Below are 206,369 nucleotides of genomic sequence, written 5' to 3' on the forward strand. Positions count from 1 at the left end.
GGACCTCCGGGTTGTGAAGACTTCGACATCTCCACTAAGCCCGGAGGTCCTCCCTTCAACAACCGGAACTGACACCAACCTCCTGGCCGGGTACACCTAGACGGCGACGTCGACCCTGCACCCGTTCACAGTCCGAGACGCCGCCCCGGCGCCCCGGAACCCCTGTGCTACGGTCGTCGGGTGAACACGGTTCGTTGGTATTGGCGCTTTACGCTGGCTCCTGGAGGGGCCGAGCGGGCGTTCGCCTGACCAACCTTCCCCGGAGCCAGCACAGGGCCTTGGACGCAGACCGCGTCCGGGCCCTTCGTCATTCAGACGGGCCGACTCCGGACACAGAGCAGGTCGCGCGGCTCCGTCTGAGTCACCTTCAGATCAGGAGCCCTCGCATGACCGCCACGACCTCGACCGACGTCTCGCACAGCCTGGTCGACGCACGGACCGACGAACGTCACCACGAGACGGTCACCTCGCCCGACGGCGCAGGTGACACCATGGAACGCGTGACCTCCCACCCCGAGTACGAGCTGCAGGCGCCCACGAGCGACCTGCGCATCCGCGCCCTCGACCCCCTGCCTGCCCCTGTCGACATGCTCGCGGAGCTCCCGCTCGGCACGGCGCGCGGTGACCTCGTGACGCAGTCCCGTCGCGAGATCCGCGACGTCCTCGCGGGTGAGGACGACCGTCTGCTCGTCATCGTCGGCCCGTGCTCGGTCCACGACCCGGCGGCCGCGCTCGACTACGCGCACCGTCTCGCGGCCGTGGCCAAGGACCTGTCGGAGGACCTCGCGATCGTGATGCGCGTGTACTTCGAGAAGCCGCGCACGACGGTCGGCTGGAAGGGCCTCATCAACGACCCCGACCTCGACGGCTCGCACGACGTCAACCGCGGCCTGCACCTGGCGCGCGAGGTCCTGCTCGGGGTCCTCGACGCGGGTGTCCCCGCGGCGACCGAGTTCCTCGAGCCCACGAGCCCCCAGTACATCGCGGACGCGGTGTCGTGGGGCGCGATCGGCGCGCGCAACGTCGAGAGCCAGGTGCACCGCCAGCTCGCGTCGGGACTGTCGATGCCGGTCGGGTTCAAGAACGCGACCGACGGCGACATCCAGATCGCGGTCGACGGCTGCATCACCGCGGCGAGCGAGCACACGTTCTTCGGCACGGACGGCGCGGGGCGCGCGGCCGCGGTCGAGACCGCGGGCAACCCGGACTGCCACATCATCCTTCGCGGTGGGCGCAGCGGCCCCAACTACGGGCCCGACGACGTCGCGTCCGCCCTGCGCGTGGCCGCGGCCTCGGGCCTGGGCGGGGCCGTCGAGCACGGTCTGGTCATCGACGCGAGCCACGGCAACTCGGGCAAGGACCACGTGCGTCAGGCAGAGGTCGTGCGCGAGGTCGCGACGCGCATCGCGGAGGGCGAGGCCGGGATCACGGGACTCATGATGGAGAGCTTCATCGTGGCGGGTGCGCAGGCTCCGGCTCCGAGCGGGCTCGTCTACGGTCAGTCCGTGACGGACAAGTGCATCGACTGGGACACCACGGCCGAGCTGCTCGGCGAGCTGGCCGAGTCGGTGCGGGCGCGCCGGGCGCTCTGACTTTCGCGTCCCAGCTCTGCTGCACGTCCTGCCGAGGCCGCTCTCCCCCTGGGGAAGGCGGCCTCGCTGGTCGTGCGGCGGCTCGTCGGCACGGTCGTCGACGGTCCGGGCCGCAGTCGGCGGGCCGGCCTCAGGGAGTGACGGGCCAGGCCGCGGGGACGACCCAGGGCGCCACGGTGACGGTCGCACCCTCGAGGATGTCCGCCCCCGACGAGATCCCGTCGACGCTGCTGACGGGCAGCCGGACGGGCGGGGCGAGGGGGACCGGCGTGACGACCACGTGGGTCGTCACGTCGGGGTCGTTCGTCGTGGACATGGCGCGCCAGGTGAGCTGCGACGTGGCGGTCCCGCCAGGAGCGAGGACGATGCGGGTCGGGTTCTGGTCGGTGCGGTCGGGCTGGAGCAGGACGTTCGGGGCCGTGCCCGAGGCCCGGTCGAACGACAGGCCCGGGCGCCCGTCGAGCGCGCAGGGCCGGTCGGTCACGTTCTCGGCGGTCACGGTCAGGAAGCGCGCGCCGGTCGCGGCGTCGAACCCGGTGATCCCGGCGCGCAGGTCGGGCCCGGTGCAGGGCGCGACGCCGTCTGCTGCGGCCGCGGCGGCGTCGGCCTGGTCCCCGGCGGGGTCCGTGACGACGAGGTCGCGGTTCGCGACGAATCCCGACTCGGACGTCTCGTCCCCGTGGACCGTGAAGGCGACGGGGGAGTCGAGCAGGTCTCCCTGCCCGTAGGTGCGCAACCAGTCCGCGGTGGGGGTCGAGGGGCCCTCGACCAGGATGGTGAGCAGGGGGGACGGGGTCCCCTGGGGCGACCTGATCTCGTGGACGACCTGGTTCGTCCCGGGGCGCTCGGCGGCTGCCACGAGGAGGGCGACGGCCGGGGCGGACGGACGGACGGGCTCGGCGGGTGACGAGTACAGGGTGCCGAAGGTGGAGTCGCCGAGCGAGTTGAGGCCGCGGTCCAGGACGCGCGCGACCTCCGCGAGGCCGGGCAGGGACGCGGGCCCCGCGCCGGTGACCGCGGCGTTGTCGCCGGTGAACCGGACGGAGGCGGCGCCCGCGTCGAGGAAGGTCACCGCGTCCCGCACGGCGCGGTCGGCCGGGCCGGCGTGGGCGACGGTGAGGGTGCCGCCCGTGCCGGGCACGGTGTCGACGACGGTGAGCCGGGGCACCGCGGGCAGCCCGGCGGACAGCAGGAGGACGTACGCGGCGTCGACCGTCGCCTGCGCCTCGTCGGGGGTGCGGTGGCTCTCGAGGTCGACGGTCACCTCGGGGGCGGGCAGCGGGATGCCCTCGACGTACTCGTCGTACACCAGGACCGTCGCGGACTCGACGCCGTCGAGCGCTTCGAGGTCGACCTCGAGAGGGCCCCAGGCCGTGGAGGGCGTGGGCGTCCCGGGGTCGGGGCGAGGAGTCACCCCGGCGTCCTCGGGGGACGTCCCCTCCGCTGCGGGGGGAGTACCGGTGGCGCCCGCCTCGTCGCGCGTCGTCGCCCAGATCGCGAGTCCGACGAGGAGCACGAACAGTGCCCCGACGAGCAGGTACACGTGCTGGGTGCGGGGAGTCGGCGGCGTCTCGGTCACCTCGCGAGGGTAGCGGGTCGGCACGTCCGGGGAACGACCCATCCGGGGGCCCGACCGTGACGAACCACAGGTGCCCCGGTCGTCGCGGGAGCCCACGTGCCGCGGGTGGTCCGCCGGTGCGCCGCGACGTCGAGCCTGGGGCAGACTGGTCGGGTGCCACCCGTGAGGACGAGCGAGCCCGACGCTCTCGATGCCGCGCTCGCCGCGTGCGCCGGGGGCGATCCGGAGGCGTTCGCGCCCGTGTACGACGCGCTGGCGCCTGCCGCTTTCGGCACGGCGCTGAGCGTGCTGCGCGACGACGACCACGCGGCGGAGGTGACCCAGGAGGTGATGGTCGAGGTGTGGCAGACGGCGGTGCGCTTCGACGCCTCCCGGGGGTCGGCGCGCACGTGGGTGGTCACCATGGCCCGACGGCGGGCGGTGGACCGGGTGCGTTCCGAGCAGTCCCGCCGGGTGCGGGACCAGAAGGACGTCGACGGGCGGTTCGCCGGGAGCGGGCACGACGTCGTGGTCGAGGAGGTCGAGCAGCTCCTCGAGTCGGCCGCGGTGCGCCGGTGCCTGGGGAGCCTCACGCAGACCCAGCGCGACGCCGTCGTGCGGGCGTACTTCGGTGGGCTGACGTACCGGGAGGTGGCCGCGGAGCTCGGGGCGGCCGTCCCGACCGTGAAGTCGAGGATCCGTGACGGGCTCCTGCGTCTGCGCGACTGCCTGGGGGTGAACCGTGGCTGACGACACCGGGCGACCGGGCGTGCCCGACGCGGCCCCTGACGGTGACCGCACGGGCGGGCCGACGGCCGAGGGGCGCGACCTGCTCGCGGCGTACGCGCTCGACGCGGTCGACGACCTGGACCGGCGCGTCGTGGAGCGCCTGCTGGCGGCGGACCCTGAAGCCCGCCGCGAGCTCGACGAGCACCGTGACGTGGTCGCCGCGTTCACCGTGGACGCTCCGCCCCCTGCCGCCCTGCGTGACCAGGTGCTGGGGAGGATCGCGTCGGTACAGCAGGTAGAGCAGGCACAGCAGGTGCAGCCGGACCAGCACGGGCGCCGGGAGGGAGCCGCGGGCGCGACCGGCACGGCACGACCGGACGGCGCGCGTCGCCCCCGCCGGCGCTGGGTGGTCGCTGCGGTGGCCGCGGCGGCGGTCGTGGCGATCGCCGTCCCGACGACGCTCGCGATCCGGTCGCGCCAGGAGGAGTCCCGGCTCCAGGCGCAGGTCGACGCGGTCGCGTCGATGCTCGCGGACCCGTCCGCGGAGATCGTCCGGGGCGAGATGGTCGGGGGTGGCGACGCGAGCGCGCTGGTCGTCGGGGACCGGGTGCTGTTCTCCGTCACGGGGCTCCCGCAGGCGGGGTCGGCCGAGGACTACCAGCTCTGGCTCGTCGAGGGCGAGGAGATGGTCTCCGCCGGGGTCTTCGACGCGAGCGACGGGTCCGCCGCGCTGCTCGTCGAGGCGGCGGGGAGCGCCGGGGTCGCGGTGACGCTCGAGCCGGCGGGCGGGTCGCCGCAGCCCACGAGCGACCCGCTGGTCGTGCTCGAGACCTGATACTCGATATCGGATAGAAAATGCCCGTGAAAGGGCTCTGAAATACCCTGCCTCGGGTAGTTTCGTGGTCCGATTCCGGGTATATGCCGGGGTTTGTCAAAATCCGGGTATTGGTGATGCAATACGACGCGTTCCCCACTGTGTCGTCGTGCGAAGGCGCTCCGACATCACCCCGGAAGGAATCCACCACCCGTGAAGAAGCTCCTGGCGAGCGGCGCTGCCGCGCTGCTCGTTGCCGGCGGACTGGTCGCCACCGCGGCCCCCGCCTCCGCCCACACCCCCTCTGTCAAGGCCACGTGCACGGGCCTCGAGGTCAACCTGTCGGCCTACGCGCCCCAGGGCAACAAGGTCGTCGTCACGGTCGACGGCGAGGTCGTCAAGGACGAGACGTTCGGCCGCTCGTACACGACCCGCTATGCGTTCCCCGACACGACCGTCGGCCACACGTGGGAGCTCGTCGTCAAGGCCTCCGACGGCAACCGGTACAACTTCAGCGACGACGGCTCGACCGATGCCTGCGCCACCGCGCCGAAGCCCGAGCCGAAGCCCGAGCCGAAGCCCGAGCCGAAGCCCGACAGGGAGGTCGGGCTCTACCTGTACGAGAAGACCGACCCCACCAAGCCGGCCGCGTGGGAGAACTCCGGCCCGCAGGAGCTGGTCACCCACCGGCCCGGGACCGAGTGGTACACCGAGCTTCCCTCGGTCCTGCCGCAGGAGGTCTGCGGCGAGGGCTGGGCCGTCCAGCAGGACCGGGTCAGACAGGACGGGTCGTTCGTGTGGCCCGGGACCATCACCCCGCCGACGTCGGCCCTGGGCGGCGTGCTGGTCGACTCCAAGCACCAGGACCTGACGGACCTGGCCGAGGTGCCCGCGTGCGACGGGGACGACGAGGAGACGGGGGAGCCCAGGAGCGTGACGCCGGTCGTGCCGGTGGCCACCGAGGTCTGCACCGTGCAGGGCCGGACGGTCGACGTGCCGGAGAGCACCGACGAGATCAGCTACGAACGCTCGGGCGACTCGGTCGTCGCGCGTGCTGCGACCGGGACCGTGCTCACCGCCGTCGAGGGGTACGTCCTGTCGGAGGACCGTGCGTCCGCGACGTTCGCGGTCGACCTGGACCCGGCCGACTGCGCGCTGACGCCCGGTGACATCGGCGCGGTCTGCGAGGCGGACACGCCGTACCTGGGCTACGAGGTCTTCCTGCCCGAGGGCTACCAGGCGGACGGCGACCGCCCGTTGAGCATCACCTTCCTCCACCCCGGCGAGGGCGAGGACTACACGGTCGACGGCCTGCCGCTCGAGGGTGAGCTCCTGTGGCCCGGTGCGTCCGCGGACGAGCCCCGTGCGTGGCCGGGCTGGGAGCTGCAGGCCGACGGCACGTACACCGAGACCGACGGCAACTTCGCGTGGACGCGAGCCGGTGTCGAGGTCCTGTTCGAGGTCAACCCGGGCTACTCGACGACCGTCCGCTACCCGGAGGCGACGTCGTCGTGCGCCGACCCGAAGATCCTGGCGGCGACCGGGCCCCTTGACGGGCCGGCGACGCCTGTGAGCGCGGAGACGCCGAGCGGCCCGTCGCTCGCGGCGACCGGCGCGACCGCCGGGGCCGTCGGCTTCCTGGCGCTGCTGCTGGTCGGTGGCGGTGCGGGCATCGTCTGGGCGCGTCGCCGGGCGAACGCCTGACGTCCGCGAGGACGACGACCCGGTCCTGAGGACCGGGTGCACGAAAGGAGCCGCTCGCTCCGGACAGGGGGTCCGGAGCGAGCGGCTCTCGCGTGCGCCCCGTGAGGACCGGGCCGGTGCCGGCCGACCGCCGCGGCACGGGGACAACCGCGACGGCCGGCGTCCGAGGGGTCACATGGTCGGCATGAGGACCGTGTCGACGAGGTAGACCGTGGCGTTCTGCGTCATGACGCCACCGCAGACCACCGCGGCGTCGTTGACCATGAGGTCGTCGCCCGAGCCCGTGACGGTCACGGTCCCGCCCTCGACGGTCTCGTGCTCGCCGACGACCTGGTCAGGGGTGAGCTGGCCGGGCACCACGTGGTAGGTGAGGATCTGGGTCAGCAGGTCGGCGTCGGTCTTGAGGGTCTCGATGGTCGCCGGGTCGATCTTGGCGAACGCGTCGTCGACGGGCGCGAAGACCGTGAACTCACCGCCGTTGAGGGTGTCGACCAGGTTCACGTCGGGGTTGAGCTCACCGCTCACGGCGGCCGTGAGGGTCGTCAGGAGCGGGTTGTTGGACGCCGCGACCGCGACGGGGTCCGTCGACATCCCGGTCACGGAGCCCGCGCCGTCGGGTACCTGCTCGGCGTAGGCGGCACAGCCCGGGCCGACGAGGTTCGCCGCGGGGTCGACCTCGGGCGTCATGGTGTCCTGCGACATGTCGTCGGACGGCGTCGTCATCTCCGACGCGCTCGACGAGTCGTCCCCGGAGCCGGAGTCGGAGTCGGAGCTGCAGGCCGTCAGGCCCAGGATCGCCAGGGCGGCGATGCCGGCCGCGGCGTACGAACGGGTTCGAACGTTCATCGGTCTCTCCTCGTTGTCGTCGCCCCGTCAGGTGCGGGGCGTCTCGCAGGAGGTTCGGAGCCGCGGGCCGACCGGATGGGTGGGACGTCCGGGGACCCGCACGACCCATCCGCACGGGCGGCCGCGCCGAACCCGGGCCATGGAAACCCTCGTGCTCATCGGCCTGCTCGGTGGCCTCGTCACCGGCATCTCGCCGTGCATCCTGCCGATGCTCCCCGTGATCTTCTTCGCGGGCGGCGTGCAGGGCGCCCGCGGGGTGGGGGCCCCGCCCGCCGGCGTCGTGCCGTCCCCGGGGCCCGACGACGCAGCCCCCGCCGGGGACGCGTCGCCCTCGGCGGGGGACGGGCCGGGCGCGCCGTCGGCCTCGTTGTTCGCCGGTGCTCCCGGCGCGGTCCGGGTCGGGGCGCGCGGCCGGGTCGTCACGGCGGCCCGACCCGTCGACGGCGGTGCCCGACCCCCCGACGGCGAGCGACGCCGTCGGGCGGGCGCGGAGGACGAGGAGCGCAGCGTCCACGCCCGAGGCACCCGCCGCTCGTGGCGCCCCTACCTCGTGATCGCCGGGCTCGTCGTGAGCTTCAGCGTCTTCACGCTGCTCGGCTCGGTGCTCCTCGGTGCGCTCGGGTTGCCGCAGGACCTGCTGCGCTGGGTGGGCCTGACGCTGCTCGCGGTGATCGGCGTGGGGATGATCGTGCCGCGGTTCGAGGAGGTGCTCGAACGGCCGTTCCGGAGGATCGCGGCGCTCGGTTCGCGGCGGGGGGCACGCAGCCAGGATCGAGGGGCCTTCGTGCTCGGACTGGGCCTCGGCGTCCTGTACGTGCCGTGCGCCGGGCCGGTCCTCGCGGCGATCACGGTCGCGGGCGCGACGGGGAACATCGGGCCGGGGACCGTCGCGCTCACGGTGTCGTTCGCGGTCGGCGCGGCGATCCCGCTCCTGGTCTTCGCGCTCGCGGGGCGTCGTGTCGCCGAGCGCGTCACGGCCTTCCAGCGGCACGCGCGCGGGATCCGCGTGGCGGGCGGCGTGGTCATGATCGTGCTCGCCGTGGGGCTCGCGTTCAACCTGCCCGCGTACCTGCAGCGCGCGCTGCCCGACTACACGGGCAGCCTCCAGGAGCGTGTCGACGCGTCGGGGACGGTGCGCGAGGCGCTCGACCTCGGTGGGATCGTCACGGACGAGAACCGTGAGCTGGCGAGCTGCTCGAACGGCGCGTCCGAGCTCGAGGACTGCGGGCCCGCCCCCGCGCTGCGCGGGATCGACACCTGGTTCAACACCCCCGGCGACCAGCCGCTCGAGCTCGACGACCTGCGCGGCAAGGTCGTCCTGGTCGACTTCTGGGCGTACTCCTGCATCAACTGCCAGCGCGCGATCCCGCACGTCGACGCCTGGTACGAGCAGTACAAGGACGTGGGCGAGGGCTTCGAGGTGATCGGGGTGCACACGCCCGAGTTCGCGTTCGAGCGCGAGACGCGCAACGTCGTCGCGGGGGCCGAGGACCTGGGGGTCACGTACCCGGTCGCGCAGGACAACTCCTACGCGACGTGGACCGCGTACCGGAACCGCTACTGGCCTGCGCAGTACCTGATCGACGCCGGCGGGACCGTGCGGCACATCCGGTTCGGCGAGGGCGGCTACGAGGACACCGAGGGACTGATCCGCGAGCTCCTCGCGGACGCGAACCCGGGGGTGAGCCTGCCGGGGGCGACCTCGGTCGAGGACGGGACGCCCGACGGGTCGACGACCCCCGAGACGTACCTCTCGGTCGGCAAGGTCGGCAACTACGCCGGGGAGCCGAGGTACGCGGCGGGCGAGCAGGCGTTCACGCTCACCGGCGACCAGGCCGTCGACACCTTCTCGCTGGGCGGGACGTGGGACGTCGACTTCCAGGGGGCGACCGCGGTGTCCGACGACGCCCGCGTGCGCCTCGCGTACCGCGGCACCGACGTGTTCAGCGTCCTGGGCGGCGAGGGGACGGTGACCGCGACGGTCCGGGACGGGGCGGGGAAGGTGGTCGAACGTCGAGAGATCGACGTCTCGGGGAACCCGACGCTCCACCCCGTGCTGGAGGGGGCGGCCCCGAGCGAGGGCACGGTCGAGCTCGACGTGCCCGCCGGGGTGCAGGTCTTCACGTTCACGTTCGGCTAGGCGCGGGCGATCGGTGGCCGGTCGCCCGGTCCGCTGAGACCGCCCGTTCCACCTGCCGACCGCTTCCGCGCGCTTAGATGGAAGAGGTGGACGATCGAGGGGTGCTGAGCCTCACAGAGAACCTGACCGAGCAGTCCCGTGCGGCTCGTACCAAGGTCGACGGCACGCGCCACCCGTGGCGCTACCTCGTGGCGGCGATGCTCGCAGGGGCCTACATCGGGGTCGGTGTGGTCCTCATGGTCGCCACGGCGGGCCCCTTCCTCGCAGCGGGGGCTCCCGCCGAGCGCCTCGTGGCCGGCGGAGTCTTCTCGGTCGCGCTGACCCTCGTGGTCTTCGCCGGGGCAGAGCTCAGCACGTCGGCCATGATGATCCTGACCCAGGGGGCGGTGACCCGGACGATCCCGGTGCGCTCCGCCGTCGGGACGTTGCTGTTCTGCTTCGGCGGGAACCTGCTCGGCTCGATGCTCTTCGGGTGGATGGTCGTGCAGTCCGGCGTCCTGCACACCAACGCCGCCGCGGGCGAGATGATCGCCTCGATGCTCGCGGGCAAGGCCCACGAGACCGGCGGGCAGCTCTTCTTCCGCGGCGTCCTGTGCAACATCCTGGTGTGCGCCGCGATCTGGGCGTGCGGGCGCCTGCGCTCCGAGGCGGGCAAGGCGATCGTCATCTTCTGGGCGATCTTCGCGTTCATCTCCTCGGGGTTCGAGCACGTGGTCGCGAACATGACGACGTTCAGCATCGGCCTGTTCAGCCCCGAGGCCCTCACCACCTGGGGCGAGTTCGGGCGCAACCTGCTGTTCGTCGGGCTGGGCAACCTCGTCGGCGGAGCGGTCGTGGTGGGGCTCGGGTACGCGGTGGTGTCGGGGCGTCCGCGACCCCCGGCACCCGGGGCGGTGGCCGTCCCCGGCAGTGCCGTGGCCGACGGCGCCGCGGCGGCCGGTACGACAGGTCCGGCCGAGGCGCGGACGGAGGGTGCAGCGGCCCGGGACCTCGCCCGGTAGGTCTCGGCAGACGGACCTCCCGCCGGGTGGTTTACGGCGGAATCCCGGGGTTCGCTCGCCAGGAAAGTCCGGAAGAGATGCGCACAACGGACGGATCAGGTAAGGGATTCTCCGGGCTGTGTCGGAATTCACTGCCCGACGTGGCATGATCCCCGACCATGGGCATCAGGACGGTCTCGGATCTCACGCAGGTCGAGGAACCTGCTTGGCCCACGCTCGCCCGGATGTTCCAGCGCCCGGGCGTCGAGGTCCTGGCGCCGCCCGACTGGGCTCCCGAGGTCCTGTACCGCCTGCAGATCACGACGCGCTCGACGCTGGGCGCGCTCGCGCTGCACACGGGCGGCGTGCTGGTGGACCACGGATGGCTGCGGCTCCTGGGCGGCGGGGCGTACGGGCTGCCGGACCTCGCGACGATCAACGGCCTCGGCGACCCGGCGGACGGGAGCCTCGCACCCGAGCGGCTCGTGGTCGCGTTCGACGTGCTGGGCGGGACGTTCGCGGTCAACGGTGGTGGGCTGCCGGGCCCGTTGGGCGACGTGCACTACTTCGCCCCCGACACGCTCGAGTGGCACTGCCTGGGGTTCGGGCAGGGGGCGTTCACCGAGTGGGCGATCAGCGGCGGCCTGGCCGAGTACGTCGCGGACCTGCGCTGGCCCGGCTGGCAGCGGGACGTCGAGGACCTTCCCCCGGACATGGGACTGAGCGTCTACCCGCCCTTGTGGTCGGGCCAGGGAGCGGGGGCGTGGGTCGAGCGGCGGGCCGTCCAGCTCGAGGGTCTCGCGGTGTGGCACCACGAGCTGGCCGAACGGATGCGTCCCCTGGGCGACGACGAACCGCCGGGTGACGGCTGCTGATCCCCGCCCGGTCGTGACCGGGCGGGCTGTCGAGCAGAGTTGTATACAAGTACGCATACCCTGTGGCACGATGGCCGCATGAGCAGCGCCCCGACGACGTCGTCCCCGCCGCGCGACGAGCCCCTCGTCTCCGTCCGCCGTCAGTCCGGCGCCCGCGCGGTCTACGAGCTCCTGCGGCAGCGCATCATCGACGGGTCGCTCGCGGCCGACGCCCGGCTCACCGAGCCCGTCCTCTCGACCCAGCTCGGCGTCAGCCGGACCCCCGTCCGCGAGGCCCTGCGCCTCCTCCAGGCCGAGGCCCTCGTCGTCGAGCAGCCGACCGGGGGAGTGCGCGTCGCCCCCCTCGCGGTCGCCGACCTGCACCGCGTCTACGACGTCCGGGCCCGCCTCGAAGGGCTCCTCGCCCGGGACGCGTGCGAGCGGGCCCGGCCCGCCGACCACGAGCGCCTGGCACGCCTGGTCGACCTCATGGACGCCGTGCGCGACCACGAGGACGAGGTCCTGCGCATCGGCGCGCAGTTCCACGGCGAGATCGCGACCCTGGCCGACAACCGCTGGTGCTCCGAGCTGCTGCGCCAGATCCGCGGGCACGTCGACCGGTACCGCTCCCTCGCCGCGCGTGAGCGCGTCGGGACGACCGACCACGTGGACGAGCACCGAGCGGTCGCCCGCGCGATCGCGAGCGGCGACCCCGACGCGGCCGAGCGGGCCATGCGCGAGCACATCGAACGCAGCGGGGCCATGGCCGCCAAGGCCCTCGGTGAGGCGCCGCCCCCACCGACCGGCTGACGACGCCGGCCGCCTGACCTGGCTCGCAGCGGACCGCACCTTGCCTCGCAGCCCGCGCGACGCCGTCGGGCAGGCCGCTCCTCCCGCGACACCGGCACCCGACGCACGACGAACCGACCACCGGAGGCACCGATGCCCACGACCCACCACCTGCGGACCCACCGGTCCGCGGAGAACCTCGCCCGCACCGACCAGCTCGCGTGGAAGCTCGCCGAGCTCGCGACCGACCCGGTCGAGGTGCCGGACGAGGTCGTCGACATGATCGTCAACCGCGTGATCGACAACGCGGCCGTCGCGGCCGCGAGCCTCACGCGCGCACCCGTCGTCGCGGCCCGCGCGCAGGCCCTCGCGCACCCGTACGAGCCCGGTGCGACCGTCTTCGGGTCCCCGCTCGCGACCCGCACGAGCCCCGAGTGGGCCGCCTGGGCCAACGGCGTCGCGGTCCGCGAGCTCGACTACCACGACACGTTCCTCGCGGCCGAGTACTCGCACCCGGGGGACAACATCCCGCCGATCCTCGCCGTCGCGCAGCACGCGGGCTGCGACGGCGCGGCGCTCGTGCGCGGCATCGCGACGGGCTACGAGATCCAGGTGGACCTGGTGCGGGCCGTCAGCCTGCACGCGCACAAGATCGACCACGTCGCGCACCTGGGCCCGTCGGCGGCGGCCGGGATCGGGACCCTGCTCGGGCTCGACACCACCACGATCTTCCAGGCGATCGGTCAGGCGCTGCACACCACGACCGCGACGCGGCAGTCCCGCAAGGGGCAGATCTCGACCTGGAAGGCGTACGCCCCGGCCCTCGCGGGCAAGGTCGCGGTCGAGGCCGTGGACCGCGCGATGCGCGGGCAGACCTCGCCCGAGCCGATCTACGAGGGCGAGGACGGCGTGATCGCGTGGCTGCTCGACGGCCCCGAGGGACGCTACGACGTCGTGCTCCCGTCGCCCGGTGAGCCCAAGACCGCGATCCTCGACACGTACACCAAGGAGCACTCGGCGGAGTACCAGTCGCAGGCGCTCATCGACCTGGCGCGCGCGCTGCACGCCGAGCACCCGTGGCTGGCCGACCCCGACAACGTCGCCACCATCACGATCCACACGAGCCACCACACGCACCACGTGATCGGCTCGGGCGCGAACGACCCGCAGAAGTACGACCCGACGGCCTCGCGCGAGACGCTCGACCACTCCATCCCGTACATCTTCGCGGTCGCGCTCCAGGACGGCGGGTGGCACCACGTCGACTCCTACACGCCCGAGCGCGCGGGCCGCCCCGACACGGTCGCGCTGTGGGGCAAGGTCACGACGGCCGAGGACCCCGAGTGGACGCGCCGCTACCACTCGGTCGACCCCGCGGAGAAGGCGTTCGGCGGTCGCGTCGTGATCGAGCTCGCCGACGGTGGGCGCATCGTCCGCGAGATCGCGGTCGCCGACGCACACCCGCTCGGTGCGCGCCCGTTCGCCCGCGCGCAGTACGTCGCCAAGTTCCGGCTCCTCGCGGACGGCGTGCTCGAGCCCGCCGAGATCGAGCGCTTCCTCGACCTCGCGCAGCGTCTCCCGTCGCTCACCCCCGCCGAGGTGCGCGAGCTCTCGATCGTCGCGCGGCCGGGTCTGCTGGACACGGTCCCGGTACCCACGGGCATCTTCGAGCTCGGCCGCCCGTCCCGGGACGCCGGGGGACCCGGCGAGACCGGACCCGGCGAGGGCGCCGCGGGCTGGACCATGCGCGAGGCTGCCGACGACCCCACCCGCTCGACCACCGCAGGAGGCAGCTGATGTTCTACTCGCACGTGATGCCGTCGGACAAGCGGGCCGCGCTGCGTGCCCGGCTCGCGGCCGGTGAGCTGCTCCAGCTCCCCGGTGCGTTCAACCCGCTCTCCGCACGCCTGATCGAGGACAAGGGCTTCGACGGCGTGTACGTCTCGGGGGCCGTGATCTCCGCGGACCTCGGGCTGCCGGACATCGGCCTCACGACCCTCACCGAGGTCGCGACCCGAGCGGGGCAGATCGCGCGCATGACGGACCTGCCCGCGATCGTCGACGCCGACACCGGCTTCGGGGAACCCATGAACGTCGCGCGCACCGTCCAGACGCTCGAGGACGCGGGCGTCGCGGGCTGCCACATCGAGGACCAGGTCAACCCCAAGCGGTGCGGCCACCTCGACGGCAAGGCGACCGTCGACCTCGAGACCGCGACCAAGCGCATCCGTGCCGCGGTCGACGCCCGCCGCGACCCGAACTTCCTCGTCATGGCGCGCACCGACGTCCGGGCGAGCGTCGAAGGCCCCGCCGGGCTGAGGGTCGCGATCGACCGGGCCAAGGCGCTCGTCGACGCCGGGGCCGACGCGATCTTCCCCGAGGCCATGCGAGACCTCGCCGAGTTCGAGGCCGTGGCCTCCGCGGTCGACGTGCCCGTGCTCGCCAACATGACCGAGTTCGGCAAGTCCGAGCTGTTCACGCGGGACCAGCTCGCGGCCGTCGGCGTGCAGATCGTCATCTATCCCGTGACGCTCCTGCGTAGCGCGATGGGGGCCGCGGAGCGCACCCTGGACATGATCAGGGAGACCGGGACGCAGGACGGAGCGGTCGGCGAGATGCAGACGCGCGCGCGGCTGTACGAGCTCGTGGACTACGCGGGCTACAACCACTTCGACACCGAGATCTTCACGTACCGGCCGTAGGCGCTCAGGTACTGCCCGCAGGACCCCGCATCACGAAGGAGTGAGCACATGACCACCAGCACCCCCAGCGTCGGGAGCGCGCCGACCGCCTCGGGCCCGGGTCTCGCGGCGGCGACCCCGGTTCCCGAGATCCACAAGGGCCTCGCGGGCGTCGTCGTCGACACGACGTCGGTCTCCAAGGTCAACCCCGACACGAACTCGCTGCTGTACCGCGGCTACCCCGTGCAGGAGCTCGCCGCGACCAGGAGCTTCGAGGAGGTCGCCTACCTCCTGTGGCACGGCGACCTGCCCACCGCCGCGCAGCTCGCCGAGCAGACCGCGACCGAGCGGGCCCACCGCGCGCTGCCCGGTGCCGTCCGCAACGCGATCCTCGAGCTCCCCACCACGTGCCACCCCATGGACGTGTGCCGCACCGCGGTCTCGGTCATCGGTGCGCACGACCCCACGGCCGAGGACTCGTCCCCCGAGGCCGAGCACGCCAAGGCCCTGCGCCTGTGGGCCATGCTGCCCGCGGTCGTCGCGCTCGACCAGCGCCGTCGACGCGGCCAGCAGATCGTCGACCCCGACGAGGACCTGGGCTACGCCGAGAACTTCCTCCACATGGCCTTCGGCGAGGTGCCCGACGAGTGCGTCGTACGGGCCTTCGAGGTCTCGATGATCCTGTACGCCGAGCACTCGTTCAACGCCTCGACGTTCACGGCCCGCGTCATCACCTCGACCCTCTCCGACCTGCACTCGGCCGTCACGGGCGCGATCGGCGCCCTCAAGGGAGCCCTGCACGGCGGCGCGAACGAGGCCGTCATGGCGACGTTCGCCGAGATCGGGACCGCCGACCACGCCGCCGCCTGGCTCGACCAGGCCCTGGCCGACAAGCGCAAGATCATGGGGTTCGGGCACCGCGTCTACAAGAGCGGCGACTCGCGCGTCCCGACCATGAAGACCACGCTCGACGACCTCGTCGCGCACCTCGCGACCACGGAGGCGGTCGCGCTCGACGAGCTGTACGACGCGCTCGAGGCCGCGATGACCGAGCGCAAGGGCATCCTGCCCAACCTCGACTACCCGACCGGCCCCGCCTACCACCTCATGGGCTTCGACACCCCGACGTTCACCCCGCTGTTCGTCGCGGCACGCGTCGTGGGCTGGACCGCGCACGTGATCGAGCAGCGGGCCGCGAACGCGCTCATCCGACCGCTCAGCCAGTACGTGGGGCAGGCGCAGCGCGAGGTGCCGTAGGGCTCGGCTCTCGGCGCCCGGCTCCGGCCGGCCGCCAGAGCCGCACCGCCGTCGGAGCCGCACCGCCGCCGGAGCCGAGCCGCCGCCGTCGGGCCGGTCAGCCGCGGAACGCCTCCAGGGCGTCGCGGTCGACCGGCCCCGCGGCGCGGACGATCTCCTCGACCCGTCCCATCTGCTCCCAGGTGTTCACGGCCATGCCCGCCTGGACCCGGTCGTCCGCGACCCAGAACGCGACCAGCTCGTGGTCCTCGAGCGACCCGCTCACCACGACCTCGGTCGCAGCCGGGTCCTCGACGAACCCCAGGTACTCCATGCCCACGTCGTACTGGTCGGAGAAGAAGTACGGCAGCTTGTCGTAGGGCTCGCGCGAGCCCAGCATCGCGCGCGCCGCGTGGGGCCCCGTCTCCAGGGCCACGGCCCAGTGCTCGACGCGCAGGGGGCGGCCGTACCGCGGCGAGGGGACGCTCGCGACGTCCCCCGCGGCCCACACGTCCGGGGCCGAGGTCGCGAGCGTCCCGTCGACCGCGAGCCCACCCCCCAGGGCGGCCTCGCGCAGCGCGATCCCGGCCGCCTCCGCGAACCCGACGTTCGGCGTGACGCCCACGCCCACCACCACGACGTCGGCCTCCACGTGCGTGCCGTCCGCCATGTCGAGACCGGTGACCCGCCCCTCGCTGCCCGTGATCCCGATGACCTGGACGTTGCGGTGCAGGTGCACGCCGTGGTCCGCGTGGACCCTGCCGTACATCTCGCCCAGCAGGGGCCCCAGGACCCGGCCCAGCGGGTGCACCGCGCGTCCGACGACCGTGACGGCGAGGCCCAGGGTCCGCGCGGACGCGGCGACCTCCATCCCGATCCACCCGTCGCCCACGACCGCGAGCCGGCCCGCGCCCTCGCGCGCGGAGGCCTCGAACGTCGCGGCCAGGAGGTCGGCGTGCTCGATCGTGCGCAGGTAGTGCACCCCCTGCAGGTCGGCGCCCGGCACGGTGAACGAGCGCGGCGTCGAGCCCGTCGCGAGGAGCAGGCGGGAGTACGGCAGGACGGTCCCGTCGATCAGCGTGAGGGAGTGGTCCCCGACGGCGATCCCCGCGGCCCGGGTCGCGGTCCGCAGGTCGACGTGGTGCTCGGGGTACCAGTCCTCCGACAGGGGGAACAGGACGTCGCGCTCGGCCTCGCCCCGCAGGTAGTCCTTGGACAGGGGTGGGCGCTCGTAGGGCCGGTGGGGCTCGCTCGAGACGACCACGAGGTCGCCGTCGTACCCCTCGGCCCGCAGGGCCTCGGTGGCCTTCGCGGCGGCGAGGCCACCTCCGACGATGACGATCGGCTCCTGGGCCATGTCGACCTCCGACGCTGGGGGTGATGGACCCTCATCGTGACACCGGAAGGTGGGGCCTGCACAGGGCGGTCACCGCGGGGATCGCGGGACGTCACCTCGTGGGGCGGGGACGACGAAGGCCCGGAGTCCAGTGGACTCCGGGCCTTCGTGCTGGTCGGGGTGACAGGATTCGAACCTGCGACCTCGTCGTCCCGAACGACGCGCGCTACCAAGCTGCGCCACACCCCGATTGCCCCTGTTGCGCCTGGTCCGTGGAGAGTCCTCGAAAGGTCCCGCCAAACCTGCGCGCTGGAGCCTGCCTAGAATAGCCGACGTTTGCCCCTGCGACGAAACCGGCTCCTCAGCGCGTGCTCAGGGTGCCGTGAGCGTCACGACGGTGGCCTCCGGACGGCACGCGAACCGGAACGGCGCGTAGGGCGACGTGCCTGCCCCGGCCGACACGTTGAGCCACGTCGACCCCTCGCCGCCGGGGGCGTCGGGCCGTGTGCCGGGCCAGCCGTGCAGGCCCTTGGCCCGCCCGCGGTCCAGGTCGCAGTTGGTCACGAGCGCGCCGTAGAACGGGACGCAGAGCTGCCCGCCGTGCGTGTGACCGGCGAGGATGACGTCGGCGCCGTCGGCGTGCATCTGGTCGAGGACGCGCACGTAGGGCGCGTGCACCACGCCCATCCGCAGGCCCGACGGCGTCGCGTCCCTCTCGGCACCGCTCGCCGCGCGCACGGGCGCGGCAGGGAAGACGTCCCGGTCGAGGTGCGGGTCGTCGACGCCCACGAGGTCGATCGACAGCCCCGCGACCTCGACCGTGTCCCGGCGGTTGGTGAGGTCGATCCAGCCGGCCCCGCTGAAGGCGGCGGCCAGCTTGTCGGCCGGCAGGCGCGGCGGGTCGATCTTGTGGAAGATCCGGGCGTCGGGCAGCAGATAGCGGGCCGGGTTCTTGGGTGAGGGTGCGAAGTAGTCGTTCGACCCCATGACGAACGCGCCCGGTGCGGTGCTCAGGAGCGGCTCCAGCGCGTACAGGAGCGGCTCCAGGGAGTCCACGTGCGCCAAGTTGTCGCCCGTGTCGACCACGAAGTCGGGGCGCAGCGCGGCGAGGGACCGGATCCACTCGATCTTGCGCTCCTGCGTGGGGGTCAGGTGCAGGTCCGAGAAGTGCAGGACGCGCACGTCGGCGTGCCCCGGGGGGAGCACGGGGACCGTGACCTCACGCAGCGTGAAGAGCTTGGTCTCCAGGTGGGCGTAGGCGAGCGCGCCCGCACCGGCCGCGGCGAGAGCGCCGGCGCCGACCAGTGCGGGGTGCACGCGGGCCCTGGTCAGTCCTGCTCCCCGTCGGGCGCGGTCTCGCCGCCGCCGTTCCCGCCGCCGTTGTTTCCACCGCCGCCGTTGCCGTTGCCGTTGTTGCCGCCGCCGTTGTCGTTGCCACCGCCGCCGTTGTTGCCGCCGCCGTTGTTGCCGCCGCCGTTCTCGCTGTCGCTCGGCGGCTTGGTCGGGGTCGGCGCCTGGACCGGCCCGAGCATCTTGGGGTCGGGCTCGGGGAATGCCTGGGCGGGGGTGCCCGCGAGGACGGTGTTCATGTAGTCGCGCCACGTGGGGGCGGCGAGGTCCGAGCCGAACCACCAGTTCTTGCCGACGCCGTTGATGACGAAGCGCCCGTTACCGCTGTTGCGCATCTCGACGGCCTTCTCGGCGTTGCCGATCCAGACGGCCGTCGACACCTGGGGGGTGTAACCCACGAACCACGTGTGGGTGTTGAGCTGGGCCGTGCCGGTCTTCCCGGCGCTGGGGCGGCCGTCGAGCTGCGAGCTCACGCCCGATCCCTTGGTCATGACCTGCTGGAGCGCGTAGGTCACGGTGTTGGCCACCGCGGGGTCCAGGGCGTTCGGGTTGCAGTTCGCCGAGGGGACCTCGAGCTCCTTGCCGTTCGCGTCCACGATCCGGGTGATCGCGACGGGGTCGCAGTACGTGCCGCCGCTCGCGAACGTCGCGTACGCCGCGGCCATCTGCAGCGGAGAGGTCTCCTGGGTCCCGATGACCATCGAGGGCCGCATCTGGACGCCGTTGGCCTGGTCGGCGGTGACCGCCGGCTTGAACCCGATGGACTCGGCCGTCGACTTGATGTCGCACAGGCGCAGCTCGGACTCCATGGCCACGTAGGCGGTGTTGAGCGAGTTGTACGTCGCCCGCAGGACCGAGACGTTGCCCTGGTCGGTCCGGCCGTCCGAGTTGCTGGGGCTCCACGGCTTGGGCTCGTTGCGGACCGTTCCGCCGCACCAGTCGAAGTCCTTGTTGTGCCAGCCACGCTTGTTCGCGCTCACGGTCTCGTTGAGCGTGTGGCCGGACCGCAGCCACTCCGCGAGCAGGAACGGCTTCCAGGTCGAGCCGGGGGAGAAGCCCCTGGACGAGCCGTGCGCCTGGTCGGCGCTGTAGTTCTGCGCCGTCGTCCCCGGCTCGGGCTCGAACGCGGCGTCGTAGGGACGGTTCTGGGCCATCGCGAGGATGTTCCCGGTGCCGGGCTCGATCGAGACGATCGCGTCCTCGACGCCGGACGAGTCGTCGGTCGGCACCGCGGCGAGCGCGCTCGCCTCAGCGGCGGCCTGCATCGCGGGGTCGAGCGTCGTGGTGATGTCGAGGCCGCCGCGGTACAGCATCGCCTCGCGCTCGTCCTCGGTCTCCCCGAAGATCGGGTTGGAGAGGATGACCTTGGTCACGTAGTCGCAGAAGAAGGCTGCGCCCTGGGCGGCCTGGCAGCCGACCCGCACGGGCACGACGTTGAGCGTGTCGGTGACGGAGGTCGCCACGGCCGCGTCATGGTCCGCCTGCGTGATGTACCCCTGCTCGAGCATGTCGCCCAGCACCTGGTTGCGGCGCTTCTCGGCCTTCTCCGGGTTGGCCACGGGGTCGTACTTGCTCGGCGCGTTGGTCACGCCCGCGATGGTCGCGGCCTCGACGATCTCGAGCTCGGACGCGCTCTTGCCGAAGTAGTGCCGTGCGGCGGTCTCCACGCCGTAGACCTTGATGCCGAACTGCGCGATGTTGAGGTAGCCCTGGAGGATCTCGTCCTTGGTCATGCGCTTCTCGAGCGAGATCGCGAGCTTGGCCTCGCGGGCCTTGCGCTCGATCGTGTCGTCCTTGACGGCGTCGGCGGCGATGGGGTCGCCCTCGCGCACGGCCTTCTCGATCAGGACGTTCTTGACGTACTGCTGGGTGAGGCTGGAACCACCCTGCTTGGCACCGCCGGAGGCGTTGTTGAGCGCGGCCCGGAGCGTGCCCATGGTGTCGATCCCGCCGTGCTCGTAGAAGCGGCGGTCCTCGATCGCGACGACCGCGTTCTTCATGTGCTCCGAGACCTGGTCGAGGGGGACCACGATGCGGTTCTCGACGTAGAAGGTCGCGAGCTGTGTGACGGCGTCCTTGGCGTAGACCCGGGACTGCTCCGACAGGGGGCCGGGCTCGAGCTCGTCGGGCAGCTCGTCGAAGATCTGGACGCTGCTGTCCGTGAGCTGGCTGGCGCCCGCGGCGACGGGGATCAGCAGGCCCGCGCCGAGCACGCCGCCGACTCCGGAGACGAGGACGAACGCCAGCAGCAGGGCGATGAGCTGATAGGCGTTGACTTGTCGACGGGGACGCGCAGGGGAAGCCATGGCGCAAGCCTACGGGAGGCCGCCGACGCCCTTCCGGGAATCGTGGCCCCGGTCGGTGTGCGGGTTGTGTGAGCATCTGCGGGCCAGGTCGAGGAGCCCGGGAGCCCTGGGAGCGGGCTGGGCGGCGTCTGGGAGCGGCGTCGGCCCGGGGCGTGCCGCGAGGGACCGGTCAGCCCGTGAACGCGCGCCCGATCGCGACTACGCTCGGGCGCATGGCAACCACCTGGGAGTACGCGACCATCCCCCTCATCATCCACAACACCAAGGCAGTCCTCGACCAGTGGGGCTCGGACGGCTGGGAGCTCGTCCAGGTCGTCACGGGCCCGGACGGCAACGGCCTCGTGGCCTACCTCAAGCGACCGACCGGCGAGAAGTAGTGGCCGGCGTCGTCGACGCCCGGCTCGCCGAGCTGGGCATCACGCTGCCCGACGTCGCAGCACCCGTCGCGGCGTACGTCCCGGCGGTCCGCACGGGGCGGTACGTGTACACCTCGGGCCAGCTCCCGTTCGTGGCCGGCTCGCTCCCGGCGACCGGCAAGGTCGGTGACGGGGAAGGCCTGGTCACCCCCGACGCGGCGGCCGGGTACGCCCGGACGAGCGTGCTCAACGCGCTCGCCGCGGTCAGGGCCGTCGTGGGAGACCTCGACCAGGTCGTGCGGGTCGTCAAGGTCGTCGGGTTCGTGGCGAGCGACCCGTCGTTCACCGGGCAGCCCGCGGTGATCAACGGCGCCAGCACGGTCCTCGGTGAGATCTTCGGCGAGGCGGGCGTCCACGCGCGCAGCGCGGTCGGGGTCGCGGTCCTCCCGCTCGACTCACCGGTCGAGGTCGAGCTCGTCGTCGAGCTCGCGGACGACGCGGAAGGCTGAGCGGCCGCCCGCACCGTCCGGGCCGCACGCCGTGACGGCGAGAGGCCGGTCGCTCGACCCGGAGGTCGGGCGACCGGCCTCTCGGCGGTCCGTGGGCCGGAGCTCAGCGCGCGCGGCGCTCGAGCCGGTCGACGTCGAGGAGCACGACCGCGCGGCCCTCGCGCCGCACCCACCCGCGGGTGGCGAAGTCGGCAAGGGCCTTGTTGACCGTCTCGCGCGAGGCGCCGACGAGCTGGGCGAGCTCTTCCTGCGTGAGGTCGTGGGCGACGCGCACGCCTTCCTCGGTCTCCTCGCCGAAGCGGGTCGACAGGTCGAGGAGCGCCTTGGCCACACGGCCCGGGACGTCGGAGAACACGAGGTCCGCGAGCGTCTCGTTGGTGCGGCGCAGCCGGCGGGCGAGAGCGTTGAGCAGGTGCTTCGCGACGCTGGGGTGCTTCTCGATCCACTCGATGAGCTGCTCGTGGCGCAGCTCGTAGAGGAGCGCGTCGGACACCGAGCTGGCCGTGGCCGTGCGGGGGCCCGGGTCGAAGAGCGAGAGCTCACCGAACATCTCGCCGGGCCCGAGGATGGACAGGAGGTTCTCCCGGCCGTCGTTCGAGCGTCGGCCGAGCTTGATCTTGCCCTGCGCGATCACGTACAGCCGGTCACCGGGCTCGCCCTCGCGGAAGAGCACGTCTCCACGGGTGAGCTCGATCTGCTGCATCGAGTCGAACAGCGTCCGGGTCTCTTCGCGGTCCATGGTGGCGAAGAGGGGGGCCGAGAGCACTACGTCGTCGTCCACGCGATGTCCTTCGAGGTTGAGCGGACTTTCCCGGCATGTGCCCGTCTGCATCGGCGGAGGTTCGAGCGAACCGGTACTCGTGATTCCTCCCACAAGTCTGCCTCATGCGCGCAACTCGGGTCGCCACCTGTCCTGGGCGGCCTGCAAGAATTCCGTGGGAGAGGTGTGTGGGTGGGGCCGAGTAGGCTGCCCAACGTGACCACTTCGGGCGGTACCTCGAGTCCTGCACCACTGCTGCACGCCGAGTCACGGCTCGCCCTGGTGCGCCGCGCACGCCGCACCAACCGCGAGCTGGCCCAGACCTACCCGGACGCCCGGTGCGAGCTGGACTTCACCACGCCGCTCGAGCTGCTGGTCGCGACCGTCCTGTCCGCCCAGACCACGGACAAGCGCGTCAACATGACCACCCCGGAGCTGTTCTCGCGCTACCCGGACGCCGCGGCGTACGCGGCGGCGGACCGCGAGGACCTCGAGGACATCCTGCGTCCCACGGGGTTCTTCCGGGCCAAGGCCCAGGCCCTGATCGGGATCGGCCAGGCGCTCGTCGAGCGCTACGACGGTCAGGTCCCGCGCAGGCTCGACGACCTCGTGACGCTGCCCGGGGTCGGCCGCAAGACCGCGAACGTGGTCCTGGGAGACGCCTTCGGCGTCCCCGGCCTGACGGTCGACACCCACTTCGGACGCCTCGTGCGCCGGCTCGGCTGGACCACGGAGGAGGACCCGGTCAAGGTCGAGACGGAGGTGGGCGAGCTCATCGAGAAGCGCGAGTGGACCATGCTCTCGCACCGCCTGATCTTCCACGGGCGCCGGGTCTGCTTCGCGCGCAAGCCCGCGTGCGGCGCGTGCACCGTGTCCCACCTGTGCCCGTCGTTCGGGATCGGGGAGACGGACCCGGCCGTCGCGGCCACCCTGGTCAAGACCGACTGACCGGCCGCGGGATCGCGCGGCCCGCGGCCACCGAGGGCGCCCGACTCAGCCCTTCGTGGTCGGCAACCACTCCAGCAGGAGCCGCGTGACGTCGTCGGGCGCCTCCTCCGGGAGGAAGTGCCCCACCCCGTCGAGGACCTCGAAGCGCAACGAGCGCGAGACGGCTGCCGCGTCCGCGTCGGTGAGGTCGCGACGCAGGAACCCGTCGTCCCCGCCGTGGACCTGGAGCGTCGGGACGCTGATCGGCCGGCGCAGCGCGCTGCGGAAGCGGCGCCCGTCGGGCCGGGGCGTGGAGCGCACGGACCAGCGGATGGCCTCCATCGCGGAGTGCGCAGCGAACGGGATGCGCATCACGGCCCGGTAGGTGTCCACGACGTCGGGCGCGAACGGTGTCGCGGCCCCGTCCGCGAGGACACGCCCGACGAGGTCGTCCCGCGTCAGGGCGCGCTCGGGGAGCGTCGGGAGCTGGGCGAACGCGAGGTGCCGCTGCGCGACCGGCGTGAGCAGCCGGCGACCCGACGCGTGCACGTGCGCCGGGTGCGGCGCGGCGAACGCCGCGACCCCCGCGGTCACCGCGGGCTGCAGCGCGGCCATGGCCCACGCGAGCCCACCGCCGGTCCCGTGCCCCACGACGACGGCGCGGTCCGCACCGAGCGAACGGACCACGCCCGCGATGTCGCGCGTGCGCGTCGGGGCGTCGTAGCCGATGGGCGGCTTGTCGGAGGCCCCCGTGCCGCGCAGGTCCATGGCCGCGACGCGGTAGCCCGCGTCGGCCAGGGCCTCGAGCTGGTGCCGCCACGCCCACCAGAACTGGGGGAACGAGTGCAGTAGGAGCACGAGCGGGGCGTGCGAGCCGCCGCCCCGCGGGTCGGGTCCGGCCAGCGCGAGGTGGAAGCGGGCGCCGTTGGCCGGCACGAACTCGTGCCGCCAGGGGCCGTCGACGAGGGCTGCGGAGAAATCGCTCGAGTCGGTCGTCACCCGGACGAACCTACCTGCTCGCTCGAGTCGGTGGGCGCGGTCGCCTCCGTGCCCTGGGCGCGGTCGGCCCCGTCACCCCCGGGAGCGTCGACCTCGGCAGGGGCCGCGGACCGGCGGTCCTTGGGCGGGTCGAACCGGTAGCCGACGTTGCGCACGGTGCCGATGAGCTGCTCGTGCTCGGGCCCCAGCTTGGCGCGCAGGCGCCGCACGTGGACGTCGACCGTACGCGTGCCCCCGTAGTAGTCGTAGCCCCAGACCTCCTGCAGGAGCTGGGCGCGCGTGAAGACCCGCCCGGGGTGCTGCACCAGGTACTTGAGGAGCTCGAACTCCTTGTACGTCAGGTCCAGAGGACGCCCGCGCAGCCGGGCCGTGTAGCCGCCCGCGTCGATCGCGAGCTCGCCCGCGGAGATCTCCTGCGGGGCCTCCTCCGCCCGGCCGTGCGCCGACCGCTCGATCACGAGCCGCAGCCGGGCCTCGACCTCGGCCGGGCCGGCGTGCTCGAGCAGCAGGTCCGCAGCCCCCCACTCGGCGGTGACGACCGTCAGGCCGCCCTCGGTCAGCACGAGCACCAGGGGCACGGTCAGCCCGGTGGCATGGAGCAGGCGACAGGTCGTGCGCGCGGCAGCGAGGTCGCGCCGGGCGTCGAGCAGGACGACGTCCGAGTCGGGCGCGTCGACGAGCGCCGACGGTTCCATGGGCAGCACCCGCAAGCGGTGCGACAGCAGTCCCAGCGCAGGCAGGATGTCGACGGACCCACCTGTCGCCGGTGTCAGGATCAACAGCTCTGCCACCGACGCACCTCCTCCCAGTGACCCCCGAGGAGGCCGGAATCATTACCGTAGCGCGTTGAACAGGGGTCAACGGGGTGACCAGGGCCTTTGCGCTGTTACAACCTTGTTTCGTGTTGGGCGTGCCGTGTCATCTGGGAGACTCGTGTTCGTGCTCAGCCTTCCCGGACCCGGTCTCGTCCTCGTCCTCCCGCAGCTCGCGCCGTCGGGGGAGTGTGCCTAGTGGGCCTCTCCTCGCGTGCCGTCGCCACGTCCGTGGTGGCCGTCGCCGTCGCCGCCGCCGCATTCTTCGGACATCTCCCCCTCACGATCGCGGCCGCCGCGCTCGCCATCCTGATCGCGGTCGGCTGGCCCGCGCTCCTGGGGCAGCCCGCACCGGGCGGGTCCGGGCTGGTGATCGGCCTGACCGGGGTCGGGGCGGTCGGGGCCGTCGCCGCGACCGAGGGGGAGCCCTCGCTGCGCAACCTGCCGCTCGTCCTCGCGATGGGCATCGTGCTGGCGTTCGTCGCCGAGATGCTGCGGCGCGACGGGCGTCCCCGGCTCGTCGAGTCCCTGCTGGGCACCGTGAGCGGGCTCGTCGTGGCGGTGTCGGCCGCGGGCTGGATCGCGGCCGACCGCTCCGACGCCGGGGTGGCCCTCGTCGTGACGTGCGCCGCGGCGCTCGCGGTCGCCTCGGCGGTCTCGGCGCTCCCGCTCGCCGGCTGGTGGAGCTCGATCCTGACGGTCGTCGCCGCGGCGGCGGCAGGCGGCGGGCTCGGCGTCCTGCTGCCCGACGTCGAGATCGGCAACGGGCTCTGGACGGGGGTGGTCTCGGGGATGCTGGTCGCGGGACTGCGCGCGCTGTTCGACCAGCTGCCGGCCCTCGAGCGCAGGCAGGCGGCGCTTGCTGCGATAGTGCTGCCCGTGACGGTCGGGGGGATCCTGGTCTTCGTGGTGGGGCGCGTGGTCGTGGGCTGAGCCGCCCGCACCCGCCGTGGGGCGGTTCCCGCCGCGGAGCCGTACGGAGGAGAGGTCGAGGCAATGGTCTGGCGCATCGTGGTCCTGGTCGTGCTGCTCGCCGCGAGCGTGGTGCTCGGGGTCTGGTGGCAGCGCCGGCAGGGCGTGGTCCGGGCAGGCCGCCCGGTCACCGAGGAGGCTGCGGTCGACTGGACCGCGCGGGGGATCGTGCTGGGTGAGCACCGGACGTTCGTGCAGTTCTCGAGCGAGTTCTGCTCGCCCTGCCGGCACACGGCGCGCGTGCTCGACGACGTCGTCGCTGCCCGCGCCGACGTGACGCATCGCGAGATGGACGTCGACGAGCACCACGATCTCGTGCGAACCTTCGGCATACTGCGCACTCCGACGGTCCTCGTCCTGGACCCGTCCGGTCGCGAGGTCGCTCGGATGAGCGGCAGCGTGAGCCGGGCCCAGGCGGTCGAGGCGCTCGACGTCCCTGCCGGGTCCGTCGCCTGAAACCGCTCGCCCTCCCGGGCGGGCCGACCGAGGAGCCGCCATGTCGCACGATCCGCACCCCACGAGCACGGCCCGGGGCATCGACCCGCGCGGGCCCCGGGTCGGCGCCGGGATCACGGCCCTGCTGCTCGCCGTGACGCTCCTCCTCGGGGCGTCCCAGGCCGGGTTGTGGGTGCTGACGTTCATCGCGCTGAGCTTCCTGCTGGGGGCGCTCCGCGGCGCCCAGGGCACCTGGCAGGGCTGGGTCTTCAAGACCCTCGTCCAGCGCAGGCTCGGCCCGACGGCGGAGCGTGAGGACCCGCGGCCGCCTCGCTTCGCGCAAGGGGTCGGGTTCGTCATCACCGGGGTGGGTGTGGTCCTGGGGTTCACGGTGTCGCTCGTGGCCGTGCCGGTCGCCGCGGGGCTGGCGCTCGTCGCGGCAGTGCTCAACGCGGCGTTCGGGCTGTGCCTGGGCTGCGAGATGTACCTGCTGATCCGGCGGTTCGCGCCTGCCCGGTGAGGCGCTCCCGCGGGCGTAGGGTCGTGCGGTGCCTGCTCAGACCGAGTCCTCGTCCACCGTCCCGCCGAGGATCAAGAGGCTGCGCGCCGGGGTCCGGTCGCCGGGCGGCGCCACGGAGGTCGGCGCGGAGGACCGGCGCCACGACGAGCGGTTCGAGGGCGGGGACCTCTCGCACGTCGACCTGTCGGACGTGACGTTCGAGCGCTGCGACCTCGTCGGGATCTCGTTGCACCAGGCCGACCTGCGGGCGGCGACGTTCAGCGAGTCGCGGCTCGAGCGGGTCGACGCTCCCGTCCTGAGCGCCCCGCGCTCGGTGTGGCACGACGTGGTCGTGGCCGGGTCGCGGATCGGTTCCGCCGAGCTCTACGAGGCGGGGTGGCGGTCGGTCGAGCTGGTCGACTGCAAGCTCGGCTACGTGAACCTCCGCGGTGCGACCATCCGTGACGTGCGGTTCACGCGGTGCAGCATCGAGGAGCTCGACCTGACGAACGCGCAGGCCACGCGTGTCGCGTTCGACGAGACGTCGGTCGACCACCTGGTGCTGGCGAGCGCTCGCCTCGCCCACACGGACCTGCGGGGGGCGGCGCTGCGGCGGGTCACGAACCTCGGCGGGCTCGCGGGGGCGACGCTGAGCACGGCTCAGGTCGTCGAGCTCGCGCCCCTCTTCGCGGCCGGGCTCGGCCTGCGGGTCGAGGACTGAGCGCCCGTCGAGGACCGAGCGCCCGGCGGCCCCGGGTCTCCGGCCCGCGCAACGTGAGCCGCTCGCACGACCGGTGCTCCGCCGTCGGGCAGCCTGCGCACGTCGTCGGACCCGCGCGTCAGTAGACGAGGGCCTGCGCGCCCGGGCGCAGCGCCTCCTCGACGAACACCGAGGCGCCCGCGATGCGCACCCCCGGCAGCAGGTCGGCCTCGGTGATGCCGCGCCGCACCGCGCACTGCGTGCAGACCGTGACCGTCCCGGCCGCGAGGACCACGTCGAGCAGGTCCGGCAGGGCCGTCGCGTGCTCGAGCTCGAGCTCGCCCGCGCGCCCCGGCAGGCCGAACCACGCCGACTCGCCCGTGAGCCACACGCTCACCTCGACCCCGGCCGCGACGGCGGCAGCCGCGACCGTGAAGGCCTGGTTGGTCGCCTCGGGGCGTTCGAGGCCCGCGGTCGACTTCACGACCAGCGAGCGGGAGGCGGGGGCCGGGACGGCCGTGGACTGCGGCGGGACGGGCTGGGTGGTCACGTGCGCGAGCCTAGAGGCCGGACGGTAGGATCGGCGACATGTCCACGCATGCACTCGAGCTCATCTTCCTGGGACTGCTGATCGCCGCGACCGTGACCATCACGTGGTTCGCCGGGTTCGTCGTCTACAAGCTGTACAAGGGTCAGCGCTGACCTGAGCGTCACGCCGGGCGCTCGCGCCCGGAGGGGCCGGCCCGGTCCCGCCCTTGTCGTCGTCACCGGTCCGCTGGGACCGTCGGAGGTACCACCTGATGGCTTTCGCGTTCCCCGAGGGGCTCGCCCCCGAGGCCTACCCGCTCGCGTGGCTCGTGGGCTCCTGGCGCGGCGAGGGAGTCATCGCCTACCCGGGGATCCCCGAGACCGCGTTCGTCCAGGACGTCGTGTTCGACCACGACGGCGGCCCGTACCTGCGCTACGAGTCGACGATCCGCGTCCTCGAGGCCGAGGTCCCGGAGACCGTGCCGGAGGCCTGGACCACCGACGACGCCGCCGAGCCGTCCGCTCACCCGTCGAGCGACCAGACCGAGCCGAGCAGCGAGGGCCACCTCGCGCCGGGCCGCATCTGGTCCACCGAGACGGGCTACTGGCGTGTCTCGCCCGAGCGCCCCGAGGGGCTGCCGGAGGACAAGTCCGCGATCGAGGTCATGATCGCGGACCCGTCGGGCCGCATGACCCTCTACCTGGGCGTGGTCGGCAACGGCCGGGTGGACCTGTCCAGCGACGCCATGGTGCGCACGTCCACCTCGGCCGAGGTGACGGCGTCGAACCGGCTCTACGGCAACGTCCAGGGCCAGCTCCTGTGGGTCTGGGAATTGGCGGCCTTCGGTCAACCGTTGCAGTCGTATGCGTCGGCGAAGCTGGACCGTCTCTAGGTCCTCCGACGTGCGAGTCCCGGCCGCCGCCGTCGCGCGGCCGGACGGACGTGCGCCCACCGGCGCCGAGGAGGTTGTTGCACCGTGACCGCTGGACCTGAGAACGCCACCCAGGACGGGGCCCCGTCCGCTGCTCGCACGAGCCCTCTGCTGTCGCGCCCCGGCGCGGTCGCGGGCTCGGGACCCGACGCGGGGGTCGCCTGGCACTACGGGGACCCGACGGGCGAGCAGCGCGCGCTCGAGTCGGGTGGCGCGGTCGTGGACCTCTCGCACCACGGCGTCGTGCGGGTCACCGGCCCCGACCGTCTCACGTGGCTCAACTCCATCACGTCCCAGAGCCTCCTGGGCCTCGCGCCGCGCACCTCGACCGAGCTGCTCGTCCTGAGCCCTCAGGGGCACGTCGAGCACGCGGCCGGCGTCGTGGACGACGGCGAGTCCACGTGGCTCGTGACCGAGGGCTCGCACGCCCCGACGCTCGCGGCGTGGCTCGACCGCATGAAGTTCGCGCTGCGCGTCGAGATCACCGACATGACCGACGAGATCGCGGTCCTGGGGGAACCCCGCGACGCCGAGGGCACCGAGGGCGAGCCCGTCACCTGGCGCGACCCGTGGCCGCGCACCGCACCCGGCGGCACGCGCTACGGCCCCGCGGACGACGAGCACCCCGGTGCCCACCGGCCGTGGCGTCTGGTCCTGGTGCCGCGGGCAGAGCTTCCCGACGCCGTCGCGTCCCGCGAGGCCGCCGGGTGGCGGCTCGCCGGGACCTGGGCCAGCGAGGCCCTGCGCGTCGAGGCCTGGCGCCCGCGCCTCGCGACCGAGGTGGACCACCGCTCCATCCCGCACGAGCTCGACTGGCTCCGGACCGCGGTCCACCTGCACAAGGGCTGCTACCGCGGCCAGGAGACCATCGCGCGCGTGCACAACATGGGCCGCCCGCCCCGTCGCCTCGTGATGCTCCACCTCGACGGGTCGGGGCACCTGCTCCCCGTCGCGGGGGCCGAGGTGCGGCTCCCGGGCGGAGCCCCCGGCCCGGACGGGGTCGCTCCCGCCGGTCGGCCCGTGGGCGTCGTCACGTCGGTCGCGCGACACCACGAGCTGGGCCCGATCGCGCTCGCCGTCCTCAAGCGCAGCGCCCCCGAGGACGTCGAGCTCGTGGTCGACTGCGACGGGGGAGCCGTGGCCGCGGCTCAGGAGGTCGTGGTCCCCGGCGAGGGGGTGTCGGTCGACCGGCCCGCGCCGCGCGGCCCGGTCGCACGCGGGATCACGCCCCGGGGCGCGGGTGCGCCCCAGAGCATGATCTAGAGCATGATCTGATGTGTCGTGCCGGGTGTCCGGCACGACGGGACGCGGTGAGCAGGAGCACATGACGCAGGCGCGGGAGTCCGCCGGGGGCACGGCGACCCCGGAACCGGGGGCGGTCGAGTCGGCCCGCAAGGCGTTCCGTCGGCTGCTGCTCCGGGCCAGGCTGCGGCAGGGGAGGTCCCGGGTGCGGGCGGCGTTCTGGCCCGTCATCCAGGCCTCGCTCGCGTCGGGCGTCGCGTACGGGATCGCGCACTACCTGTTCGGGCACCCGTACCCGTTCTTCGCGCCGGTCTCGGTGTGGATCTGCCTCGGGTTCAGCCTCGACCGGCAGGTGCGCAAGGTCGGCGAGCTCGCGATCGGCGTCGCGGTCGGCGTGGGGCTGGGCGACCTGATCGTCCACTTCATCGGCTCCGGGTGGTGGCAGGTCGCCGTCGTCCTCGCGACGTCGGCCCTGGTGGCCCGCTTCATCGACCGGGGGGCGCTGCTCGCGACCCAGGCCGGGGTGCAGGCCATCGTGATCGTGGGACTTCCCGCGACCCAGACGGGCGGCCCGGGGGGCCGCCTGGTCGACGCCCTCGTGGGTGGTGCGATCGCGCTGCTCGTCGCGACGCTCACGCCGGGCGACCCGCGCCGTCGGCCCCGTGCCCTGGGGGACGAGGGGACGACCGAGCTCGCCGAGACGCTCGAGCTCCTCGCCCGGGGCTTCCGCTCGGGCGACGTCGACGACCTCGACGCGGCGCTCGTGCGCGGGCGGGCGTCCGAGCCCGCGCTCGAGGAGTGGCAGGCGACCGCGACGAGCGCCCAGGAGCTGTCCCGGGTGAGCCCCGTGGGGCGCAAGCACCGTGCAGAGCTGGGGGTCATCGAGCGCCAGGCCCTCCTGGTCGACCGGGCCATGCGCAGCGTCCGCGTCCTCGCCCGGCGTGCGCGCCCCGTCGCCGGGGTCGACCACGACCTCCTGCCCGTCGCGGCGATCGTCGACAGGTTCGCCGCCGGGACGCGGGTGCTGGCGGAGGCGATCGGGGCGGGCCGCGACCCGGTGACGGCCCGCGAGATCCTGGCGGGCACCGCCGCGGCGGCCGACCCGCGGACCGTGGGGGCCGGCGACTGGCAGGTCCAGTCGCTCGTGATGCTGCTGCGGTCGCCGATCGTCGACATGCTCGAGGCCGCCGGGATGTCCCCGCAGGACGCGCGGGCGGCCCTGCACGAGCTCTGAGCCGGTCCCTCGCGCCCAGGGGGGCTCGCCGGGCGGGTGCCGGGCGGGTGCCGGGCGGGTGCCGGGCGGGCGGCTCGGGGGCGACGTCGGGCTCCGAGCGCGCTCCCAGCAGATCCGCAGGACTGGCACGCGTGGAGGTCTACGCATTCCGGGCGGGTGCCGGTACCTTCAGGGGATGGAGGTTTCCGTCAGCGCCCTGCGGGCCGAGCTGAAGTCGTGGATCGAGCGGGCGCGTGACGGGGAGGACGTGGTGATCACCGAGCGCGGCATCCCGGTCGCCCGGCTGAGCGCCGTCGGGAGCGCCGACCTGATCGCGTCGCTGACGCGGGACGGCCTGCTGACGCCGGCCTCCGAGGAACGGCCCGTGCACACCCCGCCCGCGCGCCCGGTCGCCAAGCAGTCGGCGATGTCCGGCCTCGTGCGCCGCATCCGACGCTGAGCCGGCGCACCCCGTGGCACTGGTCTACTTCGACGCGAGCGCGCTCGTGAAGCTGTGCGTCGCCGAGCCCGGCTCGGAGCTGGCGAGCGCCCTGTGGAACCGGGCGGACGTGGTCAGCACGAGCCGCCTGTCGGACACCGAGGTCCGTGCCGCCCTGGCGGCGGGCGAGCGGGCAGGGGTCCTCGACGCCGCGGAGCGGGTCCAGGCGCTCGCCACCTGGGAGCGGTTGTGGCCGGCGCTGCACCTGGTCGAGGTCTCGCCCGAGGTGCTGGACAGGGCGAGCGCCCTCGCCGGGGGCAACGGTCACTCGCTGCGGGGCGCGGACGCCGTGCACCTCGCGTCGGCCCTGGTGCTGCAGCACGAGGACGCGATCTTCGCGGTGTGGGACGAGCGGGTCGCGAGCGCGGCACGCGCGGAGTCGTTGCGCGTCCTGCCGTAGGCTCGTGTCGTGTTCGGAGCAGCCCAGACCCTCGTCTACCTCGTCCTCTTCCTCGCGGTGTTCGTCGCGCAGCTCGTCGCGCTCCTGGACGCCGCGAGCCGACCCAAGAACGCCTACACGGCCGAGGGGAAGCTGACCAAGACGATCTGGCTGCTCATCCTCGGGGTGTGTGCCGCGCTGGGCTTCATCGCCCTGCCGCCCATGGGGGCGAGCGTCGGCTTCCTCAACATCTTCGCGGTCGCGCCGGCCGTGATCTACCTGGTCGACGTGCGCCCGCGCCTCAAGCCGTACGGCCGCGGGTCGGGCGGCTCGGGTGGCGCGGGCGGGAACCGCGGCGGTCGGCCGGGCGGATGGTGACCTCGGTGCTGGACTCCGCCGGCCCGCTCGCCGAGGTCGTCCGGGGGGACCTGGTCGAGTCCGTGCACCTGGGGCACCTGGTGACGCTCGACGCGTCGGGGGCGGCGGACGTGGTCGTGGGCGACCCGTCGACCGTGATCTGGCCCCGCTCGTCGGTCAAGCCCTTCCAGGCCGTCGCGATGCTCCGCCACGGGTTGTCCCTGCCGCCCCGCCTCCTGGCGCTCGGTGCCGCGAGCCACAACGCCGAGGACTTCCACCTCGCGGGGGTGCGCGAGATCCTCGCGGGCGTCGGGCTCGACGAGTCCGCGCTGCGCAGCACGCCCGACATGCCGATCTACCCGCCTGCCGCGTTCGCGTGGCAGGAGCAGGGCAACGGCCCGGCGTCGATCACGCAGAACTGCTCGGGCAAGCACGCCGCGATGCTCGCGACGTGCGTCGCGGCCGGTTGGGACACCTCGACGTACCTCGAGCCGACGCACCCCCTCCAGGTCGCGATCCGCGAGACGCTGCTCGACCTCACGGGCGACGACGCGGCGGACCTCCGGGTCACGGTCGACGGCTGCGGCGCGCCGTTGTTCTCGACGACTTTGGTCGGCTTGGCGCGGGCGTTCGGCCGCCTGGCCGCCGCGCCGTCGGTCGCGCCCGGCTCGCCGGAGGCTCTCGTGGCGCGGGCGATGTCCTCGTTCCCGGAGATGGTGGGCGGGACGGGACGCGACGCGACCGAGGTCATGCAGGCCGTGCCGGGGCTCGTCGCCAAGGACGGCGCGGACGGCGTGTACGGTGCGGGGCTCCCGGACGGGAGGGCGCTCGCGTTCAAGGTCCTCGACGGCTCGCCGCGCCCGCGTCCCGCGGTGCTGGTCGCGGCGCTGGCGGCGCTCGGGGCGCAGGCCGTCCCAGGTGCCGACGGCGCCGCGCTCGACCGCGTCGGCCGTACCCCGGTCCTGGGCGGGGGAGAGCCCGTGGGCGAGGTGCGGGCCGTGCTCGGACCGGGCCGCACCGCATGAGGGCCGTCCTGCAGAGAGCGACGCGCGCGAGCGTGAGCGTGGGCGGCGAGGTCGTGGGCAGCATCGACCGGCCGGGCCTGGTAGCGCTCGTGGGCGTGACGCACGACGACGGCCCCGCGCAGGTCGAGCTGGTGGCGCGCAAGATCGCCGAGCTGCGGATCCTGCGTGACGAGCGCTCGGTGCTCGACGAGGGGGCACCGGTGCTCGTGGTCAGCCAGTTCACGCTCTACGCCGACACCAGGAAGGGCAGGCGGCCGTCCTGGAACGGTGCGGCACGGGGCGACATGGCGGAGCCTCTCGTCGCGGACGTGGTCGCGGCGCTGCGCGCGCGGGGCGTCGAGGTCGCGACGGGCGTGTTCGGTGCGGACATGCAGGTCGAGCTGGTGAACGACGGTCCGGTGACGATCCTCGTCGAGGCGTAGCGTTCGCGGGCTCGCAGGAAGGTACCGCTCGTAACGTTTCGAGCGGTACGTCGGACATCTACGGGAAATCCCTTATGTGAGCACTCCGAACCATGTGGACAACCCGTACATCTTTCGGCTGGATCCGTGGCTAGGTTCGAACTGCCCAGCATCTGGGGCTCCGGAACGGACCGGAGCCAGCAGCACGGAAGACGAAGAGGCCTCCCTTTGCACGCATCCCGCATCACTCCCTCGCACCCACGCCGCGGCCGCCGCGCCGCCGGTGCCGTGGTGACCGCGACGACCCTCGCCCTCGTGGGGTCCGGCCTGGTCGCAGCAGGCACTGCCACCGCCGCACCGGCCGCCGCTCCTGCGGTGGTCAGCCCCAACGGTGACAACGACATCAACGGGTACCGCAACGTCGGCTACTTCATGTCCTGGGCACCGGAGAACTACGGCTACACGGTCAAGGACTTCCAGGAGACCGGCCAGGCCGACCAGATCACGCACATCAACTACGCGTTCGGGAACATCCACCCGACCGACCTGACGTGCTTCATCTCCGACAAGGTCGGTACGCCCGAGCCGGGCGGGAACGACGGCGCCGGCGTCGCCGGTGCGGACTTCGTGGACGCGGTCAGCGCCGCGGACTCGATCGACGGCGTCGCGGACACCGCGGACCAGGCGCTCGCGGGCAACTTCAACCAGCTCCGCAAGCTCAAGGCGCAGAACCCCGACACCAAGGTCCTGGTGTCGATCGGCGGCTGGACCTGGTCCAAGTTCTTCTCGAAGGCTGCGGCGACGCCGGAGTCCCGCACCAAGCTCGTGTCGTCCTGCATCGACCTGTACCTCAAGGGCAACCTGCCGGTCATCGACGGGCGCGGCGGCCCCGGCGCGGCGGCGGGGATCTTCGACGGGATCGACATCGACTGGGAGTGGCCCGGCGCCCCTGACTGGTCGCAGCACCCCGAGAACATCATCGACCCGGTCAAGGACAAGGCGAACTTCACGGCGCTCCTCGCCGAGTTCCGCAAGCAGCTCGACGAGTACGGCGCGTCGCAGGGCGACGAGTACCTCCTCTCGTCCTACATCCCGGTGAACCCGACGGTCATCAACGCGGGCTGGGACGCCCCGGCGATCTTCGACTCGCTCGACTACGGCAACATCCAGGGCTACGACCTGCACGGCGGCTGGTCGCCGAACCTCGCGGGCCACCAGTCCAACCTGAAGGACGACCCCTCCTACTCGGGTGACATCTCGGTCGAGCAGGGCATCAACCTGTACCTGAGCCGCGGCGTCGACCCGCAGCAGATCACGCTGGGCATCCCGGCCTTCGGGCGCGGCTGGACCGGCGTCCAGGACGGCGGCACGGCGGGCGCCTGGCAGGCCGCCACCGGGGTCGCACCGGGCACGTTCGAGGCGGGCAACAAGCAGTACTTCGAGCTGCGTGACCTGGGCACCGAGTACTTCGACGAGGCGACGGGCTCCTCGTGGCGCTACGACGGCAACGAGTGGTGGAGCGTCGACACCCCGCGCGCGGTCGAGTACAAGGCGAAGTGGGTCGCGGAGAAGGGCCTCGGCGGCTCGATGTGGTGGGACCTCGCGGGCGACTACGAGGACGAGCTGGTCGGGACGGCGGCGGACGTCTACCGTGCGTCGAAGGCTGGTCCGGTCGACTCGGACGCCCCGGGCGGCTGCTACGCCGGCTGGAGCAAGGCGGGCACCTACACGGCCGGCCGTGTGGTCTCGTACCAGGGTGTCAACTACCAGGCCAACTGGTGGGTCCACACCAACGCACCGGGCACCGAGAAGTACTGGGGCCCGTGGCGGACGGTCGGCACCTGCGCCTGACCTGATGCGGTAGCGGCTCCGGCCCTGCGCACTCCCGACGCCGTCGGGACCACGACCTGCCTGTCGTGGTCCCGGCGGCGTCCGTGCGTCCGGGGGCCGACCTACCCCGGCGCGGACCGGCCTGGGGGCTCAGCGGAGCCAGCCGCGCCGCTTGATGTAGACGAGCGGGATGACCGCCGCGACGAGCGTCACGAGCACGACCCACGGGAACCCCAGCTCCCACTCGAGCTCGGGCATGCGCGTGAAGTTCATGCCGTAGAACGACGTGATGAGCGTCGGGGGCAGGAACACCGCGGTGATGATGGTGAACACCTTGACGATCTGGTTCTGCTTGACGTCGAGCGAGGTCATGATGGCCTGCTGGAGGTAGCGGACCTTGTCGTGCTCGAAGCTCGCGTGCTCCTTGACGCCGTCGACGTCCGCGATGAGGGTCTCGACGAGGCCCGCGAGCACCGGATCGGAGTCCGCGATCTCGCTGCGCAGGTGCCGGGCGGCCCGCGCGAGCGAGAGCTGGGACTCCTGCGTGCTGGAGACGATCTCCTCGGCCCGGTTCATGCGTGCGATGGTCCCCTGCATGTCGGTCACACCGATCTCCCGGCCGCGCCGGTCGTAGCCGAGTGTCGCCTCCTCGATCTGGTCGGACATGTCCTCGAGCAGGTCGCTCGCGTGGAGGATGACGCGTTCGGCGGCCTCGTTGAGGGCGTACAGCAGCGCGTACATCACGCCGTACGACGTGCTGATCAGGCGCGGTGTGCGCCGCATGCGGGCGATCGCCTTGTCGAAGATCGGGTAGTGCCGGGTGGGCTGCAGGGTCACGACACGCGCGGGCGACAGCGCGAACATGAGAGTTTCACGCTCGATGCTCTCGCCGCGCCGGTAGGTCGCCACGACGGGCAGGTACACGTGCTCGTCGGTCTCCCAGACCCGCCCCGACGCGAGCGCGAAGTCGACGCCCGCGTCGTGGGCGCGGGCGAGGGCGGCCGGGTCCTCGGCGGCGACCTGGAGCCAGCGTCCCCGGAGGGCCTGGGGGTCGAACCGGCCGTCGTGGGCGCCCGGGGTGGCCGCCGTCGTCGGGCGGTGCGCGGGGGAGGGCAGGGCGGCGCGAGGCGCCTCGACGACCGCGGGCGTCAGGCGCGTCACGGCGTCACCGTCAGGGGTGCGGCTGCGGGAACGGGCGGCACGCCCGACGGCGCCGTGTCGGAGGAGGAGGTCGTCGCGGCGGGCGCGGGGGCGGCGGCGTGCCCCGAGGCCAGCAGGTGCGTCCCGAGGAGTGCCGTGCAGATGAACAGGTAGAGGCCGATCGTGAAGGTGATCGACTGGCGCTCGAGGTCAGGGCGTCGAGGCGCGGCGGCGCCTGCCCGGTTCGTCCGGGTCGGTGTCGCCCTCTGGCGAGCGGGGGCGTGCAGGGTTGCACTGGGGTGGGTGGTCGTCGACATGGTGAGCCTTCCCGGCGCCGTGCTCTCGACGGTGCCGACCGGTCGCCGGGCGTCCCGTGGCGTGCGTGGGCACGAGGTCGGGGCGGGGCGAAGGGGGACGGTGCGATGGAGCGCACTGGCGACCGACCCGGAGGCCGTGGCGGGCTGACCGGAGGGTCAGCGGGCAGGGCGGAGGGGAGCGAGCGCGCAGTGCGGGGATCTATGACTGCTGCCGTCCGGCATCGCTCTCACCTCCTTCTCATCTGCTTCTGGTTCCGTGCTCGTCTGAGGTGCCGAGAACTCTCGGCAGTGATGACGCACGGAACGAGGTCACCCTAGACCTGGTGGAAGGCCCCGGCAAACCGCCTCCACGGCGACGCCGCCGAAGATACTTACGGGTAACAGGACAGGATGCCCGCCTTTACGTCGGGTTGTTAACATTCCTGAGAGTCGTCCGGCCATCGTTGCCCCGGACGGGAGGGTCTGACATGCCAGCCAGCCAGCAAGACGTCCTGACCTCGGATCAGGTGCGCACGTCCCGCACGTCCACCGAGCACCGGCCCGAGCGCCTCTCGTCCCGACGCGCCGAGATCGACCTCGCGCTCGCAGCGGTCGCCGACGGCCGCGGAGCGTTCGTCTGGACCGGCGAGCCCGGCATGGGGGCGAGCACCACGCTCGAGCTCGTCCACGAGGCGCTCCACGAGTCGCCAGGACCGCACCCGCCCCTCGTCCTGCGGGTCGCGCAGGCGGTCGGTCTGCAGCGGTCGGGGGCCGCGGTGCGCTCGCTCGTGACCCAGGTCGCCCAGGTGACGGGGCACGCCGTGCCGAACCGCCTCGTCCGGCCCCTCGACGTCGCCGACCCGGAGTACGGCTACCTCCCGGAGGTGGGGGCCGTCGCGCTCGCCGAGTACCTCGACGAGGCCGTGCCCGACCGCACGGTCGTCCTCCTCGCCGACGACCTCCACCTGGTCGACGAGATCAGCCGCGCCGTGATCGTGGGCCTGGTCGCCCAGCGTCGCGCCTCCCTCGTGCTCCTCGCGACCGCGGTGCCCGACGGGTTCGACCGGCCGCTGCCCTACCCGATCGAGGTCCGGGAGCTGACGCCCCTGGGCCCGGCGGAGGCGCTGCACCTCCTGCTGGTCGAGGAACGGCTGGCGGTCGCGCCCCACGTCGCGTCGCGCCTCGCCCAGAACCTCGCGGGCAACGCGGCCGCGATCTCCCAGACGGCGCGGCTGCTGTCCGCGGAGCAGCTCGCGGGCACCGCGATCCTGCCCGACCCCCTGCCACCCGTCCCCGCGGTCCGTGCCCTGCTGGGCGACCGGCTCGACGACCTCGCCCCCGAGGAGCTCCGCGCCCTGCTCGTGGCCGCGGTGGCCGTGGTCGAACGGACCGACGTCCTGCTGGCCGCGTCCGGCCTGAGCATCGAGGAGGTGCTCGACGGCCCGCTCGCGGGGCAGCTCTCCCTGGTCTCGGGCCGCTTCGCGTTCACCGACCCGAGGGTGCGCTCCCTCGTCCACGGCGACGCCCGCCTCGCGGACCGGACCGCCGCGCACCTGCGCCTGGCGACCGTGCACACCGCCGCCGGCGAGGAGGACATCGCCACCTGGCACACCGCCCTCGCGACCCTCGCGGGCGACCCGACGCTCGCGCCGGGCCTCGTTTCCCTCGCCCGCCGCCTGCTCGAACGGGGCGACGTGGTGTGGGCCCACGAGGTGGCGCGCGAGGCCGCGAGCCAGGCGACCGCGGCCGAGCGCGGGGAGGCGTACGTGCTGGCCGGGACCGCGGCGCTGCAGTCGGGCCACGTCCACGACGCCGCGGACTGGCTGCGCCGCGCCGCGCGCTGCGAGGGAGGCGTGAGCCCCGCCCGCATCCTGGGCCCGCTCGTCGTCGCGCTCACGCACGTCCAGGGCCAGGTGCCCGACGACGTCATCGCCCCCTTCCTGGCGCTCGCGGACAACGACGACGCGTGCACGTGCTGCGTGGACCGTGAGGGGCGCCCGCGCGACGCCGCCGGGGGCTGCGAGATCGGCGACGTCGTCACGGGCCTCACGAGCGCGGCCACGCTGCACGCCGAGCGGGGTGACGGCGTCGCCGCCTCGCAGGCGTTCGACGCGGCGAAGCGGCTGGCGCGCCGGTGCACGCAGGGGGTGGGCGGACTCGAGGTGGTCCGGTCGTGGCTCGCCAACTACGGGGTGGGGGAGCGCGGGAAGGAGGTGAGCCTGCCCGGCTCGGGCCTCTCCCCGGAGCGCGAGGCCTACGCCCAGGTCAGCCGGGCGATCTCCCTGGCCGACGAGGACGCCCTCGACGTCGCCGGGCAGGCGCTCGCGAGCGCTGTCGCGAACCTCGCGCCGGTCCGCAACGGCGGCCGCTGGTTCGACGCCCCGTCCGGGGCCGTGACGCCCTACGTCGAGGCGCACCTGCGTCTGGCCCAGGTGCTCGTGCACTTCTGGGCGGGGAACATCACCAAGGCGCGCCGCGAGCTCGAGGAGGCGGCGTTCCGCCTGCCCGTCGGCCTGCCGTTCGCGGGGACCGGGGTCGCGGTCGCCCGCCGCCTCGACATGGCGGTCCACGGCAGCGTCGGGACGGTCGCCACCGCGCTCGAGGAGACCTGCTCGTGCCCGACGTCGCGGCCGGTCCGCCTCGGCCTCCTCGTGGACCGGGCCATCGGTGCGTCGTTCGCCCGCCACCACACGCAGGCCGCCACGCTCCTGGAGCTGGCCGCCGAGACGGACCGTCGCGACTGCGCCCACATGCTGCACCTGCCCGGGATGGACGACGTCGAGGCCTGGGTGCTCGCCGGGCGCCCCGACGCGGCGGAGCGCGCGCTCGCGCGGCGGCGTGTCGAGGCCAAGGACCTGTCGCCGGCGAACCGTGTTGCGACCCTGGCGCGCGCGGAGATCGCGCTGGCGCGTCCGGAGGACGCCGTCGCGCTGCGCGACGCGGTCGCGTCCGCAGGTCGGGGGATCGCGTCGCCGTTCGAGCACGGGCGCACCGAGCTCTGCCTGGGCCGTGCGCTGACCCGCTGGGGAGACCTTCCCGCGGCTCACGAGCACCTGCTCTCCGCGGTCGAGCTCCTCACGCAGTCGGGTGCCTGGGCGTGGGCCCGGCAGGCGCAGGAGGAGCTCGCGGCCGTCCTCGCGCACCTGGGGGTGCTCGACGCGCCGGCAGCCAGCGCCGAGCACCCGCCCGTCGGGACCACCGGCGGCGGGGGCGCCGCCGCGCACGTGGTCGCGCCGGCGTCGGGCACGGGGAGGCCGCGCCTCGCCGCACGCGAGTCCGACGTGTCCGACGACGCGCTCGACGAGCTGCGCGCCCGCTGGGCCGACGAGCTCACCGAACGCGAGCTGGACGTGGCGCTGCTGGTCGTCCAGGGGGGATCCAACCGGGAGGCGGCGGACCAGCTCTACCTGTCGGTGCGCACCGTCGAGGTGCACCTCGGGCGCGTCTTCCGCAAGCTCGGCGTGCGGTCGCGGGTCGAGCTCGCAGTCCTCGCGCACCGCGTCGGACGCTAGGCGGGAGGACGTGCCGACGCTGGGTCGACCCCGTAGGCCCAGGGTCGGCGCGTAGGGGGTTACACCTACACGCCCGTGTGTATGTACGCGAGGTGAACAATGTGGGAAACGCTGATTCACGAGGGCACGGTCGCTCCCTAGGGTCGAGGTGTTCCTGGGCAACGACGTCCGGGTCACCGGGCCCACGGCCCCCAGCCAAGTGAGGCAGACACATGCGACTGAGAACTCCACGAGGACGCGCGAGGAAGGTGGCCGCGGGACTGACCGTCGCTGCCATGCTCGCGACGTCCCTGGTCGCCGGCACCGTCGCCGCGACCGCGACCCCCCTCCCCGCAGCCACCACGACCGCCGAGTCCGGCGACAGCGCGATCAACGGCTACCGCAACGTCGCCTACTTCACCCAGTGGGGTGTCTACGGGCGCGACTTCAAGATGAAGGAGCTCCAGGACTCCGGCGCCGCCGCCGACCTGACGCACCTCAACTACGCGTTCGGCAACATCCACCACCAGACGCTCACGTGCTTCGAGGCCAACAAGGCGCAGGGCACCGGCCCCAACGGGTCGGACGGCGCGGGCGACGCGTGGGCCGACTACGGCATGGGCTACACGGCCGCCAACTCGGTCGCGGGCGTGGCGGACGCCTGGGACCAGCCGCTCGCCGGCTCGTTCAACCAGATCAAGCAGCTCAAGGCCAAGAACCCCCAGATCAGAGCCATGCTGTCGATCGGCGGCTGGACCTGGTCCAAGAACTTCTCGAAGGCCGCCGCGACCGATGCGAGCCGCAAGAAGCTCGTGTCGTCCTGCATCGACCTGTACCTCAAGGGCAACCTGCCCGTCGTCGACGGTCGGGGCGGACCCGGCGCGGCGGCAGGGGTGTTCGACGGCTTCGACATCGACTGGGAGTGGCCCGGCTCGAACAACGGCGAGGTCGGCAACATCGTCGACGTCGCGAACGACAAGGCCAACTTCAAGGCGCTCCTCAAGGAGTTCCGCACCCAGCTCGACGCCTACGGTGCCACCACGGGCAAGAAGTACCAGCTCAGCGCGTTCCTGCCCGCGAACCCCGACGACATCGCGTCGGGCGGCTGGAACGACCCCGAGAACTACCAGTACCTCGACTTCGGGAACATCCAGGGCTACGACCTGCACGGCGCCTGGAACAAGACCCTCACGGGGCACCAGGGCAACCTGTACGACGACCCGACCGACACGCGCCCCGCGAACCGCCGGTACAGCGTCGACAAGGCGGTCAAGGCCTACCTCGACGCGGGAGTCCCCGCCAAGCAGCTCACCATGGGCCTCGCGATGTACGGGCGAGGCTGGAAGGGCGCGACGTCGTCGGCTCCCTGGGGCGTCGCGACCGACGCCGGACCCGGCACGTGGGAGGCCGGCAACGAGGACTACGACAAGCTGAAGAACCTCGGCACGGGCTACTTCGACCCGGTAGCCGTCGCCTCGTGGCGCCACGACGGCAACCAGTGGTGGAGCTTCGACGACCCCAGGTCCGTCGCGGTCAAGGGCGACTACATCGCCGCCAAGAAGCTCGGAGGGGCCATGTGGTGGGACCTGACGGGCAACCAGGACGGCTCGCTGCTCAAGGGGCTCGCGACGAAGTTCCGTGCGGTGCCCGCGGGGCCGGTGACCGGTGACCCGACGGGCGGCGGTGGCACGACCGGTGGCACGACCGGTGGGACGACCGGCGGCACGACCGGTGGGACCACGGGTGGCACGACAGGTGGGACCGGGACGGAGTGCGCCGCCGCGTGGACCGCGACGGGCGTCTACTCGGGCGGGGCGACGGTCTCCTACAACGGCAAGAACTACAAGGCCAAGTGGTGGACCCAGAACGAGACGCCCGGCACGGCCGGTGGACCCTGGGAGCTCGTCGCCGCCTGCGGCACCGGCGGCACGACCGGCGGCACGACCGGCGGGACGACCGGCGGGACGACCGGCGGGACGACCGGCGGGACCACGGGTGGGACCTGCACGGCCCCTGCCTGGTCGGCCTCGACCGTCTACAACGGCGGGGCTCAGGTCTCGTACAACGGCCAGAAGTACACCGCCAAGTGGTGGACGCAGAACAGCGTCCCCGGGGCCGAGCAGTACGGCCCGTGGCAGGCGCTCGGCGCCTGCTGAGAGCCGAGCCGGGGGGCGGGTTCCCCGCCCTGCCCCCCGGCTCGCTCCCCACGACCCCCGCCGAGGGCCGACGCCGAACGAGGCTCGGTCACCGGTGGGCACCATGTCGGGTACGGGATATCCCGTACCTCGTCGGGAAGGATGTGGGAACCCCTCATCACCCTTTCCGGCAGCCATCAGTAGCGTGAAATCGTCCGAGGCCCCGGCATGACCTTCCCAGTGGGTCATGCCGGGGCCGACCTACATGAGTGAGGCAGTACCCGTGCACAAGCACCGTGTGATCCATTCTTCGGCCGCCGTGGCAACAGCATCCCCGCAGGCCCGACGGCGTCGCGCTGGTCGTGCGGGCATGCTCCCGTTCGTCGGGCTCGTCCTGGGCGTGGGACTCCTCGCCTCGGCCTGCTCCGGTGGCGCAGCGACGGACAAGGGCACCGCGGAGACCGACCCCTCCGGCTCGGGCCCGGCGGCCTCCGACACGCACGACGAGCACGAGGGTCAGCACACCAACACCGTGGACGTCGGCCCGCTGGCCCTGTTCGCCGCGGACTACTGGTCCGTCGTCGAGCCGTCCGAGGGCGTGACGCAGGTGCGGGCGGGCGGGTGCCCCGAGGCCGAGGCGTGCCCGACGTTCGAGATCCTCAACGGCGAGGCGGCCGCGGCGGTCGACGCGACCGAGGCGTACGTCCCCGAGGGTGCGTTCTGCCCGGGCACCGGCAGGCTCACGGTGGGGTCGTCGAAGGAGACCAGCAAGCTGGACGTCGAGATCGACGAGCAGCCTGCGACCTTGACCCGGTTCGAGCTGAGCTGTGTCGACGAGTCGGGCGCGGAGCAGATGACCGTCGAGCAGATGCAGTGGTTCGTGCCGGACTCGCCCAACGGTCCGACGCTCATCGCCGACCGCTGGGCCTTCGAGGGCCTCGAGCAGCGGCTCTACGCTGCGACCTGGACGACCGCGGCAGCCTGACGGGACCTGTCGGACGCACGACGAGGGCCCTCGGTGATCCGATCACCGAGGGCCCTCGTCGTGCGTCGTGCAGGGTGTGTCAGGCGTTGCTCTTGCGGCCGCGGCGGGCGACCAGGACCAGGCCACCGCCGACCAGCAGGAGCGCTGCCCCGACACCGACGATGGTGCCGACGGTGGCACCGGTCGCCGCGAGACCGCCTTCGGAGCCGGAGGTGTCGGCGACGTTCGAGACCTTCGAGACGTCGCCGCCGGGGGTCGTCGGCGTGCCGGGGGGGGTCGTCGGCGTGCCGGGGGGGTTCGTGCTGCAGTTGGGGCTCGACGGCGGGTAGTCCACCGAGACCGTCATCTCGGGGTTGACCTGGAACAGCACCTCGACGGACGGGCGCACCCAGCCGAAGTCGCCGCCCTCGACCCACTCGCCGTCCTCGAACACCCAGCCCGGCCAGCCCGTGGGCTCGCCGGCGGCGTTCACGGTGGCCCCGGGCCACAGGACCCGACCGGAGAGAGGCAGCCCGGCCTGGACGACGTCGTCGCCCGTCGGGTTGAGCCAGGTGATCGTGACGGTCTCGTTCGGGGTGCCGGTCACGGCGACGTCGTACACGAGGTAGGGCACGTCACCGTCGCACACGGGCTGGAGCACCGTGAGGTCGATCGTGGGAGGCGGCGTCGGGGAGACGTACCCGTCGGTCGCGGAGGGGTCGGGAGTCTCGACCGAGGCGGTGGCCGTGGGGGCGACGAGAGCTGTCGCACCGAGGAGCCCTGCGACGAGCGCCCCCCGCGCCCAGAGTGCGGTCCTTGAAGTGCTCATGGCGTCACCAGTCTGTTCGTGGCGGTCGTTGAAAGGATGGGTCGAAGCCCCGGCGCGCCGCCGTACCGTCACAGGACCCTGGCTTTTGAGGGTAGCGACTATCGGTCAGGAAGTGGACGGTTGTCCGGGTGAAAAGGAGGGGGTCGGCAATTGTTATCCGGCCGTGATTTCCGACATTCACCCGCAAGCCGGGACCTCGATGGTCGCGAGGCCTCCCTGGCTGAGCGTCGGGGTCGTCCACAGGTCGAACCACCGGGTGCCCGACGCGCCCTCTCCGTCGTCGCTCGTGACCGTGAACGTCACGCTCGTGGCCTGCCCCGGCGCGAGCTCGCGCGGCAGGGTGGCGACGGCGCGTTCCTGGATCTCGACGACCTCGCTGCCCGTCAGGGCCCCGTCGGCCGTCACGTCGACGACCCGGCCCCCGCGGGGCGGGTAGAGGAACAGGTCGGTGCGGACGTTCCCCGGCGGGGTCCCGGAGATCCCTCCGCCGGTCACGTACCAGGGCAGGTCGGTCGCGGCGTCGGCGGGAGCCGTGGACGTGAGGTCCACGCGGAACGTGTCCGCGCGCCCTGACGCCGTGCACTCGCTCGACACGTGCTCGACCGCCGTGTCCAGGTAGTAGCCCATCTTTCCTGCGGTCGCGTCGTTGAAGAAGACGCCGACGGTGTCCGCAGCGCGGTCGGAGGCCCCGATGTCGCCCGAGACCACGGTGTCGGCCAGCCGGGCCTGCTCGTCCGCGTGGCTCGACCACACGAGCGACCGGTGCTCGCTCGAGCTGCGCTGGACCGCGCTGAGCAGGCTCTGCGGGTCCGTGTCCCCCGACAGCGCGGAGGTGAGGACCGCGGCCGCGACGTCCGCGAAGAACGCGTCGGTCTCGGGGCCGGGCTCGAGCTCCGTGTAGGCGTCGGAGAGGAGCGTGTCGACGGCGTTCGACGCGTCGATCGTCGTCCCCGCGACCTCGACGGGACCCGTGGCCTCGAGCAGGTAGGACAGCGCGACCGGGTCGAGGGTCAGGACCCCGTCGACCGCCTGCCCGGTGGCCTCCTCCCACATCGCCGCGGCCAGGGGCGCGGCCGTGGGGAAGTCGGGCGTGTACACGGTGTCCTGGACGTAGACGGCCATGTTCGTGCCGAAGAGCTCCTGGTCGGCCGGCGCCAGGGGGGCGATGCCCTCCGGGAACGGGCCGACGTCCTGCGTCGAGGCCTGGTCGAGCAGCGCGATGTGCCCGGCGTCGGTGCCGATCAGGGCGAACGCACCGGGGATCCCCCCGGGCGCGCGGAGCTCGGCCGTGTTGAGCGCCATGACGAGGTACGTCCGCGGGCCGTCGGCGCCGAGCATCGCGGGCAGGAGCGTCGTCGCGCGGTCTGCGGTCGACACCAGCCCCTCGAGGGTCCAGACCTTGTCCTGGAGGTCGGAGACCGGTCCGGCGAGCACCCCCTGGAGCGTGGACACGTCGATGCCGCCGACCCGGTCGACGACGTCCGACATGGTGCCGGCCGCGACGGACACCTCGGGGGCTGCGGCCGTGAGGGGAGCGAGGTCGACGGTCCCGCCCTGGACCTGGATCCCGCCCTCGGAGACGAGCGCCGCCGCCTGGGTGAGGGGCGGCAGGACGTCGTGCGTGATCTCGTCGACCGCCCACGCCGCCGTCGAGAAGGCGCTGGCGTCCGCACCGACGAACGGCAGGCGGCCGGCGACCCACCAGAGCGGGCCGTCCGTGTGGCCCCGGGCGTCGGCCGTGAGGGGCTGGACCTCGGCCAGCGCGGCCTCCGCGGCGGCGCCGTCACCGGTGCGCAGCGCCTCCTCGACCGCGGGCAGCCGGTCGATCGCGTCGGTCAGCGAGGAGCGGGCGGCGAGCGCGTCCCGCACGAGGAGCCCTGCGCACACCAGGATCGCGACCAGCAGCAGGAACAGCACGAGCACCACCCGTCCGGCCCGGCGTCCTGCGCGACGACCGCCGCGGGAGGCGGGGGGCGTCGTCGGGCCTGCGTCGTCGGTGGCGCTCATGGCAACAGGGTAGAGGCAGTCGATGCGCGGCCGGGGCGACGTCCCGGACCGCCGGGTGGCGGCCCCCGGTGACCTGGCCGGCCCGCACCCGGACGCACGGGCGGGGCGAAGGGTGCAAGGATCGGGGTGGCCAGGACACAGGGAGGTAGACGATGCCGGCGATCCCACCTGGAGCCTCAGTGACGCCCCCGCCCCGCGACGACGCCTGGTTCGAGGCGCTCTTCACCACGCACACGACCGCCGTCTACCGCTACTTCCGCCGCAGGCTCCCGGCGGGCTCGGGAGGCGCCGGCCCGGACACCGAGGACCTCACCGCAGAGGTCTTCGCGACCGCCTGGCGCCGCCGGGAGGACGTCCCCGAGGGGGCCGAGCTGCCCTGGCTCTACCGCACCGCGGGTTTCGTCCTCGCCAACCACCGGCGCAAGATGCGCCCGGTGCTCGTCGCGGACGTGCCCGAGGAGGCGGACGACGTCGACCCGCAGGCCCTCGCGCTGACCGACGACCACGTGCGCCGCGTGCTCGGGGTGCTCACCCCGCGCGACCGGCGCATCCTGCTCCTCAACGCCTGGGACGGGCTGACGGGCGACCAGCTCGCCGGGGTGCTCGGGGTGAGCAGGGGAGGCGCCGACGCCGCGCTGTCCCGGGCCCGGTCCCGGCTGCGGGACGCCTGGGCCGCGCAGTCGAGGGCCGGCGACACCGGCGAGGTGCCCGTCGCGACGGTCCGCGCCCGCACGGCGGCGCCGGCGTCGCGTCCCGTGCAAGAGGCCGGTCACTGACGACACAGACGGGGTAGAGGATCCGGGCCCCCGGATCGACGAGCTGGAGGCTCCCGATGAGCACCGACGACCAGGCCCCCGGAACACCCCCTGACGAGACGGGGGACGAGGCGTACCACCGGGTCCGCGACGCCGATCCGGCGGCGACCGCGACCCCCGACCTCTCGGCGATCGCGGCCAAGGACGCGACCGTGCGCGCGCACCTGGGCGAGGCGGTCCCCCCGGTCACGGGCTCCCCGGGCGAGCAGGACCCCGCGACCGGTGCGACGGCGTCGGGCGAGGACGCCGAGGAGGTCGACGAGCTGGCCGTCCGCCGCGAGCGCAGGCGGCGCCGCGTGCCGCTGGTCGGCGCCGTCGCCGCGGGTGTCGCGGGCGTGCTCGCGTTCGGGGTCGGCGGGTACGCGCTCGGGAACGCCGGCGGAACGTCGGGAGGAGCGTCGGCCGCGGTCGCGGACGCGCCCATCTCCCTCCAGGAGCGCGCCGCGGGCGACCAGTCGGCGCCGGCCGCGCCCGAGGGGGCGTCGTCGTCGGCCGCCGACGCCAGGATGTCCGGGCTCGCCGGGTTCGGGGGCCGGACCGTGTTCCGGTCGTCGAGGCTCGGGACGGAGGGGGCCTCTGCGCCCGCGTGGGCGTACGACGCCGCGGGCACGTTCTCGGCCGGGACGACGGCGAAGGTGGCGGCGGCGCTCGGCGTCGCGGGGGAGCCGCGGCAGGAGTACGGCGCATGGGTCGTCGGGGCGAACGACGGGCAGGGGCCCACCGTGAGCCTCCAGCCCGACGGGACGACGAGCGTCTCGTTCAACGACCCCGGCAAGGACCCGTGGGCGTGCTCGGTCGTCGTGACCCCTGAGAGCGGCTCGGCGACCACCGAGGAGATGATCGATCCCCAGGCGGGGTGCGGTCAGCCGGACCTCGGCCCCGCGCCGTCCGCGGACGCCGCGATCTCGGCGAGCAAGGACGTGCTCGGCTCGCTCGACCTGGATCCCGCGGGCTTCGAGTACACGACCGAGTCGTACGACACCGAGGGCAAGGTCCTCGCGGTGACCGCGTCCCAGGTGGTCGACGGGCAGCGGACCGGGGTCGTGTGGAGCCTGACGTACTCGGGGGCGGGGTTGTCGTCGCTCTACGGTTCGCTCGCGCCGACCGTGTCCGTGGGCGACTACGCCGTGGTGAGTCCCAGCGCGGCCGTGGAGCGGCTCGGGGACCCGCGGTTCGGGAGCCCGGGCTTCGTCGCGTACGCCCGCCCCGCGGGAACGGCGACGACGCTCGAGGGGTTCGCGACGGAGGTCGCCCCGGCCGAGCCCGAGGTGCCGACGGTGCCACCGACGGCTGGTGAGGGGGCGGCGGTCTCGTGGCCCGTGGCCGAGGTGACCATCACGTCGGCCCGTCTCGGCTGGGCCGTGCACTACCAGGCCGACGGCGGCGCCCTGCTCGTGCCGTCGTACGAGCTGAGCGACGCCGAGGGCAACGTGTGGTCGGTCGTCGCGGTGGTCGACGACCGGCTGGACTTCTCCCCGGCGGGCTGAGCGTCGGGGCGGGGCCGGGCGGCGCGAGAGCGTCGGCCCGGCCCCGCGTTCTTTTGTCGTCCGATCTGGTAGACCAGGCCGGGGGCCTTCGTCTTTTGATTGACCATCGACAAAAGCCGGGCTATGGTCGCTGCACGACTCGGCCTGGTGGCGCAGGCGCTCGTTCGCGAGCGTACGCCCGTCCGGACCGAGCCGGTCGAGAGCGACGAGGCCCTCGACTCCGCACTTCGGTCCTGCCAGCGGGGACCGACGGGACCAGGAGCGACGATGCACCTTCCACCCCACCACCCGACCTGGGACCACGGCCGTACGGGCATCTGGTTCGTCGGGGCCCGAGGATCCGTCGCGACGACCGCCACGCTCGGGCTGGCCGCGATCGCCTCGGGGCTGACGAGCCCCACGGGGTGCGTCACCGCACAGCCGCCGCTCGACACCGTCACGCTGCCCGCGTTCGCGGACCTCGTCGTCGGCGGGCACGACATCAGCGACACCCCGCTCGGCAAGCGCGCCGAGATGCTCGTCGAGGCCGGCATGATCCCGTTCCGCCTCCTCGAGGCCGTGCGCCCCCAGCTCGACGCCGCCGACGCAGAGATCCGGCCCGGCTACGACCCCGGCCACCGCACGGGCTCCCAGGCCGCGGCGGCCGAGGGCCTCGCGGCGGACATCCGGTCCTTCCGCGACCGTCACGGGCTCGCCCGGGTCGTCGTGATCGACCTCGCCTCGACCGAGCCGCTGCCCGCCCCCGCTCCTGAGCTCGAGGACCTCGACCTCCTGCGCGCGGCGCTCGACGACCCCGAGCGCGAGGTCCTGCCCGCGAGCTCGGTCACGGCGTACGCCGCGCTCCTCGCCGGCGCGCCGTACGCGGGCTTCACGCCCTCCGCGAGCATGAACCTCCCGGCGCTGCACGCGCTCGCCGCCGAGCGCGGCGTGCCGTTCGCTGGGCAGGACGGCAAGACCGGCCAGACATGGCTGCGTTCCGTCCTGGCGCCGGCGTTCGCGGCCCGCGGCCTGCGCGTCCTGTCCTGGGCGGGGTCGAACCTCCTGGGCGGCGGTGACGGCGCGACCCTCGCCGACCCGCACGCCGTCCAGAGCAAGCTCGTCTCGAAGAACCGTGGTCTGCAGGACCTGACAGGGACCACCGTGACCCCGCTGCACATCGACAACGTCCCCGACCTGGGCGACGTCAAGGTCGCGTGGGACCACATCCACGTCGAGGGCTTCCTGGGCTCGCGCCTGACCCTGCAGACCACGTGGAGCGCCTACGACTCGATGCTCGCCGCGCCGCTCGTGCTCGACCTGGCCCGCCTGCTGGCGCTCGCGGACGCCGCGGGCCTGTCCGGACCGGTGCCGGAGATGGGCTTCTTCTTCAAGGACCCGTGGGGTTCGGACGTGCACGCGTTCGCGGACCAGTCGCGCGAGCTGGGCGTGTGGGCGCACCGGACGAGCGCCCAGGCGGACCTGGCACGGGCCGAGGCGAGCGAGCCGTGAGCCTGCGCGACTACCTCGACCTGGTCCGTGCTCCTGCGGTCCTGTCCGTCCTCGGCGACACGCTCGCCGGGGCGGCGGCAGGCGGCCGGTTCGCCGCGGCAGGCCACGCCCGCCGGGCCGGGGGCCCGCCCGGTCCCGCAGACGTGCGGACGTGGCGCCTCGCGCTCCTGCCGCTGTCCTCGGCCTGCCTGTACGCGGGCGGCATGGCGCTCAACGACTACGCGGACCGTGAGCTCGACGCGGTCGAGCGACCCGAGCGTCCGCTGCCCTCGGGGCGGGTCTCGCCCGCCCAGGCCCTGGCGGTCGCGTCGGGTCTGACCGTCGCAGGACTCACGCTCGCGGGAGCGGGCGGAGGCCGGCGGTCCTTCGCCCTCGCGGTCCCGCTCGCGGCGAGCGTGTGGACCTACGACCTCGTCGCGAAGGACCGCGCCGCCGGCCCGGCCGTCATGGCGGCCTGCCGGGGCCTCGACGTGCTCATGGGCGCGGGCAGGGGACGGCTGCGGGCGGCGCTCCCGGCCGCGTCCGCCCTCACGGCGCACACCGCGGGCGTCACGGTCCTCTCGCGCGGCGAGGTCCACGGCACGAGGACCTGGGTCGCGGCCGCTGTCGCCGCGGGTACGGCGGGCGTCGCGGGCACGGTCGCGGGCGGAGCGCTGCAGGGACTGCGACGAGGCCTGACGTCACGGGGCGGCGCGGTGGCCCGTGACGGCCGTGGCGCCCAGGCGGTCGCGGCCCTCCCCGCCCTCTCAGCCCTCGCGTCGACGGGGGTGTACGTCGCGTCGTGCCTCCCGAAGCAGCTCTCGGCCGTCGCGCTGCCCGACGCCGCGGGCGCGTTCACGGCGACCAAGGCCGGCATCCGGGCGATGGTGCCGCTCCAGGCCGCCCTCGCGGCACGGGGAGGGAGCATGGGCGCGGTCGCGGTCCTGGCGGGGGTCGAGGTCGCGGGGCGTGCGCTGCGCGCCCGTGCACGACGCAGCCCGAGCCCGCGACCCGGGCTGAGCGAGTCGTGAGCGCCCAGGTACCCGCAGGGCCGGTCCCGCCCGTCCCCTTCGCCCTCGGGTACGGCACCAACGGGTTCACCGACCACCCGCTCGACGTCGCGCTCGACGTGCTCGCGCACGAGGGCTACGGCGCCGTGGCGCTCACGCTCGGGCACCCGCACCTGGACCCGTTCGCGCCCGACGCCGACGCGCAGGTCGCCCGGCTGCGCGAGCGCCTCGACGACCTGGGCATGCGCGTGGTCGTCGAGACCGGCACCCGCTTCCTGCTCGACCCGTTCCGCAAGCACCACCCGACCTTCCTCGACCCGGACGAGGACCTCGCGGACGTCCGCGTCCGCTTCCTGTGCCGCGCGGTCGAGGTCGCGGCGGGCCTGCGCGCGGAGTGCGTGTCCTTCTTCTCCGGAGTCCTTCCCGCAGGCACGACGGCGGAGGCCGGGTGGGAGCGCCTGCTCGCCCGGGTGCCGCGCGTCGTGGCCCACGCCCACGAGCACGGGGTCCGGCTCGCCCTGGAACCCGAGCCGGGGATGCTCGTCGAGACCGTGGCGGACGCCCTGCGGCTGCGCACGGACGTCGGATCACCCGCCGGGCTGGGGGTCACGGTCGACCTGGGGCACTGCGTGGTCGTCGAGCCCGGGGGAGTGCGGGGCGCGCTGCTCGCCGCGGCACCGCACCTGCTCAACGTGCAGGTCGACGACATGCGGCACACCGCGCACGAGCACCTGCCCTTCGGCGAGGGCGAGCTCGACCTGGCCCTGGCCCTCGGCACGCTCGGCGAGATCGGGTACACGGGCGTCGCGGCCGTCGAGCTGCCCCGCCACTCGTACGACGCCCCCGGGCTCGCGCACCGCAGCATGACCGCGATGACCGGCGCCTGGGCCGCGTGGAGCGCGACCGACCCGACCGCCACGACGACCACCGCATCCACACCCCAGGAGGCACTCCGATGACCACCCCCACCCCGACCCCGGCAGCGGGCACCACGCCCCCCGACCTCGCAGCCGGTCGCCCCGACGCCCTCGCGGGACTGCTCACCGACGAGCAGGCCGCCTGGCTGGCCACGGCCCGCAGCGAGATCGCCGCGGACCCGGGCACCGCCGTCGGGCACCTGGCACGGGCCGGGCGGGCCGTGGGACGCACGCCCCTGGCGCCCGCCGCGGACCCCGCAGGCGTCCTGCACGGGACGCTCGACGACGCCGCCCGTGCGCACCTCGTCGTGGCGCTCGCGGCCGCACTGCCCCCCGACGGTGAGTCCCTCGCGACGCACCTGACCGAGACCTACCAGCGCGGCGACACGGCCGAGCGCCGCGGCGTGCTGCGCGGGCTCGACGCCCTCGCGCTCGGCGGGACCGTGCCACCGGCCGTCGCGTCGGCGGGCACGGCGCTCGCAGCCGACGCCCTGCGTGCGAACGACCAGAGCCTCGTGGCCGCGGCCGTCGGGCCGTTCGCTGCCGCGCACCTCGACGACCACGCGTGGCGCCACGCGGTCCTCAAGCTCGTGTTCATGGGCGTGAGCCTCGACGCGGTCGCGGGGCTCGACGAGCGCGCCGACGACGAGCTCGCGCGCATGGCCCACGACTTCGCGGCCGAGCGCCGCGCCGCGGGCCGCACGGTGCCCGACGACGTCGCGCGCATCGCGCCCGACCTCACCCTCCGTACGACTCACGGCAAGGACGCCTGATGCGCATCTTCGACCCCCACATCCACATGACCTCCCGCACGACCGACGACTACGAGGCCATGTACGCCGCGGGCGTGCGGGCGCTCGTCGAGCCCGCGTTCTGGCTCGGCCAGCCGCGCACGACGGTCGGCTCGTTCCTCGACTACTTCGACGCGCTGCTGGGCTGGGAGCGGTTCCGGGCCACGCAGTTCGGGATCCGCCACCACGCGACCATCGCGCTCAACCCCAAGGAGGCGAACGACCCGCGCTGCACCGAGGTGCTCGACGAGATCCCGCGCTACCTCGCCAAGGACGGCGTGGTCGCGGTCGGGGAGGTCGGGTACGACTCGATGACCCCCGCCGAGGACGAGGCGTTCACGCGCCAGCTCGCCATGGCGATCGACGCGGCCCTGCCCGTCATGGTCCACACCCCGCACCGCGACAAGCTCGTCGGGACCCACCGCACGCTCGACGTCGTCCGCGAGTCCGGGATCGCCCCCGGGATGGTCGTGGTCGACCACCTCAACGAGACCAACGTCGCCCTCGTCAAGGACGCCGGGGCCTGGATGGGCTTCTCGGTCTACCCCGACACCAAGATGGACGAGCACCGCATGGTCGCGATCCTGCTCGAGCACGGCACCGAGCGGGTCCTGGTGAACTCGGCCGCGGACTGGGGCCGGTCCGACCCCCTCAAGACGCTCAAGACCGGGCGCGCCATGCTCGCGGCCGGGTTCACCGACGACGAGGTGGACCAGGTCCTGTGGCGCAACCCCGTCGAGTTCTACGGGCAGTCCGGCAACCTGCTGCTCGACCCCGTGCCCGGGTTCGTCGAGGGCGAGGCGCCCGCCCCGACCGCGAGCTTCGAGGGCAGCTCGGTGCTGCGCGGGGCACGGGCCTGATGCTGCTGTCCTACTGCACCAACGTCCACCCCGCGGAGGACCTCGACGGCGTGGTCGAGCAGCTCGCCCGGTACGCGGGGCCCGTGCGAGAGGCCGCAGGGCTCGACGTGCTCGGGGTCGGGCTGTGGCTGCCCGCCTCGCTCGCGCACCGGCTCTCGGCCTCGCCGCGCGCGGCCGAGGACCTGGCCCGGCTGCGGGCCGCGCTCGCCGAGCACGGCCTCCAGGTGCACACGCTCAACGCGTTCCCGTACGGCGGCTTCCACGACGACGTCGTCAAGCTCGCCGTGTACTCGCCCACGTGGGCCGACGCCGAGCGGCTCGCCTACACGCTCGAGTGCGCCGAGGTCCTCGCGGCCCTCCTGCCCGACGGCGTCGACGGGTCGATCTCGACGCTCCCCCTCGCGTGGCGCGAGCCGGGCGGGGAGCCGTGGTCGCCCGCGCAGGACGCGATCGCGACCCGGGCGTTCGAGGAGCTCTCGGCCGGGCTGCGCGACCTCGCGGCCCGCACGGGCAAGGTCGTGCGCGTCGCGGTCGAGCCCGAGCCCGGGTGCGTGCTCGACACGGTCGAGGACGTCGTGACCTGGCTCGAGGCGCGCACGGGCGGGGCCGGCGAGCCCGACGGCGCGGCCGGCACGGAGCGCACCGGCGGCATCGACCCCGCGTTCGTCGGAGTCTGCCTCGACACGTGCCACCTCGCGGTCTCGTTCGCCGACCCGGCCGCAGCCGTCGCGCGGATCACGGGGGCCGGGCTGCGCGTCGTCAAGGTGCAGGCCTCGGCCGCGCTCCACGTGGCCGAACCGTCCACGCCCGAGGCGCGCGACGCCGTCGGGCAGTTCGTCGAGAAGCGCTACATCCACCAGGTGCGCGAGCTCGCCCCGAGCGGCGACGTGCTGCCCGTCGACGACCTGCCCGACGCTCTGGGCGAGGGTGGGGAGCCCGGGCTCCCGGGCCAGGGGCCGTGGCGCGTGCACTTCCACGTGCCCCTGCACCACGAACCCGCCCCGCCGCTGGCGGCGACGACCGACGTGCTGCGCGAGGCCGTCGTCGCCGTGCGCACGGCGCCCCACGGCGACGAGGCGCACCTCGACGTCGAGACCTACACGTGGGCCGTGCTGCCGCCCGACTCGCCGGCGTTCGCGTCCGACGGGACCGGCGAACCCCTCGTCGCCGGCATCGCGGCCGAGCTGCGCTGGGCCACCGACCACCTCCTCGCGCCCGGCGGCGTCCACCGCCCCGGTCCCGCGCCCTCCTCGCACACCCCCCGGACCACAGGAGTCCCCGCATGAAGCCCGTGCTGCTGCTCGACGTCGTCGGGCTCACCGAGAAGGCCCTCGCCCACATGCCCCGCCTGCGCCAGATGGCCGCGGGCGGCTGGCAGACCCAGCTCGCGACCGTGCTGCCCGCGGTCACGTGCAGCGTCCAGGCGACCATGATGACGGGCCTCGCACCCGCCCAGCACGGGGCCGTGGGCAACGGCTGGTACTTCCGCGAGCTCGGCGAGGTGTTCCTGTGGCGCCAGCACAACAAGCTCGTCGAGGGCGAGAAGATCTGGGAGGCCGCGCGCCGCTCGAACCCCGACCACCGGACCGCGAACGTCTGCTGGTGGTACGCCATGGGCGCCACGACCGACGTGACCGTCACCCCCCGGCCGATCTACCACGCCGACGGGCGCAAGTCGCCCGACGCGTACATCCGCCCGCCCGCGCTGCACGACGAGCTCACCGGGCGGTTCGGCGAGTTCCCCCTGTTCACGTACTGGGGCCCGACCGCCGCGATCACGTCCTCGGCCTGGATCGTCGACGCGACCCGCCACGTCCTGCGCACCCACTCGCCCGAGCTGACCATGGCCTACGTGCCGCACCTCGACTACGACCTGCAGCGGTTCGGCCCCGACTCTCCCGAGGCCGACGCCGCGGCCGCCGAGCTCGACGCCGTCCTCGCCCCGCTGCTCGACGACGCGGCCAACAACGGGGTCGCGGTCGTCGTGGTCTCCGAGTACGGCATCGCCGAGGCGACCCGGCCCGTGCACCTCAACCGCATCCTGCGCCGCGAGGGCCTGCTCGAGGTCTACGTGCAGGACGGCAAGGAGCAGCTCGACCCCTGGACGTCCAAGGCGTTCGCGGTCGCCGACCACCAGGTCGCGCACGTCTACGTCGACGACGCCTCGCGGCTCGCGCGCGTCGCCGACCTCCTGCGGGCCGTCCCGGGCGTCGACGAGGTCCTCGACCGCGAGGCGCAGGCCCGCTACGGGCTCGACCACGCGCGCTCGGGGGACCTCGTCGTGGTGGCCGAGCCCGGCGCCTGGTTCACCTACTACTACTGGCTCGACGACGCCCGCGCCCCCGAGTACGCGCGTGGCGTCGACATCCACCGCAAGCCCGGCTACGACCCGGCCGAGCTGTTCTTCGACCCCGCCGACCGGCTGGCCAAGGCCAAGGCCGGCCTCAACCTCGTCAGGAAGAAGGTCGGGCTGCGGTACGCCATGAGCACGGTGCCGCTCGACGCGTCGTACGTGCGCGGCACGCACGGGCGGCTGCCCGACTCGGCGGCAGACACCCCGCTCATCCTGTGCTCGGAGGCCGAGATCCCGGCGTCGGTCGCGGCGCTCGTCGAGCGCGGGGGACAGGTGCCCGCCGCGGCGGTCAAGGGCCTGGTGCTCGAGATGCAGAACCTGGGCGTGCGGGTCTGAGACCGCCCTCACCGACCTGCCGGGGCGAGCGTGAGCATGGGGCCACGCCCGCTCCGGCACGGCTCCCCGGGCCGCCGGGCCCGGGGAAAGCCCGAAGGGCGCGACCGGTAGGTCGCGCCCTTCAGACTTTCCCGTTCACCGGGTGCTCGTCGCGTCCCCGTCAGGACGGGAGCGGCCCCATGCACGCTCCCGCCCCGACAAGGCCCGGCTGGTCGAGGCGTCAGCCGCAGCTGATCGCCTCGTACCCGGCTTCGTAGGGCGTCGTGACCGTGATGCCCTCGACGATCGCGGTGCCCGTGACCGTCGCCGTGCCGGCGTCGATCGTGGCCGTCCGCGAGCTGAACGTCTGCGACGCTGACTTCCCGGGCGAGACGTTCTTGAACGTCTTGGTGCCGAACGGCGTCGCGACCGCGACGTCGGCCTTCACGTCGCCGTCGTTGACCGCGCGGACCGAGACCTGCGCCGTGCCCGCGACGCAGCGCGACTGCGCCGTGACCGTGAGCTCGACCGACGCGTCGAGGTTCGCGACCCCGACCGTCTGCCAGCGCTTGGCCGCCGTGGCGTTGTGCAGGTGGAGGAGGAGCAGCTCGCCCGTCCCGGCCTCGGCCGCCGCAGCAGACCGGTTGACCGTGACCGGCGCGTCGTCGGCGCCCACGAACAGGAGCTGACCACCACCGCTGAACCAGTACGCGGGGTCGTACGGGTCGCCCGTGAACGGACCGACCCGGTCGATCGACTGGTCAGGCTGAATCCCGTAGTACGAGTACGTCGCGACCGTGAACGACGGCACCGTGCCCGGTGCGATGCCGAGTGCGCCGATCGCGACCGGCACGACGAGCACGTTGCTGTCGAAGACCGACGTGTCGACGTTCGCCCAGACCGAGTTGACCGGCTCGCGCAGGACCGGTGCCCCCGCCGCGTGCTGGCGGCCGTCGGGTGCCGTCCACGCCTCGAGCGTGTACGTGGTCGCCAGGGTCAGGTCCGACTCGCCGTACTTGCGGACCACGGTCTCGAACTCGGCCGAGCCGTCGCCGTCCACGTCGGTCTCGACCGACGGGAACATGACCGACCCGAGCGACGCCCAGTCGCCGTCCATGGCCACACCGATGCCGATCCGCCCCGCGCCCGGGTCCCCGCCCGCGGCCGCGTACTGCGGCGCGCTCGACGTGAAGCCGACCGCGCGGATGTCGCCCGACGCCACGGCCGAGGCCGAGGACCCTGCCGCCGCGTCGGACTCGAGCCGCGGGCTGGTCGCCTTGAGCTCGAACGGCGCGACGAGCGACGTCCACCCCCCGGAAGCCACGCCCCTGCCGTCGAGGTCGAGCGTCGCGGCCGTGTCCTGGTTCAGGAACGTGACGTCCTTGGCCGTCAGGTCGCTCACGAGCCTCGGTGCGGCCTGCACCGGGACGCGCAGCTCGCTGCCCGACCCCGGTGTCAGGACCAGGCGGCCCGTGAGCATGCCCACGAAGTCGCGCGGCACGCCCGAGGCCGTCGCTGCCGACGTCGGGTCGAGCTTCTTGGCGAGCGTCGCCGGATCGGCCGAGAGGGTCAGCGTGACCGTCCGGGTCTGCCCCGCCGGGATGGTGAGGTTCGCCGGCGAGACCGTGACGGCCGCGCCCCCCGCCGTACTCGACGTCGTGAAGGCCGTCGCGTACGTCGCGGACGCGGAGCCCGTGTTCTGCACGTCGACCGTCCTGCGCACCGTCACCTTCTTGTCCGCCACAGGCACGAGCCCGAACGACACCGAGACGAGGTCCTTGTCCTGCGCCGAGAAGGCCAGGGTCGAGTTCTGCACCGCGTCGACCGCGTCCACGCGCCCCGACCCGACGCGCTCCGGACCGTAGGCCACGCCCGTGCCCCCCTTGCCCGTCCACACGTCGTGCGAGGCCGTGTTCATGACCGCCGTCTTGACCTGCTGAGCGCTCCAGCCCGGGTGGGCCTCCTTGACGAGCGCCGCGATGCCCGCGACGTGCGGGGTGGACATCGACGTGCCCGACTTGATGCCGGGCTGCGTGAGGCGACCCGAGGCCACGGAGGAGATCCCCGTGCCCGGTGCGGCGACGTCGGGCTTCACGACGCCCAGCGAGCCGTGCACGCCGCGGGACGACCCCGCGTTGAGCGTGTCCCCGATCGCGGGGATCTCGACGAACGACGAGTTCGCGAGCGATGGGCCGAGCGTCAGCACGACCCCGCCGGCCTCGATCGCCGGGCGCAGCGCGTCGTGGCTCGGGCCCGTGAGCTGCGCCCCCGGGATGCCCGCGTTGCCCGCGATCCCGGCCGCGAAGACCTCGAGCTCGGACGACAGCAGGACGCCGACGGCGCCCGCGGCCTGCGCGGCGTTGAAGCGCGCCGCGCTCCCGCACTGGCGCGTCGCGTCGTCGTCGTCCCAGTAGAGGAACGCGATCTTGCCCGCCGTGGCGGCCGCCTGGGCCGGGGTCAGGGGCGTGCACCCGCTGACCGTGGCGCCCAGGAACGCGACCTCCGCGGTCACGTCCGCCGAGCCCGCGTAGCTCTGCGAGTTCTGCGCGGGGTACGAGCCCGCGACGCCCGCCGGGGCCGTGACCTCGACGCCGTCGAACGTCTGGGTGTTGCCCACCGAGTTCGCGACCGTGAGCGCGGTGCGCGCGTTGCCGGGCGAGCCGCCGACGTCGGTCACGTCGCCCGCGTTGCCCGACGCGACCACGGCGAGCGTGCCCAGGCGCGAGAGCTGGTCGATGAACAGGTTCTCCGGGTCGTCGGCCGGGCTGTCGTCCGAGCCGAGCGACAGGTTGACGACGTCCAGGCGGTCGGACAGGTCGCCGTCGCCGTCCGGGTCGGCCGCGAACTCGAGAGCGTCGACCACGACGCTCGTCGAACCGCCCAGGTCACCGAAGACCTTGAGGGCGTAGAGGCCCGACTCGGGCGCCGAGCCCGGCCCGACCGTCCAGTCGGAGATGTCCGTGAGGGTCGAGTAGTCGCCGTCGAACGTCTTGCCGTCCGCCGTGACGCCGTAGCCGCCCGTGGTGCCCGCGACGTGCGAGCCGTGCCCGGAACCGATCGAGTCGAGCGAGTCGATCGGGTTCTCGTCCGGCGTCGGGATCAACGACGTGCCCGGGACCGTGCCCGACGCGTCGTAGTCGTACCCCGCGAAGTCGTACCCGCCGAGGAACTTCGCGTCGTCGAACGTCCCTGCGGGGACGGGCCCCTGGCCCTTGTCGCCGTACGCCTCGTCGTAGGCAGCCTGCGTGCCCGGCCCGCCGAAGCCCGCGTGCGTGTAGTCGATGCCCGTGTCGATGATGCCGACCCGGACGCCCTGCCCCGTGAAGCCCGTGCTCTGCCACGCCTCGAGGGCGCGCGTGAACGCGTCGGTGCCCTTGTTCGAGGGCGTCTTGGGGATGATGCGGTACACCGTGACGACCTTGTCGTCGGCGGCCAGCGACCGGACCTGCTCGGCGTCACCCGTCACGACGACGCCCGGGACCAGCCTGCTCGTGACGGACACCTGCTGCGGGGCCCCCGCGGCGCGAGCACCGCGGGCGTTCGTCTGCGCGGGGACGACGGTGTCCGCGAGGCGCTCGACGACGGTCTGGTTGTCTTCCACCTGCGCAGGGCTCGCGCCCTGGTCCGCGAGGTCCACCCCCGACGGGGTGTCGAGCTGGACGAACGCGGTCACCGTCCCGGAGGACTCGGCGAGCGACGGGGCGACCTTGCCCGCCTCGCTCTCCGTGGGCGAGAGCGAGCCTGCGGACTGCGACGTGAGGTCGGGGCCGGACGGACCGGCGGGATCGGCGGACGCGGCGGGCAGCGTCGATGCTGCGACCACCGCCAGTCCAGAGAGAGCAGCTAACAACGAACGGTGCTTCATCGACACTCATTTCCCCGGTACGGACCGGCGGCGTTGAAGGTGCGTGGTGGTTCCCCCGTGGTGGTCGCCGACGGCTGTGTGCAGGCGACCGTGCCTGCACGGTATCGGCGAAGCCCCGGTCCCGCGCGCTGCGGGACCATTCCGGGGCCGGCCGCCCGGTCGGGGGACAAACCGGGACAGGGCGCACCGGTGCCCCTACTATCGGGGCGGGGGAGCGGGACACCGAGGTTCCGCTGCTGGTCCTCACCCACGTGTCAGGTCGGCCGCGGGCAGCGGACGACCTGGCCCACGCTGTGAAGGAGCATCACATGTCATCACGTCCGACCCGCGTCGCGGCGGTCACCGCGGCTCTTCTCCTCGTCGGGGCGCTGGGCGCCTCCCCGGCCCTCGCCGACGGACCCGACCTCACCTCGAAGTCCTTCGACGCGCAGGAGGAGGTCTGCACGGTCGTCGCGCAGCCGACCCCGCTCGGGCAGGACGTCGCGTTCACACCCGAGCCCGCGGTCGAGTGCTACGACTCGCTCGGCGAGGCGCTCGAGTCCGTCTCGGGAGAGGCCGTGACGGACCCCGACGTGCTCGCCGGGGACCCCACGGCGTTGCGCCGGTACGCGCAGGAGCAGGTGGCGAGCCAGGCCAGGACGGCGGCCGCGCCCCTGGCCGCTGGAAGGCTGCTCGGGGTCTCGTACCAGGGGAAGAACCACACGGGCCAGAACAAGGTCTACTACGGGACCGGCAGCAACGGCGCCGGTTGCATCGGAGTCACGTGGGGGTTCCCCAAGCTGTCCGTCTACCTGCAGAACAACGTCATCAGCTCGATGCTGACCCTGGCCAACTGCTGGTCGACGCTCTACGACCTCGAGAACTACGTCAAGGGCACCTCGACCAACTGCGTCCCCGACTGCCTGACGCTCGGATCGATGGACAACCGTGCGTCGTCCCTCGTCTTCCGCCCCATCGGCACCATCGACTGACCAGGGGCCGCGAGGCGGCCGGGCCCTCGTCGAGGTGGAGGCGGACGCCCCCACCTCGACGCCGGACCTCCCTCAGCGCTGCCGCGACCGCCCCAGCGCCTTGGCGGCCTCGACCAGGAGGAACACCACGATCGACAGCCCCAGCGTGATGCCCCACTCCCGCAGGCCGATGGGCGCCGAGCCGAACCACGAGTGCATGAAGGGCGCGTAGACGAACACGGCCTGGAGGGCGACCATCGACCCGGCCGAGTACCAGACCGCCCGGTTGCCGCGCAGGACCGCGAGCGTGATGGACGACCGGTCGAGGAACCGGCAGTTGAACAGGTACGCGAGCTGGCCGAGCGCGAGCATCGTGACCGCGGTCGTCTGGGCCTCGGCCACGCTCATGCCCTGCTCACGCTCGATGAAGTACACCGCCATGGTCGCACCGCCGATGAGGACCGAGACCAGCAGGATCCGGCGCAGGTACGCCGCGGTGAGGATCGAGGCCTTGGCGTCGCGAGGCCTGCGGGCCATGATGTCCGGCTCGGCGCGCTCGTTGGCCAGCGCGAGCGACAGCGTCACGGCCGTGACCATGTTGATCCACAGCACCTGCACGGGCTGGAGCGGCAGCGCCCAGCCCAGGAGCACGGCGACCAGGATCACGAGCGACTGCGCGCCGTTGGTCGGCAGGAGAAACAGCACCGACTTGCGGAGGTTGTCGTAGATCCGCCGACCCTCCTCCACGGCCCGTTCGATCGTCGCGAAGTTGTCGTCGGCCAGGACGACCTCGGCGGCCTCCTTGGTGGCCTCGGTGCCCTTGATCCCCATGGCGACTCCCACGTCCGCCTGGGTCAGCGCCGGGGCGTCGTTGACGCCGTCACCCGTCATGGCTACGACCTCGCCGTGGGACTGGAGCGCCGAGACGATGCGGATCTTGTGCTCGGGGCTCGTCCGGGCGTAGACGTCGACGTCCCGGACGACCGCGCGCAGCTCCTCGGTGCTCATGGCCTCGAGCTCAGCCCCCGTGAGGACCTTGGTGTCCGCGTGGGCCTCCGCGGCTCCGGCCCCGGCCGTCGCCCCCTCGCCCGGGGACGCCCCTCGGACGATGCCCATCTCGCGCGCGATCGCGAGAGCGGTGCCCGAGTGGTCGCCCGTGATCATCTTGACCGTGATCCCGGCGTCCTGGCACTGCGCGATGGCCTCGACGGCCTCGGGCCGGGGCGGGTCGACGATCCCGACGAGGCCCACGAGCTCGAGGCCCGTGTCGAGGTCGGCGGCGTCGAGGGTCGTGCGGCCCGGCTCGGCCGACGTGCGGGCCGCGGCCAGGACCCGCAGGCCCTGCGCGCCGATCGCGTCGATCTGGTCGGACCAGAAGTCGCGGTCGAGGGGCTCGGGACGGCCGTCCACCCCGGTCTGGGTGGTGCACCGTTCGAGGACCCGGTCGGGGGCACCCTTGACGAGCACGTGGAGGCCGCCGTCGGGATCCTCGGTGAGCGTCGCCATGTACTTGTTCTCGGACTCGAACGGCACGACCGCGACACGGCGCCACCCTGCCGGGTCCAGACCCGCCTTGAGGCCCAGGGTCCGCAGCGCGCCCTCGGTGGGCTCGCCCACGAGACGCCAGCCGGGCGCACCGCCGCCGGCAGCGCCGCCGCCCGCCGCACCGCCGCCGGCAGCATCCCCGTCGACACCTGCGCCGTCACCGCTGTCCCGGACGATGCGCGCGTCGTTGCACGACGTCATGACTTCGGTGAGTCGACGCAGGTCGGGGTGCTCGGCGAGCCCGGCGGGCGCACCGTCGAGCGTGACCTCGCCGTCGGGCGCGTAGCCGATCCCGGTCACCGCGTACTCGTGCCCGGCGGTCCGCACCGTGCGGGCCGTCATCTCGTTCTTGGTCAGCGTCCCGGTCTTGTCCGAGCAGATCGTGGTGACCGAGCCGAGCGTCTCGACGGCGGGCAGGCGGCGCGTGATCGCCCGTCGTCGGGCCATCTGCTGCACGCCCAGGGCGAGCGTGATCGTCACCAGGGCCGGCAGGCCCTCGGGGACGGCCGCGACGGCGAAGCCGATCGCGGCGGACACGAGCTCGGGGGTCTCGAACCCGTGGAACACGCGCCCGATCACGACCATGACCACGGCCATGACGAGGATCAGGACCGCGAGCTTCTTGCCGAACGCGTCGAGCGTGCGGGACAACGGCGTCTCGAGCGAGGGGACCTCGGCGATGAGCGTCTGGATGCGGCCGATCTCGGTCGTCCCGCCGGTCTCGACGACCACGCCCGTGCCCGTGCCCGCCGCGACCAGGGTGCCGGAGAACAGCATGCTCGACCGGTCGCCCACCCCGGCGTCGGCCGGCACCTCGTCGACGGACTTGGCCGCGGGTACCGACTCACCCGTGAGCGCCGACTCGTCGACGCGGAGGTTGACGCCGGTGAGCAGGCGCAGGTCGGCAGGGACGCGGTCGCCCGAGCGCACGCGCACCACGTCGCCGGGCACCAGGTCGTCGGCGTCGATCTGCGTCCAGGCCCCGTCGCGGCGGACCTGTGCATGGACCGAGAGCATGCTGCGGATCCCGTCGAGGGCCTTCTCCGCCCGTCCCTCCTGGATCAGGCCGATCGCGGCGTTGATGACCGCGACCGCGAGGATCACCGTGAAGTCGATCCAGTCGCCCACGATCGCCTTGAGCACCGCGGACACGAGCAGGATGTAGATGAGGACGTCGTCGAACTGCGTGAGCACCCGGCGCCACCACGGGGTCCGTGGGGGCGGGGCCAGCCGGTTGGGACCGACCTTCGCGAGCCGGGTGCGCGCCTGGTCCGCCGTGAGGCCGGTGTCGCTCGACCCGACCTCGGCGAGCACCTCCTGGGGCGGCAGGGCCCACGGCGTCGGGTCGGCAGTCGCGGGGACGAGGGGGGTGTCCGAGGCTGTCATGCCTCCCATTCAACGCCCGGTCGCCCCCGAGCACCCGGGGAGCGGTGCGGGTGGGACGAAGCGTTCCAGCGCACCCCGCCGGTGCGCACCGCCCGGGGACCTCCTACGGTGAAGGGGACGTCGCGCACGACGTGCGACCGTGAGGAGGACGTACCGTGCTGGTCTCCACCATGAACGATGTCCCGGGCCGGACCGTGCAGCAGGTCGTCGGCGAGGTGACGGGCCTGACCGTCCGGTCGCGCAACGTCGGCGCGCAGATCGGGGCGGGCCTCAAGTCGATCGTCGGCGGCGAGCTCAAGGGCCTGACGAAGCAGCTCCAGCAGTCGCGCGACGAGGCCGTCGCACGCATGGTCGAGGAGGCCACGGCTCAGGGCGCCAACGCGATCCTCGCGATGCGTTACGACAGCGACGAGGTGGGCAACGGGTACCAGGAGATCGTGGCCTACGGCACGGCCGTCGTCCTCGCCCCCTGAGCCGGGCGGCGCCCGGACGCCCTTCCGCCGTCCCGCGGGTCTTCGCTAGGGTGCGGGCGACGATTTCGCGAGGGGGATGCGTGATGAGGCGAGCGACCGTGGGCGTGCTGGTCGTCGGTGTGCTGGGGGTGGCCGGGTGCTCGGCCGACACCGAGGGGGAGATGAGGTTCGAGGCCGACACGTCGGTGACGCTCACGGTGCCCGAGCGGGACGCCCCAGAGCTCCCGCTGCGCCCGGAGCACCTCGAGGGGCCCGCGGGTGCGTCGTCCCTCCTGAGCGGGCTCCTGGCGGACGACGAACGGTTCGGCACGGTCAGGCTCGACCGCTCCGGTTCGCTCGTCCTCGTGTGGCACGGCGACCCGCCGCTGGAGGCGTTGGCCTCGGTCGCGGAGGCCTACCCGGACGTCCCGGTGCGGGTCGAGCCGCTCGACGTGCTGCCGGGTGACCTCCAGGGCCTCGCGGAGTCCTTCCTGGGGGGTGAGCGCCGGCCCGGGATCGGCGGGGCCTCCGTCCGTGACGACCTCTCGGCGATCGTCGTGCAGGTCGCCGGCCCCGTGGCCAACCCGCTCACGCTCGCCGAGCGGCTCTCGGCCGAGGTCGGGTTCCCGGTCGAGGTGGAGGTCTCGGCCCCCTGAGCTCCGCGGTTGCGGGGCCGCCGGGTGTCCGCGCCCGCACGTGCCCGACGGCGCCGCTCCCCGCGTGCGGGCGGGCTCGCCGGGTCGGCGCTCGTCCTCGTGCCCGGTCCCGGCGCGGTGGACGCCGCTGCGGGCCGGTGGCCCCGGGGTTACGGTCGGGAGGTACGGTCTCGTACCCCGAACCCCCGCACGAAGGAGCCACATCATGGCAGTTCGCACCGCCCGCACGGCCTGGAACGGCACGCTCATGGAGGGCAGCGGCCAGGTCGAGCTCACGAGCTCGAGGACCGGCACGTTCGACGTCACCTTCCCGCGCCGTACGGCCGACGAGGCACAGGGCACGAGCCCCGAGGAGCTCATCGCGGCCGCCCACTCCTCGTGCTACTCGATGCAGCTCTCCGGGGAGATCGCCCAGGCAGGCGGGGTGCCCGTCGCGCTCGAGGTCACGGCCGACGTCACGCTCTCGCCGGACCCCGCGGGCGGCCTGCGCATCTCCGCGATCGCGCTCACGGTCCGTGGCGAGGTCGAGGGGCTCGACGAGGCGGGCTTCCTCGCCGCGGCCGAGCAGGCCAAGGCCACGTGCCCGGTCTCCAAGGCGCTGACCGGCACGACCATCACGCTGGACGCGACGCTCGAGTCCTGACGCTCCCGGTGCCGAACCCGAGGTTGGTCAGGCAATCCGCCTGGATCACCTGACCAACCTCGGGTTCGGCACCCTGGCTATGTCGGCAGCAGCGGCGGGCTCTGCGTCCCGGCCCCCTCGACGAGCCCCCCGACGACCTCGGTGACCGTGGCCCGCGCGTCGTGCACCGGCTCCCAGTGCATCAGCGTGCGCACGCGTGACGCGTCCAGGACGGGGACGGCGAGCGCGACGTCGAACCACGACGGGTCCAGCGGCACCAGCCGCGCCGCCCAGGCCAGGGCGACCCAGCGGCGCAAGGACCCGGGCGACACCTCGCGCAGACGTCCCTGCGAGACGATCGCGGCGACGTCGGGCCCGGTGAGGACGCCCTGCGCAGCGACGTTGAACGCGCCCGCGTGACGTCCCACCACGATCTCGCGGTAGGCGTCCGCCAGGTCGTCCGCGTGCACCACCTGCAGCCGCATGCCCCGCGGCCACACGAGCGTCGGCAGGTGCCCCTTGCGTCGCAACGGGGCGGGCAGGATCCTGCCGAAGAACAGCCGCGACACCTCGCCGGCCGCGTCGCGCTGGAACGTGAACGGCGCACGCACCCGTGTCACCACGACCCCGGGGTGCTGCTCGCCGAACCGGTCGAGGAACTCCTCGACCTCGACCTTCTGCGCGCTGCTCACCGACCCCGCGACGCCCGCCGTCGGCCAGTGCTCGTCGCGCGGGACGTCGTCGAACGCGGGCGAGTACGCGCTCGCGCACGACGCCACCACCAGGTGGCCCACGCCCGCGCGCGCCGCGGCGGCCGCGACCCGCCGCGTCCCCTCGACGTTCACGCGCGCCAGCTCGTCGCGGTCGTGCGCGGGGTCGAGCGCCCACGCCAGGTGGACCACCGTGTCCGCGCCCACGAACGCCCCCGCGAGACGCGACGCCACGGCCTCCTCCGGGTCGGTCAGGTCGCAGCGCACCCACTCGGCCGTGTCGAACGGCGGCACGACCGTGCTCGAGCCGTCGGCGCGGGGCACCCTGCTCGCGACCCCCACGACCGACGTCACCACGGGGTCGTCCGCGAGCCTGCGCAGCAGGGCCGAGCCGACGTTCCCGCTCGCTCCGACGATCACGACACGCATGGGGTCTCCTCTCGACGCCTGTCCACCCCACGCTACCGACCGGGCGCGTGCTCGGCCGGGGCAGGGCGTCCCGCGCACCCGTCGGACGGGCCCGACGACGCACCGCGGCCGGGCGGACAAGGTGCGCCCGCGCGGGGTCCAACGGAAGATCGACACGAGACTCGGACGCGGCCGATCCGCACGGGGCTCGCCACGAGAGGACACACGGTGCAGATCGCGTTGGAGGACGTCCAGGTCGAGGGCCGCCGGGCCCCGATGCTCGAAACCACCAGCCTGACCGTCTCGTCGGGGGAGTGCGTGCTCCTCGCGGGCGAGCCGGGTCACGGGCACACCGCGCTCGCGCTCGTCGCGACGGGCCGCCTCGCCCCGTTCACGGGCACGGTCACGCTCGTGGACGACGACGGCGCGACCACGACGTCCACGGCCGCGCTGCGCCGGGTCACCGCGGTCGTCGACGTCCCCGGCATCTCCGAGCCGGACGACGAGCTCACGGTCGGCGACGTCGTGGCCGAGGAGCTCTCGCTCGCCGGGCAGCGCTCGCTGCCGGGCGACGCCACCCGGTGGCTCGACGTGCACGACCTGCTCGACCGCCGCAAGGACCGTGTCGACGAGCTGCACGGCGCCGTCCGGACCGCGCTCCTGTCCTCGCTCGCGTCCGAGCGCGAGGAGGTCCGGTTCGTGGTCCTGACCCTGCCCGACCGGCACCGGGGCGAACCCTCGGGCTGGTGGTCGGTCGCGGAGTCGCTCGCCTCGCTCGGGTACGGGGTGGTCGTGCAGTGCACCCGGTCCTCCGCGCGCGACCTCGGCGCGGACCTGCCACCGGCGCGCGGCGACGACGCCCTGCGTGCCGCGCCGGTCGAGGCGCTGCGCACCCGGCCACCCGTCGCGGTCCCCCTCGCGCCACCGGAGAGCCCGCCCGAGGAGGCGCCCGCGAGCCCGCCCGAGGAGGCGCCCGCCGGCCCGCACGGGGACGGCGACCGGGGCCCGGCCGACTCCGGCGACCCGGCCGACTCACGTGACCGGACCGACCCGACGGGCCCTCCTGGCCCGACTCCGGACGAGGAGACCGACCGATGACCGCCGTCCGAGTCGGCATCTCCGAGCTGCGGCGCATCAGCGCCGGCACCCTGCCCAAGCTCGCGATCCTCGCGATGATCATCATCCCGACGCTCTACTCGGGCCTCTACCTGTTCGCCAACGAGGACCCGTACGGCCGGCTCGCCGAGGTTCCCGCGGCCCTGGTGGTCCAGGACCGTGGCACGACGGTCGAGAACTCGGTCGACGGGACGTCGACCGAGACGAACTTCGGGGACGAGGTCGCCAAGCAGCTCGTCGACGGCGACGGCGGGTTCGGGTGGGTCGAGACGACGCAGGCCGACGCCGAGGCCGGGGTCCGCTCGGGCCGCTTCGACGCGGCGCTCGTGATCGGCCCCACCTTCTCCGCGGACCTCGCCTCGTCGGGAAGGTTCGAGCCGCAGCAGGCGAGCCTGATCCTCATCACGAACGACGCCGACAACTACCTCGCGACGACCATCGCCGACACGATCGTGGGCCAGGTGCGGGACTCGATCGCCGAGCAGGTGGGCACCGAGGCCGCAGACACGTTCCTCAAGGGCTTCGCGTCGATCCACACGAACCTCGCCAGCGGCGTCGAGGGCGCGCAGAAGCTGGTCGACGGCGCCGCACAGCTCTCCGACGGGACCGTGCAGCTGGTCGACGGCACGGCGCGGCTCGCGTCGGGGGCGGGCGAGACGGCGGCCGGCGCCTCGAAGGTCGCGGCGGGCGCCGACGAGCTCAGGGCCGGGAGCAGCACGCTCGCCTCGGGGGCGGCCACCCTGTCCGACGGCCTCGACACCCTCCGCAGCAAGACCGCGGACCTGCCGGCCCAGACGAAGGAGCTGGCCGACGGCGCGCAGCAGGTCGCCGACGGCAACGCCCAGGTCGCGGGCTACGGGCAGGACGCGGCCACGGCGGCGCGCGACGTCGTCGGGCTCCTGGACACCGCACGCACCGACCTGGAGGCACGCCTCGCGGAGCTCGTCGCGGCGGGCGTCATCACCCAGGAGGAGGCCGACGCCGTCACGCAGGTCCTCGAGGACGCGCGCACCCCGGTCGAGGACGCCGCCGCGACGGTCGAGGGCGCGGCGGCCAGGCTGGACGAGCTCAGCTCGGGGTCGTCGCAGGTCGCGAACGGGGCGGCGACCCTCGCGGCCGCGACGCCCGAGCTCACCCAGGGCATCGCGACCGCGGCGTCGGGCGGGGACCGGCTCGCGTCGGGGGCGGCGGAGCTCGAGTCCGGGGCGGGCACGCTCGCGACCGGGGCGAGCAGCCTCGCGTCGGGCACGGTGCAGGTGTCCGACGGTGCGGCCGAGCTCGCGACCTCGAGCGTGACCCTGCGCGACGGCGCGGGCGAGCTGCTGTCCGGCATGACCGAGCTGCGCGACGGTCTGGCCGCGGGCCTGGGCCGGATCCCGGACCTCGACGAGCAGACGCAGGAGGACACCGCGAAGACGATCGGCAACCCCGTCGCCGTCAAGAAGGACGTCATCGCGAACGCGGGCACCTACGGTGCGGGCCTCGCACCGTTCTTCATGTCCCTCGCGGCGTGGATCGGAGCGTACGTGCTGTTCCTGCTCGTGCGACCGCTGTCGAACAGGTCGCTCGCCGCAGGGCGGCCCGCGTGGCAGACGGCGCTCGGCGGGTGGCTCACCCCGGCGCTGATCGGCGTGGCGCAGGTCGCGCTCATGTTCACGGTCGTGAAGTTCGCGCTCGACATCGACCCCGTGCACGGCGTCGGGACCGCGGTCCTGCTCGTGCTCGCGTCGGCGACGTTCGTCGCGATCCTCCAGGCGCTCAACGTGTACCTGGGAGCCGTGGGGCAGTTCCTGGGCCTCGTGCTCATGCTCGTCCAGCTCGTGACCGCGGGAGGGACGTTCCCGTGGCAGACGATCCCCGAGCCGTTGCGCGCCCTGCACCGCTTCCTGCCCATGTCCTACACGGTCGAGGGCCTGCGACAGCTCCTGTACGGGGGCGACCTCGCGACCGTCGCGCGCGACATCGGGGTGCTGCTGGCGGTGCTCGCGGTCGCGCTCGCGGCCACGACGTACGCGGCGTACCGGCAGCGGGTGTGGAGCCCGACGAGGCTGCAGCCGGAGCTCGTGCTGTGAGCGCACCTCGGACCGGTCGATGAGTTCTTCGCGCCGTGCCGGTCTGCAGTGCACCGACACCGACCACGGGAGGACGAGACCATGGGGAAGCTGACATTCGGCATGAGCGTGAGCCTGGACGGGTACACCGCCGCGCCGGGCGACGACCTCGGCTGGAGCGTGCCGAGCGACGAGCTGTTCCAGTGGTGGTCCGACCGGGTCGCGGCGACGGGCCTTGCGCTCTACGGGCGCAGGCTGTGGGAGGACATGAGCGCCCACTGGCCGACCGCCGACCAGCAGCCCGGCGCCACGCCCGCGCACGTCGAGTTCGCCCGCCGGTGGCGGGACATGCCCAAGGTGGTGTTCTCCTCGACGCCCCGCGAGGTCGACTGGAACGCCCGGCTCGTCACCGATGACGCCGTCAGCGAGATCGCCCGGCTCAAGGCCGAGGACGGCGGCCCCCTGGAGATCGGCGGCGCCACCCTGGCCTCGGCGGCCATGCGTGCCGGGCTGATCGACGAGTACGTGGTCGTCACCCACCCGGTCCTGGTGGGCGGCGGCACGCCGTTCTTCACCCCGCTGGACAGCTGGGTGGACCTGGACCTGGTGGAGACCCGGACCTTTCCGGGCGGCGTGCTCCTGACGAGGTACGAGACCCGGCGCCAGGTCCCCGCCCCCAGAACCTGACCCGCACCCGTACCGCGCCGCGCGCCCGAGCCGTGCTCCCCGCCGGGGGCGCGCCGCCGTCGGGCGTCCTGGCCCGGCCCGTCCCACGCGGAACCCCCGGATCCGGACACTCCCCGGACGCTCGTCCGCGGCCCCGGGGAGTGGTGGGAGAATCGCCGACGTGACTGCTGAACTCGACGCCGCAGGAGCCTCCGTCCCGCCCGAGCGACCGGAGGCGGACGCCCGGGCCGCGACGACGACCGCCGCCGAGGAGGCTGCGCGGTCCACGGCCCGCCGGGAGGCGGAGCGAGCGGCCGACGCGGCGCGCGAGGCGATCGCGGCCGCGCTGCGCACCACGACGCGCGGCATCGTCGACACCGCGACGCGGCGCCGGGCGGAGTACTCGACGGACGCGTCGAACTACCGCGTGGTCCCCGAGATGGTGGTGTTCCCGGTCTCGACCGACGACGTCGTCGCGACGCTCGACGTCACGCGTGAGCTGGGCGTGCCGCTCACGGCGCGCGGCGCCGGCACGTCGGTCGCGGGCAACTCGATCGGCCCGGGCGTCGTGATCGACTTCTCGCGGCACGTGAACAAGGTCCTGTCGGTCGACCCCGAGGCCCGCACGGCCCGCGTCGAGCCGGGGGTGGTCATGTCGACCCTCCAGAAGGCCGCAGCCCCGCACGGCCTGCGGTTCGGCCCGGACCCCTCGACGCAGAACCGCGCGACGCTCGGCGGCATGATCGGCAACAACGCGTGCGGCCCGCACGCGGTCGCCTACGGGCGCACCGCGGACAACGTGGTCGAGCTCGACGTGGTCGACGGCACGGGCCGGCGCTTCACCGCGGGCAAGGGCGACCCGACGTTCGCGGCGGTCCCGGGCCTCGCGCGGCTCGTCAAGGACAACATGGCGCTCATCCGCACCGAGTTCGGGCGGTTCGGCCGCCAGGTCTCGGGGTACTCGGTCGAGCACCTGCTGCCGGAGAACGGCTCGGACCTCGCGAAGTTCCTCGTGGGCTCCGAGGGCACGCTCGTCACGATCCTCGAGGCCACGGTCACCCTGGTCCCGGTCCCGAGCGCACCCACGCTCATCGTCCTCGCCTACGAGGACATGCCGACCGCGGCCGACGACGTCCCCGCCCTCCTCTCGCTGAGCCCGCTCGCGGTCGAGGGCCTCGACGCGCGCCTCGTCGACGTGGTGCGCCGCGCCAAGGGCGCGGGCTCGGTCCCCGAGCTGCCGCCGGGCGGTGGCTGGATGATGGTCGAGGTCGGGGGCGCGACCCCCGAGGAGGCGTACGCGAACGCCGAGGCGATCGTCGCGGCCTCCGCGTCGACGTCCACGCGCATCCTGCCCGCAGGTCCCGACGCCACCGCCATGTGGCAGATCCGGGCCGACGGCGCCGGGCTGGCCGGGCGCACCCCGGCGGGCGAGCAGGCGTGGCCGGGCTGGGAGGACTCCGCGGTCCCCCCGGAGAAGCTGGGCGCCTACCTGCGCGACCTCGACGCGCTCATGGCGCGCTACGGCGTCGACGGCCTGCCGTACGGGCACTTCGGCGACGGGTGCGTGCACCTGCGCATCGACATCCCGCTCGAGACGTCGGGCTCGGTGCTGCGCACCTTCATGACCGAGGCGGCGCAGCTCGTGGCCAAGTACGGCGGCTCGCTGTCGGGCGAGCACGGTGACGGCCGCGCCCGCTCGGAGCTGCTGCCCGTCATGTACTCACCCGAGGCCATCTCGCTGTTCGAGCAGGTCAAGGCGTTGTTCGACCCGCAGGACGTGCTCAACCCGGGCGTGATCGTGCGGCCCGCCGCGGTCGACGCGGACCTGCGTCGCCCCCAGGCGCTGCCGGTGCTGCCGACCAAGGGCGGCTTCTCGTTCAGCCACGACCACGGCGACATGACCCAGGCCGTGCACCGTTGCGTCGGCGTCGGCAAGTGCCGCGCGGACTCCTCGGCGTCGGGCGGTTTCATGTGCCCCTCCTACCAGGCGACCAAGGACGAGAAGGACGTCACGCGCGGCCGCGCCCGCGTGCTCCAGGACGCGATCAACGGCACGCTCGTGGGAGGCCTCACGTCGCCCGAGGTCCGCGACTCGCTCGACCTGTGCCTGTCCTGCAAGGCGTGCTCGGCCGACTGCCCCGCGGGCGTCGACATGGCCCAGTACAAGGCCGAGGTCCTGCACCGGACCTACCGGGGCAAGCTGCGCCCCATGAACCACTACGCCCTGGGCTGGCTCCCGCGCTGGGCGCGCCTCGCGGGCATGATGCCGCGGCTCATCAACGCCGTCCTGGGCGTCCGGCCCATCGCGAAGCTCGTGCTCTCGCTCGGCGGCATGGACTCGCGCCGTGAGGTGCCGAGGTTCGCCGAGGTCCCCTTCCGCACGTGGTGGAAGCGCGGCGGTGCGACGAGCGGGGTGCCGGGGCTCGCCGTCGGGCAGACGCCGGGCCGCCCCGTGAGCCACGAGCGGCCCAAGGTCGTCCTGTGGACCGACTCGTTCAGCGACGCGCTCGCACCCTCGGTGCCGCAGTCCGCGGTCGCGGTGCTCGACGCCGCGGGCTACGACGTGATCGTGCCCGACCAGCAGGCCTGCTGCGGTCTGACCTGGATCAGCACGGGCCAGCTCGACGGCGCCCGCAAGCGCCTCGAGAACCTGCTCCAGGTCCTCGGGCCGTTCGCGGTCAACGGGATCCCGATCGTCGGGCTCGAGCCCTCGTGCACCGCGGTGCTGCGCTCGGACCTGGTCGACCTCTTCCCCGACGACCCGCGTGCGAAGGCCGTCGCGGGCGCGACCCACACGGTCGCCGAGCTGCTCACGCGCCCCGAGACCCGGCCCGCGCCGGAGACCGGGTGGAAGGTCCCCGACCTGTCCGACGTCACGGCCGTCGTCCAGCCGCACTGCCACCAGCACTCCGTCATGGGCTTCCAGGCCGACGAGAAGCTGCTCCGCGGCGCCGGCGCCACGATCGACACGCTCGCCGGGTGCTGCGGCCTCGCCGGGAACTTCGGCATGGAGAAGGGCCACTACGACGTGTCCGTGGCGGTCGCGGAGAACGCGCTCCTGCCCGCGCTGCGGGCTGCCGGGCCGAACGACGTCTTCCTGGCCGACGGGTTCTCGTGCCGCACCCAGGCCGACCAGCTCGGCGGAGTGCAGGGCAAGGCGCTCGTCGAGCTGCTCGCCGAGCGGCTCTAGGGTTTCACCGGTGGGCGGGCGGCCACGGGTCGCCCGCCCCGGGGTCGGTCCCGCCGGTCTCCTGCCCGTCGGTCGCCGAGCCGCCCGGTGCCGTCGCCTGCCACGTGAACGGTGCGAAGTCGAGCGTGCCGTCGCGCCACGACGGCCTGCGCGCGGCGTACGCCCAGAACGGCAGGGCCACGAAGACCACGCTGAGGCCGACGAGCAGACCCACGTACGTCGTCGGGCTGCCCACCTCGACCTGCGCGGGCGGCACGAAGCTCACGACCAGCGCGAGCACCGACGCGAGCAGGCCGCACCCGCCGATGACCCACACGCCCACCAGCCCGCCGGGCACGTGGTAGCGGCGCGGGCGGCTCGGCTGCGTGTACCGCAGCGCGATCACGGCCGCGAACATCAGCACGTACGCGACGAGGTACAGGATCACGGTGAGCTGGCTCATGAGCTGGTAGGCGGCCTGGACCGAGGGCAGGACCACGAACAGCACCGACAGGACCGTGACGACCGCGGCCTGGACGAGCAGGATGCGTGACGGCATGCCCGCCCGGTTGGTGCGGTGGAACCAGATCGGCAGGTAGCCCGCCCTGGCCACCGACAGCAGGCCCGTCGCGGGACCCGCCACCCACGTCACGATGCCCGCGAGCACGCCCACGGCCAGCATCGCGGCCAGGACCGGCGCAGCCCACCCGATCCCCGCCCAGTCGAGCAGCGTGTGGAAGGTCGTGAGCAGGCTCTGCGTCAGGTCGATCTGCCCGGGCGGGACGACGACGGCGATCGCGAGCGTCCCCAGCGTCAGGACGACGACGGCCCCGAGCGCTGCCACGAGGATCGCCACGGGGTAGTTGCGGATCGGGTTCCTGATCGAGCGCACGTGCACCGCGTTCATCTCCATGCCCGCGTAGAACAGGAAGATGCTCGCGGCGAGCACGATGTTCGACACCTTCGACAGGTCGGGCACGAACGCGCCCCACGAGAGCTCGGTCTGTGACGGGTGGCCCGCCGCGAGGTAGGCGGCGGCCAGCCCCACGAGGACCACGGCCGGCACGAGCGTGCCCAGGATGCCGCCCCACTTGGCGACCGACGAGAAGGACCGCACGCCGCGCAGCGCGATGAGGGTCGCGAGCCAGAACACCGCGAGGACGACCACGAGCACGAACACCTTGTCGCTCGACACCTGCGGGGCCGTCGCCGCGTCCCCCGTGTAGGCGAGCGTGACCGCGGCGAACGTGAGGATCGTGGGGAACCAGATGCAGCCCTCGATGAACACCATGAAGATCGCGAGGAACCCCCACCGGCTGCCGAACGCCTCGCCGACCCAGCGGAACATGCCGCCCTCCTCGGGCCAGCCGGTCGCGAGCTCGGCCGCGACCAGGCCCACGGGGGCCAGGAAGAACAGCGCCGCGAAGAGGTAGTAGAACGTCGAGGCGAGCCCGTACTCGGCCTCGGCCGGCAGCCCGCGCAGGCTCACGACCGCGACGATGTTCATGACGGCGAGCGCGGTGACCGTGATGGTCCCCGCGCCGGGCGTCCTGCGTGCTTCGCTCACGTGCGGGGCCTTCCTGCGACGGGGCGGTGCCGGATCGTGGCCGACGGCGCGACTCACGCATCGTGGCACCCGGGGCGCGGCGGCGCGCGGGGAGCCTGCGTCGTGGTGGGCCTGGCAGCATGGTCCGCATGGAGTTCCAGGACGTCGTCCGCCGCCGCCGCATGGTCCGCCGCTTCACGGGCGAGCCCGTCCCGCCGGAGGCGGTGGACCGCATGCTCCGCAACGCGGTCCGCGCACCCAACGCGGGGTTCACGCAGGGGTGGGCGTTCGTGGTCCTCGACCGGCCCGACGACGTCGCGCGCTTCTGGTCCGCGACCTCGCCGGGGGCGGTGGCGGGCGTGGGTGCGGCCGACGAGGCAGGGGCGGAGGCCGTGGCCGGCGCGCGGGAGAACAGGTGGCTCGCGGGGATGCGGACGGCCCCCGTGGTCGTCGTGGTCCTGACCTCGCGCGAGGCGTACCTGCGGCGGTACGCCGAGGACGACAAGGCCCGGGCGGCGGCGCAGGCCGCGGGGGAGGGGGAGTCGCCGTGGGACGTGCCGTACTGGCACGTCGACGCGGGCATGGCGTCGCTGCTCATGCTCCAGACCGCGGTCGACGAGGGGCTGGGGGCGTGCTTCTTCGGGGTGCCGCCGGGGCAGGTCGAGGCGCTGCGCGCCGAGCTCGGGGTGCCGGACGAGCTCCTGGTCACCGGGGTGGTCGCGGTGGGGCACGAGGCCGTGGACACCGCCCGAGGTGTCGAGGGAGGGCGCGCGGCGAGCGGGTCGCCCACGCGACGTGCGCGACGTCCGCTCGAGGACGTGGTGCACCGCGGTGGGTGGTGAGCAGGGGCGTCAGCGCAGGTCGAGCCGCATGAGCACGCGCGGGAACCCGTTGAGCACCGAGCCGGTCGTCGTCGCCTGCGTGAACCCGGCGTCCTCGAAGAGCTTCCGGGTGCCCGCGTAGGCCATGGTCAGGTCGATCTTCTTCCCCTGGTTGTCGAGCGGGTAGCCCTCGACCGCGGGGGCGCCGTGCTCGCGGGCGAACGTGACCGCGCCCTGGAGCAGGTGGTGCGAGATGCCCTTGCCGCGGTGCCCGGGGCGCACGCGCAGGCACCACACCGACCACACGTCGAGGTCGTCGACGTGCGGGATCTTGCGGTTGCGCGCGAAGGCGGTGTCGGCGCGCGGGTGCACCGCGGCCCAGCCCACGACGTCGTCGCCGTCGTAGGCGAGCACACCGGGCGGTGGGTCCTGACGGCAGAGCCTCTCGACGAGCGCCCCGCGCTCGGGGCCGACGAGCGCGACGTTCTCCGTCGAGGGCAGGCGGTAGCTCAGGCACCAGCACACGTTGGCGTCGGGCCGCCTGGGCCCGACCATGGTGCGCACGTCGGCGAACACCGTCGCGGGCCGCACCTCGATCGCCATGCGGCCACGATGCCACCGGCGTGCCGGACCGGCAATCGGCTGCCCGTCCCGAGGGACGGGCGCCTCAGGTGCCGGAGCCCGCCCGGTCCATGGCCCGGTGGAGCGCCGACAGGTCGTCGCGTGCCCGCACGTCGGCCGGCAGCTCGGCCCAGTCGTCGAGCGTGTCGAGGTCCACCGCGGTCCCGGTCCGCTGCACGACGGTGGCGCGCACGCCCCGGTGGTCGGCCTCGGCCAGGTGCGCCGGGAGGCTCCCGGCGCCGAACCGGAAGGTGAACGCCACGTCGGCGTCGAGCACCAGCAGGTTCGTGCCGGAGCGGGCCCGGTCGGTCGCGACCACGATCGGCGCGTCGTGGGCGAGCAGCGCGTCGACGTCCTCGACCGTGAGCGCCGGGAGGTCGGCGTGGGCGACCAGGAGCCGGGCGGCGGGGGCCGCCGGGTCGGTCGCGAGGCCCGCGACGACCTCCCGCCCGACGTCGAGCGCGGCGTTCAGCCCCGGCCTGCTCGCGGGCTGGAGCACGATCTGGAGACGGCCCGGCCCGTCGGCCTCGGCGTCACCGGCGGCGCCCTCGCCCGCAGCACCGGCCTCGTCCCCGCCGACGGGGGTACTGCTCTCCGCCGGCGGTGCCTCGTCCAGGGGCGGGCGCACGGGCGGGACCAGGCTCCCCAGCGCGCGCCACGTGAAACGCGGGTCCGACGTCACGACGAGCACGCGCTCCACGGCCTCGCTCGCGAGCAGCGTCCCGACGACGTGCCGCGCGAGGACTCCGATCAGGCGGCTGCGCTCGGCCGGGTCGAGCACGGACGCGAGCCGCGACTTGCCCGACGACCCGTCGCGCAGCGGCACGACGGCCACCACGCGCCGCCCGACCGCGTGCGCGCCCGCGGCACCGGTGTCCCCCGGGTGCGGGCCGCCGTCCGGCAGGTCGCCCCGCGCGGGTGACGCGTCGGGCGAGGCCGACGTGGCGCCGTCGGGCATCATGCCGACGCCGCGAGGAGCTCGCGGGCCAGGCGCTCGCGGCCTTCCGCGCCGCCCATGACGGTGTCCGTCACGAGCACCTCGAGGCCCAGGGCCTCGATCGCGGGCGCGAGGTCCCGGTCCGTCTGGTCGATGCACATGACGTCGACCAGTCCCACGTACAGGCGCGCGACGCCCAGGGCCGAGACGTCGTGCCCCAGGCTCGCGAGGACCGACGCCGCCGGTCCCTTGAGCGCGCGGCCGCCCACGATCGGGCTCACCGCGACGCGGCGGGCCGACGAGGCCACGAGGGCGTCGCGGACGCCGGGCACGCTCAGGATCGGCTCGATCGACAGGAACGGGTTCGACGGCGCGACGACCAGCAGGTCCGGCCCCGTGACGGCGTCGAGCACGCCCGGAGCAGGGGTGGCCTGCTCGGCCCCCACGAACGTCAGTCCCAGGACCTCGTCGCGGTGCTGGCGCGCGACGAAGTACTCCTGGAAGCCCAGCGACCCGTCGGCGGTCTCCACGACGGTCGCCACCAGGTCGTCGGTCATGGGCAGCAGGCGCGAGCGCACCCCGAGCGAGGCCGTGAGCTGGGCCGTGACCTCGGTCAGCGTGGCCCCGGCGCGCAGACGGGCCGTGCGTGCGATGTGCGTCGCGAGGTCCTTGTCGCCCAGCGTGAACCACGTCTCCTCGCCCAGGCGGCGCAGGGCGTCGAGCGTCGCGTACGTCTCGCCGGCGAGGCCCCACCCGCGCACGTCGTCCGCGAGGCCCGCGAGCGTGTACGTCACGGTGTCCAGGTCAGGGCTGATCGCGAGGCCGTGCAGCTCGACGTCGTCGGCCGTGTTGACCACGACCGTGAGGTCGGCTCCCGCGAGCTCCATGCCGTGGGCGAGCTTCGCGCCACCCACACCGCCTGCCAGGACCGTCACCCGCATGTCGTCGACCACCGGTCGAGCATAGTTGGGCCGCCCGGCCGGCAGGGTCGCGGGTGCCCGCGGGTGCCCGGCGAGACGGGTGGTCGCGCACGAGACGGGTGGTCGCGCACCCGTCCGTCAGGCGCGTCTCGGACCGGGCCACCCGTCTCGTGCAGGACCGCGCAGCCAGGACGTCAGAGAAGCGGCAGCATGCGCCCCAGGTCCGGGACCGAGTCCGAGGTGTGGAGCGGCGCGAGCGCGCGGGCCAGGTCGTCGACGTCGTAGGGGGTGCGGCCCGTCGCGAGCCGGACCCACAGACGCGGGTCGACGACCTCGAGGCTCCAGCCGCCGCGCGTCACGACGATGCGCAGGAGCTCGGCCGCGACCAGGTCCAGAGCGCCTCGGTCGACGGCCTTCTCGGCGACGCCGGGCAGGCTGCGCTCCAGGTCGTCGGCGTGGACCACGAGCTCGATGACGCGCGAGACCACCATGTCGCGCAGCGTGATGGGACCGCGGCGGGCCTGGACCACGGTCTCGGTCGGCGACAGCTCGTCGAGGCGCGCGAACGCACGGCGCGCGTACCCCGAGACGGCGGTCAGGCGGTCGGCCGCGATCTCGTCGTCGAGGGCTCGCGTCACCTGGGCGATCTGCTCGGCGCGCTCGGGGTAGGTGCCGAGGTACTCGGCGAGCGTCAACGGGTTGGTCCCGGGGGCGACCGGTCCTGCGGCCACGAGCGCGTCCATGGCCCGTCCCAGGTGCGACACGAGCTCGCCCACGGTCCAGCCGTCCAGGACGCTGGGCCGGTCGACCGCGTCGTCCAGGGTGTCGTCGAGCGAGCCGAGCCACCTCTCGAGGCGGTCCCACTGGGTACGGAGGGCTGCGGTGGCCTCGGCCAGGTCTGCGGTCATGGGGACATGGTGCCCGGTCGGCGGGTGGGACGTCACGCGCGGTGCGCTGGGTGGGACGGGCGCGGGCCGGCACGCTCGACGAGCCAGACGCCGCCGCTCACGGCGCCGTGGCGTCCTCAGACCTGCGCGCGCTCCCCGAGGAACTGCGTGACCATGGGGCCGAGCTGGTCGAACTCGATGAGGAACCCGTCGTGCCCGAACTCCGAGTGCAGCAGCCGCACGGGCTGCGCCCCCGGGATGCCCTGGGCGATCCGCACCGAGTGCTCGGGGAGGAACAGGCGGTCGGTGTCGACGGCCACGACGAGCGTGCGGGCCGTGATCTGGCCCAGTGCGGCGTCGATCCCGCCGCGGTCGCGGCCCAGGTCGTGCGTCAGCATGGACTCGGTCAGCACGACGTAGGAGTTCGCGTCGAAGCGGCGCGAGAGCTTGTCGCCGTGGTGGTCCAGGTAGGACTGGACGGCGTAGCGCCCGTCGGTGAACGGGTCCTCGCCGCCCTGCGGGAGCCGGCCGAAGCGTTCGTCGAGCTCGCGCGCGCTGCGGTACGTCGCGTGCGCGATCTGGCGCGCGATGCCGAGGCCCACGTGGGGGCCCTGGTCGTCGGGGACGTCGTAGTAGTCGCCGCCCCTGTACCGCGGGTCGGCACGGATGGCGCCGAGCTGCGGGTGCGCCCACGCGATCTGGTCGCCCGAGGTGTGGGCGCCCGACGCGATGACCGCGATCGACTCGACCGTGATCCCGGCCTCGGGGCCGAGGATCGCCCACTCGAGCACGCGCAGCCCGCCCATGGACGCGCCGATCACGAGCGCCCACGACGAGATGCCGAGGGTACGCGCGAGCTCGATCTCCACGGCGACCTGGTCCCGTGTGGTCACGCGCGGGAAGCGCCCGCCCCAGGGGCGGCCGTCGGGCGCGGCCGAGGCGGGGCCCGTGGTGCCCTGGCAGCCGCCGAGCACGTTGGGCGCGACGACGAAGTACCGGTCGGTGTCGATGGGGGCGCCGGGCCCGACCATGGCCTCCCACCAGCCCGCGGACAGGTGCCCGGGGCCGGTCGGGCCGACGACGTGCGAGTCCCCGGTGAGCGCGTGCAGCACGAGCACCGCGTTGGAGCCGTCGGGGGCGAGCGTGCCCCAGGTCTCGTACGCGACGCGCACGTCCGGCAGCCTGCCGCCGGCCTCGAGGTCGAACGTGCCGACGTCCGCGAAGAGGCGCGCCCCGACGTCGTCCCCCTCGCGCCACGCCGCCGAGGCCGGTACGGGCGCCTTGGCCCGGGCGCGCGAGTCCGACCCGCGGTGCGGGCGAGGAGTCGCTGACGGGGGCGGAGAGGTCATCGCCGACCACTGTACGGCCGGGGCACCGGGGGTGCCCCGGCCGTCCAGAATCGTCATCGCGTGTCCCGGTGCCCTACTCCGCCGCGACCGAGGCAGCGGTCGCGGCGTCGGACCCCAGCGCGGCCTTCGCGGCGGTGAATCCCGCCTCGAGGTCCGCGAGGATGTCGTCGACGTGCTCGATCCCGACGGACAGGCGGACGAGGCCCGGCGTGACACCGGCCGTGACCTGCTCCTCGGGGCTGAGCTGGGCGTGCGTCGTGGACGCCGGGTGGATGACGAGCGAGCGGACGTCGCCGATGTTGGCGACGTTCGAGTGGAGCGTCAGCGCGGAGACGAACGCCTGGCCGGCGTCGCTCCCGCCGTCGAGCTCGAACGTGACGATCGCGCCCGGGCCGCGCGGCGTGTACTTCTGCGCGTTGGCGTACCAGGGGCTCGACGGGAGGCCCGCGTAGCCCACGGACACGACGTCGTCGCGCGACTCGAGCCACGCCGCGACGGTCTTGGCGTTCTCGACGTGGCGCTCGACGCGCAGCGACAGCGTCTCGATGCCCTGGGCGATGAGGAACGCGTTGAACGGCGAGATGGCGGAGCCCAGGTCGCGCAGGAGCTGGACGCGCGCCTTGAGGATGTAGGCGAGGTTCGCGCCCAGGATGCCGTCGACGCCCAGGTCGCGGGCGTACACGATCCCGTTGTAGCTGGGGTCCGGCGTGTTGAAGCTCGCGAACCGCTCGGGGTCCTTCGAGAAGTCGAAGTTGCCGGAGTCGACGATCACGCCGCCGATCGCCGAGCCGTGCCCGCCGAGGTACTTGGTCGCGGAGTGGATGACGATGTCCGCGCCGAACTCGATGGGGCGCAGGAGGTAGGGCGTCGCGACCGTGTTGTCGACGATGAGCGGTACGCCGACCTCGTGCGCGGCGGCGGCCACGGCCTCGATGTCGAGGATGTCGGCCTGCGGGTTGGGGATGGTCTCGGCGAAGAACGCCTTGGTGTTCGGACGGGCCGCGTCGCGCCAGGCCTGCGGGTCGTGCGGGTCGGTGACCCACGTGGTCTCGATGCCGAGCTTGGCGAGCGAGTACCGGAGCAGGTTGTACGTGCCGCCGTACAGCGACGGGCTGGCCACGACGTGGTCGCCGGCCTCGGCGACGTTGAGGATCGCGAACGTGGTCGCGGCCTGGCCCGACGCGAGCAGCAGCGCTCCGACGCCGCCCTCGAGGTTGGCGATGCGGTTCTCGACGACCTCGGCGGTCGGGTTGCCGATGCGCGTGTAGATGGGGCCGAGGTCCTTGAGGGCGAAGCGGTCGGCCGCGACCCCCGCGTCGGGGAACACGAACGACGTGGTCTGGTAGATCGGCAGCGCGCGTGCCCCGGTGGTGGGGTCGGGCGTCTGGCCGGCGTGGATCTGGCGGGTCTCGAAGGACCAGCGGGGCTCGGTGCTCATGGTGGCTCCTTGGGGTGCGAGGGAGGGAGCCGCAGGTGCGTCCGGTGGCCTGGTTCCGGGGGCGGTCCGCGGCGGGGCAGTGGGTGGACTGGTGCGCACGCGGTGGGCGGGACCGGCTGGGGGCCGCGGGGCCGTGGGTCGACGGTCGTCGTCGGCGTGGTCCGTGGCTGCGTCCGGGGGCCGCCCGCAGGGCAGGCGAACGTGCGCTGGGGGTCAGCTACACATTCGTCGGCAGGTCATGCTCCGAGACTAGGTCGGCATCTCATCCGGCGATACCCCCGTCTCGCGATGCGAGACATCCAGGGCGGGGGCTCACCCGTGCACGGCGTCCGTTCCTCCGGGCGCCTGGTCGCGCCTTCCTGGACCGCCAGGGAGACTGGACGTCGGCCGCGCGCCTGCGGCACCCTCCGGTCGCCCGTGCGGCTGACGCCTCCCGACGACGCATAGGAGGAGCGTGATGCTCCCGCAGCCTTCCCCCCAGCAGGCGACACCCGCCCGACGGCGTCGCCCGGCCCAGGAGCCCGGCGCGCACCGGAGCGCAGGGCGGATCGCGCTCGTCGCGGCCCTGGCCGTGTCGCTCACCGGAGGCGTCGTCCCGGCGGCCGAGGCAGAGCCCCCCGGTGACGACGACGTCCGGTCGGCCCAGCAGGACGAGCAGTCGGCGACCCGCCGGGTCGCCGACATCGAGGCCGAGCTCGCCCGTCTCGCCGACCAGCAGGACGCCGCCTGGATCCGCGCGGGCCTCTCGGCCGAGGACGCGGGCGAGGCGCAGAGCGCTCTCGAGGCCGCCACGGCCGAGGTCGAGGCCGCGGAGACGGCACTCACCACGGCCGAGGCGGGGGAGGCCGCGGCGCGCTCCGCGATGGGTGCCTCCTACCGTGCCTCGCGCCAGTCCGGCGGGTCGCTCGACACGTTGCGCGTCGTGCTCGACGCCGACGAGCTCGAGCAGATCGTCACGTCCGAGCAGGCGCAGCGGCTCACCGGCCGCAAGGTCCAGGCGGTCGCCGACGGGCACCGCACCGCCCGCGCCCTCGCCGACTCGGCCCGGGCGCGGTCCGTCGCCGCGCAGGAGGCGCAGGCAGAAGCCGCCGAGCGGGCCGAGCAGGCCCACGTCTCAGCGGTCGAGGCGCAGCAGAGCATCGACGGCGCCGTCCGAGCGGCCGCTGCCCGACGCGACGAGCTCCTCGCGGACCTCGCGGCGGCCCGTGCGACGACCGTCGAGGTCGAGCGCGCGCGGCAGGACGCGCTCGACGCCGAGCGGCGGGCCGCCGCCGAGCAGCAGGCCCAGGCCGACCGCGGCGGCCAGACCGTGCCGGCGCCCGAGGAGAGCGGCGGGACGACTCCCGCTCCGCCGTCGGGCGGGGGGAGCGTGAGCCCTCCCGTCACGCCGCCCGTCACCCCGCCGGTGACCCCGCCGGTGACCCCGCCGGTCACGCCGCCCGTCACGCCCCCGGTGACCCCGCCCGTCACGCCCCCGGTGACCCCGCCCGTCACGCCTCCCGTCACGCCACCGGTGGAACCGCCGGTGAACCCCGGGGGCAGCGGAGCGGCGAAGGGGCAGGCCGCGGTCGCCTGGGCGCGGACGAAGATCGGCGCCCCGTACCTGTGGGGCGGCACCGGCCCGGCGTACGACTGCTCGGGCCTGACCTCCCAGGCCTGGGCCAGCGTCGGGGTGAGCATCACGCGGACCTCGCGCTCCCAGTACGGCCACGTCGCGAAGATCCCCTACAGCCAGCTCCGCCCCGGAGACCTCATCTTCTACGGGAAGAACCCCCAGGACCCGAGCACCATCTGGCACGTGGCCATGTACGTCGGCAACGGCCAGATGATCGAGGCCATCTACGAGGGCAAGCCGGTGCAGATCAGCCCCGTGCGGTGGACGAGCAGCATGCCGTACGCCGGACGGCCGTAGCGCCCCGCGCACGACGAGGCCCGGCCCCCCTCAGGGGACCGGGCCTCGTCGTGCGTCGTCGCCGGGCCTCGCGGGCCGGGCAGGTCGGTCGCGTCGGCGACCTCAGGGGTCTCAGCGACCTCAGTGACCGGGCGTGTGGTAACCGCTGTCGATCGCACGCTGGATCGAGCGCTCGATCTCGGCCTCGGCCTCGGCGCGGCCGGTCCAGTGGGCGCCCTCGACGGACTTGCCCGGCTCGAGGTCCTTGTAGACCTCGAAGAAGTGCTGGATCTCGAGACGGTGGAAGTCCGAGACGTCGTCGATGTCCTGGCGCCACGCGGCACGCTGGTCTCCCGTGGGCACGCACAGGACCTTGTCGTCACCGCCGGCCTCGTCGCGCATGCGGAACATGCCGAGCGCGCGGCAACGGATCAGGCAACCGGGGAACGTGGGCTCCTCGAGCAGGACCAGGGCGTCCAGCGGGTCGCCGTCCTCACCGAGGGTGCCTTCGATGAACCCGTAGTCGTCCGGGTAGCGCGTCGAGGTGAACAGCATGCGGTCAAGACGGATGCGACCTGTCGCGTGGTCGACCTCGTACTTGTTGCGCTGGCCCTTCGGGATCTCGATCGTGACGTCGAACTCCACTGTTCTCCTCCAGTTGAACCGGCGCACCCGCTCGGTCGCGGTGTGGCGGTCGTGAATCGGCTGTCGTGCGCACGCGGCCCCGGTCGTTCCGACCGGCGAACCTGGCCGGGTGGTGTGAACCACGAGGTATCAGGCCGTGATGCGCCCTCTAGTGTGACACGAACGGCCTGGGTGGGCTGAGGCCGGACCCAGGGGACGTCGGGGTTCCTGGGTGATAATGCGCACGTGAGCGGCGCACCCCAGAGCGCCGACGGCAGGAGGGAAGAGGACCGAGATGGCTTGGGCAGCACGCACCGGGATCACAGCGGGGATCGTGGTGGTCCTGGCGGGTGGCTACCTGACGGCGGACGCCTGCGACGTGGTGCCGGGCATCCTGACGACGGCTCCCGCGGTCGCCCCCGCGGCCCCGTTCCCGGACGTTCCCGGGGCGACGGACTCGGCCTCACCTGCGCAGACGCTCCCGGTCCTCGACGAGTCGGCACCGCTGCCCGACGCCGCGACGATCTCCGCGTCGCTCGACGCGCTGGTCGACGACGCCCGCCTCGGTGACCGGGTGGGTGGCGTGGTCATGGACCGGATCACGGGCGAGGTGCTCGCGCAGAGCGGCGCCGACACCCTCATGGTCCCGGCCTCGACCCAGAAGATCCTCACGGCGGCCGCGGCCCTCGCGTCCCCGGGACCCGAGGTGACGCTCACCACGAAGGTCGTCGAGGTCGACGCCGGCACGATCGCCCTCGTGGGCGGCGGCGACATGATGCTCGCCGTCGGCGAGGGCGACCCGTTGGCGGTCAACGGCCGGGCCGGGATGGCGGACCTCGCGGCCCAGGTCGCGGGCGAGCTCAAGGTCACCGGGCGCACCACCGTGCGCCTCGTGGTCGACGACCGCTACTTCTCCGGTCCCACCGTCAGCCCCGCGGTCTTCGAGGGCAACGTCACGGCCGGGTACATCGCGCCCGTCACGTCGGTCGCGGTGGACATCGCTCGGCTCAGCGACGCGGAGTACGCCAAGCGCAGCCCCGACCCGTCGCTCGCGGCCGCCCAGGTGCTCGCGCAGCGCCTGACGGAGCAGGGGATCACGGTCCAGGGCGAGCCGGTCCGCGGCGAGTCCGCCTCGTCGGCGAAGGTGCTCGGGTCGGTCGAGTCCGCGCCCCTGGGCGAGGTCGTCGCGTACTTCCTCCAGCACTCGGACAACACGATCACCGAGGTCGTGGGGCGGCTCGTCGCGATCGACGCGGGCCTGCCCGCGACGTTCGACGGCGCCACGCAGGCGGTCCGCGCGAGCGTCGCACGCCTGGGGGTGGACCTGACGGGGGCGGTCCTCGCCGACTGTTCCGGGCTCGGGGACGGGTCGTCGCTCTCGGCTGCCCAGCTCGCCGCCGTGCTCGACCTCCTGGCGGACCCTGCCGAGCCCGGCCTGCGTGCCGGGGCGGTCGGACTGCCCGTCGCGGGTCTCTCCGGGACGCTCGACGACCGATTCCTCGCGTCGCCGGGCCGGGGACTGGTGCGGGCCAAGACGGGGAGCCTGCCGGGCGTCACCTCGCTCGCCGGGACCGTCGTCACGGCGCAGGACCGTCAGCTCGTGTTCGTGCTCCTGGCGGACGCCCTGCCCGAGGGCGGCTCGTACGGTGCACGGCTCCTCCTGGACGGGTTCGTCGGGAGCCTGGTCGGTCAGGCCGACTGACCCGGCACGGCCCGACCCGGCCCGACCCGGCACGGCCCGGCACGGCCCGACGCGACTGCTGACCACCCGGTCCGCCGGGTCCGGTCAGCGGCTACGGTGGGGCGATGACGTCTTCCGTGCTCGGCACGCCGCTCGTCGACTGGGTCGCCGCCGCGCAGATCGCCGCCCGGGTCGCACCTCCGGGCCCGACCGCGTCGCGCGACGAGCTCGCGGCCCTCGTGGCGGGGCTGCGCGAGGCGGCGTCGGCCGCGGTGCCGCACGTCCTGCGTGTCACGCGCATGTCCCCGCCCGACCTCACGCCGCCGCCCGGCGCGGGGGAGGGGACCCTCGAGCTCTCGCAGGTGTACGTCGTCGACCGCTCCCGCTGGGCCCTGGCCAACACCGAGGTCATGGCGAGCCTGACCGACGGCGTCGCGGAGTCGTTCACGGCGGCGGGGGACAAGCCCGTCTCCCCGGCCACGGCGCTCGTCGGGGCTGCGCAGGTCGGTGCGGTCCTCGCTGCGCTCTCGAGCCGCGTCCTGGGGCAGTTCGACCCGTACAGCGTGCTCGACCCGGACGCCGGGGCGGCCCCCGGGCGCCTGCTGCTTGTCGCCCCGAACGTCCTCCAGCTCGAGCGGGACCTCGACCTCGTGCCCGCGGACTTCCGCCTCTGGGTGTGCCTGCACGAGCAGACCCACGCGCTGCAGTTCACGGCAGCGCCGTGGCTCGCGGAGCACCTGCGGGCCGCGGCCCGTGACCTGCTCGTGGGGCTCTCGGAGTCCTCGCGACAGCTCGCGGAGGCCCGCCTGCGCGACAAGCTCACGACCGCCGGACGGGTCGTCCTGCGGGCCGTGCGCGGGCAGGACGGGAGCGTGGCCCACGGTCTCCTCACGCCCGACCAGCAGCGCGCCCTCGAGGAGGTGTCGGCCGTCATGGCTCTGCTGGAGGGGCACGCCGACGTCATGATGGACGCCGTCGGGCGCGCCACCGTCCCCACGGTCCGGCGCATCCGCGCGCAGTTCGAGGCGCGCCGCGACGGTCAGGGCGCCGGGACCCTCGACACCGTCCTGCGCCGCTTCCTGGGGATGGACGCCAAGCTCGCCCAGTACCGCGACGGTGCCGCGTTCGTGCGCGCCGTCGAGAGGGACGTGGGCCGCGACGGGCTCAACGCCGTGTGGTCAGGACCCGAGCACCTGCCCTCCGCCCAGGAGATCGCCGACCCCCGCGCCTGGGTGCGCCGGGTCCACGGCTGACGCGCGTGGTCGGTCCTCACCCTGCCGAGGCCGCGGCCCGACGCGCCGTGCGCCGCTCGGTCCGCGACCTCGCGCCGGGGGACCTGGTCCTCGTGGCCTGCTCGGGCGGGGCGGACTCGCTCGCGCTCGCGGCCGCGACGGCGTTCGTCGCCTCGCGCGACGGGCTGCGGGCGGGGGCCGTCGTGGTGGACCACGGTCTGCAGGACGGCAGCGCGCAGGTGGCGGCCGTCGCGGCGCAGCAGTGCCGGGCGCTCGGGCTGGAGCCGGTCGAGGTCCGGCGGGTGCGGGTCCAGGGACCCGGGGGCCTGGAGGCGGCCGCGCGCCACGCGCGCTACGCGGTGCTCGACGACGTCGCCCACCAGGCGGGGGCCGCGGCGGTCCTGCTGGGGCACACCCTGGACGACCAGGCCGAGTCCGTGATCCTGGGGCTCGCGCGTGGTTCCGGGGCGAGGTCGCTCGCGGGCATGGCGGCCGTCCGCGGGACGTATCGCCGACCGTTCCTGTCGCTGCGCCGCAGCGACACCGAGGACGTGTGCACCGCGAACGGGCTGACCTGGTGGACGGACCCGACCAACGGGGCGCTCGCTCCGGGTGGTGCCGTCGCCCCCCCGTCGGGCGGTGCCGACCGCCCGGACGGGCTCCCGCTGCGCTCGCAGGTGCGGTCCCGCGTGCTCCCCGTGCTCGAGGACGTGCTGGGGCCGGGGGTCGCGGTCACGCTCGCCCGGACGGCCGACCTGCTCCGCGAGGACGCCGACCTCCTCGACGGGCTCGCCGCCCGGCTGCTCGACGAGGCGCGGGTCGCGGACCTGGGCGCGCCCACCGAGGAGGGGGCGTCGCCGGGCGACGCCCCGCCCGCGCCTGTGGTGCTCGACACCCAGGTGCTCCTGTCCGCCCCGGCCGCGCTGCGCCGTCGGGCCCTGCGGGCGGCCGCGGTCGAGGCCGGGAGCCCCGCCGGATCCCTCTTCGCGAGCCACGTCGCGACCCTCGACGCGATGATCACCGACTGGCGGGGCCAGGGCCCCGCGCACCTGCCCGGAGACCTCCGGGCACTGCGGAGCCGTGGGAGACTCTTCCTACGGCCTTCGGGGCCCCCCTCGAACGCGCGAACCGCGCCCGCGCAGACACCAGCAGAACCAGCACAGGAGTGAAACCCGTGGACTCATCCGACGTCGGCAACGACCTCGAGAACATCCTCCTCACCGAGGACCAGCTCCGCGGGAGGTTGGTGGAGCTCGCCGAGCAGATCGACCGCGACTACGCGGGCAAGGACCTGCTCCTGGTCGGCGTGCTCAAGGGCGCCGTCATGGTCATGGCGGACCTCGCACGCCTCCTGCACCACGACGTCGAGATGGACTGGATGGCGGTCTCGTCCTACGGCTCGGGCACCAAGTCCTCCGGCGTCGTGCGCATCCTCAAGGACCTCGACGCCGACCTCACGGGGCGCCACGTGCTGATCGTCGAGGACATCATCGACTCGGGCCTGACGCTGTCGTGGCTGCTGTCGAACCTGCGCAGCCGTGGCCCCGCCTCGGTCGAGGTCGCCGCGATGCTCCGCAAGCCCGACGCCGCGAAGACCGAGGTCGACGTGCGCTACATCGGCTTCGACATCCCCAACGAGTTCGTCGTGGGCTACGGCCTGGACTACGCGGAGAAGTACCGCAACCTGCCGTTCGTGGGCACGCTCGCCCCGCACGTCTACTCGTCCTGACGCGCCACCCCCGTGCCCCTGCGATGACGGGAGGCGGGGACGCGCGCCGTCGTCGCGCATCCCGCCCCCGTCGTCGTGAGGCCACCCCGCGGCCCCGCCGCCGCCCGTTGCGGACGCCGCTCGTCGAGGCAACGCCCTGGGCGAACAGACCAGCCAACTGCCAGGTTGTGCGTGTAACTTCACTGGCGGAACCATTGCGCGAGTGGAGGGATACGGGGAATCGTCCCCGTCGCCGATGAACATCAAGAAGATTCTCAGCGGACCGATCATCTGGATCGTCGTGGGCCTTGCGATCCTCGGGATCGCCTTCATGGCGCTGTCGGGACCCAACGTGAAGCGGGTCGACACGTCGACCGGGCTCGAGCTCCTGGCCGACGGCAAGGTCGAGCAGGCCCTCATCGTCGACGGAGACCAGCGCGTCCAGCTCACGCTGTCGGAGGACTACACGACCGGCACGGGCGACGACGAGGTGAACTACGGCAAGAGCGTCGAGTTCTTCTACGTCGCGCCCCAGGGCGAGGCCGTCGTCAACGCCGTCACCGAGGCGGACCCCCCCAAGGGGTACAACTCGGAGATCGCGCGTCCGTCGTTCCTCACGTCGGCCCTCTCCCTCCTGCTGCCGTTCCTCATCATCGGCCTGGTCTTCTGGTTCCTGCTGTCCCGGATGCAGGGCGGCGGCTCCAAGGTCATGGGCTTCGGCAAGTCCAAGGCCAAGCTCGCGTCCAAGGACACCCCGCAGGTCACGTTCGCCGACGTCGCCGGCGCGGACGAGGCCGTGGAGGAGCTCCACGAGATCAAGGAGTTCCTGGCCGAGCCGGACAAGTTCCAGGCCGTGGGCGCCAAGATCCCCAAGGGCGTGCTGCTCTACGGCCCTCCCGGGACGGGCAAGACGCTGCTGGCCCGCGCGGTCGCGGGCGAGGCGGGCGTGCCGTTCTACACGATCTCCGGCTCGGACTTCGTCGAGATGTTCGTCGGTGTCGGCGCGAGCCGTGTGCGTGACCTGTTCCAGCAGGCCAAGGAGAACTCGCCCGCCATCATCTTCGTCGACGAGATCGACGCGGTGGGCCGTCACCGTGGTGCCGGCATGGGCGGCGGGCACGACGAGCGCGAGCAGACCCTGAACCAGCTCCTCGTGGAGATGGACGGGTTCGACGTCAAGACCAACGTCATCCTCATCGCTGCGACCAACCGCCCCGACATCCTCGACCCCGCGCTCCTGCGTCCGGGCCGCTTCGACCGGCAGATCGCCGTCGAGGCCCCGGACCTCAAGGGCCGCGAGGCGATCCTCGCGGTGCACGCCCAGGGCAAGCCGATCGTCCCGGAGATCGACCTGGCCGCCGTCGCGCGCCGCACGCCCGGCTTCACCGGTGCCGACCTGGCCAACGTCCTCAACGAGGCCGCGCTGCTCACGGCGCGCTCCGGGGCCCAGCTCATCGACGACCGCGCGCTCGACGAGGCGATCGACCGCGTGATCGCGGGACCGCAGAAGCGGACCCGGGTCATGAACGTCAAGGAGCAGAAGATCACGGCGTACCACGAGGGCGGTCACGCCCTGGTCGCCGCGGCCATGCGCTACACGGACCCCGTGACCAAGGTGACGATCCTGCCGCGCGGACGCGCCCTGGGGTACACCATGGTCATGCCGCTCGAGGACAAGTACTCGACGACGCGCAACGAGCTGCTCGACCAGCTCGCGTACGCCATGGGCGGGCGGGTCGCCGAGGAGCTCGTGTTCCACGACCCGACCACGGGGGCCTCGAACGACATCGAGAAGGCGACCGCGATCGCCAAGAAGATGGTCACCGAGTACGGCATGAGCGAGCGCGTCGGCGCGATCAAGCTCGGCACGGGCTCGGGCGAGCCGTTCATGGGCCGCGACATGGGCCACACGCGCGACTACTCCGAGTCGGTCGCGGGCACCGTGGACCACGAGGTCCGTCGCCTGGTCGAGGCCGCGCACGACGAGGCGTGGGAGGTGCTCGTCCAGTACCGCGACGTGCTCGACCACCTGGTCCTCGAGCTCCTCGAGAAGGAGACGCTGAACCAGGCCGAGCTCGCGGAGATCTTCGCCCCCGTCGTCAAGCGTGCCCCCCGCGAGGTCTGGCTCTCGAGCGAGCAGCGCGCCGTGTCGCACCGGCCCCCGGTCCTGACGGACGCGGAGAAGGCCGAGATGCCCAAGGACCCCACGGGACAGCCGATCGTGGTCCCGCAGGACGAGGCCGCGGCGGCGAGCGACGAGCTGCCGCCCGAGCGCATCGGCGAGGTCCCCGCCGACCGCACGGTCGACGACGGGCAGGTCTGACGTGACCGCGAGGGCCGAGCAGGGGCTGCGTGCCGCTGCCGACGTCCCCGAGTACGACGAGGAGCGGGCCCGCGCCGCGGTGCGCGAGCTCCTCCTCGCCGTGGGTGAGGACCCGGACCGTGAGGGCCTCGTCGAGACCCCTGCCCGGGTGGCCCGCGCCTACCGCGAGATCTTCGCGGGCCTGCGCCAGGAGCCCGGCGACGTCCTGACGACCATGTTCGACCTCGGCCACGAGGAGATGGTGCTGGTCAAGGACATCGAGGTCTACTCGACGTGCGAGCACCACCTGGTCCCGTTCCACGGCGTCGCGCACGTGGGGTACATCCCCAACGCCGACGGCCGGATCACGGGGCTGTCCAAGCTGGCCCGGCTGGTCGACGTGTACGCGCGCCGCCCCCAGGTGCAGGAGCGGCTCACGTCGCAGATCGCGGACGCGCTGGTCGAGCACCTCGAGCCCCGCGGCGTGATCGTCGTGGTCGAGTGCGAGCACCTGTGCATGTCCATGCGCGGTGTGCGCAAGCCGGGCTCCCGGACCGTCACGTCCGCGGTGCGGGGCCAGGTGCGCGACGGCGCCACGCGCGCCGAGGCCATGAGCCTGATCCTGGGACGGTAGGCGCGCAGCAGTGCAGCACACACAGCACGACGGCACCCCGAGCGGCCTCCCGTTCGCGGGGGTCGGTCGGACGCTCGTCATGGGCGTCGTCAACGTCACGCCCGACTCCTTCTCCGACGGCGGCGAGTGGTTCGAGCCCCGAGCCGCGGTCGAGCACGGCCTCGAGCTCCTGGCCGAGGGCGCGGACGTCCTCGACGTCGGTGGTGAGTCGACCCGACCCGGTGCAGGTCGCGTGCCCGTCGAGGAGGAGCTCGCGCGGGTCCTGCCCGTGATCGAGGCGCTCGCGTCCCGCGGTGCCGTGGTGAGCGTCGACACGACCAGGGCCACGGTCGCCGAGCAGGCGGTCGCCGCGGGCGCGCAGATCATCAACGACGTCTCCGGGGGGCTCGCGGACCCGGAGATGGCCGCGGTCGCCGCCCGGACGGGCGCGGTGTTCGTCGCCATGCACTGGCGCGGGCACGCGGACGTCATGGACGACCTCGAGGTGTACGACGACGTCGTGACGGACGTGCGCGACGAGCTCGCCGCACGGGTCGAGGCGCTCCGGGCGGCGGGGGTGCGGGACGACCGCATCGTGCTCGACCCCGGGCTGGGCTTCTCCAAGGCGGGCTCGACGAACTGGCCGCTCCTGACGCACCTGGGCACGTTGCGCGAGCTGGGCTTCCCGGTGCTCGTCGGGGCGTCCCGCAAGCGGTTCCTCGGCCACCTGCTCGCGGGCGAGGACGGCACGCCCGTCCCGCCCCTGGAGCGGGACGGGGCGACCGCCGCCATCACGGCCCTCGCCGCGGCGGAGGGTGCGTGGTGCGTGCGCGTGCACGCCGTCCGGCCGTCGGCGGACGCGGTGCGGGTCGCCGCGGCGTGGACTCGGGCCGGTCGGACAGGGGAGGATGCCAGCGGGGGAGAACCCGCCCCCGGCGCCCTCGGCAGGGCACCAGCCTCGACGGGCGGGCACGGGCCCGCCGGTGCGGTTCGTCCGCGCCACAGCACGGACCACGGAACGAACGACAGCGACGACAGGAGCACGACGTGAGCACAGCGTTCGCAGGGGCGGTGCACGGCACCGACGGACGGCCTCTCGACCAGATCCGGCTCACGGGGCTCAGCGCGACGGGGCACCACGGCGTGTTCGAGCACGAGCGGATCGACGGCCAGCTGTTCCGGGCCGACGTCGTGCTGCACCTGGACACGCGGCGTGCCGCGTCCGGGGACGACCTCGAGGACACCGTGAGCTACGCGGTCGTCGCCGAGGACGTGGTCGCGGTCCTGGCCGGTTCGCCCGCGGACCTCATCGAGACCGTCGCCGAGCGGGTCGCCGCGGTCGCGCTGCGCCACGCGTCGGTCGAGGCCGTCGACGTCGCGGTCCACAAGCCGCAGGCGCCCATCACGGTGCCGTTCGACGACGTCGAGGTCGTCATCCGCCGTGACCGGGTCAAGACCCCCGTCGTGGCCGCCGTCGTCGACGAGCGACCGCGCGTCGTGCCGATCCCGGTGGGCTCGATCACGCCGCCCGTGCTCGGGCAGGTCGCGCTGACGGAGTCCGTCACGCCCCAGGACGAGCACGTGTCGATGCCCCCGTCGATCCCGCCCGTCTCCCCCGTGCCAGCGCCGGACCGCTCGCCCGACCAGGGCGTCTTCGCGGCGGCCCCCGAGGACCACGCACCGGTCGCCGGGGACGGCGGGGCCGGAGGGGTCTCCGACCAGGAGTTCGTCGCCGCCCTCGACTCGTTCTACAGCGCTCCGGAGGACGCGCTGAGCGCGCCGTCGGCCGACTTCGTGACGACGGGCGAGGTCGAGGTGCCCGACCAGGCGCCCGTGCCGTCGCCCGAGGTGGCGCCGGCCGACGCCGCCCCCGAGATGTCCGCGGCGCAGCAGGGCGCAGGTGCTCCCGTCGAGGACCGCCACCCGGACGTTCCCGCCGCGGCACCCGTCGAGGCCGTCGCACCGGCGGAGCAGCTCGCGCAGGCGGTGCCCGCCGCACCGGTCGAGCACTTCACGCAGGCTGCGGCTGCCGCACCGGCCGAGCCCGCTGCGCCGGTCGCCCCCGCGGCCCCCGTCGGGTACGCCGTGCCGGACGCCGGAGCGTTCGCCGCGGCGCAGGCCGAGGCCGAGCGCGTCCCGGCCGAGGAGCCCGTGCGGGCCGCGCAGGAACCGTCCGTCGACGAGGACCGGGACCAGTCCTTCCCGGTCGCGACGACGACCGCCGAGACCACGCCCCCGGCCCCGCTGCCGCCCCTGCCCGAGCCCGCGGACGTCCCTGCGCAGCGTGCCCCGGTCGTGGCCCAGGACCTGGCCGAGACCCCCACGGAGCACACTGCTCCCGACCGTCCCGTCGCGCACCAGCCGGAGCCCGTGCACCAGCCCGAGCCGCAGCCCGAGCCGCACCCGGTACCCGAGCCCGAGCCCGTCCGCCCCCTCGACCGCCTCGACGAGGCGCCGACGGGCTTCGTGCCCGTCGTGCTCGCACTGGGCGCGAACCTGGGCGACGCCCAGCAGACGTTGCGGGACGCCGTGACGGACCTCGACCGGATCTCCGGTCTCGAGATCACGGACGTCTCGCCGCTCGCCCGGACCGCGGCGGTCGGAGGCCCCGATCAGCCGGACTACCTCAACGCGATCCTCCTGGCCCGCACGACGCTGTCGCCGCGCGCGCTCCTGCACGCCATCCAGGGGGTGGAGAACGTGCACGGGCGGGTCCGCGCCGAGCGCAACGGCCCCCGCACCCTCGACGTCGACCTGATCGTCTTCGGCACCGTCACCGAGTTCACGGAGGATCTCGAGCTGCCCCACCCGAGGGCGCACGAGCGGGCGTTCGTGCTGGAGCCGTGGTCGCAGATCGCACCCGACGCGGTGCTGCCGGGACTCGGCGGAGGTCCGGTCGCGACCCTCGCGGCGACGGCCCCCGACCGTGGCGGCATCCGGTGGCTGGCCCTGGACTGGCTCACGGACGCGGAGCCGGAGCCCGAGGCGGCCCCGGTCGCGGCCCGTGCCGAGGAGGCTCCGGCGGCCACCGCCGAGCCCGCACGGCAGGACCCCGCGACGTCCGCGCCGAGCCCGCAGGCCGAGGCCCCCGCACCCGAGGCCGCCACGTCGTCGACCCGTCCGGCGCACCCCGGTGAGGCCGCGCAGCCGGTCCCGCACGACGCGGGCGGCCACGCGCCCGTGCCGGCGCCGGTGAACCCGTTCGTGCCCGAGCAGCCCCCGGCCGCCCCGGTCCCGCCGTCGGCCCCCGCTCAGCAGGAGCAGGCGGTGGCGGAGCCCGGGCCGTTCGTGCCCTCGTTCCACCCCGTGCACCCGCAGGACGGGCAGGAGGCTCCGCACGCTCAGGTCCCGCCGCTGTGGGCCGACGTCTCGCAGGCCGCACCCGCTGCCGAGCAGCCCGCACCCGCTCCTCAGCCGTTCTCCCCGGCCGAGCAGGGGTCACCGCAGTTCCACCCGGTGCACCAGGCCCCGGCGGGCTCGTTCCAGCCGCCGCAGGCCCCGCCGGCGCCTCACGCTCCCGGGCACCCTGAGCCGCGGTCCTCGCAGCCCGGGGCGCCGTCGGTCCAGCAGCCTCCCGTCACCGGTACGCCCATGACCTTCCCGGCCGACCTGCGCGGCTCGTCGAGCTGATGCAGCGCACCAAGGTCACGACGCTCCTGCTCGTCACGGTCGTGACGACGGTGGTCGGGTGGCTCGTCGTCGTCGGGCTCGAGCGTCGGGGGACGTACCTGCCGCACGTGCCCTGGATCGTCGACGTGGCCCTCGTCGGCCTCGCGGTCGCCGTCTTCTGGGCGGGGTGGGCCGTGCGGTCCTACCTCAAGGGGCGGCGCCCGTCGCTCGACCCGTTGCGCGCCGCCCGCACGCTCGTCCTGGCCAAGGCCGCGGCTCTCACGGGGTCGCTGCTGGCCGGGTGGTACCTCGCGCAGGTCGTGGCGGTCCTGGGCGACCTCGCGATCGAGCCCCGGCGGGAGAAGGCGGTCGCGGCGGGGGTCGCAGCCCTGAGCGCGGTCGTGCTCGCCGTCGTCGGGCTGGTCGTGGAGACCTTCTGCCAGGTCCCGCCCGAGGACGGGGACCCCTCCGAGCGCGGGCGGTCCCGGCCGACCGGCGAGTCCGCGCCCGAGGCCGACGCCGCCGGGTGACCGGGTCAACCTCCCGGACGACGCGCAGGCCCACCCCGGATGGGAAGATGGGGACATGACGGACCACGCCTTCGACCGGGCCCCAGAGACCGACCCGGCTCCGGTGACGGACTCGGCCCCGACGACCCCGAGCGGCCCCTTCGACCCGCCGGGGGTGACCTGGCAGGGCGTCTCGAGCCGACTGATCACGGCCAGGCTGCTCACGGTCGGCATCTTCCTGCTGGTCCCGGCCGTCCTGGGCGCGGTGTTCGCGCTCGTGTTCAGCCTGGTCTGGCTGTGGGCCGTCCCGGCCGTCATGCTCCTGATCGGGGTCTGGTGCGTGGTCGTGGTGCCCCGCCAGGTCCGGGCCATCGGCTACGCCGAGCGCGACGACGACCTCCTGATCCGCAAGGGCGTGATGTTCCGCTCGCTCGTCGTGGTGCCGTACGGCCGCATGCAGTACGTGGACGTGCAGGCCGGGCCGCTCGCACGCCGCTTCCGCATCGCCCAGGTCCAGCTCCACACCGCCTCGCCCGCGACGGACGCGTCGATCGACGGCCTCGAGCCGGCCGAGGCCGAGCGCCTGCGCGACCGCCTCGCCTCGCGCGGAGAGGCACGGTTGGCCGGGCTATGAGCGAGAGCACCACGCAGCCCGACGCCCCACCGACAGACCTCACCTGGCACCGCGTCCACCCCGTGACCCCGGTGGTCCGGGGCTGGTCCGTCATCGCGGTCCTGCTCGTGATCGTCGGCAACCAGACCCTGGACGGACTCCCCGCGGGGCAGAACATGCTGGCCGGCAACGGCTGGTGGCAGATCCTGGGCGGGATCGTCCTGGTCGGCCTGATCGGCCTCGGCTACTCGGCGCTCGCCTGGCGCATGACGACGTACGCGATCGACGACGAGTCGGTCCGCCTGCACACAGGGGTCCTGTTCCGGCAGCAGCGCAAGGCCCGGCTCGACCGCCTGCAGGCGGTCGACATCGTCCAGCCGCTCGTCGCCCGGCTCTTCGGGCTGGCCGAGCTCAAGCTCGAGGTGGCGGGCGGTGCGGACTCGGGCATCAAGCTCGGGTTCCTCAAGCTCGAGGAGGCCGACCACCTGCGCGTCGAGCTCCTGGCCCGCGCAGCGGGACTGCGGGTCGGCGGTCCTGCCGCACGTCCTGCCACGCCCGGCGAGGGTGCCTCGGACGGGCGGGGCGAGGCCCCGGAGAACGAGGTCCCCACGGACGGGAGCGACGTCGTCGGGCACGTCTCCCTGGGCGTTCCCGAGGCGCCCGAGCAGCCCGTCATGGAGGTCCCGCCGGGCCGGCTGGTCCTGTCCCTCGTCCGCACGGTCGCGATGATCGTCCTGGTCGTGGCGGTGCTCGGCCTGATCGGGGTGGCGGTCGGGACGCGCGAGATCGGGACGCTGTTCACGGCCCTGCCGCTGGTCCTGGGCGTCGGCGGCTACCTGTTCGGCCGGTTCACGCGCGAGTTCAACTTCCGCAGCGCGATCTCGCCCGACGGCATCCGGTTGCGTCACGGCCTGCTCGAGACCCGCTCGCAGACCATCCCGCCGGGCCGCGTCCAGGCGATCCGCCTCACGCAGGGGCTCCTGTGGCGCAGTGCCGACTGGTGGCGCGTCGAGGTCAACGTCGCGGGGTACGGCCAGAGCTCGGACGGGACGACGAACAACAGCGTCCTGCTGCCCGTCGGCACGCGCGACGAGGCCCTGGGCGCGGTGTGGCTCGTCCTGCCGGACCTGGGGACCCCCGACCCGCGCGGGCTGCTCGACGAGGCGCTGTCCGGGATCGACGCGGGCGCCCACTTCACGACGGCCCCCCGGCGCGCCCGGATCCTCGACCCGATCGCGTGGCGTCGCAACGGCTTCACGGTCACGGGGCGTGCGCTCGTCCTGCGGCGCGGACGCCTCGTGCGGCGCGTCGAGATCGTGCCGCACGAGCGCACGCAGTCGCTCGGCCTCCAGCAGGGGCCGTGGCAGCGTCGCCTGGGCGTCGCGACGTTCGCGATGCACTCGGTCCCCGGGCCGGTCACCCCGGCCGTTCCGCACCTCGACCAGCACGTCGCGGGGGCGCTCATGGACGAGCAGGCGCGCCGTGCCCGCGAGGCCCGCGCGCACGCGGGCCCCGAGCTGTGGATGCGGCGCGACGAGGTCGCGGCCGTGGTCGAGCAGATCGAGGGTGGCGACGACACCGGCCAGGGGCCGGGGAGCGGCCCGCACGAGACGTACGGCACGACCGGCCCGACCGGCACGACCGGCACGGACGACCGGACCGACGAGGACGAGGAGAACGCACGTGACTGACGCGACCGGCCGCAGACGCCCCGGACGCCTGGGTGTCGGCGTCGTGGGCGCAGGACGCGTCGGCGCCGTCCTCGGCAGCGCGCTGCGCGCGACGGGCCACGCGGTCGTCGGCGCGAGCGGCATCTCCGAGGCCTCGCGCGAGCGCATCGAGACGCTCCTGCCCGGCATCCCCGTGCTGGAGGTCGAGGAGGTCGTGCGGCGCTCGGAGCTGGTCCTGCTCGCCGTGCCCGACGACGCCCTCCCGGGCCTGGTCTCGGGCCTCGCCGAGGTCGGGGTGTGGCAGGGCGGCCAGATCGTCGTGCACACGTCGGGCCGCTACGGTGCGGGCGTCCTGGACCCGGCGCGCGCCCAGGGCGCGATCCCGCTCGCGATCCACCCCGCGATGACGTTCTCCGGCACGTCGCTCGACCTGTCGCGCCTCGTCGGCACGACCTTCGCGGTCACGGCGCCCGGACCGGTCCAACCCATCGGGCAGGCCCTCGTGGTCGAGCTCGGTGGTGAGCCCGTGATCGTCGAGGAGGAGGCCCGCGGGCTCTACCACGCGGCCCTCGCGCACGGCGCGAACCACCTCGTGGTGCTCGTGGCCCAGGCCGCCCAGGCGCTCGAGGCGGCGGGCATCGAGCAGCCCGGGCGCGTGCTGGCCCCGCTGCTGTCGGCGGCGCTCGACGGCGCGACCCGCTCGGCCGACGCGGGCGAGGGCGCGGGGCCCGGCGCGATCTCGGCCCTCACCGGGCCGGTGTCGCGCGGGGACGTCGGGACCGTCGCGGAGCACCTCGAGGTGCTGCGAGCCCTCGCCGTGACGTCCGCGCAGGAGACCGCTCCGCGCGTCGCCGCGACCGACGTGCCCGCGTCCTACCGCGAGCTCAGCCGCGGAGCCACGAGCCGTGCCCTCGCCGCGGGGCGCATCGACGCCCGCCAGGCGCAGGAGCTGCTCGACGTCCTCGAGGAAGGTCACTGATGTCTGTCCCCACGCCCCCTGCCGGGGCCCGGCCGCACGTCGTGCGCACGCGCGCAGACCTGCGCGACGCCCTGGCCACGACCGCCGGGCCCGACGGCGCAGCACCCACGGGCGCGACGCCGTCGGGCCGGGACGGGCGGGCACCCGGCGCCCGGGAGCCGGGCGCCCTGACGCGCGAGCGGGCCGTCGTCATGACCATGGGCGCTCTCCATGACGGGCACCTGCAGCTCGTGCGCGCCGCGCGCGAGCGGGTGGGGCCGGCGGGGCAGGTCGTGGTGACGGTCTTCGTGAACCCCTTGCAGTTCGGGCCCGACGAGGACCTCGACCGCTACCCGCGCGACCTCGACGCCGACGTGACGCTCCTCGCAGGGCTCCCCGAGCCCGCGCCCGGACGCCCCGCCGTGGACGTCGTGTTCGCCCCCTCGGTCGAGGAGATGTACCCCGGCGGCGACCCGATCGTGCGCGTCACGTCGGGCCGCATCGGCACCGTGCTGGAGGGCGCCTTCCGCCCCGGCCACTTCGACGGGGTCCTGACCGTCGTGCTCAAGCTCCTGCACCTGACCCGCCCCGACGTCGCGTTCTTCGGCGAGAAGGACGCGCAGCAGCTCCTCGCGATCCGCCGCATGGTCGCGGACCTGAACGTCGACGTCGAGGTCGTCGGCGTCCCGATCGTGCGCGACGACGACGGCCTCGCGCTGTCCTCGCGCAACGCGTACCTGTCCGCCGCCGAGCGCGCCGACGCCCTGACCCTGAGCCGGGCCCTGCGTGCCGGAGCCGCCGCGGCCGCTGCCGGCCGGGGCGCCGCCTCGGCCGTCGAGGTGGCCTCGGGAATGCTCAACGAGCACCCCGGTGTTGTGGTCGATTACCTCGCGCTGGTCGACCCGACTACCGTGGACGACCTGGAACCGGAGTACGTGGGACCTGCGCTGCTGCTCGTCGCGGCACGCGTGGGCACCACCCGACTGATCGACAACCTGGCCGTGGACGTGGCAGACCCCGCCGCGAGCACGGCCCGCCCAGGAGGCACGCAGTGACCCAGACGGGACCGCAGGACGGCACGCGCCGCCCCGCTTCCTTGCAGCGACCCATGATGATCGGGAAGATCCACCGCGCCACCGTGACGCAGGCGGACCTCCACTACGTCGGGTCCGTGACCGTGGACGTCGACCTCCTCGAGGCCGCCGACATCATCTCCGGCCAGCAGGTCGACATCGTCGACGTCACCAACGGCGCACGGCTGACGACGTACGCGATCCCCGGTGAGCGCGGCTCCGGCAAGGTCTGCATCAACGGCGCCGCCGCGCACCTCGTGCACCCCGGCGACACCGTGATCCTCATCGCCTACGGCATGATCGCCGACCACGAGGCGCGCCACTTCCTGCCGAACGTCGTGTTCGTCGACGGGGACAACCGCATCGTCGAGGTGAGCGAGGAGCCCGGCCTGGTGCCCGAGGGGTACGACCTCGAGCCGAGCGGCCTGCCCATCGCCCCGTTCCAGTCCGCCACGGCCGAGTGACCCAGGCCGCGGAGGCGAACGTCTCCACCGACGAGGCGCCCCGCGCGCCCCGGCACCTGGCCCGTCGGCTCGCCGCCCCGGCCCCCGGCTGGACGACCACGGTCGACGCGATCGTCGTCGGCTCCGGCATCGCCGGCCTCACGGCCGCGCTCGAGCTGCGCACCCAGGTGCCGCGCGTCCTGCTCGTGACCAAGGGCGAGCTCTCCTCCGGCTCCACGGTCTGGGCGCAGGGCGGCATCGCCGCGGCCCTCGACCCCTCGGACTCACCCGCGGCCCACCTCGAGGACACGCTCGCGGCGGGCGGGGGACTGTGCGACCCGGCCGCGGTCGAGGTCCTCGTGACCGAGGGCCCCGCACGCGTGCGCGAGCTCGTCTCGCGCGGCGCGAACTTCGACCTCGCCCCTGGTGGCGACATCGCGCTCACGCGCGAGGGCGGTCACCACGCCGACCGCATCGCGCACGCGGGCGGCGACGCGACGGGCGCCGAGATCTCCCGGGCGCTCGTCGCCCAGCTCGAGGCCGTCCTCGCCGACCCCGGCATCGAGGTCATCGAGAACGCCCTCGTGCTCGACGTCCTCACCACGTCCCCCGACGAGCCCGGCGGTCCCCGCGCGTGCGGCGTGACGCTGCACGTGCGCGGGCAGGGCTCGCGCGACGGCGTCGGCGCGGTCCTCGGCCGGGCGGTCGTCCTCGCGACCGGTGGGATCGGGCAGGTGTTCCGCTCCTCGACCAACCCGCCCCAGGCCACGGGCGACGGCATGGCCGCCGCGCTGCGTGCGGGGGCGACGCTCGGCGACGTCGAGTTCGTCCAGTTCCACCCGACCGTGCTGTGGCTGGGTCTCGGCGCCAAGGGTCAGCTCCCGCTCGTGTCGGAGGCCGTCCGGGGGGAGGGCGCGATCCTCCTCGACACCGACGGGCACCGTTTCATGCCCGCGGTCCACCCCATGGCCGAGCTCGCGCCGCGCGACGTCGTGGCCCACGCCATCGTGCGGCAGATGGCCGCCACGGGCTCGGACCACGTGCTGCTCGACGCCCGGCACCTGGGTGCCGACTTCCTGCGCAAGCGGTTCCCGACCATCACCGAGCGCCTGCTCGACCAGGGCATCGACCTCACCGAGGAGCCCGTCCCGGTCGCGCCCGCCCAGCACTACCACTCGGGCGGCATCGTCACGGACCTCCACGGACGCTCGACGCTCGACGGCCTGTACGCCGTGGGCGAGGTCGCGTGCACCGGCGTGCACGGGGCCAACCGGCTCGCGTCGAACTCGCTCCTGGAGGGCCTGGTCTTCGCGTACCGGGCGGCCCAGGAGATCACGGCGCGCGTCGCCGCGGGAGAGCTCCCCCTCGGGACGCCCGTCGAGCGCGACGGCGGTGCGGCGCTCGTGCCCGCCGCGTCGCGGTCCCGGGTCCAGTCCGTCTCCTCGGCCGGGCCGGGCGTCATCCGCGACGCCCGGGGCCTGCGGGCCGCAGCCGACAAGCTCGCTGCCGTGCGCACCGACGCGCACCGGTCCACCGACGTCGTGGCCGTCCCCCAGACCGCCGAGTGGGAGACGACCAACGTCCACCAGGTCGCGACCGCGCTGACCGAGGCCGCGCTCGTGCGCGAGGAGAGCCGGGGTGGACACTTCCGGACGGACTTCCCCCAGGCCGACCCGGCGTGGGGGCGGCGGATCGAGATCACGCTCGGGGCGGACGGCGCGCTGCGGGTCGTGTGAGCGGTCGCCGGTCGCCGGTCGGCCGTCGCCGGGGAAGGTAGCGTGAGCGCCGTGAACTCTCCCTCTCTCGTCGAGCCCGGCCTCGACCCCCGGTGGATCACCGACATCGTCACGCGTGCCCTCGACGAGGACCTCGGCCCCGCTCCGGGCCGGGACGTGACCACCCAGGCCACGGTGCCGCCGTCGGGCATGGGGACCGCCCACCTGGTGGCGCGGGCCGACGGAGTGGTGGCCGGCCTCGTGGTCGTGGAGGAGGTCACCCGGCAGGTCGCCGAGCGCTTCGGGCTCGCGCCCGTCACGGTCACCTTCACCGCGCAGGACGGCGACGCCGTGGCACGCGGGCGTGTCCTCGCGGCGCTCACCGGTCCGGTCCAGGTGCTCCTCACGGCCGAGCGCACGCTCCTCAACCTCGCGAGCCGCGCGAGCGGCGTCGCGACCGCGACCCGCGCGTGGGCCCGCGAGCTCGACGGGACCGGCGCGCAGGTGCTCGACACCCGCAAGACGACCCCGGGCCTGCGTGCCCTGGAGAAGTACGCCGTCCGGGCGGGGGGTGGCACGAACAAGCGCATGGGTCTCTACGACGTGGCCATGGTCAAGGACAACCACGTCGTCGCCGCGGGCTCGGTGAGCGGCGCGATCGAGGCCGTCCGGACGATGTTCCCCGACGTCCTCGTCCAGGTCGAGGCCGACACGACGGACCAGGCCATGGAGGCCCTCGACGCAGGGGCCGACTTCCTGCTGCTCGACAACATGCCCACGCCCGTGCTCGCCGAGACCGTGCGGCTCGTGCGCGAGCGCGAGGCGGCGCCTGGCGGCCCGGGGCGGATCGAGCTCGAGGCGACGGGGAACCTGACGCTCGACCGGGCGCGCGAGGTCGCCGGGACCGGGGTCGACTACCTCTCGGTGGGGGCGCTCACGCACTCGGCGCCGATCCTCGACCTGGCCCTCGACCTCATCGGCTGACGCGTCGGGCGGCAGGGCGGGACGGTGCGGGGGAGCGCTGGAACCCCATCCGGCGCTCCCCGGTAGAATCGTCGCGTGACTTCCCCCGATCCTGCTGCTGCCGCCGTGCCCGCCGCCGATGCCGCTCCCGCCGTGAACCCCGCCCCGGCGGAGGTCGACGAGACCGACGACCTCCCCGAGCAGCTGCGGGTCCGGCGCGAGAAGCGCGAGCGGCTGCTCGCGCAGGGCGAGGAGGCCTACCCGGTCTCGGTCCCGCGCACGCACACGATCGCCCAGGTCCGTGCGGCGTACGACCACCTCGAGAGCGGTCAGGAGACCGACGACGTCGTGGGCGTGGCCGGACGAGTCGTGTTCCTGCGCAACACGGGCAAGCTCTGCTTCGTGACGCTGCAGGACGGCGAGGGCAACCGGCTCCAGGTCATGCTGAGCCAGGCCGTGGTGGGCGAGGAGTCGCTCGCGGCGTTCAAGGCCGACGTGGACCTGGGGGACCACCTGTTCGCGCACGGGCGGGTCATCAGCTCGCGCCGCGGTGAGCTGAGCATCTTCGCGGACGAGTGGAAGATCGCTGCCAAGTCGCTGCGCCCGCTGCCCGTCCTGCACAAGGAGCTCTCGGAGGAGAGCCGGGTCCGTCAGCGGTACGTCGACCTGATCGCGCGCCCTGCGGCGCGGGACATGGTCCGGCTGCGTGCCGCGGTGGTGCGGTCGCTGCGCGAGAACTTCCACGAGCGGGGCTACCTCGAGGTCGAGACGCCCATGCTTCAGACCATTCACGGCGGGGCGGCGGCGCGTCCGTTCACGACCCACATGAATGCGTTCGACATGGAGCTGTACCTGCGCATCGCACCCGAGCTGTTCCTCAAGCGCGCGGTCGTCGGTGGGGTCGAGCGGGTCTTCGAGATCAACCGCAACTTCCGCAACGAAGGGGCTGACTCGACGCACTCGCCGGAATTCGCGATGCTCGAGGCGTACGAGGCCTACGGTGATTACAACACCATGGCCGACCTGACGCAGAACCTCGTCCAGCGGGCGGCCCAGGATGCTCTGGGAACGACCACGATCGTGCTTCCGGGGGGCGAGGAGTACGAGCTCGGCGGTGAATGGGCGCACCTCAAGATGTATGACTCCTTGTCGGCGGCCCTGGGTGAAGAGATCACCCCGGAAACGTCTGTGGAACATCTGTCCAAGATCGCCGACCGGCTCGAGATTTCCTACGACACCAAGCGTGCCGGTCACGGCAAGCTCGTGGAAGAGATCTGGGAGCACCTGGTGGGCGCCCACCTGTATGCCCCGACGTTCGTCCGCGACTTCCCGGTCGAGACCTCTCCGTTGACCCGCGACCACCGCACGGTCAAGGGTCAGGTCGAGAAGTGGGACCTCTACGTCCGCGGTTTCGAGCTGGCCACCGCCTATTCCGAGCTGGTCGACCCGGTGATCCAGCGTCAGCGTTTCGAGGCGCAGGCGGTCCTCGCGGCCGCGGGCGACGACGAGGCCATGCGTCTCGACGAGGACTTCCTCACAGCGATGGAGTACGCGATGCCCCCGTCGGGGGGCATGGGCATGGGGCTCGACCGCCTGCTCATGGCGCTGACCGGCCACGGGATCCGCGAGACCATCCTCTTCCCCCTGGTCAAGCCCGCCCAGTGACCGGGCGTCCCCCGCGATGACCGGGTGACTGCGGGGTGGGGGGGGGGGGGGGGGGGGGGGGGGGGGGGGGGGGGGGGGGGGGGGGGGGGCCCCCCCCCGCCCGACCAGGTGGGTGCTACAGGTCTGCCACCCGGATGTCGCGGAACTCGATGAGGTCCGCGTTCCCGTGGTTCTGCAGCCCGATGAACCCGCGGTCGAACTGGCGCAGGTCCGTCGGCGGGTCGCCCGCACGCGAGGACTGCTGGCCCGGCGTGTTCTCGAACTCGTTGATGACGACGCCGTTGCGGATGATCGTGTACTTCTGTCCGACCACCCGGATCTCGTACTCGTTCCACTCGCCCTTGGGGGTGACCCCGGCCCCGCCACGAGCGACGGGGTCGAAGTTGTAGACCGAGCCCGTCTTCTGCGGCTCACCCGTCGGGCCGTCGTAGATCTGGATCTCGTGACCGCACGAGATCGCGACCCACGCCGGGGACTGCCCCTGCGCGCACTCGGCGTCGCCGGGTGCCGTCGGGTCGGGGAACCGGGTGAAGACGCCGCTGTTCGCGTACGCGGTTCCCTGGGAGACGTCGCGGAAGAGCAGCTTGACCGAGAAGTCGCCGAGGTCCTGCGCCTGGTACCAGAGCATCCCCAGCCCCCCGGACGACCGGAGCGACCCGTCGTCTCGGAGCTCGAACTTCCCACCGGGCAGCTGGACCCAGTCGAACAGCGACTCCTGGGTGCCGTCGAAGATCGTGCGGTACCCGCCGGGCTCCACGCCGATCTGCGATCGCGCGGCGGCGTTGACGAGCGCCTGACGCTCCTTGCCCGTGACGCGGCTGTCGTCGACCAGGCCCTTCGCCACGGCCTTGACGTGCCGCAGGAACTGGTTGTGGTTCTTCCACTCCTTCTCGTCCTGGAACAGGTCGTTGATCGTGCACCCGCCCAGGTCGTCGTTGGTCACGCCCGAGTCGGTCCCGCCGAACCACACGGTGCTCCGGGCGTCCGGCAGGGTGCACGTCGTGGCCGCGGCGGTCCCGGCCGTGGCCGTGCTGCCGTCGGCATACGTCACGGTGAGCGTCGCGTCGTACGACCCGACGCGCGCGTACGTGTGTCGCGGGTTCGCCTCACGTGACGTCTGGCCGTCGCCGAAGTCCCAGTGGTAGGCGACGCCACCGGAACGCTCACCGGAGAAGGCGACCGTGAGCGGGTCCCCCTGGACGCTCGTCCCCGATGCGGCCACGGCCGGGGTGGGAGCCCCTCCCTGGTAGGTGACGCGGACCAGCTTCTGGTTCGGGTCGAGGCTGAAGAAGCCCCCCGCGTAGTCGAGCAGGTAGAGCGCGCCGTCGGCGCCGAACGACGCGTCCATCCAGCTCTGCACCAGGCCGTCGCCGCGACCGCCGGGGACGATGCGGCGCAGGTCCTCCATGAACGCGGGGGCGCCCTGCTCGCTCACGGTCTGCGGGTCGACGGTCACGGCCACGCGGTTGTTCGGGTTCGACTGGTCCCCGAGCAGCCACTTGCCCTCCCAGTACGAGGGCCACGCGACGTCGCTCTTCGGGTCGACCTGCGAGGTCCGGTAGGTCGGTCCCGACATGACGGCCTGTCCACCTCCCCGCAGCCACGGGATCGTGTACGTCGCCTCGTCGTCGACGTAGGTCGGGACGCCGCCCTCGCCCTCCGGGAAGACCGGTCCGCCGCCGCTGGGCGAGTACCAGATCATGTTGTCGCGTGCCGGGGGGATGTCCACGAGGCCGGTGTTGCGGGGCGACGTGTTCTTGAGGTCGTCACAGTCGTACCAACCGGCGAGGACGCTCGCGTCCTCGTTGCTCCGGTCGCGGTACGGCTGGCCGTTACCCATGCAGTAGGGCCAGCCCTGGTTGCCGGCGGACGTGATGATCGTCGCCGTCTCGTACTTCGCGGGACCCAGCTCCGGGTCGGGCAGGGTCGCGTCGGGCCCCACCCAGGCGGCCGTCAGCCAGTCGGTGTCGGGGTCGATCTGCAGACGCGAGATGTTCCGCACGCCCATCACGTAGATCTCCGGCCTGGTCTTGTCGGCCGGGTGCTCGCCCACGGGGAACAGGTTGCCCTCCGGGATCGTGTACGTGCCGTCGTCCTCGGGGTGGATCCGCAGGATCTTGCCGTTGAGGTCGTTGGTGCTGCCCGACGTGCGCCGCGCGTCCTGGAAGCTGATGCCCGCGTACTCCTGGGTCCAGTTGTTCCCGGAGTAGCCGCCCGAGCCGCCCGACGAGTTGCTGTCGCCCGAGCCGACGTAGAGGTTGCCCGCGTCGTCGAACGCCATGCCGCCGCCCGCGTGGCAGCAGCTGTGGATCTGCGTCTCCCACTCGAGCAGGTCGACACGCGTGTTCTGGTCGATGCGCGGGCCCTTCGGGTCGTACGTGAAGCGGGACACCGTGCGCTGACCGACCCGGCGCTCGCGGTCGATCGACTCGTGCGGCATCCAGTAGACGTAGATCCACCTGTTCGTGGCGAAGTCCGGGTCGGGGACGATCCCGAGCAGGCCTTCCTCGTTCTTGACCAGCTCGCTGCCGCTGCCACGGTTGCCCATGACGTCGAGCGTCCCCAGGAGGCTGACCGCTCCCGTGGCCGGGTCCCACTCGTGGATCGTGCCGCAACCGAGGCCGACGTCGGGGTTCTCCCACGAGACGATCGGACCCGTCGGGCACGCGCCGCGCCCGACGTAGAAGACCTTCCCGTCCGGGGCGACCGTCAGGCCGTGCGGCTCGCCGATCTGGTCGAGCTCCCCGGCGCTGTTCGGAGCGGTGATGCGTTCGACGGTGTAGTTCGACGCGATCGTCGCCTGGCAGTCGCCGCGCACGACGCCGGTCGTCCACTGCAGCGCGCCGAGCAGGTGCTGGCGGAACGTCGCGTCGGCCCAGCCGCCCGCCGTGCCGCCCATGCCGGTGAAGAACGAGCGTCCGCCGTCGTAGTCACGGCACCAGGACACGGGCTCGAACGGTGACGTCGTCGGCCCTGCGCCGGTTCCCGGCTCGAGCTGTGCGACGGTGTGCACCTCGCCGGCCGGGCTGTCGGACCAGCCCAGCCACCTGTCCTCGCGGTCCCAGGTGAGGGGGAGCGACGCGGTGGCCGGGTGCTGGCGGTCGATCAGGTCGACCGTGCGCGCCTCGACCGGGAGCTCGGGGTCGGGCTGCTCGATCGCGTCCGGACCGTACAGCGAGATCTCGGCGAGCTGGGTCGAGCTCTCGCCGCGGTTCTGCGTGATCGAGAGCCGGTACCAGCCGTACGCGGTGGGGCTCGCGACGTCGAAGTCCCGACGCTGGAAGCGTTGCGGGAAGTCCTCGTCGCTCCGGGTGTCGACGTCGACCCAGGTCGAGCCGTCGGTCGAGCCCTGGAGCGTCCACGACCGCGGGTCACGACCGTCGAAGTCGTTGGCCGACGTCAGCGAGTAGCGCGCGAGCGCGACCGGCTCCTCGAGCCGCAGGGTGATGGTCGCCGTCGTCCTGAACGCGAGCCACTTGGTGCCAGGGTCGCCGTCGACCAGGTTCTTGGCCCCCTCGTTCGGGGCGTTCTCGGCGCTCGCGGTGACCTCTGCGACGTCCTCGGCGTCCGGCTGGGCACCGGCGATCCGAGCACCCAGCAGACCCGTGAACCACTGGGAGGAGTCCTGGGCGCGCGCCGCGTCGCGCACGCCCAGGAAGCCGCCGCCCGCGTTGACGAAGCTCTTGAGGTCCGCCTCCTGCGCGGCGCTGAGCTCGACTCCCTCGGCGGACAGGAAGACGACGCCGCGGTACTCGCCCAGCACCGACCGGCTGAACACGCCAGGGTCGGAGGAGACGTCCACGGAGAACCCGTGCTCCGCTCCGAGCTCGGTGAACGCCTGCGTCGCCTCGACGACCGGATCGTCCTGGGCGTCAGGGGCTCCGTGGAACACGAGGACACGCACAGGAGCAGCAGCAGCCGCCGCTGCGGCAGCGCGCGCCGCGTCGGGTGCCGTGCTGGTCGTGGTGCTCGCTGTCGCCGTCGTCGGCGGGGACGCTGCGACGGAGCGCTCGACCTGACCGACCGCGGGGGTCACGGTCGCGACGGCGACGAGCGCGAGGCTCGTCAGGCCGACCGCCATGGTTCGCCAGGCTCCTGGTCGGGAACGGCCTCTCGTGGTGGGGGGAACAGCTCGTCTGGATGGCACTCTCCAACTCCTTCGTCATCAGTGCGGTGCGCTCCGGGGGGACCCGGACGCCGGACAGGTGGTGCGAGGTGGAAGGTCGTGGTGCACGGTGCAGGGGACACGCGGGGACGTCAGTGCCCCGGGTGTCCCGCCTGCCCGCTCTCGTCGGGAAGGGGCGGCACGACGGGGTCGACGGCTGCGCCCGCATGCCCGCCGTGGCCTCGGAATCGGTCGATGGACTCCTGCGCGCCCGGGGGAATGCTGCCGTCGGCGTTGCGGACGAGGAAGATCCCGGCCATCCCGCCGTCGGCGTGGACCTGCACGTGGCAGTGGTACATCCAGGCGCCCGGCCCGACGCCCAGCCCGGCGACGACCTGGAACCCGAACGAGTCGCCGGGGTTGAGGTCGCGGTTGTCGACGACCTGGCTCGGGTCGTCCCTGCCCTGGAGCAGACCGGTGCGGCTGTTGGCCCAACGGTGCGCGTGGAGGTGGAACGTGTGGAACGTGTTGCCGTGGCCGATGCAGATGAACTCGACGCGCTCGCCGAGCTTCGCCTCGAACATCGGGGTGTCCGGTGCGGCCTTGTTGTTCACGAGCATGTCGTTGAAGACCACCGTGAACTGCTTCTGGGGGAGGACGTCGCCCACCCTGCGCACGACGAGGGCTCCGTAGAGCCCGGCCGCGACACCGGGAGTGCCGTGCTCGCCCCACGCGTGGTCGTGATAGTGCCAGTAGCCCGCGCTCCCCGGCATCCAGATGCCGCGGTCGCGGGCCATGGGGACGGTCGACCAGACGTAGACGCGCGTCTCCCCGGGCTCGTTGAACGAGTCGTTGAACGGGCTGCCGTCGCTGTCCACGTCGTAGTTGACGCCGTGCGGGTGGATGGACAGGCGCTGATCGGTCGTGTTGACGAGGGTGATCTCGAGGGTCTCGCCCTCCCACATCTCGAGCACCGGTCCGGGGACCGTCGCCGCCCCCGCGGCGAGCCCGTAACCGACCATGCCGCCCGGGAGCCGTTCGGCGCGGGCGCCGCGGCGGCGGCCGGTGCGACGGCTCCGCCGGGCCCGAGCACGTAGGCGGCGACCGGAGCCGCTGCGAGGACGCCCGCTCCGAGGAGCAGGGAACGTCTGGAGAGCGGGTTCGCGGGCTGGAGCTCTGACGTCGGGTCGCTCATGGATGTCCTTCCGGACGCGGACGGCGAGTCCCCACGGCGCGACGGTGCGCCGCGGCGCACCGCGCCACGCCTCTCGGTCGACGGACCCCGGGGCAGCGACCCCGGGGCAGGAAGTCGGTCCCGCGTGCGTGACAGGCCTCGCTCGCCGGACGTCAGCGACGGGGGCCACCGATGACAGGTGGGGGACCCGCGTCGCGGGGCGAGGTAGGCGGCCACGGGTGGCCGAGCCGGTGCACGCGACGATGCGTGCGAGCCGACCGTCGGTCCGGACGTCCGGCGTGCCCCGAGCCGGAGACCCAGGACTCCCGGTGGTTTCCAGGAGCAACTGTCAATCATCAGAACGCACGTCTGGGGCTATGTCAACAGATAGGCGAAAGTTCTGCTGTGAACACGCAAAAGGTGTTCTTTAGGTGGCAAACTTCGAATTGTGAGGCGACAATACGTCCTTGTTCTTCGGTTCGTCACCAAGGAATGTCCTGTGCCAGGGAGCGCGACGACGTGACACCCGACGGTGCCGCCCGCCCGGTCGTCCGGGCTCCTGGCCGGGTACAACTAGGCCGCAGCCGGCTCGGCGCGCCGCGTGGGTGACCAGCGGCTCGTGAGGTCGCCGAGCGCCCGGGAGAGCGCCGCGTTGAACGCGTCGGGAGCGTCCAGGTTCACGTCGTGCCCCGCGCGCGGCACGACCACGAGAGCCGTGTCGGGAGCTGTGTCGAGGTAACGCTTCTCGTCGAGGCGCAGGTGGTCCCGCTGACCGTTGATGAGCCACACCGGCACCCTCGCGGCGCGCAGGTCCGCGCGCGACGAGCGGCCCGCGAGCTCGTGGAGCATGTCGGTCACGACCTGCCACGCGGGACGACCGAGGAGCTGCGGATCGGCGAACGACCCGGCCCCCGTGAGCTGGGCCGAGGCCCGGGCGCCGCCGGGGACGGACCTCCCGGCGCGCAGCACGCCCTGCAACCGGCCCAGGGTGCGACGGGTCGCGGTGCCCGCAGCGTCCACGAGGGCGGCGGCCTCGCGGAACAGCGCGACGGGCTTGCCGCGCGGGTCGGCGCTGCACGCGCACGCCACGACGCCGGCCAACCGCTCCGGACGGGTCGCCGCGTACGCGAGCGACGTGTATCCGCCGAGGGACATGCCCACCACGACGACCGGGACGTCCTCCGGGAAGGAGGCGACGGCGTCGTCCAGGATCTCGAAGGCGCGCGCGAGCGTGAACCGCTCGTCGCTGCGCTCACCGTGCCCGGGAAGGTCCACCGCGACCGCGAGGTGGCCGGCCTCGCGCACGTGAGCGAGCTGACGACCCCAGATCGCGTTCGACGTGCGCACGCCGTGCACGAACACGACTGCGGCAGGCGACCCCGCCACGGACGCCTGCGCGAGGCTCGGGAGGAGGTCGATCGACGGGGCGGACGGGAAGGCGGTGGCCCGGGGTGCAGGCTGGCTGTTTCGCATCGCTTCGGATGCTGCCAGCGCCACCTGGGAGCCCTGCGAAAGCCCGGCGGGCCTCCCGTGAACGTCCTGTGGGGGCCTTGGGGCGCATCGGATCTCGTCCGGAGACGGGCCCGGCGCCGCGGTGCGCGACCTCACTCCCTGCGGGTGTGGACGTCTGCGCGCGGCAAGCAGCAGCCGGCCTCGTGGCGCCGTGGCGTCGACCTCGCGGGGCCTGTGGGCTGCGTCCGGAAGATCGAGAAGACGGCGAGCCTCTGTTCGTGCTCCGTTCGTCCGGTGTGTCGACGTGTGCACGCCGCCTGCTGGATGTGTCATGTCGGCATGGTCATCACGCTGAGCACTCCGAACCCCTCCGCGCTGCACGAGATGATCGAGGTGCTCGCCAGTTGGCAGCAGGAGAACAAGTCCCTCCAGCTGCACCCGGGTGATCTCGGGTGGGCCTGGCAGATCGGTGCGTCAGAACTGGCCGGAAGGGTTCGCACCTGGGCCGTGAACGGCCGGCCCGTTGCCTTGGGCTATCTGGACGGTGGCACGCTCCTGCGCTTGGCGATCGCGCCGGACGCTGAGAACGACCAAGAACTTGCCTCCCGGATGGCGGACGACGTCGCCGACCCGTCGCGTGGAGTGCTTCCTGGAGGTCCCGTGACGGTCGAGGCCCGTCTCGGGGGCGTCTTCCGATTACGGTTGCTGGGCGCAGGGTGGCAGGCCGATGAGCTGTGGACGCCGATGGTCCGGGATCTCGCTGAACCGGTGCCCCGCCCCGACGTGCGGATCGAGGAGGTCGGCCCTGAACTGGCACACGCCCAGGCCCTGGTTCATCGGACCTCCTTCGAGTCGTCTCGATTCACGGACGAGCGCTGGCACACGATGACGACCGGCCCGGCGTACGCCGCCGCCCGTAGTCTGCTCGCCTACGACGCTCAGGGCTCCGCTGTGGCGACAGCCACCGTGTGGTCGGCGGGAGAAGGGCGACCCGGTGTGCTCGAGCCTCTGGGAGTGCACCGTGACCACCGAGGTCACGGATACGGCAGGGCGATCGCCTTGGCCGCGGCCTCGGCGCTCCAGGAGATGGGGGCCTCGAGCGCGACCGTGTGCGCCGAGAGCTCGAACGTCGGCGCGGTCGCCACGTACTCGTCGGCCGGCTTCCAGAGCCACCCGGAGGTCGCCGACCTCGTCCGGGTCGGCTAGATGTGCTGACCGGCGCCGAGGCGGCGGGCCCGTCGCGTCCTGCGGGGCCCGCACACCTCGGTGAGCGACGTCGTCGGGCCCGGCCTGACGGGTCGTGACGCGTGCGCTCACTATCCTGAGGGAGTGCGCATCGACCTCCACACCCACTCCACGGCGTCCGACGGGACCGACGCCCCGGCGCAGGTCGTGGCGGACGCAGCCGCCGCCGGGCTCGACGTCCTGGCCCTCACCGACCACGACACGACCGCGGGCTGGGCCGAGGCGGCCCGCGCGGCCCAGCACCACGGCGTGGCGCTCGTGCGCGGCATGGAGGTCTCTGCCCGCTCGGGGCACGTCTCGGTGCACCTGCTGAGCTATCTGCACGACCCGACGCACCCAGACCTGCTCGTCGAGATCGAGCGCACGCGCGAGGACCGGATCTCGCGCGCCCGGCGCATGGTCGAGCGCATCGGCGAGGACTACCCGCTCACGTGGGAAGATGTCCTGTCGCAGACGCAGGAGGGGACCACGATCGGACGGCCGCACATCGCGGACGCCCTGGTGGCCTCCGGCCACGTCAGCGACCGTTCGGCGGCATTCGCCACCATCCTGCACCCCGGCACCGGTTACTACGTGCCGCACTACGCACCCGACGTCCTGGACGCCGTGCGCGCGGTGCGCGCGGCGGGCGGCGTGCCCGTCTTCGCCCACCCGGGCGCCGACGGACGAGGACGCGTGGTGTCGGACGCGGTCATCGAGGAGATGGCCGACGCAGGACTGCTGGGGCTCGAGGTGCACCACCGCGACCACAGCGCGCAGCAGCGAGCCCGGCTCGAGGACATCGCCCACACCCTGGGCCTGTTCGTCACGGGCTCGAGCGACTACCACGGGGCCGGCAAACCGAACCGGCTCGGCGAGAACACGACAGCACCACGAGTGCTGGAGACGATCGAGGAGCTAGGCACGTTGGACGTGATCCGATGACGGCGCGGGCGGTGGTGTCGTGAACGACATCATGGACCTGCGCCTCTTCACCGAGGTGTTCATCACGCTGTTCGTGATCATGGACCCTCCCGGGACGGTACCGATCTTCCTGGGCCTGACCAGCGCCATGGGCGCCAAGCAGCGCAACCAGGCCGCCCGGACGGCGATCCTCGTCGCGTTCGGCGTGATCGTGTCGTTCGCGGTGTTCGGCCAGCAGATCCTCAACTACATGGGCATCTCGCTCCCGGCGCTCAAGGCGTCCGGCGGGCTCCTGCTCCTGCTGGTCGCGATGGAGCTGCTGACCGGGAAGATGGAGGAGCCGACGCCGTCGGGCAACAAGGGCGTCAACGTCGCCCTGGTCCCGCTCGGCACGCCGCTCCTCGCGGGACCCGGTGCGATCGTCGCGACCATGGTCTTCGTCCAGCGCGCCGACGGGTCCGCGGCCGACTGGGTCGCGATCGCGGCCGGCGTCGTCGCGGTCCACATCACGCTGTTCCTGGCGATGCGCTTCGCGAACGTCATCCACCGCGTCCTGGGCGACTCGGGCACGATCCTCGTGACCCGGATCGCGGGTCTGCTGCTCGCGGCCATCGCCGTGCAGCTCGTCGCGGACGCCGTCACGGCATTCGTGCAGATGGCGGGCTAGCCCCTTCACGCGAGAGCGCCCGCGAGACCGTCCGGTCTCGCGGGCGTCGTGCTGCGGGGACACGCAGCGGCGGTGACGGCACGGCGCGGTAGTCTCCGCGCATGGTCGATCGGCTGGCAGGGCGGACGGACGGGCCGGGGCCGTGGTCGGTGCTCGACGCTCTCGGCGGTGACCTCGACGAGGACGCCGTGAACTCGTTCTCCGACCAGGTCGACCGGATGTCCGCGACGGAGATCGTGGCCTTCGTCGAGGAGCTCCGCCGGGTCGAGGCCTCGCTCGCTGCCGTCGAGCTCTGGTCTCCGGACCTCGGTGGCGCCCTCGACGGTGACTCTCGAGAGCTCGCCGTCATCTGGCTGGTGACCCGAGGACGGGAGGCCGTAGAGCGAGCCGTGGCGACGGGTCGCGCAACGATCGAGCCGGGACCGGACGAGGACGGCGCCGACGATGTCCTCGACATCATCTCGACGGCCTACGAGCGGGCGAGCGGCCTCTCGTCCACCCCGCCGGAGGGTGAGCCCAACCCGGGGCAGGTCAGCGCCCAGATGGTCGAGCCTCGCTGGTGGGTCCTTCGCTCCCGGGCGCACCGGGGGGCCTCCGCCGCCTGCCGGGAGATCGAGCAGAGCCAGGTGCTCCAGGAGTTCCTGCTCAGCAGCGCCTGCCCGAACGAGCTCTCGATGATCGTCCAGGCGACGCCTGGCGATCGCCACGCGCACGTCGTGCTGCAGGGTAGCCGGGTCGTGGCGCTCTACGACGCCCCGCTCTCGCGCGGCTCGGCTGCCGACGGGCGCCGAGAGGTCGCGCGCTGCTACCAGCTGCTCTGCGAGCGCTACGGCCTGCCCGACATCCTGGGACCGATTCCACCGGGTTCGTTACCTCATCGAGACGGGAGTCCTGAGCCCCCGGGCTCCTGAGCGCCCCTAGGGTGGGAGGCGAGAAGAGGGCGTGGCTCTCTTCGGTCATGAGTTACGAAGGAGTGCTGATGAACTCGCCAGGTCGCCGCCGACCGGTCACGCTCACCGCGGGGATCGTCGCCGCGGTCCTCACCGCCGCGCTGCTCACGGCGTGCACGGACGAGGAGGGCACGGTCCCCTCGACCGGGCTGGGGCTCGTTCCCGTGCCCACGGACGTGAGCGTCGACGAGGGCGAGGGGTTCGTGCTCGACGAGGACTCGACGATCGCCCTGGTCACCCCCGAGATCATGGCCCCGGAGGTCCACCAGGTGGGAGAGGAGCTCGCCGAGTACCTGGGCACCGCGACAGGCTTCGAGCTGCCGCTCGGCCCGGCCGTCGAGGGCGCGACCGGCGAGATCCGTCTCGAGCTCACGACCGGTGCCGAGGCGGTCTGGGACCGGAACAGCCCGCTCGACGACCCGGCGGTCGACGCCTACCAGCTGACGGTCGACGACGAGCAGGTCGTCCTGACCGCCGCCGCGCCGCCCGGGCTGTTCCGCGGCGTCCAGACGCTGCGCCAGCTCTTCCCGCCGGAGATCGAGGCCCGGTCGGTCCAGGACGCTCCCGCAGGCGGCTGGACCGCACCGGCCGTCACGATCACCGACGAGCCACGCTTCGCCTACCGCGGTGCGATGCTCGACGTGGCCCGCCGCTTCTACCCGGTCGAGTCCGTCAAGCGTTTCATCGACCACGCGTCGACGTACAAGCTCAACGCTCTCCACCTGCACCTGATCGACGACCAGGGCTGGCGCATCGCCGTCGACGCCCTGCCCGGGCTCACCGAGACGGGCTCCACGACGCAGGAGGGGTGGGAGCCGGGGACCGGTGACGGCGAGCGCTGGTACTACACCGCGGACGAGTACGCGGAGATCGTCGCGTACGCGGGCGAGAAGTTCATGACGGTCGTCCCCGAGATCGACGGGCCGGGTCACACCCTCGCGGCGCAGGCGTCGCTCGGCTCGCTCACCTGCGACGGCGTCCCGACCCCGCTGTACTGGGGCCCCGAGGTCAACAACCCGATCGTCTGCGCGAGCGACGAGAACATGGGCAACGTCCGCGCGTTCCTCCAGACGGTCCTCGCGTCGGTCGCGGGGCAGAACCCCGGCCCGTACCTGCACCTGGGTGGGGACGAGGCGCCCAGCCCTCCGGACTGGTACCAGAACTACGCCGAGGCGGCGAACGAGATCGCGACCGGCCACGGCAAGACCGTCATCGGCTGGCACCAGTGGGGTGCCGCCGACGACCTGCCGCCCGGGACGCTCATCCAGTACTGGGGCGTGGGGGAGCGGCTGCGCGGGGTGATCGGCGGGGAGGCGAAGAACGCGGACCTGGTCGACGTGCAGGACGCCCTCGACATGGGTGCGCGGCTCATCATGTCGCCCGCGGACCGCACCTACCTCGACATGAAGTACGACGGCGACACCCCTTACGGCCTCGAGTGGGCCACGCGGATCACGCTCGAGGAGGCGTACGACTGGGACCCCGCGACCGAGCTCACGTCGCCGGACGGCGAGAGCGTCCTCGCCGACGAGTCCGCGATGGCGGGCGTGGAGGTGCTGCTGTGGTCCGACCGCTCGTACCCGGACAGCCTCGTGAGTCTGCCGTCCGGGCCCGAGGTGTTCGTGCCCGTCGACACGTACGCCGACTTCATGCTGTTCCCGCGCCTGCCCGCGACGGCCGAGGTGGCGTGGTCCGAGCAGGCCGACCGGGACTACCCGGACTTCCGCGACCGCCTCGTGCAGGTGTCCTCGCGCTGGACCGAGGCGGGGATCGGCTGGAACGAGGCCGCCGACGTGGACTGGACCCCGTGACCCGCCACCAGGACGCGTCCGCGCCGCCCTCGACGAGCGGCTCGGACCACGTCTTCCTCGTCCGCCACAGGCACCGTCAGACGAGCGGGCACGTGGACGACAAGATGATCGGGGTGTTCGCGTCCGCCGCCTCGGCCGAGCGGGCCGTCGAGCGGCTCCGCGAGCAGCCCGGGTTCCGGGACACGCCGACAGACTTCACCGTCCACGCCCTCCCGGTGGGCGCGGTCCTCGAGCACGGGATCGTGATGGTCGAGTGAGGGCCGGCGAGGAGGTGTGGCTCGTCGTGACCCTGCACCAGGACGCCGGCCTCTACCAGGCCCCGGGGTCGGGGCCCGGCGCGACGAACGCGACCCGTCCGTCGTCGGACACCACGAGGCCGGGGTTGTGCGCGACCTCCCAGCGGAACCCGTCCGGGTCCGCGAAGTACCCCGAGTAGCCGCCCCAGACCCGGACCTGCGCCTGCACGACGACGGAACCGCCCGCGGCGGTCGCGCTCGCCAGGACGTCGTCCACCTCGGCGGGGGAGCCGACGTTGTGCGCGAGTGCGACGGGTGCCATGCGCTCGGTCCCGTGGTGCCCCTCGTGGATGCCGGGGCCGGCCTCCTCGAGGAGGTCGGCGCGGCGCCACAGCGACAGCAGCAGACCGTGGCCCACCTGCAGGAAGACGACCTCGCCCGGGACCTCTTCGACCGGCTCCCAGCCCAGGCCCTCGACGTAGAAGGCGCGTGCCCGGGAGACGTCGCGCACCCCCAGGGTGATCAGACTGACGCGGGCTTCCATGGACCCACGCTAGCCCCGCCGCACCGGGTACGCCGCCGCGGGGCCCGGGTGCCGGCAGGTTCTGGGACGACGACGGCGGGCCGCCGCTCCGTGGCGCGCCGGCCCGCCGTCAGGTGGTGCTCAGGGGATCACTCGGTGGGAGCCGGTGCCCCCGACGCCCCGGTGCCCGACGCGCCACCGTGCGTGCGGCGACGGTTGCGCTGGCGGCGCGGACGCGACGGAGCGCCCTCGGCCGGGCCGCCCGCGGCGGGAGCCTCGGTGCGGGCGGGCTGCGCCTCGGCGGTGGAGGCCGTCGTGCCCGAACGCTGTGCGCCCTCGCGGCCGCCCGAGCGGCCTGCGTCGCGCGAGCCGGAGCGTCCGCTGTCGCGGCCGCCCGAGCGGCCTGCGTCGCGCGAGCCCGAGCGCCCCGCGTCGCGGCCGCCGCGTGCCGACGACGGCGAGCCGCCGCGCTTGCCGGTCTCGCCCAGGTCCTCGAGCTTCTCGGCGTCCAGGCCCGCACGGGTCTGCGCGGACTTGGGCAGGCGGCCCTTGGTGCCCTCGGGGATGTTGAGGTCCGTGTACAGGTGCGGCGACGTCGAGTACGTCTCGACGGGCTCCGGGATGTCCAGGTCCAGCGCCTTGTTGATGAGCGACCAGCGGGGCACGTCGTCCCAGTCGACGAACGTGACGGCCGTGCCCTTGTTGCCCGCGCGGCCCGTGCGGCCCGTGCGGTGCAGGTAGGTCTTCTCGTCCTCGGGGCACTGGTAGTTCACGACGTGCGTGACGTCGTCGACGTCGATGCCGCGGGCCGCGACGTCGGTCGCGACCAGCACGTCGATCTTGCCCGAGCGGAACGCGCGCAGCGCCTGCTCGCGGGCGCCCTGGCCCAGGTCGCCGTGGATCGCGCCCGACGCGAAGCCGCGGTCGGCGAGCTCGTCGGCGACCTTGGCGGCCGTGCGCTTGGTGCGCGCGAACACGATGGTCAGGCCGCGGCCCTCCGACTGGAGGATGCGCGCGAGGACCTCGACCTTGTCGAGGGCGTGCGCACGGTAGACGACCTGCTTGATGTTCTTGACGGTCTGGCCGCCGTCGTCCGGGTCGTTGGCCCGGATGTGCGTCGGCTGCGTCATGTAGCGGCGGGCCATCGAGACGACCGCGCCCGGCATGGTCGCCGAGAACAGCATGGTGTGGCGGGCCGCGGGCGTGCGCGAGAGGAGCTTCTCGACGTCGGGCAGGAAGCCCAGGTCGAGCATCTCGTCGGCCTCGTCGAGCACGACGCAGCGAGCGCGCGTGAGGTTGAGGTGCCCCTGGTTCATGAGGTCGATCATGCGGCCCGGGGTCCCGACGACGACCTCGACGCCCGCGTTGAGCGTCGCGATCTGCGGCTCGTACGCGCGGCCGCCGTAGAGCTGGATGATGCGGACGCTGCGCTTGGCCGACGCGGCCTCGAGGTCGCCCGCGACCTGCACCGCGAGCTCACGGGTCGGGACGATCACGAGCGCCTGCGGCTTGCCGGGGGCGGGAAGCTGGTCGAAGCCCTCCTCGCCCGGGGCGACGACGCGGTGCAGCAGCGGCACGCCGAAGCCGAGCGTCTTGCCGGTGCCGGTCTTGGCCTGGCCGATGATGTCGTGGCCCGACATCGCGACCGGCAGGGTCATGGCCTGGATGGGGAAGGGGTGGGTGATGCCGGCGTCGGCCAGCGCCTCGACGATCTCCGGGCGGACGCCGAAGTCCGCGAAGGAGACGTCCTTGGCCTGGATGGTCGACGAGAGGGTGCCCTGGGCGTCGTCGGCAGGGAGGTCGGCAGAGGTCTCGGCAGGGCTGAGGTCGAGCTCGGTCGGCTCGATCGGTGTTTCGGTGGTGGTCACTGGTGCCTCGTGGTTCTGATGTCTGGCGCGAGGCGCCGCACGTGCGTGATCGACCCGACGGTTCGGCGGGTCCACGATGCTCCGGGAAGTCCCAGGCAGGTACGGTCTCTCGCGCCTAGTGGCCGGCAGCCGATCGTGGGTATTCGCCGCGAAGACGTCGTCGGGGGTCGTCGGCCGTGAGGCGCGAACCCCGGTTCCGCCCGCGCGCACCGACCGAGGTCGGCGTCGTGCAGTGTCGTTCGCAAGTCTTTCGGCACGGGGTGGGGCTCTGGGAGCGCCCACCGGGGGCCGGGGGATTCGGACGACCGGGCAACCGATGTACCCATCCATAGTATCGGACGGCGCCCTCAGGGCGGGACGACGCGCGGTGGGCGGACGGTCGCGCCGCGATCCGCGTCGCTGTGGAGCACGCCGCGCGCTCGGGGGGCTCGACTATCCTGGCCGGATGAGCGAGCCCCAGCACCAGGACCTGACCGACGGTACGGAGAGGCTCGCGACCCACCGCGACGTGATCGGTCTCCTGGGGCTCATCGCCTATACCGAGCTGTCGACGTTCGGGCGCCTCGCGGCCGACGCGGCGAACGCCCCGACCCTCGCGCAGCGCCACCAGCTCTCGCGGCACGCCGGCAAGATGCTCGCCCGCCACGAGCGCGTCCTCGAGCGCATCGCCGACCTGGGCGGCGACCCCGAGGCCGAGATGGGCGCGTTCGACGGCATCTTCGACGACTTCGAGAGCCGTACCCCGGCGAGCACCTGGTGGGAGGGCGTGCTCAAGGGCTACGTCGGGCACGGTGTCGCCGACGACTTCTGCCGGCTCGCGGCCGACGGGCTCGACGACGACTCGCGCGACCTGGTCCTGGAGATCCTGTCCGACGGCGTGGACTCCGAGCGCTCGGCCACCGTCATCGCCGACGCCGCGGCGGCCGACCCCGTGCTCGCCTCGCGTCTCGCGCTGTGGGGGCGCCGCCTCGTGGGAGAGGCCCTCGGTCTGGTGCAGACGCTGCTCGCGGAGCGTGACGGGCTCAGCCGCCTCCTCGCGGACGGCGCGAGCCACCGCACCGACGCGGGGACGCCCGGTGCGGCCGACGCGACGGGCAGCGCAGCGGACCGGCAGGCCTGGGTGTTCTCGCAGCTCACGGCCGAGCACACGCGCCGCATGGCGCGGCTGGGCCTCGCGGCCTGAGCGGTCGCCCCGGACCGGGGGGCTCCCCTCGGGATCTTCAGGGACTCGTGGCGGCCCGGCCCGGGTGCAGGACCAGCGTGACGAACCCGAGTCCGCCGCGGTATCCCCGGAGCCAGCCGTCGCGGTGCTTCTCGACCTCGGTGAGCACCTCGTGCGCCTCGGGGTGGTCCGGGTTCTCGACCGCCCAGCGGGCGGGCGCCCCGGTCCACGCCCACTCGTAGTCGTCCCACTCCTCCTGCGTGCTGACGTGCCCGTGCACGGTCACCCACCCGTGCCGCGTCGCGAGGTCGACCGTGCCGGGCAGGTCGAGGTACTCGTCCGCGGAGAGGCCCCCGAGGCCGTCGAGGACCGCCGCTGTCGGAGGGGCGGGCCAGAAGCAGTCGCCGAGCAGGAGCAGTCCGTCGGCGGCGAGGTGGCCGCGCGCGGCCTCGAGCGTGGGGCCCAGGCCCCCGAACGCGTACGCCGCGCCCACGCTGAGCACCGCGTCGAACGGCGCCTGGCTCACGTACTCCCGGACGTCGCCCTGGACCAGCGTCAGCCGCTCTGCCACGCCCGCGGCAGCCGCCTTGGCCCGCGTCTCCTCGAACCCGACGTCGGAGGTGTCCACCCCCACCGCGGTGAGGCCGGGCTCCCGGCCCAGCGCCCGCAGCAGCCACGTGCCGTCGCCGCACCCGAGGTCGAGGACGCTGCGTCGGCCCCCGGTCGTCCGGTCGAGCAGGCTCTCGACGCGGGCATCGCTCAGCGGAGACGCGATCGGGTGCTCGGAGTGCGCCAGGCGCACGAGTGTGGATCGTCCCATCCCCGGACCCTATGCGAGGAGCACCGGCCGGCCCCCGGATCTCTCGCGGCGCGAGCAGGACGCCGACCTTCGCCGGGACGCCGGGGCATCGTCGGGCGTCGCGGCACCGGAGCCTCTAGCCGGGCAGCTCGTGCTCTCTGCGTCGTGCGACGCTCTGCGCCTGCCCCTCGTGGATGTCGCTCACCCATTCCCAGCCGGGCCTGGCCGACGGGCCGATCCGCGGGTCGTCGGGAGCGGTCCCGTCGCGCAGGGCGCGGACGTAGGCCCGGTCCAGGTCGATCCGCGCACGTACCTGATCGGCTCCGCAGACGGACCCGTGGCCGGGAACGAGGACGGTGACGTCGTCCGCCACGCCCTCGAGCGCCCTGAGGCCCACGAGGTACTCCTCGAGCGGATCGTCGGTCGCTCCGAAGTCGTCGAGCATGGGGACGAAGAGGTCGGAGAGCATGTCGCCGGCGACGAGGACGCCGCGCGACTCGATCAGCAGGGCCGCATGACCCGGAGCGTGGGCCGGATGCTCGACGATGCGGACGTCCGGGCCGTCCCACGGGATCTGCACGGTTCCGACGGGCAGGCCGGTGACGAGGCCGTACCCGTCCAGCGGTGCCTCGTCTGCGATCTCCGGTGGCAGGCCCTCGGCGGCGCGCTCCCTCCAGTCCGGCTGCGAACGCACGTCGCGCAGGACGGCCGCGCAGCGGGCCGTCCCGTAGCGGGGGGCGTCGCCGAGCCCGGGGTGCCAGAGCACGTGGTCCCAGTCGGGATGGGTCGAGAAGCCGGCCACGACCGGCAGGCCCAGCTCGCGCAGGTCGTCGGCCAGGCAGGTCATCTCGGAGCGCGTCAGCCCCGGGTCGACGACCAGGACGCCGCCCCGGCCCTGTACGACGACGGTGTTGTTCTGGAGCAGCTCGCTCTGATGAACCAGTACGCCCTGGGCTACCTGCGTCAGCATGGGGTGCTTCCTCTCGCTCGTCCGACACCTGGTCTGACCGTGGTGCGCGGCAGAACTCATCGCCGGGGGGACGACGAGGGCGGGGCCCCGGCTGAGTCAGCCGGGGCCCCGCCAGTGTCCTGCGCGCGTCGTCCGCGGGACGTCAGAGAGAGCCGAAGCCCACCCGACGCTGCTCCTCGGTGCCGATCTCGACGTAGCCGATCGACGCCGTCGGGACGATGACGCGGCGCCCGCGCGAGTCGAGCAGCTCGAGGGCCGGTCCACCGGCCAGTGCGGCCGAGACCGCTGCCGCGACGGCGTCCTTGGTCTCGTCCGTCTCGACCACGAGCTCGCGGGCCAGGTTCTGCACACCGATGGTGACTTCCACGTGATTCTCCTTCGCGAGCGTCGCCCGCGGGGTGATCCCGCCGGCCACTTGTCGACAACTCCTCCGATACTAACGAGATTCCCGGACGCCCCGGGCGCTCCCGCGCTGGTGGCGGGGTGCGAGGGGGTGCAGGAGCGGGAGAGTCAGGCCTCGCGGCGGATCATCCCGTGGACGCCGCGCCACGCGAGGGCCGGGACGAGTCGGGTGAGCTCGTCGCTCGTGACGTCGCTGTCGGCCCGGGCGGCTTCTCCCGCGGCGTTGCGGGCGATCGCGGTGCACGTGCGTGCGACGACGATCGCCTCGTGCTCGGTGAGCGTCGTCAGCCGGCCGAGCACGACCGCGAACTCACGGGCGTTGACCTCGTCGGGCTCGAGCACGCGAGCCCGGACCCCCGGGTCGCGCATGACGTCCGACTCGAACAGCAGGCCGGCGGAAGGGCCGGCGCTGCGCGCGTACTCGACGTAGGCCCGCACGATGCCCTCGATCACGGCGAGCCCGTCCAGCGCGAGCGCGTCCTCGTCCGCGGACGACGTCCCCTGTGCCGGGGCGCGGAACGGGGCGAGGAACGGGGCGAGGACGGTGCGGACCGTGCGGACGAGGGCCGCGCCCTGCTCGTCGACGAGGGCCAGGTACAGGTCGAGCTTGGACGGGAAGTGCCGGTAGAGGACAGGCTTGCTGACGCCCGCCCCCTCGGCGATGTCGTCCATGGTGATGTGGTGGTAGCCGTGGTCGGAGAACAGGCGTTCGGCGATCGTGAGGAGCTGCGCGCGCCGTTCGCCGCGAGGCATCCGTGCGCGCCCGGTACTGGTGGTTCTCGGCTTCTCTGCTACCCCCGACATGCCGCGATAGTACGGGTCCCGGGGATGCGAGGTGACCGAGGGTGCGATCATGGACACGTGAATTCCCAGGGAGCGCCCGTCGACGGTTCGCAGGCGCACCCGCAGGCGTCCCCGGGGGAGGGGGAAGGGCCAGGTCAGACGCCCTTTCCCGGCCCGACGGCGGCGCACACCTCCCGAGGTCCGCGCGACGGGGCGCGTCCCGGCCGTGCGCTGCGGCGGCGGCGCAGGGCGCGTCGCGGGGCGGGCGCCGCGCTCGTCGTGGTCGGTGTCCTGGGCGGGCTCGTGGCGGGTGTCCTCGGGGCGGGAGCCCCGACGGGTCCTACGCCGCCCGCACCCTCGGGTGCGACGGAGGCCGGTGGAGGCGACGGCGTCGGGCCTGCGGACGCCCCGCTCGACGCCGCGACGGAGCCGTCCGTGGACGGTGCCACGGGCGCGGACGGGGCGACGGAGGCTCGGTCCGAGGACGTCGCGAGCCGGTCGGTCCGCGACCCGCAGCTCGGCGTCGACGGGTCAGGGGTGCTGCCGCTCACGCTCGAGCGGGTCGTCGAGGACGGGTCGGGTCTGGTCGGGCGCGAGGTGGTGACGGACCTCGGGGGAGTCCTGGCGGTCGTGCCGGCCGAGGTGCCCGCGCCGGGGGAGGGGACGGTCCGGACGGTGCGCGTCGAGGTCGAGCAGGGACTGCCCGTGGACGGTGAGACGTTCGCGGACGCCGTGCTCGCGACCCTGAACGACCCGCGCGGGTGGGGCCCGGTCGACGGCGTCACGTTCGCGCGGACGGGCGGGGACGCGGACGTCCGCGTGGTCCTGGCAAGTCCCGCGACGACCGACCGGCTGTGCGCGCCGCTCGACACCGGGGGCGTGTACTCGTGCGGCGTGACGGGCGTGGCGGTCCTCAACTTCAGGCGCTGGGTCGAGGGCGCGTCGGACTTCGGCGGCGACCTGGAGCTGTACCGCCACTACCTGGTGAACCACGAGGTGGGGCACGTGCTGGGGCACGGGCACGTGGGCTGCCCGGCGCCCGGTGCGCTCGCGCCCGTCATGGTCCAGCAGTCCATGTCGACCGAGGGATGCCTGCCCAACGGGTGGCCGACGCTGTAGCCCTCGCTGCGCGGCTCGGGCGCCCGGCCCCGGCGCCCGGCGTGGCGCCCGGCCCCGGCGCCCGGCGGGGTCCCGTCGGAGTGTGGGTGCCTCGTGATGAGATCTTCGGGTGCTGCACCACCCCGACCTCCGTCTCGTCCTGCCGGACACCGCCTCCGCGGCGCCGGTCCGGCTCGACGCGACCCAGCGTGCCGCGCTCGACGCGGCTCGCACGGCGCCCGCCACGCTCGTCGTCGGGGCACCGGGCACGGGCAAGACGACCGTGGCGATCGAGGTGGCCGCCCAGGCGCTGAGCGAGGGGGCGGACCCGGCGCGGGTCCTGGTGATCGCGGCGTCGCGGCGCTCCGCGGCCGAGGTGCGCGACAGGCTGTCGGCACGAGCGGACCGGACGGTCAGCGCCCCCATGGTGCGTACGGCTGCCGCCGCGGCGTTCGCGGTGCTGCGGGCGCGGGCCGCGGCGGTCGGCGAGCCGCCGCCCACCCTGATCTCCGGACCCGAGCAGGACCTCCTCCTGGCCGAGCTCCTCGCGGGGCACCTGGACGGGGAGGGCGTCCCGCTGCGCCTGCCGGACGGGCTGCCGGAGGAGGTCCTTGCCCTGCGCGGCCTGCGCCAGGAGCTGCGCGACCTGCTGATGCGTGCGGCCGAGCGGGGCCTGACTCCCGCTGACCTCGACGACCTGGGCGCGCAGCACGACCGCCCCGAGTGGAGGACGGCCGCGCAGGTCTACCAGGAGTACCTCGACGTGACGGCGCTGCGCGTCGGCACCCCGGACCTGGGCTCGCGCTACGACCCCGCGGTCGTGGTCGACGAGGCCGCCGAGGCGCTGCTCGCCTGGGAGGACGAGGTCACCGGCGCGCCCCGGCCCACGTGGGACCTCGTCGTCGTGGACGACTACCAGGAGGCCACCATCGCGACCGCGCGCTTCCTGCGCGTGGTGCACGACGACGGCGCTCGCCTCGTGCTGCTCGCGGACCCGGACACCGCGGTCCAGACGTTCCGTGGTGCGAGCCCGGCCCTGGTCGGGCGGGCGGCGGCGCCCGTGCGACGGCGTGCCGCGACGGGCGAGTTCGACGCGCGCGTCGAGGTCCTGGGCACGGCATGGCGACAGGAGGGGGAGCTGCGCGACGTCACCCGGACCGTGACGACCCAGATCGGGACCGTGGCGGGTGCGGTCCACCGTGGGGCCGGGGCCTCGCCCGTTCCCGCGCCGGAGGACGGCGTGCCGCGCGGGGCGTCGGTCGCGCTGCTCGGCAGCGGTGCGGAGGAGGCCGCGTACGTGGCCCGCGAGCTGCGCGCCGAGCACCTGCTGCACGGCACGCCCTGGGGCCGCATGGCCGTGGTCTGCCGTGCCGGGGCACAGCTCGCGACCCTGCGGCGCGCGCTCATCGCGGCCTCGGTGCCCGTCGGCATCCTCGGCTCGGACGTCCCGCTCCGCGAGGAGCCCGCGGTCACGCCGCTGCTCGCGATCATGCGGGTCGCGGTGGGCCTGCCGCCCGCCGGGTACTCCCGCGGGCTCGACGGCGTGCGCGGCACCGCCGGGATCGACGACGCCGTGACCCGCGACGTCGGCGACCCCGCCGAGACCCTGATCGAGCGTGAGCCGGCCACGACGGACGCCGGGTTCGACGAGCTCGACCCCGTGACCGCAGCGGCGCTCGTGACCTCGCCCGTGGGCGGGCTCGACGTGGTGTCGTTGCGCCGCCTCCGGCGGGCGCTGCGGGCGGAGGAGCTCGGCTCGGGCGGCGGGAGGACCTCCGACGCACTGCTGGTCGAGGTCCTGCTCGACGAGTCGCGCGCCGCGACGCTGCCCGCGAGCGTGCGTCGTGGCGCCGTGTCCGTCGCCCGGGTCGTCGCCGCCGGCCGCGAGGCGGTGCTGGCCCCCGACGCGACCGCGCAGACCGTGCTCTGGGCGATCTGGTCCGCGACCGGGCTCTCGGACCGGTGGCGCGATGCCGCACTGGGCGGGGGAGCCGTCGGGGCGCGGGCGGACCGGGACCTCGACGCGGTCCTCGCCCTCTTCCGTGCCGCGGAGACGTTCGTCGACCGCATGCCGGGAGCGCCGCCGTCGGCGTTCGTGGAGTACCTCGAGTCCCAGGACCTGCCCGCGGACTCGCTCGCGGCCCGGGCCGCGGGCACGGACTCGGTCGCGGCGCTCACCCCCGCAGGCGCGGCCGGGCGGGAGTGGGACGTCGTGGTCGTGGCCGGGGTCCAGGACGGTGTGTGGCCGGACCTGCGGCTGCGTGACTCGCTCCTCGGCTCGGAGGCGCTCGTCGAGCTCCTCGCGGGACGCTCGCAGGACGCGCACGGCCTGGGACCGGACGCCCGTCGTACCGTGCTCACGGACGAGCTCCGGTCGTTCGCGGTCGCGACCTCGCGCGCCACGCGCCGCCTGCTCGTGACGGCCGTGAGCGACGTCGACGAGGTCCCCTCGCCGTTCGTCGACCTCGTGTGCCCGCCGGCGGGGCCGGACGACGCCGACGGGACCGGCGGCGCGCCCGGCACCGACGACGGGGACGGGCCCGCGGGCCCCGACGAGGAGCGCGACCCGCGCCGCGTCGAGGTCGGGCAGCCGCTCGACCTGCGCGGGCTCGTGGCCTCGGCGCGCAGCCTGCTCGTCGAGGAGATCGTGCGCGGGGACGGTGCCCCGCGAGGCGCGGGGGACCCGGTCGGCGCCTCGCGTCCCGAGGCCCTCGCCGAGCTGCTCGCCGACCTGGCGCTCGCGGGCGTCGGTGAGGCGCGCCCCGAGTCCTGGTACGGCGTCAACCCCGTCTCGAGCACCGAGCCCCTGTGGGGGCCCGAGGACACGGTCATGATCTCGCCGTCCAAGGTCGAGTCGGTGAGCAGGTGCGCGCTGCGCTGGGCCGTGGAGAGCGCCGGTGGCACGGCCCCCGACGCGACCGCGCAGTCGCTCGGCAACCTGGTCCACTCGATCGCGCAGGAGGCGCCGCGGGGGACGCACTCGGAGCTCGCGGCCGAGCTGGACCGCCGCTGGCCGGAGCTCGCGCTCACGCCGGGCTGGCCCGCGACGCAGACCCGCCACAAGGCCGAGGACATGGTCGGCCGGCTCGCGGGGTACCTCCAGGCCGCGGGCGAGCCGCTGCTCGTCGAGGCGCCGTTCGAGCTCGAGATCGGCCGCGCCGTGCTGCGCGGGGTCATCGACCGGGTGGAGGACGCCGGGGACGGTGCGGTGCGCGTCGCGGACCTCAAGACCGGCAAGACCAAGCCGTCGGTCGCCGAGGCCGTGACGAACCCCCAGCTCGGCACGTACCAGCTCGCCGTGGAGGGCGGGGTCCTCGACCTGCCCGAGGGCACGCGCAGCGCGGGCGCTCAGCTCGTGTTCGTGGGCGACGGCAAGGACGCCGGGCTGCGGACCCAGCCGGCGCTGGAGCCCGAGCCCGACGGGTCGAGCTGGGCACGCGAGCTCGTCGAGGACGTCGCGGACACCATGGCCGACTCGGTGTTCACGGCCCGGGAGAACAAGCTGTGCTCGGTGTGCCCCGTGCGCCGGTCCTGCCCCCTGATGACGGAAGGCCGCCAGGTGATCGCGTGAGCGCCGAGTCGCTGTTCGACGACCTCGACCTCGGGGCGGTCGCGCTCCCGGCCGGAACCGGCGGCGAGGGGCCGCGCGAGCTGCCCGAGCCTCGCTTCTCGGCCGTGCGGATCGCGGAGATGCTGGGTCGTCCGCGGCCCACGGACGAGCAGGTCGCGGTGATCGAGGCACCCCTCGCGCCCCTGCTGGTCGTGGCGGGGGCCGGGTCGGGCAAGACCGAGACCATGGCCGCGCGCGTCGTGTGGCTCATCGCGAACGGGTGGGTCGCCAAGGAGGCCGTGCTGGGGCTGACGTTCACCCGCAAGGCCGCGGGCGAGCTCGCCGAGCGCGTGCAGTCGCGCCTCCTGCAGCTCGACCGCGCGCTGGGCGACGACGGGACGGCGCTGTCGATGCTGGACCGGCCCGCGATCTCGACGTACAACTCGTACGCGGCCTCGCTCGTGGGGGACCACGCGCTGCGCATCGGGATCGAGCCGGGCGCGCGGCTGCTCTCGGAGGCCAGCCAGTGGCAGCTCGCGGCGGAGGTCGTCGAGAGCTGGGCCGGTGACCTCCAGACCGACGCCGCGTTCTCCACGGTCGTCGGTGCCGTGCTCTCGCTGTCCGGGGCGCTGAGCGAGCACCTGCTGAGCCCCGACGAGGCGCGCGCGGGCATCACGGGCATCGTCGACACCATCCTGGCGACGCCGCTGGGTGGCAAGCGCACCGAGCACTACGCGGAGGTCAAGCGGCTCCTCGGGTCGCTCGGCGAGCGCCACCGGCTGCTCGACGTCGTCGAGTCGTACCAGGAGCGCAAGCGGACCTCGGACTCGCTCGACTTCGGGGACCAGGTCGCGATCGCGGCACGCCTCGCGCGGACCGTCCCGGCGGTCGGGGCGGGGGAGCGGGCGCGGTACGGGGTCGTGCTGCTCGACGAGTACCAGGACACGTCGTACGCCCAGGTCGAGCTGCTGTGCGCACTGTTCGGGGGGCACCCGGTCACGGCCGTGGGCGACCCGAACCAGTCGATCTACGGCTGGCGCGGCGCGAGCGCGTCGGGCCTGGCGCGGTTCCCCGAGCGGTTCCGCTCGACGGGGCCCGGCAGCACCGGGGCGCCCGCGGACGTGCAGTACCTCAGCACGTCGTGGCGCAACGACCGGGCCGTCCTGGCCGCGGCCAACGTCACGGCCGCGCCGCTGCGCGAGGGGGCCACGCGCGTGCCCGTGCCGCAGCTCGACGAGCGTCCCGGGGCGGGGCGGGGCGTCGTGACCGGCGTCTACGCGGCGACGCTCGAGGAGGAGGCCGCCGCGGTCGCGGACTTCGTCGCCGAGCGGTGGCGCCCGCGCACGCGCCGTCAGGAGCGCGTGACCGCGGCCGTGCTGTGCCGTGCGCGCTCGCAGTTCCTCCCGATGGAGGTCGCGCTGCGGGCCAAGGGGCTGCCGGTCGAGGTCGTGGGCCTGGGCGGCCTGCTCTCGACCCCGGAGGTCGTGGACCTCGTCGCGCTCCTGGAGGTCGCGCACGATCCGTCGCGCGGCGACTCGCTCATGCGCATCCTCACGGGGCCGCGGCTGAACCTGGGGGCGGCTGACCTGCACGCTCTGAGCAGCTGGGCGGCGGACCTGGCGCGCCGGGACGCGGCGCGCCGCCCGTCGGCCGACGTCTCGTCCGGCAGCCTGCCCGACGGCGGAGCGTCGGCCGGTCCGTCGGGTGCGGCGGGGCCGGGGGAGGCGGAGCTGCCTGGCGTGGCCGCGGACGGGACGCTCACCGTGGTCGAGGGCGACGTCGTCGACCACCGGTCGATCGTCGACGCGCTCGACGACCTGCCGGCCCCGGGGCGCCCCGCACGCGACGGGCGCGTGCTCACGGAGGCCGGGCACGCGCGGCTCGCCGCGCTGTCGACCGTCCTGCGGGACCTGCGCGGGCAGACGTACCTGTCGTTGCCGGAGCTCGTCACGCAGGCCGAGCGGGCGCTCGGGCTCGACATCGAGGTGACCACCGCCGCGACCCTCGCCGCCGGCGGGTACGGCGAGGAGGTCGGCGACCGCGGTCGCGCGCACCTCGACGCGTTCCGTGACGTCGCCGCGACGTTCTCGCAGTCCGCGGACCTGCCGACGCTCGGCGCGTTCCTCGCGTGGCTCGGCACGGCGGGGTCGCAGGAGCGCGGCCTCGACCTGCCCGTGCGCGAACCCGACCCCGACGCGGTGCAGATCATCACGGTGCACGCCTCGAAGGGGCTCGAGTGGGACGTCGTCGCGGTGCCCGGCATGGTCGACGGGATCTTCCCCAGCACGGCCGTGGGCGACAAGGGGCCGACCGACAGCGGCTGGTTCACCGGGCTGGGCAACCTGCCCTACCCGCTGCGCGGCGACGCGGAGGACCTGCCCGTCTTCCGCTACGAGGTCGCGGAGGACGCCAAGGACCTGGACGGTCGCCGCAAGGAGTTCCTCGCGGCGAGCGGTGAGCACCAGGTCGACGAGGAGCGCCGCCTCGCCTACGTCGCGTTCACGCGCGCCCGTGCCGAGCTGCTGCTCGCGGGGTCGTGGTGGCGCGACGCGACCAAGCCGCGCACGCCCTCGCCGTTCCTCGTCGAGCTGGCCGAGGCCGGGATCGTCAGCGACGCCGACTGGGCCGGCATGCCCGAGAAGGACGAGACCAACCCGCGCGACGAGCTGGTCCACGAGGCCGAGTGGCCGCGCGGGGAGCCGGGGGCGCCGGGGGCCGACGGGTCCGGCACCGGTCCCGGGGAGGCGGGGGCCGCGACCGAGGGGTCCACCGCACCGACCGGCGTGGGGGCTTCTGCACCGCCCCCCGAGCCGCGCGCTCGTGCGGTCGTGCGGGCCGCGGCGGACCGGGTCCGTGAACGGATCGACGCCCGCGCGCCGCACCCGGCCGCTGCCGGTCCCGGCCGCGACACGGGTGCGGTCGCGGAGGGTCGGGTGCCGCTGCTCGACGCGTCGGGCACGGACCTGCGCGAGCTCGCACGCATCCTGCTCGAGGAGCGCGACCGCCGTGACGCCCGCAGCAGCGAGATCTCGTTCCCGGCGCACATCTCGGCGTCCGGGCTCGTGCGTCTGGCTGCGGACCGGGGCGAGTACGCGCTGCACCTGCGGCGCCCCGTACCTGCGCAGCCCACGGTGCACGCGCGACGCGGCACGCAGTTCCACCTGTGGGCCGAGCAGTACTTCACGTCGTCGTCGTTGCTCGACGTCGACGACCTGCCCGGTGCCGACGACGAGGACATCTCGCCGGACCTGGACCTCGACGCGCTCCAGCAGACGTTCCTCGCCTCGGAGTGGGCGGGACGTACTCCGCTCGCCGTGGAGGTCGACGTCGAGACCCCGGTCGGCGGGATCATGTTCCGCTCGCGCATCGACGCGGTCTTCCCCGAGAGCCCCGAGCACGCGCACGGCGCGCAGGACGCCGTGGTGGTCGTGGACTGGAAGACGGGCAAGGCCCCGCGCGACGCCGAGGCCCGGCGCACGCGCGAGGTCCAGCTCGCGGTCTACCGGCTCGCGTGGTCGCGCTGGTCCGGGCTGCCGGTCGAGAAGGTCAACGCGGCGTTCTACTACCTGGGCTCGGACGAGACCGTGCGCCCCGAGCGACTGCTCGACGCCGCGGAGCTGGAAGCGCTGGTGGCTGGTTCCTGACGCGGTGGGCACCCGCACCTGCGGCGGGCCCGGCGGTCGTCCTACCCCGCGCTCTCCCCGCTCGTCACCTCGTCGAGGTCGATCAGCATGTCGACGGCGTCGTCGATCACGTCCTGGAACCCGTGCCGCACGCCGTGCAGCAGCCACCGCGCCAGGGCCAGCTCGCCCGCGAGCAGCGCGCGGTCCGTCAGGTGCGGGTCGGTGAGCTCGGTGCGGCGGAGCTGGTAGGCCTCCATGATCGAGTCGATCGCCTCGGGCGGTGCCGCGACGAGGAGCCAGGCGAGGTCGTCGGCCGGGTCGGCGACGCGGGCCTCGGCCCAGTCGGTCATGGCCACGACGCGCCCGCGGGCGACGAGCACCTGCTCGGTGCCCAGGTCGCCGTGCACGACGACGGGCTGGTACTTCCACAGCGACACGTCCTCGAGCGCGGCCTCCCACCGGCGCAGCAGGCGGGAGGGCACCTTCCCGGTCTTGGCGGCCTCGTCGACCTCGGCGAGGCGTCGGTCGCGGTACTCGGAGGCGGTGTAGACGGGCAGGCCGGCGTTCTCGACGACGGAGTGCGGCAGCTCGTGCACCGCGGCGAGCACGCGACCCAGGTCTGCGGCGAGCCCGGGGCCGGGACGCAGCGTGTCGAGGTCGAGCGGCACCCCGCCGTACCGGTGGTGCACGACGGCGCGCCCGCCCTCGGGGAGCAGGGCGTAGCCCAGGACGTCGGGCACCGTGAAGGACAGGACGCCCGTGGTCACGTAGTGGCGCAGCGAGTCCAGCAGAGCGGTCTCTGCTTCGAGGGCCGCGCCGGCCGCCAGGGTCCGGGGCGCGCGGACGACCCATTCCTGACCGTCGCCGTCGGTGACGATCGCGACGTCGTCGTCCCCCGTCGCCTCGGACGGTCGCACGGACCGGACGTCGAGGCCGGGGACGGCCGCGGTGGCGAGCGCGGCGAGGTTGAGCGGTGAGCGTGGCACACGTCCACGGTAGTCGGTGCGGGGCGGGCGCCGTCACCCGGACCGGGGCGTGTCCACCACGCGGACCTGCCGCGTGCCCCGAGCGCCTCGCGTGACCTACGGTCGACTGGTGACCGACCAGACCTCGCCCGCCGCGACGGACCCCGCCGCACCAACCCCCGACCCCGCCTCGACGCCGACCGAGGGGCCAGCCACCCCGAGCGCGTTCGCCGCGCACCTGCCGCTCGCGCACTCGATGCTCGACCGTGCGGCGCACCGCCGCACCGAGGAGGGCCTGTTCGCGACGCTCCGCGCCGACCTGTCGACGCGCGTGGTCCTGCTGCACCGCGGTCGCCTCGCGGTCGGGCCGGACGGGCTCGCGCTCGCCACGCCGCAGGAGGTCGCTGCCGTCCCCGAGCCCCACGCGGCCTCGGGCGACCACAGCAACACGCCGCGCTGGGTCTTCCTGGGCGAGGACGCGCCGTCGGGCACGTCCTTCCTGGCGCTTCTCCTGCCCGACGACGCCGACGACCTGGACCTCGACATCGAGGGCGTGGACCCCAAGGGGCCGCTGTCGGTGCTGGTGCGCACGCACCGCTGGGCGGGCCTGCGCGAGCTGGCCTCCCGGTTGGGGCCGCGCGACACGGGGCTCGCGACCGAGGCCGTGGCCCTCGCGGCCTGGCACGCGGCCAACGAGCGCTGCCCGCGCTGCGGCGAGCCGACCGTGCCCGTCGCGGCGGGCTGGGTGCGGCGGTGCGTCGCGCAGGACGTCGAGCACTACCCGCGCACGGACCCGGCGGTCATCATGGCGGTCGTGGACCCGGGGTCTGGGCCGGGCGAGGACCGGCTCCTGCTGGGCCACGCCGCGCACTGGCCCGAGGGGCGGTTCTCGACGCTCGCGGGCTACGTCGAGCCCGGCGAGGGGCTCGAGCAGGCCGTGCGACGCGAGGTCGCGGAGGAGGTCGGTGTCACGGTGGGAGAGGTCGTCTACCGCGCGAGCCAGCCGTGGCCCTTCCCGGCCTCGCTCATGCTGGGTTTCACGGCGACCGCGCTCACGACGGACCTCACGCCCGACGGCGAGGAGGTCACCGACGCGCGCTGGTTCACCCGGGCGGAGCTCACGGACGCCACGGAGCGCGGCGACGTGAAGCTGCCGAGCAGGTCGTCGATCGCGCGGGCGCTCATCGAGGAGTGGTTCGGGGGGCCGCTCGCGGGGGAGTGACCTACGCGGTGGCCGGTCTCGTCGTCGCCGCGACGCTCTACGCGCGGGGCGGCGACGCGGCCCTCGTCGCGGGCAACGTCATGGTCGGCCTGTCGCTGATCTGTTCCGCGCTCGTCGCCCTCGTCGCGAGCATCGTGCGCCAGGTCCGCAACGAGTTCGGCGACGCCGAGCGCTACCGCTGGTCGTGGTGGGTCGTCGCGATGGGTACCGTCAACGTGGTCCTCGGGCTCGTGGTGCTCTTCGGCTCGGACGACTCGGCGCGCCTGGCTCCGGGGACCGTGCTGATCGGTCTGGGCCTCATCTGCTTCAGCATCCTGTCCAAGGTGCTGCTGCTCGCGCTCGTGTGGCGCCAGGTCTTCGCGCTCGCCAACCGGATCCCGATCATCCCGGTGGCGACGGCGCTCGCGTGCCTGTTCTTCGCAGCGTTCCTCTTCGAGGCGACCATGACCGAGCCTGGCTTCTTCGTCGGGGCGCACGTCCTGGTGGGGCTCGGAGCGGTCTGCTTCACGCTCTTCTCGATCGTGTCGATCCTCGAGGCGGGGACCTCGAGGTAGCCGTCCGGCGGGACCCGGGACCTGGGTGCCGGGTGCAGGACGAGCGCCACACCGCGGCAGAAGGCCCCGGACTCCGGTCCGGGGCCTTCTGCACCGACGTGCCGCGCGGTGCGCGCACGCCCGTCACGGCGACGGGTCAGGCCGCGAGGCGCTCCTTGACCTGCGCGAGCGACGGGTTGGTCGCCGCGGTCCCGTCCGGGAAGACGACGGTCGGCACGGTCTGGTTGCCACCGTTGACCTGCTCGACGTAGGCCGCGCTCTCCGGGTGCTCCTCGATGTTGACCTCGGTGTACCCGATGCCCGCGGAGTCGAGCTGGGTCTTCAGGCGACGGCAGTAGCCGCACCAGCTCGTCGAGTACATGACGATCGATCCGGCGTCGGGGGTGGTCGGGGCCGTGGCCATCGGTGCTCCTTCGTTCGCGGGACCCGGGGCGTGTGCACGGGCCGACAGCCCGCCGGGCCGCGAGGCCAGGGTGCTGTCGTCGTGGCCAACGCCCGCGTGAGGTGGGTTGTTCCCGGCAGGCACCCGTGCACGCCCCCGCGGCACGGAGCAGCGCCCGGCCCTGTGGAGGGTGGCGTCCGGTGTCGGCGGCGGCTGAGAGAATCGACCTGATGCCGAACGAGTCAGCGGACCAGATCCTCGAAGCCCTCGACCCCGACCAGCGTGATGTCGCCCTCGCGCTGCACGGGCCCGTCTGCGTGCTCGCCGGTGCCGGCACCGGCAAGACGCGAGCCATCACGCACCGCATCGCCTACGGCGTGCGCACGGGCGTGTACACGCCCACGAGCGTGCTCGCCGTGACGTTCACGGCCCGCGCCGCGGGCGAGATGCGAACGCGTCTGCGCGAGCTCGGTGCGACGGGCGTGCAGGCCCGGACGTTCCACGCCGCCGCGCTGCGCCAGCTCAGCTACTTCTGGCCCAAGGTCGTGGGCGGTGCCCCGCCGCGCATCCTCGAGTACAAGGCGCCCGTGGTGGGTGAGGCGGCGCGCCGCCTGGGGCTCGGCGTGGACCGGATCGCGGTCCGCGACCTGTCCTCCGAGGTCGAGTGGGCCAAGGTCTCGCTCGTCACGGCCGACGACTACGTGAGGGCGTGCGCCGCGATCGACCGGCCGGCGCCCGCGGGCTACGACCACCAGACCGTCGCGCGGCTCATCACGTCGTACGAGGAGGTCAAGACCGAGCGGTCGGTCATCGACTTCGAGGACGTCCTGCTGATGCTCGGTGACATGCTCTCCTCGCAGGGGGCCATGGCCGACGAGGTGCGCCGTCAGTACCGCCACTTCGTGGTCGACGAGTACCAGGACGTGTCCCCGCTCCAGCAGTTCGTGCTCGACCAGTGGCTGGGCGGCCGCAAGGAGCTGTGCGTGGTCGGTGACCCGTCGCAGACCATCTACTCGTTCACGGGCGCCACCCCCCACCACCTGCTCACGTTCCCCACGAAGTTCCCCGGGGCGCAGGTCGTCCGGCTCGTGCGGGACTACCGCTCCACGCCCCAGGTCGTGACGCTCGCGAACCAGCTCCTGGCCCGAGCGGGTCGTCGCGGAGGAGCCCACCAGGCGCTCGAGCTCGTCGCGCAACGGCCGTCGGGCCCGCCCGTCGCGTACGTCGCGTACGACGACGACGAGTCCGAGGCCAAGGGCATCGCCGCGCAGATCGGTCGGCTCCTGGCGGCGGGGACGCGGGCGAGCGAGATCGCGATCCTGTACCGCACCAACGCGCAGTCGGAGGCGTTCGAGCAGGCGCTCGCGGACGCGGGCATCGCCTATCTCGTGCGAGGCGGTGAGAGGTTCTTCCAGCGCAAGGAGGTGCGCGACGCGATCGTGCTGCTGCGGGGGGCGGCACGCTCGGCGGACCCGGAGGTCCCCATGCCGGAGACGGTCCGCGACGTCCTGATCACGGCGGGCTGGGCGAACGAGCCCCCCTCGGCGCGGGGGGCGGCGCGCGAGCGCTGGGAGTCCATGCAGGCTCTGGTCGCCCTGGCCGACGACGTCGCGCGGGTCGCTCCGCAGGACGCGCCGCCCACGGTGGTGTCGTTCGTCGCCGAGCTCGACGAGCGTGCGTCGGCGCAGCACGCGCCCACGGTGGAGGGCGTGACGCTCGCGTCGCTGCACGCCGCGAAGGGGCTGGAGTGGGACGCGGTGTTCCTCGCGGGCATGAGCGAGGGGCTCATGCCCATCTCGCTCGCGGAGACGGACGAGGCGGTCGCGGAGGAGCGGCGCCTGCTGTACGTGGGCATCACGCGTGCGCGCGAGCACCTGCAGGTGTCGTTCGGGCGGTCGCGCAACCCGGGGGGACGTGCGACCCGGCGCCGCACGCGCTTCCTCGACGGTCTGTGGCCGGACGACGAGCAGTCGCGTGCCCCCCGTCGCAGCCGCGCCAACCAGAACAAGGTCCGTCTGACGGGCGAGTACGACCAGGCGCTGTTCGAGCAGCTGCGCGAGTGGCGTCTGTCGGTCGCGCAGGAGACGGACAAGCCGGCGTTCACGATCCTGGTGGACACGACGCTCGCGGCGATCGCCGAGACCCGCCCGGCCTCGGTGCCGGACCTGGCGAGGATCAACGGGATCGGCCCGGCCAAGATCGAGAAGTACGGCGAGACGTTGCTGGACATCGTGGCGCGTTCCGCGGGCTGATCCGGGTGCTCGCGGGGGCCTCGTCGGGTCGCGAGGAAACTCGTCGAAAGAAGTTCGTTAAATAAGTTGTGCCCCCTTCCGAGGGCGGCATATGGTTCAGGAGTCCTTGTAGGAGAGACGCGCGCCGAGAGGCGGGCGTTCGACGGAGATGGGAGGTGGGCTTGGTGAAGCAGATCCTGACGGCGAGCCCGACACATGTGTCGGCCGATCCGATCAACCGCGCACGGCGCGGCGGATCCCTCGTCATCCGCCCCGTTCCCGACTCCGCACTGAGGACGTCCCCGGTCTAGCACCGGCGCACACCCTTCTCAGGCCGCGGAGTCCACCTGGACCCGCGGCCTTCGTGTTTCTCCGAATGCGATCGTCTTCCCGGTCAGCCGTCCATCACCCCGGACGCGAGCACCAACTGCGGGTCCTGTGACAAAGAAGTTCACACGCAATCAGGACATCACTGGAGGACATCGTGCGGCTCACCGCGCTGCTCGACAACATCACTGCCCAGGGCGGATCCGGGCCCTGGACTCCCCACCAACCCCTCACCACCCCTCTCGGTTCATCGGACGCCGCGGAGTTCGACCGGCTGCTCGCCGGGATCCTTCCCTGCCGCACGAACGACCCCGAGCTCTGGTTCGCCGAGCAGTCGACGCAGGTCGAGCAGGCCAAGGCCCTGTGCCAGGGCTGCCCGCTCGTGGCCGGCTGCCTGGCGGGCGCGATCGAGCGTCAGGAGCCCTGGGGCGTCTGGGGCGGCGAGGTCTTCGTCGACGGAGCCGTCGTCGCCCGCAAGCGTGGGCGTGGTCGGCCGAGCAAGGCCGAGGTCCTCGCCCGCCAGGCGGAGGAGCAGGCCGCCCGTGCGGCGGCCGGCGAGCCGGAGGCCTCGGTCTCCGCGTCATCGGCGGCCTGACGTGGCTGCCGCGACCGTCAGGTCCGAGCACCCGCACCGCGGGTGGCTCACCACCTCGCGCAGCCTCGGTACGGCATCGGGAACAGCGATCTCGATGCAGGCCGTGGCTGCGCGGGGTGTCAGCCCGTCCAGGTGCGCGAGCACCTGGCTCGCGGCGATCGCCGCGCCGACCGCTGCCAGCGTGGTCTCCTCGACGTCGAGCGGTTCCCGCTGAGGATCCCGGAGCTGGTCCGCGAGCTGCGGCCACTGCGGGTCGAGGTCGGCGCGATGCCCCTCGACGCACCGGACGCACGGCGTCCGCCCCGGTCGGACGAACGGTCCGACCACCATGTCAGCCTCTCGCACCACGACCGGTAGGTGCGGGGTGCCGTCCCCCGTGAGCCGCCCGTACCGCTCGGGTCGTAGTGCACGGTGCTCGACGACGACCACCACGTCGGGCCGAGCAGGGTGGGGGGACACCCAGCGCGAGCTCTCGACCGTCCGGCACCGCACCTCGGGAGCGAGGTCCGCCAGCAGACGTACCGCGGACTCGCCGCGCGGCCGCCCCACGTCGCGGGCGCGATAGCCGCCGAGCCCGACGTCCGTCGCCTGGACCGGTGCGGCGTCGTCGAGCAGGAGCGTGCCCACGCCCGCCGTGGCGAGCACGACCGCCACCCCCGCCCCCAGCCGTCCCAGCCCCTCGATCCCAACGCTCGCCCGTGCGCGGAGCGTGAGCGTCGCCCGCCCGTCGCCGTCGGGGCGCAGGAGCGCGAGCGTCGGGGCGTCGGCCCCGCCTCGCGCGGTGGCGGTGATGGCGTGGGAGTCCCGCCCGGGCGGCCCGACGACGAGGAGCGCCTCGTGCAGGTGCCGCACGATGGCCTGCTGGCGCTCGGGCGAGATGCCGTACCGGGGCGGCGGGGCGTGCAGGAGCTGGCGGGCGGAACGGTGGTGGTCGAGGAGCCACGTCGCCTCGTGCTCGCCGAGCCCGCTCAGGATCACGCTCCACCTCGTGTCCGTGCCGTACTGCAGCTCGCCCGGTCCGCGGCGGAGCACGACGGTGCCGGGACGCAGGCGGACGGGAAAGGTGGGCGGGTCGTCCATGGGCTCTCCTCGGCTGGTCGCTGTCCGACCAGTCTGGAGCGCGGTGGCCCGTCGCGACGGTTCTCCACAGCACCGTGATCCGTCGCCAGGACTTGACCAGTTCTCGACGATTTCTCGCACGCATGTGGGGCAAATCTCGGCGTGGTCTATGGCATATGTCACGTCGACCCACTACCGTCTGTGCCGTGGCCTACGAAGCCGAGCGGGGCGCCGCGCAGAGCGCCGAGACGTACGTCGAGGTGCGCCGGAGCCGTCGACGCAAGAGCACGGTCAGCGCCTACCGCGACGGGGAACGCACGATCGTGTCGATCCCCGCGCGCTTCACGCGCGCCCAGGAGCGCGAGTGGGTCCAACGGATGCTGGACCGGCTCGCCGACAAGGAGCGCCGTCGTCGGCCGTCCGACGACCAGCTCGTCGCCCGGGCGACCGAGCTGTCGGCCAAGTACCTCGACGGCAGGGCGCGTCCCACCAGCGTGCGCTGGTCGAGCAACCAAGGACGCCGCTGGGGGTCGTGCACCCTGATCGACGGCAGCATCCGTATCTCGACCCGCGTGCAGGGCATGCCCGAGTGGGTGCTCGACTACGTGCTGCTGCACGAGCTCGCGCACCTGCTGCACGCCGGGCACGGCCCCGGGTTCTGGGCGCTGCTCGAGGCGTACCCCCGCACGGAGCGGGCCAAGGGCTTCCTCGAGGGGGTGTCGTTCAGCCGCGACGGCGGGTCGGCGGAGACCCCCGACTCTCCCGACGACGTCCAGGACGCCCCGCCGCACGTCGAGATCGAGGCGCACCCGACGGTCCCCGCGGAGTCGGGCGCCTCGTCGGCCCCGTCCCAGGAACCCGCTGCCGAACCCACGCCCGACCGGCACGCCGTGCCGGCCAGGCGGGTCGCGCAGGGCCCGGAGAGGGAACCCGCGCGCTAGTCGCGGGCCGGAGCGCCGGGCTCGGTGCCCTCGGTCGGTCCGCCCTCGACGTCGCGGTCGGTGTCGCCGTCCGACGGCTCTGCGTCGGGAGCGTCCCCGGCGTCGGCCGCCTCGCTGAAGATGTCGGCGAGGGCCTTGTCCAGCTCGCTCTGCTCCTCCGTGACCTCGGCCCGGCGGGTCTGGTAGCCGGCCGGGTCGTCGAGGTCGAGCGGGCTGGGCAGCAGGTCCGGGTGGTCCCACACGTGGTCGCGCGCATCGGGTCCGCCCTGTGCCGCGATCAGGGCCCAGAGCGTCGCCGCGTCGCGCGAGCGGCGGGGACGCAGCTCCAGCCCCACGAGCGTCGAGAAGATCTGCTCGGCCGGCCCACCCGCGGCCCGCCGACGGCGCAGCATCTCGCGCAGCGGCACGGCGTGGGGCAGGTGGGGGAGCGCGGCCTGGGCGCTGACCTCGTCGACCCAGCCCTCGACCAGGGCGAGGGCGGTCTCGAGGCGCAGCAGCGTCGCCTTCTGCTCGTCCGTGTTCTGCAGCCCGAACACGCCGCCCGACAGGGCCTGCTGGAGCGCCCCGGTGTCGGTCACGTCGATGTCGGAGAGCTGGGACTCGAGCGCCTCGAGGTCGATCGTGATGCCCCGGGCGTAGGCCTCGACCAGCCCGAGCAGGTGGGCGCGGAGCCAGCTCACGTGCGTGAAGAGGCGGGCGTGCGCCGCCTCGCGCAGCGCGAGGAAGTACCGGACCTCCTCGACGGGAGCGTCGAGGCCCTCGGCGAAGGCCGCGACGTTCGTGGGCAGGAGGGCCGTCGCGGGCTCGTCGAGCAGCGGCAGACCGATGTCCGTGCTCCCGAAGACCTCGCGCGACATGGTTCCCGTGGCCTGGCCGATCTGCATGCCGAAGACGGCGGACCCGAGGCGTCGCATCATCTGCGCGGGGTCGAAGTCCATCCCGAGGGCTCCCGCGGGGAGCCCGGGGATGGCGAACCCGGCGTCGGGCCCGTCGCCCCCGCCCGGGAGCTGGTCGCGCAGCACGGTCGACAGGGCGTCCGCGACCGACGCGGCGACGGGGGCCGCGAGCGCGTTCCAGGCCGGGAGCGTCTTCTCGACCCACTCCGAACGGCTCCAGGCATAGCGCTTGCCGCCTGCGGGCGGGAGGTCCGTCACGGCGTCGAGCCACAGCTCGGCCACCGACAGGGCCTCGGTCGCCGCGCGGACCTCCGTGGGCGTGAGGGACGGGTCGCCCTCGGCGACGGCGACCTGCCGAGCGATGTCGTGGGCCACGTCGGTGTTCACCGGGCCGTCGCCCGAGGTCGCGAGGAGGCGCTGCACCTGCGCGAGGACGTGCTTCATGGTGGCAGGATCGTTGCTCAGGCCGCTGCCGGCAGCCAGCGCGGCAGGGTCGAGGCCGCGGGCCCGCAGCTCGCGCAGGGCCTCGTCGGCGTCCGCGCCGAACATGGAACGCAGGAGCTCTTCCCACTGCGCGTCGGGCTGGTCGCCCGCGCCGGAGGCGAACTCGTCGGGCGGTTGGCTGCTCATCGGGGTCTCCTCGGGATAGCGTCAGGAATCACCGTAACCACATTCACGGACGGACGAGGGGGCCGAGGCATGTCGGAGGGCCTGGTTCGCTCACGGCGCAGCGCCGACGAGGTGATCGTCGTCGTGGGCGAGGGGCGTGTCGCCGCGGTCCTGCGCGAGGCGCTGGGCGGGCGCGGGCCCGAGAACGCGCCGGCCGAGGCGAACGACCTGTCGGCCCCGTGGCTCGACGGTGCCCGGGTTCTCGTGGTGGTGGCTCCCGCCGGCGAGTTCGGCGTCAAGGTGGTCAAGGGCGTGCCGCGGCAGGCGCACCTCGTCGAGCAGGCGCGGCGCGTCGCGCGGGCCGCGGTGCAGCACGGCGTCGAGCAGGTGGTGGCCGTGACGTCCGCGACGGTGCACGGGGCGAGCGCCGACCGTCCGGACATCGAGGACGGCGACCCGGTCTCGCCCGACGCGGCGGGGTTCGTCGCCGACCTGGTCGCGTTCGAGGAGGCGCTCGTCGAGGAGCTCGGTGACGCGTCGGCCGGTGCCCCTCCCACGTCTCCCGGCGACGCCCCGACGGGACGGTCGCAGGTCCGGCTCGCGGTCCTGCGCCCCGCGATGGTCGTCGGGCCGGGCGTCGACACGATCCTGACCCGGCACTTCGAGGCCCCGCGGCTCCTCACGGTCAAGGGCAGCGACCGGCCCTGGCAGCTGCTGCACACCGACGACCTCGCGTCGGCCGTCCGCGTCGCCGCCGCCCGGGGCCTGTCGGGGGCGTTCACGGTCGGACCCCTCGTGGACGGCGAGCCGGACGTCGTGCTGCCCGCCGAGCTCGCCGAGCGGACCGGGCTCGCGACCGTGACGCTGCCCGCGGCGACCGCGTTCGGCGCCGCCGAACGGTTGCACCGCGTGGGGGTCCTGCCCTCCCCGGCGAGCGACCTCGCGTACGTGGTGCACCCGTGGACGGTCACCGCGCGCGGCCTGCACACGGCCGGCTGGGAGCCCGTGTGGTCGAGCGCGCAGGGCGTCGACGTCCTCATGACGGAGGTACGCGGGCGGATCGCGCTGGTCGGGCGCCGGGTGGGGGGCCGGGACGCGGCGGCGCTCGGCGCGGCGGGGGCCGCGGTCGCGCTCCTGGGCACGGCGGCGATCTGGCGCCAGGCCCGACGGCGGTGACGCGCCCGTGCGCGAGGTCCCGGGTCCGTGGGGCCCCGGACGGCGCGCGACGGGTGACCCGATCGCCTGCGGGGAGCGGCGCCGTCGGGCCGGAGCAGGTTCCTCCCGGCGGACCGCCAGCGAACGTCCAGGATTCTCGGGGATGATAGCGACGTGACAGAACCGTTCGCCCCCCGAGAACCGCACGACCCCGCGGTCGGCGCCGACCCGTTCGGCCCGGCGCCGGACGACGAGGACTACACGCCGCCGCCCGTGACGCGCCGCTCGCTCACGCTCGGCATCTCCGTGCTGGCCACGACCCTCCTGGTCGCGGGCCTCGCCGTCATGCCCGCGCCCTACGTCGTGCGCTCGCCGGGCCCCACCCAGGACACGCTCGGTGCGCAGCACGACCAGGACCTCATCCAGATCGAGGGCGCCGAGACCTACGACTCGACCGGCGAGCTCCTGCTCACGACCGTGTCGGTCGCGGGCGGTCCGGGCTACCCCGCGAACTTCGTGCAGGTCATCGACGGGTGGGCCGAGCAGTCGCACTCGGTGCGGCCCGTCGAGGAGACGTTCCCGCGCGACGTGACCCAGGAGAAGTCCGAGCAGGAGAGCCAGCAGGAGATGGTCTCCTCGCAGGAGACCGCGACCGTCGCCGCGCTGACCGAGCTGGGCTACGAGGTGCCCGCGGCGCTCACGATCCAGGGCGCCGCCCAGGGCACGGGCGCGGAGGGCGTCGTCGAGGCCGGCGACGTCATCACGACCGTCAACGGCAAGGACGTCGTGACGTACCAGGACCTCATCGACGAGCTCGCGACCGTCACGCCGGGCGACGACGTCGTCCTGGGGGTCGAGCGCGGCGGCGAGACCGAGGACCTGACGATCACGACGCAGGAGGCCGACGGCAAGGCGATCCTCGGGGTCTTCATCGACCCGGCGTTCGATCTGCCGATCGACGTGAAGATCCAGATCGAGGACATCGGCGGCCCCAGCGCGGGCACCATGTTCGCGCTCGGCATCATCGACCGGCTCACGCCCGAGGACGAGGCGAACGGCGAGGTCATCGCCGGGACCGGGACCATGAGCGTCGAGGGGGACGTGGGGCCCATCGGCGGCATCCAGCAGAAGCTCTACGGTGCCCTGCGGGACGGTGCCTCGTGGTTCCTCGCGCCCGAGGCGAACTGTGCCGAGGTCGTCGGGAACGTGCCCGAGGGCCTGCACGTCGTCAAGGTCTCGACGCTCGACGAGGCCCGCGACGCGATGGTCGCGATCGGCGAGGGCAAGGGCGAGAGCCTGCCGACCTGCACGCCCTGAACGTCCCGGCGGCGCCGGGGAGCGGGCACGACGCGAGGGGCCGGACGACGTGGTCGTCCGGCCCCTCACCCGTCCTGCACGTCGGCACGGTGCGCCTGCGCGCGCCGGGTGCCGCCCGGGGTGGCAGGCGCCCCGGGGAGACGGGTTACTCGAACGTCGCGCGCAACCCCTCGATCAGGCCGGGGACCAGGTCCGGGCCGAACGCGACGTCGCCACCGTCGTCGGTACGCGTGCGCACCGCGCACCAGGGCGTGCCGTCGCGCAGGACCCCGACCGCGAGGCGCACGTCCTGACGGTCCGGGTGCGAGGACAGGTAGGCGAGCGCGGCCGCGGGGTCGCTCGGCAGCCCCTCCTCGGCCGAGGGCGGGAGGATGACGCGCTCGGCGACGATCGCGGCGCCGTCGACCGTGTCCGGCCAGGAGATCCCGGCGAGCAGGTCCTCGAGCGTGTCGACGTCGGGCAGACCCTCCTGCTCGACCGAGACCAGGTGGTCGGGGATGCCGCGCGCCGCGGTCACGACCTCGGGCGGGAGGCGGTCGGCCAGGCTCGGGTCGGCGGCCATCGCGTCGGCCGTGCGGACCAGCGCGAAGACGCGCGGGGGAGCGTCCCAGCCGTCGGCCGCGACGTGCGCCTCGACGTCGCGCACGGCGTCGGCGAGGGCGAGCTGGGCGAGGGGGACGATCGGTGCGGGGGCGTCGTCGGCGGCACCGGACGTGCTCGGTGCGGGCTGGTCGGGTGCGGGGGAGGTGGTGTCTGCCATGTCCCCAGCATGTCAGGCCCGACGGCGTCGGGGCAGTCGGCAGGTCCCGTCCGGGGACGTGTGGGAACCTGGAACCGCTGTGGGCCGTTGACGAGATGGACGGCCTGTGGCCTGACCCTGTCGAGACTGTGGACCGCCTGTGAATCCGGTGGTCACCGGGCCCGGCCGGGACTGGCACCGACGCCCGACGACCTGACGCTCGACCGAACGCAAAGAGGTAAGCCCACCGTGTCATTCGCCGCAGCGCCGAAACGCCCCGCAGGGCGCGAGGCCGGCTCTCACCGACGACGCAGCCCGCTCGGCATTGCCGTTGCCGTCGTGGCCGCTCTCGTCCTCCTCCTGTTCCTGCTCGCGCAGTTCTGGACCGAGGTCCTCTGGTTCACCCAGCTGGGCTTCGAGGACGTCCTGTGGACCGAGTGGGGGACCCGCGCGGCGCTGTTCGTCGGGGGCTTCCTGGTGATGGGAGGGCTCGTCTTCCTGTCGCTCTCGCTCGCGTACAGGTCGCGCCCCATCTACGCGCCCTCGACGCCCGAGCAGGCCACCCTCGACCAGTACCGCGAGGCCATCGAGCCGTTGCGCAAGGTCGTGACGATCGCGGGCCCCGCGCTCATCGGCTTCTTCGCGGGGGCGGCCGCGTCCTCGCAGTGGAGCACGGTGCTGCTGGCCCTGAACTCGGTGCCGTTCGGGACCAAGGACCCGCAGTGGGGCCTGGACATCTCGTTCTTCGTCTTCACGCTGCCCGTGCTGCGCTTCGCCGTCGGCTTCCTCATGGCGGCCGTCGTCATCGCCGGCATCGGCGCGCTCGCGACCCACTACCTGTACGGCGGGCTGCGCATCGGCGGCGGTCCCGGCAGCGGGCCGCGCACCACGCAGGCTGCACGCGTGCAGCTCTCGGTCACGGCCGCGGTGCTCATGCTGCTCATCGGCGCCAACTACTGGCTCGACCGGTACTCGCTCCTGACCACGACGGGTGACAAGTTCGACGGTGCCTCGTACGCCGACGTCAACGCCGTGATCCCGTCGAAGGCGATCCTGACCGGCGTCGCGATCCTGGTGGCGCTGCTGTTCGTCGCGACCGCGATCCGCGGGAACTGGCGCATGCCCGCGATCGGCGTGGGCCTCATGGTCGTCTCCGCGATCGCGATCGGCGGGATCTACCCGGCCGTCGTCCAGCGTTTCCAGGTCAACCCGAACGCGCAGGAGTTCGAGGCCGAGTACATCCAGCGGAACATCGACGCGACCAAGACCGCGTTCGGGCTGGACGGCGTCGAGGCGTCCAACTACGACGCGAAGACCCAGGCCGAGGCCGGGGCGCTGCGCGCGGACGCCGACACCACGGCGTCCATCCGCCTGCTCGACCCGCAGATCGTCAGCCCGACGTTCCGCCAGCTCCAGCAGAACAAGCAGTACTACAACTTCCAGGAGACCCTCTCGGTCGACCGGTACATGATCGACGGTCAGAGCCGCGACACCGTGATCGCGGTCCGTGAGCTCAACCTCGAGGGCCTGGGCGCGAGCCAGCGCAACTGGGTCAACGACCACACGGTCTACACGCACGGGTACGGCGTGGTGGCCGCGTACGGCAACCAGATCGGCCCGGGCGGCCAGCCCGCGTTCTACGAGGGCGACATCCCGTCGGTCGGTTCGCTGCCCGAGTACGAGCCGCGCATCTACTTCAGCCCGGACTCGACCCAGTACTCGATCGTCGGGGCCCCGGACGGCACCAAGCCGTGGGAGTTCGACTACCCGGACGACGAGGCCGGTGGCCAGGTCAACAACACGTTCGGTGCCGAGGACGGGGCCGTCGCGGGCCCGAGCGTCGGGTCGTTCGGCAACAAGCTGCTCTACGCCCTGAAGTTCGGCTCGGAGCAGATCCTGTTCTCGGACCGTGTCACGGACGAGTCGCAGATCCTCTACGACCGGTCGCCGCGCGACCGCGTCGCCAAGGTCGCGCCGTACCTGACGCTCGACGGCAAGGTGTACCCCGCCGTCGTGGACGGTCGGGTCAAGTGGATCGTCGACGGCTACACCACGACGAACTCCTACCCGTACTCGGCCTCGCGCCCGCTCGACGAGGCGACCCAGGACACCCTGACGGTCAACTCGCAGTCGGTCGCGGCGCTCGCGCCGCAGCAGGTCAACTACATCCGCAACTCGGTCAAGGCCACGGTCGACGCCTACGACGGTTCGGTCGACCTGTACGCGTGGGACACCGAGGACCCCATCCTCCAGGCGTGGGACAACGTGTTCCCGACGTCGCTCAAGCCGATCTCCGAGATCAGCGGCGACCTCATGAGCCACCTGCGCTACCCCGAGGACATGTTCAAGGTCCAGCGCGCGCTGCTCACGAGCTACCACGTGGACGACGCCCGCGAGTTCTTCTCCGGTCAGGACTTCTGGAACGTCCCGCGCGACCCCACGGTCCGCGGGACCGGCACCAAGCCGTACCAGCCGCCGTACTACCTGACGCTGCAGATGCCCGGTCAGGAGGACCCCGCGTTCTCCCTCATGACGACGTTCATCCCGGGTGGCAACTCCGACCGAGAGATCCTGACCGGGTTCCTCGCGGTGGACGCGGAGGCCGGGAGCACCGCCGGCGTCAAGGCCGAGTCGTACGGCAAGCTCAGGCTCCTCGAGCTGCCGCGCAACGCCACGGTCCCCGGACCGGGGCAGGTGCAGAACACGTTCGACTCGGACCCCACGGTGTCCAACGAGCTGAACATCCTCAGCCGCGGCAACTCGACCGTGATCCACGGCAACCTGCTCACGCTCCCGGTGGGCGGCGGTCTGCTCTATGTGCAGCCGGTGTACGTCCAGGCGTCGGAGGGGACCAAGTTCCCGCTCCTGCGCAAGGTGCTGGTCAGCTTCGGCGACCAGGTCGGGTTCGCCGACACGCTCGACGAGGCGCTCAACCAGGTCTTCGGCGGCGAGTCGGGTGCCAATGCCGGGGATGCCGGTGGCGAGGTCCTGCCGGAGATCCCGACGGACGAGACGGTCACGCCTCCCGACGAGGGCACCGGCGACACCGGCACCGACCCGGGGACGGGCACGACGACGCCCGGCACCGGTACGGAGAACCCCGAGGCGCGCGCGCAGCTCGACCAGGCGCTCCAGGCCGCCAACCAGGCGATCAAGGACGGCCAGACGGCTCTCGCCGACGGTGACTTCGCCGCCTACGGCGAGGCGCAGGAACGTCTGCAGTCCGCGCTCGAGACGGCGATCGCGGCCGAGGAGTCGCTGGGCACCGCGACCCCGTGACACGGGTGACCTGGTGGTCGCCCCTGGGGTGACCAGGGGGTCGACGACGGACGCCGCTCCTGACCTGAGGGTCGGGGGCGGCGTCCGTCGTCTCGGGCAGGGGCGGGGTCGGTCAGGTTGTCATTTGCGGTGCGGCAGGCAAACATGGGGCCTCATGACCAGTGCAACCGTTTGCAGCAACGCTTACATCGTCGAGGGAACGCTCGGCGCGCTGCCGACGGTGACGCTCGCCCACCCGTCGGGCGCCGAGCTCGTGGTCGCCCTGCGCGGTGCGACGGTCCTGGCCTGGAGGGCGCCCTGGGGGCCGCGCTCCGCGCCGCAGGGCATCGCCGACCTCGTCGACGGCTACACGAGCGAGCGTGCGCTGCTCGCCCAGGACGCCACCCGGTCGGGGCTCATGTTCCCGTTCACCAACCGCGTCGCGGACGGCACCTTCGTGTTCGACGGCGTCACGCACCACGTCCCGCCCGTCGCCCCGGGAGAGCCCCAGACCATGCACGGGTTCGCGCGGCTCCTCGACTGGGAGGTCGTGGCCGAGGCGGCAGGGTCCGGCGACCAGGGGTCGGGCGTCGCGGACCCGGTCGTCCTGACCCTCGGGGTCGGCATCGGGGCCGCCGACGTCGCCGGCTACCCGTTCGACCTCGAGACCCGCATCCGCTTCGAGCTGACCGAGCGGACCCTCGACGTCACCTGGTCCTTCAGCAACGTGGGTCTCCGAGCGGCCCCGGTCGCCGCGGGGTGGCACCCGTACGTTCGGGTCCCCGGCCACGACACGGTCGACGGCCTGGAGCTGCACGTCCCCGCCCGCGCGACGGTCGCGACGGACGCCCGCATGATCCCGCTCGACGGCGAGGCGGCCCGGGTGGCGCGTGGCGCCGTCGGGCCGGTGCCGCTCGACGGGACGTGCCTCGACACCGCGTTCACGGACCTCGTCCCCGACGCCGACGGGCGGGCGCGCACCCGCGTCCTCGACCCGGCGACGGGCGCCGGCCTCGAGGCGTGGCAGGAGCGCGGCGCCATGCACGTCTACACGGGCGACGGGCTGGGCGAGCGGGCACGTGCCGCCATCGCCCTCGAACCCGTCGAGACCCTCACGAACGCGTTCAACCGCGCGGACTGCGCCCAGGACGTGCGGCTCGAGCCGGGCGAGGAGCGGGTGTTCCGGTTCGGGCTCGGGGTCGTCGAGCCGCGGCCCTGACGCGCCGGGCCGCGCCCGGCGCGTCGGCGAGGCGCCCGATTTGGCGCCTCGGCCCAACTCCCGTAAGGTGGTGTTCACCGACGCGGGGTGGAGCAGCTCGGTAGCTCGCTGGGCTCATAACCCAGAGGTCGCAGGTTCAAATCCTGCCCCCGCTACTCAGGAAGGCCCGGTTCAGCAGGAATGCTGAACCGGGCCTTCGTCATTCCCCGTCGGGGACGGGGTGCTGCGTCAGTCGGCGAGCGTGAAGCCGGTCGTCCACTGGGTGGCGCCGGAGCCGGCGAGGGTCATCTGCACGAACCCGAGGGCCTCGAGCTCGCGGGCCCGCTTGAGGGAGCCGGCGTCGACGCCCTTGAGGCCGCCCGCGCGGACGAGGTCGACGAGCGTCGCCTTGGCGTCGTTGTCGTCGCCTGCGACCAGGACCGTGGTCGACTGGTCGGCGACCTTGCCGCTCGCGAGGGTCGAGGCGAAGTTCGTGTTGAACGCCTTGACGACCCTGGTGGTCGGGGCGAGCGCGGCGATCTGGGCGGCGGCCGAGGAGTCGGCGGGCACGACGAGGGAGTCGAACGTCGCGAAGTCGACGGGGTTGGTCGGGTCGACCAGGACCTTGCCGTCGAGCCGGCCGGCGTACTGCGCCAGGACCTCGGGCACGGCCGGGTAGGGGAGGGCGAGGACGACGAGCTCGCCCGTGATCTCGTCGCCGACGACGCCCGAGGTGAACGACTCGCCCGAGCCGAGGGCTGCGGCCTTCTCGGCGTCGCGCGCCAGCACCTGGACCTGGGCGCCGGCGTCGAGGCCGATGCGTGCCACTCCTGCTGCGATGTTCCCTGCGCCGATGATCGTGATGCTGGTCATGAGGTCCTCCGGGTCTGCGACGCCGGCCGGAGCCCGTCGCGATTGGTTGTTGATACAACTAACGTAGACCCGCTTAGTTGTCGTGTCAACCATTGCCGGTAGACTGGTCCCATGACCGACGACGTGCGATGGCTCTCCCCCCGCGAGCTGCGGACCTGGATGCGCCTCCAGGCCGTCTCCGAGCTCCTCCCCGGGGTGCTCGACGCCCAGCTCCAGCGCGACGCGCAGCTCACCCACTTCGAGTACCTCGTGCTCGCGATGCTCTCCGAGGCGGAGGGCCGCACGCTGCGCATGACGGACCTCGCGCTCAAGACCAACGCGACCCTGCCGCGGCTCTCGCACGTCGTGAAGCGCCTCGAGGGGCGCGGTTACGTCGAGCGCACGCCCTGCCCCGAGGACCGTCGTGCGACGCTCGCGGTCCTGACCGACGCGGGCTGGCAGAAGGTCGTCGCGACGGCCCCCGGCCACGTCGGGACGGTGCGTGAGCACATCATCGACCGCCTCACCCCGGAGCAGGTCGACCAGCTCGACCAGATCGCGCGCTCGATCCTCGAGTCGCTCGACACCGAGGGGCGCCTCGACGCGCTCCACCTGCCCGAGGACTGAGCCGGTGTGACGCGATCCACCGTCTCACGGTCGCGAGCACCCGGGTCTCACCGCTCGGGACCGGCGTAGAGTCGGTGCGGGTCCCGGCAGCACGCGCACCCGCGGCAGCCGGCGCCCCCTCGCCGCCCTCCCTGACCCCCGGAAGGTCCTCATGCGCCGCCTGAACGCCGTGCTGCCCGTCGCAGCCGTCTCGACCGCCCTGCTCCTCGCGGGCTGCTCCGCCGACGACTCCTCGACCGACGCCGGCTCGGCCGGGACCGGGGCCTCGGCACAGTGCGAGCCGGGCGCCCTGCCCACGCGCACGGACGGCACGCTGACGGTCGCGGCCGGCGACGCGTACTCGCCCTGGTACATCGGCGAGCACGACAGCGGCGAGGGCTTCGAGTCCGCGCTCGTCTACGAGGTCGCCGACCGCCTGGGCTACGCCGCCGACGACGTCGAGTGGAAGCACGTGACGTTCGAGCAGATCGTCAGCCCCAGCATCAAGGACTTCGACTTCGCGGCGTGGCAGACGTCCATCTCGGACGAGCGTCGCCAGGCCGTCGACTTCTCCAGCCCGTACCTCACGACCCGCCAGGGCGTGATCGTGCAGGAGGCCGGCCCGTACGCGGGCGCCACCACGCTCGACGAGCTCAAGGACCTGCGCATCGGCGTCACGGCGGCCCAGACGAGCCTCACGCTCGCCAAGGCCGCGTTCGGGGAGGACGCGAACCTCGTCCCGTTCAACGGTGCCGGTGACGGCATGACGGCCCTGCAGTCCGGCACGATCGACGTGATGATCATGGACGTCGACCAGGGCGTCGCGGCCTCGACCGAGTACTTCCCCGACTCCGTGGTCGTGGGCACGCTGCCGGACCAGGGCACGGTCGAGCAGTACGGTCTGGTCCTCGACCTGGGCTCGGTCCTCACGGACTGCGTCTCGGCCGCGGTCGACTCGCTCGAGGAGGACGGCACGCTCGCCGAGCTGCGCACGACGTGGCTCAAGTCGGACGACATCCCCGAGCTGGGCTGAGGTGAGCGGGGGCGCGCCGGGCGTCGCACCGGCGGACGACGGCTTGCCCGACGACGGCGCTCGCCCCGCGAGCGCGGGCTGGACCCCGTCACCGCTCGCGGTGGCGAGGGACTCCTACCGGCGTGCGCGACGCCGTCGGGCCGCGTGGGTCTCCGCGCTCTCGACCGTGCTCGTGGTCGTGGTGCTGTACGTCGTGGTGACCACGGCCCCCGGCTGGGAGCGCACGCGCGACGCGTTCTTCTCCCCGCAGAGCGCGTGGGACTCGCTGCCCGCGATCGCCGAGGGCCTGTGGCTCAACCTGCGCGTGTGGGTCGTGGCGTCGGTGATCGGCGTCGTGCTCGGGATGACGCTCGCCGTGATCCGCACGAGCCGCGTCCCGGCCCTGTTCCCGCTGCGCGCGTTCGCGGTCGCGTACGTCGACGTGTTCCGCGGTGTGCCGCTGCTCCTGGTGCTCCTGCTCGTCGGGTTCGGCCTGCCGGCGCTGCGCCTCGAGTGGTTGCCGACCTCCGGGGCCTTCCTCGGCGCGCTCGCGATCATCCTCACGTACACCGCCTACCTGGCCGAGGTGTTCCGGGCCGGGATCGAGTCGGTGCACCCCTCGCAGGTCTCGGCCGCCCGCTCGCTCGGGCTGACGCGGGCCCAGACGACCCGCAGGGTCGTCCTGCCCCAGGCCGTGCGGCACGTGACGGCACCGCTCGCGAGCAACCTCGTCTCGCTCCAGAAGGACTCGGGGCTCATCTCGATCCTGGGCGCGGTGGACGCGATCCGGGCCGCGCAGATCGCGGCCTCGGGCAGCTACAACTTCACGCCCTACGTCGTGGCGGGCGTCCTGTTCCTGCTCGTCTCGATCCCGCTCACGCGCGTGGTCGACGTCTACTCGGCGCGCCAGGGCTGGCGCGGTTCGCTCGCGACCGTGAGCGGCGCGGGGGCCATCCGATGAGCCACCTGCTGTCGCTGCGCGGGATCCGCAAGACGTACGGCGAGCGCCTGGTCCTCGACGGGATCGACCTCGACGTCGACGAGCACCGCTGCGTCGTGCTCGTCGGGGCGTCGGGCTCGGGCAAGTCGACGCTGCTGCGCGTCGTGAACCTCCTCGAGGAGATCGACGACGGCGAGATCCTGCTCGACGGGCAGGACGTGGCCGACCCGCGCCTGGACGCGAACGCCGTCCGGGCCCGCATGGGGCTCGTCTTCCAGTCGTACAACCTGTTCCCGCACATGAAGGTCATGGACAACGTGACCCTCGCGCCCCGCCTCGTGCACAAGCGGGGTCGCGCCGAGGCGGAGGCCGCCGCCGAGGCCATGCTGCGCCGTGTCGGCCTCGCGCACCGCATGACGGCCTACCCCGACCAGCTCAGCGGCGGCGAGCAGCAGCGGGCCGCGATCGCGCGGGCGCTCGTGTCCTCGCCCGAGCTCCTGCTCCTCGACGAGGTCACCTCGGCGCTCGACCCCGAGCTCGTGGGCGAGGTCCTCGACCTGCTCGCCGACCTGCGGGCCGAGGGCGTGACCATGCTCGTCGCGACCCACGAGATGGGCTTCGCGCGCGAGGTCGCCGACGAGGTCGCGTTCCTGCACCAGGGTCGAGTGCACGAGCGCGGCACGCCCCAGCAGGTCCTCGGGGACCCGCAGCGCGAACGCACCCGGGAGTTCCTGCGCCGGCTGCGCTGATCCGGGCCGCCGGCTGCGTCGAGCCGGGTCGCCCGGGCCGGGCGACCCCGTACGGCCGTCACGCGGCGCGCTTTCGCGCGCGGCTCGCCGAGCGCATGATGGAAGAAGGTCCTCAGCCAGGAGGTGCGCGATGAAGGCAGCGGTGGGAGACAGGATCATCCGAGCCTCAGGGGTGGTCGGCGGCGCGGTCCGCGACGGCATGGTCGTCGAGGTGCAGCACGAGGACGGCTCGCCGCCCTACCTGGTCGAGTGGGCCGACACGGGCGAACGCTCTCTCGTGTTCCCCGGCCCCGACACCATGGTCCGTGCGCCCGTCGAGGGGGCCGAGGCGCACGAGGTCACGGTTCCCGTGCACTCGAAGTCGTGGCACGTCCAGGTCAGCCTCGTGGAGAGCGAAGGACGCACGACGGCGGAGGCCATCCTGGTCGGAGACGTCCCGGCCGAGCTCCATGCCGTGGGCAGGGCTCGCAAGGACCCCGGCGACACCGGCATCGAGGCCATCGGCGACCACGTCGCCGCGGCCCGCGCGCTGCGCGCCCTGGCCGACCGGCTGCTCGGCATCGCGGAGGCGGAGATCGAGGGGTCCACCGGGGTGCCCGCGCACGTGCACCACTGACCGGCAGGACGCATCAGCCCGCGACGGCCGACTCTCCCTCCAGGTAGGCCCGCCGACGACGGCGGGGTGGTTCGAGGAGGAGCCATGAAACGCCTGGTGCTGTGCTGCGACGGGACGTGGAACTCACCGGTCAGGGCGAGCGTGTCGAACATCGAGAAGATCGCCCGGTCCGTCCACACGGGGATAGGGCCCGACGGCATCCAGCAGATGGTCTTCTCGGTCGAAGGGGTCGGCGCCCGCGGCTACCGGGTCGACGCCCTGCTGGGCGGTGCCTTCGGGTACGGGCTGAGCCGCAACGTCGTCGCCGGGTACCGCGACCTCGCGCTCAACTACGAGCCCGACGACGAGATCTACGTGTTCGGCTTCAGCCGGGGCGCGTACACCGCGCGGAGCGTCGCCGGCATGATCGCGAGCGTCGGGCTGCTGACGGCGGACGCCCTCGCGCAGCGCCGGGCCGGGAACCTGCTGGCGGAGGCCGAGGACCTGTACCGCGACCACTCGCCGGGGCGGCGCGCCCGCCTCGCGGCGTTCCACGAGCACTGCTACCCGCAGGTCCCCATCACGTTCCTCGGCGTGTTCGACACCGTGGGCGCCCTGGGTGTTCCCGGTCTCACCCGCCGCCGGAGCAGGTTCCACGACGTGCGCCTGTCGGGCTCGGTCCAGTGCGCGCGGCAGGCGCTCGCGATCGACGAGCGGCGCCTCACGTTCGAGCCGTGCCTGTGGGACGTGCCGGCCGACGACGACCGGCCCGGCGGCGTCAAGCAGGTCTGGTTCCCGGGCGCCCACAGCGACGTGGGAGGGGGGAACGCGTCGTCGGGCCTGTCCGACGTCGCGCTGCTGTGGATGATGGGGGAGGCCGCGGCGTGGGGGCTCACCTTCTCCCCGGACCGGGTCCTCGACCAGCTCGACGACGCCCCCGAGGTCGTCGCCCGGTTCACGCCGCGCCTCGCGTACCGGCTGCTCAACACCGCGAAACGCCTCAAGCACCGACCACGGTTCAAGGGCACCCGGCGCCTCCTCGCCGGCGTCCCCCTCGCGCAGGGCTACATCGACGACGTCCTGCTGTCCGACGTCGCGCTCGCCCTCGCCGCCGACCCCTCGTCCCCCTACGCCAAGCACGCGGTCAACATCGCCTGGTGGAAGGAGTCGGCCGGTGACGCGCTCGCCGTCGAACCCGTCCTGACGTTCACCGACGCGCCCCGCAGACTCGTCCTGACCTGACGAGCGGCGACCTCGACCCGGCGTGGCTAGCCTGGAAGACGGTGACGCGCCCCGCCGCGGGCAGGTGGGCGCCACGCCACGCACGCGGGAGGAGCGGGACATGGCATGGCTGGACGCGATCGGCGACCTCAACTGGTGGGCCGTGCTCGTGGCCACCCTGTCCGCGTTCGCCGTCGGCTACCTGTACTACTCGACCGGGGCGCTCGGACGGCAGTGGGCGAACCTCGTCGGGCTCACCGCGGAGGAGATGAACGCGGTCGACGGCGTCTGGCCCCGCTTCGCCGCCACCGCGGTCACCTCGCTGCTCACCGCGATCCTCCTCGGCGCGCTCTTCCTCGCGACCGGCGTCCACGGCCTCTGGGAGGGACTGGTGCTCGGCGCGGTCGTCGGGCTCGTCTTCCGGGCCGGCGGACACGTGATCCACCACGGCTTCGCGCGCCTGCCCACCCGCCTCACCCTGATCGACGGCCTGCACGACGTGATCGCGCTCGCCGTCATGGGCGCGATCCTCGGGCTGTGGCAGTAGGCGTGACGGGCGACGACCCGCGCGACCGCCGGGACGAGGGTGCGCTGCGCGCGCTCGTGCACGGCCACGTCCAGGGCGTCGGCTTCCGGTGGGCGACGCGTCGCCGGGCCGGCGCGCTGGGCCTGGAGTGCGACGCGCAGAACCTCCCCGACGGGACCGTGCTCGTGACGGCCCGCGGGCCGGTGGACACCGTCGCCGAGCTGCTCGCCTGGCTCCGTGGCGGGTCGACGCCCGGGCACGTGACGCGCGTCGACGTCGACGAGGTGTGAGGCTGGGGCGCATGACGCAGAGCACGGCGGACCCCGACGGTACGCCCGGCAGGACCGGCTCGCCGGGCGGTCCCGTCGGGCTCGCGGCAGCCCTCGTCCCTCCGGGCGCCCACGTCCTCGGCGACCCGGCGGCGCCGGTGACGATCGTCGAGTTCGGTGACCTCGAGTGCCCGTACTGCCACGACGCGGCGCCCGTCCTGCGCGCGGTCGTCGAGGAGTCCGGAGGTGCGGTCCGGCTCGTCTTCCGCCACTTCCCGCTGTTCGAGGTCCACCCCTACGCGCTCACGGCGGCGCTCGCTGCCGAGGCCGCCGGGGCCCAGGGGCGCTTCTGGGAGATGCACGACCTGCTGTTCGCGCACCAGGACCGGCTCGACGACGTCGGCCTGGCCCACTGGGCGCAGACGCTCGGCCTCGACGGCGCGAGCGTCGTCGGTGAGGCCGCGCAGGAGCACGGCGACGCCGTCGAGCGGGACTACCTGGCCGGGACGGCTCTCGGCGTGCGGGGCACTCCCACGCTGTTCGTCGACGGCGAGCGCTACCGCGGGCGGGTGACCGAGGACGGGGTCCGGGCCGCGGTGGCCGCCGCGCTCGCGGGCGAGCACCGGGGGTCGCGACCGTCACCCGGTCAGGGCGCCTGAGCCTCCTCCGGGCTGCGGGCCCGTCCCCGCGCCGACGGGTCCGTCCCCGCGCCGACGGGTTTGCTCGCGCGCCGGGGGCGGGGGGCGTCGGCGTCAGGCGAGGCTCGTCCCGTCGAGCGACGACCTCGGTTCCTGGTCGGGCAGCCGCACCATGCGGAACGAGGTGACGAGCCCGAGCAGCGCAGCGAGCAGGGGCACCAGCAGGGCGAGCTGGAGCGAGCGGTCGCGGGCGTCGTCGTTGATCGCCAGCACCTCGGCCTCCACCGCGGGGGGCTGTCCCGTGATCTGCTCGGCGAGCTGGGTGTTGCTCATGATCTCGGCGTCGTCCTCGAGCGCCGCGACGATCTGCTGCTGCTGCGCCGGGGGGATGACCTGGCTGGACCCCGTCATCTGGGTGAACAGGAGCGAGAGGGAGGCGAGCATGATCCCGCCGGCCATCGCGAGGCCGAACGAGAGCCCGAACGACCCGGCGGCCGAGTTGACGCCCGCGGCCTCGCTGACCCGTTCCTCGTCGACGGGGGCGAGCGTGTAGTTGTTGAGCTGCGAGACGAGCAGCCCCAGGCCGCACCCGGTGACGACGAGCGGCAGGACCAGGTACCAGCCGCTGTCCACCCGGGGGACGAAGGGGATGATGATCGCGATCCCGAGGCAGGCCAGCAGGAAGCCCGCCCGGATGATCACGGCGGGGCGCCGGCGCCCGGCCCTCCTGCCCGCGACGACCGCCGCGGCGAACATCGTCAGCGAGAGGGGGGACAGGGCCAGGCCCGCCTGGAGCGCGTCGTACTCGAGGGTCATCTGGAGGAACAGGGGCAGGGCGATCATCGCCCCGCCCAGGGTGACCTGCTGCAGCATCTGCCCCGTGACGCCCGTCGTGAAGGTCGGGTGCCGGAACAGGTCCGGGTCGAGCAGGGGGACCTCGCGCCGGCGCGCGCGTCGTACGAGCCACCGCGCGAGCAGCACGAGCGCGACGACGCCGACGAGCATGAGCAGCCCGACGTACTCGCCGCCCTCCTGCCAGACGAGGATCCCGAGCACCACGCCGCCCATGCCGACCACGGAGAGGGCGGCGCCGACGACGTCGACCTGGCGGGACCCGGTGTAGGGGACGTCCCGCACCAGGCGGATCTGGCTCAGGACGACGACGATGATGAGCACCTCGACCCCGAACCCGACCCGCCACGACAGGTAGGTCGTGACGAACCCGCCGAGCAGCGGCCCGATCGCCGCGGCGATCGCGGCCGACGCGCCGACGAGCGCGTACGCCTTCTTCTGGTCGGCCCCCGAGAAGTTGCCGTGGATCAGCGACTGCATCGCCGGCAGGAGCAACGAGGCCCCGAGCCCTCCGACGACCGCCCAGAACACGATGATGGCGGTGAGGCTCTGAGCCAACGTCATGGCCAGCGCCCCGGCGGCGTAGGCGAGCAGGCCCAGGACGTAGGCCCGCTTGCGCCCCATCAGGTCGCCGACCTTGCTGTTGATCAGGATGAACGCGGCCGAGACGAGCGCTTCGAGCGCGATGGCGGACTGCACGCCGCTGGCGGTCGTGTCCAGGTCCCTGATGACTGCGGAGATCGACACGTTCATCAGGGACGTGTCCACGACCAGCACGAACATCGCCGCCGCGAGCAGCAGCATCAGCCGCCGGTTCCCCCGCCCAGCGGGGGCGTTGCCTTCCGGTCCCGTACCCATGGCGTGCGCCTCGGCTCTGGCTGGGCCGCCTGTCCGGGCAGGCGGCGTGGGCTCGAGGTCAAGGCCTTGGCCTCGAGGTCAGCCTAGGTACCGGGGACCGTCCGCGCGCGCGGAGGGAGCCGGGTCGACGGCGCCGGTTCCCCTCCTCGGTCCCCTCCTCGGTCCGCTACGCGCCGGCGTCCGCCGCCGCCTCCGGCGACCGCCACGGCCGGGGCGGCAGCCCCGGGGGCGGTCCCGTGGACTCGGGCGAGCACAGCGGCAGGCGTTCGCCCAGGATGCGCAGCGTCACCGAGCCCAGGACCGCCGCGACCAGCGACCCCACGAGGATGCCGATCTTCGCCTGCTCGATCAGCACCTCGTCGTCGAAGGCGAGCTCGGCGATGAACAGCGAGATGGTGAACCCGATCCCGGCGAGCATCGCGCCGCCCAGCAGGTGCGAGTAGCGCACGCGCCCGGGCAGGTCTCCCAGGTTCAGCCGCAGCGCGAGGGCGGAGGCGCCGAAGATCCCGACGGCGTTGCCCACCACGAGCGCGACCGCGACGCCGATCGTGAGGCGGGACGTCATCGCGGCCGACAGCGACTCGGCGTCGAGGTGCACGCCCGCGTTGGCCAGGCCGAAGACGGGGACCACGACGTACGCGCTCCACGGGTGCAGGACGCGCTGGAGACGGTCGCTCGCGGGGACCGCTGCGCGCGCGGCGAGCTCGGTCAGGTGCTCCCGCTCCGCCGTCGTCTCCTCGCGCAGCCGCTGGGCGTAGCCCGGGACGTCGTCGACCTGGTCGCGCCGGGCCCGGCGCGAGGGGACGAGCAGCCCGACGAGCACGCCCGCGAGGGTTGCGTGGACCCCCGAGGAGTAGACCGCGAGCCACAGCGCCAGGCCCACGCCCACGTACGGCGCGAGGCGCCAGACCCCGAGCCAGCGCATCACGAGGATCGCGGCCACCAGCACGCCCGCGATCGCCAGCCCGGGGAGCCACACGCCGTCGTTGTAGAACACGGCCATGACCGTGATGGCCCCGATGTCGTCGACGACCGCGAGCGTCAGCAGGAACAGCCGGAGCCGGTCGGGGCAGCGCGGGCCGAACAGCGCGAGGACCCCGACGAGGAACGCCGTGTCGGTCGACATCACGATGCCCCAGCCGTGCTGCGCGTCGGTGCCGGCGTTGAACGCCAGGAAGACGAGGGCGGGCACCAGGAGGCCGCCCAGCGCGCCCAGCGCGGGGACCGCGACCGTCCGACGGTTGCGGAGCTCGCCGCTCGTGACCTCGCGGTTGATCTCGAGCCCGATGACCAGGAAGAAGATCGCCATGGCGGCGTCGTTGACCCAGTGGTGCAGGTCCATGTCGAGCGACCACCCGCCCAGGTGCATCCCGGCCGTGGTGGCCCACAGGTCGTCGTACGCGCCCGACCACGGCGAGTTCGCCCACACGAGCGCGATCACGGTCGCGGCGAGCAGCAGGACCGCGCCGCCGGCCTCGGTCGAGAGGAACTGCCGGACCGCGGGCGCGACGGGCCGCACGGGGAAGCGCAGCGGAGGACCGGGCCGCTGGTCGAGCGTCGGCAGCAGCGGGCGGTTCCCGGCAGGCGGGGTGGGCGGCTCGGGCGTCACCGCTCCACGGTCGCAGCGCGTCGCGCACGGCGCAACGGGCGGGACGCTCGCGCCCCCGGCCCGCGGATCGTGACAGGCTTGCCCCGTGGCCGTCCGGCGGGCGGCCGGTCCGTGCGCAGGCGAGGAGACGACGTGACGGCAGACCAGGCAGCGCCCGGGAGGACGACCCCCGGCCCGACGGCGCCGCCCCCGACGGGGCGTCCTGGCGCCCCCTCGGGAGAGCACCGGCAGGCGGCGGGGGCCGTCCGCGTGAGCGTCGAGCAGCACCGTCGCGAGGTCGAGGCGCTGCTCTGGCCCCCGTTCGCGGGGCGTGGCACCGACCGGGTGGCGCTCGCCGACGCGCTCGACCGCGTGCTCTCGGCGGACCTGCTCGCTCCGGTCGACCTGCCCTCGTTCCGCAGCTCGCAGATGGATGGTTACGCGGTGCGGTCCGCCGACGTGGCCACGGCTACGGACGGGGCGCCGGTCGTGCTGCCCGTCGTCGCCGAGGTCCCCGCCGGCCCCGGGACCCCCGCGGCCCTGGCCCCGGGAACGGTGGCCAGGATCATGACCGGAGCCGTCGTGCCGGAGGGGAGCGACGCCGTCGTGCCCGTCGAGGACACCGACGCCGTGCGCTTCGGGGCGCACCCGGCCGGACCTGCGCGCGGGGCCGTCGGGACCGACGTGGGGGTGCGGGCGCCGCGGGCCGCCGGGGAGTTCGTGCGGGACGTCGGGTCGGACGTGCGCGGCGGCGACCTGGTGCTGCCCGCCGGGACACTGCTGGGGCCGCACCACCTCGCGGCCGCGGCGTCGTGCGGCGTGGCCTCCCTCGACGTCCGGGCGCGGGTGCGGGTCGCGGTGGTCTCGACCGGGACCGAGGTGGTCGAACCCGGCCGGGCGGCAGCCACCGGGCAGGTGTACGACGCGAACCTGCACGGGCTCGCGGCCGCCGCACGACGTGCTGGAGCCGACGTCGTCCTGACGGGGCGGACAGGGGACGACCCCCGCGAGCTGGCCGCGCTCCTGGCACGCGCCGCCGAGGAGGCCGACCTGGTCCTCACGTCGGGCGGCGTGAGCCAGGGCGCCTACGAGGTCGTCAAGGACACCCTCGGGGACGGTGTGACCTTCCGGTCCGTCGCGATGCAGCCGGGCGGGCCTCAGGGCTTCGGGACCTACGAGGGCACGCCCATCCTCACGTTCCCGGGCAACCCCGTGAGCGCCCAGGTGTCGTTCGTCGTCTTCGCTCGCCCCGTCCTCGAACGGGCGGCGGGACGTCCCGCCCGCGAGGTCGAGACACGCACCGTGACCGGCGCGATCGACTCCCCGCCCACCAAGCAGCAGATGCTGCGCGGACGGCTCGGGCCCGGCGGGACGGTCGAGGTCGTCGGCGGTGCGGGCTCCCACCTCGTGGCGACCATGGCCGCGGCCGACGCGCTGGTCGAGGTCCCCGAGGACGTCGGACGCGTCGAGGCAGGGGAGAGCGTGCGGGTGGTGAGGCTGTGAGCGAGACCCCGGGAGCAGAGGACGAGATGACGGCGGACGACGTGTCCCGCGTGACGGTCGACGTGCTCGACGACTCCCTGGTGCGCGACGTGGAGGCGGCGGTGTCCTCGCGCGAGTGCGGCGCCGTCGTGACCTTCCGGGGCGTCGTGCGCGACGTCGACGGCGGACGCGACGTCACGGGCCTCGACTACGAGGCGCACCCCGACGCGACCGAGGTCCTGCGGCGGTGCTGCGCGGACGTCGCGGCCGAGACCGGGCTGCGTGTGGCCGCGGTCCACCGGTACGGCGTGCTGACGGTCGGGGACGTGGCCCTCGTCGCGAGCGTCGCCTCGGGGCACAGGGCGGAGGCGTTCGCGGCCTGCTCGCTCCTCGTCGAGCGCATCAAGGCCGAGGTGCCCATCTGGAAGCGCCAGCACTTCACCGACGGTGACTCGGAGTGGGTCGGGTTGTAGGGGCGCGGGCGTCGTCGACCGCACCCCGGCGAGGTGGCGTCAGACGCGGGGGTTGTCCTTCAGGAGGCCGAACCCGATGCCGACCAGCGCGCCCAGGATCAGGCCCGGTCCCGCGAGCACGACCGCACCCACCGCGACGCCGAGCACGGTCCCCAGGACGGTGCTCGGTCCGGCCGTGAGGCGGCTGGGGCCGGGGCGGTGGACGGGGAGGGCGTCCGTCCGGGTAGGGGGCTCGGTGGAGGTATGGCTGTCGCGGGGAAGGTCGAGGAGGGACACGCCTCCATCGTAGGGCTCGGGGCGTCGTCAGGCGCGGGATGCTGCGGCTCAGGGCACCCCACCGACGATGATCTTGGACACGTCCCGGGTGCCGCTCAGCCCCCGATCGCCCCCATGCTGCGCTCGGTGCGTGCGAAGGCCTCGGGGTCGTCGGCCGGACCGCCGATCGCCCCCGTGTCCGGTGCCCCGCGGTCGAGGCCGTGCGCGAACGGCTTGGCCCACATGGCCCCCTGCCAGGCGGCGACGATCGCGGTGTCGGTGTCGGTGGCGGCGGCGTCGTGCCCCTCGGTGCGCAGGAGGGCGCGCAGGTCGACCTCCTCGTTCCCGAACAGGCACGAGCGCACGGTCCCCTCCGCGGTGAGGCGGGTCCGGTCGCAGTCGCCGCAGAACGACCGGGTGACCGACGCGATGATCCCCACGGTCGCGGGGCCGCCGTCGACGGCCCACTCCTCGGCGGGCGCCGACGGGTCCTCGCGTCCCACGGGGGTCAGGTCGAAGCGGGCGCCCAGGACGTCGAGCAGGCGCTCGGCCGAGACGAGCTGGTCCCGGTCCCAGTTCTGGTCCGCGTCGAGCGGCATCTGCTCGATGAACCGCAGCCGGCACCCGTGCTCGACGGCCCACGCGAGGAGGTCTGCCGCTCCCGCGAGGGTCTCCGGCATGAGGACCGCGTTGAGCTTGACGGGGGACAGGCCCGCGTCGAGGGCCGCCTGGATGCCCGCGAGCACCTGGGGGAGCCGGTCGCGGCGCGTGAGCTCGGCGAAGTGGCGACGGTCGATGCTGTCGAGCGAGACGTTGACGCGGTCGAGCCCGGCGTCGACGAGCTCGTCGACGCGCTTGTCGAGCCCGATCGCGTTGGTCGTCATCGAGATCCGCACGCCCGGGGCGGCCGCGCGCGTGCGTCGGACGATCTCCGCGAGGTCGGGGCGCATGAGCGGCTCGCCACCCGTGAACCGCACGTCCCGGATGCCCGCCCGGTAGCCGATCCCGACGAGCCGCCCGATCTCCGCAGGGGTCAGCAGGTCCTCGCGGGGGATCGCCGGGAGCCCCTCGGCGGGCATGCAGTACGTGCAGCGCAGCGAGCACTTCTCCGTGACGGACACGCGCAGGTCGTGCGCGACGCGTCCGTAGCGGTCGACGAGCGCCTCGGTGTCCGGGCGTCCCAGGGTGCTCGGTGCCCCGGTCGGGCGCACGCGGGGGAGCCCGAGGGCGACGGCAGTCATGCTCGCGAGTCTACGCAGCGGGGGCCGGGCGGCGCGTGGCGGCAGTGCTAGCACGCGGTGCGTGCGTCGTACGCCTCCTGGGCGGCCGCGACCTGGGGGACGGCCGCCTCGAGGACGTCCAGGAGCCCGACGAGCTTGTCCGCGACGGCCCGGCCGAGGTCGGTGAGCGAGTACTCGACGTGCGGCGGGATGGTCGCGCGGACCTCGCGCACGACCAGGCCGTCCCGTTCGAGCCCCTGGAGGGTCTGGGCCAGCATCTTCTCGCTCACCCCGTCGATGCGTCGGCGCAGGGCGTTGAAGCGGACGGCCCCGTCGCGCAGGCCGGCGACGGTCAGGACACCCCAGCGGCCGGTCACGGTCTCGAGCGCGTGGCGGGACGTGCAGCCGCGCTGGAACACGTCGGCGATCATCTCGTCGGACGGTCCCGTCGGGTCGGTCGCGGGCTGGAGGGTGGTCACGGGATCAGCCTAGCGTGCAGGCCGATCGTGAGCACTGTGACTTTGCTTGCACTGCGGATCGGATTGCACTTACGAAAAGTTAGTGCCAGGCTGTCGCGGTACCCACCACCCCTTCCAGGAGGACCACATGATCGCCGTCACCGCCGCCACCGGACACCTCGGACACCTCGTCGTCGACTCGCTCCTCGAGCGCGGCGTCGCCCCCGAGGGGATCGTCGCGGCCGTCCGCACCCCGGCCAAGGCCGCCGACCTCGCCGAGCGCGGCGTCGTCGTCCGCGAGGCCGACTACTCGCGACCCGAGACCCTCGCCCCTGCGTTCGACGGGGTCGACGTGCTCCTCCTGGTCTCGGGCTCCGAGGTGGGGCAGCGGGTCCAGCAGCACGCGAACGTCGTCGAGGCCGCCCAGGCCGCCGGCGTACGCCACCTCGTCTACACGAGCGTGTCGCAGGCCGCGACGTCCACGCTGGTCCTGGCTCCCGAGCACAAGGCGACCGAGGAGCTGATCGAGGCGTCGGGCCTGACCGCGACGATCCTGCGCAACGGCTGGTACACCGAGAACTACCTCGGCACGGTCGAGCAAGCGCGCGAGACCGGCGTGGTGCTCGGCAGCGTCGGCGACGGCCTCGTCGCGTCGGCGAGCCGCAAGGACTACGCGGAAGCGGCCGCTGCGGTCCTCGTCGCGGCGGACGCGGACCCCTCGCTCGAGGGTGCTCTCCACGAGCTCTCGGGCGACGTCGCGTGGGACCACCCGTTCCTGGCCGCGACCATCGGCGAGATCGTGGGCCGCGAGGTCGTCTACCAGGACGTGACCCCCGAGGTCCACACCCAGGCCCTGCTCGACGCGGGCCTCGACGAGGGGACCGCGGGCTTCGTCGTCGCGCTCGACGCGGGAACGCGTGCCGGCCTGCTCGGCCAGACGTCGGGTGAGCTGTCGCACCTCATCGGGCGCCCGACGACGCCGCTCGCCGAGGGCTTGAAGGCTGCGGTGAGCGTGACGTCGGCCGCGTGACGCCGGGTTGCTGCCGACCTCTCGCCGGGCCGGGGTTGCGCTGCGACACGCCGGGGGGGGGCCCCCCCCGCAACCCTGCGCGCAGGCCCGGCGGGCGGAGGTCCGCGACGGCCCCGCTTCCATTTAGTTGAAGCATCAACTATTCTGGAGTCAGAGGTCGGCACCCGGCCCTGGACGGAGGACACCATGACTGACCACACCACGAGCGTTCCCGGCACGGACGACACCGGCTTCGCGACCAAGGACCTGCTCTCGGCCGACACCTCGATGGACGCCGTGACGCTGCACGTCGCCGACCTCGACCTGATGACCCGCTACTACCGCGACGCGCTCTCGTTGGCCGTGCTGACGCCGTCGGACGCGCTGCTCGCGTCGATCCCCGGTGCCGGGACCGGCTCGCGCGACGAGACCGTGGTCCTGGGGCGCGGCGCGACGCCGCTCGTGGTGCTGCGCCGCGGCAAGGACCTGCCGCTCGCCCGCCGCGGCGAGGCCGGCCTGTTCCACACGGCCCTGCTGTTCGACGACGCCCCCGCCCTCGCCGCGGCCGTCGCCTCGGTCGCACGCACCGCGCCCAGCACGTTCGTCGGCAGCGGCGACCACCTGGTCTCCGAGGCGTTCTACTTCACGGACCCCGAGGGCAACGGCGTCGAGCTCTACCACGACCGCCCGCGCGAGACCTGGACCTGGGAGAACGGCCAGGTCGCGATGGACACCCTCTACATCGACCCGAACGCCTTCATGCAGCAGCACCTCACGGACGAGGCGCTCGAGCGGGCGCTGTCGACCGACGTCGTCGGACCCGACGACACCGTGGTGGGGCACGTGCACCTGCAGGTCGGTGACGTCGCCACGGCCCGCGCGTTCTACGTCGACACCCTGGGGTTCGAGGCCACCGCCTCGCTGCCCGGTGCCCTGTTCGTCTCGGCGGGCGGGTACCACCACCACATGGCCATGAACACGTGGAACAGCCGGGGCGCGGGGCCGCGCGCCTCGACGCTCGGGCTGGGGCAGGTCGCGATCGCGGTGCCCACCGAGGACGACGTCACGGCGCTCGCCGACCGGCTCGCCCGCCGGGGCGTCCAGATGCGTCACGACGGCGCGACGCTGCGGTTCGACGACCCGTGGAAGAACCTCATCGAGGTCTCGGTGCGCTAGGCCGCCCGGTCTCCACCGCTGGGTGCGGAGAAGTCGTCGTCGGAGGGTGACCCCGGCAGCATCTGCTCCGCACTCAGCGCTTCGAGGGCTCCTCGTCGCGCTCGATGCCCAGGCGCCTGGCGAACAGCCGACGCTGCACGACCCAGCCGGCGAGGGCCAGCGCGACCCACGCGAGGAACGACACGACCTGCTCCCACCCCGGCGCCGGGTCGCGCAGGAACCCCAGGGAGTCGGGGGAGACCCGGCCCAGGCCGCCCAGCACGATGCCCGCACCACCGATGGTCGTGAGCCACAGCAGGGCCCGGCGCCGGTACCGGTCCGCGAGGAACCCGCACGCCGCCGCGACGGCGACGACGATGATCGCCGCGAGCACCCAGTTGCCCGAGTCTCCCGAGACCGTGCCGTAGAGCTTGGCGCCGATCACCGCGCCGGTCACGATCCCGATGAAGAACGCGGCGAGCTTGAACACGAACGCCACCGCGATCCAGGCGACGAGCCCGCCCAGGACGCCGATCAGCAGCGCGGTCGACTGGCTCGCGCCGAACAGGTCGCCGAGCATCCAGCCGAGGCCGAACCCGGACGCGATGACCGCGAGATGGACCGAGCCGACGCCGAGGAAGCACAGGAGCAGCCCGACGGCGACGATGACGAGACCTGCGACGACCGGGTCCACGGCGACCTCCTGGCGTGAGGTGGGCTAGTGCTTGGCCTTGATGACCATGACGGGAGCGTGGGCGTCGAGCAGGACGCGTTGCGTGGTGCTGCCGAGGAGGAACTTGCCGACGGGGGAGCGCTTGCGCGAGCCGATCACGACGAGGCTCGCGGCGAGGCGCTCGGCCTCGTCGAGGATCGCGACGGGCGGGTCGACGCGCGCCTCCCGGTAGGTCACGGTCGCGGCGGGCGTGCCGACGGGCAGCGCGTCGAGGAGGTGGGCGAGGTCCGGCGGGAGCGGCGGGTCCTCCTGCGGCGGGCCCTCGAGCGGGGTGAGCACGAAGACCGCCAGGGGGAGCGCTCGCCGGACCGCCTCGGCGGCGGCGGCCCGCAGAGCGGCCTCGCCCTGTGGCGAGTCGTTGTAGGCCACAAGTACGGTCATCGCCGCGGTGCTCCTCGTCCGTCGTGCCCGGGTCGACGGGCAGATCGCGTGTGATCTGAACTCTCTCATACCGCGCGAGACCGCGCAGCGATCGGCGGCGCGTCGCGGCTCCCTGCCCGACGGCGCCGCTCGCCGACGGGGCCGTCGGCAGTCCGTCGGTGGCCCGTCAGCGCCCCGGTGGGGCGAGGTCGGCCGGCAGGCTCAGCGACGGCGGGAGCAGGGGGCGGGCGACCTCGTCGACCATCCGGGCGAGCTCGACGTGCCGGGCGTCGTCCATGCGGTCGGCCGGGGCGGTCACGGACAGCGCCGCGACGGCCTGGCCCGCGCGCAGCAGGGGCACGGCGAGGCAGCTGATGCCCGGCTCGTTCTCCTCGGTCTCGGTGGCCCAGCCGCGGGCCCGGGTCGTGCGGAGGATCTCCCACAGCGAGTCCTCGGTGACGGGGCTCTCGTCCCCCGCAGCCGCCGCGTACCAGGACATCGCGGACCGGTCGGTGGGGCGGAACGCGAGCAGGGCCCGGCCGAGGGCCGTGGTGGCGGCGGGTCGTCGTCGCCCGATCGCGGACCACACGCGCACGGCTCGGGCGGGCTCGACCTTGTCGAGGTAGACGATCTCCGGCCCGGACAGCACGCCCAGGTGGATGAGCTCGCCCGACGCCTCGCAGACCGCCGTGAGCGCGGGGGTGAGCAGCGCGGGCAGGTGCTCCTCGCCGAGGAAGACGGTGCCGAGGGCGGTCGCGGCGGGGCCGAGGCGGTAGGCGCCCGTCGTCGGGTCCTGCTCGGCGTACCCGCGGAAGCGCAGCGCGGCGAGCGTGCGGTGCAGCGAGGTCTTGTTGAGACCGAGGCCGGTCGCGAGGGTCCCGAGCGCCAGTCCGGTCGGACCGGCCGCGGCGAGGTGCTCGAGGGCCAGCAGGGCCTTGTCGACCGAGCCGAGCGGGCTCGCGGACGGTGCGTCGGCGGGACCGGGGGCGCCCGTCGCGCCGCCGGCGGGACGGGCTACCACGTGATCGCACCAGCCGGGTAGGGTGGTTTCGTATTCCAGAACACCCGTTCACTATAACGAAACGCGAGGCCTCATGTCACCCGCTGCGCCCCCGACCGACCTCCAGGAGCTCTTCGCCAGGGTCCGTGTCGTCCCCGTGGTCGTCGTGGACGACGAGGCCCAGGCGCTCGCGCTCGGCACCGCCCTCCTCGACGGCGGCCTGCCCATCGCCGAGATCACGTTCCGCACCGCGGGTGCCCGTGCCGCGATCGCCGCGGTCACCCGTGAGCTCCCCGAGCTCGTCACCGGGGCCGGGACCGTCGTCAACGCCGAGCAGGTCGACCAGGCCGTCGACGCCGGCGCCCGCTTCCTCGTCTCGCCCGGCCTGAGCGCCGACGTCGTGCGCCGCGCCCAGCACCACGGCCTGCCGATCTTCCCGGGCGTCGCGACGCCGTCGGACATCATGGTGGCCCTCGCCCTGGGGCTCGACGTCGTCAAGTTCTTCCCCGCCGGGATCAACGGCGGCGTGCCTGCGATCAAGGCCCTGTCCGCCCCGTTCCCCGGCCTGCGGTTCGTCCCGACCGGCGGCGTGAGCGCCGCGAACGCGACCGAGTACCTGTCGGTGCCCTCGGTCCTGGCCGTGGGGGGCTCGTGGATGGTCGAGAAGGCGCTCGTCGAGGCCCGCGACTTCGCCGAGGTCACGCGCCGCTCCGCCCAGGCCGTCGCGCTCGCGGCCTCCCTGACCACCGCGGCGCCCGCCGCCACCGCCCACGCCGTCGCCGGAAAGTGAGAGCCGACATGACCCGCACGACCCCCCGCCCCGCGGGCGCACCGCTGAACCTGCGCCCCGCCGCGGACTGCACCTACGACGTCGTCTCCCTGGGCGAGGTCATGCTCCGCCTCGACCCGGGCGAGCGCCGCATCAAGACCACGCGCTCGTTCGACGCGTGGGAGGGCGGCGGGGAGTACAACGTCGCGCGCGGCCTGCGCCGCTGCTTCGGCCTGCGCGGAGCGATCGTCACGGCGCTCGCGGACAACGAGGTCGGCCGCCTGGTCGAGGACCTCATGCTCACGGGAGGCCTGGACACGAGCTGGGTGCAGTGGGTCCCGTACGACGGGATCGGCCGCACGGTCCGCAACGGCCTCAACTTCACCGAGCGCGGCTACGGCGTGCGCGGGGCCGTGGGCGTGAGCGACCGCGGCAACACCGCGATCGCCCAGATGAAGCCCGACGACGTCGACTGGGACGAGCTGTTCGGCCGCGGCGTGCGATGGCTGCACACGGGCGGGATCTTCGCGGCCCTGTCCGCGTCGTCCGCGGACGTCGCCGAGGCCGCGATGAAGGCCGCGCGCCGGCACGGCACGATCGTCTCCTACGACCTCAACTACCGCCCGTCGCTGTGGCAGGGCATCGGCGGCAAGGCCCGTGCCCAGGAGGTCAACCGCCACCTCGCGCAGTACGTCGACGTCATGATCGGCAACGAGGAGGACTTCACGGCGAGCCTCGGCTTCGAGATCGAGGGCGTCGACGAGAACCTGACGGACCTGGACACCGCGGCGTTCCGCGCCATGATCGAGACGGCGGCCGCCGAGTACCCGAACTTCCAGGTCATCGGCACCACCATGCGTGCCGTGCGCTCCGCGACCCGCAACGACTGGGGGGCCGTCGCGTGGTCGCGCGTCCAGGGCTTCGCCGAGGCCACGCACCGCGCGGACCTCGAGATCCTCGACCGCGTGGGCGGCGGAGACTCGTTCGCCTCGGGGCTCGCGTACGGGCTCATGGAGCTCGGCTCGATCCAGGAGGCCGTGGAGTACGGCGCCGCGCACGGCGCGATCGCGATGACCACGCCGGGCGACACGTCGACGGCGTCGCTCGCCGAGGTCCGCAAGCTCGCCTCGGGCGGGAGCGCGCGCGTCCAGCGCTGACCCGCACCTCCCGGCGGCGCCCAGGACCGGCCGGGCGTCGACCAGAGGCCGCGCACGGGGGTCCCCGACGGTCGAGGACCCCCGTGCCGCCGCGCCCCGTCGAGAGCTCCGCCCGCTCGCGGGCCCGCCCTGTCCGGTGGTTCCCGGCGGCACGCCGAACGACATGCCGCGCGGTCCGCGGGGGTCGCGGCTAGGGTGGACGAGCACGGACAGATCGGACACAGCCCGCCAGCAGCCCACGTGGCTCGGCGAGTGCGAGGAGGCACACGTGGTGCAGCGCGGTGAGGTGCCACTGGGCCGCCTCCCGCGGCGCACGGTCGACGCGCCCTCCGACATCGCCCGCGCCGTCGAGCACGCACGCATCCTGCGCGGGGCCGGGGACCCGACGGGCGCGGCCCGCATCCTCGACCGGGCCTTCGACGCCGAGGGCGTCCGGACCCGGACCGTCTCCGAGCGGCTGCGCTTCCGCGCCCTCGTCCTGCGGGCCGACCTCGCGCTCCAGCTGCACGACGACGCCGCGGCAGCCAGGTTCCTCGCCGGCGCCGAGGCGCTGCCCCTGCTCGCCGACGCGCTCGCCGCGCTCGACGACGACCTGCACCTGGCCGAGGAGCTGCGCGAACGCCTCGACGCCGACTGACCGTCGCTCGTCCCTGCCGTCAGGGTTGCGTCAACACCCGCCCGGCCCCCGTCAAGAACCCGTCAACGCCCGCTCCGGACGTCCCGGCAGGGCCTAGACCTGGGGTGTGCGCAGGAGCTGCGCACCGGCACGCGCCCCCACGCCGACCGCGAGCACCCGCTCACGATCCCGTGGTGCCGCCCGCCGCACGACGTCCGAAGGCAGAACTCCGATGGCCGACCTGGCCTACATCCTGCTGACCGTGGTGTTCTTCGCCACCGTCGGCCTCGTGGCGCGACGCCACGGCTCCTCCGGGGGGTCCTCGTCATGACGGTCCTCGACTGGGTCGGGCTCGGCGCCGTCGTGGTGCTGCTCGGCTACCTGTTCGTCGCCCTGCTCCGCAGCGACAAGGTCCGGTGAGCGCGACCGTGCTGACCCAGACCAGCGTGCTGATCCAGACGACGGCGACCCAGGCGGTCGGCGAGGTCGCGTCGCAGCAGCCCGGGGTATGGCTCGCCGTCGGGCAGATCGCGCTGCTGCTCCTCGCGCTCGCCGCGGTGCACGCCCCGCTCGGCGCCTACATGGCCCGCGTCTTCACCTCCCCGCGCCACCTGCGCGTCGAGAAGGCCGGGTACCGGATCATGCGCGTCGACCCCGACGCCGAGCAGAGGTGGAGCACCTACCTGCTCTCGCTGCTCGGCTTCTCGACGGCCTCGCTCCTGCTGCTCTACGGGCTCGCCCGGCTCCAGCAGCACCTGCCCATGAACCTCGGGTTCTCCGCGTTCGACCCGGCCGGCGCCTGGAACACCGCCGTCTCGTTCGTGGCCAACACCAACTGGCAGTGGTACTCGGGCGAGGCCGCCGCGGGGCACCTGCTCCAGATGGCCGGGCTCGCGGTGCAGAACTTCGTGTCAGCGGCCGTCGGCATCTCGGTCGCCGTCGCGCTCATCCGCGGCTTCATGCGCTCGGGCACCGACGGGCGCGTCGGCAACTTCTGGTCCGACCTGACCCGCACCTGCGTGCGCATCCTGCTCCCCATGGCGTTCGTCGGCGCGCTCGTCCTGCTCGCCACGGGCGTCATCCAGAACTTCGACGCGCACACCGCGATCGACACCGTCGCGGGCGGCACGCAGCACGTGCTCGGTGGCCCCGTCGCCTCGCAGGAGGTCATCAAGGAGCTCGGCACCAACGGTGGCGGGTTCTTCAACGCCAACTCGGCGCACCCCCTCGAGAACCCCAGCCCGTTCTCCAACCTGTTCGAGATCTTCCTCATCCTCGTGATCCCCTTCACCCTGCCCCGCACGTTCGGCCTCATGGTCGGCGACAAGCGCCAGGGCTGGGCGATCCTCGGGGCCATGGGCGCGCTGTGGTTCGTCTCGGTCGCGCTCATCACCTGGGCCGAGATGGCCGGGCCCGGCGCCGCGCCCCTCGCCGCGGGCAGCGCCATGGAGGGCAAGGAGACCCGCTTCGGCCTCGCCGCGAGCGCCCTGTTCGCCGCGTCGACCACGGGCACCTCCACAGGTGCGGTCAACGCGATGCACGACTCCCTGACCGCGCCAGGTGGCGGCGTCACGATGTTCACCATGATGCTCGGCGAGATCGCGCCGGGCGGCGTGGGGTCGGGCCTGTACGGGATGCTCATGCTCGCGATCGTCGCGGTGTTCGTCTCGGGGCTCATGGTCGGGCGCACGCCCGAGTACCTGGGCAAGAAGATCGGTCGCCAGGAGATCACGCTCGTGGCGCTGTACATCCTCACGGTCCCGTTCCTCGTGCTCGTCGGCACGGCGCTCGCGATCGCGCTCCCCGCCGGCCAGGCCGGCATCCAGGAGGCCGGCCCGCACGGGCTGTCCGAGGTCCTGTACGCGTTCACGTCCGCGGCCAACAACAACGGGTCGGCGTTCGGCGGGCTCACGTCCGGAACGCCCTTCTACAACACGGCCCTGGGCATTGCGATGCTCGCCGGCCGCTTCATCCCCATCGCCCTCGTCCTGGCCCTCGCCGGACGCTTCGCCTCCCAGAGGACGGTCCCCGCCACCGCGGGCACCCTCCCGACGCACCAGCCGCTGTTCGTGGGCGTGCTCGGGACCGTCGCCCTGGTCGTCGTCGGGCTCACCTTCGTCCCCGTGCTGTCGCTCGGTCCCATCGTGGAGTCGCTCTCATGAATCCCTCTTCTTCCGTCACTCCCTCTGGGCGCGTCCCCGCGGGGGGCGGGGCGGGTCTTCCCGAGGACCTCGTTCCTCGGTCCTCCGCCAGACCCGCCACGACCCGCCCCGCCCCCCGCGGCGACACGCTGCTCGATACGTCGGACGCGGTGCTGCTTCCTGTCGCTGGGGGCGCACCAGGTGCTGTCGAGGGAGGAACCGCCGATGCCGTGGGCGGTTCCGGCTCGGCTGGTCCGACCGGCGGCCGCAAGGCCGGGCCCCGGCGCGGTGCCTCGCTCTCGTGGGCTCAGGTCAAGGCTGCGCTGCCCGGCGCGTTCCGCAAGCTCGACCCGCGCGAGCTGGTGGCCTCGCCCGTGCTGTTCGTGGTCGAGCTCGGGGCGGCGGCGACCACGCTGCTCGCGGCGTTCGACCCGAGCGTGTTCGCCTGGTCCATCGTCGTGTGGCTGTGGGCGACCGTGCTGTTCGCGACGCTCGCCGAGTCGGTCGCGGAGAGCCGGGGCAAGGCGCAGGCGTCGAGCCTGCGCGCGACCCAGCAGCAGACGACCGCACGGCGCGTCATGGCTCCGTCCGACACGCTCGCGTCGGGGACGGGCCTCGCGGGGCTCCCGACGGCGGAGGTCCCCTCCTCGACGCTGGCCGTCGGGGACGTGGTGGTCGTCCGGGCGGGCGAGACCATCCCCGGTGACGGCGACGTCGTCGAGGGGGTCGCGTCGGTCGACGAGTCCGCGATCACGGGCGAGTCGGCCCCGGTGATCCGCGAGTCGGGCGGCGACCGGTCCGCGGTCACAGGAGGGACCGTCGTCCTGTCGGACACGATCGTCGTGCGGATCACGGCCCCCGCGGGCCACACGTTCGTCGACCGGATGATCGCGCTCGTCGAGGGGTCGGAGCGGCAGCGCACGCCCAACGAGATCGCGCTCAACATCCTGCTGACCTCGCTCACGATCATCTTCCTGCTGGCCGTCGTGACGCTCCAGCCGTTCGCGGTGTACTCCGGCTCCAAGCAGTCGATGATCGTCCTGATCTCGCTGCTCGTGTGCCTCATCCCGACGACCATCGGGGCGCTGCTGTCCGCGATCGGCATCGCGGGCATGGACCGCCTGGTCCAGCGCAACGTCCTCGCGATGTCGGGTCGCGCGGTCGAGGCCGCGGGAGACGTCGACGTCCTGCTGCTCGACAAGACCGGCACCATCACGTACGGCAACCGTCAGGCGGCCGACCTGCTCACGGTCGGTGACGTCACGACCGTGCAGCTCGCCGAAGCAGCCCGGCTGTCCTCGCTCGCGGACGAGACGCCCGAGGGCAAGAGCATCGTGGCCCTCGTGCGCGAGCGGTACGGCGTGGGGGAGGGGCCGGCGGACCGGACGGACGACGTCGCCGGCGCCGAGATGGTGCCCTTCACGGCGCAGACCCGCATGAGCGGGATCGACCTGCCGCTGCCGGGTGGGCGCGTACGACGCATCCGCAAGGGGGCCGGCAGCGCGGTCCAGCGCTGGGTCCGCTCGACCGGCGCGACCACCGAGGGGACGACGGCCGAGCAGCTCGCAACCCACGTCGACGCCGTGAGCTCCTCGGGCGGCACCCCGCTCGTCGTCGCCGAGCAGGTCGGCGAGGGTCCGGCACGCGTGCTGGGTGTCGTCCACCTCAAGGACGTCGTCAAGGCGGGCATGCGAGAGCGGTTCGACGAGCTGCGCGCCATGGGCATCCGCACCGTCATGGTCACGGGTGACAACGCCGTGACGGCGCGGGCCATCGCCGCGGAGGCGGGCGTCGACGACGTCCTGGCCGAGGCGACGCCCGAGGACAAGCTCGCGCTCATCCGGCGCGAGCAGGCCGGCGGCCGGCTCGTCGCGATGGCGGGCGACGGCACCAACGACGCGCCCGCACTGGCCCAGGCCGACGTCGGCGTCGCGATGAACACCGGGACCACCGCCGCCAAGGAGGCGGGGAACATGGTGGACCTCGACTCCGACCCGACCAAGCTCATCGAGATCGTCGAGATCGGCAAGCAGCTCCTCATCACGCGCGGGGCCCTGACGACCTTCTCGATCGCGAACGACATCGCGAAGTACTTCGCGATCCTGCCCGCGATGTTCATGGTCGTGTTCCCGCAGCTCGCGGTGCTCAACGTCATGCGCCTGTCGAGCCCCGAGTCGGCCATCCTGTCGGCCGTCGTGTTCAACGCGCTCGTCATCCTGGTGCTCATCCCGCTCTCGCTGCGGGGCGTGCGGTACCGGCCCTCGTCGGCCTCCGCGATGCTGCGCCGCAACCTCCTGGTCTACGGCGTGGGCGGCCTCGTGGCCCCGTTCGTCGGGATCAAGCTCATCGACCTCGTGATCTCCCTCATCCCCGGGATTGGCTGACATGCCTGGAACCTCCTCCACCCTCGCGCGTCCCTCGGCCTCGGCCGGTGCCACCTCGCTGTTCCGCCAGACCCTCGCCGGCCTGCGCGTCCTGCTCGTCCTGACGCTGCTCCTGGGCGTCGCGTACCCGCTCGCGGTGTGGGGCGTCGGGCAGCTCGCCCTGCCGTGGCAGGCGAACGGGTCGCTCGTGCGCAGCGACGGCACGCACGCCACGTCGATCACCGACACCGGCGCGGACGGGGCGCCCGTCGTGGGCTCGGCCCTGATCGGTCAGGACTTCGCCGCGGCCGACGACGCCGAGCGCTGGTTCCACGGCCGCCCCTCGGCCGCGGGCGACGGGTACGACACGCTCGCGTCCGCGGGCACCAACCTCGGGCCGCTCAACCCCGAGCTCGTCGCCGCGATCGACGAGCGCCGGGCGGCGCTCGCGGCCATGAACGGCGTGGACCCCGCAGACCTGCCGGCCGACGCCCTCACGGCCTCGGCGTCGGGCCTCGACCCGCACGTCAGCCCCGCGTACGCGGCCCTGCAGGTCGCGCGGGTGGCCGAGGCGAGGGGCCTCGACCAGGCCGTCGTCGCGGACCTCGTGGCGCAGCACACCGCGGGCAGGGACCTCGGTGTGCTGGGCGAACCGCGTGTCGACGTGCTCGAGCTCAACCTCGCGCTCGAGAACTCGGAGAAGATGAACCCATGACGACGAGCGCGAGGCCCTCCGCCGTGGACCGGACGGCGCGGGTGCCCCGTGCCTGAGGGACGCGACGGCCAGGAGGCCGCAGGGTCCGGGAGCCCCCAGGAGGGGCGCCCGGACCCGGGCGCGTCCTCGGGTGGTGAGGGTGCGGCGGTCCGCAGGGCAGGGATGCCCGACGACGCCGCCCGCCGCCCGGGTCTGCTCACCGTGTACCTCGGGGCCGCGCCCGGCGTGGGCAAGACGTTCGCGATGCTCGGCGAGGCCCACAGGCGCCGGGCGCGCGGGACCGACGTCGTCGTGGGGCTCGTCGAGACGCACGGGCGAGCCGCCACGATCACGCAGGTCGGGGACCTCGAGGTCGTGCCGCGCCGCGTCGTGAGCCACCGCGACGTCGAGCTGACCGAGCTCGACGTCGACGCGGTGATCGCCCGCGCCCCCCAGGTGGCCCTGGTCGACGAGCTCGCCCACACCAACGCGCCCGGTTCCCGGCACCGCAAGCGCTGGCAGGACGTGCAGGACCTCCTGTCCGCCGGCATCGACGTGGTGACCACGGTCAACGTGCAGCACCTCGAGTCCCTCACGGCCGACGTCGAGGCCATCACGGGCGTGCGCCAGCGCGAGACCGTGCCCGACCAGGTCGTGCGCGACGCCGACCAGATCCAGCTCGTCGACCTCTCGCCCCAGGCGCTGCGCCGCCGCCTCGCGCACGGCAACGTGTACCGGGCCGAGCAGATCGACGCCTCGCTGTCCTCGTACTTCCGCACGGGCAACCTCACGGCGCTGCGCGAGCTCGCGCTCCTGTGGCTCGCCGACCGCGTCGACGACGCCCTGACCCGCTACCGGGCCGACCACGCGATCGTCGGCACGTGGCCCGCGCGCGAACGCATCGTCGTGGCCGTCACGGGCGGCCCCGAGGGCGAGACGCTCCTGCGCCGCGGCGCCCGCATCGCCCAGCGTGCCGCGGGCTCCGAGCTCGTCGCGGTCCACGTCCTGGCGACCGACGGGCTGCCCAGCGCCCCGCCCGCGGCCATCGCCGCCTCGCGCGAGCTCGTCGAGTCGCTCGGCGGGACGTTCCACACCGTCGTGGGCGAGGACGTCGCCTCGGCCGTCGTCGACTTCGCGCAAGGGGTCAACGCGACCATGATCGTCGTGGGCGTCTCCCGGCACTCGCGCTGGCGCGAGGCGCTGCTCGGGTCGTCGAGCACCGAGATCGCGCGGCTCGCCGGGACGATCGACGTCCACCTCGTCACGCACGAGAAGGCCCGTGCGGGACGGCTGCTGCGCGGCCGGTGGTCGGCGCTGTCCCGGCGCCGCCGTGCCGCGGGGTGGGCCCTGGCCTTCGTCGTCCCGGCCGTGCTGACCGGGGTCTTCTGGCTCCTGCGCGAGGACGTGTCGCTCTCGACCGAGCTCATGCTGTTCCTCGCCGGCTCGGTGGGCGTGGCGCTCGTGGGCGGGCTGTGGCCCGCCGTGGCCGCCGCGGTCGTGTCGTTCCTGTGCCTCAACTGGTTCTTCACGCCCCCGACCGGTTTCCTCACGGTCCAGGACCCCGAGAACCTCCTCGCGCTCCTCGTGTTCGTCCTGGTCGCCGCCGCCGTCGCCTCCGTCGTGGACCTCGCCGCGCGGCGGACCGTGCAGGCGTACCGGGCGAGGGCCGAGGCCTCGACGCTCGCGGCCCTCTCGCGGTCGGTGCTCTCGGGGGAGGACACCGCGCAGGCCATCGTCACGCGCCTCGCCGAGACGTTCGGGCTCTCGCGGGTCGAGCTCGAGACACGGTCGGGGGAGCGGGCCCCGTGGCGTACGGTCGCGAGCACGGGCCGCGCCGAGAGCGCCGGGTCCCCTGCCGACGCCGACCGGACCGCCGCGGAGGAGGGCGAGCCCACCGGGGCGCGTTCCGCCGTCGGGCACCTGGACCGCGCCGAGCGCACCGAGCTGCGCGTCGACGACCACCACCGCCTGTCCCTGTGGGGCAGGGCCCTGCCCGCGAGCGACCGCCAGGTCCTCGAGGCGTTCGCGGCGCAGGCGGGGCTCGTCCTCGAGTACCGGCGACTGCGTGAGCAGGCGGCCCAGGCCGCCGTCCTCGAGGAGGCCGACGCGACCCGCACCGCCCTGCTCGCGGCCGTCTCGCACGACCTGCGCACCCCGCTCGCGTCGATCCGGACGGCCGTCGACGGCCTCGCGTCGCCCGACGTCGACCTCGACGCCGAGGACACCGAGGCACTGACCCGGACCATCCAGGACTCGACCGGACGCCTCGAGAAGCTCATCGACAACCTGCTCGACCTGTCCCGGCTGCAGACCGGGAGCGTGCGGCCGGTCCTGCGCGCCGCGTCGGTCGACGAGATCGTGCCGCTCGCGGTCGAACCGTACGGGCCGGGCGTCGTGCGCCTCGACGTGCCCGACGACCTTCCGCTCGTGCGCACCGACCCCGGCCTGCTCGAGCGTGCCGTCGCGAACCTCACGTCCAACGCCGTGCGGCACAGCCCGCCCGGCGAGCCCGTGCGGATCACGGCCTCGGCGGGGCCGCGCGAGATCGAGCTGCGGATCGTCGACACGGGCCGCGGCCTGTCCGACGAGTCCAAGATCCGCATGTTCGAACCCTTCCAACGCCTGGGCGACACGACCGGTGAAGGGCTGGGCCTGGGGCTCGCGGTCGCCGACGGCCTGGCCCGGGCCGTCGGCGCGAGCATCACGCCCGAGGACACGCCCGGCGGAGGACTGACCATGGTGCTCACGGTCCCGCGCGAGGCACGGGAGGATGACGACGTGAACACCCACGTCGAACGAGACCGCACGGCCGCACCGGACCTGGACGGCGCGGGCGAGAACGACGAGGTGCGCGGATGAGCGCCGACGGCAACCGCGTGCTCGTCGTCGACGACGACCCCGGGCTCGTGCGGGCGCTCGCGATCAACCTGCGCGCCCACGGCTGGGACGTGACCGTGGCCGCGACGGGTGCCGAGGCCCTCGACGCCGCGGCGAGCGCCCGACCCGACGTGATCCTCCTCGACCTCGGGCTGCCCGACCTGTCGGGTTTCGAGGTCATCGAGGGCATCCGTGGCTGGAGCGCCGTGCCGATCGTGGTGCTCTCGGCGCGCCAGCTCGGCGACGACAAGGTCGACGCGCTCGACGCGGGCGCCGACGACTACGTGACCAAGCCGTTCGCGATGAACGAGCTGCTCGCGCGACTGCGGGCAGCGGTGCGTCGTGCGCAGCCCGCCGAGGTCTCCGAGCCCGTCGTCGAGGCGGGGGACCTGCGGATCGACCTGGCCCGCCGCCGGGTGCTGCGGGCCGGGCAGGAGGTCCGGCTCAGCCCCACCGAGTGGTCGCTGCTCGAGGTGCTGGTGCGCCACCGCGGGCGCATGGTCGGGCGGCTGCAGCTCCTGCACGACGTGTGGGGACCCGCGTACTCGGCCGAGACGAACTACCTGCGCGTGTACACCGCGCAGCTGCGTCGCAAGCTCGAGGACGACCCCGCGAAACCGCGGCACATCATCACGCAGCCGGGCATGGGATACCTCTTCGAGGTGTGACGTGCCCGTCGTAGGCTGTGCCCTGCCCCGCCCGCGGGCGTCCGGCGAGACGGGAACCACCGCCGCGCGCCGACCGTTGTGCGTTCGACCCGACGAAGGAGACCCGTCATGCTGTGCCCTCTCGACCAGACCGTGCTCGTGATGTCCGACCGCAAGGGCGTGGAGATCGACTACTGCCCCACGTGCCGCGGTGTGTGGCTCGACCGGGGTGAGCTCGACAAGATCATCGACCGCAGCCTCGAGGCCGAGATCGCCGCCGAGGCCGGTGGCCCCGCGGCAGCGGCCGCGCCGCACGCCTCGACGCCCGTGCAGTACCCGCCGACGCAGCAGCTCCCCGTCCCGCCGCCGCCCGCGCCGTACGGGTACGCGGACGACCGCCGTCGTGACGAGTACCGCGGGGACGACCGCCGTCGTGACGAGTACCGCGGGTCCGACCCGTACCGCGGCAGCGACCAGTACCGCAGCTCGGACCAGTACCGCAGCGACGACCCGCGCTACCGCAAGCGCAAGAAGAAGGAGTCCTGGCTCGAGGACCTGTTCGACTTCTGAGCCGCCGCGGCGCCGACCCCTCGCGGGGTCGGCGCCGTCGTCGTACCCCTCGACGTGGGTGCCCGCCCGCTGCTCGTGCCCGGGCGCCCTCCCTCCTGCCGATCGGAATGCCATGCCCGTCCTCGACACGTTCTCCCTCGCCGGCCGCACGGCCCTGGTCACCGGCGGGAGCCGGGGCATCGGTCGAGGCCTCGCCCAGGCCCTGGGGGAAGCGGGAGCGCGCGTCGCGCTGACCGCGACGACGCTCGAGGCCGCGCGGGCCGCGGCCGACGAGCTGCGCGGGCTGGGCCTCGACGCGCACGGCTACGAGCTCGACGTGACGGACCGCGAGCAGGTGGACGACGTCGTCGCGCAGGTCGGGCGCGAGGGCGGCGGGGTCGACGTGCTCGTCAACAACGCGGGCATCTCGATCGGGGGCGCGGCCCTGGAGATCGAGGACGACGTGTGGCACCGCACGCTCGCGACCAACCTCGACGGCGTCTGGTACTGCTCGCGCGCCGTGGCCCGGCAGATGGTCGCCGACGGCCGGGGCGGGACGATCGTCAACGTCGGCTCGATGTCGGCGCAGATCGTGAACCGCCCCCGGTGGCAGCCCGCGTACCTGGCGTCGAAGGCGGCGGTGCACCAGCTCACCAAGGGGTTGGCCGCGGAGTGGGCGCCGCACGGGATCCGGGTCAACGCGATCGCGCCGGGGTACATCGTGACCGAGATGTCCCCCGTGGACCGGCCGGAGTTCTACGACGACTGCGTCGCGCCCGCCGCGATGAAGCGCTGGGGGACGCCCGCCGAGCTGGGGCCCGTCGTGGTCATGCTCGCGAGCGAGGCGTCGAGCTTCATGACGGGGGCGGTCGTCACGGTCGACGGCGGCTACACGCTGTTCTGACAGATGGGCCGACCAGGCTGTCGCCCCGGGCGACACCTAGACTCTGGCCTCGTGCGCCAGGTGCTGAAGCAGTGGGTCGACCCGTTCGTCGTGGCTCTTGTCGCCACCATGGTCCTGGGGCTCGTGGTCCCGGTCCCGGCGGAGGTCCAGCGCGTCGTGGACGCGGTCGCGGACGTCGCGGTCGCCGTCCTGTTCCTCGTCTACGGCATGCGGCTGTCCACGTCCGAGGTCTGGGCGGGGCTCAAGAACGTCCGACTGCAGGGCGGCATCCTCGCCGCGACGTACGTGGTCTTCCCGCTCGTGGGCCTCGTGGTGGCCTGGGCCGTGACGCCATGGGTCGGGGAGCCGCTCGCGGCGGGCATCCTCTTCTCGTCGTTGCTGCCGTCGACCGTGCAGTCGTCGGTCGCGTTCACGTCGGTCGCGCGCGGCAACATCGCGGGCGCGATCTGCGGCGCGACGGTCTCGAACGTGGTCGGCATGGTCGTGACCCCGCTGCTCGTGCTGTGGTTCATGTCGTCGAGCGGTGCGACGAGCGGGCTGAGCGGCCTGCGGGAGGTGCTGCTGCACCTGCTCGTGCCGTTCGTCGTGGGGCAGCTCCTGCAGCCGTTCGTGGGGAGCTGGATCCGGGCCCGGCGGTGGCTCACGCTGTCCGTGGACCGCGGCACGATCCTCGTGGTGGTCTTCGGTGCGGTCGCCGCGGCGACGAGCGCGGGCGTGTGGGCGGGCATCTCGGGATGGACGATCCTGGGCCTCGTCGGCATCAGCGGTGTGATCCTGGCGATCATGCTGGCCGTGACGTGGTGGGGCGGTGCGGGCCTGCGCCTCGGTGTCGAGGACCGCATCGCGCTGCTCATGTGCGGGTCCAAGAAGAGCCTCGCCACGGGGCTGCCCATGGCCGCGGTGCTCTTCCCGGTCGCTGTCGCGGGAACCGTCGCGGTGCCCGTGATCGTGTTCCACCAGCTCCAGCTCATCGTGTGCGCGGTGCTCGCACGGAGGCTGGCGCTGCGCGACGCCGCCTGAGGACGGGTCGCCCGGCGGGGCGACGACACGTGCGACGTCCGGGCTGTCCCGGGCTGTCCCGGGCTGTCCCGTGACGGCCCGGACGTCACGCTCGACGCGCGTCTCAGCAGTCCGACGGCGTCACGCACCCCAGCCCGCGAAGCGCCCCACGGCGACGAACACCGCGAGCAGCAGCAGGACGGTGTTGACCGGGACGGACTGCTTCTCGCCCAGGCGCACGTGCACCGGGATCGCGCCGATCTGCGTGATCGCCAGACCGACCGCGGCGATCGGGGTCAGGATCGGTGCGATCCCGGTGACCAGCGGCAGGATCAGGCCGAGCGCACCGAGGACCTCGAGCGCTCCGAGCACCCGCACGGACGTGAGGCGCCCGGGCGTGACCCACCGCATCTTCTCCATGAGCTTGCCGGCCGGGGTCGTGAGCTTCATGAGGCCCGCGCCGGCAAAGGCGACGGCGAGCAGTCCTGCGGCGATCCAGAGGGCGGTGTTCATCAGGTTCCTTCGAGGTCGTGGCGCGTGGGCGCCAGGGGGGCGTGCTAGTGACCGTCCGTAGGGTCAGTCACTTTTTGTGCCGGAGGACATCATGGGTAACCTGAAGATGGTCTACAAAAGGCACACCGGTGTTCCGGTGGGCACGGAGAGGGAGTGCGCATGACCACGACCACCGAGGGGGCCGGGAGCTCGCCGGGTCGCGACGCGCTCCACGTGCCCGTCGCCGGGGCAGAGCCCGTGCCGGTGCCCATGCCTGCGCCCGGCGGCGGTGGCTGCGGCGCCGATCACGCGACGAGCGAGATCCGACGCGTCCTGGACCGCGTGGGTGACAAGTGGAGCGTCCTCATCCTCGGCACGCTCTCCGGCGGGCCGCTGCGGTTCACCGAGCTCCTGCACGGCATCAGCGGGATCTCCCAACGGATGCTCACGCTCAACCTGCGCCAGCTCGAGCGTGACGGGCTGGTGAGCCGCACGGTCCATGCAGTGGTCCCTCCGCGCGTGGACTACGAGCTCACCGACCTGGGCCGCACGCTCCTGCCGCCCGTCCTGGCCCTGGTGCAGTGGGCCATGGGGAACACCGAGGAGATCCAGGGTCACCGCGAACGCTTCGACGCGAGGAACGAGGAGGCGCGCGGCTGACCTGCGGGTCCGACGCGCGACCGACGCTCAGGCGGTCGGGCGCACCGGGCGAGCCATCTCCACCTCGGGACCGACCGGCCCGGTGAACGTGCGACCCGTCGGGACGAACCCGCAGCGGCGGTAGGCGCCCCGGGCCCGCGGGTTGTCGCGGTGCACGTCGAGCGTCAGCCGGACGAGACCACGCCCGCGAGCCCAGTCGGCGGCGGCGTCGAGGAGCTCGTCGACCACGCCGGCGGACCGGGACCCGGGGCGGACGTAGACCGCGACGACGGTCCCGTGCGCCTCGGAGACCGGACGACCGAGGACGTCCGTGGCACCGGGGCCCTGCACCACGACCGTGACCGTCCCGACCCACTCGTCGCCCGCCGTCGCGACGAGCTGGGCCGCCTGGTCGCCCCGGGCCGCCAGTGCCGTGCGCTCCTGCCAGACGGAGTCGGGCTGGGCGGACGCCTGGGCGTACGACGTGAGGAACGCACGGACCGCCTCAGGGTCCTGCAGCGCCTCGAGCCGCAGGTCGCGCGCGCGAGCCCACTCGTCGGCGGCGACGCGTCGCACCACGACCCCCGTCGACCTGCCACCGCCGCCGACGGGACGGCCGGAAACGTCCTGCCGGGGCACGGGCCCGGTGCCGGCGGGCCGGGTCACCCGGCCGCGACCTGCTCGCGGATCTGGCGCTTGGCACGCAGCAGGATCCCCGTCATGCCGTTGAGGCGCAGGGGGCTCACGGCGTTGGTCAGCCCGATCGTGAACGGGTAGTCGTCGGGGACGGCCAGCGCCTGCTCGGGCGTCAGGCCGTCGAGGCCCTGGGCGAGGATCGACGCGAAGCCGCGCGTGGTCGGGGCCTCCGGGGGAGCGGTGGCGTACAGGTGGACGGCACCGCCCTCGACCTCGGCGAACGCCCGGACGGGGGACTGGCACTCCTCGACGCGCTCGAGCAGACCGGGGGAGTTCTGGTAGCGCGCGGGCAGGTCCGGGAGCTCGCGCGAGAACTCCAGGAGGAGCTGGAGGCGGTCGCGCTCCCCGAGGGCGAGGAAGTCGTCGCGGATCTCGGCGAGGACCGGGGGCAGCTCGGTCGCGGCGTCGTCAGTCATCCGTCGATCCTCCCACCCGGGCCGTGCGCCGGCAGCGCCGGACCGCCCAGCGGACGGCTCCGCCGTCGGGCTCCTCGCACTGCGGACGAGGACCCGACTCGGAACCCGCGACACCCGCCCGGCAGCCACGCCCGCCCTCGACGAGCGCCGCCCGCGCGCCCTGGATACGTTGGCCCACGAGTGCGCCGACGCACGGCGCCGAGGGACGGAGCGTCATGGGAACCCTGTCGAACGACCTGCGCACGCTGAGCCAGGAGGCGTACGTCTACCTCTACCCGCTCGTGACGATGGACCTGTCCAGGCGTCAGGCGACGAACGTGGAGGCGGGGAAGCGGCCCGGGTTCGGTCCGCCCAACGCGTTCCACCACCTGCGGGAGTTCCCGCCCGCGGACTTCCGTGCCGTCGTGCGGCCCAACTTCGACACGCTGTACTCGAACCTGTGGCTCGACCTGACGCACGGGCCGGTGCTCCTCCACGTGCCCGACACCGACGACCGCTACTACATGCTGCCCCTGCTGGACATGTGGACGGAGGTCTTCGCGACGATCGGGAAGCGGACCACCGGGACGGGAGCGGGGGACTACCTGGTGGTCGGCCCGGACTACGAGGGCGACCTCATGGAGTTCTACGACGACCTGCCGGAGGACGTCGCGCTGATCGTCGCCCCGACCCCGCACGTGTGGGCCATCGGGCGCATCCAGACGAACGGTGTCGCGGACTACCCGGCGGTCCACGCGGTGCAGGACGGGTTCTCGGTGCGGGCCCTGGGGGACCGCCCACCGTTCGAGATCGACCCGGCTGCCGACATGCGCACCGAGCCGTTGCGCCTGGCCGACGCGCTCAGCGCGGTCGACCTCTTCTCCTACGCCACGCGGTTGCTCGACGTGAACCCGCCGCACCTGACGGACTTCTCGGTGCTCGCGCGCATCGGCTCGCTCGGCATCGTGCCGGGCGAGGACTTCGACCCGGGCCAGTTCGACGAGGCCGAGCTCGCGGAGATCGAGGCGGGCGCGACGAGCGGGCGCGAGCTGCTGAGCACCGCGCAGGCCACGCTCGGGACCGTGGCCGACGGGTGGATGCTCTACCGCGACACCATGGGCGTCTACGGGAACTTCTACCTCAAGCGGGCCGTCGTCACGCTCGTGGGGCTCGGCGCCAACCCCGTCGAGGACGCGATCTACCCGCTGCTCCTGACGGACGCCGACGGGCAGGCCGTGACCGGCGACCACGACTACGTCCTGCACTTCGACGCCGACGACCTGCCGCCCGCGGCCGCGTTCTGGTCCGTCACGATGTACGACGCCGAGGGCTTCCAGGCCGCGAACGCGCTGGACCGCTTCGCGCTCGGCGACCGGGACGACCTGCGGTACGGCGCGGACGGCTCGCTCGACCTCTACCTCCAGCACGAGAGCCCCGGTCCCGAGCGGGAGCCGAACTGGCTCCCCGCGCCGAGGGGGCCGCTGGGCGTGACGATGCGGCTCTACGCGCCGCTGCCCGAGGCGCTCGACGGCCGCTGGGTCCCGCCGGCCCTGCGTCGCGTCTGAGCCGCGCCCTCCGGCGCGCCCGGCGCGCGCGACGAGTGCCCGACGGCGTGGGCCGGGTGCGCGACCCGGCCCACCGTCGTCGGGCACGGGTGCCCCTGCGGGAGCTGCCTGCTCAGACGCGCGCGGGCACCTGTCCCGGCTCGGCGCCCTTGACGATCGGGACGCGGACCGCGTTGCCCCACTCGGTCCACGAGCCGTCGTAGTTGCGGACCTTGTCGAAGCCGAGCAGGTACGTCAGCGCGAACCACGTGTGGCTCGACCGCTCGCCGATGCGGCAGTACGTGATGACGTCGTCGTCGGTCGACAGGCCCAGGCCGCCCTCCTGGTAGATCGCCTCGAGCTCCTCGCGCGACTTGTAGGTGCCGTCGCCTGCGACCGCGGTCGCCCACGGGACGTTGCGCGCCGTGGGGATGTGACCGCCGCGCAGCACGCCCTCCTCGGGGTAGTCCGGGATGTGCAGGCGCTCGCCCGTGAACTCCTGCGGCGAACGGATGTCGACGAGCGGGCCGTTGCCCAGGTGCGCGAGCACGTCCTCCTTGAAGGCGCGGATCGTCTCGTCGTCGCGCTCGACCACGGGGTACTCGACGGGCTCGGGTGCGGGCACGTCGGTCGTGGTCTCGCGGCCCTCGGCGATCCACTTGCCGCGCCCGCCGTCGAGGAGGCGGACGTCCTCGTGGCCGAACAGCGTGAAGACCCACGCCGAGTACGCGGCCCACCAGTTGTTCTTGTCGCCGTACAGGACGACCGTGGTGTCGCGCGAGATGCCCTTGGAGCCCAGGAGCTGGGCGAAGCCCTTGCCGTCGAGGTAGTCGCGCAGGTCCGGGTCGTTGAGGTCCGTGTGCCAGTCGACCTTGACCGCGCCCGGGATGTGCCCGGTCTCGTAGAGCAGCACGTCCTCGTCGGACTCGACCACGACGACGTCCTCGTCGTGCAGGTGCTCGGCGAGCCAGCCGGTGGAGACGAGGCGGTCCGGGTGGGCGTACGCGGCGATCTTCTCGGTCGTGTCGAGGGGTGCGGGCATGGGGTCCTCCTGAGGGCTCACGGGCTGGCAGGGCGGCAGAGGTGGTGCGGGCCGGACGGCGCGGGGAAGCGGTGCGTGCCGCGCGGTCGGTACCGCTCGGGCACGTTCGCCACTCTAGGAACGCCGTCCACGGACCGGAACCCCCGTCGCACATGGTGAGACGGTGTTACCGGCCGCGAGGCGGTAGCGGCCCTCGGTCCGACGGGACGGACGTCAGTCCCGTGCGATCGGTGCGGTCACCGCGCCCGTGAGGGAGACCAGGTCCGCCGGCGCCAGGCCCACGTCGAGCCCGCGACGCCCGCCCGAGACGTACATCGCGTCGAACGCGAGCGCCGACTCGTCGATCACGGTGCGCAGCCGCTGGCGCTGGCCCAGCGGCGAGATGCCGCCCACCACGTACCCGGTCGCGCGCTCGGCCGCGGCCTGCTCGGCCATGGCCGCCTTCTTGCCACCCACCGCCTGGGCGAGGGCCTTGAGGTCGAGCTTGCGGTCCACGGGCACGACGCCCACGACGAGCGCCCCGTCGACCGAGGCCACCAGGGTCTTGAACACCTGCTCGGCGGGGATGCCGATGGCCGCGGCGGCCTCCAGCCCGTAGCTCAGGCCGGAGGTCGGGTCGTGCTCGTAGGGGTGCACCGTGTGCGGGACGCCGGCCTTCTCGAGCGCGACGAGCGCGGGGGTGCCGGCGTGGGGCGACTTCTGCTTCTTGGCCACAGGACGATTCTGCCCTCTCGTCAGACGTTCACGTCGACGAGAGAACCGATCCCGTACGTGACGGCCATGGCGATCGCGCCGCCCAGGACGGTGCGGATCGTGGCGCGCCGGGTCGGCGCCTGACCGAGCCGCGCGCTGCCCCACCCGGTCAGGACGAGCGCGAGGACCACCGCGACGAACGTGACGGGGATCCGGGCCGCCGTCGGGGCGAGCAGGATCGCCGCCATGGGCAGCAGCCCGCCCACCGTGAACGACACGATCGAGGCGACCGCGGCCTCCCACGGGGACGTCAGGTCGTCGGGGTCGATCCGGAGCTCGGCGTCGGCGTGGGCCGCGAGCGGGTCGTGCGCCGTGAGCTGGGCGGCGACCTCGTGCGCGAGCTCGGGGGTCAGGCCCTTGGCCTCGTAGATCCCGGCGAGCTCGACCAGCTCCTCGTCGGGGAGTGTCGCGAGCTCGTGGCGCTCCTTGGCGAGCATGGCCTCCTCGGTGTCGCGCTGCGTGCTCACCGAGACGTACTCGCCCGCGGCCATCGACAGCGCGCCTGCGAGCAGCGCCGCGGCCCCTGCGGTCGCGATCACGGGGATCGAGGTGCTGGTGGCGGCGACGCCCACGACGACCCCCGCGGTCGACACGATCCCGTCGTTCGCGCCCAGCACCCCGGCACGCAACCGGTTGAGCCGGGCCCCGGTGCCCTCGCTGCGGTGCTGCTCGCCCTCGTGCGGAGTCGTCTGCGGTCCCGGTGTGCTCATGAGGCCACCGTAGGACGGGTCAGCGTGCCTGTCGTGGCGGGTCGAGATGTGCCACGGCGGATCTCGCTCTCCGAGCACCCAGGCCTGTGACCTGCACCTCAGCCTCGCCGGGACCTTTGGCACTGGCAGGCACCCGGCCACCTTGAGACGCTCGGGGTGGTAGAGGTGACCACCGCAGGGGATGCGTCAGGGGCGCATCAGGAGCAGGGAGAACGCACATGAGCATCGACGACCCCCGGATCGAACGGATCCTCACGGCTGCGTCCAGGGCCCCCAGCGTGCACAACACCCAGCCCTGGTCGGTGCGCGTGCACGGCACCACGCTCGACGTGCGCGCCGACGACTCCCGCAGGCTGACCCACGCCGACCCCGCGGGGCGCGAGATGCTCATCAGCTGCGGGGCGTTCCTCGCGAACCTCCGCGTCGCGGCGCGCAGGGAGTCGTTCCGTCCGGTGCTGACGCTGCTGCCGGACGCCGGCGACCCCGCGCTGGTCGCGCGCGTCGACCTGGTGCCCGGCGTCCTGCCCGACGCCGACGAGCTGGACCTCGCGGTCGCGATCGAGCGGCGCTCGACGTCCCGCGTGCCGTTCGAGGACCAGCCGCTCGACGTCGACGTCGTCGAGGCGCTCGACGCGGCCGCAGCCTCGGAGGGGGCGCGCCTGGTGAGCCTCGCACCGCAGGCCCCGGTGCGCGGTGAGCTGCTGGACCTCGTCCAGCGGGCCGAGGCCGAGGCAGGGAAGGACCACACGGGCCGGGTCGAGCAGGCGCGCTGGGTCACCAACGACCCGGACCGTCCCGACGGGATCCCCGTCGCCGCGCTGGGACCCGCGAGCGACGACGCGCTGGCCCCCGTGCGTCACTTCGGTGGGGACACGACGAGCAACCGGGCCGCGTTCGAGCACCGGTCGACGCTCGCGGTCCTCACGACCCCGGGCGACACCGTGCGTGACTGGCTCGTGGCCGGGCAGGCCCTCGAACGGGTCCTGCTGACCGCGACGACGTACTTCGTGCACGCGTCGTTCGCGACGACGGTCCTGGAGAACCCGGCGACGCGGGCAGAGCTCGCCGCAGCGCTCGACGCGGGCGCCCCGCAGATGGTGATGCGCCTGGGCTACAGCACGACGTCCCCTCGCACGCCGCGTCGTCCGGCGAGCGACGTCGCCCGGTAGACCGCACGCGGCGTCGTCCGGCAGACCCGAGACGGGTGCTCGCGCGCGAGGCGGGCTGCCGGGTCGCCGGCCCAGGGGCCCGTCTCGCGCCGGAGCACCCGTCTCACGCTAGATCGTCCCGACCGCCACGACGCGCAGCACCACGGCCCCGGCCTCGTCGCTCGCCGCGAGGTCGACGACGGCGCTGATCGCCCAGTCGTGGTCGCCGGCCGGGTCGTCGAGCACCTGGCGGACGAACCACGTGCCGGGCTCGACGCGCTCGCCGTCGGGACGCACGCCGTTCTCGACGATCTGCACGAGCGCTGACGAGCGGGCCGCGGCGTCCACGCCGATCGCGTCGTTGCCGTGCAGCTCGAACATCGGGTCGAGGGCGTCGGCCCACGCGTCGCCGTCCCAGCCGCTCGCCTTGTCGAGGGCTTCGAGCGCGTCGTAGTTCTCGCGCGACGCGAGCTCGACCCGGCGGAACAGGGCGTTGCGGACCAGGACGCGGAACGAGCGCGGGTTGCCCGTCACGGGCCGGGCCGGGGCCTCGGCCCCCGTGCCGGACAGCGGGCCGTCCCCGACCTCGTCGTCCGCGTCGTCGTCGACCGGGTTGGCCAGGCGCTCCCACTCGTCGAGCAGCGACGAGTCGGTGCCGCGCACCAGCTCGCCGAGCCACTCGGTGATGTCCTGGACCTCCTCGGTGCGGTGCTCCTCGGAGACGGTCTGGCGCATCGAGCGGTACGCGTCCGCGAGGTAGCGCAGCACGACGCCCTCGGTGCGGTCCAGGCCGTACACCGACACGAACTCGGCGAACGTCATGGCCCGCTCGATCATGTCCCGCACGACCGACTTGGGCGAGAGCTCGGCGTCCGAGACCCACGGGTTCGAGTGCTTGTACGTCACGAACGCGGGCTCGAGGAGGTCCGCGAGGGGCTTGGGCCACGTGATGGTCTCGAGCAGCGCCATGCGCTCCTCGTACTCGTACCCCTCGGCCTTCATGGCTGCGACGGCCTCGCCCCGTGCGCGGTGCTGCTGCGCGACGAGCACCTGGCGCGGGTCGGACAGCGTGGCCTCCAGGACCGAGACGACGTCGAGCGCGTGCGTGGGGGACTCGACGTCGAGCAGGTCGAGGGCCGCGAGGGCGAACGGCGACAACGGCTGGTTGAGCGCGAACTCGCGCGGCAGGTCCACCGTGAGGCGCACCGTGGGGCGCTGCCCGCTCGGGTACGTCGGGTCGGGGACGCGCACGCGCTCGACGATGCCCGCGACCCGCAGCGAGCGGTAGATGCGGAAGACCTGGCGGACGTGACGCTCGCGCTGGGCCTCGGTGTCATGGTTGGCCGTGAGCAGGTGCTTCATCGCCTGGACTGGATCGACCCCGCGGTCGCCGCGCGCGAGCACGTTGAGCACCATGGCGTGGTTGACCGTGAAGTGGCTGGTCAGAGGCTCGGGATCGGCATCGCGCAGGCGCTCGAACGTCGCGTCGGTCCAGTTGACCGCCCCCGCCGGGGCCTTCTTGCGGACGATCTTCTTGAGCTTCTTGGGGTCGTCGCCCGCCTTGGCGAGCAGCTTGCGGTTCTCGATCACGTGCTCGGGGGCCATGACGAGGACCTCGCCGAGCGTGTCGTAGCCCGCGCGGCCCGCGCGGCCCGCGATCTGGTGGAACTCGCGCGCCGTGAGGTGACGCATGCGCTCGCCGTCGAACTTCACGAGGCTCGTCATGAGGACCGTGCGGATGGGCACGTTGATGCCCACGCCCAGGGTGTCGGTGCCGCACACGACCTTGAGCAGCCCGGCCTGGGTCAGGCGTTCGACCACGCGCCGGTACTTGGGCAGCATGCCCGCGTGGTGCACGCCCACGCCGTGGCGCAGGAACTTGCTGAGCGTCCTGCCGAACCCCGACGTGAAGCGGAAGTCACCCAGCTCGGCCGCGATCGCGTCCTTCTCCGAACGGCTCGCGACGTTGATGCTCAGCAGCGCCTGGGCGCGGTCGACCGCGTCCTTCTGCGTGAAGTGCACGACGTACACCGGCGCCCGGTGCGTCGTCACGAGCTCCTCGATGACCTCGCCCAGCGGCTCGACGACGTAGCTGAACGTCAGGGGCACGGGGCGCTCGGCGCTCGTGACCTCCGCGACGGGGCGGCTCGTGCGGGTCTCGAGGTCCTCGGTGAACGTCGAGGTGTCGCCCAGCGTCGCGGACATGAGGACGAACTGCGCCTGGGGCAGCTCGAGGAGCGGGACCTGCCAGGCCCAGCCGCGCTGCGGGTCCGCGTAGTAGTGGAACTCGTCCATGACGACCTGCGCGACGTCCGCGTCGGCGCCGTCGCGCAGCGCGATGTTCGCGAGGATCTCGGCGGTGCAGCAGATGATGGGTGCGGTGGGGTTGACCGACGAGTCGCCCGTCATCATGCCCACGTTCGCGGACCCGAACACCGCGACGAGCGCGAAGAACTTCTCGCTCACGAGCGCCTTGAGCGGGGCCGTGTAGTAGCTGCGGCCGGGCACGCCCGCACGGTGCGCGGCGAGGGCCGCGTAGTGCGCGCCGACCGCCACGAGCGACTTGCCCGAGCCCGTGGGCGTCGCCAGGATGACGTGCGCGCCCGAGAAGATCTCGATGACCGCCTCGTCCTGGTGGGCGTAGAGGTCGATCCCCGTCTCGGTGGCCCACTCGGTGAACCCTTCGTAGAGGGCGTCGGGGTCCGGGGTGCCCGAGCCGTCCGGTGCCGGCAGGTGACGAACCAGGCCGGGCTCGGGACGGGTCGTGGGGGTCGTGGTGCTCATCGTGGCCATTGTCGCAGAGGCGTCGTCCGCCGAGGTCGCCCGCCGGGCGCCGCCGCGCGCCCGCGCCGCGCACCTGGGAACCTGGGAACCTGGGCGCATGGCGACCGACCGGCGCGAGGACGCTCCCCGCTTCCATCCCGAGAACGTGGCCGGGTGGCGTGCGTGGCTCGCCGAGCACCACGACGACGAGGTACCCGGGGTCTGGGTCGTGCAGTGGCGCCGGGCCAGCGGCCGGGCGCCCATCGACTACGACGCCCTCATCGAGGAGGCGTTGAGCTTCGGCTGGATCGACGGGACGGTCCGGACGATCGACGACGACCGCTCGATGATGTGGCTGACCCGGCGTCGGCCCGGCAGCCGGTGGACGCGGCTGAGCAAGGAGCGGGTCGCCCGCGCGGAGGCCGACGGCAGGATGACCGACGCGGGGCGGGCGGTCGTCGAGGCCGCGAAGGCCGACGGGTCCTGGACGAGGTACGACGACGCCGAGGCGCTCGTCGTCCCCGACGACCTGGCCGCGGCGCTCGCGGCGGCACCACCCGCCCGGGAGCACTGGGACGGTTTTCCGCCAGGGGTTCGTCGGCTGATCCTGGGATGGGTCGCGGACGCCAGGCGCCCGCAGACCCGGGCTGCGCGGATCACCGAGACGGCCGACAAGGCCCGGCGAGGCGAACGAGCCCACGAGCAGCCGCGCTGAGCGCCCGTCGCGACACGACCACCGCCAGCGGCTAGCGTCCGTCGGGACGGCAGCACCGCCGTCGGGCTGAAGGAGTGAACGCATGGAGGTCCTGCAGGAGGCGCTGATCGACCCGTTGAGCAACGCCCTGTACTCGTACGTCCTGGTCTACGTGCTGATCGGCGCGGGCATCTACTTCACGGTCCGCACGCGCGCGGTCCAGGTGCGGCTGTTCGGGCTCATGTTCCGGCTCGTGGGCGGGTCGACGGGCGCGGCCGAGGGCGGCATCTCGTCGTTCCAGGCGTTCTGCGTGGGCCTCGCGTCGCGCGTGGGTACGGGGAACATCGCGGGCGTCGCGATCGCGCTGACGCTCGGCGGGCCGGGCGCGATCTTCTGGATGTGGTGCGTCGCGCTCATCGGCATGGCCACGGCGTTCGTCGAGGCGACCCTGGGGCAGGTCTTCAAGGTCCGGGCCGACGACGGCTCCTACCGCGGCGGCCCCGCGTACTACATCCAGCGCGGCCTGGGCTCTCGTCGGTGGGGGATCGTGTTCGCGATCCTGCTGATCTTCGCGTTCGGCTTCGCGTTCAACATGGTCCAGGCGAACACGATCAGCGAGGCCCTCGACAAGGGGCACGCGGTCTCGCCCGGCTGGACGGCGGTCTTCCTCATGGTCCTGGCCGCACCCGTGCTGTTCGGCGGGGTCAAGCGCGTCGCGAAGGTCGCGGGGATCGTGCTGCCGGTCATGGCGGGGGTCTACGTGCTGCTCGCGGCGACGATCATCCTCCTGAACCTGGGCGCGCTCCCGGGCGTGATCGGGCAGATCGTCGAGGGGGCGTTCGGGCTCGACCAGGCCGTCGCGGGCACGGCGGGCGGGATCCTCGCCGCGCTGCTCAACGGGGTCAAGCGCGGCCTGTTCTCGAACGAGGCGGGCATGGGCAGCGCCCCGAACGCGGCCGCGACGGCGACTGTCTCGCACCCCGCCAAGCAGGGCCTGATCCAGTCGCTCGGGGTGTTCGTCGACACGATCGTGGTGTGCTCGGCGACGGCCTTCATCATCCTCATGGCGGGCCCGGAGGTCTTCGACCCGGGGACGACGACCGACGCGGCCGGGGCCTCGCTCACGCAGGAGGCCGTCGCGGCCCAGCTCGGGTCGTGGACCGTGTGGCCCATGACGATCCTGGTGTTCGTCTTCGCGTTCTCCTCGGTGCTGGGCAACTACTCGTACGCCGAGGTCAACCTGACGTTCCTGGGGATCCGCGCCAAGGCGCTCACCGCGCTGCGGACCCTCGTGCTGGCCGCGATCGGCATCGGGTCCCTCATCGAGCTCGAGGCCGTGTGGGCCGTCGCGGACGTCGCGATGGCGCTCATGGCGCTCGTCAACCTGGTGGCGATCACGCTGCTCGGCCGGTGGGCGTTCGGTGCGCTCAAGGACTTCGAGCGCCTGCGCAAGGACGGGAGCGACGCCCGGTTCGTCGGGGTCGGGAACCCGGACCTGCCCGGGGACGTGCCGGGCGACGTGTGGGCGCCGGTTCAGCAGGGCTCGAAGACGTAGCCCTGGTCGCGCGGCGTGGTGAGGTCTCGGTCGCGGCCCACGACCGACGCCCCGCGGGCGCACGCCGCGGCGAGGCGGTCCGCGAGGGCGGGCTCGTCGTCGTACTCGATCTCCAGGACGCGCGTGCCGTACGCCGCGGCGTAGTCGCCGCACTCGTCGTGGACCGCGCAGTCCTCGGTGACGACGAAGTCGAACCCGAGCGCCGGGCCGCGCTCGCCGAGCTCGACCGTGTTCTTCTGACCGATCGCGAGGCCCCGTGCGTGGGCCCGCTCGATCAGGAGCGTGGCGAGCGCGAGGTTGTCGCCCTGCGTGAGCGCTCCGTCGGAGCGGGTGAACGAGTCCAGGTTGTCGGCCTCGACCGCGTCGAAGCCCGCGTCCGCGCACGCGTCCACCTGGGCTCCGACGATCTGCGCGATCGCGTGGCGAGAGGCGTCGGTCGAGGTGTCGAGGAGCAGCTCGTCGGGCCAGCCGGGGTCGGCGACGGGAGCGCCGGCGTCGTCCCGCAGGACGAGGTCCGGGTGGTCGCGCAGCCAGGTCTCGCGCTCGCCGGGCTGGGTCTGGAAGCCGTTGACGTAGCAGACGTCGTAGCCCGCGCCCGCGGGGGAGTCGGTGACGTCGCGCACGACGACCGTGACGCCGTCGGGCGGCGGGTACGCCCCGCCGAGCTGGTAGTCGAGCCCGGCCCCGGCGGGCGGGGGAGCGGGCGTCGTACCGCCCTGCCCGACGGCGTCGCTCACCGACGTCGTCGGCTCACGGTCGCTCGGGGCAGCAGGGGCCGTCCCGGCGGCGCACCCGGCGGCGAGGACGAGGACCAGGGCCGGCCCGACGAGCGACGCGGGAACGGACGAGCGGAGGGGGAGCGGGGGCACGGTTCCATGCTCGCACCCGTGCCGGGCCGCGAGGGTCGACCGGCCGGAGGGGTCAGCCCAGGTCCCACAGCAGCCGGTAGTACGCGATCCGCTCGGGGTCCGGCTCGACCCCGTAGGCCTCGTAGACGATCCCGTCGTAGCCGGGCCCGTAGTTCCACTCGGTGCTCCAGGCGGCGACGGCGAGGTCGGCCCAGCGGTCGGCGACCCCGAGCGACCCGAGGTCGACGTGCGCGGCGAACGAGCCGTCGGCGTGCAGGAGCGTGTTGGGTGCGCACGCGTCGCCGTGGCACACGACGAGCCGGTCCACGGGCGGCGCGACGTCGAGCCGCGCGCGGGCCTCGGTGACCGTGAGCGCGGCGTGCTCGGGGAACCACTCGGTGGGCCCCTCGCCGTCGGCGATGCGCTCGTCGGCGCGGGCGGTGCGCTCCTCGATGCCCCACGTGAACGGGCAGTCCTCGACGGGCAGGGCATCGTGCAGGACGCGCAGCCCGTGGCCGATCGAGGCGGCGGCCGTGGCGGGTTCCGCGACCCAGCGCGGGTCGACGGCCGAGGCGGCGTCGATCGCCTCGGTCACGAGCCAGGCACCGGCCTCGTCCCGCCCGGCGTCGAGCACGCGGGGCACGGCCGTGAACCGCGATGCCCACGCCAGGCGCTCGGCCTCGGCGAGCAGGTCGATCTCCGGGGTCCCGGCCGCGACCCACTTGACGTACCGGTCCGTGCCCCAGCGGAACGTGAGGCCGCCGAGGTCGTTCCGCCAGACCGGGACCAGGTCGCCGCCTCCCGAGGCGTCGACGAGCGACCGGACGGCGGGCGGCACGGGCACGGGGCGGGTGGGGATCATGGCGAGGGGCGGTCGCGACATGCCCCGATCCTGCCAGGTGCGAGCGACGGACCGAGGGCGCGAGACAGGTGGGTGCGTCCGAGACGGGTGGTCCGGGCGGCGTCCTGAGCACCCGTCTCGCGCCGGGCCACCCGTCTCGCGCCGGGCCACCCGTCTCACGCCGGGCCACCCGGTCTCGGTCAGCCCAGCAGGCGCTCGCAGACCTCGAGCATCCGGGCTCGCAGCGAGGCCGAGCGCTCGGCGAACCCGCGCTGGAGCCGCACGTACTCGGCCTTGCCCTCAGGCGTCTCGATCGCGACGGGGGCGACGCCGTACGCCGACACGTCGTAGGGGCTGGCCCGCATGTCGACCCAGCGGATGTCGCGTGCGAGCTCGAACGCGTCGAGCACCATGTCGCCCGGCGCCGCGGGCGATAGCTTGGTCGCCCACTTGTAGAGGTCCATGTTGGCGTGCAGGCAACCCGGCTGCTCGAGCGCGGGCTGGGTCTCCCGGGTGGGCTGCAACCGGTTGAGGCTCACGGCCTCGGGGGTGAAGAAGCGGAACGCGTCGAAGTGCGAGCACCGCACGGGGTGCGACGCCACGACCTCGTCGGTGCCCTGGGCGCCGAGCCGCAGGGGCAGGGGGTGGCGGTGGTCGCGTCCCTGGGCGTGGTCGCGGTAGACCATGGCCCACTCGTGCAGCCCGAAGCACCCGAGCGTCGCCGGTCGGGACGCGGTGGCCGCGAGGAGGTCGCGGGCGTAGCGCACGGTCTCGCCCCGGTCGGCGAGGAACGCGTCGACGTCGAGGCTCACGCCTCCGGTCGTGCTCGTCCTGTGCCACCGCCAGGTGGCGCGCTCGGCGAGGAGGGGCGCGACGTCGTCGGGCGGGAGGCCACCGGACGTGAGCGTCACGCCCGCGCCGGGGTGCCAGCGGCGGAGCTGGGCGGGGCGCGTGGGGTAGTAGGTGAAGAGGAAGTCCTCGACCGCGTGCTTCTCGCCGCGCTCCTTGCGCTCGCGCCGGCCTGCGGTCAGGGCGTCGGCCCGGGAGGCGTGGTCGGCGGCCAGGCGCGTCCAGGTCGCTGCGTCGAGGTGCCCGACGGCGCCGCTCACCGGGGTGGGGTGGGGCGGGTCGGTGCGAGGGAGAGCGGGCATGGGTCCAGGGTAGGCGGCGTGCGTCGTCGTGCCCGAGGCGCTGGGTGTTGCCTGGACGGCAAGTTCACCCGAGGTGGATGAAGTCTGACCGCATCCTTTATGGAACGCTTGTGCCGGAGTGCGTGCGGGGGCGCGTGCGGCTCCTCTCCCGACCATCCGAGCACGGCCGCGCCGTGCACGACACGAAGAGAGACGCAGACGCATGACGTTCCCCCCTCCCGGACCTCCCGAGCAGACCCCGCCCGGAGCCGCCCACCCCGCGGCGCCCTTCCAGGCGCCCCACCCGGCGCCTTCCGCTCAGCCCGGCGACCCCGGTCAGCCGGGGGCGTGGGGACCTGACCAGGGCGGCTACGCACCGTACGCCCCGCAGGGGCCCGTCCCGGGCAAGAAGTCCAACGTGCTCGCGATCACGGGCTTCGTCCTCGCGATCGTCGGTCTGCTGCTGTGCCTCATCCCGATCGTCAACCTCTTCGCGGCCGTGCTCGCCCTGGCCGGGCTCGTGCTCGGGATCATCGGCCTCGTCCAGGCCGGACGCCTGGGCAGCGGCAAGGGCATGTCGATCGCGGCCATCATCATCTCGGTCGTCGCCGGCATCGGCGCGATCATCTCGCAGGTCGTGTTCGTCGCGGCGCTCGACGAGCTGTCCACGGCCCTCGAGAGCACGTCGGTCACGAGCACCGCCCCCGAGGAGCCCACGAGCGACGAGTCCCCTGCGGACGAGCTCTTCTCGGACGAGGCCCTCGACGAGACGCCCCCGCTCGCCCTCGCGTTCGGTGACGTCGCCCAGTTCGAGGATGGCCTCGAGGTCGGTGCCGGCGCCGCCGCGCCCTTCACCCCCGGCGAGTGGGCTGCGGGCGTCGACGGCTTCACGCAGTTCGTGCGCGTCGACGTCACGCTGACCAACGGCACCGCCGACGCGTTCGACCCCGCCCTCGTCTATGTCACGCTCGCGTCGGCCGGGACCGAGGGGTCGCAGGTGTACGACACGAGCAACGGGATCAACGGGGGCCCGACGACGTCGATCCTGCCCGGCCAGTCCGTGACCTTCCCCGTCGTGTTCGGCGTCACCGACCCCGCCGACCTGACCCTGGAGGTCAGCCCAGGTCCCTGGGAGTACGACACGGTCATCTTCTCGACGACCGTCTGACCGTCACCGTGACGGGCCCTACCCTCGCGTGGGGTCCGTCACGAAGTCATCAGCACCCGGACCGCCCTCTGCCCCGGCCTGCTGCCACGGCCATCGGCCCGTGATCTCCAGCTCGAGCGAGAAGCTGAGGAACGTTCGGATGAGGACGATCGCCGCGAGCACGCCGACGCTCTCGAGCGTCGGGGTGATCGCGACCGTCCGGATGATGTCCGCAGCGACGAGCAGCTCGAGCCCGAGCAGGATCGAGCGGCCGAGCCGCCGCCGGAAGGACCGGTACACGTCCCCGTCCCTGCGGCGAGACGCCGCCAGGAACGCCGCGTACAGGGCACCGACCACGATCGCGGCGACCCCGGCGGCGTCGACGACCTTGCCCACGACCTCGACCACCTCGGCGAACGTCATGAACCGAGCGTAGGTCGGAACGTCCGCACAGGCCGGGCGAGCCGCGCGCACGCAGGAGCGGCCGACGGGTCGGCGGCGCCGTCGGGCCTACTCGGTCTCGTCGAGGAAGGACTGCGCGAGCCGCTTGGGGGCCCGCGCGAGCCACGCGTCCTCCAACAGCTCCTCGAGCTCGGGGACCGTGACCTGGTCCAGGCGGGCCAGGACGATCGGGTACCCCGCGAAGTGGGCCGTGGTGAAGAACGAGCCCGGCTCGTCGCTCACGAGCGCGAGCTTCTCGCCCTCGTCCGCGACGTAGAACCCGAGAGGCGCGCTGTCCGGCGCGGACGCCCCCAGCTCCTCCAGGTCCCGACGACGCAGCGGCCGCTCCCAGGCGAAGTTGCGCCCGTGCACGGCCCACTCGCGCGGTCGGCGCTCCTCGGTGTCGGGGAGAACCGACGCGATCCGCCCGACGTCGTCCCACGTGGCCATGGTTCCGACGCTACGCCCGACCGGGAGCCCTGTCAGCGCGAGGCGGCCGACCGCGCCCGGGGCGCTCAGCGCGTGGCGCCCCAGCGGTAGCCCGCGTAGGCCAGGGCGACGCACACGACCAGGACACCGAACGAGTACGCGAACGCGGTCCCGTACCGCTGCTGCCGCACGAGCTGCACGGTCTCGTAGCTCGCGGTGCTGAACGTCGTGTACCCGCCGAGGAACCCCGTGCCGATGACCGCCGCGACCTCGCTCGACGCGACGTGGGCGACGACGAGGCCCGTGAGCGCGCCCAGGAGCAACGACCCCGACATGTTGACGACCGCGGTCGGCCACGGGAACTCGGTGCGGACTCGGGACCGGACCAGACCGTCGACCACGAACCGCGTCCCCGCGCCCAAGCCGCCCGCGACGGCCAGCAGGACGAACAGCCCGGGCGTCACCGGACCGCCCCCGTGTCCGCGCGCTCGTCCGCGCGCTGCTGCGAGCGCGCGTCGAACCTTGCGGCCACCACGATGCCCACGAACGTCGCGCCCGCCCCGACGAGCACCGTCGCCAGCGCGTACGCCACACCCAGACCCGCGCGCGAGGAGTCGACCAGCAGCGCGACGTCGGTGGCGAGCGTGCTGTACGTCGTGAAGCCGCCGCAGAACCCCGTGCCGAGCAGGAGACGCAACCGCGGGCCGCGCGGGCCGCGCGGGTCGCCGGGCCGACCGCGCAGGACCGCCTCCGTCAGGCAGCCCAGCAGGAAGGCCCCCACGACGTTGACCAGCAGGATCGCCACGGGCAGCCCGTGGAGGACCGGGACCGCGAGGACGACCCCCTCGCGCGCCGCCGCGCCGAACGTCCCCCCGAGCACGACGAGCCCGATCGAGGACCAGCGCAGGTAGCCGGGCCGGGCGTCCTGCGCAGTCACCCGACGCCCTGCTCGTCAGCGTCCGGCCCCGTGAGGCGCGGCGCCTTGGTTCCCGGCATTCCGATGCCCGGCTCCGCGATGCCCGGCTCCGCGGTGCCCGGCTCCGCGGTGCCCGGCTCGTCGACGCCCTGTTTCGCGTCGCTCCCGGGACGCGCGGGGACCACGACCACGGGCCGCGCCTGGCGGTGCGTGAGGTGCACGGCGACCGAGCGTCTGAAGAGCTCCTGCACGCCCCGGGTGAGCCCGTGCCGGTGCGTGCCGACCACGATCATCGCCGCGTCGAGCGTGTCCGCGAGGCGGGCCAGGGCGTCGGCCGTGTCACCGACCAGGAGGCGCGCGGTCCACCGCACGCCGGTCGGGCCGAGGACCGCGCCGAGACGCTCCACGAGCGCCGGGTCCAGGACCTGCTCGCGCTCGTCGTCGTAGTCCGGGTCGATCGGGGCCGAGACCACGCTCCCGTCCGGGCGCTCCGAGACGACGAACCGGCCCGCGGTCACGTGGGCGCAGACCAGCTCGCCGCCGAACCGGTCCGCGAAGCGCGCTGCCTCGCGCAGCACGACGTCGGGTTGACCGGGGCTCACCCCGACGACGACAGGGGGCCCGGCAGGCTGGGCGACCGACTGTCCGACGAGCGGGTCCCCCGGTGGGGTCTCCGGCCCGTCGTCGCCTTCCGCGCCCGCTGCCATCCTCCGAGCCTAGGGCAGGGCGCGCTCAGAACGGCGCGACCTTGCGGGCCGGGGGAAAGATCTCGTCGAGAGCGGCGAGGTCCTCGATGGTCGGGACCCAGGAGCCCGCCACCGCGTTCTGACGGATCTGCTCGGGCCGGGTAGCGCCCGCGATGACGCTCGACACCTGCGGCTGGGCCAGCAACCACCCGAACGCGACCTCGACCTCGCTCACGCCGCGCTCGCGCGCGAAGAGGTGGAGCGCGCCCAGTGCTTCCCAGGGCGCGGACTCCAGCAGGTGCGGCTTGCTGTGGACCAGGCGGCCGTCGTCGGGCCCCTTCCCGTCCGCGTACTTGCCCGTCAGCAACCCGTTGGCGAGCGGGAAGAACGGCAGCACGCCCAGCCCGTACGCCTTCGCGGCGGGCAGCACCTCGAGCTCGGCCTCGCGGTCGATCAGGTTGTATTGGTTCTGCGCGGACACGAACCGCACCGTCCCGTTCAGCCGCGCCTGGTACTCGGCGTCCGCGATCTGCCAGCCCGCCCGGTTCGAGTGGCCCACGTAGCGGACCTTGCCCGCGCGGACCAGGTCGTCGAGCGCGGACAGCGTCTCCTCGACGGGAGTGCGCTTGTCCGGGGTGTGGAACTGGTACAGGTCGATCCAGTCGGTCCCCAGGCGCCGCAGCGACGCCTCGACGGCCTTGACGATGTACCGGCGCGACCCGCGCGCCCGGAAGTCCTCACCGTTCGCCCCGTGCATGGGCATGCCGAACTTCGTGGCGACCACGACGTCGTCGCGGTGGCGCCCCAGGGCCTTGCCCAGCAGCTCCTCGCTCAGACCGGGCTGCGCGCCGTACACGTCCGCGACGTCGAAGAACGTGATGCCCGCGTCGAGCGCGGCGTCGATCAGCGCACGCGTGCCCTCGAGCGACTCGGTCACGGTGCGCGGCCGCCCCAGGTTGTTGCAGCCCAGGCCGATCGCGGACACCGCGAGACCGGACGAGCCCAGGCGGCGGACCTCAGGGCGGGCGGGGGCAGCGGGAGCGGCGGAGCCGGCAGGGCTGACGGGCGAGGAAGTCATGCGCCAGACTGTACGTCCCGCCGGGGGTGGTCGGCGTCGTCGGCCGATCGTCCCGCCCGGTGGGCACCTCGCCCCTCGCGGAGGTCCCGCCCGTCGAGCCCCCCGTCGTGCCGGTGGCCGAGCCCGCTGCCGTCGGCGCCGCCGCGTCGGGCCCCGCACCGGGAAGGGGCGGGATCGACGCGGCCCGCACCGCGACCCACCCGACGAGCCGTTCGAGAGGGCCGCGCCCGATAGACCACCGCCATATCGTCGCGAACACCAGGCTCGCGATGACCAGCACCAGCAGCTCGCCGTTGCCGTCGCCCGCCATGAGCGGCTCCTCCCACACGAAGAGCGCGACGATCTGCAGGCAGTACACGGTCAGCGCCATCGACCCCACGGCGGCCAGGGGCGACAGCGCCCACGCCACCGCCCGGCGCGAGCCCAGCAGCAGACACAGTCCTAGGACCGCGAGGGCGAACGCGCCCGACCCCACGACCTCGAGAGCCGTGTCCGTGTGCGGCCCCGCGAGCCACAGGTAGTCCGCCGTCGGCAGCGGGGCGCTCCACGGCAGGGGCTCCGGCTGATACCAGCCCGACGCGTCCGCGGCCCGCTGCAGGATCGCAGACGCCCGCCCGGAGCCCGCGAGGACCTGCGTCAGCGTCGAACCGGTGAACAGCGCCGACACCAGGTACGCCCCGACGGCCGTCGCCGCACCACCCACGAGGAGGCGGCGCTGGACCCGCCGCGACCCCAGGTCGACCCGACCCACCGCGAGCCCCACGAGCACGTACGCCATCCACACCAGGGCCGGGTAGTGCCCGGTGAGCAGGAAGTCCGTGAGGGCACCGGACCCGTCCACCGGCAGCGAGAGTCCGGCCCGCAGCAGGACCTCGGGCAGCCAGTGCACCAGGACCGGGCCCACGACGGCGACCACCGCCGCGAGCCCCACGAGCCGACGCGGCTCCCACCGCAGGAACGGCAGCGCGAGCACGAAGTACGCCGCGTAGAAGCCCAGGATCAGGGCGACCGGCGTGCCCAGCAGGTCGAGCAGGCCCGCGAACGCGAGAAGCAGGACCGCACGCACCAGGATGCGGGTGCGCGCCTGGAGGGCCGGGACACCCGACAACGGGGTGCGTCGCCCCGACACGAGCGCGAGCGAAACCCCTGCGATCACCGCGAACAGGATCGACGAGCGCCCGTGCACCAGGGACAACCAGCCCTCACCCGTCGAGAAGTCGTCCGTCGTGACCCCGACGTGCGCCGCGAACATCCCCAGGATCGCGAGCCCACGCGCGAGGTCGACCCCAGGCACCCGGTCCCCCCGCGGGAGCAGGAGCTCGACGTGGCGACGCCAGAACCCGCCCGACGACGTCGCGGGCGCTGTGCTGGCAGGGACGGGCAGGGCGGTGGTCACGGACGCGATTGTCCCGGGTCACGGCCCGCGTGTCCCCGCGCGGCGCGCGAGCGACCGCGAACCGCACCCCGACCGTTCGCCGCCCATGATGTGAGAACGGGGCTGTGGTCAGGGTGGAAGCGTTCTACCGTGCAAGCATGACCCACACCCCCACGCCGGACCAGGACGTCACCGCCGACGCCTCGCCCGACGCCCATGCACCCGACGCCCCCACCGGGGCACTGGGAAGCACCCCGAGCATGGAGTCCGAGTCGTACACCCACGGGCACCACGAGTCGGTGCTGCGTTCGCACCGGTGGCGCACCGCGGAGAACTCCGCCGGCTTCCTCCTGCCCCACCTGCGCGCCGACCACCAGGTCCTCGACGTCGGCTGCGGACCCGCGACCCTCACCGTCGACCTGGCCCGCCACGTGCCCGACGGCACCGTGATCGGGGTCGACGCCTCGGCCGCCGTGCTCGACAGCGCGCGCGAGCTCGCAGCAGGCTCCGGGCTCGGCAACGTCTCGTTCCAGCAGGCCAACGCCTACGAGCTGCCCTTCCCCGACGACACGTTCGACGTCGTCTTCGCCCACCAGCTCCTCCAGCACCTGTCCGACCCGCTGGCCGCCCTGCGCGAGATGAAGCGCGTCGCCAAGCCCGGCGGCATCGTCGCGGTGCGCGACGCCGACTACGCCGCCATGACCTGGTACCCCGAGTACCCCGGGCTCACCGAGTGGAACGAGCTCTACCACGAGGTCACGCACGCCTACGGCTACCAGGCCGACGCGGGACGCCGCCTGCTCGCCTGGGTCCAGGAGGCCGGGTTCGACCCCGCCCAGATCGTGCCGTCCGCCGGGGTCTGGTGCTACTCGACCCCCGCCGACCGCGCCTGGTGGGGCGGCCTGTGGGCCGAGCGCTGCATCGCGTCCAACTTCGCCGTCCAGGCCAAGGAGTCGGCGCTCGCGGACGACGTCGCCCTCGAACAGCTCGCGCAGGAGTGGCTGCGCTGGGCCGAGGAGCCCGCGGGCTGGTTCGCCGTCCTCAACGGCGAGGTGCTCGCGCGGGCCTAGCTGTACTGACCAGGACCGTTGTTGACGTGAAGAGAGACCTCCGTGTCGAGTGGGAGCTGTCTAGGAACCCGGCTCTGACCAACGGAGGTC

Annotated in this window: 178 protein-coding genes, 2 tRNA genes and 4 pseudogenes; 119 read left to right on the forward strand and 65 right to left on the reverse strand. The window is 73.6% G+C overall.

What is annotated here, in order from left to right; all coding sequences use genetic code 11:
- Positions 1-491: 491 nt before the first annotated feature.
- On the forward strand, positions 492-1,592 hold the full coding sequence (locus tag NHG27_RS02395; protein WP_193718602.1) for a 3-deoxy-7-phosphoheptulonate synthase: 1,101 nt from the start codon (positions 492-494) through the stop codon (positions 1,590-1,592).
- Between the two features lie 130 nt (positions 1,593-1,722).
- On the opposite strand, the gene NHG27_RS02400 is transcribed toward NHG27_RS02395, so the two are convergent.
- Positions 1,723-3,171, reverse strand: coding sequence for a DUF4232 domain-containing protein (locus tag NHG27_RS02400; protein WP_497014618.1), 1,449 nt, complete (start codon positions 3,169-3,171; stop codon positions 1,723-1,725).
- A 153-nt stretch (positions 3,172-3,324) separates the two neighbouring features.
- Between NHG27_RS02400 and NHG27_RS02405 the strand changes: the two genes are divergently transcribed.
- From NHG27_RS02405 to NHG27_RS02415, 3 genes are all read left to right on the forward strand, one after another.
- Positions 3,325-3,900, forward strand: coding sequence for a sigma-70 family RNA polymerase sigma factor (locus NHG27_RS02405; protein ID WP_497014619.1), 576 nt, complete (start codon positions 3,325-3,327; stop codon positions 3,898-3,900).
- Positions 3,893-4,714, forward strand: coding sequence for an anti-sigma factor (locus NHG27_RS02410; RefSeq protein WP_497014620.1), 822 nt, complete (start codon positions 3,893-3,895; stop codon positions 4,712-4,714). The genes NHG27_RS02405 and NHG27_RS02410 overlap by 8 nt, the downstream gene beginning before the upstream one ends.
- Positions 4,715-4,906: 192 nt before the next feature.
- Positions 4,907-6,397, forward strand: a complete 1,491-nt coding sequence (locus tag NHG27_RS02415) for a hypothetical protein (protein WP_497014621.1) — start codon at positions 4,907-4,909, stop codon at positions 6,395-6,397.
- Positions 6,398-6,568: 171 nt separating this feature from the next.
- Here the strand turns inward: NHG27_RS02415 and NHG27_RS02420 are convergent, their stop codons facing one another.
- On the reverse strand, positions 6,569-7,243 hold the full coding sequence (locus NHG27_RS02420) for a fasciclin domain-containing protein (protein ID WP_193718452.1): 675 nt from the start codon (positions 7,241-7,243) through the stop codon (positions 6,569-6,571).
- Between the two features lie 139 nt (positions 7,244-7,382).
- On the opposite strand from NHG27_RS02420, the gene NHG27_RS02425 reads away from it, so the two are divergent.
- The 7 genes and pseudogenes from NHG27_RS02425 to NHG27_RS02455 all read left to right on the forward strand — a co-directional run bounded on the left by NHG27_RS02425 (position 7,383) and on the right by NHG27_RS02455 (position 15,944).
- Positions 7,383-9,383, forward strand: coding sequence for a cytochrome c biogenesis protein DipZ (locus NHG27_RS02425; RefSeq protein WP_497014622.1), 2,001 nt, complete (start codon positions 7,383-7,385; stop codon positions 9,381-9,383).
- Positions 9,384-9,484: 101 nt separating this feature from the next.
- Positions 9,485-10,384, forward strand: a complete 900-nt coding sequence (locus NHG27_RS02430; protein ID WP_193718454.1) for a formate/nitrite transporter family protein — start codon at positions 9,485-9,487, stop codon at positions 10,382-10,384.
- A 158-nt stretch (positions 10,385-10,542) separates the two neighbouring features.
- A complete protein-coding gene (locus NHG27_RS02435) occupies positions 10,543-11,238 on the forward strand; it encodes a DUF2625 family protein (RefSeq protein ID WP_497014623.1) in 696 nt (231 codons plus the stop codon).
- 78 nt (positions 11,239-11,316) lie between these two features.
- Positions 11,317-12,027 carry a GntR family transcriptional regulator gene (locus tag NHG27_RS02440; protein WP_193718456.1) on the forward strand — a complete coding sequence of 237 codons (711 nt, stop codon included), beginning with the start codon at positions 11,317-11,319 and terminating at the stop codon, positions 12,025-12,027.
- Between the two features lie 132 nt (positions 12,028-12,159).
- Positions 12,160-13,674 (forward strand): annotated as a pseudogene (locus NHG27_RS02445) (MmgE/PrpD family protein); the annotation flags it as partial.
- Positions 13,675-13,802: 128 nt separating this feature from the next.
- Positions 13,803-14,708: a methylisocitrate lyase gene (gene prpB / locus NHG27_RS02450; protein WP_497014624.1), complete on the forward strand. Its 906-nt coding sequence runs from the start codon at positions 13,803-13,805 to the stop codon at positions 14,706-14,708.
- A gap of 48 nt (positions 14,709-14,756) precedes the next feature.
- Positions 14,757-15,944: a bifunctional 2-methylcitrate synthase/citrate synthase gene (locus NHG27_RS02455; protein ID WP_497014625.1), complete on the forward strand. Its 1,188-nt coding sequence runs from the start codon at positions 14,757-14,759 to the stop codon at positions 15,942-15,944.
- Between the two features lie 97 nt (positions 15,945-16,041).
- Here NHG27_RS02455 and NHG27_RS02460 read toward each other — a convergent pair whose 3' ends face one another.
- The 4 genes from NHG27_RS02460 to NHG27_RS02475 all read right to left on the reverse strand — a co-directional run bounded on the left by NHG27_RS02460 (position 16,042) and on the right by NHG27_RS02475 (position 20,915).
- Positions 16,042-17,280 carry an NAD(P)/FAD-dependent oxidoreductase gene (locus NHG27_RS02460; protein WP_497014626.1) on the reverse strand — a complete coding sequence of 413 codons (1,239 nt, stop codon included), beginning with the start codon at positions 17,278-17,280 and terminating at the stop codon, positions 16,042-16,044.
- A gap of 151 nt (positions 17,281-17,431) precedes the next feature.
- Positions 17,432-17,508 (reverse strand) — tRNA-Pro (locus NHG27_RS02465).
- 123 nt (positions 17,509-17,631) lie between these two features.
- Complete coding sequence (locus NHG27_RS02470) at positions 17,632-18,576, reverse strand: metallophosphoesterase (protein ID WP_497014627.1); 945 nt, start codon at positions 18,574-18,576, stop codon at positions 17,632-17,634.
- A gap of 11 nt (positions 18,577-18,587) precedes the next feature.
- Positions 18,588-20,915: a transglycosylase domain-containing protein gene (locus tag NHG27_RS02475; protein ID WP_193718468.1), complete on the reverse strand. Its 2,328-nt coding sequence runs from the start codon at positions 20,913-20,915 to the stop codon at positions 18,588-18,590.
- 212 nt (positions 20,916-21,127) lie between these two features.
- On the opposite strand from NHG27_RS02475, the gene sp36 reads away from it, so the two are divergent.
- Positions 21,128-21,292, forward strand: a complete 165-nt coding sequence (sp36, locus tag NHG27_RS02480; protein WP_021481786.1) for a Sp36 family protein — start codon at positions 21,128-21,130, stop codon at positions 21,290-21,292.
- Positions 21,292-21,780, forward strand: a complete 489-nt coding sequence (locus NHG27_RS02485; RefSeq protein ID WP_193718469.1) for a RidA family protein — start codon at positions 21,292-21,294, stop codon at positions 21,778-21,780. The genes sp36 and NHG27_RS02485 overlap by 1 nt, the downstream gene beginning before the upstream one ends.
- A gap of 103 nt (positions 21,781-21,883) precedes the next feature.
- On the opposite strand, the gene NHG27_RS02490 is transcribed toward NHG27_RS02485, so the two are convergent.
- Complete coding sequence (locus tag NHG27_RS02490) at positions 21,884-22,561, reverse strand: Crp/Fnr family transcriptional regulator (protein ID WP_056645111.1); 678 nt, start codon at positions 22,559-22,561, stop codon at positions 21,884-21,886.
- A 195-nt stretch (positions 22,562-22,756) separates the two neighbouring features.
- Between NHG27_RS02490 and nth the strand changes: the two genes are divergently transcribed.
- Positions 22,757-23,488: an endonuclease III gene (nth, locus tag NHG27_RS02495; RefSeq protein ID WP_321575226.1), complete on the forward strand. Its 732-nt coding sequence runs from the start codon at positions 22,757-22,759 to the stop codon at positions 23,486-23,488.
- Positions 23,489-23,533: 45 nt separating this feature from the next.
- Here the strand turns inward: nth and NHG27_RS02500 are convergent, their stop codons facing one another.
- Both NHG27_RS02500 and NHG27_RS02505 read right to left on the reverse strand, forming a co-directional pair.
- Entirely contained in the window at positions 23,534-24,466 is a 933-nt protein-coding gene (locus NHG27_RS02500; RefSeq protein WP_193718471.1) for an alpha/beta fold hydrolase, read from the reverse strand.
- The gene (locus tag NHG27_RS02505; RefSeq protein ID WP_193718472.1) at positions 24,463-25,257 is read right to left on the reverse strand and encodes a winged helix-turn-helix transcriptional regulator; all 795 of its coding nucleotides are present in this window, start codon (positions 25,255-25,257) and stop codon (positions 24,463-24,465) included. Before NHG27_RS02505 ends, NHG27_RS02500 begins: the two co-directional genes overlap by 4 nt.
- Positions 25,258-25,476: 219 nt before the next feature.
- Here NHG27_RS02505 and NHG27_RS02510 point away from each other — a divergent pair, with 219 nt between their 5' ends.
- The 4 genes from NHG27_RS02510 to NHG27_RS02525 all read left to right on the forward strand — a co-directional run bounded on the left by NHG27_RS02510 (position 25,477) and on the right by NHG27_RS02525 (position 27,905).
- Entirely contained in the window at positions 25,477-26,211 is a 735-nt protein-coding gene (locus NHG27_RS02510; protein WP_193718473.1) for a hypothetical protein, read from the forward strand.
- 63 nt (positions 26,212-26,274) lie between these two features.
- Complete coding sequence (locus NHG27_RS02515) at positions 26,275-26,706, forward strand: thioredoxin family protein (protein ID WP_497014628.1); 432 nt, start codon at positions 26,275-26,277, stop codon at positions 26,704-26,706.
- Positions 26,707-26,746: 40 nt separating this feature from the next.
- Positions 26,747-27,205, forward strand: a complete 459-nt coding sequence (locus NHG27_RS02520; protein WP_193718475.1) for a DUF4395 domain-containing protein — start codon at positions 26,747-26,749, stop codon at positions 27,203-27,205.
- A 28-nt stretch (positions 27,206-27,233) separates the two neighbouring features.
- Positions 27,234-27,905: a pentapeptide repeat-containing protein gene (locus tag NHG27_RS02525; protein ID WP_497014629.1), complete on the forward strand. Its 672-nt coding sequence runs from the start codon at positions 27,234-27,236 to the stop codon at positions 27,903-27,905.
- 118 nt (positions 27,906-28,023) lie between these two features.
- On the opposite strand, the gene NHG27_RS02530 is transcribed toward NHG27_RS02525, so the two are convergent.
- Complete coding sequence (locus NHG27_RS02530; RefSeq protein WP_193718477.1) at positions 28,024-28,434, reverse strand: DsrE family protein; 411 nt, start codon at positions 28,432-28,434, stop codon at positions 28,024-28,026.
- A 250-nt stretch (positions 28,435-28,684) separates the two neighbouring features.
- On the opposite strand from NHG27_RS02530, the gene NHG27_RS02535 reads away from it, so the two are divergent.
- The 9 genes from NHG27_RS02535 (at position 28,685) to NHG27_RS02575 (ending at position 36,311) form a co-directional block, all read left to right on the forward strand.
- A complete protein-coding gene (locus tag NHG27_RS02535) occupies positions 28,685-29,305 on the forward strand; it encodes a heme-binding beta-barrel domain-containing protein (protein ID WP_193718478.1) in 621 nt (206 codons plus the stop codon).
- A gap of 84 nt (positions 29,306-29,389) precedes the next feature.
- Positions 29,390-30,607, forward strand: coding sequence for a CAF17-like 4Fe-4S cluster assembly/insertion protein YgfZ (gene ygfZ / locus NHG27_RS02540; RefSeq protein WP_497014630.1), 1,218 nt, complete (start codon positions 29,390-29,392; stop codon positions 30,605-30,607).
- 61 nt (positions 30,608-30,668) lie between these two features.
- Positions 30,669-31,820, forward strand: a complete 1,152-nt coding sequence (locus NHG27_RS02545; protein WP_193718480.1) for an FUSC family protein — start codon at positions 30,669-30,671, stop codon at positions 31,818-31,820.
- Between the two features lie 175 nt (positions 31,821-31,995).
- Positions 31,996-32,259 (forward strand): type II toxin-antitoxin system Phd/YefM family antitoxin, encoded by a 264-nt coding sequence (locus tag NHG27_RS02550; RefSeq protein ID WP_193718481.1) that lies wholly within the window; start codon positions 31,996-31,998, stop codon positions 32,257-32,259.
- A gap of 13 nt (positions 32,260-32,272) precedes the next feature.
- Positions 32,273-32,698: a type II toxin-antitoxin system VapC family toxin gene (locus tag NHG27_RS02555; protein ID WP_193718482.1), complete on the forward strand. Its 426-nt coding sequence runs from the start codon at positions 32,273-32,275 to the stop codon at positions 32,696-32,698.
- Between the two features lie 9 nt (positions 32,699-32,707).
- Positions 32,708-33,055 (forward strand): DUF2516 family protein, encoded by a 348-nt coding sequence (locus tag NHG27_RS02560; protein WP_193718483.1) that lies wholly within the window; start codon positions 32,708-32,710, stop codon positions 33,053-33,055.
- Between the two features lie 5 nt (positions 33,056-33,060).
- The gene (locus NHG27_RS02565) at positions 33,061-34,059 is read left to right on the forward strand and encodes an asparaginase (protein WP_321575229.1); all 999 of its coding nucleotides are present in this window, start codon (positions 33,061-33,063) and stop codon (positions 34,057-34,059) included.
- On the forward strand, positions 34,056-34,481 hold the full coding sequence (dtd, locus tag NHG27_RS02570; protein WP_497014631.1) for a D-aminoacyl-tRNA deacylase: 426 nt from the start codon (positions 34,056-34,058) through the stop codon (positions 34,479-34,481). Before NHG27_RS02565 ends, dtd begins: the two co-directional genes overlap by 4 nt.
- A 270-nt stretch (positions 34,482-34,751) precedes the next feature.
- Complete coding sequence (locus NHG27_RS02575) at positions 34,752-36,311, forward strand: glycosyl hydrolase family 18 protein (protein ID WP_321575230.1); 1,560 nt, start codon at positions 34,752-34,754, stop codon at positions 36,309-36,311.
- A gap of 129 nt (positions 36,312-36,440) precedes the next feature.
- Here the strand turns inward: NHG27_RS02575 and NHG27_RS02580 are convergent, their stop codons facing one another.
- A complete protein-coding gene (locus NHG27_RS02580) occupies positions 36,441-37,451 on the reverse strand; it encodes a CorA family divalent cation transporter (RefSeq protein ID WP_497014632.1) in 1,011 nt (336 codons plus the stop codon).
- Positions 37,448-37,747, reverse strand: a complete 300-nt coding sequence (locus tag NHG27_RS02585) for a hypothetical protein (protein ID WP_193718487.1) — start codon at positions 37,745-37,747, stop codon at positions 37,448-37,450. Before NHG27_RS02585 ends, NHG27_RS02580 begins: the two co-directional genes overlap by 4 nt.
- Before the next feature lie 467 nt (positions 37,748-38,214).
- Here NHG27_RS02585 and NHG27_RS02590 point away from each other — a divergent pair, with 467 nt between their 5' ends.
- The 3 genes from NHG27_RS02590 to NHG27_RS02600 all read left to right on the forward strand — a co-directional run bounded on the left by NHG27_RS02590 (position 38,215) and on the right by NHG27_RS02600 (position 44,337).
- Positions 38,215-41,238 carry a helix-turn-helix transcriptional regulator gene (locus tag NHG27_RS02590; protein ID WP_497014633.1) on the forward strand — a complete coding sequence of 1,008 codons (3,024 nt, stop codon included), beginning with the start codon at positions 38,215-38,217 and terminating at the stop codon, positions 41,236-41,238.
- A 275-nt stretch (positions 41,239-41,513) separates the two neighbouring features.
- Positions 41,514-43,373: a glycosyl hydrolase family 18 protein gene (locus NHG27_RS02595; protein ID WP_497014634.1), complete on the forward strand. Its 1,860-nt coding sequence runs from the start codon at positions 41,514-41,516 to the stop codon at positions 43,371-43,373.
- A 298-nt stretch (positions 43,374-43,671) separates the two neighbouring features.
- Entirely contained in the window at positions 43,672-44,337 is a 666-nt protein-coding gene (locus NHG27_RS02600) for a hypothetical protein (RefSeq protein ID WP_497014635.1), read from the forward strand.
- Positions 44,338-44,416: 79 nt separating this feature from the next.
- On the opposite strand, the gene NHG27_RS02605 is transcribed toward NHG27_RS02600, so the two are convergent.
- Positions 44,417-45,145, reverse strand: coding sequence for a peptidase (locus NHG27_RS02605; protein ID WP_497014636.1), 729 nt, complete (start codon positions 45,143-45,145; stop codon positions 44,417-44,419).
- Between the two features lie 177 nt (positions 45,146-45,322).
- Positions 45,323-47,152, reverse strand: a complete 1,830-nt coding sequence (locus tag NHG27_RS02610) for a DUF4012 domain-containing protein (protein ID WP_193718491.1) — start codon at positions 47,150-47,152, stop codon at positions 45,323-45,325.
- 179 nt (positions 47,153-47,331) lie between these two features.
- Between NHG27_RS02610 and NHG27_RS02615 the strand changes: the two genes are divergently transcribed.
- The 9 genes from NHG27_RS02615 to NHG27_RS02655 all read left to right on the forward strand — a co-directional run bounded on the left by NHG27_RS02615 (position 47,332) and on the right by NHG27_RS02655 (position 57,188).
- Entirely contained in the window at positions 47,332-47,928 is a 597-nt protein-coding gene (locus NHG27_RS02615) for an RNA polymerase sigma factor (RefSeq protein ID WP_321575232.1), read from the forward strand.
- Between the two features lie 56 nt (positions 47,929-47,984).
- Positions 47,985-49,454, forward strand: coding sequence for a hypothetical protein (locus tag NHG27_RS02620; protein ID WP_497014637.1), 1,470 nt, complete (start codon positions 47,985-47,987; stop codon positions 49,452-49,454).
- Positions 49,455-49,721: 267 nt separating this feature from the next.
- Complete coding sequence (locus NHG27_RS02625; protein ID WP_193718494.1) at positions 49,722-50,942, forward strand: inositol-3-phosphate synthase; 1,221 nt, start codon at positions 49,722-49,724, stop codon at positions 50,940-50,942.
- On the forward strand, positions 50,939-51,952 hold the full coding sequence (locus tag NHG27_RS02630) for an SCO3242 family prenyltransferase (RefSeq protein WP_497014638.1): 1,014 nt from the start codon (positions 50,939-50,941) through the stop codon (positions 51,950-51,952). The genes NHG27_RS02625 and NHG27_RS02630 overlap by 4 nt, the downstream gene beginning before the upstream one ends.
- A complete protein-coding gene (locus NHG27_RS02635; RefSeq protein ID WP_497014639.1) occupies positions 51,949-52,890 on the forward strand; it encodes a sugar phosphate isomerase/epimerase family protein in 942 nt (313 codons plus the stop codon). The genes NHG27_RS02630 and NHG27_RS02635 overlap by 4 nt, the downstream gene beginning before the upstream one ends.
- A complete protein-coding gene (locus NHG27_RS02640) occupies positions 52,887-53,621 on the forward strand; it encodes an EboA domain-containing protein (RefSeq protein WP_497014640.1) in 735 nt (244 codons plus the stop codon). Before NHG27_RS02635 ends, NHG27_RS02640 begins: the two co-directional genes overlap by 4 nt.
- Positions 53,621-54,499, forward strand: a complete 879-nt coding sequence (locus NHG27_RS02645) for a TatD family hydrolase (protein WP_193718497.1) — start codon at positions 53,621-53,623, stop codon at positions 54,497-54,499. The genes NHG27_RS02640 and NHG27_RS02645 overlap by 1 nt, the downstream gene beginning before the upstream one ends.
- Complete coding sequence (eboE, locus tag NHG27_RS02650; protein ID WP_497014641.1) at positions 54,499-55,785, forward strand: metabolite traffic protein EboE; 1,287 nt, start codon at positions 54,499-54,501, stop codon at positions 55,783-55,785. Before NHG27_RS02645 ends, eboE begins: the two co-directional genes overlap by 1 nt.
- A complete protein-coding gene (locus NHG27_RS02655) occupies positions 55,782-57,188 on the forward strand; it encodes an alkaline phosphatase family protein (protein ID WP_497014642.1) in 1,407 nt (468 codons plus the stop codon). The genes eboE and NHG27_RS02655 overlap by 4 nt, the downstream gene beginning before the upstream one ends.
- 220 nt (positions 57,189-57,408) lie before the next feature.
- Here the strand turns inward: NHG27_RS02655 and NHG27_RS02660 are convergent, their stop codons facing one another.
- Positions 57,409-60,990, reverse strand: a complete 3,582-nt coding sequence (locus NHG27_RS02660) for a S8 family peptidase (protein ID WP_497014643.1) — start codon at positions 60,988-60,990, stop codon at positions 57,409-57,411.
- 350 nt (positions 60,991-61,340) lie between these two features.
- Between NHG27_RS02660 and NHG27_RS02665 the strand changes: the two genes are divergently transcribed.
- Complete coding sequence (locus NHG27_RS02665; protein WP_497014644.1) at positions 61,341-62,003, forward strand: hypothetical protein; 663 nt, start codon at positions 61,341-61,343, stop codon at positions 62,001-62,003.
- Between the two features lie 72 nt (positions 62,004-62,075).
- On the opposite strand, the gene NHG27_RS02670 is transcribed toward NHG27_RS02665, so the two are convergent.
- Positions 62,076-64,913: a cation-translocating P-type ATPase gene (locus NHG27_RS02670; RefSeq protein WP_497014645.1), complete on the reverse strand. Its 2,838-nt coding sequence runs from the start codon at positions 64,911-64,913 to the stop codon at positions 62,076-62,078.
- A 155-nt stretch (positions 64,914-65,068) separates the two neighbouring features.
- Between NHG27_RS02670 and NHG27_RS02675 the strand changes: the two genes are divergently transcribed.
- The 3 genes from NHG27_RS02675 (at position 65,069) to NHG27_RS02685 (ending at position 66,664) form a co-directional block, all read left to right on the forward strand.
- On the forward strand, positions 65,069-65,386 hold the full coding sequence (locus NHG27_RS02675; protein ID WP_030144034.1) for a YbjQ family protein: 318 nt from the start codon (positions 65,069-65,071) through the stop codon (positions 65,384-65,386).
- A gap of 83 nt (positions 65,387-65,469) precedes the next feature.
- Positions 65,470-66,021: a hypothetical protein gene (locus NHG27_RS02680; RefSeq protein WP_497014646.1), complete on the forward strand. Its 552-nt coding sequence runs from the start codon at positions 65,470-65,472 to the stop codon at positions 66,019-66,021.
- Positions 66,022-66,226: 205 nt separating this feature from the next.
- The gene (locus tag NHG27_RS02685; RefSeq protein ID WP_497014647.1) at positions 66,227-66,664 is read left to right on the forward strand and encodes an OsmC family peroxiredoxin; all 438 of its coding nucleotides are present in this window, start codon (positions 66,227-66,229) and stop codon (positions 66,662-66,664) included.
- Positions 66,665-66,741: 77 nt separating this feature from the next.
- Here NHG27_RS02685 and NHG27_RS02690 read toward each other — a convergent pair whose 3' ends face one another.
- Positions 66,742-67,782, reverse strand: coding sequence for an NAD-dependent epimerase/dehydratase family protein (locus NHG27_RS02690; protein ID WP_497014648.1), 1,041 nt, complete (start codon positions 67,780-67,782; stop codon positions 66,742-66,744).
- Positions 67,783-67,989: 207 nt separating this feature from the next.
- Here NHG27_RS02690 and NHG27_RS02695 point away from each other — a divergent pair, with 207 nt between their 5' ends.
- From NHG27_RS02695 to NHG27_RS02710, 4 genes are all read left to right on the forward strand, one after another.
- Positions 67,990-68,859, forward strand: a complete 870-nt coding sequence (locus tag NHG27_RS02695; RefSeq protein WP_497014649.1) for an ATP-binding cassette domain-containing protein — start codon at positions 67,990-67,992, stop codon at positions 68,857-68,859.
- On the forward strand, positions 68,856-70,949 hold the full coding sequence (locus tag NHG27_RS02700; protein WP_497014650.1) for a YhgE/Pip family protein: 2,094 nt from the start codon (positions 68,856-68,858) through the stop codon (positions 70,947-70,949). The genes NHG27_RS02695 and NHG27_RS02700 overlap by 4 nt, the downstream gene beginning before the upstream one ends.
- A gap of 81 nt (positions 70,950-71,030) precedes the next feature.
- A complete protein-coding gene (locus NHG27_RS02705; RefSeq protein ID WP_497014651.1) occupies positions 71,031-71,615 on the forward strand; it encodes a dihydrofolate reductase family protein in 585 nt (194 codons plus the stop codon).
- Positions 71,616-71,928: 313 nt separating this feature from the next.
- Positions 71,929-74,784, forward strand: coding sequence for an FAD-binding and (Fe-S)-binding domain-containing protein (locus tag NHG27_RS02710; RefSeq protein WP_497014733.1), 2,856 nt, complete (start codon positions 71,929-71,931; stop codon positions 74,782-74,784).
- Between the two features lie 4 nt (positions 74,785-74,788).
- Here NHG27_RS02710 and gadC read toward each other — a convergent pair whose 3' ends face one another.
- The gene (gene gadC / locus NHG27_RS02715; protein WP_497014652.1) at positions 74,789-76,330 is read right to left on the reverse strand and encodes a glutamine/gamma-aminobutyrate antiporter GadC; all 1,542 of its coding nucleotides are present in this window, start codon (positions 76,328-76,330) and stop codon (positions 74,789-74,791) included.
- 128 nt (positions 76,331-76,458) lie between these two features.
- Here gadC and NHG27_RS02720 point away from each other — a divergent pair, with 128 nt between their 5' ends.
- A complete protein-coding gene (locus tag NHG27_RS02720; RefSeq protein WP_497014653.1) occupies positions 76,459-77,151 on the forward strand; it encodes a nitroreductase family protein in 693 nt (230 codons plus the stop codon).
- A gap of 9 nt (positions 77,152-77,160) precedes the next feature.
- Here NHG27_RS02720 and NHG27_RS02725 read toward each other — a convergent pair whose 3' ends face one another.
- The 6 genes from NHG27_RS02725 to NHG27_RS02750 all read right to left on the reverse strand — a co-directional run bounded on the left by NHG27_RS02725 (position 77,161) and on the right by NHG27_RS02750 (position 83,282).
- A complete protein-coding gene (locus tag NHG27_RS02725) occupies positions 77,161-77,733 on the reverse strand; it encodes a GNAT family N-acetyltransferase (protein WP_497014654.1) in 573 nt (190 codons plus the stop codon).
- Positions 77,734-77,797: 64 nt separating this feature from the next.
- The gene (cofC, locus tag NHG27_RS02730; protein WP_497014655.1) at positions 77,798-78,712 is read right to left on the reverse strand and encodes a 2-phospho-L-lactate guanylyltransferase; all 915 of its coding nucleotides are present in this window, start codon (positions 78,710-78,712) and stop codon (positions 77,798-77,800) included.
- On the reverse strand, positions 78,709-79,641 hold the full coding sequence (gene cofD / locus NHG27_RS02735) for a 2-phospho-L-lactate transferase (protein ID WP_497014656.1): 933 nt from the start codon (positions 79,639-79,641) through the stop codon (positions 78,709-78,711). Before cofD ends, cofC begins: the two co-directional genes overlap by 4 nt.
- A gap of 161 nt (positions 79,642-79,802) precedes the next feature.
- The gene (locus NHG27_RS02740; RefSeq protein WP_497014657.1) at positions 79,803-80,516 is read right to left on the reverse strand and encodes a maleylpyruvate isomerase N-terminal domain-containing protein; all 714 of its coding nucleotides are present in this window, start codon (positions 80,514-80,516) and stop codon (positions 79,803-79,805) included.
- A 116-nt stretch (positions 80,517-80,632) separates the two neighbouring features.
- Complete coding sequence (gene metX, locus NHG27_RS02745) at positions 80,633-81,844, reverse strand: homoserine O-acetyltransferase MetX (RefSeq protein WP_497014658.1); 1,212 nt, start codon at positions 81,842-81,844, stop codon at positions 80,633-80,635.
- 73 nt (positions 81,845-81,917) lie between these two features.
- Positions 81,918-83,282 carry a bifunctional o-acetylhomoserine/o-acetylserine sulfhydrylase gene (locus NHG27_RS02750; RefSeq protein ID WP_497014659.1) on the reverse strand — a complete coding sequence of 455 codons (1,365 nt, stop codon included), beginning with the start codon at positions 83,280-83,282 and terminating at the stop codon, positions 81,918-81,920.
- A gap of 457 nt (positions 83,283-83,739) precedes the next feature.
- Here NHG27_RS02750 and NHG27_RS02755 point away from each other — a divergent pair, with 457 nt between their 5' ends.
- Positions 83,740-85,194, forward strand: coding sequence for a C40 family peptidase (locus tag NHG27_RS02755; RefSeq protein ID WP_497014660.1), 1,455 nt, complete (start codon positions 83,740-83,742; stop codon positions 85,192-85,194).
- A 120-nt stretch (positions 85,195-85,314) separates the two neighbouring features.
- Here NHG27_RS02755 and NHG27_RS02760 read toward each other — a convergent pair whose 3' ends face one another.
- Complete coding sequence (locus NHG27_RS02760; RefSeq protein WP_030144047.1) at positions 85,315-85,818, reverse strand: inorganic diphosphatase; 504 nt, start codon at positions 85,816-85,818, stop codon at positions 85,315-85,317.
- A 274-nt stretch (positions 85,819-86,092) separates the two neighbouring features.
- On the opposite strand from NHG27_RS02760, the gene dacB reads away from it, so the two are divergent.
- The 17 genes from dacB to lysS all read left to right on the forward strand — a co-directional run bounded on the left by dacB (position 86,093) and on the right by lysS (position 106,551).
- Complete coding sequence (dacB, locus tag NHG27_RS02765; protein ID WP_497014661.1) at positions 86,093-87,499, forward strand: D-alanyl-D-alanine carboxypeptidase/D-alanyl-D-alanine endopeptidase; 1,407 nt, start codon at positions 86,093-86,095, stop codon at positions 87,497-87,499.
- Between the two features lie 104 nt (positions 87,500-87,603).
- On the forward strand, positions 87,604-88,731 hold the full coding sequence (locus NHG27_RS02770; protein ID WP_497014662.1) for a zinc-dependent metalloprotease: 1,128 nt from the start codon (positions 87,604-87,606) through the stop codon (positions 88,729-88,731).
- 5 nt (positions 88,732-88,736) lie between these two features.
- Positions 88,737-89,879, forward strand: coding sequence for a tRNA lysidine(34) synthetase TilS (tilS, locus tag NHG27_RS02775; protein ID WP_497014663.1), 1,143 nt, complete (start codon positions 88,737-88,739; stop codon positions 89,877-89,879).
- A gap of 5 nt (positions 89,880-89,884) precedes the next feature.
- Positions 89,885-90,439, forward strand: coding sequence for a hypoxanthine phosphoribosyltransferase (gene hpt, locus NHG27_RS02780; protein ID WP_030144051.1), 555 nt, complete (start codon positions 89,885-89,887; stop codon positions 90,437-90,439).
- A gap of 235 nt (positions 90,440-90,674) precedes the next feature.
- Entirely contained in the window at positions 90,675-92,741 is a 2,067-nt protein-coding gene (gene ftsH, locus NHG27_RS02785; protein ID WP_193718521.1) for an ATP-dependent zinc metalloprotease FtsH, read from the forward strand.
- Position 92,742: 1 nt separating this feature from the next.
- The gene (gene folE, locus NHG27_RS02790; RefSeq protein WP_497014664.1) at positions 92,743-93,354 is read left to right on the forward strand and encodes a GTP cyclohydrolase I FolE; all 612 of its coding nucleotides are present in this window, start codon (positions 92,743-92,745) and stop codon (positions 93,352-93,354) included.
- Positions 93,355-93,433: 79 nt separating this feature from the next.
- The gene (gene folP / locus NHG27_RS02795; RefSeq protein WP_193718609.1) at positions 93,434-94,384 is read left to right on the forward strand and encodes a dihydropteroate synthase; all 951 of its coding nucleotides are present in this window, start codon (positions 93,434-93,436) and stop codon (positions 94,382-94,384) included.
- Positions 94,381-96,963 carry a 2-amino-4-hydroxy-6-hydroxymethyldihydropteridine diphosphokinase gene (folK, locus tag NHG27_RS02800; RefSeq protein ID WP_497014665.1) on the forward strand — a complete coding sequence of 861 codons (2,583 nt, stop codon included), beginning with the start codon at positions 94,381-94,383 and terminating at the stop codon, positions 96,961-96,963. Before folP ends, folK begins: the two co-directional genes overlap by 4 nt.
- Positions 96,963-97,472 (forward strand): DUF3180 domain-containing protein, encoded by a 510-nt coding sequence (locus tag NHG27_RS02805; protein ID WP_497014666.1) that lies wholly within the window; start codon positions 96,963-96,965, stop codon positions 97,470-97,472. Before folK ends, NHG27_RS02805 begins: the two co-directional genes overlap by 1 nt.
- A gap of 55 nt (positions 97,473-97,527) precedes the next feature.
- The gene (locus NHG27_RS02810; protein WP_193718523.1) at positions 97,528-98,085 is read left to right on the forward strand and encodes a PH domain-containing protein; all 558 of its coding nucleotides are present in this window, start codon (positions 97,528-97,530) and stop codon (positions 98,083-98,085) included.
- The gene (locus NHG27_RS02815) at positions 98,082-99,755 is read left to right on the forward strand and encodes a PH domain-containing protein (protein WP_497014667.1); all 1,674 of its coding nucleotides are present in this window, start codon (positions 98,082-98,084) and stop codon (positions 99,753-99,755) included. The genes NHG27_RS02810 and NHG27_RS02815 overlap by 4 nt, the downstream gene beginning before the upstream one ends.
- Entirely contained in the window at positions 99,748-100,713 is a 966-nt protein-coding gene (locus NHG27_RS02820) for a Rossmann-like and DUF2520 domain-containing protein (RefSeq protein WP_497014668.1), read from the forward strand. Before NHG27_RS02815 ends, NHG27_RS02820 begins: the two co-directional genes overlap by 8 nt.
- Entirely contained in the window at positions 100,713-101,747 is a 1,035-nt protein-coding gene (gene panC / locus NHG27_RS02825) for a pantoate--beta-alanine ligase (RefSeq protein ID WP_497014669.1), read from the forward strand. The genes NHG27_RS02820 and panC overlap by 1 nt, the downstream gene beginning before the upstream one ends.
- A gap of 53 nt (positions 101,748-101,800) precedes the next feature.
- Positions 101,801-102,229 carry an aspartate 1-decarboxylase gene (gene panD / locus NHG27_RS02830; RefSeq protein WP_227748078.1) on the forward strand — a complete coding sequence of 143 codons (429 nt, stop codon included), beginning with the start codon at positions 101,801-101,803 and terminating at the stop codon, positions 102,227-102,229.
- Positions 102,226-103,944 carry an L-aspartate oxidase gene (locus NHG27_RS02835; RefSeq protein ID WP_193718527.1) on the forward strand — a complete coding sequence of 573 codons (1,719 nt, stop codon included), beginning with the start codon at positions 102,226-102,228 and terminating at the stop codon, positions 103,942-103,944. Before panD ends, NHG27_RS02835 begins: the two co-directional genes overlap by 4 nt.
- 42 nt (positions 103,945-103,986) lie before the next feature.
- Positions 103,987-104,907 carry a carboxylating nicotinate-nucleotide diphosphorylase gene (gene nadC, locus NHG27_RS02840; RefSeq protein WP_497014670.1) on the forward strand — a complete coding sequence of 307 codons (921 nt, stop codon included), beginning with the start codon at positions 103,987-103,989 and terminating at the stop codon, positions 104,905-104,907.
- Positions 104,908-105,039: 132 nt separating this feature from the next.
- The gene (lysS, locus tag NHG27_RS02845; protein WP_321575254.1) at positions 105,040-106,551 is read left to right on the forward strand and encodes a lysine--tRNA ligase; all 1,512 of its coding nucleotides are present in this window, start codon (positions 105,040-105,042) and stop codon (positions 106,549-106,551) included.
- A 115-nt stretch (positions 106,552-106,666) separates the two neighbouring features.
- Here the strand turns inward: lysS and NHG27_RS02850 are convergent, their stop codons facing one another.
- The 3 genes from NHG27_RS02850 to NHG27_RS02860 all read right to left on the reverse strand — a co-directional run bounded on the left by NHG27_RS02850 (position 106,667) and on the right by NHG27_RS02860 (position 113,303).
- Positions 106,667-110,632 (reverse strand): ThuA domain-containing protein, encoded by a 3,966-nt coding sequence (locus NHG27_RS02850; protein ID WP_497014671.1) that lies wholly within the window; start codon positions 110,630-110,632, stop codon positions 106,667-106,669.
- 176 nt (positions 110,633-110,808) lie between these two features.
- Entirely contained in the window at positions 110,809-111,678 is an 870-nt protein-coding gene (locus NHG27_RS02855) for a multicopper oxidase domain-containing protein (RefSeq protein ID WP_497014672.1), read from the reverse strand.
- Positions 111,679-112,403: 725 nt separating this feature from the next.
- Positions 112,404-113,303: an alpha/beta fold hydrolase gene (locus tag NHG27_RS02860; RefSeq protein ID WP_497014673.1), complete on the reverse strand. Its 900-nt coding sequence runs from the start codon at positions 113,301-113,303 to the stop codon at positions 112,404-112,406.
- A 318-nt stretch (positions 113,304-113,621) separates the two neighbouring features.
- Here NHG27_RS02860 and NHG27_RS02865 point away from each other — a divergent pair, with 318 nt between their 5' ends.
- The 6 genes from NHG27_RS02865 to NHG27_RS02890 all read left to right on the forward strand — a co-directional run bounded on the left by NHG27_RS02865 (position 113,622) and on the right by NHG27_RS02890 (position 119,115).
- A complete protein-coding gene (locus NHG27_RS02865; RefSeq protein WP_497014674.1) occupies positions 113,622-114,488 on the forward strand; it encodes a GNAT family N-acetyltransferase in 867 nt (288 codons plus the stop codon).
- Between the two features lie 123 nt (positions 114,489-114,611).
- A complete protein-coding gene (locus NHG27_RS02870) occupies positions 114,612-115,451 on the forward strand; it encodes a PHP domain-containing protein (RefSeq protein WP_193720054.1) in 840 nt (279 codons plus the stop codon).
- Positions 115,452-115,470: 19 nt separating this feature from the next.
- The gene (locus NHG27_RS02875; RefSeq protein ID WP_193720055.1) at positions 115,471-116,097 is read left to right on the forward strand and encodes a MarC family protein; all 627 of its coding nucleotides are present in this window, start codon (positions 115,471-115,473) and stop codon (positions 116,095-116,097) included.
- Positions 116,098-116,198: 101 nt separating this feature from the next.
- A complete protein-coding gene (locus NHG27_RS02880; protein WP_497014675.1) occupies positions 116,199-117,008 on the forward strand; it encodes a DUF4240 domain-containing protein in 810 nt (269 codons plus the stop codon).
- 68 nt (positions 117,009-117,076) lie between these two features.
- Complete coding sequence (locus NHG27_RS02885; RefSeq protein ID WP_497014676.1) at positions 117,077-118,858, forward strand: beta-N-acetylhexosaminidase; 1,782 nt, start codon at positions 117,077-117,079, stop codon at positions 118,856-118,858.
- The gene (locus NHG27_RS02890; RefSeq protein ID WP_497014677.1) at positions 118,855-119,115 is read left to right on the forward strand and encodes a hypothetical protein; all 261 of its coding nucleotides are present in this window, start codon (positions 118,855-118,857) and stop codon (positions 119,113-119,115) included. Before NHG27_RS02885 ends, NHG27_RS02890 begins: the two co-directional genes overlap by 4 nt.
- A gap of 52 nt (positions 119,116-119,167) precedes the next feature.
- On the opposite strand, the gene NHG27_RS02895 is transcribed toward NHG27_RS02890, so the two are convergent.
- The gene (locus NHG27_RS02895) at positions 119,168-119,638 is read right to left on the reverse strand and encodes a VOC family protein (RefSeq protein ID WP_497014678.1); all 471 of its coding nucleotides are present in this window, start codon (positions 119,636-119,638) and stop codon (positions 119,168-119,170) included.
- Between the two features lie 128 nt (positions 119,639-119,766).
- A complete protein-coding gene (locus NHG27_RS02900; RefSeq protein WP_497014679.1) occupies positions 119,767-121,485 on the reverse strand; it encodes a DEAD/DEAH box helicase in 1,719 nt (572 codons plus the stop codon).
- Positions 121,486-121,930: 445 nt separating this feature from the next.
- Here NHG27_RS02900 and NHG27_RS02905 point away from each other — a divergent pair, with 445 nt between their 5' ends.
- The gene (locus NHG27_RS02905) at positions 121,931-122,668 is read left to right on the forward strand and encodes a ferritin-like fold-containing protein (protein ID WP_193720062.1); all 738 of its coding nucleotides are present in this window, start codon (positions 121,931-121,933) and stop codon (positions 122,666-122,668) included.
- Positions 122,669-122,705: 37 nt separating this feature from the next.
- Here NHG27_RS02905 and NHG27_RS02910 read toward each other — a convergent pair whose 3' ends face one another.
- The 4 genes from NHG27_RS02910 to NHG27_RS02925 form a co-directional block, all read right to left on the reverse strand.
- Entirely contained in the window at positions 122,706-123,467 is a 762-nt protein-coding gene (locus NHG27_RS02910) for an SAM-dependent methyltransferase (protein WP_497014680.1), read from the reverse strand.
- 115 nt (positions 123,468-123,582) lie between these two features.
- Positions 123,583-124,416 (reverse strand): MBL fold metallo-hydrolase, encoded by an 834-nt coding sequence (locus NHG27_RS02915; RefSeq protein ID WP_497014681.1) that lies wholly within the window; start codon positions 124,414-124,416, stop codon positions 123,583-123,585.
- A 142-nt stretch (positions 124,417-124,558) separates the two neighbouring features.
- Positions 124,559-124,783, reverse strand: a complete 225-nt coding sequence (locus NHG27_RS02920; RefSeq protein WP_193720065.1) for a DUF3107 domain-containing protein — start codon at positions 124,781-124,783, stop codon at positions 124,559-124,561.
- Positions 124,784-124,926: 143 nt separating this feature from the next.
- Positions 124,927-125,622 carry a TetR/AcrR family transcriptional regulator gene (locus NHG27_RS02925; RefSeq protein WP_497014682.1) on the reverse strand — a complete coding sequence of 232 codons (696 nt, stop codon included), beginning with the start codon at positions 125,620-125,622 and terminating at the stop codon, positions 124,927-124,929.
- Between the two features lie 57 nt (positions 125,623-125,679).
- On the opposite strand from NHG27_RS02925, the gene NHG27_RS02930 reads away from it, so the two are divergent.
- The 3 genes from NHG27_RS02930 (at position 125,680) to NHG27_RS02940 (ending at position 133,893) form a co-directional block, all read left to right on the forward strand.
- On the forward strand, positions 125,680-126,720 hold the full coding sequence (locus tag NHG27_RS02930; protein ID WP_497014683.1) for a DUF3152 domain-containing protein: 1,041 nt from the start codon (positions 125,680-125,682) through the stop codon (positions 126,718-126,720).
- Between the two features lie 109 nt (positions 126,721-126,829).
- Positions 126,830-130,270 (forward strand): ATP-dependent helicase, encoded by a 3,441-nt coding sequence (locus NHG27_RS02935; RefSeq protein WP_497014684.1) that lies wholly within the window; start codon positions 126,830-126,832, stop codon positions 130,268-130,270.
- A 119-nt stretch (positions 130,271-130,389) separates the two neighbouring features.
- On the forward strand, positions 130,390-133,893 hold the full coding sequence (locus NHG27_RS02940) for an ATP-dependent helicase (protein ID WP_497014734.1): 3,504 nt from the start codon (positions 130,390-130,392) through the stop codon (positions 133,891-133,893).
- 41 nt (positions 133,894-133,934) lie between these two features.
- On the opposite strand, the gene NHG27_RS02945 is transcribed toward NHG27_RS02940, so the two are convergent.
- Entirely contained in the window at positions 133,935-134,858 is a 924-nt protein-coding gene (locus NHG27_RS02945; RefSeq protein ID WP_497014685.1) for a phosphotransferase, read from the reverse strand.
- 109 nt (positions 134,859-134,967) lie between these two features.
- On the opposite strand from NHG27_RS02945, the gene nudC reads away from it, so the two are divergent.
- The gene (gene nudC / locus NHG27_RS02950; protein ID WP_497014686.1) at positions 134,968-136,059 is read left to right on the forward strand and encodes an NAD(+) diphosphatase; all 1,092 of its coding nucleotides are present in this window, start codon (positions 134,968-134,970) and stop codon (positions 136,057-136,059) included.
- Positions 136,056-136,613 carry a DUF2776 family protein gene (locus NHG27_RS02955; protein WP_497014687.1) on the forward strand — a complete coding sequence of 186 codons (558 nt, stop codon included), beginning with the start codon at positions 136,056-136,058 and terminating at the stop codon, positions 136,611-136,613. The genes nudC and NHG27_RS02955 overlap by 4 nt, the downstream gene beginning before the upstream one ends.
- Positions 136,614-136,749: 136 nt before the next feature.
- Here the strand turns inward: NHG27_RS02955 and NHG27_RS02960 are convergent, their stop codons facing one another.
- A complete protein-coding gene (locus NHG27_RS02960) occupies positions 136,750-137,016 on the reverse strand; it encodes a mycoredoxin (protein WP_068625587.1) in 267 nt (88 codons plus the stop codon).
- Positions 137,017-137,225: 209 nt separating this feature from the next.
- On the opposite strand from NHG27_RS02960, the gene NHG27_RS02965 reads away from it, so the two are divergent.
- Both NHG27_RS02965 and NHG27_RS02970 read left to right on the forward strand, forming a co-directional pair.
- Positions 137,226-139,247 carry an ATP-dependent DNA helicase UvrD2 gene (locus NHG27_RS02965; protein WP_193720069.1) on the forward strand — a complete coding sequence of 674 codons (2,022 nt, stop codon included), beginning with the start codon at positions 137,226-137,228 and terminating at the stop codon, positions 139,245-139,247.
- A gap of 463 nt (positions 139,248-139,710) precedes the next feature.
- On the forward strand, positions 139,711-140,148 hold the full coding sequence (locus NHG27_RS02970) for a WhiB family transcriptional regulator (protein ID WP_193720070.1): 438 nt from the start codon (positions 139,711-139,713) through the stop codon (positions 140,146-140,148).
- On the opposite strand, the gene NHG27_RS02975 is transcribed toward NHG27_RS02970, so the two are convergent.
- Entirely contained in the window at positions 140,134-141,228 is a 1,095-nt protein-coding gene (locus NHG27_RS02975; protein WP_497014688.1) for a ThiF family adenylyltransferase, read from the reverse strand. The two genes, NHG27_RS02970 and NHG27_RS02975, sit on opposite strands and share 15 nt — an antisense overlap.
- 155 nt (positions 141,229-141,383) lie before the next feature.
- Here NHG27_RS02975 and NHG27_RS02980 point away from each other — a divergent pair.
- Positions 141,384-141,977 (forward strand): annotated as a pseudogene (locus NHG27_RS02980) (SprT-like domain-containing protein); the annotation flags it as partial.
- A 167-nt stretch (positions 141,978-142,144) separates the two neighbouring features.
- On the opposite strand, the gene NHG27_RS02985 reads toward NHG27_RS02980, so the two are convergent.
- Positions 142,145-143,674: a zinc-dependent metalloprotease gene (locus NHG27_RS02985; RefSeq protein ID WP_497014689.1), complete on the reverse strand. Its 1,530-nt coding sequence runs from the start codon at positions 143,672-143,674 to the stop codon at positions 142,145-142,147.
- A gap of 69 nt (positions 143,675-143,743) precedes the next feature.
- Here NHG27_RS02985 and NHG27_RS02990 point away from each other — a divergent pair, with 69 nt between their 5' ends.
- Entirely contained in the window at positions 143,744-144,829 is a 1,086-nt protein-coding gene (locus tag NHG27_RS02990; protein ID WP_497014690.1) for a Rossmann-fold NAD(P)-binding domain-containing protein, read from the forward strand.
- Between the two features lie 153 nt (positions 144,830-144,982).
- On the forward strand, positions 144,983-146,125 hold the full coding sequence (locus NHG27_RS02995; RefSeq protein ID WP_497014691.1) for a YlbL family protein: 1,143 nt from the start codon (positions 144,983-144,985) through the stop codon (positions 146,123-146,125).
- 145 nt (positions 146,126-146,270) lie between these two features.
- Here the strand turns inward: NHG27_RS02995 and NHG27_RS03000 are convergent, their stop codons facing one another.
- The gene (locus NHG27_RS03000; protein WP_227748523.1) at positions 146,271-146,885 is read right to left on the reverse strand and encodes a PPA1309 family protein; all 615 of its coding nucleotides are present in this window, start codon (positions 146,883-146,885) and stop codon (positions 146,271-146,273) included.
- A gap of 228 nt (positions 146,886-147,113) precedes the next feature.
- Between NHG27_RS03000 and NHG27_RS03005 the strand changes: the two genes are divergently transcribed.
- The 3 genes from NHG27_RS03005 (at position 147,114) to NHG27_RS03015 (ending at position 151,496) form a co-directional block, all read left to right on the forward strand.
- Positions 147,114-150,143 (forward strand): UPF0182 family membrane protein, encoded by a 3,030-nt coding sequence (locus NHG27_RS03005; RefSeq protein WP_497014692.1) that lies wholly within the window; start codon positions 147,114-147,116, stop codon positions 150,141-150,143.
- A gap of 154 nt (positions 150,144-150,297) precedes the next feature.
- Positions 150,298-151,341 (forward strand): aldose 1-epimerase, encoded by a 1,044-nt coding sequence (locus tag NHG27_RS03010; RefSeq protein WP_497014693.1) that lies wholly within the window; start codon positions 150,298-150,300, stop codon positions 151,339-151,341.
- An 81-nt stretch (positions 151,342-151,422) separates the two neighbouring features.
- Positions 151,423-151,496 (forward strand) — tRNA-Met (locus NHG27_RS03015).
- A gap of 73 nt (positions 151,497-151,569) precedes the next feature.
- Here the strand turns inward: NHG27_RS03015 and NHG27_RS03020 are convergent.
- Positions 151,570-152,193 carry an NADPH-dependent F420 reductase gene (locus NHG27_RS03020; protein ID WP_497014694.1) on the reverse strand — a complete coding sequence of 208 codons (624 nt, stop codon included), beginning with the start codon at positions 152,191-152,193 and terminating at the stop codon, positions 151,570-151,572.
- A gap of 111 nt (positions 152,194-152,304) precedes the next feature.
- Here NHG27_RS03020 and NHG27_RS03025 point away from each other — a divergent pair, with 111 nt between their 5' ends.
- From NHG27_RS03025 to NHG27_RS03065, 9 genes are all read left to right on the forward strand, one after another.
- On the forward strand, positions 152,305-152,799 hold the full coding sequence (locus NHG27_RS03025; protein WP_193720078.1) for a MarR family winged helix-turn-helix transcriptional regulator: 495 nt from the start codon (positions 152,305-152,307) through the stop codon (positions 152,797-152,799).
- Positions 152,800-152,950: 151 nt separating this feature from the next.
- Positions 152,951-153,811 carry an ABC transporter substrate-binding protein gene (locus tag NHG27_RS03030; protein WP_497014695.1) on the forward strand — a complete coding sequence of 287 codons (861 nt, stop codon included), beginning with the start codon at positions 152,951-152,953 and terminating at the stop codon, positions 153,809-153,811.
- 43 nt (positions 153,812-153,854) lie between these two features.
- Positions 153,855-154,751 (forward strand): amino acid ABC transporter permease, encoded by an 897-nt coding sequence (locus NHG27_RS03035; RefSeq protein WP_193720144.1) that lies wholly within the window; start codon positions 153,855-153,857, stop codon positions 154,749-154,751.
- Positions 154,748-155,479, forward strand: coding sequence for an amino acid ABC transporter ATP-binding protein (locus NHG27_RS03040; RefSeq protein WP_497014696.1), 732 nt, complete (start codon positions 154,748-154,750; stop codon positions 155,477-155,479). The genes NHG27_RS03035 and NHG27_RS03040 overlap by 4 nt, the downstream gene beginning before the upstream one ends.
- Positions 155,480-155,609: 130 nt before the next feature.
- Positions 155,610-156,095: a dsRBD fold-containing protein gene (locus NHG27_RS03045; RefSeq protein WP_193720081.1), complete on the forward strand. Its 486-nt coding sequence runs from the start codon at positions 155,610-155,612 to the stop codon at positions 156,093-156,095.
- An 84-nt stretch (positions 156,096-156,179) separates the two neighbouring features.
- Positions 156,180-157,316, forward strand: a complete 1,137-nt coding sequence (locus NHG27_RS03050; RefSeq protein ID WP_497014697.1) for a T6SS phospholipase effector Tle1-like catalytic domain-containing protein — start codon at positions 156,180-156,182, stop codon at positions 157,314-157,316.
- A gap of 100 nt (positions 157,317-157,416) precedes the next feature.
- The gene (locus NHG27_RS03055; RefSeq protein ID WP_497014698.1) at positions 157,417-157,842 is read left to right on the forward strand and encodes a DUF1761 domain-containing protein; all 426 of its coding nucleotides are present in this window, start codon (positions 157,417-157,419) and stop codon (positions 157,840-157,842) included.
- Positions 157,833-158,111 carry an acylphosphatase gene (locus NHG27_RS03060; protein ID WP_497014699.1) on the forward strand — a complete coding sequence of 93 codons (279 nt, stop codon included), beginning with the start codon at positions 157,833-157,835 and terminating at the stop codon, positions 158,109-158,111. The genes NHG27_RS03055 and NHG27_RS03060 overlap by 10 nt, the downstream gene beginning before the upstream one ends.
- An 11-nt stretch (positions 158,112-158,122) precedes the next feature.
- Positions 158,123-158,749, forward strand: coding sequence for a DsbA family protein (locus tag NHG27_RS03065; protein WP_497014700.1), 627 nt, complete (start codon positions 158,123-158,125; stop codon positions 158,747-158,749).
- 93 nt (positions 158,750-158,842) lie between these two features.
- Here NHG27_RS03065 and NHG27_RS03070 read toward each other — a convergent pair whose 3' ends face one another.
- Together NHG27_RS03070 and nhaA are read right to left on the reverse strand one after the other, a co-directional pair.
- The gene (locus NHG27_RS03070; protein WP_497014701.1) at positions 158,843-160,438 is read right to left on the reverse strand and encodes an MFS transporter; all 1,596 of its coding nucleotides are present in this window, start codon (positions 160,436-160,438) and stop codon (positions 158,843-158,845) included.
- 166 nt (positions 160,439-160,604) lie between these two features.
- Positions 160,605-162,047, reverse strand: a complete 1,443-nt coding sequence (gene nhaA / locus NHG27_RS03075) for a Na+/H+ antiporter NhaA (protein ID WP_497014702.1) — start codon at positions 162,045-162,047, stop codon at positions 160,605-160,607.
- A 132-nt stretch (positions 162,048-162,179) separates the two neighbouring features.
- On the opposite strand from nhaA, the gene NHG27_RS03080 reads away from it, so the two are divergent.
- Together NHG27_RS03080 and NHG27_RS03085 are read left to right on the forward strand one after the other, a co-directional pair.
- Positions 162,180-163,529 carry a molybdopterin molybdotransferase MoeA gene (locus NHG27_RS03080; RefSeq protein WP_497014703.1) on the forward strand — a complete coding sequence of 450 codons (1,350 nt, stop codon included), beginning with the start codon at positions 162,180-162,182 and terminating at the stop codon, positions 163,527-163,529.
- A complete protein-coding gene (locus NHG27_RS03085; protein WP_497014704.1) occupies positions 163,526-163,981 on the forward strand; it encodes a molybdenum cofactor biosynthesis protein MoaE in 456 nt (151 codons plus the stop codon). Before NHG27_RS03080 ends, NHG27_RS03085 begins: the two co-directional genes overlap by 4 nt.
- A 39-nt stretch (positions 163,982-164,020) precedes the next feature.
- Here the strand turns inward: NHG27_RS03085 and NHG27_RS03090 are convergent, their stop codons facing one another.
- The 3 genes from NHG27_RS03090 to NHG27_RS03100 all read right to left on the reverse strand — a co-directional run bounded on the left by NHG27_RS03090 (position 164,021) and on the right by NHG27_RS03100 (position 165,935).
- Entirely contained in the window at positions 164,021-164,257 is a 237-nt protein-coding gene (locus tag NHG27_RS03090; RefSeq protein WP_193720085.1) for a hypothetical protein, read from the reverse strand.
- Between the two features lie 95 nt (positions 164,258-164,352).
- Entirely contained in the window at positions 164,353-165,477 is a 1,125-nt protein-coding gene (gene moaA, locus NHG27_RS03095) for a GTP 3',8-cyclase MoaA (protein ID WP_497014705.1), read from the reverse strand.
- Positions 165,478-165,524: 47 nt separating this feature from the next.
- Positions 165,525-165,935 (reverse strand): winged helix-turn-helix transcriptional regulator, encoded by a 411-nt coding sequence (locus tag NHG27_RS03100; protein ID WP_497014706.1) that lies wholly within the window; start codon positions 165,933-165,935, stop codon positions 165,525-165,527.
- A 127-nt stretch (positions 165,936-166,062) separates the two neighbouring features.
- On the opposite strand from NHG27_RS03100, the gene NHG27_RS03105 reads away from it, so the two are divergent.
- On the forward strand, positions 166,063-166,944 hold the full coding sequence (locus NHG27_RS03105) for an SDR family oxidoreductase (RefSeq protein ID WP_497014707.1): 882 nt from the start codon (positions 166,063-166,065) through the stop codon (positions 166,942-166,944).
- Between the two features lie 186 nt (positions 166,945-167,130).
- Entirely contained in the window at positions 167,131-168,099 is a 969-nt protein-coding gene (locus NHG27_RS03110; RefSeq protein WP_497014708.1) for a VOC family protein, read from the forward strand.
- 73 nt (positions 168,100-168,172) lie between these two features.
- Here NHG27_RS03110 and NHG27_RS03115 read toward each other — a convergent pair whose 3' ends face one another.
- The 3 genes from NHG27_RS03115 to NHG27_RS03125 form a co-directional block, all read right to left on the reverse strand.
- Positions 168,173-168,772, reverse strand: coding sequence for a DUF4203 domain-containing protein (locus tag NHG27_RS03115; protein WP_497014709.1), 600 nt, complete (start codon positions 168,770-168,772; stop codon positions 168,173-168,175).
- Positions 168,773-168,796: 24 nt separating this feature from the next.
- Complete coding sequence (locus NHG27_RS03120; RefSeq protein ID WP_193720089.1) at positions 168,797-169,192, reverse strand: universal stress protein; 396 nt, start codon at positions 169,190-169,192, stop codon at positions 168,797-168,799.
- A gap of 166 nt (positions 169,193-169,358) precedes the next feature.
- Positions 169,359-170,192 (reverse strand): IclR family transcriptional regulator, encoded by an 834-nt coding sequence (locus NHG27_RS03125; protein ID WP_193720090.1) that lies wholly within the window; start codon positions 170,190-170,192, stop codon positions 169,359-169,361.
- Positions 170,193-170,265: 73 nt separating this feature from the next.
- Between NHG27_RS03125 and eda the strand changes: the two genes are divergently transcribed.
- From eda to NHG27_RS03185, 12 genes are all read left to right on the forward strand, one after another.
- Positions 170,266-170,961 (forward strand): bifunctional 4-hydroxy-2-oxoglutarate aldolase/2-dehydro-3-deoxy-phosphogluconate aldolase, encoded by a 696-nt coding sequence (eda, locus tag NHG27_RS03130; RefSeq protein ID WP_497014710.1) that lies wholly within the window; start codon positions 170,266-170,268, stop codon positions 170,959-170,961.
- A gap of 8 nt (positions 170,962-170,969) precedes the next feature.
- The gene (locus NHG27_RS03135) at positions 170,970-172,097 is read left to right on the forward strand and encodes a sugar kinase (RefSeq protein WP_193720092.1); all 1,128 of its coding nucleotides are present in this window, start codon (positions 170,970-170,972) and stop codon (positions 172,095-172,097) included.
- A gap of 268 nt (positions 172,098-172,365) precedes the next feature.
- Positions 172,366-172,734 carry a DUF8817 family protein gene (locus NHG27_RS03140; protein WP_193720093.1) on the forward strand — a complete coding sequence of 123 codons (369 nt, stop codon included), beginning with the start codon at positions 172,366-172,368 and terminating at the stop codon, positions 172,732-172,734.
- A 306-nt stretch (positions 172,735-173,040) separates the two neighbouring features.
- Positions 173,041-173,133 carry a potassium-transporting ATPase subunit F gene (locus tag NHG27_RS03145; protein ID WP_139107727.1) on the forward strand — a complete coding sequence of 31 codons (93 nt, stop codon included), beginning with the start codon at positions 173,041-173,043 and terminating at the stop codon, positions 173,131-173,133.
- Positions 173,134-173,240: 107 nt separating this feature from the next.
- A complete protein-coding gene (gene kdpA, locus NHG27_RS03150) occupies positions 173,241-174,875 on the forward strand; it encodes a potassium-transporting ATPase subunit KdpA (RefSeq protein ID WP_497014735.1) in 1,635 nt (544 codons plus the stop codon).
- Positions 174,876-175,084: 209 nt separating this feature from the next.
- Positions 175,085-177,238: a potassium-transporting ATPase subunit KdpB gene (gene kdpB / locus NHG27_RS03155; protein WP_497014711.1), complete on the forward strand. Its 2,154-nt coding sequence runs from the start codon at positions 175,085-175,087 to the stop codon at positions 177,236-177,238.
- Between the two features lies 1 nt (position 177,239).
- The gene (gene kdpC, locus NHG27_RS03160; RefSeq protein ID WP_497014712.1) at positions 177,240-177,932 is read left to right on the forward strand and encodes a potassium-transporting ATPase subunit KdpC; all 693 of its coding nucleotides are present in this window, start codon (positions 177,240-177,242) and stop codon (positions 177,930-177,932) included.
- A 162-nt stretch (positions 177,933-178,094) separates the two neighbouring features.
- Positions 178,095-180,770 (forward strand): DUF4118 domain-containing protein, encoded by a 2,676-nt coding sequence (locus tag NHG27_RS03165; protein WP_497014736.1) that lies wholly within the window; start codon positions 178,095-178,097, stop codon positions 180,768-180,770.
- Positions 180,767-181,456, forward strand: coding sequence for a response regulator (locus NHG27_RS03170; RefSeq protein WP_497014713.1), 690 nt, complete (start codon positions 180,767-180,769; stop codon positions 181,454-181,456). The genes NHG27_RS03165 and NHG27_RS03170 overlap by 4 nt, the downstream gene beginning before the upstream one ends.
- 108 nt (positions 181,457-181,564) lie before the next feature.
- Positions 181,565-182,005, forward strand: coding sequence for a TFIIB-type zinc ribbon-containing protein (locus tag NHG27_RS03175; RefSeq protein WP_497014714.1), 441 nt, complete (start codon positions 181,565-181,567; stop codon positions 182,003-182,005).
- A gap of 112 nt (positions 182,006-182,117) precedes the next feature.
- The gene (locus tag NHG27_RS03180; RefSeq protein ID WP_193720098.1) at positions 182,118-182,888 is read left to right on the forward strand and encodes an SDR family NAD(P)-dependent oxidoreductase; all 771 of its coding nucleotides are present in this window, start codon (positions 182,118-182,120) and stop codon (positions 182,886-182,888) included.
- Between the two features lie 51 nt (positions 182,889-182,939).
- Positions 182,940-183,908 (forward strand): bile acid:sodium symporter family protein, encoded by a 969-nt coding sequence (locus tag NHG27_RS03185; protein WP_497014715.1) that lies wholly within the window; start codon positions 182,940-182,942, stop codon positions 183,906-183,908.
- 120 nt (positions 183,909-184,028) lie between these two features.
- Here NHG27_RS03185 and NHG27_RS03190 read toward each other — a convergent pair whose 3' ends face one another.
- Positions 184,029-184,400 (reverse strand): DoxX family protein, encoded by a 372-nt coding sequence (locus NHG27_RS03190; protein WP_497014716.1) that lies wholly within the window; start codon positions 184,398-184,400, stop codon positions 184,029-184,031.
- Positions 184,401-184,559: 159 nt separating this feature from the next.
- Here NHG27_RS03190 and NHG27_RS03195 point away from each other — a divergent pair, with 159 nt between their 5' ends.
- Complete coding sequence (locus tag NHG27_RS03195) at positions 184,560-185,039, forward strand: winged helix-turn-helix transcriptional regulator (RefSeq protein ID WP_497014717.1); 480 nt, start codon at positions 184,560-184,562, stop codon at positions 185,037-185,039.
- Between the two features lie 27 nt (positions 185,040-185,066).
- Here NHG27_RS03195 and NHG27_RS03200 read toward each other — a convergent pair whose 3' ends face one another.
- Positions 185,067-185,594, reverse strand: a complete 528-nt coding sequence (locus NHG27_RS03200; RefSeq protein ID WP_497014718.1) for a GNAT family N-acetyltransferase — start codon at positions 185,592-185,594, stop codon at positions 185,067-185,069.
- Between the two features lie 86 nt (positions 185,595-185,680).
- On the reverse strand, positions 185,681-186,130 hold the full coding sequence (locus NHG27_RS03205) for a SufE family protein (RefSeq protein ID WP_497014719.1): 450 nt from the start codon (positions 186,128-186,130) through the stop codon (positions 185,681-185,683).
- 215 nt (positions 186,131-186,345) lie between these two features.
- On the opposite strand from NHG27_RS03205, the gene NHG27_RS03210 reads away from it, so the two are divergent.
- Positions 186,346-187,674, forward strand: coding sequence for a DUF1254 domain-containing protein (locus NHG27_RS03210; protein WP_497014720.1), 1,329 nt, complete (start codon positions 186,346-186,348; stop codon positions 187,672-187,674).
- Positions 187,675-187,786: 112 nt separating this feature from the next.
- Here the strand turns inward: NHG27_RS03210 and NHG27_RS03215 are convergent, their stop codons facing one another.
- The 3 genes from NHG27_RS03215 to NHG27_RS03225 form a co-directional block, all read right to left on the reverse strand.
- On the reverse strand, positions 187,787-188,695 hold the full coding sequence (locus tag NHG27_RS03215) for a sulfurtransferase (protein ID WP_193720103.1): 909 nt from the start codon (positions 188,693-188,695) through the stop codon (positions 187,787-187,789).
- Positions 188,696-188,908: 213 nt separating this feature from the next.
- Positions 188,909-189,409 carry a Cys-tRNA(Pro) deacylase gene (gene ybaK, locus NHG27_RS03220; RefSeq protein WP_193720104.1) on the reverse strand — a complete coding sequence of 167 codons (501 nt, stop codon included), beginning with the start codon at positions 189,407-189,409 and terminating at the stop codon, positions 188,909-188,911.
- A gap of 20 nt (positions 189,410-189,429) precedes the next feature.
- The gene (locus NHG27_RS03225) at positions 189,430-190,158 is read right to left on the reverse strand and encodes a VIT1/CCC1 transporter family protein (RefSeq protein ID WP_193720105.1); all 729 of its coding nucleotides are present in this window, start codon (positions 190,156-190,158) and stop codon (positions 189,430-189,432) included.
- 218 nt (positions 190,159-190,376) lie between these two features.
- Here NHG27_RS03225 and NHG27_RS03230 point away from each other — a divergent pair, with 218 nt between their 5' ends.
- Positions 190,377-191,327 (forward strand): Acg family FMN-binding oxidoreductase, encoded by a 951-nt coding sequence (locus tag NHG27_RS03230; protein ID WP_193720106.1) that lies wholly within the window; start codon positions 190,377-190,379, stop codon positions 191,325-191,327.
- Positions 191,328-191,435: 108 nt separating this feature from the next.
- Here NHG27_RS03230 and NHG27_RS03235 read toward each other — a convergent pair whose 3' ends face one another.
- The gene (locus NHG27_RS03235; RefSeq protein ID WP_193720107.1) at positions 191,436-194,090 is read right to left on the reverse strand and encodes a DEAD/DEAH box helicase; all 2,655 of its coding nucleotides are present in this window, start codon (positions 194,088-194,090) and stop codon (positions 191,436-191,438) included.
- Between the two features lies 1 nt (position 194,091).
- Between NHG27_RS03235 and NHG27_RS03240 the strand changes: the two genes are divergently transcribed.
- Both NHG27_RS03240 and NHG27_RS03245 read left to right on the forward strand, forming a co-directional pair.
- A complete protein-coding gene (locus NHG27_RS03240) occupies positions 194,092-194,784 on the forward strand; it encodes a YdeI/OmpD-associated family protein (protein WP_497014721.1) in 693 nt (230 codons plus the stop codon).
- A gap of 82 nt (positions 194,785-194,866) precedes the next feature.
- Positions 194,867-196,318 carry an alanine/glycine:cation symporter family protein gene (locus NHG27_RS03245; RefSeq protein WP_497014722.1) on the forward strand — a complete coding sequence of 484 codons (1,452 nt, stop codon included), beginning with the start codon at positions 194,867-194,869 and terminating at the stop codon, positions 196,316-196,318.
- Here the strand turns inward: NHG27_RS03245 and NHG27_RS03250 are convergent.
- From NHG27_RS03250 to NHG27_RS03260, 3 genes are all read right to left on the reverse strand, one after another.
- The gene (locus tag NHG27_RS03250) at positions 196,297-197,187 is read right to left on the reverse strand and encodes an endo alpha-1,4 polygalactosaminidase (protein WP_497014723.1); all 891 of its coding nucleotides are present in this window, start codon (positions 197,185-197,187) and stop codon (positions 196,297-196,299) included. The two genes, NHG27_RS03245 and NHG27_RS03250, sit on opposite strands and share 22 nt — an antisense overlap.
- Positions 197,188-197,239: 52 nt before the next feature.
- Positions 197,240-198,049, reverse strand: coding sequence for an aminoglycoside 3'-phosphotransferase (locus tag NHG27_RS03255; protein ID WP_497014724.1), 810 nt, complete (start codon positions 198,047-198,049; stop codon positions 197,240-197,242).
- A 158-nt stretch (positions 198,050-198,207) separates the two neighbouring features.
- Positions 198,208-199,158 (reverse strand): 3-methyladenine DNA glycosylase, encoded by a 951-nt coding sequence (locus NHG27_RS03260; protein ID WP_497014725.1) that lies wholly within the window; start codon positions 199,156-199,158, stop codon positions 198,208-198,210.
- A 202-nt stretch (positions 199,159-199,360) separates the two neighbouring features.
- On the opposite strand from NHG27_RS03260, the gene NHG27_RS03265 reads away from it, so the two are divergent.
- On the forward strand, positions 199,361-200,305 hold the full coding sequence (locus NHG27_RS03265) for a DUF4190 domain-containing protein (RefSeq protein WP_497014726.1): 945 nt from the start codon (positions 199,361-199,363) through the stop codon (positions 200,303-200,305).
- A gap of 18 nt (positions 200,306-200,323) precedes the next feature.
- Here NHG27_RS03265 and NHG27_RS03270 read toward each other — a convergent pair whose 3' ends face one another.
- The 4 genes from NHG27_RS03270 to NHG27_RS03285 form a co-directional block, all read right to left on the reverse strand.
- Positions 200,324-200,707 (reverse strand): DUF1622 domain-containing protein, encoded by a 384-nt coding sequence (locus NHG27_RS03270; protein WP_497014727.1) that lies wholly within the window; start codon positions 200,705-200,707, stop codon positions 200,324-200,326.
- An 87-nt stretch (positions 200,708-200,794) separates the two neighbouring features.
- Positions 200,795-201,175, reverse strand: a complete 381-nt coding sequence (locus NHG27_RS03275; protein WP_497014728.1) for an MmcQ/YjbR family DNA-binding protein — start codon at positions 201,173-201,175, stop codon at positions 200,795-200,797.
- A gap of 65 nt (positions 201,176-201,240) precedes the next feature.
- Entirely contained in the window at positions 201,241-201,618 is a 378-nt protein-coding gene (gene crcB, locus NHG27_RS03280; protein WP_497014729.1) for a fluoride efflux transporter CrcB, read from the reverse strand.
- Positions 201,615-202,091, reverse strand: a complete 477-nt coding sequence (locus tag NHG27_RS03285; RefSeq protein ID WP_497014730.1) for a fluoride efflux transporter FluC — start codon at positions 202,089-202,091, stop codon at positions 201,615-201,617. Before NHG27_RS03285 ends, crcB begins: the two co-directional genes overlap by 4 nt.
- A gap of 8 nt (positions 202,092-202,099) precedes the next feature.
- Here NHG27_RS03285 and NHG27_RS03290 point away from each other — a divergent pair.
- Positions 202,100-202,192: pseudogene (locus NHG27_RS03290) on the forward strand (hypothetical protein); the annotation flags it as partial.
- A gap of 66 nt (positions 202,193-202,258) precedes the next feature.
- On the opposite strand, the pseudogene NHG27_RS03295 reads toward NHG27_RS03290, so the two are convergent.
- The 3 genes and pseudogenes from NHG27_RS03295 to NHG27_RS03305 form a co-directional block, all read right to left on the reverse strand.
- Positions 202,259-202,777: pseudogene (locus NHG27_RS03295) on the reverse strand (universal stress protein); the annotation flags it as partial.
- A 25-nt stretch (positions 202,778-202,802) separates the two neighbouring features.
- Entirely contained in the window at positions 202,803-203,834 is a 1,032-nt protein-coding gene (locus NHG27_RS03300) for an aldo/keto reductase (protein WP_497014731.1), read from the reverse strand.
- On the reverse strand, positions 203,773-205,230 hold the full coding sequence (locus tag NHG27_RS03305) for a heparan-alpha-glucosaminide N-acetyltransferase domain-containing protein (protein ID WP_497014732.1): 1,458 nt from the start codon (positions 205,228-205,230) through the stop codon (positions 203,773-203,775). The genes NHG27_RS03300 and NHG27_RS03305 overlap by 62 nt, the downstream gene beginning before the upstream one ends.
- A gap of 239 nt (positions 205,231-205,469) precedes the next feature.
- On the opposite strand from NHG27_RS03305, the gene NHG27_RS03310 reads away from it, so the two are divergent.
- Entirely contained in the window at positions 205,470-206,279 is an 810-nt protein-coding gene (locus NHG27_RS03310; RefSeq protein ID WP_407671900.1) for a methyltransferase domain-containing protein, read from the forward strand.
- The last annotated feature ends 90 nt before the right edge of the window (positions 206,280-206,369 follow it).

This window comes from Oerskovia sp. 140933, from assembly GCF_059651515.1.

Bases quoted from the DNA above. Each gene is read 5' to 3' on its own strand.
- NHG27_RS02585 (WP_193718487.1), bottom strand. From the start codon at position 37,747: ATGTCGACGACCACCCACCCCAGTGCAACCCTGCACGCCCCCGCTCGC.
- NHG27_RS03030 (WP_497014695.1), top strand. From the start codon at position 152,951: ATGCGCCGCCTGAACGCCGTGCTGCCCGTCGCAGCCGTCTCGACCGCC.
- NHG27_RS03020 (WP_497014694.1), bottom strand. From the start codon at position 152,193: ATGACCAGCATCACGATCATCGGCGCAGGGAACATCGCAGCAGGAGTG.
- NHG27_RS02705 (WP_497014651.1), top strand. From the start codon at position 71,031: ATGGGGAAGCTGACATTCGGCATGAGCGTGAGCCTGGACGGGTACACC.
- dacB (WP_497014661.1), top strand. From the start codon at position 86,093: ATGGCTTGGGCAGCACGCACCGGGATCACAGCGGGGATCGTGGTGGTC.
- NHG27_RS02435 (WP_497014623.1), top strand. From the start codon at position 10,543: ATGGGCATCAGGACGGTCTCGGATCTCACGCAGGTCGAGGAACCTGCT.
- NHG27_RS02810 (WP_193718523.1), top strand. From the start codon at position 97,528: ATGACGGACCACGCCTTCGACCGGGCCCCAGAGACCGACCCGGCTCCG.
- NHG27_RS03180 (WP_193720098.1), top strand. From the start codon at position 182,118: ATGCCCGTCCTCGACACGTTCTCCCTCGCCGGCCGCACGGCCCTGGTC.
- NHG27_RS02670 (WP_497014645.1), bottom strand. From the start codon at position 64,913: ATGACAGCCTCGGACACCCCCCTCGTCCCCGCGACTGCCGACCCGACG.
- NHG27_RS02535 (WP_193718478.1), top strand. From the start codon at position 28,685: ATGGCTTTCGCGTTCCCCGAGGGGCTCGCCCCCGAGGCCTACCCGCTC.
- NHG27_RS02420 (WP_193718452.1), bottom strand. From the start codon at position 7,243: ATGAACGTTCGAACCCGTTCGTACGCCGCGGCCGGCATCGCCGCCCTG.
- cofC (WP_497014655.1), bottom strand. From the start codon at position 78,712: ATGATGCCCGACGGCGCCACGTCGGCCTCGCCCGACGCGTCACCCGCG.
- NHG27_RS02915 (WP_497014681.1), bottom strand. From the start codon at position 124,416: ATGCTGACGCAGGTAGCCCAGGGCGTACTGGTTCATCAGAGCGAGCTG.
- sp36 (WP_021481786.1), top strand. From the start codon at position 21,128: ATGGCAACCACCTGGGAGTACGCGACCATCCCCCTCATCATCCACAAC.
- NHG27_RS02550 (WP_193718481.1), top strand. From the start codon at position 31,996: ATGGAGGTTTCCGTCAGCGCCCTGCGGGCCGAGCTGAAGTCGTGGATC.
- NHG27_RS02610 (WP_193718491.1), bottom strand. From the start codon at position 47,152: ATGAGCGCCACCGACGACGCAGGCCCGACGACGCCCCCCGCCTCCCGC.
- NHG27_RS02620 (WP_497014637.1), top strand. From the start codon at position 47,985: ATGAGCACCGACGACCAGGCCCCCGGAACACCCCCTGACGAGACGGGG.
- NHG27_RS03120 (WP_193720089.1), bottom strand. From the start codon at position 169,192: ATGACCGTACTTGTGGCCTACAACGACTCGCCACAGGGCGAGGCCGCT.
- NHG27_RS03255 (WP_497014724.1), bottom strand. From the start codon at position 198,049: ATGTCGCGACCGCCCCTCGCCATGATCCCCACCCGCCCCGTGCCCGTG.
- NHG27_RS03050 (WP_497014697.1), top strand. From the start codon at position 156,180: ATGAAACGCCTGGTGCTGTGCTGCGACGGGACGTGGAACTCACCGGTC.
- NHG27_RS03245 (WP_497014722.1), top strand. From the start codon at position 194,867: ATGGAGGTCCTGCAGGAGGCGCTGATCGACCCGTTGAGCAACGCCCTG.
- NHG27_RS03055 (WP_497014698.1), top strand. From the start codon at position 157,417: ATGGCATGGCTGGACGCGATCGGCGACCTCAACTGGTGGGCCGTGCTC.
- NHG27_RS03190 (WP_497014716.1), bottom strand. From the start codon at position 184,400: ATGAACACCGCCCTCTGGATCGCCGCAGGACTGCTCGCCGTCGCCTTT.
- NHG27_RS02815 (WP_497014667.1), top strand. From the start codon at position 98,082: ATGAGCGAGAGCACCACGCAGCCCGACGCCCCACCGACAGACCTCACC.
- NHG27_RS03010 (WP_497014693.1), top strand. From the start codon at position 150,298: ATGACCAGTGCAACCGTTTGCAGCAACGCTTACATCGTCGAGGGAACG.
- NHG27_RS03260 (WP_497014725.1), bottom strand. From the start codon at position 199,158: ATGCCCGCTCTCCCTCGCACCGACCCGCCCCACCCCACCCCGGTGAGC.
- NHG27_RS02545 (WP_193718480.1), top strand. From the start codon at position 30,669: ATGACGCAGGCGCGGGAGTCCGCCGGGGGCACGGCGACCCCGGAACCG.
- NHG27_RS02960 (WP_068625587.1), bottom strand. From the start codon at position 137,016: ATGGCCACGGCCCCGACCACCCCCGACGCCGGATCGATCGTCATGTAC.
- NHG27_RS03135 (WP_193720092.1), top strand. From the start codon at position 170,970: ATGACCCGCACGACCCCCCGCCCCGCGGGCGCACCGCTGAACCTGCGC.
- NHG27_RS03300 (WP_497014731.1), bottom strand. From the start codon at position 203,834: ATGACTTCCTCGCCCGTCAGCCCTGCCGGCTCCGCCGCTCCCGCTGCC.
- NHG27_RS03235 (WP_193720107.1), bottom strand. From the start codon at position 194,090: ATGAGCACCACGACCCCCACGACCCGTCCCGAGCCCGGCCTGGTTCGT.
- NHG27_RS02515 (WP_497014628.1), top strand. From the start codon at position 26,275: ATGGTCTGGCGCATCGTGGTCCTGGTCGTGCTGCTCGCCGCGAGCGTG.
- NHG27_RS03175 (WP_497014714.1), top strand. From the start codon at position 181,565: ATGCTGTGCCCTCTCGACCAGACCGTGCTCGTGATGTCCGACCGCAAG.
- dtd (WP_497014631.1), top strand. From the start codon at position 34,056: ATGAGGGCCGTCCTGCAGAGAGCGACGCGCGCGAGCGTGAGCGTGGGC.
- NHG27_RS02595 (WP_497014634.1), top strand. From the start codon at position 41,514: ATGCTCGCGACGTCCCTGGTCGCCGGCACCGTCGCCGCGACCGCGACC.
- NHG27_RS02895 (WP_497014678.1), bottom strand. From the start codon at position 119,638: ATGGAAGCCCGCGTCAGTCTGATCACCCTGGGGGTGCGCGACGTCTCC.
- NHG27_RS03265 (WP_497014726.1), top strand. From the start codon at position 199,361: ATGACGTTCCCCCCTCCCGGACCTCCCGAGCAGACCCCGCCCGGAGCC.
- NHG27_RS02645 (WP_193718497.1), top strand. From the start codon at position 53,621: ATGCGCATCTTCGACCCCCACATCCACATGACCTCCCGCACGACCGAC.
- NHG27_RS02460 (WP_497014626.1), bottom strand. From the start codon at position 17,280: ATGGCCCAGGAGCCGATCGTCATCGTCGGAGGTGGCCTCGCCGCCGCG.
- NHG27_RS02880 (WP_497014675.1), top strand. From the start codon at position 116,199: ATGGTCGATCGGCTGGCAGGGCGGACGGACGGGCCGGGGCCGTGGTCG.
- NHG27_RS02455 (WP_497014625.1), top strand. From the start codon at position 14,757: ATGACCACCAGCACCCCCAGCGTCGGGAGCGCGCCGACCGCCTCGGGC.
- NHG27_RS02905 (WP_193720062.1), top strand. From the start codon at position 121,931: ATGAGCGAGCCCCAGCACCAGGACCTGACCGACGGTACGGAGAGGCTC.
- NHG27_RS03170 (WP_497014713.1), top strand. From the start codon at position 180,767: ATGAGCGCCGACGGCAACCGCGTGCTCGTCGTCGACGACGACCCCGGG.
- NHG27_RS02690 (WP_497014648.1), bottom strand. From the start codon at position 67,782: ATGCGTGTCGTGATCGTCGGAGCGAGCGGGAACGTCGGCTCGGCCCTG.
- eboE (WP_497014641.1), top strand. From the start codon at position 54,499: ATGCTGCTGTCCTACTGCACCAACGTCCACCCCGCGGAGGACCTCGAC.
- NHG27_RS02700 (WP_497014650.1), top strand. From the start codon at position 68,856: ATGACCGCCGTCCGAGTCGGCATCTCCGAGCTGCGGCGCATCAGCGCC.
- NHG27_RS02965 (WP_193720069.1), top strand. From the start codon at position 137,226: ATGCCGAACGAGTCAGCGGACCAGATCCTCGAAGCCCTCGACCCCGAC.
- NHG27_RS03000 (WP_227748523.1), bottom strand. From the start codon at position 146,885: ATGGCAGACACCACCTCCCCCGCACCCGACCAGCCCGCACCGAGCACG.
- NHG27_RS02665 (WP_497014644.1), top strand. From the start codon at position 61,341: ATGTCATCACGTCCGACCCGCGTCGCGGCGGTCACCGCGGCTCTTCTC.
- NHG27_RS03110 (WP_497014708.1), top strand. From the start codon at position 167,131: ATGACTGACCACACCACGAGCGTTCCCGGCACGGACGACACCGGCTTC.
- NHG27_RS02805 (WP_497014666.1), top strand. From the start codon at position 96,963: ATGCAGCGCACCAAGGTCACGACGCTCCTGCTCGTCACGGTCGTGACG.
- NHG27_RS02680 (WP_497014646.1), top strand. From the start codon at position 65,470: ATGAGGCGAGCGACCGTGGGCGTGCTGGTCGTCGGTGTGCTGGGGGTG.
- NHG27_RS02590 (WP_497014633.1), top strand. From the start codon at position 38,215: ATGCCAGCCAGCCAGCAAGACGTCCTGACCTCGGATCAGGTGCGCACG.
- NHG27_RS02725 (WP_497014654.1), bottom strand. From the start codon at position 77,733: ATGGCGATCGAGGTGCGGCCCGCGACGGTGTTCGCCGACGTGCGCACC.
- NHG27_RS02395 (WP_193718602.1), top strand. From the start codon at position 492: ATGGAACGCGTGACCTCCCACCCCGAGTACGAGCTGCAGGCGCCCACG.
- NHG27_RS03145 (WP_139107727.1), top strand. From the start codon at position 173,041: ATGACGGTCCTCGACTGGGTCGGGCTCGGCGCCGTCGTGGTGCTGCTC.
- NHG27_RS02985 (WP_497014689.1), bottom strand. From the start codon at position 143,674: ATGAGCAGCCAACCGCCCGACGAGTTCGCCTCCGGCGCGGGCGACCAG.
- NHG27_RS03025 (WP_193720078.1), top strand. From the start codon at position 152,305: ATGACCGACGACGTGCGATGGCTCTCCCCCCGCGAGCTGCGGACCTGG.
- NHG27_RS03210 (WP_497014720.1), top strand. From the start codon at position 186,346: ATGGGAACCCTGTCGAACGACCTGCGCACGCTGAGCCAGGAGGCGTAC.
- NHG27_RS02520 (WP_193718475.1), top strand. From the start codon at position 26,747: ATGTCGCACGATCCGCACCCCACGAGCACGGCCCGGGGCATCGACCCG.
- NHG27_RS02865 (WP_497014674.1), top strand. From the start codon at position 113,622: ATGGTCATCACGCTGAGCACTCCGAACCCCTCCGCGCTGCACGAGATG.
- NHG27_RS02475 (WP_193718468.1), bottom strand. From the start codon at position 20,915: ATGGCTTCCCCTGCGCGTCCCCGTCGACAAGTCAACGCCTATCAGCTC.
- NHG27_RS03195 (WP_497014717.1), top strand. From the start codon at position 184,560: ATGACCACGACCACCGAGGGGGCCGGGAGCTCGCCGGGTCGCGACGCG.
- NHG27_RS02770 (WP_497014662.1), top strand. From the start codon at position 87,604: ATGACGTCTTCCGTGCTCGGCACGCCGCTCGTCGACTGGGTCGCCGCC.
- NHG27_RS02685 (WP_497014647.1), top strand. From the start codon at position 66,227: ATGGCAGTTCGCACCGCCCGCACGGCCTGGAACGGCACGCTCATGGAG.
- NHG27_RS02990 (WP_497014690.1), top strand. From the start codon at position 143,744: ATGTCGGAGGGCCTGGTTCGCTCACGGCGCAGCGCCGACGAGGTGATC.
- prpB (WP_497014624.1), top strand. From the start codon at position 13,803: ATGTTCTACTCGCACGTGATGCCGTCGGACAAGCGGGCCGCGCTGCGT.
- moaA (WP_497014705.1), bottom strand. From the start codon at position 165,477: ATGACTGCCGTCGCCCTCGGGCTCCCCCGCGTGCGCCCGACCGGGGCA.
- NHG27_RS02720 (WP_497014653.1), top strand. From the start codon at position 76,459: ATGGAGTTCCAGGACGTCGTCCGCCGCCGCCGCATGGTCCGCCGCTTC.
- NHG27_RS03105 (WP_497014707.1), top strand. From the start codon at position 166,063: ATGATCGCCGTCACCGCCGCCACCGGACACCTCGGACACCTCGTCGTC.
- ftsH (WP_193718521.1), top strand. From the start codon at position 90,675: ATGAACATCAAGAAGATTCTCAGCGGACCGATCATCTGGATCGTCGTG.
- NHG27_RS03230 (WP_193720106.1), top strand. From the start codon at position 190,377: ATGAGCATCGACGACCCCCGGATCGAACGGATCCTCACGGCTGCGTCC.
- NHG27_RS03275 (WP_497014728.1), bottom strand. From the start codon at position 201,175: ATGGCCACGTGGGACGACGTCGGGCGGATCGCGTCGGTTCTCCCCGAC.
- NHG27_RS02605 (WP_497014636.1), bottom strand. From the start codon at position 45,145: ATGAGCACTTCAAGGACCGCACTCTGGGCGCGGGGGGCGCTCGTCGCA.
- metX (WP_497014658.1), bottom strand. From the start codon at position 81,844: ATGACCTCTCCGCCCCCGTCAGCGACTCCTCGCCCGCACCGCGGGTCG.
- NHG27_RS02425 (WP_497014622.1), top strand. From the start codon at position 7,383: ATGGAAACCCTCGTGCTCATCGGCCTGCTCGGTGGCCTCGTCACCGGC.
- kdpC (WP_497014712.1), top strand. From the start codon at position 177,240: ATGCCTGGAACCTCCTCCACCCTCGCGCGTCCCTCGGCCTCGGCCGGT.
- NHG27_RS03040 (WP_497014696.1), top strand. From the start codon at position 154,748: ATGAGCCACCTGCTGTCGCTGCGCGGGATCCGCAAGACGTACGGCGAG.
- NHG27_RS03310 (WP_407671900.1), top strand. From the start codon at position 205,470: ATGGAGTCCGAGTCGTACACCCACGGGCACCACGAGTCGGTGCTGCGT.
- NHG27_RS03070 (WP_497014701.1), bottom strand. From the start codon at position 160,438: ATGGGTACGGGACCGGAAGGCAACGCCCCCGCTGGGCGGGGGAACCGG.
- NHG27_RS02755 (WP_497014660.1), top strand. From the start codon at position 83,740: ATGCTCCCGCAGCCTTCCCCCCAGCAGGCGACACCCGCCCGACGGCGT.
- NHG27_RS03225 (WP_193720105.1), bottom strand. From the start codon at position 190,158: ATGAGCACACCGGGACCGCAGACGACTCCGCACGAGGGCGAGCAGCAC.
- NHG27_RS02940 (WP_497014734.1), top strand. From the start codon at position 130,390: ATGCTGGGTCGTCCGCGGCCCACGGACGAGCAGGTCGCGGTGATCGAG.
- NHG27_RS03205 (WP_497014719.1), bottom strand. From the start codon at position 186,130: ATGACTGACGACGCCGCGACCGAGCTGCCCCCGGTCCTCGCCGAGATC.
- NHG27_RS03165 (WP_497014736.1), top strand. From the start codon at position 178,095: ATGCCCGACGACGCCGCCCGCCGCCCGGGTCTGCTCACCGTGTACCTC.
- NHG27_RS02855 (WP_497014672.1), bottom strand. From the start codon at position 111,678: ATGGTCGGTTACGGGCTCGCCGCGGGGGCGGCGACGGTCCCCGGACCG.
- NHG27_RS02440 (WP_193718456.1), top strand. From the start codon at position 11,317: ATGAGCAGCGCCCCGACGACGTCGTCCCCGCCGCGCGACGAGCCCCTC.
- NHG27_RS02750 (WP_497014659.1), bottom strand. From the start codon at position 83,282: ATGAGCACCGAGCCCCGCTGGTCCTTCGAGACCCGCCAGATCCACGCC.
- NHG27_RS02860 (WP_497014673.1), bottom strand. From the start codon at position 113,303: ATGCGAAACAGCCAGCCTGCACCCCGGGCCACCGCCTTCCCGTCCGCC.
- NHG27_RS02910 (WP_497014680.1), bottom strand. From the start codon at position 123,467: ATGGGACGATCCACACTCGTGCGCCTGGCGCACTCCGAGCACCCGATC.
- NHG27_RS03270 (WP_497014727.1), bottom strand. From the start codon at position 200,707: ATGACGTTCGCCGAGGTGGTCGAGGTCGTGGGCAAGGTCGTCGACGCC.
- NHG27_RS03215 (WP_193720103.1), bottom strand. From the start codon at position 188,695: ATGCCCGCACCCCTCGACACGACCGAGAAGATCGCCGCGTACGCCCAC.
- folP (WP_193718609.1), top strand. From the start codon at position 93,434: ATGGGCGTCGTCAACGTCACGCCCGACTCCTTCTCCGACGGCGGCGAG.
- NHG27_RS02740 (WP_497014657.1), bottom strand. From the start codon at position 80,516: ATGACCGCAGACCTGGCCGAGGCCACCGCAGCCCTCCGTACCCAGTGG.
- NHG27_RS02885 (WP_497014676.1), top strand. From the start codon at position 117,077: ATGAACTCGCCAGGTCGCCGCCGACCGGTCACGCTCACCGCGGGGATC.
- NHG27_RS02640 (WP_497014640.1), top strand. From the start codon at position 52,887: ATGACCACCCCCACCCCGACCCCGGCAGCGGGCACCACGCCCCCCGAC.
- NHG27_RS02925 (WP_497014682.1), bottom strand. From the start codon at position 125,622: ATGTCGGGGGTAGCAGAGAAGCCGAGAACCACCAGTACCGGGCGCGCA.
- NHG27_RS02625 (WP_193718494.1), top strand. From the start codon at position 49,722: ATGCACCTTCCACCCCACCACCCGACCTGGGACCACGGCCGTACGGGC.
- NHG27_RS03045 (WP_193720081.1), top strand. From the start codon at position 155,610: ATGAAGGCAGCGGTGGGAGACAGGATCATCCGAGCCTCAGGGGTGGTC.
- eda (WP_497014710.1), top strand. From the start codon at position 170,266: ATGTCACCCGCTGCGCCCCCGACCGACCTCCAGGAGCTCTTCGCCAGG.
- panC (WP_497014669.1), top strand. From the start codon at position 100,713: ATGTCTGTCCCCACGCCCCCTGCCGGGGCCCGGCCGCACGTCGTGCGC.
- NHG27_RS02655 (WP_497014642.1), top strand. From the start codon at position 55,782: ATGAAGCCCGTGCTGCTGCTCGACGTCGTCGGGCTCACCGAGAAGGCC.
- NHG27_RS03065 (WP_497014700.1), top strand. From the start codon at position 158,123: ATGACGCAGAGCACGGCGGACCCCGACGGTACGCCCGGCAGGACCGGC.
- NHG27_RS02975 (WP_497014688.1), bottom strand. From the start codon at position 141,228: ATGGACGACCCGCCCACCTTTCCCGTCCGCCTGCGTCCCGGCACCGTC.
- panD (WP_227748078.1), top strand. From the start codon at position 101,801: ATGATGATCGGGAAGATCCACCGCGCCACCGTGACGCAGGCGGACCTC.
- NHG27_RS02850 (WP_497014671.1), bottom strand. From the start codon at position 110,632: ATGGCGGTCGGCCTGACGAGCCTCGCGCTCGTCGCCGTCGCGACCGTG.